Raw genomic sequence first — 230,686 nt, forward strand, 5'->3', positions numbered from 1 at the left:
GGACCCTCGAAGACGACGAGGTCGATAGGCGGGATGTGGACGCGCAGCAATGCGTTGAGCTAACCCGTACTAATGGTCCGTGAGGCTTGACCATATAACACCCAAGGGGCCTTGCCAGGCCCGGGTGGCGGTCGCCACGACACACGGATACGCGAGTCGTATCGCTGTCAGCTTGATCACGTTGTAAAGCGCACCAGGTACTTGGGTGCTGCCCCTGGCAGCACGCCACGGTTACGCCTGACGACCATAGCGAGCGGGTCCCACCTGACCCCATGCCGAACTCAGCAGTGAAACCGCTCAGCGCCGATGGTAGTGTGGGGTCTCCCCATGCGAGAGTAGGTCATCGTCAGGCATCTTTTCGAAAACCCCAGCCAACCGGCTGGGGTTTTTTCGTTTGCGCATCGGGAAAATGGCCGCAGCAAAATCCTGCGATTGACCCACTTTGGTCGCTATCGTTCCCGCCGGGTAGGCGCTTCCGCTAGAATGACGGTTTTTCGACGGGACGGAAGACATGACGATCGGTGAGTTGATCCGTCTGCTTAGCGATGGCGGTTACCATTCTGGGGAACAGTTGGGAGAACGCCTCGGTGTGACCCGGACAGCCGTCTGGAAACAGCTCAAGAAGCTCGAGGCCCTGGATATACCGCTGGAGGCGGTCAAAGGCCGGGGGTACCGGCTGACTTCGCCCATGGAGCTTCTCGACGGACCGGCCATCATCGCTGCCTTGTCGCGGGAGTCGCGTCGTCACCTCGTCAGGTTGTTCGTCGAAGAGTCCCTGCCATCTTCCAATCTATTCCTGCGTGATCGCTTCCTGCACGGAGCGGGGCATGCCGAAGTGTGCCTGGCGGAGAGCCAGACGGCAGGCAGGGGCAGGCGCGGACGCCAGTGGATGAGTCCATGGGGGCGTAGCCTGCTGTTTTCTATCGGCTGGCGGTTCCAGGGTGGGGCGTCGGTACTCGAAGGCCTGAGTCTGGCGGTTGGCGTGGTAATCGCTGAGATCCTGGAGAAGCACGGTCTCGAGGTCGCGCTGAAGTGGCCGAACGATGTCTTGCTAGTAACCGAGCGTGGCCATGGCAAACTGGCCGGAATCCTGCTGGAGCTCAGCGGTGATGCCGAGGGGCCCTGTGAAGTGGTGATCGGCATCGGCCTCAATGTCGTGTTACCCGAGTCGCTACGTACAGGCGTCGATCAACCCATCGCTGCCGTTGCCGATCAGGCCGAAGGGGTGTCTCGCAACGTTTTGGCGGCTGAATTGATTGAGGCGCTGCTCGACTTGCTCTCTGGATTCGAGCAAACCGGCTTCGAGCCGTGGCGGGAAGCCTGGAATCGACGCAATGCCTATGCAGGGCGGGATGTCGACATCATTCAAGGGTCACGGCGCTATGTGGCTATTGCCGATGGGGTCGATGCGGCGGGCAATCTGATCGTCAGGCGCGATGGCGAGGTGCAGCGCCTCGTGGGAGGAGAAATCAGCGTGCGTGGGCGTCCATGATCCTCGATCTCGACATTGGTAATACGCTGTCCAAGTGGCGCCTCAAAGACATTTCCAGCAGCGAAATCCGTTCGCGAGGGGCTGTATGGACACGGGAGGAGTGGCGTCCTGGCGCAGACATTCCCGATCTGGATGTAGTTAGTGCGGTGCGTATCTCCAGCGTAGCGCGGCGTGCTGTGCTGGAGGATACCGTAGCGCTGCTGCAGCGCCGGGTGGGGGCGGTGCATGTCGCCCGCTCAGTGCGCGAAGCCTTGGGCGTAACCAGCGGTTACGAGGAGCCGGGGCGCCTCGGGGTCGACCGCTGGATGGGCGCGCTGGCCGGTTACCAGCTGACAGGTGGATGCTGCAGTGTCGACTGTGGCAGTGCCATCACCATCGACTTTGTATTGCCTGGCGGACGGCATCTGGGAGGCTACATCATCCCCGGGCTGCGCTTGATGAAGGAAAGCCTCAAGCTGGGCACGCGCAATGTGGCGATAGATCCCGACAGTGAGGCCGATGAGCTACTGGCTCCCGGCAGGAACACCGTCGAAGCCGTCAATCATGGCATTTACATGGCAGCGGTGAGCGCAGTCAATCGTATCTATGCGGAAGTCTGTGACCGGGAAGGCGTGGCGTTACCGTTGCTGCTTACAGGAGGCGATGCCCGGGTCGTATCGCGAGGGATACGGGTACCACATGCCATCTGGCCGGATATGGTCTATGCCGGGCTTGAAGCGTGTTACCCGCTGACCGCTGCAGAACGTGCCGGCAGAATGGCGGGAGCGCCGCATGTACCTTTGCCGGCACCTCTGGAAAGAATCCGCGCAGGGCTTGCATTCTCGACGCTGCTTTGACACAATGCGCCGCGTCTTGAGGCCTTGGGCCGGCACTGCAAGTGTTGAAGAAACAAGTACTTGACAGATCGCTTCGAGATGATAAAATTTGCCGCCACGTTGGAGGGGTTCCCGAGTGGCCAAAGGGAGCAGACTGTAAATCTGCCGCGAAAGCTTCGAAGGTTCGAATCCTTCCCCCTCCACCAGTTTCGATGTCGCCGCGCTACGCGTCGATAGCAAGAGTAGGGCAGGCGGGCATAGTTCAATGGTAGAACCTCAGCCTTCCAAGCTGATGATGCGGGTTCGATCCCCGCTGCCCGCTCCAGGTTTCAAGCTCATGTAGCTCAGGGGTAGAGCACACCCTTGGTAAGGGTGAGGTCGACGGTTCAAATCCGTCCATGAGCTCCAGTTTCAAGGCGAGCCGCGGCTCGCCTTTTCTTTCTGTAGTGGTGGGTGAGTGAGGGGTTGTCATGACGGGTATTATCCGTTATCATCTTGCCCGCTGTTGCATGGCCGCCTGCAAGAGGCGGTAGGAAAGTGTTCCAGGCCAGTAGCTCAATTGGCAGAGCAGCGGTCTCCAAAACCGCAGGTTGGGGGTTCGATTCCCTCCTGGCCTGCCAGTCTTCCCCAGGCTGGCTTTTTCTCATACAATTCCGTCTTTTCGATTGCCGCGCCTTGAGGAGTCCCACGTCATGAAACATAACGCCGAGGTGCAGGAGTCGCGCCACGACGGGATCAAGTGGGCGGTCGTCGTCATTCTTGTTGCGTTGGCGGTGATCGGTAATGGCTATTTTGCCGATCAGGCTCTGCTTTATCGCGTTCTGGGCGTGGTGGCCTTGTGTGCCGCCGCTGCGGCGGTAGCGCTCACGACTGCCAAGGGACGTAGCCTCGTCGAGCTGGCCCGTAGTGCACGCAAGGAAATTCAGCGTGTCGTCTGGCCGACCCGTCAGGAGACCATCCAGACGACGGCGATCGTGCTGGTGGCCGTGCTGTTGGTCGGTTTGATGCTGTGGTTGATTGACACCGTTCTTGGCTGGGCGATGTCCGGCATCATAGGTTAGGAGAATCCATGTCCAAGCGTTGGTACGTCGTTCACGCCTATTCCGGCTTCGAGAAGCATGTCATGCGCTCGTTGACCGAGCGCGTGAAGCTATATGGCATGGAGGATCAGTTTGGCGAGATCCTGGTGCCGACCGAAGAAGTCGTCGAGATGCGCGACGGCAAGCGCCGCAAGAGCGAGCGCAAGTTCTATCCTGGCTACGTGTTGGTCGAGATGGAAATGAACGATCAGACTTGGCATTTGGTCAATGAAACGCCGCGCGTAATGGGTTTCATCGGCGGTACGCCGGAAAAGCCGGCGCCGATCACCAAGAAGGAAGCCGATGCCATCCTGCGCCGTGTCGAGTCGGGCGTGGACAAGCCGCGCCCCAAGACATTGTTCGAGCCGGGCGAGGTGGTGCGCGTTACCGATGGGCCGTTTGCCGATTTCAACGGTGTCGTCGAAGAAGTCAATTACGAGAAGAGCCGTCTGCAGGTGAGCGTATTGATTTTCGGTCGCGCTACGCCGGTCGAGCTCGAGTTCGCGCAAGTCGAAAAAGATTGATTGCCAGCCTGATAGCAGGCTGGCGAGCTATTCATCGGGCCCGTAGAGGTCCGTTAACCCGGGGAGCCGAAAGGCGCTATTACCCAACTGGAGTGCATTATGGCTAAGAAAGTCCAGGCCTATATCAAGCTGCAGGTTGCAGCTGGCAAGGCCAACCCTAGCCCCCCCGTGGGCCCGGCGCTGGGTCAGCACGGTGTCAATATCATGGAGTTCTGTAAGGCATTCAATGCCGAGACCCAGGATATCGAGCCGGGTCTGCCGACGCCCGTGGTCATTACCGTCTATTCCGACCGCAGCTTCACCTTCGTCACCAAGACGCCGCCGGCGGCCGTCCTGTTGAAGAAGGCTGCTGGTATCAAGTCCGGTTCTGGCGAACCGAACAAGACCAAGGTCGGGACCGTGACCCGCGAGCAGCTGGAAGAGATCGCCAAGACCAAGGAGCCGGATCTGACGGCTGCCGATCTCGATGCCGCCGTGCGTACCATCGCCGGTAGCGCCCGTAGCATGGGCCTCAACGTGGAGGGTCTCTGATCATGGCTAAACTGTCCAAGCGCGCACAGATGATCCGCGAGAAGGTCGATTCCTCCAAGGTCTATAGCATCGAGGAAGCGGTCTCTCTGCTCGGCGAGCTGTCCAAGGTCAAGTTCAAGGAATCCGTGGACGTTGCCATCAATCTCGGTGTCGATCCGCGTAAATCCGATCAAGTGGTACGTGGCGCAACCGTCATGCCCAACGGTACCGGCAAGGACGTGCGTGTTGCCGTCTTTACCCAGGGTGCCAACGCCGATGCCGCCAAGGAAGCCGGTGCCGATATTATCGGCATGGACGACCTGGCCGAGCAGGTGAAAAAGGGTAACCTGGATTTCGACGTCGTCATCGCTTCTCCGGATGCCATGCGTGTCGTCGGTCAGCTGGGCCAGATTCTCGGCCCGCGCGGCCTGATGCCTAACCCGAAAGTGGGCACCGTGACCCCCGACGTCGCTACCGCGGTCAAGAACGCCAAAGCGGGTCAGGTGCGCTTCCGTACCGACAAGAACGGCATCATTCACACCACGCTGGGTAAGGTCGACTTCTCGTCAGACGCGATTCGCGGCAACCTCGATGCGCTGGTCAACGACCTCAAGCGTCTCAAGCCCAGCACCTCAAAGGGTGTGTATTTCAAGAAAATGACCCTGTCCACTACCATGGGGCCGGGTCTCACCGTCGATCACAGCTCATTCGTGTGATCGACGGGAAACTGGCAGTAACTTTGCGGTCCCCGTGCCAAGCGGGCGGGGCACCGTCAAAGACCGCAGGCGTCGCCTGAGGGCGGCTTAATGGCTCGCACCCTGTGTGCATGAAGAGCCGCCTGCGCAGATGGTGTGCCCCGCCAGTACGCTGGTGAGCACCATCAACCCAAGCCTCCCTTGCCGAACGGCAATGGAGAGATGGTAACCACCGGGACATCCTCGGCTGTCCCGGCACGAAGGAGTGAACACTGTGCCACTAGGTCTCGAAGGCAAGAAAGCGATAGTTGCTGAGGTCAGTGAAGCCGCTCAGGCTGCTCTCTCCGTCGTTGTTGCCGATTCTCGCGGTGTGTCTGTCGGTGCAATGACCGATTTGCGCAAGCAGGCTCGCGAGAATGGCGTCCAGATTCGTGTTGTCCGCAACACGCTGGCACGTCGCGCTCTGTCCGGAACTCCCTGGGAGATTCTGGACGAGACCTTCGCTGGTCCGACCCTGCTGGCTTTTTCCTATGAGCACCCGGGCGCTGCTGCGCGCTTGTTCAAGGAATTCGCCAAGGGACAGAAGGACTTCGAAGTCAAAGCGCTGGCCTACGAAGGTGAGTTGATCCCGGCTTCCGATCTCGATCGTCTGGCGACTCTGCCGACGTACGACGAGGCGATTGCCAAGCTGATGTCCGTCATGAAGGAAGCTTCTGCCGGCAAGCTGGTACGTACCCTCGCCGCTCTGCGCGACCAGAAGCAGGAACAAGCCGCATAAGCGTCTTTTCCGGCTCGTCGCCTGACTCGTCAACCCAGTTATCGAGCGCAAACACTCCAGGGCGCGCTCCGCAAAGTTTAGGAAAGCAAACATGGCACTGACCAAAGAAGACATCATCAACGCCGTCGCCGACATGTCCGTGATGGAAGTCGCTGAGCTGATCGAAGCGATGGAAGAGAAGTTCGGCGTTTCTGCCGCTGCCGCTGTCGTGGCTGGCCCGGGTGCCGGTGGCGATGCCGCTGCTGCTGAAGAGCAGACCGAGTTCGACCTGGTTCTGACCGCCGCTGGCGACAAGAAGGTCAACGTCATCAAGGTCGTCCGCGAGATCACCGGTCTCGGCCTGAAGGAAGCCAAGGGTGCCGTCGACGGCGCACCGGCGACCATCAAGGAAGCGATGTCCAAGGACGACGCCGAAGCAGCCAAGAAGAAACTGGAAGAAGCCGGCGCTTCCGTGGAGCTCAAGTAACCCTTGTGCCCCATGGCTTCGCGCGCTGCGTAAGCTTCCACGGCTGGTGGCGGGATGCCCGCTGCCGGCCTTTTTCTGTTGTCACTAGCGTTCTATCGTGAAAGTCATCGCTTGGATAAGACGCTAGACGAATTCCGACGGCGAGCCTCTACCGGGGCTTGCCGTCAGCGCCTGACGGGGATGCCTCGTCGGGTGGCGCCGACCACGCATCGGTCACCCATGGTGAACAAGCTGGGGAATACAGATGGCTTACTCATACACTGAGAAAAAACGCATCCGCAAGGATTTCGGCAAACTGCCCCAAGTGATGGATGTGCCTTACTTGCTGGCCATCCAGCTTGACTCCTACTACGACTTCCTGCAGCAGGACCGGGCGCCGAACTCGCGCCTGGATATCGGCCTGCACGCCGCCTTCAAGTCCGTATTCCCGATCGAGAGCTTCTCCGGCAACGCTGCGCTCGAGTACGTCAGCTATCGCTTCGGCACTCCGGCGTTCGACGTCAAGGAATGCCAGTTGCGTGGCGTCACCTATTCGGCGCCGTTACGGGTCAAGGTTCGTCTGATCATCTACGACAAGGAATCGTCGAACAAGGCTATCAAGGATATCAAGGAGCAGGAAGTCTACATGGGGGAAATCCCCCTGATGACCGAAAACGGCACCTTCGTCGTCAATGGTACCGAGCGTGTCATCGTTTCCCAGCTGCATCGCTCGCCGGGCGTGTTCTTCGACCATGACAAAGGCAAGAGCCACTCCTCGGGCAAGCTGCTGTATTCCGCTCGGGTCATTCCTTACCGCGGCTCCTGGTTGGACTTCGAATTCGATCCGAAGGACAACGTCTTCGTGCGCATCGACCGCCGCCGCAAACTGCCGGCCACGGTGCTGCTGCGCGCACTGGGCATGAGCGCCGAGGAGGTACTCGATACCTTCTTCGACACCAGCACGTTCCATATCGAGAAGTCCGGCTTCTCCGTGGACCTGGTGCCGTCGCGCCTGCGCGGTGAAACCGCCACCTTCGATATCAAGGATGTCGACGGTAGCGTGATCGTCGAGGAAGGCCGACGCATTACCCAAAAACATATCCGGCAGATGGAAAAGTCGGGCCTCGAGCGCCTCGAAGTGCCGATGGATTATCTGTTCGGCAAGACACTGGCCAAGGATCAGGTCGATCCCAATACCGGCGAGCTGATCTGCGAATGCAATAGCGAGATCACTCCCGACCTGCTCGAGAAGCTGGGCCAGGCAGGCATCAAGACGCTCGAGACGTTGTATACCAACGATCTCGATTGCGGTTCGTTCATCTCCGATACCCTGAGGCTGGATACGACGCGCTCCCAGCTCGAGGCGTTGGTCGAGATCTACCGCATGATGCGTCCCGGCGAGCCGCCCACCAAGGAAGCGGCCGAGACGCTGTTCCACAACCTGTTCTTCACCGAAGACCGCTATGACCTCTCCGGTGTCGGTCGCATGAAGTTCAACCGTCGTCTGCGCCGCGATGCCGATACCGGACCGGGCGTCCTCGACAATGCCGATATCCTTGACGTGCTCAAGGAGCTTATCGCCATTCGTAACGGTTTCGGTGACGTCGACGACATCGATCACCTGGGCAACCGCCGCATTCGCTGTGTCGGCGAGATGGCCGAAAACCAGTTCCGTGTCGGCCTGGTGCGTGTCGAACGTGCGGTCAAGGAGCGTCTGTCCATGGCGGAGAGCGAAGGCTTGATGCCGCAGGACCTGATCAATGCCAAGCCGGTGGCGGCAGCGGTCAAGGAGTTCTTCGGTTCCAGCCAGCTGTCCCAGTTCATGGACCAGAACAACCCGCTCTCCGAGGTGACCCACAAGCGTCGTGTCTCGGCACTCGGCCCGGGTGGCCTGACCCGCGAGCGCGCTGGCTTCGAGGTGCGTGACGTTCACGCCACTCACTATGGCCGTCTGTGTCCGATCGAGACGCCGGAAGGCCCGAACATCGGCTTGATCAACTCGCTGGCGACTTACAGTCACACCAACAGCTACGGTTTCCTCGAAACACCGTACCGCAAGGTCGTGGATCGTCAGGTGACCGACGAGGTGGTGCATCTGTCGGCAATCGAGGAGGGCGATTACATCATTGCCCAGGCCTCGGCGACCGTCGACGAAGGCAACAAGCTGATTGATGACCTGGTACAGGTTCGTCACCGTGGCGAGACCACCTTCATGGCGCCTGACAAGGTGACCCTGATGGATGTGTCGCCGCGTCAGGTGGTGTCCGTGGCGGCAGCCCTGATTCCGTTCCTCGAACACGACGACGCCAACCGCGCTCTGATGGGCTCGAATATGCAGCGTCAGGCCGTGCCGACCCTGCGTGCCGACAAGCCGCTCGTCGGTACCGGCATGGAGCGCTTCGTGGCGCGCGATTCCGGTGTGTGTGCCGTGGCGCGTCGTGGCGGAGTGATCGACTCGGTCGACGCCAAGCGTATCGTGGTGCGTATCAATGAGGATGAGATCATCGGCGGCGAAGCCGGCGTCGATATCTATAACCTGACCAAGTACGTACGTTCCAACCAGAACACGTGCATGAATCAGCGGCCCATCGTGCGTCCGGGCGACGTCGTGGCGCGCGGTGACATCCTGGCCGACGGTCCGTCCGTCGACATGGGCGATCTGGCCCTTGGTCAGAACATGCGCATCGCGTTCATGCCTTGGAACGGTTACAACTTCGAGGACTCGATCCTGGTCTCTGAACGTGTGGTGCAGGAAGATCGCTTCACCACCATTCATATCCAGGAACTGACCTGCGTGTCTCGCGACACCAAGCTGGGTGCCGAGGAAATCACCTCCGACATTCCCAACGTCGGCGAGTCTGCGCTGTCCAAGCTGGACGAGGCCGGGGTGGTCTATATCGGTGCCGAAGTCGGTCCTGGCGATATCCTGGTCGGCAAGGTCACGCCCAAGGGCGAAACCCAGCTGACGCCGGAAGAGAAGCTGTTGCGCGCGATCTTCGGCGAAAAGGCATCCGACGTGAAGGATACCTCGCTGCGTGCGCCGACCGGCATGAAGGGTACCGTGATCGACGTACAGGTATTCACCCGTGACGGCGTCGAAAAGGACTCGCGGGCACTGTCCATCGAGCAGATGCAGCTCGACGAAGTGCGCAAGGACTTGCAGGAGACCTACCGCATCGCCGAGGACGCCACCTTCGAGCGTCTCAAGCGCCAGTTGTCCGGCCAGGTAGTCAACGGTGGACCCAAGCTCAAGAAGGGCGACGAGCTCTCCGATGAGTATCTCGAAGAATTGCCGCGTCAGCAGTGGTTCAAGCTGCGCCTGCAGGACGAGGCGCTCAACGAGCTACTGGCCCAGGCCGACGAGCAGCTCGAGAATCGCCGCAAGGAGATGGACGAGCGTTTCGAGGACAAGAAGCGCAAGCTTACCCAGGGCGACGACCTGGCGCCGGGCGTGCTCAAGATCGTCAAGGTGTATCTGGCGGTCAAGCGTCGTATCCAGCCGGGTGACAAGATGGCCGGGCGCCACGGTAACAAGGGCGTCATCTCGGCGATCATGCCGATCGAGGACATGCCGTTCGACGATCAGGGCGAGCCGGTCGACGTGGTCCTCAACCCGCTGGGCGTACCGTCACGCATGAACGTCGGGCAGATCCTCGAGACCCACCTGGGCATGGCGGCTCGTGGCCTTGGCGTGAAAATCGACGCCATGTTGCGTGACGCCCGCGAACAGCAGGTTGCCGAGATCCGCGAGTTCCTGGGCAAGGTCTACAACACGGCGGGGACTCGCCAGGAGGACATCGCCTCGTTGAGTGACGAGGAAGTGATCGCCCTGGCCAAGAACCTGCGCGGTGGCGTACCCATGGCTTCGCCGGTCTTCGACGGCGCCAAGGAGCAGGAGATCAAGGGCTTGCTGACGTTGGCCGATCTGCCCGAGTCGGGCCAGATGGATCTCTACGATGGCCGTACCGGCGAGAAGTTCGACCGCCCGGTCACTGTAGGTTACATGTACATGCTCAAGCTCAACCACCTGGTGGACGACAAGATGCACGCACGTTCCACCGGCTCCTACTCGCTGGTCACTCAGCAGCCGCTGGGCGGCAAGGCGCAGTTCGGTGGACAGCGCTTCGGTGAGATGGAGGTGTGGGCGCTCGAGGCGTATGGCGCAGCCTACACGCTCCAGGAGATGCTCACCGTCAAGTCCGACGACGTGGAAGGGCGTACCCGCATGTACAAGAACATCGTCGACGGCGATCACTCCATGCAGGCAGGCATGCCGGAGTCCTTCAACGTACTGGTGAAGGAAATCCGCTCGCTGGGCATCGATATCGAGCTGGAAGGCTAAACGCCGGACGCTGAAGAATGATGGTCCGCGGGACCCGGAAACTCGGGTCCCGCTCATGACAACTCCGCAACGGAGCCGACCCCATGAAAGATTTGGTGAAAGTCCTCAAATCGCAGGCACAGTCCGAAGAGTTCGACGCGATCAAGATTACCCTCGCGTCGCCGGACATGATCCGCTCCTGGTCCTATGGTGAGGTCAAGAAGCCGGAAACCATTAACTATCGTACCTTCAAGCCCGAGCGTGACGGCCTGTTCTGCGCCAAGATCTTCGGGCCGGTGAAGGACTACGAGTGCCTGTGCGGCAAGTACAAGCGCATGAAGCACCGCGGCATCATCTGCGAGAAGTGCGGCGTCGAAGTCACCAAAGCGGCGGTTCGTCGCGAGCGCATGGGCCATATCGAACTGGCCTCGCCGGTGGCGCACATCTGGTTCTTGAAATCGCTGCCGTCGCGTATCGGCATGTTCCTGGACATGACCCTGCGCGATATCGAGCGTGTGCTCTATTTCGAAAGCTTCGTGGTCATCGATCCGGGCATGACGACGCTCGAGCGTGGTCAACTGCTCAACGACGAACAGTACTTCGAGGCGCTCGAAGAGTTCGGCGACGATTTCGATGCGCGCATGGGCGCCGAGGCGATCCAGGCGCTGCTCAAGGACATCGAGCTGGGCGAGGAGATCGAGCGTCTGCGCGAGGAAATTCCGCAGACCAACTCCGAGACCAAGATCAAGAAGCTTTCCAAGCGCCTGAAGCTGCTGGAAGCCTTCTACAATTCCGGCAATGCGCCGGCGTGGATGGTCATGGAAGTGCTGCCGGTGCTGCCACCGGATCTGCGTCCTCTGGTCCCGCTCGACGGTGGCCGCTTCGCGACCTCGGATCTCAACGATCTGTATCGCCGCGTCATCAACCGTAACAACCGCCTCAAGCGGTTGCTCGATCTCAATGCGCCCGACATCATCGTGCGCAACGAGAAGCGGATGCTGCAGGAATCGGTCGATGCGCTGCTCGACAACGGCCGTCGCGGCCGGGCCATTACTGGTTCGAACAAGCGTCCGCTGAAGTCGCTGGCCGACATGATCAAGGGTAAGCAGGGGCGTTTCCGTCAGAACCTGCTGGGTAAGCGTGTCGACTATTCCGGTCGTTCGGTCATCACCGTGGGCCCGACCCTGCGTCTGCACCAGTGCGGTCTGCCCAAGAAGATGGCGCTCGAGCTGTTCAAGCCGTTCATCTATTCCAAGCTGCAGTCGCAGGGGTACGCCTCGACGATCAAGGCGGCCAAGAAGATGGTCGAGCGCGAACTTCCGGAAGTCTGGGATATCCTCGCCGATGTCATCCGCGAGCACCCGGTATTGCTCAACCGTGCACCGACCCTGCACCGTTTGGGCATCCAGGCCTTCGAGCCGATGCTCATCGAGGGTAAGGCGATCCAGCTGCATCCGCTGGTGTGTGCCGCCTACAATGCCGACTTCGACGGTGACCAGATGGCCGTTCACGTGCCCTTGACGCTGGAAGCCCAGCTCGAGGCGCGTGCGCTGATGATGGCGACCAACAACGTGCTGTCGCCGGCCAATGGCGAGCCGATCATCGTGCCGTCGCAGGACGTCGTCCTGGGACTGTACTACATGACCCGTGAGCGCATCGGTGCCAAGGGTGAAGGGATGGTGTTCGCCAACCTCAATGAGGTCGAGCGTGCCTTCGGTACCCAGAGCGTGTCGCTGCATGCCCGCGTCAAGGTCCGCCTGACCGAGTATCTGGCCGAAGAAGAGGATGGCGAGCTGGTCGAGAAGCGGTCCATCTTCGACACCACGGTCGGTCGTGCCATGCTGTTCCGCATCCTGCCGAAGGGCGTGCCGTTCGAGCTGGTCGACCAGCCGATGAAGAAAAAGGCGATCTCGCGTCTGATCAATGAGGTCTATCGCCGCAGCGGGCTCAAGGATGCGGTGATCTTTGCCGACCAGCTGATGTATACCGGCTTCCGTCTGGCGACCTGGTCCGGCGCTTCCATCGGCGTCAACGACTTCGTCATTCCCGACGAGAAGAAGGCGATCGTCGATGCGGCCGAGGACGAGGTCAAGGAGATCGAGGACCAGTTCTCTTCCGGTCTCGTGACCGCAGGCGAGAAGTACAACAAGGTCATCGACATCTGGTCCAAGGCCAACGACAAGGTGGCCAAGGCGATGATGGCGGGCATCTCCAAGGAGACCGTCGTTAACCGTCAGGGCGAAGAGGTCGAGCAGGACTCGTTCAACAGCGTGTTCATCATGGCCGATTCCGGGGCGCGTGGTAGTGCGGCCCAGATTCGCCAGCTGGCAGGTATGCGTGGCCTGATGGCCAAGCCGGATGGCTCGATCATCGAGACGCCGATCGTGGCCAACTTCCGTGAAGGTCTGAACGTACTCCAGTACTTCATCTCCACACACGGTGCACGTAAGGGCCTGGCGGATACGGCGCTCAAGACCGCCAACTCCGGTTACCTGACACGTCGTCTGGTCGACGTGGCGCAGGATCTGGTCATTACCCAGCCCGACTGTGGTACCGAAGAAGGCCTGACCCTGCATCCGGTCATCGAGGGCGGCGACATCATCGTCTCCCTGGCGCAGCGTGTGCTGGGGCGTGTGGTGGCGCAGGACGTCATCGATCCGGCGAGCGAAGAAGTGCTGATTCCGCGCGGCACGCTGCTCGACGAAGCGTGGTGCGAGCAGCTCGACACCATGGGTGTCGACGAGATCGTGGTACGCAGCACCATCGCCTGCGAAACGCCGCACGGGGTGTGTTCCGCGTGCTACGGGCGCGATCTGGCACGTGGGCATCAGGTCAACACCGGCGAAGCGGTGGGTGTCATCGCCGCTCAGTCGATCGGTGAGCCGGGTACCCAGCTGACCATGCGTACGTTCCACATCGGTGGGGCGGCCTCGCGGGCATCCGCGGTGGATAGCGTACAGGTCAAGCACGGTGGCAGGGTGCGCCTGCACAACATCAAGCACGTCGAGCGTGCCGACGGCAAGCTGGTGGTGGTATCACGCTCCAGTGCCCTGGCAGTCGCCGACGAGCATGGTCGTGAGCGCGAGTACTACAAGCTGCCCTATGGCGCCGAGCTGTCGGTCAAGGACGGCGATCACGTCGATGCCGGCCAGGCCGTGGCCAAGTGGGATCCGCACACTCACCCGGTCGTCGCCGAGGTGCAGGGCAAGGCGCAGTTCATCGACATGGACGAAGGCATCACCATCCACCGCAGCGTGGATGAGATGACCGGCCTGTCGTCCATCGAAGTGATCGAGGCGGCCTCGCGGCCGGCGGCAGGTCGCGACAAGCGTCCGATGATCATGCTCACCGACGAAGCGGGCGAGTACGTCACGCTGCCGGGCTCCAACACGCCGGTGCAGTATCTGTTGCCCGGGCGTGCCATCGTCTCTGCGGAGAACGGCGCCCAGATCGGTGTCGGTGAAGTCATTGCACGTATTCCGGTCGAGGCGTCGAGCAACAAGGACATCACCGGGGGTCTGCCGCGTGTCGCCGATCTGTTCGAGGCGCGCAAACCGAAGGAGCCGGCGATTCTGGCGGAAATCAGCGGTGTGGTCAGCTTCGGCAAGGAGACCAAGGGCAAGCGCCGTCTGACGATTACCCCGGAATCCGGCGATCCGTTCGAGCTGCTGATTCCCAAGTGGCGTCAGATCGCGGTGTTCGAGGGCGAGAGCGTCGAGAAGGGCGAGGTGATCTCCGACGGGCCGAGCAACCCGCACGATATTCTGCGGCTGTTGGGCGTGGCGGAGTTGGCCAAGTACATCACCACCGAGATCCAGGAGGTCTATCGCCTCCAGGGTGTGGGCATCAACGACAAGCACATCGAAGTCATCGTGCGTCAGATGCTGCGTAAGGTGGAGATCACCGACTCCGGCGATTCCAGCTTCATTCCGGGGGATCAGGTCGAGTTGGTGCGCGTGCTCGAGGAAAATTCACGTCTGGCCGAGCAGGACAAGTTCCCGGCCAAGTACGAGCGCGTCCTGTTGGGTATCACCAAGGCGTCGCTGGCGACCGAATCGTTCATCTCTGCGGCCTCCTTCCAGGAGACGACCCGCGTGCTGACCGAAGCGGCGGTCACCGGCAAGCGCGATTACCTGCGCGGCCTGAAGGAAAACGTGGTGGTGGGACGTCTGATCCCGGCCGGTACCGGCCTGACCCACCATGCGGAGCGTCGTCGCAAGCGCGAGGAAGCCGAGCGCACGCTCCATCCGTCGGCATACGATGTCGAGGCGGAACTGGGCGCCCAGCTCACTGCCCTCGATGCGGATGACGACGAATTGTAAGGCGAGCCGTTCGCGTGTCCTGGCCGGTCCTTCCTGGGGGCCGGCCTTGACGTCGCTTGCGACCAGACATTAGAATGCGCAGCCTTTAATAGTGGGGCGGGTGCGCCCCTATGCGTTATATGACGCAGAAGCAAGGCAACCATTGGAGTCAGCTACAGACTATGGCAACGATCAATCAGCTCGTGCGCAAGCCGCGCAAGCGCCCGGTCGCCAAGAGCGATGTGCCGGCGCTGCAGGCCTGTCCGCAGCGTCGCGGGGTTTGTACCCGCGTCTATACCACTACCCCGAAGAAGCCGAACTCCGCACTGCGTAAGGTGTGCCGCGTTCGTCTGACCAACGGGTATGAAGTCACTTCCTACATCGGCGGTGAAGGCCACAACCTGCAGGAACACTCCGTGGTCCTGATTCGTGGCGGCCGTGTCAAGGACTTGCCGGGTGTGCGTTATCACACCGTTCGCGGCGCCCTCGACACCTCCGGTGTACAGAACCGTAAGCAGGGCCGTTCCAAGTACGGTACCAAGCGTCCCAAGGCCTGATGCCGGACGCCGTTTACTCCTACGTCACAATGGTCAGATAAGAGTAAGGTCGAGTGTCGCTCGCATGGCGGGCGGGAATCTCGGGTTTACCTGAAGGACCCTTCAACCGAGGGCTTATCATGCCTAGAAGAAGAGTTGCTGCTAAGCGCGAGATACTTCCGGATCCGAAATTCGGAAGCGAGCGCCTGGCGAAGTTCATGAACCACCTGATGATCAGCGGCAAGAAGTCTGTAGCCGAGCGCATCGTTTACGGCGCGCTCGACCGGGTTGCCGAACGTGGAAAAGACGAGCCGCTGGACATCTTTGACAAGGCGCTGGAAGCCATCCAGCCGATGGTCGAGGTCAAATCCCGCCGTGTCGGTGGTGCGACCTACCAGGTGCCCGTGGAAGTACGTCCGTCGCGTCGCCAGGCGCTGGCCATGCGCTGGCTGGTCGATGCTGCCCGTAACCGTGGTGAGAAAACCATGGTGCAGCGTCTGGCTGGCGAAATGCTGGACGCCTCCGAAGGCAAGGGCGCTGCTGTGAAGAAGCGTGAAGACGTGCATCGCATGGCAGAAGCCAACAAGGCCTTCTCACACTACCGCTTCTAACCAACGGGGAATTCCATCGTGGCACGCAAGACTCCGCTTAAGCGTTACCGCAATATCGGTATCGTTGCTCACGTCGACGCCGGGAAGACCACCACTACCGAGCGTGTCCTGTTCTATACCGGCCTGTCTCACAAGGTTGGCGAGGTTCATGAAGGCGCAGCCACCATGGACTGGATGGAGCAGGAGCAAGAGCGTGGTATCACTATCACCTCGGCGGCGACTACCTGCTTCTGGCAGGGCATGAGCAAGCAGTTCGACGAGCATCGTATCAACATCATCGATACGCCCGGGCACGTCGACTTCACCATTGAGGTCGAGCGTTCGCTGCGTGTCCTCGACGGCGCCGTGGTCGTGCTGTGTGGTTCTTCCGGTGTGCAGCCGCAGACGGAAACCGTCTGGCGCCAGGCCAACAAGTACGAAGTTCCGCGCATGGTGTTCGTCAACAAGATGGACCGCGCCGGTGCCGACTTCTTCATGGTCGTCGATCAGCTCAAGCAGCGCCTGGGCGCCAACGCCGTGCCGATCCAGATCAACTGGGGCGCGGAAGAGGACTTCAAGGGCGTCATCGATCTGATCGAGATGAAGGCCATTCTTTGGGACGAAGATAACTTCGGCATGAACTACGAGCTCGTCGACATTCCGGCCGAGCTGCAGGAAACCGCTGAAAAGTATCGCGAAGAGATGGTCGAGGCGGCAGCCGAGGCGTCCGAAGAGCTCATGGACAAGTACCTCGAAGAGGGTGAGCTCTCCAAGGAAGACATCAAGGCCGGCCTGCGTCGTCGTACCCTAGATAACGAAATCGTTCTGATCACCTGTGGTTCCGCGTTCAAGAACAAGGGCGTGCAGGCAGTGCTGGACGGTGTTATCGAGTACATGCCGTCGCCCACCGAGGTCAAGGCCATCGAGGGTGAGCTGGACGACAAGGATGGCACCATTGCGACGCGTGAGGCCGACGACAGCGCGCCTTTCGCTGCTCTGGCCTTCAAGATCGCCACCGACCCGTTCGTCGGTACCCTGACCTTCATCCGGGTCTATTCCGGGGTGTTGAAGTCCGGCGATAGCGTCTATAACTCTGTCAAGCAGAAGAAAGAGCGCGTCGGCCGTATCGTCCAGATGCATGCCAACTCCCGCGAAGAGATCAAGGAAGTTCTGGCCGGCGACATCGCGGCCTGTATCGGCCTTAAGGATGTCACCACCGGCGATACGCTGTGCGACATCAACGAGAAGATCGTTCTTGAGCGCATGGAGTTCCCGGATCCGGTCATCTCCGTGGCGGTGGAGCCGAAGTCCAAGGCTGACCAGGAGAAGATGGGCGTAGCACTGGGCAAGCTGGCTCAGGAAGATCCGTCTTTCCGCGTCAAGACCGACGAGGAAACCGGACAGACCATCATCTCCGGCATGGGTGAGCTGCACCTCGATATCATCGTCGACCGCATGCGTCGCGAGTTCAAGGTCGAGGCCAATATCGGCAAGCCGCAGGTGGCCTATCGCGAGACCATTCGCCATTCGGTCGAGCAGGAAGGCAAGTTCGTACGTCAGTCGGGCGGTCGCGGTCAGTACGGTCACGTATACCTGCGCATCGAGCCGCTGACGGCCGAAGACAAGGGCGAGGACGAGGAGATGCACTTCAAGTTCGCGTCCGAGATCGTCGGTGGCGTGGTTCCCAAGGAATACGTGCCGGCCGTCGAGAAAGGGGCCTATGAGCAGCTGCAGAACGGTGTCATCGCGGGTTACCCGATGATTGACGTCAAGGTTACGCTGTTCGACGGTTCCTACCACGACGTGGACTCTAACGAGACCGCGTTCAAGATCGCCTCTTCCATGGCGATCAAGGAAGGTGCTCGCAAGGCCAAGGCAGTCCTGCTTGAGCCGGTGATGAAGGTAGAGGTCGTGACCCCCGAAGATTTCATGGGTGATGTCATGGGCGACCTGAATCGTCGTCGTGGCCTTGTGCAGGGTATGGATGACTCTTCTTCCGGCAAGATCATCCGTGCCACGGTTCCGTTGGCTGAGATGTTCGGTTATGCGACCGATCTGCGTTCTCAGACCCAGGGCCGCGCAAGCTACACTATGGAGTTTGCGAATTACGAAGAGGCGCCGTCCAGCGTCGTCGAAGCCGTCATCAACCAGAACGGTTAACCGTTAGCTAACGTAAAGAGGTTATAGCAGTGGCTAAGGAAAAATTTGAGCGTTCCAAACCGCACGTCAACGTCGGTACCATCGGTCACGTCGACCACGGCAAGACCACGCTGACTGCAGCTCTGACCCGTGTCTCCGCCGAGGTATTCGGTGGTGACTGGCGCGCCTTCGATACCATCGACAACGCTCCGGAAGAGCGTGAGCGTGGTATCACCATCGCGACTGCTCACGTCGAGTACCAGTCCGAGACGCGTCACTACGCCCACGTCGACTGCCCGGGGCACGCTGACTACGTCAAGAACATGATCACCGGTGCTGCCCAGATGGACGGCGCTATTCTGGTCTGTTCTGCCGCTGACGGCCCCATGCCGCAGACTCGCGAGCACATCCTGCTGTCTCGCCAGGTTGGCGTTCCATACATCGTCGTGTTCCTGAACAAGGCCGACATGGTCGATGACGAAGAGCTGCTCGAACTGGTCGAGATGGAAGTTCGCGAACTTCTCGGCGAGTACGACTTCCCGGGTGACGACACGCCGATCATCATCGGTTCTGCACTGATGGCTCTCGAAGGCAAGGATGACAACGGCATGGGTACCACTGCCGTTGCCAACCTGATCAAGGCGCTAGACGAGTACATCCCGGAGCCGGAGCGTGCCATCGACCAGCCGTTCCTGATGCCGATCGAAGACGTGTTCTCCATCTCCGGTCGCGGTACCGTCGTGACCGGCCGTGTCGAGCGCGGTATCGTTCGCACCGGTGACGAAGTCGAGATCGTCGGTCTCAAGGACACCACCAAGACTACCGTTACCGGTGTCGAAATGTTCCGCAAGCTGCTCGACGAAGGTCGTGCTGGCGAGAACATCGGTGCTCTGCTGCGTGGTACCAAGCGTGACGACGTCGAGCGTGGTCAGGTCCTGGCCAAGCCGGGTTCCATTACTCCGCACACCGTCTTCGAATCCGAAGTCTACATCCTGTCCAAGGAGGAAGGTGGTCGTCACACGCCGTTCTTCAAGGGCTATCGTCCGCAGTTCTACTTCCGTACCACCGACGTAACCGGTACCTGTGAGCTGCCGGAAGGCGTCGAGATGGTCATGCCTGGCGACAACGTCCAGATGACCGTCACCCTGATTGCACCGATCGCCATGGAAGACGGCCTGCGCTTCGCTATCCGCGAAGGCGGTCGTACCGTTGGCGCCGGTGTCGTCGCCAAGATCATCCAGTAAGTCCTGGACTTCAGATGATCGAAGGGGGCTCCACAAGGAGCCCCCTTTCTGCGCATGTTTGACTCTGCAAGTCTGCATGCCTATAATGCGCATCCTTTAAATGCGTGGGTAGGCGGCGAAGGCCGTCGACATCCATTGGAGTTTAGGGCTAATGCAGAACCAGAAGATTCGCATTCGGTTGAAAGCCTTCGACCACCGCCTGATCGATCAGTCCGCTCAAGAAATCGTGGATACCGCGAAGCGAACTGGGGCTCAGGTGCGTGGACCGATTCCGCTGCCGACCAATCGTGAGCGTTATACCGTACTGATCTCTCCGCACGTCAATAAAGACGCGCGCGACCAGTACGAAATTCGCACACACAAGCGCGTGCTCGATATCGTCGAGCCGACGGAAAAGACCGTCGATGCGCTGATGAAACTCGACCTCGCTGCTGGCGTGGACGTACAGATCAAGCTCGATTAATCCACACTAGACACTTGCGGCAGGCTGCCTAGAGGCAGCATGGTCGCCACGCCGGGATGGCGTCACACAATGTGCTAGTGGAATGCTCTGGAAAGGGCAGCCATAGCGGGTGATAGCCCCGTACACTATAGGAGACTGAACATGACTATCGGTTTAGTCGGTAAGAAGAGCGGTATGACCCGCATCTTCACCGAAGATGGCGCCTCCGTGCCCGTAACCGTTATCGAGGTTGAGCCTAATCGCGTGACTCGCGTCAAGAACGTCGAAACCGACGGCTATAGCGCGATTCAGGTAACGACCGGCTCCCGCAAGTCCAAGCACCTGAGCAAGGCGGCTGCAGGCCAGTACGCCAAGGCAGGTGTCGAGGCTGGCCGTTCACTGATGGAGTTTCGCCTGTCCGAAGGCGAAGACGCTCCGCAAGTGGGTGGCGAACTCACCGTATCCCTCTTTGAAGCTGGTCAGAAGATCGATGTGACCGGCACCTCCAAGGGTAAGGGTTATCAAGGCGCCGTTAAGCGCTGGAATTTCCGTACCCAGGACATGACCCACGGCAACTCTCTGTCCCACCGTGCGCCTGGCTCCATCGGCCAGTGTCAGACCCCGGGTCGCGTATTCAAGGGCAAGAAGATGGCCGGTCAGATGGGCAATGCCCGTACCACCGTCCAGAGCCTGGAAGTCGTACGCGTCGATGCTGAACGTAACCTGCTGCTCGTCAAGGGCGCTGTTCCCGGTGCACCGGGTAGCGACGTGATCGTTCGCAGTGCCGTGAAAGCTCGCTGAGGGGTAATTACCGATGAATCTGAATCTTGCAGGTGCCGGCGGTACCGTCGAAGTCGCCGACGCAACCTTTGGCAAAGAATTCAATGAGGCGCTGGTTCACCAGGTGGTCACTGCCTATCTGGCGGGTGGTCGTCAGGGTACTCGCGCCCAGAAGACCCGTTCTGAAGTCAGCGGCGGTGGCAAGAAGCCGTGGCGTCAGAAGGGTACCGGCCGTGCCCGCGCCGGTACCATCCGTTCGCCGATCTGGCGCAGCGGTGGTGTGACCTTTGCGGCGCGTCCGCAGGATTACACCCAGAAGGTCAACCGCAAGATGTATCGCGCAGCGATGCGTTCGATCCTCTCGGAGCTGGTTCGCCAGGAGCGCCTGGTGGCCGTCGAGGAGTTCGTCGTTGATGCGCCGAAGACCAAGCAGTTGGTTGCCAAGCTCAAGGAGCTGGGTCTGGAGAAGGTGCTTATCGTCACCGAGGAAGTCGACGAGAAGCTTTATCTGGCCGCACGCAACATTCCCAACGTGGATGTCGTGGATGTCGCCGCTGCCGATCCGGTGAGTCTGGTTGCCTTTGACAAGGTGCTGGTCACCGTCTCCGCTCTGCGCAAATTCGAGGAGAAGTTGGCATGAACCAGGAACGCGTATTCAAGGTTCTGCTCGGCCCGCACATGACCGAGAAGGCCGCATTCGCCGCCGAAAACAACCAGTACGTGTTCAAGGTGGCCCAGGACGCAACCAAGCCCGAGATCAAGAAGGCCGTCGAGGCGCTCTTCGGCAAGAAGGTCGATCGGGTTCAGGTCCTGAACATGAAGGGCAAGACCAAGCGTACCGTGCATGGCACTGGTTTGCGCAAGGGCTACCGCAAAGCCTACGTTAAGCTGGCTGCGGGCGAGACCCTCGAAGACTTCTCTGGCGCCGAATAAGGGCAGGAGTACGGATCATGGCAGTAGTTAAGACCAAACCCACATCCGCCGGTCGTCGCCACGTCGTCAAGATCGTTGGCGAGGAACTGTACAAGGGCCGCGCTTACGCGCCGCTGCTCGAAAAACAGTCCAAGTCTGGTGGCCGTAACAACCACGGTCGCATCACCACCCGCCACGTGGGCGGTGGGCACCGTCAGCACTATCGTCTGGTCGACTTCAAGCGCACCAAGGATGGCGTTCCGGCCATCGTCGAGCGCCTGGAACACGACCCGAACCGCAGTGCACACATTGCCCTGCTGAAGTACATGGACGGCGAGCGCCGCTACATCATCGCGCCCAAGGGCGTGAGCGCTGGCGACAAGCTCGAGTCCGGTGTCAATGCAGCGATCAAGAAGGGCAATTGCCTGCCGCTGCGCAATATCCCGGTGGGCTCCACCGTACACTGCATCGAGCTCAAGCCCGGCAAGGGTGCGCAGATCGCTCGCAGTGCCGGTGCCAGCGCCCAGCTGGTCGCTCGCGAAGGCAACTACGCCACCCTGCGTCTGCGCTCCGGCGAGATGCGCAAGGTACTGGCCGAGTGCCGTGCCACCCTCGGCGAAGTGAGCAACTCAGAGCACAGCCTCCGTCAATTGGGCAAGGCCGGTGCCAAACGCTGGCGCGGTGTGCGTCCGACTGTTCGCGGTGTCGCGATGAACCCGGTGGATCACCCGCACGGTGGCGGTGAAGGCCGTACCAGTGGCGGTCGTCATCCGGTCTCGCCGTGGGGTGTCCCGACCAAGGGCCACAAGACCCGCAAGAACAAGCGCACCGATAAGCTGATCGTTCGTCGCCGCAAGGCCAAGTAACAGACTTTAAGAGGTAACGGCTGTGCCACGTTCACTGAAGAAAGGTCCTTTTATTGACCTTCATCTGCTGAGGAAGGTTGAGACTGCAGTGGAGAAGAACGACCGCAAACCGATCAAGACCTGGTCGCGTCGTTCCATGATCCTGCCCAACATGGTCGGGCTCACCATTGCCGTCCATAACGGTCGCCAACATGTCCCGGTGCATGTCTCCGAGGAAATGGTTGGCCACAAGCTGGGCGAATTCGCTGCTACCCGCACCTACCGCGGCCATGCGGCGGACAAGAAAGCCAAACGGTAAGCCAGAGAGGATTGAGAGATGGAAGTCACAGCTAAGCTGCGTGGCGCTCGTTTATCCGCCCAGAAGGCCCGTTTGGTGGCTGACCAGGTGCGCGGTAAACCGGTCGCCGAGGCGCTCGACCTGCTGGCCTTCTCACCGAAGAAGGCTGCCAAGCTGGTCAAGAAGGTGCTTCAGTCCGCCATTGCTAACGCGGAAGAAAATAACGGCATGGACATTGACGAGCTGCGTGTCTCGACCATCTGCGTCGATGAGGGCATGACGCTCAAGCGCATCCAGCCGCGCGCCAAGGGCCGTGCGGATCGCATTTTGAAGCGCACTTGCCACATCACCGTCAAGGTAGCCGAGAAGTAGGAGTCGACCAGATGGGTCAGAAAGTAAATCCGACAGGCATTCGTCTCGGTATCGTCAAGGACCATACATCGGTCTGGTATGCCGAGCGCGGTGCTTATGCCGACAAGCTGAATAACGATCTCGAAGTGCGTCGCTTCCTGGAGCAGCGTCTCAAAAACGCCTCCGTGAGCCGCATCACTATCGAGCGCCCCGCTAATAATGCGCGTATCACTATCCACACGGCACGTCCGGGGATCGTGATCGGCAAGAAGGGTGAGGACGTCGATCGTCTGCGTCGCGAAGTCACCGAGATGATGGGCGTGCCCGTTCACGTCAACATCGAGGAAGTTCGCAAGCCCGAACTCGACGCAGCGCTCGTCGCTCAGAATATCGCCGGCCAGCTGGAGCGCCGCGTGATGTTCCGCCGCGCCATGAAGCGTGCCGTCCAGAACGCCATGCGTCTGGGTGCCGGCGGCATCAAGGTGCAGCTGTCCGGCCGCCTCGGTGGTGCAGAAATCGCACGTACCGAGTGGTATCGCGAAGGTCGTGTGCCGCTGCACACCCTGCGCGCGGACATCGACTACGCGACCTACGAAGCGCACACCACCTATGGCGTTATCGGCGTCAAAGTGTGGGTCTTCAAGGGTGAAATCCTCGGGGGCATCGAAGAGGTGCGTGCCAAGCAGAAGCAGCCGCAAGGCCAGCCCGCGCCCAAGAAGAAAGGTTCCAAGTAAGGGGAGATGTAGTCGATGTTGCAACCCAAGCGTACTAAATTCCGCAAGATGCAGAAGGGCCGCAACCGTGGCCTGGCGCATCGCGGAAGCAAGGTGAGCTTCGGCGAGTACGGTCTCAAGGCCACGGGTCGCGGTCGTATCACCGCCCGTCAGATCGAAGCCGGCCGTCGTGCCATTACCCGTCACGTCAAGCGTGGCGGCAAGATCTGGATTCGCGTCTTCCCGGACAAGCCGATTACCAACAAGCCGTTGGAAGTCCGTATGGGTAAGGGTAAGGGCTCCGTCGAGTACTGGGTCGCCCAGATTCAGCCGGGCAAGGTGCTCTACGAAATCGAAGGCGTTTCCGAGGAGTTGGCGCGTGAAGCGTTCTCCCTGGCGGCGCAGAAGATGCCCGTATCCACCACCTTTGTGAAACGGACGGTGATGTGATGAAAGCCCAGGAAATTCGTGAAAAGTCAGTCGAAGCGCTGCAGGAGCAGCTTTTCGAGCTCCTCCGCGAGCAGTTCAACCTGCGCATGCAGAAGGCCACCGGCCAACTGAGCCAGACTCATCTGCTCAAGCAGGTACGCCGGGATATCGCCCGCGTGAAGACTGTGCTCAACGAGAAGGCAGGTGACTGAGATGGCCGAAGAGAAGAAAGCCCGTACGCTCACCGGCAAGGTGGTGAGCGACAAGATGGACAAGTCCATCGTCGTAATGATCGAACGCCGCGAGCGTCATCCGATCTATGGCAAGTACGTTAAGCGCTCCACCAAGCTGCACGCCCACGACGAGGCGAACCAGGCGAAGCAGGGCGATACGGTGTCCATCGCGGAATGCCGCCCGCTGTCGAAGAAAAAGGCCTGGACGCTGGTCGAGGTGGTCGAACAGTCCAAGGGCTGAGTTCGAGACACGCCTCAAGAGCCAGTGCAGCCAGATTAGGTTTGGAGAAAACCGATGATTCAGACACAGACAATGCTGGATGTCGCCGACAACAGCGGCGCGCGCCGGGTGCAATGCATCAAGGTGCTGGGCGGTTCTCACCGCCGTTACGCCCGCGTGGGTGACATCATCAAGGTAACGGTGAAGGAAGCCATTCCGCGTGGCAAGGTCAAGAAAGGCCAGGTCATGAAAGCGGTCGTGGTGCGTACGCGCAGCGGTATCCGTCGTCCCGACGGTTCGCTGATTCGCTTCGATGGAAATGCGGCGGTTTTGTTGAACAACACCAACGAACAGCCGATCGGTACCCGTATCTTCGGGCCGGTAACTCGTGAGCTTCGTACCGAGAAGTTCATGAAGATCATTTCCTTGGCGCCTGAAGTGCTGTAAGGAGCGAGGCGGATATGCAAAAGATCAAACGTGACGATGAAGTGATCGTCATTGCCGGCAAGGACAAGGGTAAGCGTGGCACGATCAAGCGCGTCCTCAAGGACGGTCGCTATGTCGTGTCGGGTGTGAACATGATCAAGCGTCACACCAAGCCCAACCCCATGCTGGGCAACCAGGGGGGTATCGTCGAGCGCGAGGCTCCGATTCACGCGTCCAACGTGGCCATCTTCAATGCGGAGACCGGCAAAGCGGATCGCGTCGGCTTCCAGATGTCGGAAGACGGTACCAAGGTACGTATCTACAAGTCGACGCAGAAGCAGATCGACGCCTAACGCGAGTCGGATAGCAAAATGGCGAACTTGAAAGAACGTTATCAGAACGAGGTGGTGGCTCAACTCCAAGAGCAGTTCAGCTACGCCAACGTGATGCAGGTGCCCCGGATCACCAAGGTGACCCTGAACATGGGTATCGGCGACGCGACCAGCGACAAAAAGCTGATCGACAATGCCATCGGTGACCTGGAGAAGCTTTCCGGTCAGAAGCCGTTGGTGACCAAGGCGCGCAAGTCCATCGCTGGCTTCAAGGTCCGCGAAGGATGGCCGATCGGGATCAAGGTGACCCTGCGCAGCGAGCGCATGTGGGACTTCCTGGATCGCCTGGTCAACATCGCGATTCCCCGTGTTCGCGACTTCCGCGGTTTGAACCCGAAGTCGTTCGACGGGCGTGGCAACTATTCAATGGGTGTGCGTGAGCAGATCATCTTCCCCGAGCTCGAGTATGATAAGATCGATCGAATTCGTGGGCTGGATGTCACTATCACCACCACTGCCAACAGCGATGAAGAAGGCCGTGCGCTGCTGAGCGCGCTGAACTTCCCGTTCAAGAAATAAGGGTGGGATCATGGCAAAGAAAAGCATGATAGAGCGTGAGCTCAAGCGCGCGAAGCTGGTCGACAAATATGCCGCCAAGCGTGCCGAGCTCAAGGCAATTATCAACAGTGTTGACACTTCTGACGAAGAGCGCTTCGACGCCCAGCTCAAGCTGCAGTCGTTGCCGCGCGACTCCAGCCCGGTTCGTCGGCGTAACCGCTGCCGCATGACCGGTCGTCCGCACGGCTACTACAACAAGTTCGGGCTGGCCCGTAACAAGCTGCGTGAAGCCGCCATGCGTGGCGACGTTCCCGGACTCAAGAAGTCCAGCTGGTAACGCCACGTCGAGAATCAGGAGCGCAACGTAATGAGCATGCAAGATACTCTGGCGGATATGTTCACTCGTATCCGCAATGCGCAGATGGCCACCAAGGAGGCGGTTACCATGCCGTCTTCCAAGCTCAAGGTAGAAGTGGCCCGCGTACTCAAAGAAGAGGGCTACATTGGCGACTATACCGTCGCTGAAGGTGCCAAGCCCGAACTGTCCGTCACTCTCAAGTACTTTGAGGGCAAGCCGGTCATCGAACACATTCAGCGTGTGTCCAAGCCTTCCCTGCGTCAGTACAAGGGCAAGGATGCATTGCCGAAAGTCGCCGATGGCCTGGGTGTCGCGATCGTTTCCACCTCCAAGGGCGTGATGACCGATCGTGCGGCACGTCATGCTGGTGTCGGTGGTGAAGTCCTCTGCACCGTATTCTAGGAGTTTGGAATGTCCCGCGTAGCCAAATATCCGGTTAAATTGCCGAACGGCGTCGAGGTCAAATTCGACGGCGATCAGCTCACCGTCAAGGGTGGCCAGGGCTCACTGAGCATGACCGTTCACCCTGACGTGGTGATCGGTCAGGAGGAAGGCCAACTGACCTTCACTCCGAGCGAGACCGCCAAGAGCTGGGCAATGGTCGGTACCTCACGTGCACTGGTCCAGAATATGGTCACCGGTGTCTCCGAGGGCTTCACCAAGTCCCTCGAGATCAATGGCGTCGGCTATCGTGCCCAGGCAAGTGGCAAGACGCTCAACCTGACACTCGGCTTCTCGCACCCGGTCGAATACACGCTGCCTGAAGGTGTCACGGCGGAAACGCCCAAGAACACCACCATCGTGCTCAAGAGCGCGAACAAGCAGCAGCTCGGCCAGGTCGCGGCGGAAATCCGCGCCTTCCGTCCGCCCGAACCCTACAAGGGCAAGGGTATCCGGTACGGCGACGAGCAGGTCCGCCGCAAAGAAGCCAAGAAGAAGTAAGGCAGGGTTATGAACGCGAAGAAAGAATCTCGTCTCCGTCGTGCCCGCCGTGCTCGCGCCAAGATTCGCGAGCTGGGCGTGTATCGCCTGTGCGTCAACCGTACCCCGCGTCACATCTACGCGCAGATCATCTCGCCGGATGGTGGCAAGGTGCTCGCCAGTGCTTCCACGCTGGACAAGAGCCTGCGTGAAGGTGGTACCGGTAACGCCGACGCCGCCGCCAAGGTGGGTGCGCTGATTGCTGAGCGCGCCAAGGAAGCAGGCATCACTCAGGTAGCCTTCGATCGTGCCGGGTTCAAATACCACGGCCGCGTCAAGGCCCTGGCCGACGCCGCTCGTGAAGGCGGCCTGGAATTCTAAAGGGTTTTACGATGGCGAAGAACGAACAGAACGGCGGAGATCTGCAAGAGAAGCTGGTGCAGGTCAACCGTGTCGCCAAGGTGGTCAAGGGTGGCCGTATCTTCGGCTTTACCGCTCTGACCGTCGTTGGCGACGGTAATGGTCGTGTTGGCTTCGGTCGTGGCAAGGCGCGCGAAGTGCCGGTTGCGATCCAGAAGGCCATGGACCAGGCGCGTCGCAACATGATCAAGGTCAGCCTCAAAGGCAGCACGCTGCAGTATCCGGTCAAGGCCCGTCACGGTGCCTCCAAGGTTTACATGCAGCCGGCTTCCGAAGGTACCGGGATCATTGCTGGCGGTGCCATGCGCTCCGTACTCGAACTGGCCGGCGTCCATGACGTCCTGGCCAAGTGCTACGGTTCTACCAACCCGGTGAACGTGGTGCGTGCGACCATCAATGGTCTCTCCTCCATGCAGTCTCCGGATGACATCGCCGCCAAGCGCGGCCTGTCCGTCGAAGAGATCGCGGGGTAAGGCACCATGGCAGCAAAGATCAAGGTCACTCAGACCCGTAGCACCATCGGCGTGCTGGAAAAGCACAAGGCCACCATGAAAGGTCTTGGCCTGCGCCGCATCGGTCATACGGTCGAACTGGAAGACACCCCTGCCGTACGCGGTATGGTGAACAAGGTCAACTACCTTGTGCGTGTTGAGGGAGAGTAATCCATGAAACTCAATAGCCTGAGCCCGGCACCGGGTTCCAAGCACGCCGAGAAGCGTGTCGGTCGCGGCATTGGTTCTGGCCTGGGCAAGACCGGCGGGCGTGGCCATAAGGGCCAGACGTCACGCTCCGGTGGCAGCATCAAGCCAGGTTTCGAAGGCGGTCAGATGCCGCTGCAGCGCCGTCTGCCGAAGTTTGGCTTCACTTCCATGAAGTCGCTGGTGTCCGAGGAAGTCCGCCTGGCCGAGCTGGCCAAGGTCGAAGGTGATGTCGCCGACCTGGACACGCTCAAGCAGGCCAACGTGCTCAAGGACGCCACGCAGTATGCGAAGGTGATCCTCTCCGGCGAACTGAACAAGGCGGTTACCGTTCGTGGTCTCAAGGTCACCAAGGGTGCCCGCGCCGCGATCGAAGCTGCTGGCGGCAAGGTAGAGGAATAAATGGCTAAGTCAGGAAACATGCCGGCCATGGGAAGCGGGTTGAGTGAACTCTGGGCGCGCTTGCGCTTCGTGTTCCTTGCCATCGTCGTGTACCGTATTGGCGCACATATTCCCGTGCCTGGCATCAATCCTGACCAGCTTGCTGCCTTATTCAGGGAAAATCAGGGCACCATCCTGAGCCTGTTCAACATGTTCTCGGGTGGTGCGCTGGAGCGCATGAGTATCCTCGCGCTGGGCATCATGCCTTACATCTCCGCGTCGATCATCATGCAGCTCCTGACTGCGACCTCGCCTCAGCTCGAGCAGCTGAAGAAGGAAGGTGAGGCCGGCCGTCGCAAGATCAGCCAGTACACACGCTATGGTACGGTGTTGCTGGCGCTGATCCAGGCGACAGGCATGGCAGTTGGTCTGGTCGGGCAAGGCGTGACCTATACCAGCGATTTCAGCTTCTACTTCACGGCGATCGTGTCTTTCGTCGCCGGTGCGGTGTTCCTGATGTGGCTGGGTGAACAGATCACCGAGAAAGGGATCGGCAACGGCATTTCCCTGATCATTTTTGCGGGTATCGTTGCAGGATTGCCCAGTGCGATCGGTCAGTCCTTCGAGCTGGCCCGTAATGATGGTGCATGGAATATATTGCCGCTGCTGGCACTGACGGTGCTGGCGATCGCCACCGTGGCGTTCGTGGTGTTCATCGAGCGCGGCCAACGCCGCATCACGGTGAACTATCCGCGTCGTCAGGTGGGTAACAAGATGTATGCCGGGCAAAGCAGCTATCTGCCGCTCAAGGTCAACATGGCCGGTGTCATACCGGCGATCTTCGCTTCGAGCATCTTGCTGTTTCCGGCGTCGATCGGCCAGTGGGTCGGGTCGGCGGATGGCTTCCAATGGTTGCAGGCGGCCTCGCAGTCGCTGGCCCCGGGGCAGCCGTTGTACATCTTGCTTTTCGCTGCGGCAGTGGTATTCTTCTGCTTCTTTTACACAGCGCTGGTCTTCAACCCCAAGGATGTCGCCGACAATCTCAAGAAGTCGGGCGCCTTCCTCCCGGGTATCCGTCCTGGTGAGCAGACCGCTCGCTATGTCGATAAAGTCATGACCCGTCTGACACTGTTCGGTGCCCTCTACATCACCGCGGTTTCCTTGATGCCCCAGTTCCTCGTTGTGGCTTGGCAGGTACCCTTCTACTTCGGCGGTACTTCCCTGCTTATCGTGGTCGTGGTCATCATGGATTTCATGGCTCAGGTGCAGTCGCACCTCATGTCGCACCAGTACGAGTCAGTGATGAAGAAGTCCAACCTGAAAGGCTACGGTAGCGGCGGCATCATGCGCTAAGGCGCAGCCGGCCGCGTAATGGAGAGAACGATGAAAGTTCGAGCTTCCGTCAAGAAAATGTGCCGTAACTGCAAGATCATTCGACGCAATGGCGCTGTGCGCGTCATCTGCATCGAACCGCGGCACAAGCAGCGCCAGGGCTAATAAGCCCTGGCCTGAAGCGGGCGCCGGCATACCCCTTGTCCTCATCGGGACAAAGGGGTATGCTATTGCGCCTTTTACAGATGACCAATCGAGCAAGCCGCTCAAATTTCGGAGTAAGCTGATGGCCCGTATTGCAGGCGTCAATATCCCGGACAACAAGCATGCGGCGATCTCGCTGACCTATATCTTCGGGATTGGCCGTACTCGCGCACAAGAAGTCTGTGCTGCAGCCGGCATTGCGCCGACCACCAAGATTCAGGACCTGTCCAGCGATGAGCTGGATACGCTGCGTACTGAAGTCGGCAAATATACCGTTGAAGGCGACCTTCGTCGTGATGTGACCTTGAACATCAAGCGTCTCATGGACTTGGGTTGCTACCGTGGTCTGCGCCATCGTCGTGGTCTTCCGCTGCGTGGTCAGCGTACCAAGACCAACGCGCGCACCCGTAAGGGACCGCGTAAGCCAATTCGTAAATAATACGCACGTACTGGCGTTTAGACAGGAAGAAACATCAACATGGCTAACCCGCGTAGTAACCGTAAAAAGGTGAAAAAGCAGGTAGTGGATGCGGTTGCCCACATCCATGCCTCTTTTAACAACACGATCGTGACGATCACAGACCGCCAGGGCAACGCTCTCTCTTGGGCGACTGCCGGTGGTTCGGGTTTTCGTGGTTCTCGTAAGAGCACCCCGTTCGCTGCCCAAGTGGCAAGCGAGCGTGCAGCGACTGCTGCAGCCGAGTATGGTGTGAAAAACGTAGACGTGCTGGTCAAGGGCCCCGGTCCTGGCCGTGAGTCCGCCGTGCGTGCCTTGAATGCCGCCGGCTTCCGCGTGCAAAGCATCACCGACGCGACGCCCGTTCCCCACAACGGCTGCCGTCCGCCGAAGAAACGCCGCGTTTAAGGAGACAGACTCATGGCTCGTTATATTGGACCGAAGTGCAAACTGTCTCGTCGCGAGGGTACCGACCTCTTTCTGAAGAGCGGTGTCACTCCCTTCGAGAAGAAGTGCAAATCCGAACAGATTCCGGGTGTGCACGGCCAGCGCCGTCAGCGTCTTTCCGACTACGGCTTGCAGCTTCGCGAGAAGCAGAAAGTGCGTCGCATCTACGGCGTACTCGAGAAGCAGTTCCGCAACTATTACCAGGAAGCGGCCCGCATGAAGGGCGCGACCGGTGAACTGTTGCTGCAGCTTCTCGAATCCCGACTGGACAATGTCGTCTATCGTATGGGCTTTGGCTCCACGCGTGCGGAAGCACGTCAGCTGGTCAGCCATAAGGCGATTACCGTCAACGGCCGCACCGTCAACGTAGCGTCGTACCAGGTCAAACCCGGTGACGTGGTTGCCGTGCGCGAAAAGGCCAAGAACCAGGCGCGTATCCAGCACGCCCTGCAACTGGCTGGCCAGCGTGGCGATGTCGCCTGGATCGATGTCGATTCCAAGAAGATGGAAGGCACTTTCAAGGCTGTCCCGGAACGCGGCGATTTGTCTGCCGACATCAACGAAAACCTGATTGTCGAGCTGTACTCGAAGTAATCGCGCCGCCGCGTGATGCCGGGTCTGTGGATGGGCCCGGCCAAGAGTACCAAGTATCCGTTTGGCAGCCTGAAAGGTGTACATATGCAGCGTTCAGTGACAGAGTTTCTCCGTCCTCGCGACATCAAGGTCGAAGAGATCAACGCGCACCACGCGAAGATCGTGCTCGAGCCGTTCGAGCGCGGTTTCGGCCACACCCTGGGGAATGCTCTGCGTCGCATCCTGCTGTCTTCCATGCCCGGCTGTGCGGTTGTGGAAGCTGAGATCGCCGGTGTCGATCATGAGTACAGCGCGATCGAGGGCGTGCAGGAAGACGTTATCGAGATCCTCCTGAATCTCAAGGACGTGGCTATCAAGATGCATAGCCGCGACGAGGCCGTGCTGACGCTGAACAAGCAGGGCCCCAGTGTCGTGACCGCTGGCGATATCGCTACCGACCACGACGTGGAAATCGTCAATCCCGAGCACGTGATTGCCCACGTCAACGAAGGCGCCGAGCTGAAAATGCAGCTCAAGGTGGCTCGTGGTCGCGGCTACGAGCCTGCGGATACCCGTGCCGACGCGGAAGACGAAACCCGGGCCATCGGCCGCCTGCAGCTTGATGCGACCTTCAGCCCCGTGCGTCGCGTTTCCTATGCCGTCGAAGCGGCGCGTGTCGAACAGCGCACCGACCTCGACAAGCTGGTCATCGACCTGGAAACCGACGGTACCCTGGATCCCGAAGAGGCTATCCGTCGTAGCGCCACCATTCTGCAGGAGCAGTTGGGTGCGTTCGTCGATCTGGAAGCCGACAAGGAACAGGAAATCGTGGAGGAAGAGGATCACATCGATCCCATCCTGCTGCGCCCCGTAGACGATCTCGAGTTGACCGTCCGCAGCGCCAACTGCCTCAAGGCCGAGAATATCTATTACATCGGCGATCTGATTCAGCGTACCGAAGTCGAGCTGTTGAAGACCCCGAACCTCGGCAAGAAGTCCCTGAACGAGATCAAGGACGTATTGGCAGCACGTGGTCTGTCCCTGGGCATGCGGCTTGAAAACTGGCCGCCCTCAAGCCTGAAGGACGACAAGGCCTCTGCGTGAGCGTCGACTCGAGTCCCAGTTTGGTAAGGAACTACAACCATGCGTCATCGTAAGAGTGGTCGTCATCTGAATCGTACCAGCTCGCACCGCCAAGCCATGTTCAAGAACATGTGCGTGTCGCTGGTCGAGCATGAAGTCATCAAGACTACCCTGCCCAAGGCCAAGGAACTGCGTCGTCATATCGAGCCGTTGATTACCTTGTCCAAGCAGGACAGCGTCGCCAACCGTCGTCTGGCCTTCAGCCGCACCCGCTCGAAGGAAGCGGTCGGCAAGCTCTTCAACGAGCTGGGTCCGCGCTATGCCAACCGTCCCGGTGGCTATGTGCGTGTCCTGAAGTGCGGCTACCGTACTGGCGATAACGCTCCCATGGCTTATGTCGAGCTGGTCGACCGTCCGGTCGCCGACGAGGCAGCCGGCGAGGAGTGATCCTCGTTCTGCCTGGGTGTTGTTGCCCAGTGCAGCACCAAAAGCCGACCTGAAGGTCGGCTTTTTTTGTGCTTGTGCATGGGAATAGGGAACGCATCGAGCCCTATCCCGTTGGGGCTTGGGTGGATTACTTAACGTTTCATTAAGTTACCTCAGGGCGAAATTTTTCTCGTGTGCCGTCAAGTCTCGTAGTGCCAACGTTTGATAAGCTATTGACTGCTTTACAGGACACGAGCGCTTAGCCGCTAGTACGGAGATCGGGGAATCATGACGGAGCTCGAGCAGGAAGAGGCGCGGTTGGCCGGTACCGATGCCGAAGCGTATCTACGGTTAGCCAATGCGATGAGCGATGCCGGCATCGCCTCGGTGACACCGGCTTATCTGCGTAAGCTGGCCGAGAAGCTGCGTCGCGAAAGCGAGCAGCAGGCAGACTGAACGGCGTTCGGCGAGGGCTTGTTGATGAGTCCTCGACACCGTTATCATCCCTTTCGCGCCGGCGTAGCTCAGTTGGCAGAGCAACGCATTCGTAATGCGTAGGTCGGTGGTTCGAATCCACTCGCCGGCACCAGGTATCTCAAAACCGCTGGGAAGATCGAGCGATCTGTACAGCGGTTTTTTTGCGTCACTGGCGCCTGAATCTACCCGCATCAAGCGAGTCGCTGCAGCCACGACGACAAGTTGATTGGCTGGAATGAATTCTTTTGGAGCTGCACGTCCGATGCCTACGCCCCTGATCTATCTTGCCGCAGCTCTTGCCGAGATTGCAGGTTGCTTCGCCTTCTGGGGCTGGTGGCGCTTGGGGAAGTCCATGGGCTGGCTACTGCCGGGAATGGCAAGCCTGGCGCTGTTTGCGTGGTTGTTGAGCCTGGCGGATGCGGATACGGACTATGCAGGTCGTGCCTATGCCGCCTATGGCGGAGTCTATATCGTCACTTCAGTGTTATGGCTATGGTTGATCGAACATCGTCAGCCCGACCGCTGGGACCTGATAGGGGCCGGTGTGTGCCTGGTCGGTGCCGGAGTCATTCTCCTTGGCCCGAGAAGCGGCTAGCCAAAGCGCTATGCCATGCCGAGCTCAGTAAGGGCCAGGCCAGCCAGCGGTGCGATGATTACCACGCCCCATAACGGCAGTCGTGCCAGACGCAACAGAGCCCAGAGGAATACGACGATGGCCATGGCGGCAGGGCCGGTCACGGCAGAGACGAATACCGGCGTATAGAGCGCGGCCAGGAGTAAACCTACGGTGGCAGCGACGACCCACGCCAACGCACCCGCCAATCGTGGGTTTTGCCGAAGGCGTGCCCAGATCGGCAAGATGGCCATGAGCAATAGCCAGCCGGGCAGAAAGATGGCGACCAGCGCTACCAGGCCCGACAGCAGCGAGCCGTCGAGTGCACTGCCGAGATATGCGGCGAAAGAGAACATCGGCCCCGGTACGGCTTGCGCCAGGCTGTAACCGGCCAGAAAAGTATCTTCGCTCATGCCGTCGCGAATGAGTGGCTGGGCATCCAGAAGCGGCAATACGACATGGCCGCCACCGAATACCAGGGCGCCGGCACGGTAGAAAGCATCGAAGACCGCCAACTTTCCTTCGGCATCCAGCCAGGGGAGAAGCAGCAGCAAGCTGACGAATACGGCCAGGAAGAGGAAACCCAGACGGGACAGGGTCTGTGAAGAGCCCCGCTGAGGTGACGCCTCGATAGGCCGCAACGCGCCGATCATGGCGGCCAAGGCAATGGCGGCCAGTTGCGCCGCCATGCCTGGCCACAGCCAGACCGCAGCTGCCGTGAGCAGGGCAATGCCCTGACGCGGTCGGTCGGGGCAGGCGGTGGCATACAGTTTGACGACGGCATCGGCGACGACCGCCACGGCGAGTAACTTGAGGCCATGTAGCGCCGCATTGGTGATCTCGTTCATCTCCGCCTGGGCCAGCCACAGGCCGGCGACCAGCATCAGTAGCGCGGATGGTAGAGTGAAGCCGAAGAACGCCGCAAGGCTTCCGGACACCCCGGCCCGACGATAGCCGATTGCCATGCCCATCTGGCTACTGGCCGGACCGGGGAGAAACTGACAGAGCGCCATCAGCTCCGCATAGTCCCGGGCCTCGACCCAGCGAATCTCGTCGACGAAGCGGCGATGGAAGTAGCTCATGTGGGCCGCCGGACCGCCGAAGCTCATGCAGCCAAGCTTGAAGAATTCCGTGAAGATGGAGGCGATGGGCATAAGGCTCGCTTGGTTGGCCTGGGGTTGAAAATACCCTATCAGGATCGCATAAGAATATTGCAATCAGATGCACTACCTCTGGTTGCAAATTACCATTCGTCATTTAGGATAAATGACGCCCAAGCAACAGGATCCTCTATAGAAGCAAGACACGGCAGTTCATGGCACCCTATGGACACTGCTGGTAACGCATGATTCGCCAGCGCGCTTCTTCTGGCGTGCCGAATGCCGGACTGGACCTGAACCTGATCACAAACTTTTGGAGGTGATTGGATGTCAGTACAGACCGCATCCCCATCCCGGGTCGCTACAGCTCCCGACCGACGTGACAACTATCCCACCCGACTCGCGCGCCCCATGGATTTGCCATGGATTCACCGCCAGGAAGCGGTGGTCAAGGGCAAGGCCGAGGACGGCCCGCTCAGCCAGGAGAAACTCGACGACTTCGCGCGCAACGGTTTCCTGTTCGAGCCGAATTTCCTGTCTGGCGACGAGGTCGCCGCGCTACGCGACGAACTCAAGGTCCTGCTCGATAACGATGCCTATCGCGGCAAGGACTTCAGCATCACCGAGCCCGACAGTCAGGAGATTCGTTCGCTGTTTGCCGTGCACTTCCTATCGCAGCGGTTTGCCCGCCTGGCCAATGACCAGCGCCTGACCGGTCGTGTCCGGCAGATTCTCGGTGGCGAGGCGTACGTTCACCAGTCGCGCATCAACTACAAGCCGGGCTTCCAGGGCAAGGGCTTCAACTGGCACTCGGACTTCGAAACCTGGCACGCCGAGGATGGCATGCCGGCCATGCACGCCGTGAGCGCATCCATCGTGCTGACCGACAACCATCACTACAACGGTCCGCTGATGCTGGTTCCCGGATCGCACAAGGTCTTCGTGCCCTGCCTGGGCGAAACGCCGGACGATCACCACAAGCAGTCACTGAAGACCCAGGAATTCGGTGTTCCCAGCCCCGAGGCGCTGGAGCGCCTGATCGAAGCCAACGGCATCGAGGCGCCGACCGGCGCTGCCGGCGGTCTGCTGTTGTTCGACTGCAACACGCTGCATGGTTCCAATGCCAACATGTCGCCCGATCCGCGCAGCAACGTGTTCTTCGTCTACAACCGCGTCGACAATGCATGCCGCGAGCCTTTCGGGGCGCGTCGGCGCCGGCCTTCCTTCCTGGCTCATGCCCCGGGCGAGGAGTGGAAGCCCGAGTAACGATAAAGACATGTTTGGAGCATGTGTCACTGCGGCCCTGACGGGGCCGCAATCGTTTATAGGCCACGTCACTCTGCATGGCAGGCCAGGCATGCGGTAGACTCTTCAGACACGACTACCCGTGTCGTCAAAGGAGACCCGAATGCCGTTCGTTCCGCGCTTTACCGATGGCCAATTGATGGGCCAGCCACTGGGCAAGATCGTCTGTGTCGGCCGCAACTATGCCGAGCATGCCAGGGAGCTCAACAACCCGGTCCCCAGTGCACCGATTCTCTTCATCAAGCCGGCAACCAGCGCCACGGCACTCGAGGAGACCGTCGAGGCCCCCTTTGCACGCGGTGAGGTACATTTCGAAGCCGAGCTGGCATTGCTGATTGGTGAGACGCTCAAGGACACCACGCCGGAAGCCGCCGAGCGGGCCGTCGTCGGGCTTGGGCTGGCACTGGACCTAACCTTGCGCGACGTCCAGTCACGTCTCAAGGAAAAAGGGCATCCATGGGAGATCGCCAAGGGCTTCGATGGTGCATGCCCGCTGTCGTCGTTCGCCGTGCTGCGCGACGTACCCAACTGGCGCGATCTGCAGTTCAGTCTGGACATCGACGGTGAGCGCCGCCAGACCGGCAACAGTGGCGACATGCTGTTCACCGTGCCTGAATTGCTCGCCGAGATGAGCCGGCATTTTACACTGGCACCGGGCGATGTCGTCCTGACCGGCACGCCGGCAGGCGTCGGCCCGCTGCCGCGCAATGTCGAGCTGCACTTCCAACTGCAGGCCGGCGCCAGTCACGCTGGGCTGGACTTCGTGACCCGCACCGGTGAATGACGAGACCGTCTTTGTCAGGCTCTCAAACGCAAGCGCCGCCCTCTCGGGCGGCGCTTGACCTGCCGGGCAGGGGCCCCATCATTCCAGATAGGTGTAACCTTCAAGGCCGGCAGCCAAATCGTCGAGAAATTCGGCATGCTCGTCGCGACTCAGGCCGCTGCCGTCGAGCTGGGCCTTGAGGCGTTCACGTAGTACGCCGGCATCGAAGTTCACATAGCGCAGTACGTCGCCGACACTGTCGCCATGCTGAAGGTTGCTCAGACGCCATTGACCGTCGCCATCGAGTGCGGCATCTACCGAGTCGGTGTCACCGAACAGATTGTGCAGGTCGCCGAGAATCTCCTGATACGCACCGACCAGGAACATGCCCAGCAGCTTGTCGTCGTTGTCGTCCCACTCCGGCAGCGGCAGGGTGGTCTCGAGCCCCTGACCGTCGACATAGTTATCGATGCGGCCGTCCGAGTCGCAGGTGATGTCCTGAATCACGCCACGCCGGGTCGGGTCGCGGTCCAGCCCGGTCAATGGCAACACGGGGAAGACCTGCTTGATGCCCCATACGTCAGGCACCGACTGGAAGAGCGAAAAGTTGACGAACAGCTTGTCGGCCAGCTTCTCGGCCAGTTCATCGGCAATATCGCGGTGGGCTCGGTTGCGACTGTCCAGGCGTGAGCGCAGACGCTGGCAGGCGGCAAAATAGACCGACTCACCCTCGGCACGGGCATCCAGGTCGGCCAGGCCCATCACGAAGCGCTCCTGCAGTTCGCCGATCGCCTGCACCAGGTCATGATAGGCCTCGACCTGGCCACGCGGCTCGCGCATGGTCTCGAGGCGGTCGTAGACGCGCCACAGCTCGTCGACCTGCGGGTCGTCCTCGGCACGCCGACGCGTGGGTGCGGTCTCGCCGACATGCTCCTCGTCGATGACGTTGGTGATCAGTACCGCATGGTGCGCCGTCAGCGCCCGTCCCGACTCGGAAATCAGGTGCGGATGCGGAAGGCCCTCGGCCTCGCAAGCCTGGCTGAATGCCCACACCACGTTGCTGGCATATTCGCGCATCGAATAGTTGATCGAACAGAAGCTGCGCGAGCGTGTGCCTTCATAGTCCACGCCCAGGCCGCCACCGACATCGACGGTGTCGATCGGCGCACCCATTTCGCGCAGCCCCTGGTAGAAGCGCGCACATTCACGCAGGCCGCGCTGGATGTCGCGGATATTGGCAATCTGCGAGCCGAGATGGAAGTGCACCAACTGCAGGCTGTCGAGCGCGTTTGCGCTGCGTAGCCGCTCGACCACATCGATGACCTGCGTTGCGGTCAGGCCGAACTTGGACTTTTCGCCACCCGAGTCCTGCCACTTGCCCTTGCCCACCGAGGCCAGGCGAGCACGCAGGCCGATGCGCGGCGTGACGCCGAGACGCTGGGCTTCCTCGAGGATCAGGTTGAGTTCCGAGAACTTCTCCACCACCAGATAGACGCGATGGCCGAGTTTTTCGCCCATCAGTGCCAGGCGAACGTATTCGCGGTCCTTGTAACCGTTGCAGACGATCAGTGACGAGCCATCGGCGGAAAGGGCGAGCACGGCCAGCAATTCGGGCTTGCTGCCGGCCTCCAGGCCGACGCGGCCATGGCCGCGCTCCTGAGTGGCGAGGATTTCCTCGACCACGCGGCGCTGCTGGTTGACCTTGATCGGATACACCGCGGTATATCCGCCCTGGTAGGCCTCTTCCTGCATCGCGGCATCGAAGGCGGCACACAGCTGTTCGACGCGGTCATGCAGGATGTCGGTGAAGCGTACCAGCACTGGCAGGCGTAGGCCGGCTTCGCGAATCTGGTCGACCAGGGCGTCGAGAGGAAGCGCCGGGCCCTCGACCTCGCTGCCCAGGGGACGAACCACGGTGTGTCCCTGGTCGTCGACGTCGAAGTAACCACTGCCCCACTGGTCGATATTGTACGTGCGACGTGCCTTGGCGGCGGGTGAACTCATGGCACTCTTCTCCTGCGCAGTCTTCCGGGTCGAAAACGGGGCCGCATTATGCGGCCCGTGTCATTCCATGACTAGAGGAATAACGGTCGTAGAGCCTAATGCATCGGGCGCCAGGGGGAAAATTTCCTAGCCTGGCAATGGCAGGGCACCATCCGTGATGCGCCGGTTGAGAATGGTGCGAAATTGCTCGGGATCGTGTGGCGTCAGCTCATGGGCCGGTGGATCGACGTAGACCACCAGCAGCCGCGATAGCCAGTAGCGCAGCGCGGTCATGCGCAGCATCAGCGGCCAACACTGCCGCTCGGTCTCGGTCAGCGGACGCCGTGACAGGTAGGCGCGCAGCAGCGCGTCGTGGCGCTCACGGTTGAGACTGCCATCGGCATCGCTGGCCCAGTCGTTGATGACGATCGCCAGATCGAACAGCAAATCTCCGGTACAGCCGTTATAGAAGTCGATGATGCCACCCAGGCGGTCACCATCGAATAGCGTATTGTCGCGAAACAGGTCGCCATGAATCGCTCCCTGGGGCAATGCATCTGCGCCTTCGAACGCCCCCTGGTAGGTGTCTATCTCGTCGCTCATCAGCGCCTGGTCGCTGGGCGAGAGATAACTCAGCACCTGGTGATGGGTCGAGAGCAGCCAATGCAGATCGCGCGGGTTGGGGCGATGCCCCTCGAAGCGCTGCGATACGAAGTGCAGACGACCCAGAGCGTCGCCCAGCGCTTCGCACTGGGCCAGATTGGGATGCTTGGGGTACTTGCCGGGCAGCCGCGGGAACAGCAACGCCGGTTTGCCGGCCAGGCTCTGCAATGCGATGCCCTGGCGGTCGTGGACCGGCCCCGGGACCGGCAAGCGGTGCTCGGCAAGGTAGTCGAGCAGATCGACGAAGAACGGCAGCTCGTCGTGCTCGCCCTGTTCGAACAGCGTCAGTACCAGCGATTCCCGATCGCTGGTAACGAAATAGGTAGTGTTCTCGGTGCCGCTGGCAACCCCTTCGAAAGTGACCAGACTGCCCACGTCGAAGCGTCCGAGGAAGCCGGACACCTGAGCGTCGTTCAGCGGAGTGAATACGGCCATGTTGTTCTCGCCCTGAGGTTCAAGCGCGCTATTGTAGCGGCTTGCCGCCCGGCCTTGCAGGGGCGTCGTCGATGCCGGCCCGGAAAAAGCCGGCACGATGGCCTACCAGGAGATCAGCACCCAACTGGGAATGGCGATACGTTCGTTGTCGCTGCGTCGGAAATCGCCGTCACCGTCGTCATCGACCAGAAAATAGGACGGACCGACCCTGGGCTGGATCTCGATGGCGTAGAGCTGGCCGTTGACGCGATACTCGCGAACGGTGCGATCCTCTTCCTGACGGACGGTGATGTCCGGCTCGACGGTATTGTCCTGCTGCGCCAGGGTCAGCAGCGGGGTACCCAGCAGGATGAGGCCGAAAAGCATGGCCTGGGCGGGGCGGGACACGTTCATGATTGCCTCCGAGCGTCTGCAGTCGACGAGATAGTTGCAGTGTATGCGCAAATTCGGTGGGCTTGCACTCACTGCGACAATTGCGACGCGGCGATGGGACGTTGTGCCAGCAACCACCCGAAGATAATGAAGGCCAGCATGCCGACGAGGATGACGCGGAAATCGAATCCGGCATCGATCAGCAGGCCGAGCACCGCCGGGGCGATACCGGTGGAGAAGACGATGTTGGCGCAGCAGTGCAAGATAGCTCATGGATATTCCTAGCCAGGCGGTACATGGAGTACTGCACAGTTCATGACGGGCCTGTCATGACGGACGCAGCCATTCCCGGGGCGTGGGACGACGCGCAATCTCGCTCAGGGTCCCCTGGGCGAGTAGCCAGCTCACCACCAGCAGGACCAGCATGCCGCCGAGCAGTGTCGCGAAACCCGTGTCCAGGTCGAGCAGGATACCGAACGCGGCAGGTGACAGTCCGGTGGCGAACACGATGCTGGCGCTCAGGGCGGCCCGGGCCCGCCCCAAGTGTTCGCTGCCCCATAGGCTGACCATCAGGCTGTTGGCCACGGGCTCTTGCATGCCGACCACCAGACCGCCGCCCAGCATCAGCGCCCAGATGGCGATGTCGCCACCCACGGTCAGCGCAATGACCAAGGCCAGGGCAAATGGCAGCTGGTACCACCGCCCCAGGCGCTGCTCGCCGAGTTGATCGACCCAACGACCACCCATCAGTGCACCGGGTATGCGCGCCAATCCTTTGCCGGCCAGAGCCAAGGCGTACGTCGCCGCCGCGGCGCCCAGGTCGTCGGTCATCTGGGCCTGATAGAGAAAGATACCGGTCATGGTGACAGGCAATATCATCAGCAGCGGCAATAATCGCCAGAAGCGCGCATCGCGTAATGGACGAACCGTCGGAGTTCGGGCCTCGGCCGCTGTCACCTGGGGTGCCGGTGGCCAGTTCGCGCCGAGCGTCAGGAGCAGCCAGGCGACGATCAGGACCAGAGCAAACAGCCACCAAGCCTCCCGCCAGCCCAGCCACACCAGTAACAGGGCCACTGTCGGCGTCAGCACGATTTCACCCAGCGGCATGCCCAGGCTAGCCACGCCAACCGCCTGACCGCGCTGGTCGCCGAACTCGCGGCCGGCCAGCGTAAAGCCCAGATGCACCAGCAATCCCTGACCGCACAGCCTGACCAGTCCCAGGCCCAGTACGGCGGCAATGAGCCATGGCGACAACGTCATCAGCAGTACGCCGGCGAACAGGCCGGTCAACACCGCCAGCGCAAAGCGGCGGGGCGACACCCAGTCGAGGCTGGGGCCCAGGCGCAGGACAATGAACCCGGCGATTAGTGAGACTATCGAATACAGCGTACCGAACGTGCCGGCACCGATTTCCAAATGGTGGGTAAGCGGGCGCTGGAACAGACCGATAAAGAAACTCTGGCCCATGTTGCCCGAGAACACGGCGAGAAAGGCAATGCCCAGCAAGCCGCAACGATCCTTCAACAGGCGGCGATAACTCATCCGTTCCTCCCTGACGGCATGACTACAGTCTAGCGGCTTGTCCGGCGACGACTGACGACCACCGCCGGCTTGCGTATCATGGGGGTATTGTCTGTCTTTCGTTTCCCAGGGATGCCTTATCCATGGCCGCTACCCCCATCGTTCTCGTCGACGGTTCATCCTACCTCTATCGGGCCTTTCACGCCCTGCCACCGCTAACCACTTCCAAGGGCAAACCCACCGGGGCGGTGAAGGGCGTGATCAACATGCTCAAGAGCCTGATCAAGCAGTACCCCAACAGCCCCATGGCGGTGGTCTTCGACGCCAAGGGCAAGACGTTCCGTGACGAGCTCTTCGAGCAGTACAAGGCGCACCGCCCGCCGATGCCCGACGATCTGCGCGAGCAGGTCGAGCCGTTGCATGCCTGCGTGCGCGCCCTGGGCCTGCCGCTGCTATGCGTCGAAGGGGTCGAGGCCGACGACGTCATCGGCACGCTGGCGCGCCATGCCACGGAGGCAGGCCGCGATGCGGTGATCTCCACCGGTGACAAGGATATGGCGCAACTGGTCAATGGCCACATAACCCTGGTCAACACCATGAAGAACGAGACGCTCGATACCGAGGGCGTCACCGCCAAGTTCGGCCTGCCGCCGGAACTGATCATCGATTTCCTGGCGCTGATGGGCGACAAGGTGGATAACATTCCCGGCGTGCCCGGGGTGGGCGAGAAGACCGCGCTCGGTCTGTTGCAGGGCATCGGCGGACTCGATGCGATCTACGCCGACCTCGACAGAGTCGCCACGCTGAGCATTCGTGGCGCCAAGTCGTTGCCCAAGAAACTCGAGGAGAATCGCGAGCAGGCCTACCTGTCGTATCGGCTGGCGACCATCAAGACCGACTGCGATTTGCCGGTGGGGCTCGACGATCTGGACATCGCCCATCCCGATCGCGAGGCGCTGCTCGAGCTTTACCGCGATCTCGAATTCAAGGCCTGGCTGTCCGAATTGCTGGCCGGCAAGGATAAAGGCGTCGATGACGTCGCGGGCGGAGCGTCGGCCGGTGCGTCGACGCGCGATACGCCCGCGGCAGGCGAAAACGCCGTGGACGAGCCGGTCACGCTGGCCAAGCCGGATCGCAACGATCATACCCTGCTGACCCAGGACGACTTCGATGCCTGGCTGGCGCGGCTGAAGGACGCCGAGACGTTCTGCTTCGATCTCGAGACCAACAGCCTCAACTACATGGAAGCCGAGATCGTCGGCATCGGCCTGGCTCTGGAGCCCGGCGAGGCGGCCTACATCCCGCTGGCCCACGACTACCTGGACGCGCCTGCACAGCTCGCGCGCGATGCCGTGCTCGCTGCGCTCAAGCCGCTGCTCGAAGACCCTGCCAAGGGCAAGATCGGCCAGAACCTCAAGTACGACATTTCGGTGCTGGCGCGTTACGACATCCGGGTCGTGGGGGCGCTGACCGATACCATGCTCGAGTCCTACGTGCTCAACTCCACGGCCACACGCCACGACATGGATTCGCTGGCGCTCAAGTATCTCGGCGAGAAGACCATCACCTTCGAGGAGATCGCCGGCAAGGGCGCCAAGCAGCTCACCTTCAATCAGATCGCGCTCGAGCAGGCCGTGCCGTATGCCTGCGAGGACGTCGACGTCACCCTGCGTCTGCACCGCGAGTTGCGCCCACGCATCGAGGCGGAGGGACGCCTGAGCGAAGTGCTGGACAGCATCGAGCGTCCCATGATCCCGGTGCTCTCGCGCATGGAGCGTATCGGCGTGGCGCTCGATGCCGAGCGTCTGCACCGCCAGAGCCAGGAGCTCGAGGCGCGCATCCGCGAGCTGGAAAAGGAAGCCTTCGACATTGCCGGGCGCGAGTTCAACCTGGGCTCGCCCAAGCAGCTCTGCGACATCCTCTTCGAGGAGCAGAAGATTCCGGTGATCAAGAAGACGCCCAAGGGCGCGCCGTCCACCGCCGAGGCGGTGCTCGAGGAACTGGCGCTGGATTACCCGCTGCCCAAGGTGATCATGGCCCACCGCGGGCTGACCAAGCTCAAGTCGACCTACACCGACAAGCTGCCGCTTCTGGTCAACAAGACGACCGGGCGCATCCACACCAGCTACCACCAGGCGGTGACCGCGACCGGCCGGCTGTCATCCAGCGACCCCAACCTGCAGAACATTCCGATCCGCACCGACGAAGGGCGCAAGATCCGTCAGGCCTTCGTCGCCCGGCCGGGTTATCGCATCGTCGCCGCCGATTACTCGCAGATCGAGCTGCGCATCATGGCGCACCTGTCCGAGGACAAGGGGCTGCTTGATGCCTTTGCCGAGGAGCGCGACATTCACACTGCCACGGCTGCCGAAGTGTTCGGCGTAGCGCTGGAGAACGTGTTGCCCGACCAGCGGCGTAGCGCCAAGGCCATCAACTTCGGGTTGATCTATGGCATGAGCGCCTGGGGATTGAGCAAGCAACTCAGGGTCGAGCGCAACCAGGCGCAGACTTACATCGATCGCTATTTCGACCGCTACCCCGGTGTGGCGCGCTTCATGAACGACACCCGGTCGCAGGCCGCCGAGGATGGCTTCGTCGAAACCGTGTTCGGACGCCGGCTGTACCTTCCCGAGATCAACTCCCGCCAGCATGCCCGCCGTCAGGCCGCCGAGCGCACCGCGATCAACGCGCCGATGCAGGGCACCGCCGCCGATATCATCAAGCGCGCAATGATCGACGTCGACACTTGGCTGAACCCGCGCGAGGGCGCCGCCGAATTCGATGCCTGGATGGTCATGCAGGTGCACGACGAGTTGGTCTTCGAGGTGCGGGAAACTCAGGTCGAGGATTTCATCGGTGCGGTCAAGCAGCGCATGCAGGACGCCGCCGAGCTGCGCGTGCCACTGATCGTCGAAGCCGAGGCAGGGGGGAATTGGGACGAAGCGCACTAGGCTGCGCATGACACCGGCGCCCGGCCACCCGGCGTTCACTCGACAGTGAACGCCATGGTCGCCTGCACGGCCTGACGCCAGCCGTTGTAGAGCCGCTCGCGTACGTCTTCCGGCATCGCCGGTTCGAAGCGCCGGTCGGTGGCCCACTGGCGCGCGATGTCCTCGCAGCTTGCCCAGAAGCCGGTAGCCAGGCCGGCCAGGTAGGCCGCGCCGAGCGCGGTGGTTTCCGTCTCGCGCGGTCGGCACACCGGCACACCGAGAATGTCACTCTGGAACTGCATCACGAAGTCGTTGGCCACGGCACCGCCATCGGCACGCAGTTCCTTCAGTTGCAGGCCGGCATCGGCTTCCATCGCGGCGAGCACGTCACGGGTCTGGTAGGCCATCGACTCCAGTGCCGCGCGGATGAACTGCTCCTTGGACGTGCCTCGCGACAGCCCGAACACGGCACCGCGTACGTCGCTGCGCCAGTAGGGGGCGCCCAGCCCGACGAAGGCCGGCACCATGTAGACTTCCTCGTTATGACCGGCGCGTTCGGCGTAGGCCTGCGAGTCGCTGGCCTTGCCGAGCATGCGCAACCCATCACGCAGCCATTGCACCACCGAGCCTGACACGAAGATGCTGCCCTCCAGGGCGTACTCCACCTTGCCGTTGCGGCTGCAGGCTATGGTGGTGATCAAACCGTTCTGCGATTGAACGGCCTTGTCACCGGTATTCATCAGCATGAAGCACCCGGTGCCGTAGGTGTTCTTGACCATGCCCGGCTCGAAGCAGGCCTGGCCGAACAGGGCCGCCTGCTGATCGCCTGCCACCCCGGCAATGGGTACCTCGCTGCCGAAGAAATGCTGGGGTAACGTGTAGCCATAGACCTCGCTGGACGAGCGCACCTCGGGCAGCATGGCGTGCGGCACGTCGAGCATGGCCAGCAATTCGTCGTCCCACTGCAGCGTGTGGATGTCGTACAGCATGGTGCGAGAAGCATTGGTGTAATCGGTGACATGGGCCTTGCCACCGGTCAGGTTCCAGATCAGCCAGGTATCGATGGTGCCGAACAGCAGCTCGCCACGCTGGGCACGTTCGCGGGCACCCTCGACGTGATCGAGTATCCACTTCACCTTGGTGCCGGCGAAGTAAGGGTCGATCAGCAGACCGGTCTTCTCGCGAACCAGCGACTCGAAGCCATCGCTGCTGAGCTGGTCGCAAATGTCCTTGGTCTGGCGCGATTGCCAGACGATGGCATTATGGATCGGCTGGCCGGTGTGGCGATCCCAGACCACGGCCGTTTCGCGCTGGTTGGTGATGCCGATGGCGGCGATCTCGGCCACGTCGACCTGGGAATTCTTGATCACCTCGGTAGCGGTCACCAGCACACTGGTCAGAATGGCGCGCGGATTGTGCTCGACCCAGCCTGGCTGGGGAAAGATCTGCTCGAATTCGCGCTGGGCCGAGTCTACGGTGTGGCCTTCCCGGTCGAACAGGATGGCGCGTGAGCTGGTCGTGCCCTGATCGATGGCCAGGATGTATTTCTTGTTCATGAGGCTCCTCGGTCTTCGTCGGTCACGATCGGCATGGGCCGGAATGTCCTGACCTGCCAACGAAAGGTAGAATGCCATGACCGCTACCCGGACGTAGCGTAGCGCGACATGGAACGACTTTTTCGTTATCGAACATTTGCAAGGTATTCGTCTCACTCGACTATTACAATCGAATTGGGAATCGTTGGCCTTAGACCATGGTCCAACGCTTGGGGCCTGTCGCGAGCCGAGGCCTGTTTTCCATCCGGATCGATCGCCAGGACACGACCATGCCCCAGCATCATCGCCACAGTGCCATTCTCGAACTGATCAAGCGGCAGGGATACGCTTCCATCGAACAACTGACGAAGCATTTCGATGTGACGCCGCAGACCATCCGTCGCGATCTCAACCAGCTCGCCGACGACAATCTGATCCGCCGGGTTCATGGCGGGGCGGGGCTGGTCGACTCGAGCACCGTCAATGCCTCCTACAGTACGCGCAAGACGCTCAACCTCGAAGCCAAGCAGCGTATTGCCCGCTGTGTGGCCGAACATATCCCCGACCACAGTTCCCTGTTCATCAATATCGGCACGACAACCGAGCTGGCCGCGGAGGCGTTGCTCGAGCATCGCGGGCTGGAAGTGATCACCAACAACCTCAACGTGGCCGCCATCCTCCAGCGCAAGGAGGATTTCAACATCATCGTCGCCGGCGGTGTGGTGCGTTCCCGGGACGGCGGCATCATCGGCGAGGCCACCATCGACTTCATTCGTCAGTTCAAGGTCGATTTCGGCATCATCGGCATCAGCGGCATCGACGAGGATGGCTCTTTGCTCGAATTCGATTACCAGGAGGTGCGTGTCGCCCAGGCGATCATCGAGAATTCGCGCCAGGTCCTGCTCGCTGCCGATCACTCCAAGTTCTCGCGCAATGCCGTGGTGCGCCAGGGCAACCTCAGTCAGGTCAATGCGCTATTCACCGACCATCAGCCGCCGCAGCCGATCCGCGAACTGATGCGCGCCCACGGTGTGGAGCTGCATGTCGTCGACGAATGAGTCGGGCCGCCTATGCCCGGGCAAATTTTCGCTTGATGTTCGTTTGCGCGTTGTTTATGTTCGATACAGAACATTTATGACGCATCAGTGCGTAATGCAGCGGTAAGCGAAAGGCCTGTCTGTGTGCCGCTACATTCCCTGACTCGCGACTTCAGCGGAGCGGCTCATGCATTCCCAGCGTCCAGACATCCTTGACCTTTTCGTGATTGGCGGCGGCATCAATGGTACCGGCATCGTCAACGACGCGGCGGGGCGCGGCCTGCACGCGGGGCTTTGCGAACAGGGGGATCTCGCCGGCGCCACCTCATCGGCTTCCAGCAAGTTGATCCATGGCGGTTTGCGCTATCTCGAGTATTACGAGTTTCGCCTGGTGCGCGAGGCGTTGCACGAGCGCGAGGTGCTGATGAAGAAAGCGCCGCATATCGTCTGGCCACTGCGCTTTATCCTGCCGCATCGGCCTCATCTGCGTCCGGCCTGGATGCTGCGCGCCGGACTGTTCCTTTACGATCATTTGAGCCGACGCAACGACCTGCCCGGGGCAGCGTCGCTGCGTTTCGGTGCCGACAGTCCGCTGAAGCCGGACATACGCAAGGGATTCGAGTATTCCGACTGCTGGGTCGACGATGCGCGTCTGGTGGTACTCAATGCGATCCAGGCTCGCGACGCGGGGGCGGAAATCCTGGTGCGCACACGCTGTGTCGGTGCCGTGGAGGAAAACGGCATCTGGACGATCACCCTCGAGGACCACCGCGACAAATCGACGTTTACCCGTCAGGCGCGAACGCTGGTCAACGCGGCAGGCCCTTGGGTCGAGTCGTTCATTCGTGGACAAACGCGGCGCTCGTCGCGCTACGCCATCAACATGATCAAAGGCAGCCACATCGTCACCCGGCGCATCAATACTGATGAGCGGGCCTATATCCTGCAGAATCGCGACAATCGCATCGTCTTCGTGTTGCCCTATCAACAGGATTACAGCCTGATCGGCACCACGGACATCGGTTATCAGGGCGATCCGGCCGACATCGCCATCAGCGATGCGGAGATCGACTATCTGCTCGAGGTGATCAACGACCACTTCCGCGATCCCCTGACCCGTGACGATATCGTGGCGAGCTATGCCGGGGTGCGTCCGTTATGCGACGACGAGGCCGACAACCCCTCCGCCATGACCCGCGACTACACGCTGAGCCTTGACCGGGGCCAGGACGACCGCAGTGCCCCGATGCTGTCGGTGTTCGGTGGCAAGATCACCACTTACCGTAAGCTCGCCGAAACGGCGCTGGCGCAACTGAAGCCCTATTTGCCCACCATGGGGCGTTCCTGGACCAGCGAGGTGGGCCTGCCGGGTGGCGACATCCCGGGCCGGCTGGCGTATGCCGACGAACTGGAGCGACACTATCCCTTTCTCGGTCGGCCGCGTGCCGAACGCTTCGCGTCCAGCTACGGTCGCCTGTGCGAGCGTTTCCTGACGGGCAAGCAATCTGCCAGTGAGTTGGGCGAGGACTTCGGCGCCGGACTTACCCGCGCCGAAGTCGATTACCTGATCGACCACGAGTGGGCCCGCGAGACGCGGGATATCCTATGGCGTCGAACCAAGCTGGACCTGCAGCTAACCGAGGCTCAGAAGCGGCGACTGGACGATTACCTGCACTATCGCCAGCAGCCTTCAGCGGTGCTGGCCGCCGAGCCGGCCGTGGTGCGCAAGTAACCTGCCTACGGACCGAGTCATGCGGTCAGCTACATGGTATTGGCCAATGGCGCCGATAGTTTGCTTGGCGCTGCGGATGGCCGCCAAGGTCACTATGATGGGTTGAATAATACCGCCTATCATAGTGACTGCACGGAGAACACCATGTCGCAAGCTCCCCAGGACGCCAAGCCGATGCCGGATGAAGAGACCATCGAACTGGCCACCAAGCTATTCAACTGTGCGCGAATCGGCGATACAGAGACCTTCCGCGAGTGGCTACCCCAGGGGCTCCCGCCCAATCTCTGCAACCAGAAAGGCGACAGTCTGGTCATGCTGGCCAGCTACCATGGTCATATGGAAACCACACGTGTACTGCTCGAGCATGGCGCCGACCCCGAAATGCGCAACGATCACGGTCAGAATCCCCTGGCAGGCGCCGCTTACAAAGGCAACCTGCCGATGGTCAAGCTGCTGTTGGAGCATGGCGCCGACGTCGATGGCTGCTCGCCGGACGGCAAGACGGCGCTGATGTTCGCCGCCATGTTCAACCACGTCGAGATCGTCGATTTTCTGCTTGCCAGCGGGGCCAATCCGCAGGCCACCGAAAGCCGTGGCATGACCGCCCGCGACCTGGCCCAGGCCATGGGCGCCGAGGATACCGCGGCTCGTCTGGCAGAATGAGCTGGCCTCCGTAAGTCGCTATACGGTGGACGACTGACGAGGGGCCTCGCTCGGTAGCGACAGGCCACCGTCCAGGTATTTGCCGTCGAATTCCGCGACGCAGGCAAGGGCATGGACATCGGGGATCTCGACCCACTGACGTTTACGAAATACCAGGCCCTGCTCGCGAAACACGGCGAAGGTCCGTGAGATATGCACGGTGGAAATGCCCAGCAAGTCCGCGATGAGCTGTTGGGAAAGCGGTAGCTCAATGCGGTTGGCATTGCAGGCGCCGATACGCTGCATGCGTTGCAGGGTTTCGTAGAGGAAGTGCGCCAGCTTCTGCTGGGCGTTGCGGCGGGCCATGTTGATCAGCCGCTCGGTCAGCAGCGCCTGGTGGTGGCCGGCGATGGTGAAGAACAGCGAGGTCAGCGTCGATGACTCGTCGAAGACTTCCTGCAGGTGCTTGTGCGGGAAATAACATATCTCGCTCTTGGTGAGCGTAACCACGGTGTTCAGACGATGGTGGAAGGCGTACTCCCCGAGTCCGATCACGTCACCCGGGATGTGAATATCGAGAATCTGCCGCGTGCCGTCTTCCATGTAGCGGCAGGAAAACGCCCAGCCCTGCGATAACACGCCGAAGCGGCCGGCGGGGTCGCCGGTTTCCCACAGCGTAGTCCCGGCGTTCACACTGACCGGGTTGACCTCGAGTTTCTTCAGAAGGTGCTTGTCCCTGTCGGACAAAGGGGCGAAGTGACTGAAATGACGTATGAAACAGCTATCCGAGGGGCTCACATCCTGGCTCCTGTGTCGATTGACGGGCTAGCAAGCCGCACTGCATCACTGAGTTATTCAGTAGAATTATCGTGACATATCCTGCAGCGAATTGCCTCATCATGCCATCGGGTTTGCGTTAGCGCTTCGCCCAAGGTCGCCTTGTCGTGTCTGCTGCGCCCGGCAATGCTGGAGCGACACGCATCATGCAGGGGACGCTCCATGGGGAATGCGCTGTTTTCAGTGCCGGCGGAGACATCGATCTCCCCGCTGCTATTGCATGGCCTCGATGCCATGAGCGAATGGCTGGTGGTGGTCGACGGCGAGGCGCGTATCACCTACCTCAATGCGCCCTATGCCGATTTTCTCGAGGTGGACCCGCTGGCCGTCGTGGGGAGGCCGGTGGCCGAGATCATCGAGAATACACGTATGCCCGAAGTGCTGGCGTCGGGCAAGGCCGAGCTGGCGCAACTGCAAAAGGTCCGCGGCCACCATATGATCGCTCACCGTTACCCGATCCGTGTGGATGGCAAGGTGGTGGGGGCCATCGGCACGGTGATTTACCACGACACCTGGGAATGGCGGCAGATGAACGTCCAGGTCAAGGCGCTCGAAGCCGAGGTGGACTACTACCGGCAGGCATTGGACGCTCGCGCCGGCACCCGTTGGCAACTGGCCGACGTGATCGGCGAGAGCGAGGCGATCCTCACGCTCAACGACAAGGTGCGCAAGGTCGCGCCGGGCGATGCCTCGGTGTTGATCCGTGGCGAGTCGGGCACCGGCAAGGAACTCTACGCGCATGCCCTGCACCGGCTATCGGAGCGCGCCAAGGAGCCGTTCATCAAGCTCAACTGCGCGGCGATTCCCGAACACCTGCTCGAGGCCGAACTGTTCGGCTACGAGGAAGGCGCCTTCACAGGGGCGCGCAAGGGCGGCAAGCCGGGCAAGTTTCAGCTCGCCCATGGCGGCACGCTGTTTCTCGACGAGATCGGCGACATGCCGTTGGCGATGCAGGTCAAGCTGTTGCGCGTACTGCAGGACCGTGAGGTCGAGGCGGTCGGCGCCACGCGGCTGGTGTCGGTCGATGTGCGGGTCATTGCCGCAACCCACCGCCCGCTGGAAAGTCTGGTCGAGCGCGGCGAGTTCCGTGAAGATCTGTTCTACCGCATCAATGTCGTACCCCTGACCATTCCCCCTCTGCGCGAACGCCGCGAGGATATTCCCGGCCTGGCCCGTCACCTGCTGGCGCGCCTGGCCGAGAAGCGTGGCCGACGCTGTCCGGGGCTCAGCGAGGCGGCACTGGCCTGCCTGTGCCGCTACCACTGGCCGGGCAACGTGCGCGAACTCGAGAACGTGCTCGAGGCGGCATTCTACCTGGGTGGCACCCGGCTCGATGTCGACGACCTGCCGGAAGCGCTGCGCTGCGAGCCGGCAGTCACTCCGACGCTGGGCGTGTCGCTCAAGGCGACCCTGGCGCGAGCCGAACGCGATGCCCTCGAGCATGCCCTGGCGGAGAGCGGCGGCAACCGTACCCGGGCCGCCCGGCGCCTGGGCATTGCCAAATCCTCTTTCTACGAAAAGCTGGCACGCCACGGCCTCGCCGATTCCCTATCGCTAAATACATCCGGTTAACCGGACGGTGACCGGTTAACCGGACGCTTCGACAAGAGATGGTCAGGGCGCTTCGCTCGCTGGCGTCCGAATTCTCGGACGCTTTTTGCGCCAGCTGCTCGATTCACGCCTTCGGAGAGCCGTCCGTCCACCGGCATCATGCGTTAAGCGACTATCACTCATGATTTTTATTGGGTTTGGCAGCGCCTTTGCCAGTGCTATGTCAGCCCCTTTGGGCCGGACAACAACAACAGCAAGGAGTCAGCCATGCCAAGCAACCCAAGCACGCCATTCGCTCGCACCCTCATCGCCGCCGGTATCGGCGCGGCCGTGGCTGCATCGCTGAGCGCCCCGGCGATGGCCGAAGGGCCCAAGCGTCTCGATGTGGCGAGCACCTTCTCGACCCAGAACTTTCTGGGCGAGGGCGCCGTGCATCTGTCCGAGGAACTCGAGAAGGCCACCGGCGGTGAAGTCACGCTGCGCGTCCATGAACCCGGCGACCTGGTCCCCGCCTTCGAGGTCTTCAACTCGGTGTCGTCGGGCGCCGTCCAGGCCGGCTGGGACTGGATCGGTTACTGGGCAGGCACGGTGCCCATCACCAACCTCTACGGCGCGTTGCCGTTCGGCCCCACGCCCGAGGCGTTCATGTCGTGGATGTGGGCCGGCGAGGGCACCGAGCTGCTGCAGAAGGCCTACGACCCGTACGGCGTAAAGGTGCTGCCGTGCTTCATCTCGCCGCAGGAAACCGGTGGCTGGTACAACAAGGAGATCAACACGCCCGAGGATTTCGAGGGCCTGTCGATGCGCATTTCCGGTCTCGGCGCCAAGGTGCTCAACAAGCTGGGAGCCTCCACGCAACTGGTGCCGGGCAGCGAGATCTACCTGGCCCTGGAGCGCGGGCGTGTCGACGCCACCGAGTTCTCGGTGCCGCAGGTCGATGCCGCCATGGGCTTCGACGAGGTGGCCGAGTACTACTACTTCCCCGGCTGGCACCAGAGCGCGAGCTGGTTCTCGCTGCTGATCAACCAGCAGGTCTGGGACGAATACAGCGACGAGCGCAAGGCGCAGTTCGAGACCGCCTGCCGTGCCACCCTGCAGTGGGCCATGGCCGAGGCGCCGCCGGAGCAGGTGCGTACCATTCATCAGCTCGAGGAGAAGGGCGTCAAGGTGCGCCGCTTCCCCGACGAGGTCATCAATGCACTGCAGGATGCCTGGGTCGAGGTGCGTCAGGAAGAGATGCAGAGCAACCCCGACTTCAAGGAAGCCTACGAGTCGCTGATGCAGCACGTGCAACTGATCGATGAGTGGTACGAACTGCAAGCGTTGCCGGCACCCAAGCCGATCCAGGGCGAGAACCAGCCCACGCCGGTCCAGGCTGAAGGAGACGCGTGATGGCCGACGCCCGCCTTGCGCCCTGGCGTGAGCGCGGTGCGGCGGTGTGTGCCGCCCTGGCCAGGCCCCTGGTCTGGCTGGGGCTGTTCGTGGGTCGTGTCACCAGCTGGCTGGTCCTGCTGGTGATGCTGGCCGTACTCACCACCGTCACGCTCAACGCCCTGGGCATCAACGAAATCGCTCGCTGGCAGGAGGACGTGCTGCTTTTCGGCAATGCGCTGACCATCAACAGCGTGACCGAGCTGCAGTGGCATCTGTTCGGCGTTCTCACTCTGCTCGGCGGCACCTATGCCCTGCATCACGACACCCATGTGCGCGTCGACCTGGTCTACCAGAAGCTCTCGCCGCGTGGCCGGGCCATCGTCGACATCCTGGGTCATCTACTGATGCTGATCCCGTTCTGCCTGCTGATCGCCTGGCTGTCGCAGCACTTCGTGGCGATGTCCTACGTGTCCGGCGAGCGCTCCAACTACGGCGGCCTGACCGATCGCTATCTGATCAAGGCGATGCTGCCGATCGGGCTGGTCTTCCTGGCCATCGGAGCGCTGGGCCAGGTGCTCAATAATCTGGCCGGCCTGTTCGATCCGTCCCGTCTGGCCGCGCCCACTCACGACAAGGAGCCGATCCATGGCTGAGTTTCTGGCCGAGTACGCCCTGGCCATCGCCATGGTCGTGGCCCTGTTGGCGGGGATCTTCACCGGCTACCCGGTAGCGTTCCTGCTTGGCGGGCTGGGCATCGCCTTTGCCTTCATCGGCGGCATTCCAATCCCGTTTTTGGGGACGGTAGGATCGCGTATCTTCGGTGGGGTGATCGAGAACTGGCTGATGATCGCCATTCCGCTGTTCGTGTTCATGGGCCTGATGCTGGAGCGCTCGGGCGTCGCCAAGCGGCTGCTGTTGACCCTGCAGCGCCTGTTCGGGCGCACGCCCGGCGGTCTGGCCATTTCGGTGGCGATTCTCGGTGTGGTGATGGCGGCGAGTACCGGCATCATCGGCGCCTCGGTGGTCATGCTGGGTCTGCTGGCATTGCCGGTGATGATGAAGCAGGGCTACCGCGCCGAGATGGCCTGCGGCGTGATCGCCGCCTCCGGCACGCTGGGCATCCTGATCCCCCCCTCGATCATGCTGGTGCTGATGGGCTCGATCCTGCAGGTGTCGGTGGGTGCGCTATTCAAGGCGGCGATGATTCCCGGGCTGCTGCTCGGCGTGCTGTACATCGTCTATCTGCTGGTCACCGCCTGGCTCAAGCCCGACTGGGCGCCCCTGGCCGACCCCGATGCGGTGGACGCCGACACCACGCCGCTGCCGCTGGCACTGCTGCGCGACCTGCTCGGGCCGGTGGTGTTGATCGTCGCCGTGCTCGGTTCGATCATGGCCGGCATCGCCACCCCCACCGAGGCGGCGGCCATCGGCGCTGCCGGCAGCCTGCTGCTGGCGTTGGTGATGCGCAGCCTGGACTGGGCGACCCTGCGCGAGGCGGTACGCGAGACGTCGCGCACCTCGGCGATGATCCTGTTCGTGGTGATCGGTGCGACCTGCTTCTCGGTGGTCTTCAAGCGCCTGGGTGGCGACTACATGATCGAGGAGATGATCACCGGTACCGGCCTGGGGCCCTACGGGCTGCTGCTGTTGCTGATGGCGTTGATCTTCGTGCTGGGCTTTTTTCTCGAGTGGATCGAAATCAGCTTCGTGGTGCTGCCGCTGGTGGCGCCGGTAGTCGAACTGCTCGATTTCGGCCTTGGCCTGTCGGGTCAGGCGCTGCTGATCTGGTTCGCCATTCTCGTGGCGATCAACTTGCAGACCAGTTTCCTGACGCCGCCATTCGGTTATGCGCTGTTCTACCTCAAGGGCATCACCGAAGGGCAGATCGGCATCGGTACCATCTATCGCTCGATCATTCCCTTCGTGCTGCTGCAGCTCACCGGGCTGGCATTGTGCATTGCCTTCCCGTCGCTGGTGCTGTGGTTACCGGGGCTGCTGTGAGGAGCGCACATGGCCAAGCGTGTACTGATCGCCGGCGGCGACGAGCTGCTCGAAGCGCTGGCGCGAGCCTTCCTGGAAGAGGGCGCCACGGTGGCCCTGCTGACCCCCGAAGCCACCAGCCTGGAGCGGGTGCTCGACGGCTTGGGCGGCGAACGTGACGACCGCTTCGGCCTGGTGGCGGGCGACGGAGCGCTGGATACTCTGCTGGGCCGTCTGGGCCGCCTTGACGTGCTGGTCTGCGCGCCCCAGGCGTTGGCCCGCAGTGTGCCGCTGGAGCGTCGTCTGGTGGAGCAGGTGGCAGGCCCGTCGAGCCTGTTGCAGGTCGCGCGAGCCTGGATGCACGGCCGCGGCGGCGGGCGCCTGGTAGCCGTCGCGCCGGATGGCGATACCCAGGCAGCCAGCATGGTACGCGACGCCCTGGCGGCATTGGTGCGCAAGCTTGCCGATGCCAGTGGGCCGGGGGTGCGGGTCAACCTGCTGTGTCCGCAAGGCGCGTCGAGCGCTGCGGTCGCCGATTGCGCGCGTTTCCTGGCCGGCGGAGCGGGCCGGGCGCTGAACGGACAGGTGCTGACGCTGACCTGATTCGGCGCTAGTCGATTCGGGACGCCACGGCGCCACGCAGGAACAATGTCACGCAGCGCTGCGCACGCGCATCGCACTGGGCATCGCTCGGTGAGATATCTCGACCCAGCAGGGCATCGACGTGCCACTCGCCGAGCAGCATGCCGATGAACATGCCGGCGGCCTCGCGGGGGTCGTCCAGGGCCAAGCCGCCCTGATGCACCTGCTCCTGCAGATAGTCGGCGAGCTGGCTGCGCGTGCGGTCGGGGCCGTGGCGCAGAAACAGCTCGCCGAGGTTGGGTGCACGCTCCGCCTCGAAGGCCAGGCCGCGAAACAGGCGAATCACCGGCGGATCGAAGACCAGCGCCAGCATGCGCCGGCCCAGCTCACGCAGCACATCCTCGACGCGCTGATCGCTGCGCCTGCCTTCCTCGATGGCCGCCCAGGCAGTCGCCACATGACGCTCCATGGCTGCCATGAACAGCCCTTCCTTGTTGCCGAACAGCTTGTAGAGCGTGGCCAGCGACCCCCCGGCGCGAGTCACTATCTCGTTGACGCTGGCGCTGGCATAGCCCTGTTCGAGAAACACGTCTCGAGCAGCGTCGAGCAGGCGCTCGCGGCGGGCCTGGCCGCGCAAGGTGAGGGGAGTGGGGCAAGTCGAAGGGGGGCGTTGCGAAGATGGCATAGGCGCAGGATCGAAAATCATGGAAAGTGTAGTGTAGCATTCATTACACTATTGCCCAGTAGGTGCGATGCCTGGTCCGTCGTACCGATCATCGACATGAGGCAGCAGCATGAAGCAGGGCGGCAAGATAGTCGTGGCGCTGGTCGCCGTGGTGGCGCTCGGCGCCCTGGCCTGGTGGGGCGTGACCTGGTGGAAGACCGGGCGCTTCATCGAGGAGACCGACAACGCCTACGTGCATACCGACAGTGTGGCGGTACGCTCCGAGCTGTCGGCGCGCATCGTCGACGTCGCCGTGACCGACAACCAGGCGGTGCGGCAGGGCGATCTGCTGGTGCGCCTGGACGCTAGCGACTATCGCACCCAGGTGGCCCAGGCCGAAGCCCAGCAGGCCGTGGCGGCGGCGGACATCACCCAGGCCAAGCGCCAGGTCGCCCTGCAGGAAGCGGCCATCGACGAGGCGAGGGCGCAGATCGATGCCGCCGAGGCCGACGTGCGCCAGGCGCGCCAGCACCTGCAACGCTCGCAATCGCTGGAATCGCGCCAGTATGCCTCGCAACAACAGCGCGAGGATGACGAGGCGACCTTGCGCGTCGCTGAGTCGACGCTGGCCGCGCGGCGTGCCGCGCTGGTCTCCGCCCAGCGTCAGTTGGATGTGGCCCAGGCCAGTATCGAGAGTGCCCAGGCCGGCTTCGAGGCCGCGCGTGCCGATCTCGACTACGCCCGCAACCAGCTTGGCAAGACCCGCCTGACCGCCCCGCGTGCCGGCGTGATCGGCAACCTCTCTGCCGAGGTCGGCGATCTGGCCCAGCCGTCGCTGACCCTGATGCAACTGGTGCCGGTGGAGTCGGCCTACGTGATTGCCAACTTCAAGGAGACCCAGACCGCCCGCATGCGCGTCGGCCAGTCGGTCGAACTGCATATCGACGCCTACCCCGACACGACGTTCGAAGGCGTGGTGGATAGCCTGGCGCCGGCCACCGGCACCGAGTTCAGCCTGCTGCCCAACGACAACGCCACCGGCAATTTCAACAAGATCGTTCAGCGCGTACCGGTGAAGATTCGCGTCACTTCGCCCGAGGGGGCACTGGGCCGGTTGCGTGCCGGACTCTCGGTGGTACCCGAGGTCGATACCCGCGAGCTGAACACCGAAACCTTCTATCACCGGGTCGCCACCGGCCCGGCGGTCGAGCCCTCCGCTTCGTGAGCGACGCGACCGCGACCGGTAACGGCCATGTCGCCAGCGATATGCCGTCCTGGCGCCAGCGCATCGGCTTCATTGCCGCGGTGTTCGGCATGTTCATGGCGATCCTGGACATCCAGATCGTCGCCAGCTCGCTCAATGAGATCCAGGCCGGCGTCTCGGCCAGCAGCGACGAGATCTCCTGGGTCCAGACCGCCTACCTGATCGCCGAGATCGTGATGATCCCGTTGTCGGGAATGCTCAGCCGCATTCTCTCGACGCGTATCGCCTTCGCGATCTCGAGCGCCGGCTTCACCCTGGCCAGCCTGGGCTGCGCGCTGGCCGGTTCCATCGAGCAGTTGATCGTGCTGCGTGCCATCCAGGGATTCATGGGCGGGGCGATGATTCCCATCACCCACGCGGTGAGCTTCTCGATCTTCCCGCGACGGGTGATGGGCAGCGTGCAGGCGGTGATCGGCATGGTGGTGACCATGGCGCCGTCGGTTGGCCCCACCATCGGTGGCTACATTACCGAGTTTGCCAGCTGGCACTGGCTGTTCCTGGCCAACGTGATCCCGGGCATTCTGGTGACCTGGGCGGCCTGGTCGTTTCTCGATATCGACAAGGGCGATCGCACAGCGGCGCGCCGCCTGGACGTGGTCAGCCTGGCGCTGATGGCGGTGTTTCTGGGTACCCTGGAGTTCACCCTCGAGGAGGGGCCGGGCGAAGACTGGTTCGCCAGCGAACTGATCGTGACGACGTCGCTGATCTGCCTGATCGCGGCGCTGGGCTTCTTCCGGCGAACCCTGACCAGTCGATATCCCATCGTCGACCTGCACGCCTTCACCAACCGCAACTTCGCGCTGGGTGCCGGGCTGGGTTTCGTGATCGGCATTGCGCTTTACGGGCTGGTCTATCTGATGCCGCTGTTCTTCGGCTACGTACGCGGCTATTCCAGCCTGCAGATCGGCGAGGTGATGTTCGTCACCGGCGTGGCGATGTTCTTCTCCGCGCCGCTGGTCGGCAAGCTGACCAATCACCTCGACCTGCGCGTGCTGCTGTTCTTCGGCCTGCTGCTGGTCGGCATCGGCACGCTGATCAATGCCAATCTCACCGTGGAGTCGGGATTCTGGCAGTTCTTCTGGCCGCAGGTGATCCGCGGACTGGGACTGATCATGTGCTTGATTCCCGCCTCGCGCATCGCACTCGGTACGCTGCCTGCCCATGAGGTGGGTAACGCCAGCGGCCTGTACAACGTCATGCGCAACCTGGGTGGGGCGTTGGGCCTGGCGCTGCTGGATACGGTGCACGACTGGCGCGTCGACTATCACTGGAACCAGTTGATTCCCGCCATCGGCAGCGGGCGGGATATCGTGGTGAGCGAACTCGCCAGCTATCAGGCGCTGTTCGAAGGGCATGTCGCCGACCCGTACCGCAGCGGCGTCGCCATGCTCGCTCAACGCGTGACCCAGCAGGCCGAGGTGCTGGCCTATAACGACATTTTCCTGTGGCTGGGGTCGATCTATGTGGTGTGTGTGCCGCTGGTGCTGTTTCTCAAACGTATCGAGGCCTGAAGAACCGCAGCGCTAAGCGACCACTATGCGAACACGACGCCGGGACAGGGCGGAGTGAAGGTCATTCGTCATGGATGATGAATGTGGCGCCCAAGGAAGGGGTATCACGCCTTCACGAAGACCTGCCCCGGGGCACCGAGCCAGGCCTCCGCCACGCCGAGTGCAGTAGCTCCGCAAGTCGTTACATGGCTTCCTTGATGCCCTTCTTGATCAACCACCAATTGATCGGGTAGGACGTCATGAAACCGAAGAGCATGGCGATCTGCATCATGAACCAGAACTCGACCGAGTTGACGTGCAATGTGTGGTTGAACACCACGGCGAACAGGTAGAAATGCGCGAAGGCCATGAAGCCGTACATGCCGATCTGCCAGGCGGTCAGCGACAGGAAGTCGGCCTTGGTGGCCTGGACCAGGCCCTGGCCGGGCGACAGGCCGCGCATCGGCTTGATGGTGAAATACTGGAAGGCGATGCCGAACAGGAAGGCCAGAGTGTAATCGAAGACCCACACAGCGTAGATTTTCTCGCCGAAGATCGCCTGCCAGCCGAACCAGATGGCAATTGCCGGGATCAGGAAGGCCAGCGTCTCGGCAATGATATCGCCCAGCGTACAGCCGCTACCGCAGTGCAGAGCGCCCTTGGCGACCTTGAGCGGGAAGGGGGTCTTGGCCATGTGCGGCGGCGTCTCGTCGTTCTGCATCGCCGGGTGGGCGATTTCGTGGGCGGCCAGGCGGCCATACTTCAGATAGAACGGTACAATGACGACGTGGCCGAACAAGGCGCATAACGGCCAGACATAATTCATGATCTTCATGTGCTGGGGGTGTTTCCTGACGTCCAGCGCAATATAGGCGGCACAGGCGAAGCCCAGCAGCACGGATATCCAGGCAAGGACATGCAACCAGGTGGGTATCATGGCAAGAACTCCTTTTCTTGGCGCGATAAAACCAGAGCGTCTTTAACGTAGGTGAAACTTCATCGTTATCGCAAACCATGGAGGCAATAGAAAATGGCCATGGTTCGAATACGTTAGCTACTCATTAGTGAGTGATTGGCGGTGCGCGTCGGTTTGTCGTTCCGGTCATCCTCTCCTAGGGTTGTACTAACCCTGCCCGACGGCCCCGAAGCCGTCGACGGTATCTCGTGAGGTACCGCTTACAAGGATGATGAGGAGTCGGCATGATGGAACCTTCCGAAACGGCGGCGCAGTCCGCCGAGACGGTCACCGTGAACCTGATCGTCAATGGCGAGCCGCGCCAGCTGCAGGTCACGCCCAATGTGGTCCTGCTCGATGCCCTGCGTGACGAGTTGCGACTGACCGGAACCAAGAAAGGCTGCGACCACGGCCAGTGTGGCGCCTGCACCGTGCACGTCGACGGCATGGCGATCAATTCCTGCCTGCGCCTGGCCGTGATGTGCGAAGGACAGCACATCACCACGGTCGAAGGCCTGGCGCGGGACGGCCAGTTGCACCCCGTGCAGCGCGCCTTTCTCGAACACGACGCCTACCAGTGTGGCTACTGCACCCCCGGCCAGATGATGTCCGCCGCCGCCCTGCTCGAGGATGAACGCATCGCCGCCGATGACGCCTCGGTGCGCGAGGCGATGAGTGGCAACCTGTGCCGCTGCGGCGCTTACAAGAACATTCTCGAGGCGGTCCAGGACGCACGCCGGGAAGTCGCGGCAGGCACGGAGGAGCGCTCATGAGATCCTTCGCATACTGCACGGCCGACGATGTCTCCCAGGCCGTGACCAAACACGGCGCCGACGATCGGGTCGCCTACGTGGCGGGCGGCACAACGCTGCTCGATCTGGTCAAGCTCGACGTCATGCGTCCGGCGCAACTCGTCGACATCAACCGCCTGCCGCTGGACGAAGTGGAGACGCTCGACGATGGCCGGTTGCGTATTGGCGCCACCGTGACCAATACCGATCTGGCGCACCATCCCGAGGTCAAGGCGCATTACCCCCTGCTCTCTCAGGCCTTGCTTGCTGGGGCCTCGACGCAGTTGCGCAACATGGCAACCACCGCCGGCAATGTCATGCAGCGCACGCGCTGCCCCTACTATCGAGACGCCTCGGCGGCCTGCAACCGCCGCGAGCCGGGCAGTGGCTGCGACGCCATGCATGGCATCAACCGCATGCACGCGGTGCTGGGTGTGAGCGATCAGTGCATTGCTACCCATCCTTCAGACATGTGCATCGCCATGGCGGCCATCGGCGCGACTCTGACCCTGGAGGGGCCCGACGGTAAACGCGAGATAGCCTTCAACGACTTCCATCGCCTGCCCGGCGACCAGCCCGAGAAGGAGCATGAACTGCGTCCCGGCGAGCTGATCACCCACATTACCCTGGATACACCGATCGAAGGGGCGGGGGCGTATTATCTCAAGCTTCGTGACCGGGCTTCCTACGAGTTTGCACTGGCGTCGGCCGGCGCGATAGTCGCCGTCGAGGATGGCGTGATCCGCGAGGCGCGCCTGGCGCTCGGCGGGGTGGCCACCAAGCCGTGGCGCTCCCACGAGGCCGAGCTGGCCCTGCACGACCAGCCGGCTGCAGTCTCGACATTCGAGATGGCAGCCGAGGCGGCGATGCAGGACGCCGTGCCCCACGAGTACAACGCCTTCAAGATCCCGCTGGCGCGTCAGGCGATCGTGCGCGCGCTGCGCGAGGCCTGCAGGGATGCCGAAAACGCCAACCAGCAACGCTGAGGATCACCACGGATGGATACCCAAGTCATCGGTCATCGCACCCCCCGGGTGGATGGCGAACACAAGTTGACCGGCCGCGCGGACTACACTACCGACTGGTACGTCGACGACATGCTGCACGGTTATCCGGTGCCGGCGAGCATCGCTCATGGCACGCTGGAAGCGCTGGATATTGAGCCGGTGCTGGCCATGCCCGGCGTGGTGGCGGTCTATCACCACGGCAACTTTCCCAAGCTCTATCGCTCGCCGAGCAGCCAGGCCCACCAGGACCAGGTCAGCGAGGTGCGCCTGCCTTTCGAGGATGAACGCATCCATTACGACGGCCAGTACGTGGCCATGGTAGTGGCGGAGCGCTACGAGCAGGCGCGTGCAGCGGCGCACGCTCTGCAGGCCCGCTACCGCCAGGACGACGGCGCGCGGCCAGGCCTTTTGCTGACTCGCGAGGATGGTCGGCCGATGGAGTCCGAAGGCGGCTCGCGCGGCGATCCCGACGACGCTTATGAACGCGCGCCGGTGAAGATCGATTGTATCTACGGCATCGCACCCGAAAGCCACATGCAGATGGAGATGCATGCCACCCTGGCGCAGTGGCGCGACGGTCGGCTCATCGTCCACGAATCGACTCAGGGTGTGGTCTACCAGCACAAGGCCATGGCACGCATCTTCGACATGCCCGAGGAGCAGGTCGAGGTCATCTCCCACTATATCGGCTCGGGATTCGGCAACAAGCTGTTCATGTGGCCGCATGCAGTGGCCGCGGCGGCGGCGGCCCGTGAGCTGGGACGGCCGGTGAAGACCGTGCTGTCGCGCCAGCAGGACATGGCCAGCGGCGGCAACCGGCCCGCCTCGCGTCAACGCCTGCGCCTGGCCGCCGATGCACAGGGTCGGTTGCAGGCGATGCGCCACGACAGCACCACCGAGACGTCCTTCGTGCATCCCTATGTCGACTCGGTGGGCTCGCCGACGCTGAGCCTGTATGCCTGCGACAATGCCGCGATCAGCCATCACCTGCTCGAGGTCAATCACGGCACGCCATGTCCGATGCGCGCGCCAGGCGAAGTGTCGGGCATCTATGCCCTGGAGTGCGCCATGGACGAGCTGGCCGTGGCGCTCGATATGGACCCGCTGGAACTGCGCCGGCGCAACTATAACCATGAGGACCCTGCCAAGGGGCTGCCGTGGTCGAGCAAGCATCTTGACACCTGCTACGACAGTGCGGCCAAGCGCTTCGGCTGGGAGCGCCGCGACCCCCGGGTCGGCTCGATGACGGAGGGTGACGAAATCATTGGCTGGGGGATGGCGACCAGTTCGTGGACTGCCGGTCGTCAGCCATGCATGGCACGCGTCGAGCTGCGCGCCGACGGCACGGTGATGGCTGCTTGCGGTACCCAGGACATCGGTACCGGCACCTATACGGTGGTGGCCCAGACCGTCGCCGAACTCACCGGGGTACCGCTGGATCGCATCGAGGTGCGCCTGGGCGAGTCCAGCCTGCCGGCCGGGCCGCTGTCCGGCGGGTCGATGGCCACCGCGACCACGCTGCCTGCCGTGGCGGCGGCGGTGCGCGCCGCCATCGACGAGCTCAAGGAGGTTGCCACCGACGAGGATGCGCCCTTCACCGGTGCCGACCCGGAGGGCCTGACCTTGCGTGACGGCGCGCTGGTCGACGAGCAGGGCAAGCGGGTCGCCTTCGCCGAACTGCTGGCCGGGCAGAAGCTGGGCAGTGTCAGCGGCGATGGCCAGGCGGCCCCCGGCGACGAGCAGAACCAGTACAGCTTCCGCTCGTTCGGCGCGCACTTCGTCGAGGTGCGCTGGGACCCGGCCATCACCCGGCTGCACGTGTCCCGGGTGGTCAGCAGCATTGACATCGGCCGGGCGGTGAATCCCGCCACGGCGCGCAACCAGGTCGAAGGCGCCATCGTCATGGGCATCGGCATGGGCCTGTTCGAGAAGCTCGACTACGATCCGCGCGATGCCCGGCTGATCAACAACAACTACTCGGACTACATCGTCGCCAGTCACGCCGACATGCCCGACATCGATGTCGAGCTGCTCGACAATCCCGATTACGCCTTCAACGAGTTCGGCGCGCGCGGTGTCGGCGAGATCGGCCTGACCGGCGTCGCCCCGGCCATTGCCAATGCCATCCACCACGCCACCGGCAAGCGCATCCGCGACCTGCCGATCACCATCGACAAGCTGCTGGTGGGCTGACTGCCGGGTTGCGCCGGCCAAGGCTGGCGCAACCGGCTTGCGTGGCGCATGCTAGGCGCCATGGTTTTTCTCGATACTCTCCATGCACTCTGCGACCGCTTGAGCGAGCGTCGTCAGCGTGCCCTGCTGTGGGTTGCTGCGCCAGCGTCCGAGGCGATCTCGCGTGCCCATGCCCTATGGCGGGGACGGGGCTGGCGGGCGCCGCTGTGGCTGGGGCCTGATCCCGGCCTTGACGGGATCGCCGCCCTGCCGGCCGCCAAGGCCCGCATCCGGCTGGGCGGCGAGCACGACCTGGTGATCGTCGACGCGGTCTCTCCGTCGGCCGGGTTCGACCCGGATGCCTTCGGCGCCATCTCGGGCACGTTGCGCGGCGGTGGCTTGCTGGTCCTGCTGACGCCCGAGACCTGGCGCAGCGGCGTGCCGACACCGGACAGCGACTATGCACGTCTGGCGGCCTGGCCGCACACGGCGGAGTCGCTGAGCGCACGCTTTCTGGCGCGCCTCGCACGGCGACTGACCGAATCGCCACAGGTGCTGCGCTGGTCGTCCGATACGGCACCGCTCGCGTCTGGCCTGCCCGACGCGGACATCTCGACGGCATCGGCCCCGCCGGACGATCCGGCCTGCTTGACGCTAGATCAGGCCCAGGCCGTCAGAGGTTTGACCCGACTGCGCCGGCGCCGGCCGCTGGTGCTCACCGCCGACCGCGGACGCGGCAAGAGCGCAGCGCTGGGCATTGCCGCCGCTCGACGCCTGCAGGCCGGCGAGCGGCGCCTGTGGGTCACCGCGCCGCGTCCGGCCTCGGTCGCGCCGTTGTTCGAGCGTCTCTCGACGTTGCTGCCCGAGGGGAGAAGCGAAGGAAATACATATCACGCTCGCATCGGCGACGCTGAGGCCGAGGTGCGCTTCCTGGCCCCGGATGCACTGCTCGAGGCGTTGCACGAAACTGACGTCGACCCCAAGTCGCCACCGACACTGTTCGTCGACGAGGCGGCGGCGATCCCCACCCCGCTGCTGGGTCGCTGGCTGGCAGCCTTTCCGCGCATCGCCTTTGCCACCACCGTGCATGGCTACGAGGGCACGGGGCGCGGTTTCGCCCTGCGCTTTCGCGAGCGTCTCGAACGGGAGAGCCCCGACTGGCGGGAGCTGCACCTCGTTCAGCCAGTACGCTGGGCCGAGGGCGACCCCCTCGAGGCGGTGACCCGCGAGATCTTGCTGCTCGATGCCGAGCCCGCCGACGAGGCGCGGGCTGCCGAGGCGCTGGCCGCGCACCCTCTGCGGATCGTGCCGCTCGACCGGGATGCACTGGCCAGCGACGACGACCGCCTGGGCGAGCTGTTCGGTCTCCTGGTGCAGGCCCATTACCGCACCACCCCGGCCGACCTGCGCCAATTGCTCGACGGCCCCGATACCCATCTGCTGGCGGCCTATGTGGGCGAGGTCTGCATCGGCGTCTGCCAGGCGAGCGAGGAGGGTGGTTTTCCTGCGCATCTGGCCCAGGCCATCGCCTGGGGTGAGCGACGTCCGCGTGGGCATTTGCTGGCGCAGTCGTTGGCGGCGCATGCCGGTCAAGTCACGGCAGCCGAGGCGCGCTGGTGTCGGGTCACACGCATTGCGGTGCATCCGGCGGCGCGACGCCGGGGAGTGGGCCGCGCGTTGATCGATGCATTGGCGCAAGGCATGGCGGGCCGAGGCATCGGCCGCCTGGGCGTGAGCTTCGGGGCCGAAATCTCCCTATTGGCATTCTGGCGTACGCTGGGTTTCGTCTCCTTGCGCATCGGGCTGTCCCGCGAGGCAGCGAGCGGCGAGCACGCCGTGATGATGGGCCGTGCACTCGACACGCGTGCCGCCGCCGAGCTGGCGCAGTTCGGGCGCGATTACCGCAGGCTTCTGCCCAGCCTGCTGGCCTTCGAGTTGGGCCGGCTCGAGCCCGAGCTCGCAGCAGCGTTGCTGCGGGAGGGCGAGCCGCCTGTCATCGATGAAACGACGCGAGCACGCGTGGCGTGGTTTGCCCAGGGCGGTGGTGAACTGGCCGCGGTCAGGCCCTGGCTGGCGATGGCCTGGCTGGCCTGGTGGCGTGATCCGGGACGCATGCAGGGCGATGCCGAGCTGGTTGCCTTCGCCGGGCCGGTATTTCAGGGCGGCGATGGCTCACCGTCCGCTGGGCGCAAGGCCCGGCTGGCGCATTGGCGGGACCTGGCCGGGCGGCTGCTGGCATGGCTGGAAACTCGACGGCGCGAGAATCCGCCGCTACAGCCCGGGATTGCCGATGGGGCCGGGCATATCGGGGATCGGTGAACAGCCGCTGAGCCACGGCAGCAGACCCAGGCCGAGCGTTGACGCTTTCGGGATGGGACGGAACATGACACCTCCCGTGGCGGTGAGTGGTTCGCCATCCTAGACGGGTGACGTCGCTATCGAAAGCTTGCGTCTCACGATACGCGGCGTAAGGTATCGGAGTCTCAAGCAGGGGTGCTGTCATGAACGAACATCTGGATACGCTATCGCCGGCCATCGTCTGGCGACACTTCCGCACGCTGTGCAATACGCCGCGTCCCTCCGGCCAGGAGGAGCGTCTGGCATCGATCATCGAGCGCTGGGCGGATGAGCGCGGTCTGGCACACGACCGTGACGCTGCCGGCAACCTGCGGGTCTGCAAGCCGGCGTCGCCCGGCTGCGAGTCGGCACCCGGCGTGATTCTCCAGGGCCATCTGGACATGGTCGCCCAGGCCAACGCCGATCATCCCCACGACTTCGCCACGGATCCCATCGACACCTATATCGCCGATGGCTGGCTGCATGCCCGCGACACCACGCTGGGCGCCGACAACGGTCTGGGCGTGGCCGCCGCGCTGGCCGTGCTCGAGGACGATACGCTGCGCCATGGACCGCTTGAAGCGCTGTTCACCGTCGAGGAGGAGTCGTCGATGGGCGGCGCGCTCCAACTGGCCGAGAACTGGCTACAGGGCAGTTTGCTGCTCAATCTCGACTCAGAAGATCGGGGGCAGGTCTATATCGGCTGTGCCGGCGGTGCCGACGTGGTGGTCTCGGCCAATCTGCCGACCAGTGCCCTGCGCGACGACGAACAGGCCTGGCGGCTGTCGTTGACCGGCCTGGTCGGCGGGCATTCGGGCATCGATATCCACAAGGGACGCGGCAACGCCAATCGCTTGCTGGTGCGCGTGCTGCGTGCCCTGGAACCCTACGGGGCGCGGCTGATCGACTATCAGGGCGGGACCCTGCGCAACGCACTACCGCGCGAGGCCTTCGCCACCCTGGCGTTGGATGCCGACGAGGGCGAGGCGGCTCAGGTGCGAGTCGCCGAGCTGCAGGACGAACTGGTCGCCGAGTTGGCCGGGGTCGATGAGGGGCTGACGCTGGAGCTGGAAGCCCTGCCTGCTGCGCCGGGCGAGGCGCTGACCCGCACCGCCAGTCACATGCTGGTCGCCGCGCTGCATGTCGCCCCCTGCGGGGTCGAGCGGATGAGCGTCGAGGTGCCGGGGGTGGTCGAGACATCCAACAACCTCGGCGTGGTAACGCTCGGGCATGGCCGCTTCCGCCTCTGCGCACTGGTGCGCTCGCTGCGCGATAGCGCCACGGCTGACATTGCCGACCGTTTCCGGGCCCTGTTCGGCCTGATCGGCGCCGAGACGCGGGTCGAGAACGTCTACCCTGGGTGGACGCCGAACCCCGAAAGTCCGTTGTTGGCTCGCTTTCGCCGTTTGCATCAGCGCCTGCTGGGCAGCGATCCGGACGTCAGGGTCATCCATGCCGGGCTGGAGTGCGGCATTCTCGGCGGCAAGTATCCGGCGTTGGAAATGATCTCGTTCGGGCCGCAGATTCGCGGCGCACACTCGCCCGACGAGCGGGTCGAGCTCGACTCGGTCGAGGAGTTCTGGGCGCTGCTGCGTACTCTGATCGAGGACCTGGCGGAGCGCCAGGCGGCTTGACCCCGCGCCCCCCTCAGGGGGGCAACTGGTTTTCCCGGTGAGTCTCCTGTTTGACCGCCTCCAGCCCGGCCGCGGAAATCAGGCCTTGGCTACGGGCGTGCTCGGCCATATGCACACTATCGGAGGCCAGCACCAGATCGCAGCCGGTTTCGGCGACCTCCTTGGCGAGGCGAACGATGGCATCGTCGCGAGAGGCGTCATGGTTGACGTTGCGGATGTAGATCGCGCGGATACGGCCGGGATACGCATGCACGATACGCGCATAGGTTTCCGGGTCGTGTTGACCGCTGTCGCCGATCAGCACGAAGGGCAGGTCGCTATACAGCCCCAGCATCTGCTCGATCAGACGCGCCTTGTGCTCCGTGGCGCGGCGGGGCAGCGGCCGCTGTAGGGTCAGACCCCATTCGCGCAGGAACAGGATGGGCCCCACGGGGATGCCGTTGCGCTGGAAGAACTCCTCGAGCACTTCGTAGATGCTCCATGGCCCGCGCGACACGTAGAGCATCGGCCGCCGGCGCTGGCCATCGGGACCGGCGAACAAGGCCTGGTAGAACGCGGCGACGCCCGGAAACGCCGTGCGCTGATGAGCTTTCTTGAAGAATAGCCGGTACATCATCTTCAGCTTGTTGGCGACGCCGGTATACATCACCGTGTCATCGATATCGCTGATCACGGCCAGATCGACGGCGGCGGGCGGTACATAAATTTCCGCGGCGCTGTTGACGGTGCGCTGACTGGGCATGGTCACGCTGAGCTCGCCGCGATGCCAGCTGCGATCGGCCGGTAGCATCGGCTGGGTGATCAGATGAACGTCGAAATAGCCGTCGCGATCGGTGGTGACCGTCTTCTGCCGACCATTCAGGTAGAGCGTCACCTCGACATGCTTGACGCCCCAGCGAAACAGCCGGCGCACGACGTCGACCACATCACGCAGCAGGGTGCCTTCCCGGAGCGGCAGGCCCAGGCTGGGCTGGCGGAAGACCCGGCCCATGACGAACACTTCCTTGGTCGAACCATAGCCGCGATAGGCGTGAACCACGACACCGCCGCGTCCGCGATCCGACTTCATCGGCCGGGCGAGCAGATGCAGTAGCCGGCGAGCGGTCTTGCGTAGCGGCGAAGGAACGTGTCGTGGCATGGCGGCCCTCCGATGGCCGGTAGGATGAGTCTCTTTCAGTGTACACGCACACAAAATACCCGCCTCACGAAGAGGCGGGCATTCAGTACGCTCATGCCGTAGTCTCAAGCATGCTGATTGGTGTGCTTGCCTTCGCAGATCTCTTCCACCAGCTTGCTGCAGAAGGCGTCGAGATCCTTGGGGGTACGGCTGGTGACTAGCCCGCTGTCGACCACCACTTCCTTGTCGACCCATTCGGCGCCGGCATTCTTCAGATCCTGAGATAACGAGGGGAACGAGGTCATGGTGCGCCCCTGGACGACCCCGGCGTTGATCAGGACCCATGGGCCGTGACAGATGGCGCCGACCGGCTTGTGCGCCTCGAAGAAATGCCGGGTGAAGGTCAACGCCTTCTCGTCCTGGCGCAGATTGTCCGGGTTGAACAGACCGCCCGGCAACACCAGGGCGTGATAGTCGGTCGGGTTGGCCTCATCGAGGCTCTTGTCGACATCGTAGGTTTCGCCCCAATCGGTCTTGGCCCAGGCGCGGATGCCTTCCTTGCTGGGCGCGACGATATGCACGGTCGCCCCGGCGTTTTCCATGGCTTTCCTGGGCTCCGTGAGTTCGGATTCCTCGAAACCGTTGGTGGCGAGAATGGCGACCTGCTTGCCGTTCAGTTGCTGACTCATAGCTACCTCCTTGCTCCTTGCAGCCACGAAAGCGGCACTGAATCGACTCCGGTAGACTGGAGCCGGGGTGACCGGATACCTTCGCGGCGATCCATGAAACCTGTCAATCGCTACTATCCCTGTCCTTGGGGTTGCCGATGACGATAACAAGGGACAGGGTGTTACAGAACGTACAGCGAGTCGCGCTCGTCGGGCACGACTCTGAAAGGATAGAAGATGATTAGCGTCCTACAACTGTTGGGGAGCCTCCGTGCATGGCAGCAGTGAGCGAATTGCTGTCTTCGTCGGCCTGGCAGGCCGTCATGGCGGCGGGACTGGCCGTCGTGATCGGTCTGTGGCTGGCGACGTGGCGGCGGGCGAAACAGCGCCAGCAGGCGTTGATGCAGCGTCTCGACGAGAGCGAAGCGCTGCGCCAGCGCCTGGAACAGGAACTGGCCCATAGCGATGCCCAGCTCGACGGCGTGCGCGAACAGTTGACCGAACGCGACCAGCGTCTCGACGCGCTCAACGAGCGTCTGGCGGGGTTGCGCGAGCGCCAGGCGCGTCTCGAGGCCGAACGCGACCAGCAGCGTACGCACCATGCCGAGAAGCTGGCCTTGCTCGAGGAGGCGCGCGAGCGTCTCAAGCAGGATTTCGAGGTGCTGGCCGGGCGCATCTTCGACGAGCGTCAGCGTACCTTCGCCAGCCACAGCCGGGAGAGCCTGGAGGCGCTGCTCAAGCCATTCCGCGAGCAGGTGGGCACCTTCCAGCGTCGCGTCGAGGAACTGCACGGCCAGGACAGCCGCGAGCGCACTACGCTGCGTGCCCAGATCGAACAGCTCGCCGGGCTCAACCGTCAGATGAGTGAGGAAGCCGCCAATCTGGCCAAGGCCCTCAAGGGCGACAAGAAGATGCAGGGCAACTGGGGCGAGATGGTGCTGGAGACGGTGCTGGAGCGTTCCGGCCTGCGCCGCGACATCGAGTACCGTCGTGAGGTGTCCATCGACGGCGATAATGGCCGTCAGCGTCCCGACGCAGTGATCTACCTGCCCGACGACAAGCACCTGATCATCGATGCCAAGGTCTCGCTGAACGCCTACGTCAGCTACGTCAACGCCGAGGACGACACGGCGCGTGCCGCGGCGCTCAAGGCGCACGTCCAGTCGGTGCGCAGCCATGTCGAGGCCTTGGTACAGCGCGACTACGCGCGCCTGCCGGGGCTGACCTCGCCCGATTTCGTGTTCATGTTCATGCCGGTGGAGCCGGCCTTCGCGGTGGCCTTCGAGAACGATGATCTGCTGTTCCAGGATGCCTTTGCCCGCCACGTGGTGGTGGTGACGCCGACCACGTTATTGGCGAGCCTGCGTACCGTGGCCAGCCTGTGGAGCCTGGAGCGTCAGAACGAGAATGCCCGCCTGATCGCCGAACGTGCCGGACGACTGCTCGACAAGTTCAGTGGCTTTGCCGAAAGTCTCGAGGAGGTGGGAAGGCATCTGGAGCGAGCCCAAAGCAGTTACGGACAGGCCATGAACCGGCTCAAGACCGGGCAGGGCAATCTGGTCAGCCAGGCCGTGGAACTCGAACGCCTCGGCGTACGCATGAAGAAATCCCTACCCGAGCAACTGCGACGCGAGGCCGAGCTCGACGAGGTGGAGCGACCGAAAATCAGTTGGGACGAGCAGGAGGGGACGCAGTGAGCGACCCAAGACAACGCCGCCCGAAAAGGGCGGCGTGATGTGCAAGCGATGACCTGCGGATCATTCAGCCCAGGTAGGCGTTGAGCATCCAAACGGCTTTTTCCTGCTCGCCGATGTAGTCGCTGATCTGTGAGGCAGTACCTTCGTCGTCGGCCTCGGAGGCGACGACGAGCACTTCGCGCTGGAGCCCGATCAGGGTCTGATACCCCTTGACGATACCGCGTACGCAATCCGAACCGTCCAGAACGTTCTTGTCTTCGGCGATACGCGTCAGCTCCATGTAATCGCTGTAGGCATGGATCGGCCGATAGCCCAAAGTCAGGATACGTTCGGCGACCTCGTCGATCTTGGCCAGCAGGTCGGTGTAGTGTTCCTCGAACTTGTCATGCAGCTCGAAGAACTGCTTGCCGCGCACGTTCCAGTGATAGCCGCGCACGTTCATGTAGAAAACCTGATAGTTGGCCAGCAGCGCATTGAGCTTGTCGGCCAGCTGGCTGGCCTTCTCGGCATTCAGGCCAATGGCATTGGTGTCGGTCATGAACTTTCCTCCATGAGTGATGAAACCTGCCTCAAGGCTAGCGTATTGGCCAGGGAAGAGACAGGCAACGACGTGCATAGCCTATATAGGATTGAGCAATCGATTCATTCATGGTGATTGGCAGGCACGCTTTCAAGTGCATCGGGATTGCCTGGCGCTGCGTCAAACAGCCGCGCAATGCCCTCGGCGCGGTCGGCGAGCAGCTCGGCGCAGCGCGGCAGGGCCTCGTCCAATGTCATCAGCCGGTCGGCGAGAGCGAAGGCGGCGGTGACGCCCTCGTCGTAGGCTGCCTGCCAGCCGCTGCCCAGCCGTCCGGCAAGCACTACCACCGGCACGCCATGCCGCCGGGCGGCGCGTGCGATGCCGATGGGCGTCTTGCCGGAAAGGCTCTGGCCGTCGAGCTGCCCTTCGCCGGTGATCACCAGGGCTGCGTCGTGCAGGTGACGATCGAAACCGGCCTGGTCCATGACCAGCTCGATTCCCGGACGCAGCTCGGCGTTGAGGAACGCGCGCGCTGCAAAGCCCATGCCCCCGGCGGCACCGGCACCCGGCAGATCGCGATGATCTTCGCCCAACGCGTCGGCGACCCGGTCTGCGAAATGCGCCAGTGCGGCGTCGAGGCGTTCGACATCCGCTTCGCTGGCCCCTTTCTGGGGCCCGAACACCGCACTGGCGCCACGTGGCCCGAGCAGTGGGTTGTCGACATCGACGGCGGCATCTACCCGTAGCCGTGCCAGGCGCGGATCGAGCTTCGACAGGTCGAGCCGGTGCAGATCGGCCAGGGCCGCCCCGCCTGGCGGTAACGGACGGCCCTCGGTGTCGAGCAGGCACGCCCCCAGCGCCTCGAGCATACCGGCACCGCCATCGTTGGTGGCGCTGCCGCCGAGGGTCAGCAACAGGCGCTCGGCGCCGGCATCCAGCGCGGCGAGGATCAGTTCGCCGACACCGCGGGTGGTGCTGTGCAACGCGGTGCGCTGCTGCTGGGTCAGCGCCTGGAGGCCGCTGGCCTCGGCGAGCTCCACGTAAGCTGTGCGAGTGTCGGCATGCCAGCCCCAGCTGGCTGTGGCCAGGCGACCCAGGGCATCATGCACATCGGCCGTGCGTCGTTCGGCGCCGGTAGCGGCCAGCAGGGCGTCGAGCGTACCTTCGCCGCCATCGCCCATGGGGCATTCGATGAGCTCCGCCTCAGGCAGGGCGCGGCGCAGCCCGGCGGCAATGGCCGTCGCGGCAGCCCGGGCCGGCAGGGCATCCTTGTAGCTGTCGGGAGCGATCAGGATCCTCATGCGTTCCTCGCTGGGTTATGGTTATCGTCATGACTATCGCGCACTCCGTGGACGACGACAACGCGCGTGCCGGTGCATGAGCGACATAGACTATTGCTTCCCGGCATTCGCTCGGTCGTGACTACGCTCAATTCAGGCCGGGCGCTAACTGCCAGGCAACAACCCTGCGTGAGGTGAACCATGCTCAGCTTGCGAAGCAGTTTGATCGTGATGGGCGCCGTAGTGCTTGGCGGCTGCCAGTCCCTGTCTTCCCAGGATCCCTTGACGACAGCGGAGGCCGACGTGCCGGCGCAGTGCCAATGGGCGCGCAGCGGCGAGGTTACCCGCGAGCGCTGGATGCGCGCAGCGGTAGCCGAGCTCGAAGCGCGTAATTACATGATTACCAATACCGAGGCCGAACTCGGCGTGATCAGCGCCGAACAGCACACGCGCCGCCCGGGACTGGGCGCGGCGGGTGGCCCCTGGTTCGGGTTCGGTTCGATGTGGGGAGGCTTTGGACGTCGCTCCGGCGTGTCGATAGGCTATGGGGTGCATTTCGATGACGACCCGCTGGAAGTCGAGCGTCTCTCGGTCGTCATCGACGAGGACAGAGTGACCGTGACCCGGGATGCCAGCGTCATCGATGATGGCTACCTGGTCGATGCACGTCCGATCAACCGGCCCGATTTCTGCCGCGATTTCAGTGCGGCCATCGAGTCCCGCCTGCTCGTGGAGGGCCCCTTGCAATGAAACGCTTGTCGATAGTGCTGCTGTCGTTGGCGCTGACGGCATGCGCTGCAACGCCGACACCCTTGCCCGATCGTCAGCTCCGTGTCGAGGCATCGCCCGAGCGGGCGCTGGAGGTGGGGCTGGATGCGCTGGTCGAGCGCGGCTTCGTGATTCGCCTGGCCGATGTCGAGCTGGGACGTATCGATGCCGTGCGTGCGGCGCGGCCGGGCTATGTGGTCCATTACAAGGTGCGGGAGGAAGCGACCGGCACCTGGATCGTCCTGTCGGGACGTCGTGGCACGGGGGCCATCGAGCCCTCTCGCTTCGATCCGTTGCTGGATGACATCGCCGCGCGTTTGGAGGCGGCGCAGTGAGGGAGAGGCGCCGACAAGGTTTGCAGCGAGGATTGATAGGGGGCCTGAGTGTCCTGGTCGTGGTATCTCTGTGGTGGGTGTGGCACTGGCAGCTTACCGGCGAAACCCGCGAGGCCATCCGGCATGCCGAAAGCCGTCTGGCGCTCTACTCGAGCAGTCTCGAGGGCGCCCTGCAGCGCTTTACCTATTTGCCCGGCCTGCTGGCCCGACAGCCCCTGATTCGCAGCGCCTTGACGGAAGAAGCGGCGACGGGGAGCGAGCGCATCAATGAGCATCTGGCGCGTGTCGCCGAACGTTCGGGGGCCGAGGCGATCTATCTGATGGATACGCAGGGCGATACGCTGGCGGCCAGCAACTACGCGTCTGCGCAGAGCTTCATCGGTCATCGTTATCATTACCGCCCCTATTTCATCGAAGCCATGCGCGGCAATCAGGGCGAATTCTTTGCGGTGGGCAGCACCACCGGACGCCCCGGCTATTTCGTGTCGGCTCCCGTATATGCGGGTGGCGATGCCCGGCGGATCATTGGTGTACTGACGGTCAAGGTGTCGCTGGAATCGCTGCAGGCGGATTGGCGTCAGGCCGACGAGAAAGTGCTGTTGACCGATGCCAATGGCGTGGTGATCCTGTCCAGCCGTCCGGCCTGGCGATTTCACCGCCTTGGATCGCTCGACGACGACGCCTTGGCAACCATCCGCAGCCAGCGCCAGTTCATCGGCAATCCATTGGCCCCGCTGGGCTATCGGCTGGCCGATGGCTCCCTGCTGATCGGCTCGGCCGGGGTCGGCGAACGCTTCTTTACCCAGGCCAGCCCACAAGGCACGCTGGGCTGGACGATGCACTATCTGGTCCCGGTCCGCCCACTATATGCCGGTGCACGCAATGCGGTACTCGCCGGTATCGCCGTGTGGCTGGCGCTGGTACTGCTCGGGTTGTGGCTGCGCGAACGTCAACAGCGCCTGCGCCTGCGGTTGCGCGAGGCCAGCATCATGCGCGACGCTAACGAGCGTCTGGAAACCCGGGTGGCCGAACGCACCCGCGAGCTCGAATCGGCCCAGGCCGAACTGGTCCAGGCCGGCAAACTGGCGGCGTTGGGCACCATGGCGGCGGGCATCGCTCATGAGCTCAACCAGCCGCTGGCGGGCATTCGCACCTATGCCGCCAGCGGTGCCCGGCTGCTCGAACGTGGCCGCCAGGAGGCGGCCGCGGACAACTTCCAGCGCATCCAGGCCCTCTCCGATCGCTTGGCCACCCTGATCCGCCAACTCAAGCTGTTCGCCCGCAAGGGCGGCGCCCGAGAACCGGTCGATCTGCTGGCACGTCTCGATTTCGTACTCGAATTGCTCGGTGAACGACTCTCCCGCCAAAACGTCGCGTTGCATCTCGACCTGCCCGACGAGCCGTTGCGGCCGGTCTGGGTGGCAGGTGACGATATCCGTCTGGAACAGTTGCTGACCAACCTGCTGCGCAATGCCTTGGACGCCCTGCGCGAGATCACGTCCCCCAGCCTGGAAATCCGTGTCGCAATGCATGACGAGACGGTCGTGCTGACCGTTACTGATAACGGACCGGGTATCGATGCGCAGGCGCTCAAGCACCTTTTCGACCCGTTCTTCACCACCAAGCGCGTCGGTGATGGGCTGGGCTTGGGCCTGTTCATTTCCTACGGCATCGTGCAGGATCTCGGCGGTCGCATCCATGCCGACAACCGTCCGGCATCGCAGGGCAGCGGTGCCCGTTTCCGCGTCGAGCTGCCTGGGCTGCAGGGCAAGCGGCAGACCCGGCCAACCCGCGAGGAGACCCTGACATGAGCGAGCTGCCTGTATGGCTGGTCGATGATGACCCAGGCGTGCGCGAATCGCTGACCCAATGGTTGGAACTGTCCGACCTGCCGGTGCGGGCCTTCGACTCTGCCGAGACGGCGCTCGCCGAGCTCTTGAATGGCGCCGATTGCGGCGTGCTGATTTCGGACGTGAAGATGCCCGGTCTCGATGGCCTGGAACTGCTGCGCCAGGTGCAGGCGTGCGATGCCGGTCTGCCGGTCATGCTGATTACCGGCCACGGTGACGTGCCCATGGCGGTCGAGGCCATGCGCGAGGGGGCCTGGGATTTCATCGAGAAGCCCTTCGAGCCCGAGCGGCTGGAGGAGCGGGTGCGACGTGCTCTGGAGCGGCGCCTGTTGCACCACGAGAACGACCGTCTGCGCCAGGCGTTGCGCCAGGGCGATCTGGCGGCGCGCCTGCTCGGCGAGTCGCCCGGCATCCGGCGCCTGCGCGATCAGATCGGCAACCTGGCCTCGACACGGGCCAACGTGGTGATCCGCGGCGAGACCGGCAGCGGCAAGGAAGTCGTTGCACGCTGCCTGCACGATTTCGGCATGGCCCGGCAGGCACCGTTCGTGGCACTCAATTGCGGCGCCATCGCTCCCGATCTGATCGAGTCCGAGCTGTTCGGCCACGAGAAGGGCGCGTTCACCGGCGCGCTGGAAAGCCGCATCGGCAAGCTGGAGCATGCCAGCGGCGGCACCCTGTTTCTCGATGAGGTCGAGTCGATGCCGCTGTCGGCCCAGGTCAAGCTGCTGCGTGCCCTGCAGGAAGGCGAAATCTCGCGGCTGGGCAGCAATGACGTGATCCGCCTCGATCTGCGCGTAGTGGCTGCCACCAAGCTCGATTTGCTGGACCTGGCGGCGCAGGGCGAGTTCCGCGAGGACCTCTACTACCGGCTGGCCATCGCCGAGCTGGTCATTCCGCCGCTGCGCGAGCGCCACGAGGATATCGGCATGCTGTTCATGCATTTCTGCCGGCAGGCGGCCGAGGTTCACCAGCGTCCGCCGCGCGATCCCGACGGCGAGCTGCTTGCCGCACTCGGCCAGCATGCCTGGCCCGGCAATCTGCGCGAACTGCGCAACGTCGCCACGCGCTTCACGCTGGGGCTCGACGTGCCCCAACTGGCCGAGCCGGCCAGCGACAGCGAAGGCTCGCTCAGCGAGCAGGTCGCCGCCTTCGAGTCCGCCTTGCTGCGCGCCGCCCTGGTTCGTCATCGCGGCAATATCCAGGCGGTGCTGGATGAGCTGGAGCTGCCGAGGCGGACATTGAATCAGAAGATGCAGAAGTATGGACTACGTCGCGAGGCCTTCCTCTAGCTCATATCTGAAAAGTGCCTGTGCGCGGCCATACGGCGTTAAAAATCGGTTCGGAGTGCTCATTTACACTTAGTAAACTCCGCTTCCTCACCGCTTTTGCCTGGTCTGGCCATTGCTCGGCAACTTTTCAGATACGACCAGAGGGCTTGGTTAGAGCCTGTGCTCGTGACGGATGCCGGTGGCTTTTACGCTTCAGTGCGCTGCCAATTTCCACCGTCTTGCCGATTTATCCAAGAATTCCATCTCTGTTGGCTTGCCAGCGAGAACCTCACTTGGGCCCGTCGGGCAGGGTGTTGACGAGCATCAACAGCTGATCGCGTATCTCGGCGAGGGCATGGGTGTCGTAGGGCTGACGCTCGCCGACGCCCCACACCGGAGCCGGCCAGGCGGCGTCGTCCTGGCGGCGCAGGATGACGTGGACGTGGAGCTGCGGGACCTGATTGCCGAGGGTGGCAATATTCAGCTTGTCGCCGTCCAGGACGGTCTTCATGCCATGCGCGAGCGAGGTGGCTTCGCGCCATAGCTGGGTCTGGTCCTCCGCCGACAGTTCATGGACCTCACTGATGTCGGCGCGCCGAGGCACGAGAATCAGCCACGGGAACCGCGCGTCGTCCATCAGGCAGACCCGGCACAGCGGCAAGTCGGAAAGGTGGTGCGTGTCCGCGTCCAGACGCGGATGGAGCTGGAAGTCGTTCATTGCCGCTCTCCTCGGACATCCTTCGTCGACCTATCGGCAATTTTTTGCCGATGCGTCTCGGCGCTATCGGCGGAAACTTGCCAATGGCGTCGATGCTCGCCTGCCATGCTATCTGTAACGTTATGATTAATCGGTGATTTCGAAATTTGGCAAGGCCCTTGCAATATGACTGATGCAGACAATAAACGCCAGTTTCTCCAGGAGAACAATATGCACAAGCGTCAGTTCCTCAAGACCACGCTGGGTCTCGCCACGGCCGCTGCCCTTGGTCTGTCCGCTTCCGCCGCCATGGCCCAGGAGCAGGGCGCCCAGTACATCATGGGCACTGCGACGACCGGCGGAACCTACTATCCGGTCGGCGTTGCGCTCTCCACGCTGGTCAAGGTCAAGCTGGAGCCGAGCACCGGCATCTCGCTGTCGGCGATCAGCTCCGCCGGGTCCGGTGAGAACCTCAAGCTGATGGACGAGGACCAGGCCCAGTTCGGCATCCTGCAGGGGCTTTACGGCGCCTATGCCTGGAACGGCACCGGCCCGGTTCCCAAGGCGTACAAGAACCTGCGCAGCGTGTCGATGCTGTGGCAGAACGTCGAACACTTCGTGGTCGACAACGAGATGGTCGACTCGGGCACCATCGAAGACATGACCAACCTCTACGGTGAGCCGTTCTCGATCGGCGCGCGCAACTCGGGTACCGAGGGGTCAGGTCGCTACATCCTCAACCAGCTGGGTATCGATCCGGAGCAGATGGACCTGGCCTACCTCGGTTATGGCCCGAGCGCCGATGCGCTGCAGAACGGCACCATCGAGGGCATGAACATTCCTGCCGGTGCACCGGCTTCGGCAGTGACCCGTGCCTACGCCAACATGGGTGGCGACATCACCACGCTGGACTTCACCGAAGAACAGCTGAAGAAGGTCAACAGCGAGTTCGACCTGTGGTCGGCCTACGAAATCCCGGCCGAGACCTACCCCAACCAGACCGAAGTCATCAACACCATTGCCCAGCCCAACATCCTGGCGGTGCGTGCCGACGTGCCTGCGGATCACGTCTATGCGCTGACCAAGGCGATGTACGAGAACCTGCCGTTCCTCAACAACATCCACCCGGCCACCAAGGCCATGGCGCTGGAGAAGGCCATTGCCGGCCTGCCGATGCCGCTGCATGAAGGCGCGGCCCGCTACTTCGAGGAGCAGGGCCTGGAAATCCCCGAGCGCCTGCAGCCGGTGCCTGCCGAGTAAACCGTCCCGACCTACCCAGCCCGTCGAGGGCTGGGACAAGCGAGCCGTCCGGCGATCATGTCCGGTCGGCTCGTTACCGATCCTGAGGAGTGATCCGTGAGCGACCCGAACATCGAAAAGGTCCGCGACGAGAGCGCCAGCGAGGCCGAGGAACGTCTTCAGCATCCCTGGCTGGGGCGTTTCCTGTTTGGCTTCGCCATCGTCGTGTCCCTTGTCCATCTCTATTTCAATACGTTCTCGACGCTTTCCACGCTGTGGACGAGCGCGATGCACTTCGGCTTCTTCGGTGTGCTATGTGCCCTGTCGGTGCCAATGGCGAAAGTGCAGGGCGCTGGCGCCAAGCGCCTGGTGCTGGGTGTGGACATACTCCTGGCCCTGGCGACGGCAGGCTGCGTCATCTATCTGATGACGTTCGAAGACGCCCTCTACGCGCGTGGCGTGACCTTCGTGACCTCGGACTGGATCGTGTCGAGCGCTGCCGTCGCTCTGATCCTCGAATTCGCCCGTCGCACCACCGGCTGGTTCATCCCCGTGCTGTGTATCGTCGCACTGACCTATGTGGCCTGGTGGGGCCAGTACGTCGATGGCGTGTTCAACTTTCCCGGGCTGAGCTGGGAAACCGTACTGTTCCGTAGCTACATCGGCGGCGAGGGCATGCTGGGCTCGATCGCGCGGATCTCCTGGACGTACGTGTTCATGTTCATTCTCTTCGGCGCCTTTCTGGTCAAGTCCGGCGCCGGGGATTTCATCATCGAGCTGGCGCGCTGCGCCGCCGGGCGTTTCGTCGGCGGCCCGGGCTTCGTGGCGGTGTTTTCCTCCGGCCTGATGGGCTCGGTGTCCGGCTCGAGCGTGGCCAATACGGTGTCCACCGGGGTCATCACCATTCCATTGATGCGCAAGGCCGGCTTTCCGGCACGCTTCGCCGCCGGCGTCGAGGCGGCGGCCTCCACCGGCGGGCAACTGATGCCGCCGGTGATGGGGGCGGGGGCGTTCATCATGGCTTCCTACACCCAGGTCTCCTACCTGACGATCATCGGTGTGGCAGCCTTGCCGGCGCTGCTGTACTTCCTGTCGGTGGCGATGTTCGTACGCATCGAGGCCAAGCGCAGCAATGCGCAACATCTTGCCGATCCCAATGCGCCGAAGATCGGCGAGGTACTCAAGGGTGGCTGGCACTTTCTGTTGCCGCTGGTGGTGCTGGTCGCTGCGCTGATCTACGGCTTCACACCGACCTATGCCGCTGCCATTGCCATCGTTTCGGTGATCGTGGCGTCATGGCTGTCAAAGAAACCGATGATGCCGCGTGACATCATCGACGCGTTGGTGCTGGGCAGTCGCAACATGATCACCACCGCCATCCTGTTGATCACGGTGGGCCTGATCGTCAACGTGGTCTCGACCACCGGTATCGGCAATACCTTCTCGCTGATGATCACCGACTGGGCCGGTGGCAGCCTGCTGGTCACCATCTTCCTGATCGCCGTCGCCTCACTGATCCTGGGCATGGGCCTGCCGGTCACCGCGTCCTATATCGTGCTGGCCACGCTGTCGGCACCGGCGCTCTACAACCTGATGGCGCATGCCCAACTGCTCGACCTGATCGTCGCCGGCAACCTGCCCGAGCAGGCCCAGGCGATCTTCATGATCGCCGCACCCGATCAGATGCAGGCGCTGTCGGGTCCGATGAGCATGAGCGAGGCCAAGGCGCTGCTCGACAAGGTGCCGGATACGTTCTCGAGCCAGCTCTACGAGCAGGCGCTGTCGCCGGTTTTCCTGACCATGTCGCTGGTCGCCGCGCATATGGTGATCTTCTGGCTGTCGCAGGACTCCAACGTCACGCCGCCGGTGTGCCTGACCGCCTTCGCCGCGGCGGCCATCGCCGGTACGCCGCAGATGCGCACCGGCTTCACGGCCTGGAAGCTGGCCAAGGGCCTGTATATCGTGCCGCTACTGTTCGTGTGGTCGCCGCTGATCACCGGGACGCCAGTGGAAATGTTCACCGTGTTCGTGTTTGCGCTATTCGGCGTCTACGCGATCATCGCCGGCCTGGAAGGCTATCTGGAGCATGAGCTGCCGTGGTGGCTGCGTCTGCTGATGTTCCCCATCGGCGCCCTGATGCTATGGCCGCATGGTATGCTGAGCGTCGATCTGGCCGGCGTGGCGATTTTCCTCGTCGTCCTGGTGTGGAGCGGCCGACAGGGGCGTTCTACCCCCCGCCTGGCATGAGCGTTCTTGTGTGACGTGACGACGCCCGCTCGTGTATCGAACACCGGCGGGCGACAGGGTGTTGACGTCGTTAAGGAGAGGCAATGAGCCTGCTGGAAGTCCTGGCTCTGGTGGCGATCGGTGGCGTGGCCGGCTTCATCAATGTGTTGTCGGCGGGTGGTTCGATGCTGACGCTGCCTTTGCTGATGTTTCTGGGGCTGCCGCCTCAGGCCGCCAACGGCACCAACCGGGTCAGCATCGTGCTGCAGAGCGTGGCGGCGGTCAGCGGCTTCTTCCGCGCCGGGGCGCGTGAGATCGGCATTAGCCTGAGGCTCTCGGTACCTGCCGTGCTCGGCTCGCTGCTCGGCGCCTGGCTGGCCCTGCAGGTATCGGATGCCGTGTTCGAGGCGGTGTTGATCGCTGCCATGATCGCGGCCTCGGTCATGATGCTGTTGCCGCAGCCCCGCCTGGATACCCGCACGCTGACCCCCGAGCGTCTGACCCCGGTCGTCTATCTGGCGATGTTCGTGATCGGTCTTTACGGCGGCTTCATCCAGGTCGGTGTCGGTGTGCTGTTCATCGCCGTGCTCTATCGCCTGCTGCGCATCGATCTGGCCCAGGTCAATGTGTTCAAGGTCTTCATCATCCTGCTCTACACCCTGCCGGCGTTGGCGATGTTCGTGCTCGACGATCAGGTGCGCTGGGGCTACGGCTTGTTGCTGGCCGTGGGCAGCATGGCGGGCGCCTGGCTGGCGGTCAGGGTCAATCTGGGCCCGCGCGGCGCAGTCTGGGTAAAGTGGCTGACCCTGGCGGTGATCATGGCGATCGTGGTGCGGCTGGTATTGTTCTGAGCGTCGGGCCGTCAGTTTGGCTACCCCTTGCCGAGAGGCCTCGCATGGGGGATAACAATGCTTTGAGTGGTCGAGCAAGGGAAACGTCATGAACAGAGTCGTGTGGATATCCGTGGTGCTGATGCTGGTGGCGCTGACAGGTTGCAATACCATGCAGGGCTTCGGCCGGGATGTCGAAAAGGTCGGCGCCGAGATCGAGGAGGCGGCCAACCGGTAACCGGTGGGCAGAGGGTGCGTAACGCTCGGTTAACTGTTACGCTGCAGACAGGTGGTCTTGCCGCCTGCTTTTCCGAATCCCAAGGAAATCACGTTAAGGAGGACATGATGAAAAAGATTTGGACGCTGACTTTCGCCCTGCTGATGGCCGCGACGGTACTGACCGGTTGCAACACCCTGGAAGGTGCCGGTGAAGACATCGAGCAAGGTGGCGAGGAAATTCAGGACGCTGCCTGATCGACTATGCATTCCAATCCCTGGTGGGTGTCTACCCGCCAGGGATTTTTCATTTCCAGGGCTCATTCCCCGAAGGTGAAGCGCCGCTCCAGGCGTTCGAACAGCAAGTCGCTGACGATTGCCAGCAATCCCACCAGTACCGCTCCCTGAATCACGTAAGCGATGTTGTTGCCGACCAGGCCGGCAATGATCGGTGTGCCTAGGCTCTGGGCGCCCACCGTCGCGCCGATGGTCGCCGTGCCGATATTGATGATCACCGACACGCGAACCCCGGCAATGATCACGCGCATGGCCATGGGCAACTCCACGCGGCGCAGGATCTGGCTCTGGGTCATGCCGATGCCGCGTGCCGCCTCGAGTGTCGTCGGCGGCACGGTGCCCAGTCCGGCGATAGTGTTCTGCACCACGGGCAACAGGCCATAGAGTGTCAGGGCGACGATGGTCGGCACGAAACCGAAGCCGGCCAACGGCACCACGATGGCGAGCACGGCCGCCGGTGGAAAGGTCTGGCCGATGGCGGCCAGTGCCGACACCATGGGCTCGAACTCGCGCCCGCTGCGTCGCGTCACGAACAACCCGGCGCCCACACCCACGCTGACCGAGATCAACGACGACACCAGCACCAGCAGCAGATGATCCAGCGTCAACTGCAGAAAGCTCTCGCGCCGATAGACAGGATTGTTGAGCTCGGGGAAGAGCGTCCGGAACACTGGCGCCAGATGCTCCATGAACAGGACCAGCAACACCAGTAGCACGCTCAAGGCCACCAGCAACCGGTCCCGGGATGCCGCAGGGCGTTTCAGGCTGGCTACGCGCATGGTTGCTGACCCATCACGCCGTGCATGGTGACCTCGCCGATCAGCCGTCCCTGGTCATCGAGTACCGGCAATACCATGACTCGGAACCACACCATGCGTGAGAGGGCCTCCTTCATGGTCATACCGGGCGTTGCACTCCACTCTTGGTTCACCTCGGTGCGCTGTTCCCTGTCCTCGGCATTCAGCCGACCGCCATGCAGGCAGATGGGGCGTCCCTCGGCATCGGTTTCCCAGGTGTAACCGGTCTGGGCTAGCGAAGCATCCTGCACTGTGGCGTGCTGCTGGTACTGATGAACCCAGCGCCGCGAGAGCAGCTTGAGGCCCAGGTCGGCCTTGCCGATGAAGCTGCGCACGAAATCGTCGGCGGGACGGGTCAACAACTCGATGGGACGGTCGTACTGCACCAGCCGTCCGGCGTTGAGCAGGGCGATGCGTGAGGCCAGCTTGAGCGCCTCGTCCATGTCGTGCGTGACGAAGACGATGGTCTTGCGCGTGTGCTGGTGTACGCGTAGCAGCTCGTCCTGCAGCACCTCGCGAGTCAGCGGATCGACGGCGCCGAACGGCTCGTCCATCAACAGCACTTCGGGGTCTGCCGCCAGGGCGCGGGCCACGCCGACGCGCTGGGCCTGACCGCCGGAGAGCTGGTGCGGATACTTGTCGCGCAACTCTCCTGCATCCAGATGAAACAGCGCCATCAGTTCGTCGACACGCTCGGCGATACGCGATTTCGGCCATTTGAGCAGGCCGGGCACCACGGCGATGTTCTCGGCCACGCTCCAGTGCGGGAACAGCCCAATGGATTGGATGGCGTAACCGATGCGTCGTCGCAGTTGTTCGGCGGGCAGACGTGTCACATCGTCGTCACCCAGCAGGATTCGCCCGCGCGAGGCTGGGATCAAGCGATTGATCATGCGCAGGGTAGTCGACTTGCCGCAGCCCGATGGGCCGATCAGCACGCCGAATTCGCCGCTGTCGATGCGTAGCGAAACATCGTCGACTGCCGCCTTGTCGCCGTAGATCTTGGTCAAGCCCTGGAGTTCGATCATGGGCTCCGCCTTGGGTTGAAAAGGAAAGACGTCATCGCGTGCCTGCCGGTTTGCTCAGCACGACCAGAATCTGCAAGAGGAAATCGGCGACCACGGCCAGGGCGATGGTCGGCACGGCGCCGAGCAGCACCAGGTCGATGGCGTACTGGCCCAGACCCTGGAAAATGAAGGCGCCCAGGCCACCGGCCCCGATCAATGCCGCAACGACGGTCAGGCCGATGGCCTGCACGGTCACGATACGCAATCCCGAAAGGATCACTGGCAACGCCAGCGGCACTTCGACCCGCCACAGGATCTGGCGTGAAGTCATGCCCATGCCGCGTGCCGCCTCGATGGTCGTGGCCGGCACGCCGGCGAAACCGGCATAGGTGTTGCGCACCACGGGCAGCAGGGAATACATGATCAGCGCGATGATCGCCGGCGCTGCGCCGATCCCACCGACACCCAGCGCCTTCAGCCAGGGCAGGGCCTCGCCGAGGGCCGACAGTGGCGCTACCAGCAACGCGAAGAGGGCTATCGAGGGAATGGTCTGGAAGAAGTTGAGCACCCCGAACAACGGGCCGCGTGCCGTCGGGCGGCGGCGCGCCAGCAGGCCCAACGGCAACCCCACCAGCAGCGCCGGTCCCAGCGCCAACCCGACCAGGCGCAGGTGAGTCAGGAATTCCGCGGTGAATGTGTCCCGGTTGTTGGCATATTCGCGCATGATCGACAGCGCATCGAAGATGCCGCTGGCAAACAGCGCACCGATCACGACACCCAGGCCGACCGTATACAGGCCGCGCAGGGCGAGACCGATGTTCAGACGCTGGAAGGCGTCGACGATCATCAGTACCGGGCAGAACACCAGAATCCAGAAGGCGGCCCCCTGCGAGACGCGAGCGGCCGACGAGGCATCCTGCAGGGCGCGGGTAGCGTAATCGCCGAGACCGTAGAGCACCAGGAGCAGCCACAGGGGGGCGGCGCCCAGCGTCACCCAGCGCGCTGCCCGGGCGGGAAAGGGACGTGGCAGGGCGCAGAGCGCCAGCACTCCAGCCAGTGCCGCCAGGGACAGCCACTGCCAGGGCAGCAAGGCTGTCGTCACCCCGACCGACTGGCCGGACATCAGCCGGTTGGGTGCCATCGCCGCGAACGGCAACAGCGCGGCACCCAGCAATGCGGCCACCAACAAGGTCAACAGCACCCGGTTGGCTATGACAGGACTGATGCGACGCTCCTCTGGGGCTCGCCCATCAGTCATGGCATGCCGGCCCTGTCACGGATAAGCGGTATATCGGCGGCATCAGTCCAGAAAGCCCTGGTTCTGCAGGTAGTCGCGCGCGACCTGGTTGGCGGGCTGCCCTTCCACCTGGATGCGGCTGTTGAGTTCCTGCAGCGTCTCGCGATCCAACGACTCGAACACCGGCGCAAACAAGCCTTCGATCTCGGGGTTGGCCTCGAGCGTCTCCTGACGGATCACCGGCGCCGGTGCATAGACCATCTGCACGCCTTGGGTATCGTCCATGACCTTGAGGCCGGCCGGCTTGATGGCGCCGTCGGTGCCGTAGACCATCGCTGCGTTGGTGCCGCTGGTGCCCTCGGCTGCAGCGCGGATCGTGGCGGCCGTGTTGCCCCCGGAGAGCACAAGCAGCTGGTCCTGGTCGAGCTGGAAGTCATAGGCCTGTTGAAAGCTGGGCAGGGCGGCCTCGCTCTCGACGAACTCCGCCGAGCCGGCGAGCTTGACGTCGCCGCCCTGGCTGACCCACTGACCGAAGTCTTCCATGCTCTGCAGGTCGTTCTTTTCGGCCACGTCGTTGCGCACGGCGATGGCCCAGGTGTTGTTGGCCGGCGCCGGCGTCAGCCAGACCACATCGTTGTTCTCTCGATCCCACTGGCGGATCTTCTCGTAGCCGGCCTGGGCATCTTTCCAGGCGGAGTCGTCCGTGGTGTCGGTGAAGAAGGCGCCGTTGCCGGTGTACTCGGGATACAGGTCGATCTGATCCTCGAGCAGCGCGGTACGCACGATGTTGGTCGGGCCGAGCTGGAGCTTGTCCTCGACCTCGTAGCCGGCATCCCGCAGCAATTCGATCAGCATATTGCCGAGTAGTGCGCCTTCGGTGTCGATCTTGGATGCCACGCGAATCGGGTCGGCAGCCATGGCCTGGCTCACGGTCAGAGCCGTGCCGAGCGCGATGCCGAATACGTTGCCAAACCTGCTCATTAGCTTTCATCCTCTGGTTGCAATGCGACGGTTCCTTTCGCGTGGCGTAGCGGTCCTGACCGGGCCCTGACACGCGGTGACAACCAGAGCCTAGCGTATTCTGCATGTGAGGCTCTACTTTCAGTAAGTTACCCAGGTGCACGAGGCGCCGCCAACCAGTAAGGAGAAACGACATGAAACGAATCGCGCTGTCAGGTGCCTGCGCCATGCTATTGGCAGGTTGCGCCCCGTCACCCTCCCCCGACCCGGCCCCACCGCCACCGCCCATGCAGGAAAGTGGCGGGGAGTGCGATGCCACGGCGATCCAGGACTACCGCGGTGAAGAATACCGCGCCGCCCTGGAACAGATACTCGCCAACCAGAGCGGGGCGCAGCGGGTACGGGTCATCCGGCCCGGCGAAAGCTATACCATGGACTATCGCCCCGAACGCCTGAACATCCACCTCGATGAGCAGGGCACGATCAGTGAGCTGAGCTGCGGCTGAACCAGTCAGCCCAGGATGAAGATCACGCAGGCGGCGGTCATGGCTCCCATGGTGACGTTGAAGACACGCCAGCTACGTGGCGTATGAAGCAAGCGCCCGATGGCGATGCCGAAGCCGGCCCATAGCGAGATGCAGGGTAGAGCGATGAGTTCCGCAAAGCCGGCCAGCAGTAGGGCGTTGAGCCACGTGCTGCCGTCTGCCGGCAGAAACCCGGCCATCAATGCCAGGCCCATGACCCAGGCCTTGGGATTGGCGAACTGGAAGGCGGCCGCCTGCCACAAGGTCAGTGGGCGGCCCGTACCGCGTAGGGCCAGATCGGGAGGCGGTGCCGAGGCGATCTTCCAGGCCAGATAGAGCAGATAAGCGCTACCGAGAATCTTCAGCAGCGTCTGGAACAGCGGATAGCGTTCGAACAGCAGCCCCAGACCCAGGGCGATTGCCGTGAACAGCACGAAGCAGCCGGCCATGATGCCTAGAATGTGCGGGAGTGTGCGCCAGTAGCCGTAGTTGGCGCCGGAGGCCGTCAGCATGAGGTTGTTGGGGCCGGGAGTGATGGTCATCGAGATCATGTATAGAGCGGCGGGCCCAAGGAATGCCAATCCTTCCATTTTGTATCCATACAATTTTGATTTTTAGTTCAACACTTTCGCTATATCGGAGCATAATGGGTACAAATGCTGCGTCAACGGAATTATTGTCACCATGACAATCTGGGTTCCTCAATTACCGGCCACGGGCGTGCGTTATCGGGCGCTGGCCGATGCCATTGGCGATGCGATCGCCAGCGGTGAGCTGGACGAGGGTATGCGGCTGCCGCCCCAGCGGCGCCTGGCCGATACACTGAGCGTTACCGTGGGTACCGTGACGCGCGCCTATGCCGAGGCCGAGCGGCGGGGACTGGTCGAAGCCAGGGTGGGTAGCGGTACCTACGTGCGGGGCCGTCAGACCACTGCAGCGTTTCGGCAGGTCGCTGCTCAGGCCGACGAAAGCTGCATCGATCTCAGTCTTAGCCTGCCGCCACCGCATCCCGACCGGCCGCGAGGGCTCGGCGACATCCTCGAGGCCATTGGCCATGACCCGCAGGCACTGATGCAGGCGGTGGATTATCAGCCGGAGCAGGGCGTGTTCCGCCATCGCGCCACGCTGGCGCACTGGATGACCCGGCTCGGCCTCCCCGTCGATGCCGATGAGCTCATGATCACGCTTGGCGGCCAGCATGGCATCAGCCTGGCCCTGCAGGCCCTGGCTCAGCCCGGCGAGCGCGTTGCGGCCAGTGCATTGACCTATCCAGGACTGATCGCGGCGGCCCAGCAGCTGTACCTGAAGCCGCTGCGTGTACCGTTGGACGATGAGGGCATGGATATCGATGCCCTGGCCCGCTTGTGTGCCCAGCAGGCGCCACGCCTGGTGTATATCACGCCGGACATCAACAACCCCACCGGCGCCTGCCTGTCCGAGGCACGCCGGCACGCCTTGGTTGCGCTGGCGCGACAGCACGATTTCTGGATCGTCGAGGATGGCGTGCAGTACCTGCCCGCCGAGGAGCGAGGAACGCCACTGTATCGGCTGGCACCGGAGCGCACTCTCTATCTGTTCAGTACCTCCAAGGTCATCGCCGGCGGGCTGCGTATCGGCACGCTACGGGCGCCGCCTACCTTGACCGAGAGACTGGGGGCCCTGCAGAGAGCCCAGAGCTGGATGGTGCCTCCGCTGATGGCCGACATCGTCTGTCGCTGGATCGACAGCGGTGCCGCCGAACGCCTGCTCGACTGGCAATTGGGAGAAATCGCTGTGCGCCAGGCGCTGGCTCAACGTTATCTGGCCGGCTACGGGGCACGTGGACGACCGCATGGCTTCCATCTCTGGCTACCGTTGCCGTCCGGACTTCGCGCGGCAGCCTTGATTCAGCAGCTCGAGCGGCGCCAGGTGCGTGTCACCAGTGCCGAGCCGTTCTGCGTCGGCAGCGAGCCGGCCCCGCAGGCGGTCAGGCTTTGCGTCAGTGCTGCAGCGAACCGTGACGCGCTGAGCCGCGCGCTCGAATTGCTGGTATCGCTGCTCCAGGCGCCGCCGGCCAGCCCATGGCGCACGCTGTGACTTGCATTTTTCGTCGCTGCAGAGCAGCGTCGTAGTACATCGAACGATCAGGAGACGACATGATTCGAGCCAAGGTACTGTCTCACGGCACCGTACACTGCTTCCCCGCCGGCTTGCGCGACGAGCGCGAGAGACTGGTCAACGCCGAAGTGTCGGCCGTGGTCTACGACGGCAGCCGGCTGATCCTGGCCAGCGACAAGCCGGTACCCGGTCATGGTCGTTCGCCGGTGTTCGCCGTGGACATCGATGAGCGGGGCATTCCGGACGACTCGACCCTCTGCTACTTCACGGCGGACGCCATCGTTCGCGCCACCAAGTACGAAGACTTCGCGCTGACCGTCGAGGGCAAGCACATTCTGGCCACCACCGGCTTCGATCGCATCGACGACGTCAGTCACGACCTCAACGCCTATAACCATCTGCTGATCTGGCCTCTCGGTGAGCCGGAGCGAGTCCAGGTCGTCGATCCCGACCCACGCGATGGTGTCGAGGGATCGCTGGAACTGCGCGCCAAACTCGATGCAGCCATCGGCACTCCCTATTACAAGATCGAGGGGCTGGCGGCGATACCCGGCGAGCAGGGCGACGGTCTGCTGATGTTCGGGGTCCGCGAACAGGGCAATGCGCATGACGACTTCGATTACGTCTGTCGTACGGTCGGCGCGCACTATCGGATCACGTCTGCGGGGAACCTGGAATTCATCGACGAGCTACGTAGCCTGTATGCCTTCGATCCGGGAATGCATGCCGGCGTGAACCACACCTGCGGCCTGTCGAGCCTGGAGTACGATCCTTACAACGCGCGTCTCTACCTGCTCACCAGTTTCGAAACCGAGGCGGAGGGCGTGGCCCAGATCGGAGGTTACCTGTGGGTGATTTCCCTGGAGGATTTGGCTGCCGGACGCGAGCCTCAGTTGGTCTGCGACGAGCAAGGCGAGGTGCTGGTGTTCGAACACAAGGCCGAGGGGCTCGCCGTGCTCGACGAGACGCGCCTGTTCGTCGCCTACGACAACGACCGTCATCTGGGGCTCGGCTCGATCGACGAGCGGGACGAGCGCCACGCCTGCGAGGCGCCGTTCACCGTGCTCGCCATGAACGAGTGAGCGGACCGCATGCCTCATTGGGGCGGGGCCATGTCGTGCTCGGCGTATTTATCGCGCCATTGCTTCACGGCCACCTGCTCCTTGAGCAGTTCCAGCACATCGATCAAGACGCGCTCGGTGATGCGATCGGTACGCCGGTCGGTGATCAATAGCGCGTCGAAACCGCTGTCGGCCATCTGGCGTATCAGTTGGGTGAACTCGGGAGAGTTCAGACCGACAATCGCCTCGCGCACCAGCCGGTTGGCGATATCGCTGATGGTCTGGTCCATGGCGGTGGCGAGCTGATCGCCGAACGGCAGGCGGCGCAGGCGCTGTATCTCGGGACTGTCCTGCATGGTGCGGCCGACCAGCGCGCTGACATAACGGGCGATCAGCGGCTGGTTGCGACGGCAGGTGTCGCCGAGTGTCGCCTCCAGTCGCTGGGTGATCTCGTCGACCAGCTGTTGCTTGCGTGGTGCGATGATCTCCTCGGCGATACGCCGCGAGAAGGCGTCGCTGTTGCGGATCTCTTCCTGGACGCTGCCGATCAGCCGGATCGCTACACGATCAGAGACCTCCTCGAGAAGAATGTCGTAGTACTTGGCGATGCCTTCGGCTAACGGCCAGGTGCGGACGTCGATCAATCGCAGGCGCTGCAGGCGATAGAGCAGCGAAAAGACACGCAGGGCGCGCAGCCAGCGCAGCCCGGCCAGTGGAATGCAGCCGAGCACGTCGTACCAGTGAACGAAAGGATAGTAGAACCAGCGTGGATAGCGCCGTTCGGCGATGGCCACCGCCCAGCCGAGCAGGACATCGAGCAGGAAGATACTTACGAATACCAGGTCGATGGTGAAGAAGTTCTCATGAATCGTCTCGTCGTAGAAGCGATACCCCTGCGGGGCGACGGTCTCGAACGCGGTATTCAGCGCCGGAATCAGGAACAGGCTGTCGATGATCAGCAGCGCCAGGTTGATGATGACCAGCGCCAGGATTGTCAGGTCCCAGATCAGGTGCACGCGCTCATTGCCCCGATGCAGGCCACGGTGGGGTGTCTGCGTCGTCATTCGACCTCCTTGTCGCTATTCACGGTGGTTGTCGGATCAGCCGATCCGCTGGCCGCCCGGCTGTTCGGCGTAGTGGTTCTCATGGGTTCGTCGCGCTTCCTCCTCGGCTTCCTTGCGTAGCTTCTTGCGCAGTGCCGCCTTTTCGAAGCGCAGTTTCTGCAGGGGCGTTTTCAGTGCCAGGGGTGGCACCTTGGCGGGACGTCCGTTTTCGTCAACGGCCACCATGGTGAGGTAACAGCTATTGGTGTGTCGAATCACCTTCTCGCGTATGGATTCGGCCACCACCTTGATGCCGATTTCCATGGAAGAGCTGCCGACATGGTTGACACAGGCCAGGAACGTCACCAGTTCTCCAACATGGATCGGTTGCTTGAACAGCACCTGGTCCACCGACAGGGTCACCACATAACTGCCGGCGTAGCGACTGGCGCAAGCGTAGGCGACCTCGTCGAGTTTCTTGAGGATCGCCCCGCCATGCACTTTGCCGCTGAAGTTGGCCATGTCGGGAGTCATCAGCACGGTCATGGATAGCTCGTGCTGGCGGGGAAGGTCGTCGGGCGTCATGGTCGATTTCCGTCAGGTTGATTATTTCGACTAGGGTTATCCTGTTCGCAGGGGATTGTCCTAGCCTGCGAATTCCTCGGGCGGCTTGGTATGCTGGCCGGGAAATGTGCTGTACTGCAAGATAAATGGATCGTTTCGAGTGAGGAGGAGGAACCGCATGGAAACAGCATATCGCGTAGGTGCCGAGGTATGGACCTCCGGCAACGAGAAAGTTGGTACGGTGGATGTGCTTGGTGACAACTACGTTCGCATCGTCGCGGCGGATGGCAACGGCTCGTTCCGCTGGATCGCTTATGATCTGCTGGAAGCCAGCGGCAGCGATCACCTGATTCTGCAGGGAGACGTCAGTCGGATCCTGACCTCGCCGCCGGTGGGCGAAAGCGATGCCATCGCCGACGAGGCCAGTGCCGACTCGTTTCCCGCCAGCGATCCGCCGGGCTATACCCCGGACAAGACCTGATTCGTACACCAGGACTGTCCTATAGGAAAGTCAGGCCCAAGGCGATGATCGCGCCGGTGATGACCAACTGGATCAGGCAGAATCCCATGATGTCCTTGGCTTTGAGCCCGGCAATGGCCAGTACCGGCAGGGCCCAGAACGGTTGCAGCAGGTTGGTCCAGGCGTCCCCCCAGGCCACGGCCATGGCGATCTTGGGGACGCTGGCGCCAAGCGCCTCTGCAGCCGGCAGCATCACCGGTGCCTGCACTGCCCACTGGCCCCCGCCCGAAGGCACGAACAGATTGAGAATGCCGGCGCTGATGAACGACCAGAATGGCAGGCTGTCGGCGTCGGCAATCGACACGAAACCCTCCGACAGCGTTTCCGCCAGTCCCGACTCCACCATGATCGCCATGATGCCGGCATAGAAGGGGAACTGGATGACGATGCCCGCACCGCCCTTGATGGCTTCGTGCAGGCTGTTCAGCAGCGCACGGGGCGTGCGATGCAGCACCAGGGCCAAGAACAGGAACAGGAAATTGACGATGTTCAGGTTGAGCCCGCCGCCACGCAACACGAAGTGATCGAGCAGAAACAGCAGACCGGGGATGCCCACCAGCCAGGACAGCGCCACACTGTTTTCGAGATGTTCGGCCGGGCGCGCCGGCAGATAGCGGTGCGGTGGTGCATCCTCCAGCCTGTCGCGCTCGACGAATACGCTCTCTTCCTCGTCGGGTAGCATCCAGCGGTTCACTAGCGGCACCACGACGAACAGCACGGCCACGATGGCCAGGTTGTACAGCGCAAAGATCGTCTCGCTGGTGGGGATCACACCGATGCGATCCGCCGCGAAATGGCCTTCGGTGGCAATGACCAGCGGGATCGAACCGGCCAAACCGCCATGCCAGACGACGAAGCCCGAATAGGCGCTGGCGACCAGCAGCCGATAATCGACGCGTACCTGGCGGGCGAGTTCCTTGGCGAACAGGGCGCCGACCACCAGCCCGAATCCCCAGTTGATCCAACTGGCGGCCAGCGACACCACACTGACCAGGACGATGGCCTTTGCCGCGTTGTCGGCCTGTGAGGCGAGCCTGGCGAGCAGGCGCCTGACCGGCGGTGAACTGGCCAGCATGAAGCCGGTGACCAGCACCAGCAGCATCTGCATCGAGAATGTCAGTAGATTCCAGAAGCCGTCGCCCCAGTAACGCAGCACGGCAAGAGGCGTCTGCCGTTCCACGCCGATGGCCGCAGCGGCGGCCACCAGCGTCAGCAACAGAACGAAGACATAAGGGTCGGGCAGGTAGCGCTCGACCAGCTTGACGGCTGGCCGAGAAAGGAACTTGAGCATGAGGGTTCTCGACAGAGCGGATCCTTGAGTAACGTAGCGTAAGTTGGCGGCTTTGCCTGTACCTCTCTGGTCGCACGCCGCTGCGATCAGGTTGCTGTGGCTGCATTCCAGTATTTGTGCCGGTAATGACGGTAGTAAGCGCCGAGCGTGGCCGAGCGCACCAGGGTGAACAGAGTGAAGGACAGCCACAGGCCATGATTGCCGAGCCCCGCTCCGATGTGCTGCGTCAGCCACCAGGCCGGTAGATAGACGGCCAGGCCGGCAAAGATGCTGTTACGCATCTCGCGGGTGGCGGTGGCGCCGATGAACACGCCATCGAGTAGATAGCTCCACACCGCCAGGGCCGGCATCAGCACCATCCACGGCAGAAATTCCGCTGCGGCGGCACGCACCGTGTCGAGATCGGTCAGCAAGGAGATCAGCCACTCGCCAGCAAGCGCGAAAACCAGCATGGCGGCACCGGCCGTCACTAGCGAGAAGCGGGTGGCGGCACGCACGAAGGCCGTGAATGCCGGCCAGTCGCGGCTACCGATGGCGCGTCCGCTCAGCGCCTCGACGGCGTGGGCGAAGCCATCGAGACCATAGGACGTCAGCATCACGAACTGCAGCAGCACGGCGTTGGCGGCCAGTATGACGTCGCCCTGGCTCGCTCCCTGCGAGGTGAAGAACGCCATGGCGAACAGCAGGCCCAGCGTGCGCACGAACAGATGGCCGTTGACCTGGAGCAGCTCGCGATAGGCCAGCAGCTTCAATAGGCGATCGCGCAGAAAGCGCCCCTGTAGCGAGACGAGCTGACGCTTGACCAACCACAGGCCGAGCGCCAGGGCGGTATAGTCGGCAATCGCCGTGGCCCAGGACACCCCATCGCTGGTCATGCCCAGACCGACCACGAACCACAGGTCCAGCGCGATATTGACGCTATTGGTGGTGATCATGAGGATCAGCGTCACGCGGCTGTTCTGCTGGCCGAGGAACCAGCCGAGGATGGCGTAGTTGGCCAGCACGGCCGGCGCCGAAAGGATGCGGATGTGCGCATATTCTTCGGCCAGGCGCGTGGCCTCGGCGCTGCCGTCGAGCAGCCACAACCCCAAGGCGATCAGCGGCTGCGAAAAGACGATCAGCAGCATGCCGATGACGCCGGCCATGAAAAGCGCTTGGCCGAGCAGGTTGCGGACTGTCGTATCGTCCTCGCGGCCGGCGGCCTGGGAGGTCAAGCCGGTGGTGCCCATGCGCAGAAACCCGAAGCCCCAGTACAGGAAACTGAACAGCGTGGCCCCCAGCGTCACCCCCGCCAAGTATCGCGACTCGGGCAGGTGGCCGACCACGGCGGTATCCACCAGGCCCAGCAGTGGCACGGTGATGTTGGACAGAATAATGGGCCAGGCCAGCATCCATACGCGCCGGCCTGCCGAGGTGGACATGTTCACTCCGCTTCCTTGGGCTGCTCATCGGTGACGCGCGCAGCATACCATCGCAAGGCGCAATCGCGGGCAGGACGCCATTGGCTTGATCCGCCCTGCGTCTTCTAAGGTAAAGGGAATCGTTGCGTCCGGTTCGGCTTTCGGCGTGCCAGGGCGCAATCTGCCCGGCGATCCCAAGGAGACACCGCCATGATTCGCCCCGTGTCGAGTTCCCAGCTCCGCTTGCTCCGGCTGTTGCCTGGCCTGGGGGGCGCGGTTTTGCTGCCGATGACGTCGTTCGCGGCCGTGACCGACCTCGATTACGTCGAGGCCGGCATCAAGCCACCCTCGGCCCCGCATACGTTGTACGAAAGCGTCGATGGACGTCGTTACGTCAACGCTGGGCTGATGCTCTACGGATTCGGTGCAGTGACCGACGACGTCAACTTCGGCTCGGCGTACAGCATCGACGGGGCAGCCCCGACCCAGGAGGATCCCGCCTGGTGGGAGGCCGTGATCCAGCCTGCCCTGACGGCCGGCTGGAATACCCGGGCAGGCACGTTCTTCGCCGGCCTGCAGGGCAGCTATGCGCTGACCCGGGGCAGCCGTTACGGTGACGCCGCCGGTGCGACGCCGGGCCACCCCGAGCATGCCCGCCTCGATCGTGCCTACGTAGGATGGCGGAGCGCAGGCCTGTGGGCGGATTCGTTGGGCGAAGATGCGCTGACCCTGTCTTTCGGCGATCAGAAATTCATCTTTGGCGACGGTTTCCTGGTCGGCGATGGTTATACCGACATGGGCCGCTATGCCGCGTATTACATCGGTCCTAGTGAGAGCTTCGAGAATTCCGCGATTCTATCGCTGGATAGCCACAGCTGGCACGGCGACCTGTTCCATCTCGAGCAGGAACAGGACATCGGCAGCGGCGACGAGGAAAGCACGCACGCCAATGGCGTCAACGTGGATTATACCTGGGGCGACCGGGCCAAGATCGGTGCCGCCTATGTGCATACCTACGCCAGCGATATCGCCACCCGCGAGGGCATGGATGTGTACAACCTGCGTGCCAAGGGCAAGCCGCTGGCCAGTGTGCCCGGGCTGGCGCTAGGCGGCCAGTGGGTTCACGAGACCAACGACGAGCAGAACATCGACGAGACCGGCTGGTACCTGCAGGCTACCTACACCTTCCATGACAGGCCCTGGCGGCCCCAGGTGCTTTATCGCCGCGCGGAATTCAGCGAGCGCTACGACACGCTGTTCTACGATTTTGCGGGCGGCTGGGGCAACTGGTTCATGGGCGAGATCGTCGGTGAGTACATGTTGTTCAACAGCAATCTCGACATCGACATGATCAAGGCGTCAGTCAAGCCACGCGACGACCTGGAAACCGGCCTGATCGGCTACCGTTTTCGCTATCACGACAGTGCCGCGGCAGGGGCCGACGACAAGGATTTCGCACGGGAGCTGAACCTGTATGCCGACTGGACGGTGACCGAGCGGTTCTTCCTATCGGCAATCTATGCCGTGGCCTTTCCCGGAGAGGGCGCTGACGAGCGCTTCATGGGCAACGATGAAACGGCACAGCTCTTCGAAGTGTTTGCCTCATACCGCTTCTGAGGGCTCGAGCCTCGAGGGGCCATCCTTGGCCGTGCTGCGTTGCATCCTGCTTGGGTAAGCTAATGTTAATTTGCATTAAGTAAAAGATGGATTCCATCATCGCTGAGCATGAAAATGCCTCATTGATGGTGGGGCGTTACGAAAAAGCGCGGCGTCATGACATGACTGCCTCGCGATGCAGGGCGTCGCGAGGCAGCGAATCGGATAACGGAAAGCGACGGTCGGCAACGAAATCAGGCAGCAACGATGATGTGATACTTTTCCATCAGTTGCTCATGGGTTTCCTTGCGCTCCGGGTCGAGCGGTATGCAGTCGACCGGGCACACCTGCTGGCATTGCGGTTCGTCGTAATGGCCTACGCATTCCGTGCACCGATTGGGATCGATGACGTAGATCTCTTCGCCGGGGGAAATGGCGTCGTTGGGGCATTCGGGCTCACAAACGTCGCAGTTGATGCATTCGTCGGTGATCATCAGGGCCATGCTTCAATCCTCGCTGCGTGGTGAGCGACCATCACTGGCCAGGACGCTGAACGGAATCATAGTGCGCGCGCAGCGCGTCAGCGACCCTGGGATGGACCAGCCGACTGACGTCGCCGCCCAGGCGCGCAATCTCACGCACGATGGTGGCGGAAATATAGGAGTTCTCGACCGCTGGCGTCAGGAACAGACTTTCGACATGCGGTGCCTGGGCGCGGTTCATGTTGGCCAGCTGCAATTCATATTCGAAGTCGGACACCGCACGCAGGCCGCGCAGGATGATGCGCGCCCCCTGCCGATCGAGCAGTTCGGTGAGCAGCGAGGCGAAGCCGACGACCTCGACGTTGCCGAGCCCCTCGGTCACGTCACGTGCCAGATTCACGCGCGTGTCCAGGTCCAGCGTCGGTTTCTTGCCGGGGCTGGCTGCCACGGCAACCACCACCCTGTCGAAGATGCGTGCGGCACGCTCGATCAGGTCGAAATGGCCGTTGGTGATGGGGTCGAAGGTGCCGGGATAGACCACGATATTCATGGGTGCATCCTGTGCCGGGGCGGAACGTCCCGGCACAGGAAGTGCCGGGGCAATAGGGTACCCGAAGCGTCTGTCAACGACAATTGGCGTCGCTGGTCTATGCCTCGTTACATGACTCGTCGTCGAGACGACCGTAAGGGTTGTCCACGGCCAGTGAAACCGGCTTGGCGTACCCTGGAATATGGATGGTCTGGGCATCGATCGCCAGCTCGGGTCCTTCCAGTACGCCTTCGCCGAAACGATAGATGACGCTGAAGTTCGCGGCATCGGCGCGCTGTAGATAGGCGTCGCTGGCGGCCTGGGTCACTTCGCAGCGCCGTTGCCAGCGCGTCACGGCCTCCTGGCCATGGCGCTGGACCAGCAGTCGCTCGGTCACCTCGGGTGACAGCACCACCCCGGTGGCGTTGTTGCCGCCGAAGCCCTTGGCATTGATGAAGGCGACATCGGCCGTGAAAGGCAACGGATCGAGGAACAGGGCCAGGCGCTCGGCGTAGACGTCGTCGGCCACGGCGTCCAGGTGCGGCAGGCCCGGGATCAGGCCATGCGCGAAGGAGCCCAGTGCGCTGGCCAGCTGATCGCCGGCGGCGCTGCCCTGGGAATGGCCGACGAAGGTCTTGATGCCGGCCACCGGCCACGAGTGGATCTGGTTGGCACGTGCGATCTCATCGAGCACATGCGACTCGGTAACCCGGTTCTTGGGCGTGCTGGTGGCATGCGCATGCACGAAGCTGCGCTCGCGCACGGCGCGCTCGCCGAGCATCTCCGTGGCCAGCCGTACCGCCTTGCCGAGGGTGATGTAGTTGCCGATCCCGGGCGCCGAGATCGAACGCTTCCAGCCGTCGGCATTGACGAACACGCCGGGCACCGACCCGAGGATACGCGCCCCGGTTTCCAGGGCGAGGGTGTCGTCCATCAGCAGCAGGAACTGGCTGGCCTCGGCAATGGTGAATCCACAGTTGCGGGCGAAAGGGCGGCAGGCGCGCTGATAGTCGGCGTCGGTCAGCAGGGTCAGTGCATCCAGTGCCTTGAGGCTGTCGTCATCGGCCAGCGCGCCCATGGCGCGAAACCCCTCGATGACCTCGGGAGTGATCGGCGCATCGCTGGTACCGACCATGACGATGCGACGGCGGCCACTGCGAATGTCCTCGACGCCCAGGCGCAGGTTATAGAGGAAGCTGGCACAGGCACCCTGAACGGCGCCGGTAGCTCCCACGCTGCCCAATACGTAGGCATTGAGAAAGTCGGCGGGCATCTGGCCGTACCCTAGCGGCATCTGCTTGGAGGTGGTGCGGTTGCCCGATACGAAACTCTTGAGCAGGCCGCCCCAGCCTGGGTCGTCCAGCTGGCCGATGGAGTTGCCGGCATACACGGCGATCTGGTCGGGATCCAGGGAGTCGCGCAGACGTTCCCAGTCCAGTCCGCTCTGACCCAGACAGTCGCTGGCGCCGAACACCGCCATCGACAGGCCGCGGGGATGGTGTACGCTGCGATACAGCTCGCTGGGCTGGAATCCGCTGGGCAACTGGCCGGCGGTGCGCACCTGGGCCGAGCGACGCTCGGGCATGAGAACGTCGAGCGTGCCGGGCGGGATGCTGACCTCGACTTCCCGGTTGTCCAGTTCGCGCACGTCCCAGTCTAACGGCAGCGGCTCCGGAAGCTGGCGGCGGCGTACGCGAAAGACCAATGGTGTGTCATGGCGGAGCTGAGCCTGACGATTGGCGGGGATGCCATCGACGTCGAAATGCGTCGGCTCGATGCGGCGGATCAGCGTCTTCTCGAGGATTCGCTGACGATAGCGCGCCACTACCTCATCGCCCTCGAGACGCTCGCCCTCAGTATCCAGCCAACGACCGTCCGGCTGGCGTTCGACGAGATGCATCATCGCCGCCAGGGCAAGTAGGGTGTGGGTCTGTTCCTGGGCAGGCAAGGCATCGAGTACGGTACGCCGAAACGCCTGATGGCCTGATGTCCTACCTGCGGCATTGACACCGCCCATGCCGACGATCACCGGTAACTGTGACAAGCCGCATCCCTCGTATGCTGTGAGTCTCTACGCGTATGCATATCCTGCGTGGCACGAGTCAGTGCCGATCGATTCTGGGGCGCGATGATAGCACTTGGGCCGTAGTCCCGTCATGACGTCAAGCATGAGTCCTGTCGCTCCGACATTCCAGGCGCTTTGCTGGTAGACTGACTGCCGCTTCCCGATCATTGCCTCGTTTGAGTATGCAAGCCAATTCGCGTTCCATCACGACCAATCAGCACGGGCCGCATGACGAGCTATCGCGGCGGGTCGAACGCGGCCTTACGCACGCGTTGCGCAAGCCCGTAGCAGAGCACACGCAGCAAGCCTTCGCCCATGCCGATGCCTGGCTGAAGGCGCAGCGCGCACCGTTGATTTTCGATGCCGGCTGCGGCGTGGGATTGTCGACTCGGCGCCTGGCGCTCATGTATCCCGACCACGCCGTGATCGGGATCGACCGCAGCGCGGATCGTCTGTCCCGCGAGCATGGCGAGCCGCCATCCAATGCGCTGCTGGTCCGAGCCGACCTGGTCGATTTCTGGCGACTGGCGCTGGCCTCGGGCTGGCAGCCTAGCAGGCATTATCTGCTCTATCCCAACCCCTATCCCAAGGCGGCCCATCTCAAGATGCGCTGGCACGGCCATCCGGTCTTTCCCGCCATCGTGGCGTTGGGCGGGTGGCTCGAGGTGCGTTCCAACTGGCGTCTCTATCTCGAAGAATTCGCCTTGGCCGTCGAGCAAGCGGCAGGCCAGCGGCCCAAGGTCGTCGAGCATTATCCGGCAGGGGAGGGCCTGACTCCCTTCGAGGCCAAGTATCAGGCCAGTGGCCAGGCGCTATGGACGCTGGTGATGGAATTGCCTTATCGGCCCGAGCTGCTGCCGGGGTTAAGCGATATCCGCTAGTGCGCAGCAGCGTCCTGGTTTTCCCGAATGTGCGCGGGGGCTAGACTGTCGTTCCCGTTGCGGTGGTCGATCGTTGAGGAGCGTCTCCATGGGCTATGTGTATCTTTTCGTGGCCATAGTGGCCGAAGTGGTGGGCACCAGTGCCTTGAAAGCGTCCCAGGAGTTCACGCGTTTCTGGCCGAGTGTCGTGGTGGTGGTGGGCTATGGGATTGCCTTCTACATGCTGACCCTAGTGCTGCGCACCGTCCCGGTCGGTATCGCCTATGCATTGTGGGCCGGGCTGGGTATCGTGCTGGTCACGCTAATCGGCGTGCTGGCATTCGGCGAGAAGCTCGATGTGCCCGCCGTGCTCGGCCTGGCCCTGATCATCGCCGGCGTCGTGGTCATCCAGGCGTTTTCACAAGTGTCGGCCCATTAAGCTGCCAGCATGCCCTTTCGCTCTCTTCCGCTATCAGTAAGGTCCTTTTTCATGCCACGCCCGCTCGCCATCTTGCTCAGTCTCCTCGTGCTGAGCGCTGCTCCGCTGCCTGCCGCCATGGCGGCAAGTTTCGAAAACATTGCCCGTCTGGCAAACGAAGGTTATGCGGTGGGTGCCAAGGCTCAACTGCTGGACAGCGGCGACGTGTTGGGTGAAATCGCTGCCGAGCGGCAGCTGTCGCCGGCCTCGGTCACCAAATTGTACGCCTCGGCGGCGGCGCTGGAGCGCTGGGGGCCCCAGCATCGCTTCACGACGCGCCTGGTCACGACGGGGAACGTGGATGCACAGGGAATCCTGCGCGGCGATCTGGTGCTGGAGGGCGGGGGCGACCCGGCGCTGGCTACCGAGGATCTGTGGCATCTGGTACAGGGACTGCGCCAGCAGGGCGTGACAGCGGTGGACGGCACGCTGGTCATCAGCCAATGGCGTTATGGTCCGGTCGAATGCATCACCACCGACCGTTGCGAGTCGCAGGTGCGCTCGGCTCATGCCTACGATGCCCGGCTGTCATCGGCGGCCGTCAATTACGGGAGCTGGTGCGTAAGCGTCAAGCCGGCAGTCCAGGCGGGACTTCCGGCACGCATAGTGAGCTGCGATACCCTCGAGCCGGCCACGGTGGTGGATAACCAGACCACCACCGTGGCCGCCGGGGAGAAAGTCCGCCTGAATGCCGAGCGTGTGACCCAGGAGGGGGTCGACACGCTGCGCATCAAGGGACAGGTGCCGCTGGGCAGTGTGCCTTATCCGGTCTATCGCTCCAGTTCCGATCCCGCACGTCAGACCGGACGTACGTTGCTGGCGTTGCTTGAGCAGAGCGGCGTAGCGGTGAGCGGTGGGTTCGCGACCGGCGACACGCCGCCGCCATCCACGGCCAGACCGCTGGCCGCGGTAGAAGGCAAACCCCTACAGGAGTTGTTGTTGCGAACGCTGAATTATTCCAACAACTTCATGGCGGATGTGCTCAGTCTCAACCTGGTTGACGAGCCGCGCGCCTCGTTGGCTCAAGCCGGCCAGACACTCGAGGCGTTTGCCGAAAGCCTGCCGGGACATGGGCCAGTGACGCTGCTCAGCGGCAGTGGGCTGACCACAGAGAATCGTACCTCGGCGCAGGGCGTGAATGCCTTGCTCGAGGCCATGTATCGGCGTCCTGCCTTGTTCCCGACCTTCGTGGCCGGCCTGCAGTTGCCGGCCAATGGGCCGATGCGCTTCATCCGGCGGGGAAGCGAGACTTTCCGGAGTCACGTCATGCTCAAGACCGGAACGCTCAACGAGCCATTCGCGGTTCGCGCCGTCGGGGGCTACTTCCGAACCCAGAACGGTCGCTGGGGCAGCTTCAGTGTGCTGGTCAACGGCAATGGCGAGACGCCCTACCTGTCCTGGTCCGAGGTGCTGGATCCCCTGGCCGAGGATCTGACGGCAATGATCGAGGCCTATTGACGGTAGCGGCGGGCATTACCAGCTATAGAGCAGCGAGGCGGCGGTGGTGCGGTCGGTGTGCTCGTCGCCGGCCTCGGGCGGGTCGGAGTTGTTCTTGAGCTCATAGGAAATGCGTAGCGCCAGGCTGGCGTTGAGCTGAGTGGTCAAGGCGGAAAAGGCGCGTGTCGTGACGTTCTCGTGAGTGCCCTCGACGGAAAACTCCTGCTGGAAATCCGAGCTGTCGGAAAATTCCCAGAGATAGTCCAGGGCGCCATAGCCGACCGCCAGGTCCTTGTTTTCGCCTTCCTCCAAAGCATCGCGCCGATAGCCTGGTCCGGCTTCGACCGACAGCGTGTGGGTCGGGCCATCAAGCACCTGCCGGCCGTAACCGGCAATCGTCGTGAGCTGATAGTCGTAACCGCTGAAGCGGTCCTTTTCCCAGCGGGCGAAACCGAACAGGTAGTGCGGCCCATCGAGCTCGTAGCGCTCACGCCCCGCGATCAGATATTGCTCTGCGCTGGTGTCTTCATTCTCCTCCACCTTGCGTGTCTCGCCACGTAGGCTGTGTATCCAGCGATCCTTTAGCCAGGTGAAGCGACCCTTGGCAATCAACGTCTCGTTGTTGGTGTTGCCGGAGAGGTGGGTGTAGCCCAGTTCGGCCTGACCGGTGAACTTGGGGGCATCTTCACTGGGTGCCGGTGGCGCATAGAACGCGGCGGCCAGCGACGGCACGAGACATGCCGCTGCGCTGGTAGCGATGAGGGCCGCAAGCCATGGACGAGGCATGTCGAAAACTCCCGGTTCTCTTCGTCATGCAGACAGGTGTCAATACGATCGGTGAAACGTCGCCGCCCGCCGGGACATGCCAGGCGGGCGGCCGTTTTCAGAAGATCGCTTCGTAGGTGCCGGTACCCTGCGAGCCGCTGCTGGTTTCCAATTCTCGCTGGATGCGGCGCGGTGCATAGTCTGGCAGGTTGTCTTCGCGGAACAGCTCCTCGACACCGCCCGGCTGATCGTCATGCAAGCGGCGACCCGTATCGGGATCGATGCGCGCCGTGACGATGCCCTCGGGGCGTTCGGGAACGCTTTCGGGGGTGCCTTCCAGTGCCTGACGCATGAATGCCTTCCAAATCGGCAGGGCGGCCTGGGCGCCATACTCGCCCGTGCTTTCGTTGCTGTCCTTGCCGACCCAGACCGTGGTCACCAGCTCATTGTTGAAACCGGAAAACCAGGCATCGCGCTGCTCATTGGTCGTGCCGGTCTTGCCGACGATATCGCCACGATTGAGTTCGAGCGCTGCGCGTCCCGTACCGTGTTCGATGACGTCGCGCATCATGTCGCGCAGAATGTAGAGCGCCTGCGGGTCGACGACACGTTCAGCGATCGGATAGGTCTTGCCGTCGATCAGCGTCTGGGTGGCGCCCTCGGCACAGTCGGGACAGGCGACCTTGGGGGTTGCCTCGGCTAGCGGCTCTTCCTGGCCGGCCTGCATGACGCGCTGGATATACCACGGCGACACCTTGAACCCGCCGTTGGCGAGGACGGCATAGGCATTGGCCATTTCCAGCGGCGTCAGCGAGGCGCTACCCAAGGCCAGCGACAGACCGTGCGGCAGGCGGCCCTCGGCGAAACCGAAGCGTTCGAGGAACTCCAGGGCGTTGTCCAGGCCCAGCGATTGGAGCACCCGAATGGTGACCAAATTGCGCGACTGATAGAGGCCCACACGCAGACGAGTCGGCCCGCGGAACTCGCCTTCGGAGTTGCCGGGGCGCCAGTCGCCACCGACGTCGCTCATGACTACCGGTGCATCGTTGACCACGGTGGCGGCCGTCATGTCGCCTTGTTGTAGCGCGGCGAGATAGATGAACGGCTTGAAGATCGAGCCGGCCTGGCGGTTGGCCTGGATGGCCCGGTTGAACTTGCTGTGCTCGAAATTGAAGCCGCCCTGCAGCGCCCGGATGGCGCCGGTCTTGGGATCGAGCACCACAATAGAGCCTTCGATACCCGGAGGCTGCGACAGGCGCCAGTTGTCGTCGCCGTCGCGCAGAATGCGCACCAAGGCACCACGCTCGGCGATCTGAGCGGCACTCGTCGGCGCCTCGCCGCGCCATTTCGGGCTACGGTAAGGGCGCGCCCAGCTCATCGCCTCCCAGTCCAGTGTAATCAGCTCGGCATCCCGGGTCAGGACCCGCATCTGCTGACCGTCGGTGGACACCACGATAGCCGGCTGCAACGGTCCGAGTACCGGCGTGCGGTCGAGTACCTTGAGCCAGTTGCTGACATCGCCTTCGATGCCGCTGACCTGAGCCTTGCTGCTCTGTGCCGCCTGGCGCGCAGTCTCCATGACTTCCGGCGATTCGGAAAGCTCTTCTTCCAGGCCTTCGCGCTGAGTGCGGTCCTGCGCCTCGACCAGGCTCGGCGGGATACCGGTTTCCTCGGGGCCGCGCCAGCCATGGCGGCGATCGTACTCGATCAGTCCCTCGACCAGGGCCTGGCGTGCCAAGGGCTGCAGTTCGCTGTCGAGGGTGGTGTAGATACTGTAGCCGCCGGTGTATGCCGCGTCGCCGTACTGCTCGACGGCGTATTGGCGCGCCATCTCGGCGATATAGTCCGCTTCGACCTCGACCTGGACCGTGTGGCGGTGGGCGGTCAGCGGGGATTGCACGGCCTGCTCGTAGGCGGCTTCGTCGATGTAGCCCAGATCGCGCATGCGATAGAGGATCCAGTTGCGCCGGATCAGCGAACGTTCCGGGTTGGCCAGCGGGTTGAAAGCCGACGGCGCCTTGGGCAGGCCGGCGATCATGGCCTTCTCGGCCAGGGTCAGCTCGGCCAAAGGTCTGTCGTAGTAGGTCTCGGCTGCCGCAGCGATCCCGTAGGCCCGGTTGCCCAGGAAGATCTTGTTCACATAGAGCTCGAAGATCTCCTCCTTGCTGAGGATCTGCTCCATCTGCAGGGACAGCAGAATCTCGCGAATCTTGCGGGTGAAGGTGCGATCCAGGGTCAGAAGATAGTTGCGCGCCACCTGCATGGTGATGGTGCTGCCTCCCGACTGGATGTCGCCGCCGCTGGCGATCAGCTCGAAGGCGGCACGCGCGAGGCCCTTGGGGTCGACACCGGGATGGTCGAAGAAGCTGGCATCCTCGGCGGCCAGAAAGGCCTGCACCATGTCCTCGGGAATGGTGTCGTAGGTCACGGGCATGCGCCGTTCCTCACCGAATTCTCCGATCAGCTTCTCGTCACGGGTAAAGATGCGCAGCGGAGTCTGCAGTTCGTAGTTCTGCAGTTGGCGCACGTCGGGCAGGCCGGGCGCGAAATACAGGGCGGCACCGATGACGGCCAGGATGGCGGCAGCGCTCAGCGAGACGATGAGCCACAAGGCCGAAGACAGCAGGCGTCTGAAAAGCTTCATTGAAGGCGGTATCCGTGGTGTTCGGGGGGTGGTCCGGCCGCGAGGAGCAGGTCAATCCATGAAACTAGGCATTATAAGAACCTGGCGAGGCAGCGACCAGCGTTGATGGCCAGCTTCGCTCGTATGGGTGTAAACGATGGAAACATTAGGGGAACTCGTGATTTAGTGGCGCTCAAGAATGAAGGATGTCAGCCGATACTACCAAGGCGGCATGCCGCGCATGGAACCGGGAGTGCACTAATTGTTTGGGCTCAGTAAGTCTACCAACGGGCTGATCGGCGTGGATATCACTTCCGCCACGGTCAAGCTGATCGAGCTCAGACGCAGCGGGCAGCAATTTCGCGTCGAAAGCTACGCCGTCGGACCGTTGCGCGAAGGCGCGGTGGTCGAGCGGCGCATTCGCAACATGAGCGAGGTCGTCGACGTGTTGCGTCGCGTCGTCGACCGGGCGCGACCGCTCAGTCGGCGTGCCGCGGTCGCCGTGCCTGCCAGTGCCGCCATCACCAAGACCCTGACCTTGCCCGCCTCGTTGAGTGACGAGGAGATCGAGGCGCGTATCCAACTCGAGTCAGACAAACATATTCCTTTTCCGTTCAACGAGGTGGCCTTCGACTTCCAGCGTCTGGGTCTGAACGCGCGTTTCGGCGATCAGCAGGACGTGTTGCTGGTGGCTTGCCGCCAGCAGGATGTGGGTCAGCTCACCGATGCCATCGCTCAGGCGGGACTGGAACCCGAAGCGGTGGACGTCGAGACCTTCGCCCTGGAGCGAGTATACGGCGAACTGCGCCAGGCGGCTCGCAACCAGAGCGGCGCGGACGAATGTGTCGCCGTGGTGGATATCGGCGCGACCATGAACTCGTTTCATGTCCTGCGCGGGGGGCGCATCATTTACAGCCGTGACACGGTGTTCGGTGGCCGTCAGCTGACCGAGGAGATCCGCACCCGCTACGGCTTGAGCCTGGACGAGGCGGGTCTGGCCAAGAAGCGCGGCGGACTGCCTGACGACTACCGTCCCAATGTGCTGACACCCTTCCTCGACACGTTGATCCAGCAGGTCGGGCGTTCCCTGCAACTCTACTACACGGCTGGGCGCAACCCCGAAGTCAAGAAAGTCATCCTTGCCGGTGGTTCCAGCGTGATCCCCGGTCTCAGCGAACGGCTGGCCACCGATAGCGGCATGCCGGTGGAAGTCGCCAATCCGTTCCTGCGCATGAAGGTCAGCCCGCGCATCGATATCCACACCTTGGCCGGCGATGCACCCGCCATGCTTACCGCCTGCGGACTGGCGATGAGGACCCGGGCATGACCATCGATATCAACCTGCTGCCCTGGCGTGAAGCGCAGCGCGAGCGTCACAGTCGGCGCTTCCTGATCATCCTGTCGCTGGCCGCCCTGCTCGGCGCCGCAGGTGCCTGGGGATTGTCATTGTGGTACGAGCAGGCCCTCGACGTACAACGTCAGCGCAATGATCATGTCGTGGCGCGGATGCAGCAATTGAACAAGGACCTCGAGGCTATCGAGGATTATCAGGTATTGCGCGAGCGCATGCTGGCCCAGATCGAGCTGATCAGCGAGTTGCAGGCCAGCCGACCACAGACCGTGCGCGTCTTCAATCAACTGGTCACCAGTCTCGAGGAAGGCGTTTACTACACGCACCTTGCCCGCAAGGGCCACCAATTGGCCATCACAGGACTGGCGCAAACCAACCGGCAGGTTTCCGACCAGATGCGGGCCCTGGCGGCTACCGAGGTGTTCGCTACGCCGACGCTGTCCGAGGTGCAGGCAGAGGAAAGCAGTGGGCGGCGGCGTTTCGACATGAGCGTCGAGGAGGCGATGTCGGCGGTGAATGCGAGTGAAGGGGAGGCGACGCCATGAGTCTGAGCGCCGAACTGCGCCGCCTGCGCGATCTCGACTGGCGTGAGCTCAACCTGCGCGAGGCAGGAGGCTGGCCGGTATCGCTGCAGGTGATCAGTTGTCTGCTAGTGCTGGCAGCGGTGTTCTGGCTGGTGCAGTGGTTCGTGGTGGCGCCGCAGGCCGACTCTCTCGAGCGAGCGCAGGCCCAGGAGAGCGAACTGCTGGATCAGTACGAGGCCAAGGCTTACCAGGCTGCCAATCTACCGACGATGCGCGAACAAATGGGCGAGCTCGAAGCGCGCATGGCCGAGTTGCTGCAGATGCTGCCGACCGGGGCCGAAGTGCCCACACTGATCGACAATATCAGCGACACCGCGCTGGAAAACCAACTCATCATCGACTTCATTCGGCTGCGTACACCGGTACCGCAGGCGTTCTATACCGAGCAGCCATTCGATATCCAGGTGCGGGGTGACTATCACCGCATCGCGGCCTTCCTGTCCGGCGTTGCCGGGCTGCCGCGTATCGTCACGCTCCACGACTTTACGCTGACCCCGCTGGACGAGGCCGGCACTTTGCAGTTGTCGATGCTGGCCAGAACCTACAGTCATCGCGAGGAGGCGGCGCCATGAGTCGCTTTGCCGGCGTCCTGGCGTTGAGCGCCGTCGCGGCGTTGACGGCTTGTAGCGATGCCGAACTGGCATCTCTCGATCAGCGCCTGAGCGCACTGCGCGACAGCCCGACCGGAACGGTTGAGCCGTTGCCTGCCGTTTCCGACTATCGCGCCGTGACCTACGACCAGGCCGGGCAGCGCAGTCCGTTCCTTCCCGAGCGCCCCGAGCAGCAGGACGCCACGCAAGGTGACGATCTGGCACCGGACCTCACCCGCCCGCGCGATCCGCTGGAAGCCTATCCGCTCGACGACTTGACGATGGTCGGTACGCTGCTGATCGACGGTGGACGCTCGGCATTGATTCGGGATCCGCAGGGGAAGGTCCATCGTGTTTATCTCGGCGATCATCTGGGGACCGATTTCGGTCGCATCGTGGCGATTACCGAGGGCTCGCTGCAACTGGTGGAAATCGTCACCAACGGTCAGCGGGGCTGGATCGAGCGCAGCCGGACGCTCTCTCTCAATAACGACGACACCGGCCGGCGCCAAGGGTAGCTGGGCAGTTGCGCAGGGGAAGGATGTTTTGATGATTAGATACGTTCGCAGGCTGCTGGTGGCATTGCTGGGGGTGGCCGCTTGCAGCTCGGCCTGGGCGCAGTCTGCCTTGAACGGCCTGGACTTCGGCCAGCGTGCCGACGGCCAGCTCGAAGTGACGCTGCATTTTTCCGGCGAGGTGCCTGAAGTGCGCGGCTATCGCATCGATTCGCCGCCACGCTTGGCCATCGATCTGATGAATACCGCGAGCCGGCTGGAGCGCCGGCGCTATGAACTGGGGCTGGTCGGGGTCAACGATGTCGTGGCGCTGGAGGCCGGTGGCCGGACCCGTCTGGTATTCAACCTCGACGCGGCGATTCCTTATGCGATCCGTGAACGGGGCGATGCTCTGGTGCTCAGCCTGGGCGAGAGCGCGGCCGACGTGCAGGCCTCCGTGCCGGACGCGACCGGGGCGGTACCCAATGCGTCGCTGGATAGGATGCCCAGCATCGAGAATATCGATTTCCGTCGCGGCGACGACGGGGCCAGCCGTCTGATCGTCACCTTCGACCGCGATGGCGTGGATGCGCGGGTCAGCGAGCAGGGCAGCGACCGCATCGTCGCCGACCTGGACAATGTCGAACTGCCGGCGGCGTTGGCCCAGACGCTCGACGTCAGCGACTTCGGTACGCCGATACAGCGCATCACGCCCGTCGAAGACGTCGACGGTACCAGGTTGTCGATCCAGGCCAGTGGCGACTACGCCATGCTGTCGACCCAGAGCGGCCGACAGTTGATCATCGAGGTGCGTCCCGTCTCCCGTGCCGAGCGCGAGATACGCCAGCGCGAAATGTTTCCCTACACCGGCAAGCGAATCTCGCTCAACTTCCAGGATATCGAAGTACGCGAGGTGCTGGCGATCATTGCCGAGTTCACCGGTCTCAATCTGGTGGCCAGCGACAGCGTGCAGGGCAGCGTGACGCTCAACCTGGAGGACGTGCCGTGGGATCAGGCGCTCGATCTGGTACTGCGTAGCCACGGATTGGCCAGTCGCAAAAACGGCAACGTGCTGGTGGTGGCGCCGGCCAGCGAACTGGCTTCCATGGAGCGCCAGGAACTCGAGACCCGGGCGCAGATGCAGGAACTGGCGCCGCTGGCCACCGAGTACCTGCAGGTGCGCTACGCCAAGGCGGCGAGCCTTGCCGCCATGCTGCGCGGCGCCGAAGGCCTGGGTCTGCTCTCGGAGCGTGGCCGGGTGAGTATCGACGAGCGTACCAACACGCTGATCATCCAGGACACCCGCGAGCGAATCGAGGAAATCATTGCAGTCGTCGATCAGCTCGACGTTCCGGTGCGCCAGGTGCAGATCGAGGCGCGCATCGTCATTGCCCGTGACAGCGTGGCTCGCGAGCTTGGCGTGAACTGGGGGCTTTCCTCGAATGGAAACGGCAAGCTGAATCTCGGCGGTGCATCCTCTGGGCAGCCGTTGAGCAGCGATGGTCAGCGCTTTTCTCAAGGCACTTATGCCGGGCAGTGGCAGGAGCCTGATGCGACCCTCTTCCAGCGGGGAGGGTTGGCGGTGGATCTGGGCGACAGTGCCAACCCCTCATCGGCCTTCAGTTTCGGTTACATCTCCGGCGATATTCTGCTCGACATGGAGTTGCGCGCACTGGAGAGCGAGGGCAAGAGCCAGACCATCTCCCAGCCCAAGGTGATCACCGCCAACCAACAGCCGGCGGTGATCAAGCAGGGCCAGGAAATTCCCTACCAGGAGGCGACATCGAGCGGGGCGACCAACGTCGAGTTCAAGGAAGCCGTGCTGTCCCTGCAGGTCGTACCGCAGATCACCCCCGACAACCGCATCATCATGGAGCTCAACATCAATAACGACGATGTATCGAGCACCGAATACGACGGCGCGCCGGCGATCGACACCAACGAAATTCAGACCCAGGTGCTGGTCAACGACGGTGAAACCGTGGTTCTGGGCGGTATCCTGCGCACCGAACAACTGCGCCAATTGTTCAAGACCCCATTGCTCGGCGACCTACCACTATTGGGTCATCTGTTTCGCTATACCGAGGAGAGCAATGAGAAGGTAGAATTGCTAGTCTTCATTACCCCGAAAATCATCGAGGATGGGCTGGCGATTCGCTGATGCAGGATTTTCCCAATCTTTTCCTGGTCGGCCCCATGGGGGCGGGCAAAAGCACGATCGGCCGCCTGTTGGCGGCCGAGTTGCTGCGCGATTTCGTCGATAGCGATCACGAAATCCAGGCGCGCTGCGGTGCCGACATACCCTGGATCTTCGATGTCGAGGGAGAAGCCGGCTTTCGCGAGCGCGAGGTGCAAATGGTCGACGAACTGACGCGGCGCACCGATATCGTGCTGGCGACCGGTGGCGGTGTGGTCATGAACGAAGCCAATCGTCGGGCGTTACGCGAACGCGGGACCGTGGTCTATCTCTACACGACGGTCGAGCAACAATTGCGTCGCACCGCCAAGGACCGCAACCGGCCGCTGTTGCGTAGCAAGGACCCCGAAGCCGTGCTACGCAACCTGTTCGAGTTGCGCGATCCGCTCTACCGGGCGACGGCCGACCTGGTGGTGCGTACCGATCGGCGCGGCCCCCGCTCGGTGGTCAACGATATCCTGCGGCGAGTGGCACGGCTCGTCGATCCTTTGCAAACCAAGGCTTAACCATGACCGCGATCTCGTCCTCGCCACGCTCTCTCAACGTCGACCTCGGCGAACGCAGCTACCCCATCCATGTCGCTCCGGGGGTGTTGGACGACCCGCAGGCGATACGCCCTTACCTGGCCGGTCGCCAGGTCATGATCGTTACCAACGAGACGGTGGCGCCGCTGTATCTCGAGCGGCTCAAGGATGGTCTGGGCGAGGGGCTCGAGGTACGCGAAGTGGTTCTGCCCGACGGCGAGCACACCAAGACGCTGGCCTCGGTGGAGCGCATCTGGGATGCCCTGCTGGCGGCGGGGTTCAATCGCCGCTGTACGCTGGTGGCGCTGGGCGGTGGTGTGATCGGAGACATGGTCGGCTATGCCGCAGCCTGCTATCAACGCGGCGTGGCCTTCATTCAGGTGCCGACGACACTCTTGTCGCAGGTCGATTCCTCGGTTGGCGGCAAGACCGGCGTCAACCACCCGCGCGGCAAGAACATGATCGGGGCGTTCTGGCAGCCCCGGGCCGTACTCATCGATACCGGCACGCTGAACACCCTGCCCGATCGTGAACTGAGCGCCGGTCTGGCCGAGGTGATCAAGTACGGCCTGATCCGGGATGTCGCTTTCCTCGACAGGTTGGAAGCGAACATGGACGGGCTGCGTGCCCGAGATGCCGATCTGCTCAGCGAAGCGATCCTGCAGAGCTGTGCAATCAAGGCCGACGTGGTCGCTGCCGACGAAACCGAGCAGGGCGTGCGTGCCACCCTCAATCTGGGACACACCTTCGGCCATGCCATCGAGGCGCACCAGGGCTATGGACAGTGGTTGCATGGCGAGGCCGTCGGCGCCGGGATGCTTATGGCCGCGACGCTTTCGCAGCAGTTGGGCTGGCTGAATGGAGCCGATGTGGCGCGGGTCGCTCGGATCATCGAGGCGGCCGGTCTGCCTCTGGCCGCGCCGGCGGCCATGGATGCCGATGCTTTCCTCGAGCGTATGCGTCTCGACAAGAAGAACCTCGACGACCGGATCCGCTTGGTGCTGCTGCGTGACCTGGGAGAAGCCTGCATCCACGACGAGACGCCGGCAGACCACTTATATGCCTTCCTGAGCGAGTATCCGCGCGCCTGACGGCTTGCGATGTTCGTTCCCTAGAGCCTGCGTCTTGGATGCAGGCTTTTTTTATGTGCGATAGCCAGCGCCAAAAGGTGGCGTGAAGCTGCACGATTCGCATGTCTTATGCACGATCGGCATGACTTGGTGTCGTTGAACTCAACTAAAGTTGTAGACAATGCCGCTTTTAGCCACGTTGGGCTAACTCTTTGAACGGGCTATGGTTTTGGCTGGATCGAGAAGCTAACGGCGCGATTTTGCAACGATTTCTTGGGTGAAAGATGGGGCGGGGAATTGCTTTGGGCGACCGGCGTGGCTATGCTGGTCGGCCTTTTGACATCAGAAAGACGGCTGTTAAACGCCGCAATAAAATAAAGCTAACCGACTAGTGTACCCCGCCTTCTTTCTGGACACAAGTTTCTGCATTCTGTGAGGCACGCCCAATGATGAGAGGTCTCCACCAGCCTGGTGAGTTTCGCGACAACTGTGGCTTTGGCCTGATAGCCCATATGGAAGGGCAGGCCAGTCATGACCTGCTGAAGACCGCCATCGAGTCGCTGACCTGCATGACTCACCGTGGCGGCATCAACTCGGATGGCAAGACCGGTGACGGCTGTGGCCTGCTGCTTTCCATGCCCGATGCCTTCATGCGCGCGGTAGCCCGCGATGAACTGGGCTTCGAACTGGGCGAACAATATGCCGTGGGCAGTGTATTCCTGCCCGATGAAGATACTCGCGAAGCCCATGCGCGCGATGTGCTGGAAAGCACACTGTCAGAGCGTGGCCTCAAGGTGCGCGGCTGGCGTGCCGTGCCCCACGATTCCAGTGTCTGCGGGTCCATCGCCCTGGCCTGCCAGCCGCGCATTCGTCAGATTTTCGTCGAGCCGGGCGACGCCCAGCGCAGCGAAAGTCACCTGTTCAACGTCGATCTGTTCATGGCGCGCCGTATCGCCGAACAGCGTCTCAAGCACGAAGAAGATTTTTATGTAAGCTCGCTGTCCACCAAGGTCATCTCCTACAAGGGACTGATGATGCCCGAGGACCTGCCGACGTTCTATCTGGACTTCGGCGACGAGCGCATGGAAATCTCCATCGCCGTTTACCACCAGCGCTTCTCGACCAACACCGCGCCGCGCTGGCCGCTGGCTCAGCCGTTTCGTTATCTCGCCCACAACGGCGAAATCAACACCATCGAAGCCAACCGCAATTGGGCCAATGCGCGCAAGGAGAACTTCGTCTCCGAGCTGCTGCCCGACATCGGTGAGCTCGACGAAGTGGTCAACACTGACGGGTCCGACTCATCGAGCATGGACAACATGCTCGAGATCCTGCTGACCGGCGGCATGGAGCTCTACCGTGCCGTGCGCCTGATGGTGCCGCCGGCCTGGCAGAACGTCGAGACCATGGATGCCGACCTGCGGGCCTTCTACGAATACAACTCCATGCACATGGAGGCTTGGGATGGCCCGGCCGGCATCGTGGTGACCGACGGTCGCCATGCCGTGTGTATGCTCGATCGCAACGGTCTGCGTCCGGCGCGCTGGGTGATTACCGATAACGGCTATATCACGGTCGCGTCCGAGATCGGTGTGTGGGGCTACTCCCCCGAAAGCGTAGTGGCCAAGGGGCGTATCGGGCCGGGACAGATTCTGTCCGTCGACACTCACACCGGTGAAGTGCTGCACACCAGCGATATCGATGAGCGTCTCCGGTCAGCCTATCCCTACAAGCGCTGGCTCAACGAGAACGCCAACTATCTCGAGTCGTCGCTGACCGAGCTGGCGCGTTTCCAGCCGATGGAGCCCGACGAACTCGCGGTCTATCAGAAGATGTTCCTGGTTTCCAACGAGGAACGGGACCAGATCCTGCACGTGTTGGCCGAGACCGGTCAGGAGGCCGTAGGCTCGATGGGCGACGACACGCCCATGGCCGTGCTGTCGCGTCAGCCGCGTATGCTGACCGACTACTTCCGCCAGAAATTCGCCCAGGTCACCAACCCGCCGATCGATCCGCTGCGCGAAGCGATCGTAATGTCGCTGGAAACCTGTTTGGGCGCCGAGCGTAACGTTTTCAATGCCACGCCCGAGCATGCGCACCGCCTGATCCTGACTACGCCGGTGCTCTCGCCGCGCAAGTTCACGGCGCTGACCACGCATGACGATCCGGCGTTCGCCAGCGAAACGCTGACCCTGGCCTACGATCCCGAGACGACCGGCCTCAAGCAGGCCATCGTGGCGCTTTGCCAGCAGGCCGAACAGGCCGCCCGCAACGGCAAGGTCGTGCTGGTGCTGTCCGATTGCGGCCTGGCCAAGGGACAATTGTCCATCCATCCCGCGCTGGCCGTGGGTGCCGTGCACCACTACCTCGGTCGCAAGGGGTTGCGCACCCACGTCAACCTGATCGTGGAAACCGGCTATGCCCGCGACTCGCACCAGATGGCCGTGCTGTTCGGTGTCGGTGCGACGGCTATCTACCCGTACCTTGCCTACCAGGTCATGGCCGACATGCACCGCACCGGCGACCTGCTCGGCGATCCGGCGGACTCCCGCGAGAACTACCGCAAGGGCATGCAGAAGGGGCTCTACAAGATTCTCTCCAAGATGGGAATCTCGCATATCGCCTCCTACCGCGGCGCCCAGTTGTTCGAGGCGGTGGGTCTGTCGTCCGAAGTGATGGAGCTGTGCTTCCCGGGAATGGCTTCGCGCATCGAGGGGACCGGCTTTGCCGAACTGCAGTTGCAGCAGGAGCTGCTGGCCCGCGACGCTTGGATTCCGCGCAAGGGCCTGCGCCAGGGCGGCCTCTACAAGTACGTGTACGGCTATGAGTACCACGCCTTCAACCCGGACGTCGTGCGCGCCTTGCAGGCGGCGGTGCAGCAGGGCGACTACGGCAAGTGGAAGGAATTCGCCCGCCTGGTCAATGAACGTCCGGTAGCGACCATTCGCGACCTGCTCAAGCTCAAGCCGGCCGTGGAGCCACTGCCGCTGGACGAGATCGAGGCGGTCGAGGACCTGATTCCGCGCTTCGACAGTGCCGGCATGTCGCTGGGCGCCCTGTCGCCCGAGGCTCACGAGGCGCTGGCTCAGGCCATGAACGAGACCGGCGGGCGCTCCAACTCCGGTGAGGGCGGCGAGGATCCGGCACGCTACGGCACCATTCGTAGCTCCAAGATCAAGCAGATCGCCTCCGGGCGTTTCGGTGTGACGCCTGCCTATCTGGCCAATGCCGAGGTGTTGCAGATCAAGGTCGCCCAGGGTGCCAAGCCCGGCGAAGGCGGCCAGTTACCCGGCAGCAAGGTCAATGGCCTGATCGCGCGATTGCGCTATGCGGTCCCCGGCGTGACACTGATCTCGCCGCCGCCGCATCACGACATCTATTCCATCGAGGACCTGGCGCAGCTGATCTTCGACCTCAAGCAGGTCAACCAGGACGCGCTGGTGTCGGTGAAGCTGGTCTCCGAGCCCGGCATCGGCACCATTGCCACCGGTGTGGCAAAGGCCTATGCCGACCTGATCACCGTTGCCGGTTACGACGGCGGCACCGCAGCCAGCCCGCTGACCTCGATCAAGCATGCCGGCAGTCCGTGGGAGCTGGGTCTGCCCGAAGTGCACCAGGCGCTGCGCATCAATGGCCTGCGCGACAAGATTCGCCTGCAGACCGACGGTGGTTTGAAAACCGGCCTCGATGTGGTCAAGGCGGCGATTCTCGGCGCCGAGAGCTTCGGCTTCGGTACCGCGCCGATGGTCTCGCTGGGCTGTATCTACCTGCGCATCTGCCACCTCAACAACTGTGCCACCGGTGTCGCGACGCAGAACGATTATCTGCGCGACGAGCATTTCCGCGGCACGGTCGACATGGTCAAGAACTACTTCCGCTTCGTCGCCGAGGAAGTCCGCGAACTCATGGCGCTGCTCGGCGTACGCAAGCTCACCGATCTCATCGGGCGCACCGATCTGCTCGAGAAGATCGAGGGCGAAACCAGTTCGCAGCAGAAGCTCGTGCTCGACTCGCTGCTCGACAACGACTGGGTGCCGGCGGATGCGCCGCGCTTCTGTGAGGTCAAGCGCAACATGCCGCACGACCTGGCGACCAAGAACGAGGAAATCCTCGATGTGCTGCGCGAGGCCATCGAGAACAAGCGCGGCGGTGAGTTCACGTTCCGCATCAGCAACTGTGACCGCTCGGTACCGGCACGCGTCTCCGGTGAGGTTGCCAAGCGCTATGGCGAGCCCGGCCTGGAAGATGCCCCGGTAACGCTGCGCCTGACCGGCGTGGCGGGGCAGAGCTTTGGTGTTTGGAATGCACGCGGTATCAACCTTTACCTTGAGGGCGACGCCAACGATTACGTCGGCAAGGGCATGAATGGCGGCAAAATCGTCATCACGCCGCCTCAGGGCAGCCGTTTCGAAAGCCATAAGACGGCGATCATCGGCAACACCTGCCTGTACGGGGCGACCGGCGGCAAGTTGTTTGCCGCAGGAACGGCCGGTGAACGTTTTGCGGTACGCAACTCAGGTGCGCATGCGGTCATCGAGGGTGCCGGCGATCACTGCTGCGAGTACATGACTGGTGGCCTGGTCTGCGTGCTTGGCGATACCGGACTCAACTTCGGTGCGGGCATGACCGGCGGTTTCGCCTATGTGCTCGATCAGGATCGCACCTTCGTCGACCGCTATAACCACGAGCTGGTCGAGATCCACCGCGTCAACACCGAGGCCATGGAAGCGTATCGGCGCCACCTGCGTGAAGTGATCCAGGAATATGTCGCCGAGACCCAGTCGGCACGGGGCCAGGAGATTCTGAGCAATTTCTCCGACTACATCCGCCATTTCTGGCTGGTAAAGCCCAAGGCAGCGAGCCTCAACAGTCTGCTCGCCGAGTCCCGTCGTCGGCCCGAGTAAGAGGAGTCACCGAACATGGCTAACCGTCTCAATAACGATTTTCAGTTCATCGATGTTGCGCGCAAGGACCGTACCAAGAAGGACGCTCGCTTGCGCGCCAAGGAATTTACCGAGATCTACGAGCCCTTCCGCCCGCAGGAAGCGGCCAGTCAGGCGCACCGCTGCCTGGATTGCGGCAATCCCTATTGTGAGTGGAAATGCCCGGTACATAACTACATCCCCAACTGGATGAAGCTGGTCAGCCAGGGCAACATCCTTGCCGCGGCGGAGATGTCGCACCGTACCAACACGCTGCCCGAGGTGTGTGGCCGCGTGTGCCCGCAGGAGCGCCTGTGCGAAGGCGCCTGTACCCTCAACGAGGGTTTCGGCGCGGTGACCATCGGCTCGATCGAGAAATACATCTCCGAGACTGCTTTCGCCATGGGCTGGCGGCCGGACATGTCCAAGGTCGCCTGGACCGACAAGCGCGTAGCGGTAATTGGCGCCGGCCCGGCCGGGCTTGGCTGCGCCGACATCCTGGTGCGCAACGGCGTCAAGCCGGTGGTCTTCGATCGCTATCCCGAGATCGGCGGTCTGATCACCTTCGGCATTCCCGAGTTCAAGCTCGAGAAGCACGTCATGCAGCGTCGTCGGGCCATTTTCGAGGAGATGGGCATCGAGTTCCGTCTCAATGTCGAGATCGGTCGCGACATTCAGTTCCAGGAGTTGCTCGACGAGTACGACGCCGTATTCATGGGCATGGGGACCTACAAGTACATGGAAGGCGGCTTCCCGGGCGAGAACCTGCCCCAGGTACACAAGGCGCTCGACTTCCTGATCGACAACATCAACCACAACCTCGGCTTCAACGTGGCGACCGATGAGCACGTGTCGATGAAGGGGCGGCGCGTGGTGGTGCTGGGCGGCGGCGATACCGCCATGGACTGCAACCGCACCTCGATTCGTCAGGGCGCGACCAGCGTGACCTGCGCCTATCGTCGCGACGAGACCAACATGCCCGGCTCCAAGCGCGAAGTGGCCAGTGCCCGCGAGGAAGGCGTCGAGTTCCTGTTCAATCGTCAGCCGGTGGCCATCGTCGGCGAAGGCAAGGTGGAAGGCGTCAAGCTGGTACGTACCCGCATGGGCGAGCCCGACGAGAAGGGACGTCAGCGTGCCGAGGTGGTGCCGGGCTCCGAAGAGATCGTACCGGCCGACGAGGTGATCATCGCCTTCGGCTTCCAGCCCAGCGAGATCGCCTGGTTCGATACCCATGAAATCCAGGTCGACGAGCGTGGCCGCGTGATCGCCAAGGAGCAGGGCAAGCTCGACAAGGGCAAGTTCGCCTTCCAGACCTCCAACGAAAAGGTCTTCGCCGGCGGCGACATGGTGCGTGGCTCCGATCTGGTGGTCACGGCCGTGTTCGAAGGTCGTCAGGCTGCCGAAGGCATTCTCGATTATCTGGAAGTCTGACACGCCCGACCAGCCTATTGCGCCCCGGCCCTGCCGGGGCGTTTTCGTTATGGCCCGGCCCTCGTCTAGACTGATGGCAGGCATTCGGAGCCAAGGAGGCGACAATGAACGACCGATTGACAGCACTGGGCCTGCAAGGTGGGACCAACGGCTCGGTAACCCCTGAGCGCCTGACTTTCGATGACGACGGTCGCATTCCCAACACGCGCTTGGCGACCCTGCTGTTCCGTTCGCAGGGGCTGGATGAGTCGCTCGATCGCGAGGCCATAGCCGAGCGCTTCTCGGCGATATTCACTGCCAACGGCTGGACACCGAGCTGGCGAGGCGGTGTCTACGATTACCACCACTACCATTCGATCGCCCACGAAGCGTTCGGTGCGCTCTCCGGTTGGGGACGGCTGCGCCTGGGCGGGGAATCCGGTCAGGATGTGGAAATTCGTGCCGGCGATTCGCTGGTGCTACCGGCGGGGACGGGCCACTGTTCGCTGGAGGCGAGCGACGATTTCCTGCTGCTGGCGGCTTATCCCGCCGACCAGACCGAACTCGACCTGCTGCGTGCCGACCCGGCCGAGCACGATGCCGCCGTGGCGCGCATTCGTCAGGTTTCCCGTCCCGAACGCGACCCGCTGGGCAATTCCATCGATCAGTGGTGGTAGGCGGCCGACGTAGCGTATTGCGTAGGGCACTGAAGTCGGGCGTAAAATTGAGCGCCCCGGTCGAATCTGCTATCCTGGCGTCCCATCCAGGCCCGGTTCCCTCCAGGGCCTTCCGTTCAGATTCGACAGGTTTTCCATGACACGATATATCTTCGTGACCGGCGGCGTTGTGTCCTCTCTCGGCAAGGGCATTGCGTCGGCCTCGCTGGCGGCGATTCTCGAGGCGCGCGGCCTCAAGGTCACCATTCTCAAGCTGGATCCGTACATCAACGTCGATCCGGGCACCATGAGCCCGTTCCAGCACGGCGAGGTCTTCGTCACCGAAGATGGCGCGGAAACCGACCTCGATCTGGGGCATTACGAGCGTTTCATTCGCACCAAGATGACCCAGGGCAACAACTTCACCACCGGGCGCGTCTATGAGCACGTGCTGCGCAAGGAGCGCCGCGGCGACTACCTGGGCGGTACGGTGCAGGTGATCCCGCATATCACCGACGAGATCAAGCGCCGGGTGATCGAGGGTGGTGAGGGTTGCGACGTGGCGCTGGTGGAAATCGGCGGCACCGTGGGTGACATCGAGTCGCTGCCGTTCCTCGAGTCGATCCGTCAATTGCGCAGCGAGGTGGGGGCCAACCGGGCGATCTTCATGCATCTGACACTGGTGCCTTACATCAAGACGGCCGGCGAGACCAAGACCAAGCCGACCCAGCACAGCGTCAAGGAATTGCGCTCGATCGGCATCCAGCCCGACATCCTGATCTGCCGCAGCGAGGTGGAGCTCGAGGAGAGCGAGCGGCGCAAGATCGCCCTGTTCACCAACGTCGAGGAGCGTGCCGTCGTGCCGCTGCAGGATGCCGACACCATCTACCGCATCCCGCTGATGCTGCATGAGTTCGGCCTCGACGAGATCGTCTGCGACAAGCTGCGCATCGATGCGCCGCCGGCCGATCTTTCCGAGTGGATCCGCGTCCTCGACGCCAAGCTCAATCCGCTCAAGTCGATCAATATCGCCATGGTCGGTAAGTACATGGACCTGCTGGATGCCTACAAGTCGCTCAACGAGGCGCTGATTCACGCCGGCATTCAGTCGCGGGTCAAGATCAACATCGATTACATCGACGCCGAGATCATCGAGCGTCACGGCACCGAGCGCCTGGCCGGCAAGGACGCGATCCTGGTGCCCGGCGGCTTCGGTGAGCGCGGCGTGGAAGGCAAGATCATGACGGCCCGTTATGCGCGTGAACAGGGCGTGCCCTACCTGGGCATCTGCCTGGGCATGCAGGTGGCGGTGATTGAATACGCACGCCACGTGGTCGGCTGGGAGGACGCCAATTCCACCGAGTTCACCCACGACACTCGCCACCCGGTAGTGGGGCTGATCACCGAGTGGGTCAATGCCGAGGGCAAGATCGAGCTGCGCGACGCGGCGACCGACCTGGGCGGCACCATGCGCCTGGGCGGCCAGGTCTGCCACCTCAAGTCGGGCTCCAGAGCGCACCAGGCCTATGGCTTGGAAGACATTACCGAGCGCCATCGGCATCGCTTCGAGGTCAACAACCAGTTCGTCGACGATCTCGAGAAGGCCGGCCTGGTGATCTCGGGCAAGAGCGTCGACAATTCCCTGGTGGAGATGATCGAGCTGCCCGACCATCCATGGTTCGTGGCCTGTCAGTTCCACCCCGAATTCACCTCCACGCCGCGTGACGGCCACCCGCTGTTCTCGGGATTCGTCAATGCGGCACTGGAGCACAAGGCGGCCCGGTCGCGCACCCAGGGCTAGGTCGAGTTGCCACGCAGGAGCGACGCCATGGCAGACACCCAACGCAACATCGAATTCGCCGGCCTCAGGGCCGGCAATTCATTGCCGCTGATGCTGTTTGGCGGCATGAACGTGCTGGAATCCCGCGAAATGGCGCTCGAGGTCGCCGAGACCTACGTCGACGTCTGTTCGAGGCTTGGGATTCCCTACGTCTTCAAGGCCAGCTTCGACAAGGCCAACCGCAGCTCCATCCATTCCTATCGCGGTCCGGGCCTGGACAAGGGCCTGGCGATTCTCGACGAGGTCAAGTCGCGTTTCGGCGTGCCGGTGATCACCGATGTTCACGAGCCCTGGCAGGCCGCGCCTGCGGCCGAGGTCGCCGACGTCATCCAACTGCCCGCCTTTCTTGCCCGTCAGACCGACCTGGTCGTCGCCATGGCCGCCACCGGCGCGGTGATCAACGTCAAGAAGCCACAGTTCGTTGCCCCCCATGAAATGCACCATATCGTTGCCAAGTGCCGCGAGGCCGGCAACGATCGGATCATTCTCTGCGAACGTGGCTCGAGCTTCGGCTACAACAACCTCGTCGTCGACATGCTCGGTTTCGGTGAGATGAAGCAGACCGGATATCCGGTAATCTTCGACGTCACTCATTCGCTGCAACGCCCCGGCGGACGCGCCGACAGTGCCGATGGCCGTCGCGCCCAGGTCTTCGAACTGGCCCGCGCCGGTGTCGCGGTCGGGCTGGCCGGGCTGTTTCTGGAAGCGCATCCCGATCCGGACAAGGCATTGTGCGATGGGCCCTGTGCCTTGCCGCTGGACAAGCTCGAGCCGTTTCTGAGTCAGTTGAAACAGCTCGACGCCCTGGTCAAGGATTTCCCGGAAGTTGAAGTTCAATAACGCGACTTTGCCCAACCACAACCGATTAAGGAAGATACGACATGGCAGAAATCGTCGACATCCGCGCTCTTGAAGTCCTCGACTCGCGTGGCAACCCCACCGTGCAGGCCGATGTGATTCTGGCCAGCGGCGCGCATGGCAGCGCCTGCGCCCCGTCCGGGGCATCCACCGGTTCCCGCGAGGCGCTGGAACTGCGTGACGGCGACAAGTCGCGCTATCTGGGCAAGGGTGTGCTCAAGGCGGTCGAGGCCGTCAACGGCAAGATTCGCGATCGTCTGAAAGGCATGGACGCCAACGATCAGCGGGCACTGGACCAGGCCATGCTCGATCTCGATGGCACCGACAACAAGGCGAATCTCGGCGCCAACGCCATCCTCGCCGTGTCGCTGGCCGCCGCCAAGGCCGCCGCTGCCGAGAAGGGCGTGCCGCTCTATGCGCATATCGCCGAACTCTACGGTCAGCCGGGCAAGTACACCATGCCGGTGCCGATGATGAACATCATCAACGGCGGCGAGCATGCCGACAACAACGTCGACATGCAGGAGTTCATGATCCAGCCGGTGGGCGCGCCGACCTTCCGCGAGGCGCTGCGCATGGGCGCCGAGGTGTTCCACGCCCTGAAGAAGGTGCTGGCATCGCGCGGCCTGGCCACCTCGGTGGGCGACGAGGGCGGCTTCGCGCCGAACCTGGACTCCAATGCCGAGGCGCTGGCGGTCATCAAGCAGGCGATCGCCGATGCCGGCTATACGCTGGGCAAGGACATCACCCTGGCGCTCGACTGCGCCTCCTCCGAGTTTTTCGAGAACGGCGAGTACAATCTGGCCGGTGAAGGCAAGCGCTATGACGCGGCCGGTTTTGTCGATTACCTGGCCGAGCTGGTCTCGCAGTATCCGATCGTGTCCATCGAGGATGGCATGGACGAGTCCGACTGGGACGGCTGGAAGCTGCTGACCGAGAAGCTCGGCGACCGCGTGCAGCTGGTCGGCGACGACCTGTTCGTGACCAACACGCGCATTCTCAAGCGTGGCATCGACGAGTCCATCGGCAACTCTATCCTGATCAAGTTCAACCAGATCGGCTCGCTGTCCGAGACCCTGGATGCCATCAGAATGGCCCAGGACGCCGGTTTCACTGCAGTGATCTCGCATCGCAGCGGCGAGACCGAGGACACCACCATTGCCGACCTGGCCGTGGCGACGTCAGCCGGGCAGATCAAGACCGGCTCGTTGAGCCGCTCGGATCGCATCGCCAAGTACAACCGCCTGCTGGTCATCGAGCAGGAACTCGGCGACAAGGCCGTCTACCCCGGCCTCAAGGCCATCAAGGGCCAGGGCTGAGTTCGTCTGAGCCCAGACCGTCTGCGGCGCCGGTGTGTCCGGCGTCGCGGCGCTCTTCCTCTACCTACCCCTTTCCCCGCTACTCGCCTGTTTACCCGCCATATACTCCCCTTGGCGATAATGTCTTCAAGTTTTGTAAGAAATTACCTACGACATGCGGTCGCTTTTGTAGACGAAAAATGCCAGTGCGCTGCGAATTGGCGACTGGTTTTTCATTAACCTGCTGTTTTATAAGTCATAAAATAAGCAGCTAAAATCGATGAGCCTACGTGGCGGATAAGGGGACCCCTTTGCGGAAACGCAGGAGGTTGAGACAATGCTCCCGGGATTTGGAGAGTGGGCTCGCCCACGACCGGCAGGATGCTACGGGATACAGCATAAGGCTCGTTCGGTGCCTCGGGGAGGCGGCTTCCGGACAGGGAATAGAGCCACAGGATTTCGGACAAAAGGAAGTGTCCAAGGACAAGAGGGAAGCAGGCGGCCTACGGGCCGCCTTTTTTATGCTGACGCTTTATGCGGTACTCGCGGAGCGCTCGCTGAGTGGCGCTCCGGGAAGTGGCTATCGGTGTCCCCGATTAGCGCTCGAGATACTTTAGCTTGTCCGTCTTGCCGTCCCACTCCTCGGCTTCCGGCAGCGGATCCTTCTTCTCGGTGATATTGGGCCAGACCTCGGAAAGCTCGGCGTTGATCTCGATGAACTCTTTCTGGCCGTCCGGTAGTTCGTCTTCCGAGAAAATGGCCTCGGCGGGACACTCAGGCTCGCACAGGGCACAATCGATGCATTCGTCGGGATGGATGACCAGGAAGTTCGGCCCTTCGTAAAAACAGTCGACCGGACAGACCTCGACGCAATCGGTGTACTTGCAGCGAATGCAGTTTTCGGTGACGACGAACGTCATGGGGTGTCTCCCTCAATCTTGGTGCTCCGGTGCAGCGGGCGCCGGGACCTCATCAGCTAGGTTATAAGTCGTCAAGCCTATATAAGGCTTAATTCTAAAATGGAAGCCATTCTAGAGGCCCCGCCTATCCATCGGCAAGCCAGCGCTATGAACGTTTGGGCATGAGGAAATAGCCTACCCCCTACACGCCTAGACGTTCTCGCGCCAACGGTAAAGCAGTTCCAGCGCCTGGCGTGGAGTCAGTTCGTCGAGTGCAAGCCCCGTCAGTTCCTCGATGACCGGATGGGGAGCAGTGGCGAACAGGTCGGGCTGCTGGGGGGCCGGGCCGGTCGATGGCTCGCGAAGGTCCGACTTGCGTTGGCCCTGGTCGACCTCCTGCTGCTCGAGGCCCGCCAGTTTCTCTCGGGCTCGGGCGATCACCGGCTGCGGTACGCCGGCCAACTGCGCTACCTGCAGGCCGTAGCTCTGGCTGGCCGGCCCGTCCTCGACCCGGTGCATGAAGACGATGCCGTCGCGATGCTCGGCCGCCGTCAGGTGAACATTGACCACGCCGTCCATCTGTTCGGCCAGGGCAGTCATCTCGAAGTAGTGCGTGGCGAATAGCGTAAAGGCCTTCACGCGGGCCAGGTGCTCGGCACTGGCCCAGGCCAGCGACAGGCCGTCGAAGGTGCTGGTGCCGCGGCCGATTTCGTCCATCAGCACCAGGCTTTGCTGGGTGGCGTTGTGCAGGATGCTGGCCGTCTCGGTCATTTCGACCATGAAGGTCGAGCGGCCCCCGGCCAGGTCGTCGCTGGAACCGATGCGCGTGAAAATGCGATCCAGCGGGCCGATCTCGGCGCGGTCGGCGGGCACGAAGCTGCCGCAATGGGCGAGCAGCGCAATCAGCGCGGCCTGGCGCATGTAGGTGGATTTGCCGCCCATGTTGGGGCCGGTGATCACCAGCATGTGGCGGCTCGGGTCGAGCTTAAGGTCGTTGGGCACGAACGGCCGGTCGCTGACGTGTTCGACGACCGGGTGGCGCCCGCCCTCGATGCAAAGTCCCGGCGTGTCGAGCAGTTGCGGGCGTACGAAGTCCAGCGCCTGGGCGCGCTCGGCGAAGGCCGCCAGCACGTCGAGGGCGGCCAGCGAACGTCCGGTGGCCTGCAGGGCACCGAGTTCGGCGTTGAGTGTGTCGATCAGGCTCTCGTAGAGCAGCTTTTCCCGGGCCAGGGCACGCGACTTGGCCGACAGCGCCTTGTCCTCGAACTCCTTGAGCTCGGGGATGATGAAACGCTCGGCATTCTTCAGCGTCTGACGACGGATATAGTCGGCCGGCACCTCGCGGGCCTGGGCACGAGGAATCTCGATGTAGTAACCGTGCACCCGGTTGTAGCCGACCTTGAGCCCGGACAGCCCGGTACGCTCGCGCTCGCGGGTCTCCAGCTTGACCAGATAATCGCCGGCGTGCTCGGCCAGGCCGCGGTATTCGTCGAGCTCGTCGTCGAAGCCCTCGGCGATCACGCCGCCGTCGCGGATCACCACGGGGGGGTTGTCGACCAGTGCACGGGTCAGCGTCTCGGCCAGCTCGGGGTAGGGGCGTACATGGCGACGCAACTCGTCCAGGGCGGTGCCTTCGTCGAGTTCATCCAGTTCGCGTTGCAGCTCCGGCAGCGCGTTGAGGGCATCGCGCAGGCGTGCCAGATCGCGCGGCCGTGCACTGCGCAGGGCGACCCGCGCCAGGATGCGCTCCACGTCGCCGATCTGCTTGAGCATGTCACGCAGCGCAATGAAACCTTCCTGAGCCAGCAATAGCTGCACGGCGGCCTGGCGGGCGGCGACCTGCTCGCGGTTGCGCAGCGGCCGGTTGAGCCAGCGCTTGAGCAGGCGCGAGCCCATCGCCGTGGCTGTCGTGTCGAGCACGCTGGCCAGGGTGTTGTCGCCGCTACCGCCGAGGTTGGTGTCGATTTCCAGATTGCGGCGGCTGGCGGCATCGATGACCACCGCGTCGTCGCGACTTTCCACTCCCAGGGCGGTGACATGCGGCAGACGCGAGCGCTGGGTGTCGCGGGCGTAGTCGATCAGTACGCCCGCCGCAGTGATCGCGCATGCCAGATGGGCACAGCCAAAGCCGCGCAGATCGGCGACGCCGAACTGGTCGCAGAGCAGGCGATTCGAGGTCTCCAGATCGAACAGCCATTCGCTCTGACGCTTGAGTCCGGCACGGTCGGACAGCGCCGGTGCCAGCTCAAGCCCTTCGGCGATCAGCAGCTCCGCCGGCGCCAGGCGGTGGACCTCGGCGAGCATGTCCGCCTCGCCGTCGACCTCCAGCACACTGAAGCGGCCACTGGACAGTTCCAGCCAGGCCAGGCCCCAGCGCTCGCCCTGGCAGTGCAGGGCGAGCAACAGATTGTCGCGCTTCGCATCGAGCAGTGCCTCGTCATGCAGCGTGCCGGGCGTGACGATGCGCACCACCTTGCGCTCCACCGGTCCCTTGCTGGTTGCCGGGTCGCCGATCTGCTCGCAGATCGCCACCGATTCGCCGGCACGCACCAGTCGCGCCAGGTAACCCTCGGCACTGTGATAGGGCACGCCGGCCATGGGGATCGGCTTGCCGCCCGACTGGCCGCGCTGGGTCAGGGTGATGTCGAGCAACTGTGCGGCACGACGGGCGTCGTCGTAGAACAGCTCGTAGAAGTCGCCCATGCGGTAGAAGAGCAGCACCTCGGGATGCTCGCGCTTGATCTTCAGATACTGCGCCATCATCGGCGTGTGCTGGGGGCTTTTCGTCTCGACCGCGTCTTGCATGAGATTTCGCATTTCCCGTATGACAGTGGGCTGGGTCGCCCTGGGGCGTTGCTGGCTGGACATTCTATCGCAGTCCGGTCAGGGGCCGACAGGCCGACATGCACCTGTCCGTCATGGTTATGTCGTCTACGCTCGTAGGGACGCCCTCCGTGATCAGGACGACAGAGGGAGCGACTGACTCGCAGGTAACCGACCCAGGGAGTGGACGTGGCTAAGGCAGCTCGACGTATTCTCGTGACGCTGGCCTGCATCGTGGTGTTGTTGGTGGCCGGCATGTTTCTGCTCGAATCGCAGTGGGCCCGCGCATGGCTGGAAGATCAAGTCAGCCAGCGTTTGAATGGGCGCAACGTCGAGATCGGCAGCCTGAATATCGACTGGGGCTGGCCGCTGACGGCGCATCTCGAGGAGATTACCATTGCCAACCCCGATTGGGCACCGCACGACCGGATGGTGGATATCGAGGCGCTGGAGGTTGCGGTGAATCCCGGGGCGTTACTGACGGGGCAGATCGAGCTGCAACGGCTCGGACTGAGCCAGCCGGTGATTCATCTGGCCAGGCGCGAGGATGGCACCTCGAACTGGGGGGCGTTGACCGACAATCAGGATCAGCAAAGCGGTGGCGGGCTGGGTATCAGTCCCGACATCGTCAGGGTTGACGATGGGCACCTGACCTACCGGGATCCCAACCTGGAGGCGGATCTGAGCGTGGATTTCCATACCCGTAGCGGCGATGGCGGTTCACGCGAGCTGATGATCGAGGCGCAGGGGCGCTTTCAGGGGCTGCCGCTCGAACTCAGTGGCCATGGCGGTTCGCCGTCCGAGGCCTTGGCTGGCAGCGGTGACAACGCTTACCCGGTCACGTTGCAGGGGCATCTCGGCCAGTTGCAGGCGAGCTTCGACGGCCGTCTTCGCGATGTTTCCCAGCCGGCCAGTCTGGAGGGGCAGCTGGCTATGTCCGCCCCTCAGACGGCAAACCTGGCCGCCATGCTCGGTCGCCCCCAACTGGAACTACCCTCGCTCGACGTGCAGGGCCGGATCAGTCATCAGGATCGGCAGTGGTCGTTCAAGGACGCCACGGCCCGCCTGGGCGAGACTCAAGTGCAAGGCTCGGTCAGCGTCTCCCTGGCGGGAGAACGGCCCGAGATCGACGCCCAGCTTCAAGCCGACCGGCTCGATCTGTCTCACTGGGGCTTGCTCGGTGCCGATGGGCAAGCACCGGCGGACCAGGAAAGTACCTCATCCGATCGATCGGTCCCATGGGACCAGCAACTGGCGCAAAAACTCGCCCCGTTGCAGAACTACGATGCGCAGTTCGATCTGGCGGTCGGCCGCCTCGCCTACGCCGACACCGCACTGCACGACGTGACGCTGAAGGGCTCTCTGGAGCAGGGAACGCTGACCGTTCAGCGACTGCATGCCGCACAGGATCAAGCCCAGGACCAGGGGCAGTTCACGGCCCAGGGCCAGGTCGACATTCGCGACGACACGTTGAGCGCCGATCTCGAGGCGCAGCTTTCACAGCTCGACATGGACGCAGCCCTGGCTCCGCTGGGCTATGACGGACTGGGCACTTGGGATGGGCAGCTCGACCTGCAGTTGCCGGCCAATGCCGCAGAGCCGGGCAATCGGCCTCAGATCAGCGCGCAGCTCGATATCGGCCATCTCAACCTGACGCAACTGGGCGTCCTGCCGCAGGACGACCAGTCGGCGGCGTCAGGCGATTCGCAGGAAGAGATGGCCTGGGACCGCCAGTTGGCAGAGCAGCTTGCTCCGCTGCGGCGTGTCGATGCGCAGGTCGATCTCACGGTCGACCGGCTGAGTTATGGCGACTCCCAACTCAATGATATCGCGCTGCAGGGTAGCCTCGATGCAGGCACGGTAGACATAGAACGCCTGCATGCGACCCAGGATCAGGGCGAGCTGACGGCACAGGGCCAGGTCGATATTCGCGAAAAGACACTGACCGCCGACCTCGAGGCTCAGCTGTCCCAGGTCGACATGGACCAGGCGCTGGCCCCGCTGGGCTACGGCGGTCTGGGAACGTGGAATGGGAAACTTGGCCTGCAGTTGCCACCCAACGCCGCAGAGCGGGGCAATCGCCCGACGATCGATGCGCAGCTCGACATCGATCATCTGGACCTGGCGCAGCTGGGCGTGACGCAGGGGGCCGATGAAGAAACAGCCGAGGATGGTGAGACGCCGGGAGACAGTGCCGCCTGGGACCGCGATCTGGCGGAAGGGCTCGAGCCGCTGCGGCGTTTCAATGCACAGGCCGACTTATCGATAGGTCGGTTGAGCTATGGCAATACCCAGCTGCGCAACGTGGCGTTGCAGGGCAGTCTCGAGGCGGGCCGGCTGGATGTACAGAACCTGCATCTGGACCAGGACCGGGGGGCGCTGACGGCCCAGGGCGTACTGAATATCCAGGCGCAGACGCTGAGCGGCGACATCGATGCGCAGCTGTCCCGGTTCGACCTGGGCGAGGCGCTGGCGCCGTTGGGCAGCGGCGACCTGGGCATGTTGGACGGTCGCCTGCATGTGCGACTCGAGGACGGCGAATTGGTGGCGGACGATACCACGCTCGACTATCGCCTGCCCTCGCAGGACCTGTTTCTGCACATCAACGCCGATACCATCGAGCTGGCGGGGGCTTCGGTGCCTGGGGTACGTCTGCAGGGCTACGGACGGCACAACGGCGAATCCTTCGAATACGACCTGCAGGTCGGGCCCTTGCTCAACCTGCGCGACCCCGACAAGCCCTATCCCGTCCAGGGACAAATTACCTCCGATCGATCCAGGTTGATCGTGGACGGCACGATCGAGAAACCGCTGGAACTTGGCCGCATCCAGACCGCGTTCGAACTGTCGGGGCCCAACCCGGCCCGTCTGAACGCACTGACCGAGCTGAACCTGCCCGCCTTGCCGCCCTATGAACTGCAAGGCGAACTGAGAGTCAGGGACGATCTGGTTCGCATGCTGAACCTCGACGGTACGTTCGGCGACAGTGATGTCAGTGGTGACGTTCGCCTGCGCCTGGGTGAACGCAACATGCTGTGGGCGACGCTTCACTCACAGCAGCTGGACCTCGACGATCTGGCGCCGCTCACCGGCAGTCCGCCTGAAACGGGCAGCGGAGAAGCGGCGTCACCCGCCCAGCAGGCACGGGCCCTCCAGGAAGAAGAGCGTCAAGGGCTGTTCCCCGATCGCGAATGGAATCTTCAGGGGCTGCGCAATATGGACGCCGAGGTGCGTTACAGTGCGGACAATGTCGATTCCGAATACGTCCCGCTGTCGAACGTGTCGCTGGACCTGAGCCTGGAAAATGGCGTGCTGACACTCGAGCCGCTGCGCATGGGGCTTGGGGGCGGCACCGTCCTCGCCCAGCTACGGCTGGATGCCCATGGTCAAGTGCTGGATGGCAGTCTCGACCTGTCGGCCCGTCAGGTCAATCTCAAGCCCATCTTGCGCCGTGCCGGCGCGCCGGAAATCGCCGAAGACTCCGCAGGCACGCTGGGAGGCCAGGGGCAGGTGCGTTTTGCCGGTGACTCAATGGACGAGCTCATGGCGAGCCTCGATGGCCGGCTGGAAATGGCGATGTCCGGAGGACGCCTGGACATGCTGCTGATGGAAGGTGTGGGGCTCGATGTGGGCGAAGGGTTGATCGCTGCCTTGGCCGATGCCGACAAGGTGCCCATGCAGTGTGCCTATACTCGGCTGGCTGCCGACAGCGGCATTGCCGCGGTCGAGCAGTTCTTCATCAGTACCGTCGATTCGAACATCACCGGCGGGGGGGAAATCGATCTGGATCGTGAACGCCTGGAGCTGGTCTTCGAGGCGCATCCCAAGGATCCCAGCCTGCTGGCCTCCGACTCACCGATCAGGGTCCAGGGGCCCATCACTTCGCCGCAGATCGGCGTGGTGTCCCGTGAGCTGATCGCACGAGGCGTACTCTCAGTGCTGGGTGCCGTGGTAGCGCCGCCGCTGGCGGTTCTGCCCTGGGTGGAGCCGGGGCTGGGCGAAGGTGTTGGTCCTGGCTGCCGGCAGGTGCTCGACGAATCGCGGGCGCAGGCTGCATCGGAGAACTGAAGGCGCGGGGGTTTCTTCCAAGGGCCATGGCTTCTGTTAAGCTGCGGGGATAGATGTTTCTGGTGAGGAGCCTACGTGACCCCAAACGACGCTTCCCCTGACGCCGAACTGCAAGTCCTTAGCGAGCGTCTGCAGCACGCCTGCCTGGCGCGGCGTCGGTCGGTGACCACCGCCGAATCGTGTACCGGCGGGGGGGTCGCCTGCGCGATCACCGACATCGCGGGCAGCTCCGAGTACTTCGAGACCGGCTACGTAACCTACTCCAATGCCGCCAAGATCCGGCTGCTGAACGTGCCGCAGGCGACCCTTGATGCCTACGGCGCCGTTAGCCGCGAGACGGTGATGGCGATGGTTGCCGGGGCCTGTCGCGAGAGCGGCGCCGATGTCGGCGTGGCGATCAGCGGTGTGGCCGGGCCCGGTGGTGGCAGTGCGCAAAAGCCGGTGGGAACGGTGTGGTTTGCCTGGGGAAACGTGCAGACGCAGCAGGCCGAATGCCAGCGTTTCGATGGCGATCGCCGGGCTGTTCGCGAACAGGCGGTACGCGTTGCCCTCCAAGGATTGATCCGCTGGCTGGAGGAGGCGTGAGCGGTTCGGAATGGGGCATATTTATCCTTGCCGAGGAGTAGGCGAATGGCGAATTTTTCGTCATAATACTGTCTAGCCATACAGTGATTGGCAATGCCAGTCGACGCTGGCGATGCGAGCCCAGAACCGGGTATCGCGCCAACCTACACGTGCTATCAGGAGACATTCATGGCACAGGACGATAACCGTTCCAAAGCGCTCAACGCGGCGCTCTCGCAGATCGAGCGTCAGTTTGGCAAGGGTACCGTGATGCGCCTGGGCGACACGCCTCGTGTGACGATGCCGTCGATTTCCACCGGCTCTCTGGGTCTGGATATCGCTCTGGGCATCGGCGGTCTACCGCTGGGTCGTGTCGTCGAGATCTTCGGGCCGGAGTCCTCGGGCAAGACCACGCTGACCCTGTCGGTCATCGCCCAGGCCCAGAAGCAGGGCAAGACCTGCGCCTTCATCGATGCCGAGCATGCGCTCGATCCGAGCTACGCCGAGAAGCTGGGCGTCAACCTCGACGACCTGTTGGTCTCGCAGCCGGACACCGGCGAACAGGCGCTGGAAATCTGCGACATGCTGGTGCGCTCCGGCGGGGTCGACGTGATCATCATCGACTCGGTGGCCGCCCTGACGCCGCGTGCCGAGATCGAAGGCGAAATGGGCGACTCTCACGTCGGCCTGCAGGCCCGCCTGATGTCCCAGGCCTTGCGCAAGATCACCGGTAATATCAAGAACGCCAACTGCATGGTGGTGTTCATCAACCAGATCCGCATGAAGATCGGTGTGATGTTCGGTAGTCCCGAAACCACCACCGGCGGTAACGCACTCAAGTTCTACTCCAGTGTGCGCCTCGATATCCGCCGTACCGGTTCGGTCAAGCAGGGCGACGAGGTGACCGGCAACGAGACCCGCGTCAAGGTCGTCAAGAACAAGGTGTCGCCGCCGTTTCGCCAGGCCGAGTTCCAGATCCTCTACGGCAAGGGCATCTACCATGCCGGCGAGGTGGTCGACCTGGGCGTACAGTGCAAGCTGGTCGATAAGGCGGGCGCCTGGTACAGCTATCAGGGCAACAAGATCGGTCAGGGCAAGGCCAACGCGGCCCAGTTCCTCGAGGACAATCCGGCGATCATGGAAGAGATCGAGAGCCAGATCCGCGCCCAGTTGCTGACCACGGTCGAGCCCAAGGCCAAGGATGCCCAGCCGGAACAGGAAGCGGCGGCCATCGACGACGATAACGACGATACGCTGCTGTAACCTCCGTCATGTCCGGCCGCGTTTCGCCCCAGGAAAGCTCGCCACGCGACGATGCCATTCGCCTGCTGGCTCGGCGCGAGTACGCTCGCGCCGAGCTGGAGCGCCGCCTGGGCGCCAAGGGTCATGCGCTCGATGATATCGAGCGGGCCCTCGATGCGCTGGCCGCCGAAGGGCTGCAATCCGACGAACGCTTCGCCGAGATATTCGTGCGTTCACGCATCGCTCGCGGGCAGGGCCCGATCAAGATTCGTGCCGAACTCGGTGAGCGCGGCATTGCCGCCGAACAGGCCCGACAGGCATTCGACGAGGCCCAGGCCCGCGAGGCGGTGGACTGGTGCGCGCTGGCCTGTGAAACTTTGGCCAAACGCTTTACCGGCCCCGGCGAGGGGCCGCGGGAACGCGCCCGGCGGGAACGCTTCCTGGCCGGGCGCGGCTTCGACTTCGACCAGGTGCGTCATGCATTGGCGCATGCCTGGGACCACGCTTAGTTTCCCTCCTTTCCCTTTTGCCCCTTTAGTCGCTTGACAAGTGCGTTATACTAGTGCGCCTTGCTTACGGCCCCGGGTGGCGCCTTTTCGTTCACGCCAAGCCATCGGCTACCCAAGTTTTGGGTGGTGACCGCTCGCCCGCAGCGCCAAACGCTCATTTCCACGGGTTTTCTATGAAAAGCGCAGACATCAGACAGGCCTTTTTGACCTTCTTCGAAGAGCAGGGGCACACCATCGTACCGTCGAGCTCGCTGGTGCCGGACAACGATCCGACCCTGCTGTTCACCAATGCCGGCATGGTGCCGTTCAAGGACGTCTTCCTGGGCCGCGATCCGCGCCCCTACGTGCGCGCGACATCGGCGCAGCGCTGCGTGCGCGCGGGCGGCAAGCACAACGATCTCGATAACGTCGGCTACACCGCACGTCACCACACCTTCTTCGAAATGCTGGGCAATTTCAGCTTCGGCGACTATTTCAAGCGCGATGCCATTCGCTTCGCCTGGACGTTCCTCACCGAGCGCCTGGGGCTACCCGCCGAGAAGTTGTGGGTCACGGTGCACGTCAGCGACGACGAGGCCGAGAAGATCTGGAAGGAAGAGATCGGTATCGACCCCGAGCGCTTCTCGCGACTCGACGAGGACAACTTCTGGCAGATGGGCGATACAGGCCCCTGCGGCCCGTCGTCGGAGATCTTCTTCGATCACGGCCCCGACGTCTTCGGTGGCCCTCCCGGCAGCCCGGACGAGGATGGCGATCGCTACATCGAGATCTGGAACCTGGTCTTCATGCAGTTCGATCGCGATGCCGCCGGCAACCTGAACCCGTTGCCCAAGCCGTCGATCGACACCGGCATGGGGCTGGAGCGTGTCGCCGCGGTGCTGCAGGGCGTGCATTCCAACTACGAGATCGACCTGTTCCAGAACCTGCTCGAGGCCGCCGCCGAGATCATCGGGCACGGCGATACCACGACGCCGTCACTGCGTGTCATTGCCGACCATATCCGTTCCTGTGCGTTCCTGATCACCGATGGCGTGCTGCCCTCCAATGAAGGACGCGGCTACGTGCTGCGCCGGATCATTCGTCGCGCCATCCGTCACGGTCACAAGCTCGGTGCCCGCGAGGCGTTCTTCCACAAGCTGGTCGCCGCACTGGATGCCGAGATGGGCGATGCCTATCCGGAGCTGCGCAAGGCGCGCGCGCAGATCGAGAAGGTCCTGCTCAAGGAAGAAGAGCAGTTCGCGCGTACGCTCGATCACGGCATGGGCCTGCTCGAGGCGGCACTCGGCGAGCTGTCCGGCGATACGCTGCCCGGCGAAACCGTCTTCAAGCTCTACGACACTTACGGCTTCCCCTACGACCTGACCGCCGACATCTGCCGCGAACGCGGCGTGACCCTGGACGAGGTGGGCTTCCAGCGCGAACTCGAGGCGCAGCGCGAGCGGGCGCGTGCCGCCAGTCAGTTCGGTGCCGATTACTCGGCCAGCGTCGAGGTCGAAGGCAAGACCGAATTCACCGGCTATGACCAGTTGGAGGGCGAGGCCCGTATCACCGCCCTGGTCGACGAGAGCGGCAATGCTCTCGCTGAACTCGACGAGGGCGCCAAGGGCGTGGTCGTTCTCGACCGCACCCCGTTCTACGGCGAGTCGGGCGGCCAGGTCGGCGATACCGGTTATCTCGAAGCCGACGGCGTGCGCTTTCAGGTCACCGACACCCAGAAGCAGGCCGGGCATCACTTGCATCATGGGGTAGTCGTCGCTGGCCGCCTGAGTGTGGGCGGCACGGTACGCCCACGCGTCGATGCCAGTCTGCGTGCCGCGACCATGCGCAATCACTCGGCGACCCACCTGCTCCACGAGGCGCTCAAGCGGGTGCTCGGCGATCACGTCCAGCAGAAGGGCTCGTTGGTTAGCGCCGAGCGGCTGCGTTTCGACTTCAGTCATTTCGAGGCCATGACCCGCGAACAGCTCGCCGAGGTGGAAGCCATCGTCAACCAGCAGGTCCTGGCCAACGCCGCTACATGTATCGAGCACATGACGCTCGACGAGGCCAAGGCCAAGGGAGCGGCTGCGTTGTTCGAAGCCAAGTACGGCGACGACGTGCGCGTGCTGACCATCGGTGCCGACGATTTCTCCATCGAACTATGCGGCGGCACCCATGTGGCGCGCAGCGGCGATATCGGTGCCTTCCACATTCTCGCCGAGACCGGCATTGCTGCCGGCGTGCGGCGCATCGAGGCGGTGACCGGGGAGGGGGCACTCGACTACTTCCGCGATCAGGAAGCCAGCCTCGTGCGCCTTGGCGAACGCCTCAAGGCCAAGCCCGAGCAGGTCGAGGAGCGTGTCGAGTCGTTGATCGAACGCAACCGGACCTTGGAGAAGGAACTGGAGCGGCTCAAGGCCAAGCTGGCCAGTGCAGCGAGCAGCGACATGCTGGCCGAGGCCAGTGACGTTGCCGGCGTCAAGGTGCTGGCCAAGCAGGTCGAGGGCGTGTCCGGCAAGGAGCTGCGTGGCCTCATGGATCAGCTCAAGAACAAGCTGGGCTCCGGCATTTTGGTGCTGGGCGCGGCGGAAGGTGGCAAGGTCAGCCTGATCGCCGGCGTGACCGACGACCTGACCTCGCGCATCAGGGCCGGTGAGCTGGTCAATCATGTGGCGGCTCAGGTCGGCGGCAAGGGGGGCGGCCGGGCCGACATGGCCCAGGCGGGGGGCAGCGATGGGGCTGCGCTGCCCGGCGCGCTGGCCAGTGTGCCGGAGTGGGTCTCGTCGCAACTGAGCTAGAATCGAGTCAAGGGCCGGGTGGCGGATTGCCTCGGCCCTTTCTTGTATGTGACGTTCGAGCTTTATAGTTGACGTTCGGGTTTCGACGTTTTCATTCACGAACACCACGGATAGGCATGTTATGGCGCTATACGTACAGAAATTCGGCGGCACCTCGGTGGGCTCGGTAGAGCGCATCAAGGCCGTGGCCGACAAGGTCAAGCGGTTTCGTGACGATGGCCACCAGGTCGTCGTCGTCGTCTCGGCAATGAGTGGCGAGACCAATCGCCTCATCGAGCTTGCCGGGCAGATCAACGACGAGCCGACGCCGCGCGAGATGGACATGCTGGTGTCCACCGGCGAGCAGGTGACGATCTCGTTGCTGGCCATGGCCCTGCAGAAACTGGGGGTGCCGGCGACGTCCTACACCGGCGCGCAAGTCGGCATCCAGACCGACAGTGCGCACACCAAGGCGCGTATCCAGCGCATCGAGACCGACGATGTGCGTGCAGATCTTGCCGAGGGCAAGGTCATCGTTGTCGCCGGCTTCCAGGGGGTCGATGAGGAAGGCAACATCACCACGCTAGGGCGCGGCGGTTCCGATACCACTGGTGTGGCGTTGGCTGCAGCGCTCAAGGCCGACGAGTGCCAGATCTATACCGACGTCGATGGCGTCTACACCACCGACCCGCGTGTCTGCGCCAAGGCGCAGCGTCTCGAGACCGTTACCGTCGAAGAGATGCTCGAGCTGGCGAGTCTGGGCTCCAAGGTCTTGCAGATCCGTGCCGTCGAGTTCGCCGGCAAGTACAACGTGCCCCTGCGCGTGCTGTCCAGCTTCGAGGATGGCCCGGGGACCCTGATCGTCGCAGAATCAGATGAAGAAGAGGATTCCATGGAAGAGCCGCTCATTTCCGGCATCGCCTTTACCGCTAACGAAGCCAAGCTGACCCTGCTCAACACGCCGGACGTGCCGGGCGTGGCCTCGCGCATCCTGGGCCCGATCGCCGATGCCAACATCGAAGTCGACATGATCGTCCAGAACGTGGCGCCGGCAGGAGATTACACCGACTTCACCTTCACCGTCGCCAAGGGTGACTACAAGCAGACCATGAAGATCCTCAAGGATCAGGTCATTCCCGACCTCGGGGGCGGTGAACTGCGTGGCGACGACAATATCGCCAAGGTGTCTCTCGTCGGTGTCGGCATGCGCTCCCACGCCGGGGTGGCGTCCAAGATGTTCCGCACGCTGGCCGAGGAAAACATTAACATCCGCATGGTCTCGACTTCAGAAATCAAGATTTCAGTCGTTATAGATGAAAAGCAGATGGAATTGGCCGTGCGTTCCCTGCACAAAGCCTTCGGTCTGGACAAAGACAGCGTGGAAAGCGAGTAACGGAGTGCAGAGTTGTACATGCGTTCTACGCTGGGGGTGTAGGGATACCGAAAGGCCGTGGTCGGCCTTTCATTCAACGAAACTATCAGGTGTCATTACGCCCCAATTGGTCATGGAGTCGTGTATGTCGCATAATCGTGCCGGCCCAGGTTCCAAATAGGCGCAGTGCACCCCGTTGGAAGAAGTCTGAAAGGAGATCAGCATGCTCATCCTGACTCGCCGTGTTGGCGAAACGTTGATGATAGGTGACGAGATTACCGTCACCGTGCTAGGTGTGAAAGGTAACCAGGTTCGCATTGGTGTCAATGCACCGAAGGACGTTGCAGTACATCGTGAAGAGATTTATCAACGCATTCAGCGCGAACGATCCGATGACGATGACAATAGCGGCAATCGCTGAAGTGTAGCGGGGTGTTGTGACAGCAATAAAACAATAAGATGCCAGGGCCCCGTAGACGTTCGTCCAGCGACGGGAGTTCGGTCATTCCGGTGGGCTCCAGTGCCACTTGTAGAAAAATCCCGCTTGAGGGTGGACAAGGACCAGCAGAATCGGTAACCTACGCGCCGTGTTGATGAGGGAGAGATGGCCGAGTGGCTGAAGGCGCTCCCCTGCTAAGGGAGTATAGGGTTTATAGCCCTATCGAGGGTTCGAATCCCTCTCTCTCCGCCATTCAAAGCTGTGGAATGGCATCGGCACAGCAACGATGTCCATGGTTCGCCATGAGATCAAGCGCCCGTAGCTCAGCTGGATAGAGTACCTGACTACGAATCAGGTGGTCGGAGGTTCGAATCCTCCCGGGCGCGCCATCTTGCTTATGACAGAGTCGCTTGTAGCTGAAGTAATGAAACGCTCTGTCATGTTCCGGATTGCGGAACGCGCCACAGATATGTTCGATTAGCGCCCGTAGCTCAGCTGGATAGAGTACCTGACTACGAATCAGGTGGTCGGAGGTTCGAATCCTCCCGGGCGCGCCAGATTCCTTACACGCCCTCCTTTTGGAGGGCGTGTTCTGTTTTATACGACAGATTTTTCCATGACTGCATAGAAGGCTTTGCCATCCGGTGAAGCGTTCGTCGATCGCTTCAGGCGTGCCCTTTGTGGCACGCCTTTTTTTCGTTCACGGCGGCGTCGACGTGGGTCTTGGCTCCTAGGCCCGGTTACCGTGTTGGGGCGAGCAGGGTTCGGGAGACGTCAGGCCTGCCAGGAACGCTGCCAGGCGGGTCTCCCGGCGCAGGATGGCAAAGCGCGCAGCAGCTTCCGCGTCCCTGGCGCGCATCTGGTTCAACCACTGCTTGAGCAGCGAGACGACGACCTTGTCGGGCAGGTTGGCCTGCTGACGGCGAGCATAGGCTTCCAGGATGGCGGCGCGTCGTATCCAGGGGGTGTCGGGTAGGCGCTCTCCGCTGCGCTGCCAATGCCGGATGCGTTGAGCCAGGTCGGGGTCGGCGAGCATGCCGCGCCCCAGCATCACATCCTCGCAGCCGGATAGGCTGCGTGCCTTCCAGTAATCATCGAGTGTCCAGATATCGCCGTTGGCAATGACCGGTATCGACAACTGATGACGGATACGCGCGATCCACTCCCAGTGGGCCGGCGGTCGGTAGCCTTCGTTACGCGTGCGTGCGTGCACGACCAGATGACGGGCACCACCGGCCTCGGCGGCCTCGGCACAGGCCAGCGCCAGTCGCCGGTCGGCAAAGCCCAAGCGGACCTTGGCAGTGACCGGCACGGCACCGTCTGCCGCATTGGCGACCGCCTCCACGACGCGAAAGACACGCTCGGGATCGCGCAGCAACGAGGCGCCGCCGTCGTGGCGATTGACCGTCTTGGCAGGGCACCCGAAGTTGAGGTCGAGCCCCGTGGCGCCGAGGCGAATGGCCTGGTGGGCATTGGCTGCAAGCGCCTGCGGGTCGGAGCCTAGCAACTGTAGGTGCACCGGAATGCCGCTGGGGGTCGCAACGCACGGCTCGCGCAGTTCGGGACAATGCTTATAGAACACGCGCGGCGGCAGACGGGCATCGACCACGCGTACGAACTCGGTCACGGTCCAGTCGAGACCTTCCTGCATGGTCAGCAGGTCGCGGGTGATCGCGTCGATGGTGCCTTCCATGGGCGCTAGGCCGATTCGGCCACGATGTAGTAAATTAACCACGAGACAACCCAACCATGGTGTGATTGCAAACGCCGTGAATTCAGGCAGGTTATTGTACCAAGTGCAATGCCGCTGCCGAGGTGCAGCGACAGGATACAGGCTGCTGCAGTGATAGGAGACCGCGATGAGTGACTCGCAGCTGATACAGGAAGGGTTGAGCCTGATGGCCTTCGGCATGGGGTTCGTGTTCGTCTTCCTGACGTTGCTGGTGTTCGCCACGACCGGAATGTCTCGCCTGGTGATGCGTTTCGTGCCGGCGCCCGTGAAGGAGGAAGCGTCTCGTCAGGCGCCGCCTCCTGCACGGACGGACGACGACGTGATGGCAGCGATCAGTGTGGCGGTGCACCGTTACCGCCAGCGGCACCGGCGCTGAGGCAGACAAGGAAATCAGGCCGGGCGGGAGCTGCGTTGCGCCTCGTCCAGCATCGTTCAAGGGATACAAAGGGCCATAATCCATGACCGAGAATCGACGTCCACTGGGCATCACCGATGTGGTGCTGCGCGATGCCCACCAATCGCTATTCGCCACACGCCTGCGCCTGGACGACATGCTGCCGATCGCCGAGAAGCTCGACCGGGTCGGTTTCTGGTCGGTGGAGTCGTGGGGCGGGGCGACCTTCGACGCCTGCATCCGTTACCTGGGCGAGGATCCCTGGGCGCGGATTCGCGCACTCAAGGAGGCGATGCCCAACACGCGTCAGCAGATGCTGCTGCGTGGTCAGAATCTGCTCGGTTACCGGCATTACGCCGATGATGTGGTGGACCGATTCGTCGAGCGTGCGCGCACCAACGGCGTCGACGTGTTCCGCGTATTCGATGCCATGAACGACCCGCGCAACCTGGAACGCGCACTGCAGGCAGTGATCGAGCAGGACGGTCACGCCCAGGGCACCATTTCCTATACCGTCAGCCCGGTGCACACGCTCGAAGGTTGGGTCGATCTGGCCCGGCGCATCGAGGGCATGGGCGCCCACTCCATCGCCATCAAGGACATGGCCGGTCTGCTCACGCCATACACCGCCTATGAACTGGTGTCGCGCCTCAAGCAGCATCTGTCGATTCCGATCCAGTTGCATTGTCATGCCACTACCGGCCTGTCGACGGCGACCATCGTCAAGGCGGTCGAGGCGGGCATCGACACTGTCGATACCGCGATCTCCTCGATGTCGATGACCTACGGCCACAGTCCCACCGAATCGGTGGTGGCGATCATGCAGGAGACCGAGCGCGACACCGGGCTCGATCTGGCGCTGCTCGAGGACATCGCCGCCTACTTCCGCGAGGTGCGCAAGAAGTACGCGGCCTTCGAGGGCGCACTCAAGGGCATCGATTCACGCATCCTGCTGGCCCAGGTGCCGGGCGGCATGCTCACCAACATGGAAGGTCAGCTCAAGGAGCAGGGTGCCGGCGACAAGCTCGACGACGTGCTCAGCGAGATCCCCAGGGTGCGTGAAGACCTGGGCTTCATCCCGCTGGTCACCCCGACGTCGCAGATCGTCGGTACCCAGGCGGTGATGAACGTGATGATGGGCGAGCGCTACAAGTCCATCTCCAAGGAGGTCCAGGCCCTGCTCAAGGGCGAATACGGTGCCGCGCCAGCTGAGTTCAACAAGGAACTGCAGAGCCGCGTACTCGAGGGTGGCGAGCCGATCACCGTGCGCCCGGCGGACAACCTCGCCCCCGAAATGGATCGCCTGCAGGAAGAGCTGCGCAGCAAGGCGCGCGATGAGGGTATCCGCCTGGAGGAGGGCGAGCGCGAGATCGACGACGTGCTCACCTATGCGCTGTTCCCGCAGATCGGCCTCAAGTTCCTCAAGAACCGCGACAACCCCGATGCCTTCGAGCCGGTGCCGCAGGCGCCTGCCAAGGACGCGCCGACAACGCCGGCGGCGAGTGCCCAGGCAGAGGCGAGCGGGCCGGAGACCTACACGGTCACGGTCAATGGCAAGCAGTACGTGGTCGAGGTGGCCGAGGGCGGCGACATCAGCCAGGTCCAGGCCGGTGGCGGACAAGGCGCCGCTAGCGGTACCGCCGTCTCCCGCGACGAGGCCTCGGCGCCGTCGTCCGGCGAGACGGTGACGGCACCGCTGGCCGGCAACATCTTCAAGGTCAACGTCAAGCCGGGCGACAGCGTCGCCGAAGGCGACGTGGTGATCATTCTCGAGGCCATGAAGATGGAAACCGAAGTGCGTGCCGCCAATGCCGGCACGGTATCCGAGATCAAGGTCAAGGAAGGCGACAGCGTATCGGTCGGCGATACCCTGATCGTGCTTTAAGGATACCGCGCCATGGAAAAACTGCTGACACTCTGGTACGGCTCGGGGCTCTACAACCTGGGCCTCGGCCAGGCGGTGATGATCGTCGTCGGGCTGTTGCTGCTCTATCTGGCCATCGCCAAGAAATTCGAACCGCTGCTGCTGGTGCCGATCGGCTTCGGCGGCATTCTCGCCAACATTCCCGAGGCCGGGCTGGCACTGTCGGCCGCCGAACAGGCTGCACACCTGGCCCGGCCTGCGGTGCTCGAGCAGGTCGCCGCTGCGCTCAACCTGGGCCTGGACGCCACGGCTGGGCTCGACGCCTGGCGTCACCAGATCGGAGAGGTGCTGCATGGCGACGTTTCACCGGCGCTGATCCGGGCCGCCAATGATGTCGCCATGGATGCCGGTTTCACCCACGGCATGCTCTACAACTTCTACAGCGTGGCCATCGCCTCGGGCATCGCGCCGCTGGTGATCTTCATGGGCGTCGGCGCGATGACCGATTTCGGCCCGCTGCTGGCTAATCCGCGCACCCTGTTCCTGGGCGCCGCGGCGCAGTTCGGCATCTTCGCCACGCTGCTCGGTGCGGTGGGCTTCACGGCACTGGGCTGGATGGACTTCTCGCTTCAGCAGGCCGCTGCCATCGGCATCATCGGCGGCGCCGACGGGCCGACCTCGATCTATGTCGCCAGCCTGCTGGCGCCGGAGTTGCTGGGGGCGATTGCCGTGGCCTCCTACTCCTACATGGCCCTGGTCCCGCTGATCCAGCCGCCGATCATGCGCGCGCTGACCACCGAGGACGAGCGCCGCATCGTCATGAAGCAGCTGCGCCCGGTCTCCAAGGTCGAGAAGATCTGCTTCCCGCTGGTGCTGCTGATCCTGGTGGTATTGTTCCTGCCCGATGCCGCACCGCTGCTGGGCATGTTCTGCTTCGGCAACCTGATGCGCGAATGCGGCGTGGTCGAGCGACTCTCGGACACCGCGCAGAACGCCCTGATCAACATCGTCACCATCTTTCTCGGCCTGTCGGTGGGCTCCAAGCTGATCGCCGACCGTTTCCTGGCCGTGGAAACGCTCGGCATCCTCGGCCTGGGGATCGTCGCCTTCGGCATCGGTACGGCCTGTGGCGTGCTGATGGCCAAGTTGATGAACCGCGTGAGCAAGATGCCGATCAATCCGCTGATCGGCTCGGCCGGGGTCTCCGCGGTGCCCATGGCGGCGCGCGTCTCCAACAAGATCGGCCTGGAATACAACCCCCACAACTTTCTGCTGATGCATGCCATGGGACCGAACGTGGCGGGGGTCATCGGGTCGGCCGTGGCGGCCGGCGTAATGATCAAGTACCTGGGGTGACGACTTACGATCGTGACAGAGCGAGCCTTGTCCGGATGTCAGTCGAGGCGGGCGATATTGCCTTTGAGGCGGGCTTCGAGCGGGGTGAGGTCGACCGGTTCGTCGCTCGGCCAGCCGACGGTGAGCATGACGCCGCTGCCGTCGTAGTCGGCGGCAGCGATGGGAATGGCCTGGCCGGCGAGCCAATGGCGGGCTTCCGCCTCGCCGGCGAAATCGAGGTGTAGCCTGACGTGACGGCGTTCGGTGAATTCGGCCAGTGGCAGGGTCTCGAGCGCCTTCTGCACGGCCTGGGAGTAGGCGCGTACCAACCCGCCGGTGCCCAGCTTGGTGCCGCCGAAGTAGCGCGTCACTACGCAGCCGATCTGGCCGATGGCGGCACCCTCGAGTACCTGGAACATCGGGCGGCCGGCGGTGCCGCCGGGCTCGCCGTCGTCGGAGAAGCCGATGGCGGTCTGTTCGCCGGGCGGGCCGGCGACGAAGGCGCTGCAATGATGACTGGCGCCCGGATAGGTCGTGCGGGCCCGGGCGAGCAGAGCCTCGAAGTGCGCCGTATCGGGGGCATGGCATACCCAGGCGATGAAGCGGCTGCGCTCGATCTCGATTTCGGCGACGTGGAACGCCCCTTCATCGAGGCGGGGGATGGCGTAGGGCATCAGGCCGCCACACTGGGTTGCCGCATCACGCCCATCACCAGCCCAAGCACCTGCACGTCGTCGTTCTTCAGGTAGATCGGTTCCATGGTGTCGTTGGCCGGCTGCAGGCGGACGCCGGACTTGTCGATATAGAGCTTCTTCAGCGTGACTTCCTGATTGTTGATCATCACCACGGCGGTTTCACCGTTCTCGGCGGATTCGTAGCGCTCGATGATGATCACGTCGCCATCATGAATGTTGCAGTCGATCATCGAGTTGCCGCGTACGCGCAGGGCATAGGTGTTGCGACGCACCATGCGCGAGGGAATCCTGACGCTGCTTGCATCCGGACAGGCCTCTATCGGCAGGCCGGCTGTGACCAGGCCAAGCAGGGGGATCTCGACGAGATCGGTCGCGTCAATTTCTTCCCACGCGCCATCGATCAGTGGCAGGTTGGGTAGACGGTGCAGGTAGTGCGGAGTCGTTTGCTGCATGACCTTCTCCCTTGGGAATCGCGCTGGGTGGTGAAGAAGTGCCGGCGTCCGCGCCTGTCGCCACCTCGAGCATCGATCCATGTAGCGATTCCTGACGATGAAGCCAGCATCATAGCAAGCGTGGCGGGGCGGGCAAATGCGGCACGTACCGCAGGTGCGCCATGCATTCAACGGCTGCGACGGGCTGACGCAGCAGCGCGGCTGGTCGCTCATTGGCTTTGCGTGTAAAGTGCCGAGCGAACCATGAATGGTGGGAGAAAGGGGTGACGTTCCGCCTTGAAGGGCGCAGCCTGGGCTGCGAGCGCGACGATCGCTGGCTGTTCGCGAATCTCGATCTGAGCGTAGAGCCAGGTGAGATGCTGCGGGTCGAAGGGCCCAACGGCAGTGGCAAGACCACACTGCTCAAGATCCTGTCGGGGCAGCTCGCCGAACATGACGGAGAACTGCTCTGGAACGGGCTCCCAATGCGGCGCAACCGCACCGCCTTTCTCGCCAATCTGCTTTACCTGGGCCATGCGCCCGGCGTCAAGTCGGCCTTGAGCCCGCTGGAAAACCTCGCCTGGTACCAGGCGTTGAATGGCGAACGGGGTAGCGAGGCGGATCGGATGGCGGCCCTCGACGAGATCGGTCTGTGCGGCTTCGAGGACGTACCCGTCGCTCAGCTGTCCGCCGGCCAGCAACGCCGGGCGGCGCTGGCCCGTATGCTGCTTTCGCCGCGCCCGTTGTGGGTCCTCGACGAACCCTTTACCGCTATCGACCGGCAGGGCGTCGCTGCGCTCGAGGCTCGCCTGCAGGCGCATGTCGCCCGAGGCGGCAGCGTGATATTGACGACGCATCACGAACTGGCGCCCATGGCGGCATTGCGTCGTGTGTCGCTGGGCGTATCCTGAATGACCGAGTCGTTGGAAGAGAGCATGCAAGTCGTTGAACCCAGCACCGGTTTGGCAGTCGCCGTAAGAGCGATGATAAAGCGCGACCTGACGCTGATGCTGCGTCGGCGGGGCGAGGTGATCAACCCGCTGGTGTTCTTTGCCCTGGTGATTATGCTGTTCCCGCTGGGCATCTCTCCCGATACCGACCTGTTGGCCGAGATCGCCCCGGGGTTGCTGTGGGTCGCTGCGCTGCTGGCCACGCAGCTTTCGCTGGACGTGTTGTTTCGAAGCGACTTCGACGACGGCAGTCTGGAGCAGTTGTTGCTTGCACCCCAGCCGCTACCGGTGATGGTGTTGCCCAAGGTATTGGTGCACTGGCTGCTCACCGGGCTGCCTCTCGCCGTGATGGCGCCGCTACTCGGCGTGATGCTGGCGCTACCGCCCGGGAGTTATGTCGTACTGGCGCTGTCGCTGGCGTTGGGTAGTGCGTCGCTGAGCCTGATCGGTGCCATCGGTGCCGCCTTGACGGTAGGGCTGGCAAGGGGCGGTGTCTTGCTGTCGTTGCTGGTTTTGCCCCTGTACATCCCGATTCTCATCTTCGGGGCCGGTGCAGTACAGGTTGCGGTATTGGGGGGAAGCGCCGCGCCACATCTGGCGCTGCTCGGGGCCCTGCTGGCACTGGCCCTGATGCTGGCCCCCTGGGCCATTGCCGCCGCACTTCGGATCAGTATCAACGGTTGAGGTAGCCGCATGTGGGCCTTCATACATAAGCTGGGTTCGCCCAAGTGGTTCTATGCCATCAGTGCGCGGCTGCTGCCTTGGTTCTGGGCGGCGGCAGCGACGTTGCTGGTGGTGGGAACGGTCTGGGGGCTGGCGTTCGCCCCGGCCGATTACCAGCAAGGCCACAGTTTCCGGATCATTTATGTTCACGTGCCGGCAGCGATTCTCGCCCAGTCGTGCTTCGTCGCCCTGGCGGTCGCCGGCGGTATCTTTCTGGTCTGGAGGATCAAGCTCGCCGATATGGCGGCGGCCGTCATCGCTCCGTTCGGTGCCGGGATGACCTTCGTGGCGTTGTTTTCCGGCGCCGTGTGGGGCGTGCCGACCTGGGGAACCTGGTGGGTGTGGGATGCCCGGCTGACATCGATGCTGATCCAACTGTTTCTGTACCTGGGGGTCATTGCCCTGCGTGGCGCCTTCGCCAGTCGCGATAGCGGCGCGAAGGCGGCCTCGGTACTGGCCCTGGTCGGGGTCGTCAATATTCCGATCATCAAGTATTCGGTGGAATGGTGGAACACCCTGCATCAGCCCGCGACCTTCTCGCTCACCGAGCGACCGGCCATGCCGACGGAAATGTGGCTGCCCCTGCTGGTGATGGTGCTGGGCTTCTATTGTTTCTTCATCGCCCTGATCCTGATGCGTACGCGTAGCGAGATACTGCGCCGGGAGTCGGCCAAGCGCTGGGTACGTGAGCTGGTCGAAGAGCGGACCGGGGGACGACACTGATGGCCTTCGATTCGTTGCATGCCTTGATCGTCATGGGCGGACATGCGCCCTATGTGTGGTCCGCCTGGGGGGTGACCGCGGCGTTGTTGGTAGCCAGCGTGCTCCATGCCCGCGCTGAGCGTCGCCAGCTGATCCGTGAACTTCAGCGGCGCAATCGCAGGGAGCGTAACCTGAGCGAAAGAGAGCCCCATGAACCCTAAACGCAAGCAGCGACTCTATCTGATCCTCGGTCTGGTGACCCTGGCCGCCATCGCCGTGGGACTGATCTTGTATTCGCTGAGCAGCAACATCAATCTGTTCTTCAGTCCGGCGCAGATTGCCAGCGGCGAGGCTCCCCTGGAGCGCCAGATTCGCGCCGGTGGCATGGTCAAGGCCGGTAGCGTGCAGCGTGACAGTGAAAGTCTCGATGTCTCTTTTCTGGTGACCGATTACGAGAGCGACCTGGAAGTGCGCTATAGCGGCATCCTGCCCGACCTGTTCCGCGAAGGGCAGGGGGTGGTGGTGGTCGGTGAGTTGGTTGGCGATGGGCTGTTGCGGGCCGACCAAGTGCTTGCCAAGCACGACGAGAACTATATGCCGCCCGAGGTGGCCGAGGCCCTGAAGGGCAAGATGCCCACCGAGACCATCGCCAAGTAGGCAGAGGCAAGCCCATGCTGGACAAGATCATTCCCGAAATCGGCCACTTTGCGCTAATCCTGGCCCTGCTCATGGCCGTACTACAGGCGACGGTGCCGATGGCCGGTGCGGCGACGCGGCGTCCACTGTGGATGGCCTTCGCCCGACCCATGGCCAACGGGCAGTTCCTGTTCCTGCTGCTGGCCTATTTCTGCCTGACCGCCAGTTTCCTGATCGACGATTTCAGCGTGGCCTACGTCGCCAACAACTCCAACTCGATGCTGCCCTGGTACTACAAGTTCAGTGCCGTGTGGGGCAGCCACGAAGGGTCGGTGCTGCTGTGGAGTCTGTTGATGGGCGGCTGGGGTTTCGCCGTCAGCCGTTTCTCGTCACAACTGCCCCACGACATGCTGGCCCGGGTGCTGGGCGTGATGGGCTGGGTCAGCGTCGGCTTCATTCTGTTCATCCTGATCACTTCCAATCCCTTCGAGCGTTTGCTGCCCGACGTGCCGCAGGACGGCGCCGACCTCAACCCGCTGCTGCAGGATTTCGGCCTGATCATTCACCCGCCAATGCTCTACATGGGGTATGTGGGCTTCTCGGTGGTGTTTGCCTTTGCCATTGCCGCCCTGATCGGTGGCCGCCTGGATGCCGCCTGGACGCGCTGGGCGCGGCCCTGGACGAATATCGCCTGGGCGTTTCTGACCGTGGGTATCGCACTGGGCAGCTGGTGGGCCTACTACGAGTTGGGCTGGGGCGGCTGGTGGTTCTGGGACCCGGTCGAGAACGCCTCGCTGTTGCCTTGGCTGGCCGGCACGGCGCTAATGCATTCGCTGGCGGTGACCGAGAAGCGCGGCAGCTTCAAGAGCTGGACGGTGCTGCTGGCGATCATTACCTTCTCGCTGTCTCTGCTGGGCACCTTCTTGGTCCGCTCCGGGGTGCTGACCTCGGTGCACGCCTTCGCCAACGATCCGGCGCGCGGTACCTTCATCCTGGTGCTGCTGGGACTGACCGTGGGCGTGTCGCTGCTGATCTTCGCCCTGCGCGCGCCACGCGTCAGTCACCTGGTGGGGTTCAGCTGGCTGTCGCGCGATGCGCTGCTCTTGGCCAACAACATTGTGCTGGTCATCATGACCGTGACCGTACTGCTGGGTACCATCTATCCGCTGCTGCTCGATGCCCTGGGCCTGGGCAAGATCAGTGTCGGCCCGCCGTACTTCAACGCCTTGTTCGTGCCGCTCACCGTGCTGCTGTGCATCGTCATGGGACTCGGGCCGGTGGCGCGCTGGAAGCGCATGCCCGGGCGTGAATTGTTTCGGCGTCTGGCCTGGGCCGGCCTAGCGGCGCTGCTGCTGGCCGCCGTAATGCCGCTGCTCTACGACGGCGAATGGAACCTGTGGGTGTCGTTGGGCCTGGCCACGGCGCTTTGGCTGGCGTTGTCGCTGGCCTGCGATCTGTTCGACAAGCTGCGCAATGCCGCGTCCCTCAATGTCGGGCTGCGGCGCCTGACGCCGGCCTACTGGGGCATGTTCCTGGGCCATCTGGGGTTGGCGGTGACGATCGTCGGGGTCACCGTCGTGTCTCACTACAATATCGAGCGTAACGTGCGCCTGGCCCCGGGCGACAGCGCCGAGGTCGCCGGCTATGTCTTTACCATGCAGGATTTGCGTGAGCGGCGCGGCCCCAACTTTATCGCCGATACCGCCACCATTGCCGTCAGTCACGATGGCGAACATGCTTTCAACATGTATCCGGAAAAGCGCGTTTATCTCGCCCGGGGCATGCCGATGACCGACGTCGCGCTGCGCCCCGGTCTGCTGCGCGACCTGTACGTGGCATTGGGCGAGGATCTCGGCGATGGCGCTTGGGCGCTACGCATTCAGTACAAACCGTTCGTGCGCTGGTTGTGGCTTGGCGGTCTGCTGATGGCGCTGGGTGGAGTGTTGGCCGTTGTCGATCGTCGCTATCGGCGGGTACGCCGTACCGCTTCGCAGCCACATGAGGAGTACGAGGAGGCCCGGGCATGAAGCGTCGTCTGTTGCTATTGATTCCCCTGGCGCTCTTTGCCGTCCTCGCCGTGTTCCTCTATCAGGGGCTATCGATGAACCCCAGCGACCGCGACTCGGCGCTACTGGCCCGCGAGTTTCCCGCCTTCGAACTGGCCACGCTGGAGGATCCCCAGGCCACGGTCGACGAATCGTTGTTGCAGGGGCAGGTCACGCTGGTCAACGTGTGGGGCGAGTGGTGCCCGACCTGCAAGCAGGAGATGCCTCAGTTGCTGGAACTGGCCGAGCGCGGCGTACGCCTGGTGGGTGTCGACTACAAGGATACCCGGGCCAAGGGGCAGGCGTTCCTCGATGAGTTCGGCAACCCTTTCGAGGTCAACGTCTTCGATCCCGAGGGCAGCCTAGGCTTCGATCTCGGCGTTTACGGCGCACCGGAAACCTTCCTGGTCGATGCCGACGGCATCATCCGCTATCACCATACCGGGTACATCACGCCCGAAGACGTCGAACGGACGATATGGCCAGAGGTGCAGAAATGGCGAAGCGAATGACAAGTCGCAAGTTGCTGTCTGCCGCCCTGATAGCCTTGGCGATGATCGTCGCCGGTGTGGCGACGGCAGCCATCGAGGTACGCCAGTTCGACGATCCTGTCCTGCAGCAGCGCTACGAGTCCCTGGTCGACTCGCTGCGCTGTCCCAAGTGCGCCAACCAGGCCATCGGCGACTCCAACTCGCCGATTGCCGAAGACATGCGCGAGCGCGTCGCGCAACTGCTCGAAGACGGTCGCTCCGACCGCGAGATTCAGGATTTCATGATCGATCGCTTCGGCGATTACGTACTCTACAATCCGCGCCTGAACGATCGCACCTGGCTGCTGTGGGGGCTGCCGGCTGCCCTGGTGCTGCTGGGGGCCGTCGTCATCGCCCTGATCGTCCGGGCGCGGCGCAATGCCTCGAACCGCGCCTTGAGCGATGAGGAGCGTCAGCGGCTGGATGCACTGATCAACCGGGAGAGGACACGATGAACCTGCTGTGGATAGCGCTGGGGCTGCTGTTGCTGCCGGCCCTGTGGCTAGTCGTGTTGCCGCTGCGGCGAGCCGCCGAGGTGCATGCCGCCCAGCAGGCCTACGAGACCGAGCAGCGCGACGAAGCGCAGAACGTGGCTGCCTACCGGCGTCGCCTGGCATCGCTGGAAGCGGCACGCGAGCGTGGCGAGATCGATGCGGCGCGTTTCGAAGAGAGCCGCCTGGAGCTCGATCGCAGCCTGCTCGAGGATACCCAGGCCCGCCGTCATGCGCCGCTCAAGTCGCCGCGGGCGGGCCGGGCCCTGGTGCCGGTGCTGATGGTAGCCCTCGCAGTGGCCAGTCTCGTCTGGTATCAGCGCGAAGGAGCCGAAGGCGACCTGGCGCTGTTCGCCGCGCGCCAGGCGGTGGTCGACTCCCCCGATGCCTCGTTGACGATGCTGATCGAACGCTTCGAGGAGCAGGCCGAACGCCAGCCCGACAACCCCAAGGTCTGGCTGGCGCTGTTTCCTCTCTACCGCGACAGTGGCCAGTTCGACAAGGCCATCGTCGCCCTCGAACGGTTGATCGCCCTGGAAGGCCGGCAAGTCAACCTTTTGGCCCAGTTGGCGCAGATGGAATTCTTCGTCGCCAATCGCACCCTGACCGATGACGTCCAGGCGCTGGCCGACGAGGTGCTGGCCCGTGACCCGCGTCAGCCTACGGTACTCAGCATGTTGGGGCTCGAGGCCTTCGATCATGGCCGCTATGAGGATGCCATCGATTACTGGCGGCGAGCCATTGCCGGCATGAGCAATCCCGACGCCGCCGAGGCCCTGCGCAGTGGTATCGCCACCGCCCGGCAGCGCCTGGGTGTGGCACCCGAATCATCGGAGACACCGAGCGATGGCCCGTCGCTGACCGTCAATGTCAGCCTCGCCGAGCACCTGCGTTCGCAGGTAAGCGAGAGCGACACGGTATTCGTGGTGGTCCGCGACGTCGAAGGCAAGCTGCCGCCGCTGGCCGTCGAACGCGCCACGGTGGCCGATCTACCGTTCGAGGTGACGCTTGACGATAGCGATGCCATGGCGCCCATGGCGCGAATCTCGCAGGTCGATGAGGTCAGCCTGACGGTGCGCGTCTCGGCCTCCGGAGAAGCCATGCCCCAGCCCGGCGATCTGGTTGGCCAGGCCGGGCCGGTGACGTTGGCCGACGCCAAAGATCCGGTGGCCGTCACCATCGACGGCATCGTGGACTGAACATGCGCCTCAAGTCGATCCGTTTAGCCGGTTTCAAGTCCTTCGTCGATCCCGTGACGGTGCCGTTCGACGGCAACATGACGGCGATCGTCGGTCCCAATGGTTGCGGCAAGTCCAACGTCATCGATGCGGTGCGCTGGGTGATGGGCGAGTCGTCCGCCAAGACCCTGCGCGGCGAGTCGATGACCGATGTCATCTTCAATGGCTCCACCGGACGCAAGCCGGTGGGGCAGGCCAGCATCGAGCTGCTGTTCGACAATCGCGACGGCAGCATGGGCGGCCCGTATGCCCAGTACGCCGAGATCGCCGTCAAGCGCACCGTGACCCGTGACGCCCAGTCGAGCTACTTCTTCAACGGCCAAAAGTGCCGCCGCCGCGATATCGCCGACCTGTTCATGGGTACCGGCCTGGGGCCACGTTCCTACGCCATCATCGGCCAGGGCATGATCTCGCGCCTGATCGAGGCGCGCCCCGAGGAGCTGCGCTCGACGCTCGAGGAGGCCGCCGGCATCTCCAAGTACAAGGAGCGCCGCCGCGAGACGGAGAATCGCATGCGGCGCACCCAGGAGAATCTCGAACGCCTCGACGATATTCGCGAAGAGCTGGACAAGCAGCTCGAGCGTCTCAAGCGCCAGGCCGAGGCTGCGCGCCGCTACCAGACCCTCAAGCAGGAAGAGCATCGTCTCAAGGGTGAGCTGGCACTGCTGCGCGGACGTGCCCTGCGCGCCCAGCAGACCGAACAGGAATCGCGGGTACGCGAGCTCGAGACCCAGGTGGAGCGCGAGATTCTCGGCAGCCGCCAGTGCGAAAGCCGCCTCGAGGAGGCGCGCCTGGAGCATGACCGCCTCGCCGAACAGCTCGAAGGCCATCAGGCCCGCTTCTACGAAACCGGGGCTGCCATCGCCCGCCTGGAACAGCGTCTCGAGCACGCCCGCAGCCAGGAACAGCAGTTGGCGCGCGACTTGGAATCGACCCGGCGTGAGCTGACCGAGCTCGACCGTCTCGGCGAGACGGACGATCAGCGCCTGGCCGATCTCGACGAGCGCCTGGAGACGCTGGGGCCCGAACAGGAGGAAATCGCCGAGTCGCTGGCCGAACTCGAGGCCGCCCTGGAAGAAGCCGAGCAGGCGTATCAGGACGCCCAGCAGCGCTGGGAACAGTTCAGCGAAGCGGACCGGCAGGCCGGTCATGAAGCCGAGCGCAGCCAGGACCGGGTGCGTCACCTTGAGCGCAGCCTGGAATCGCTGGCCGCGGATATCCAGCGCCGTCGTCAGCAACTCGGTGAATTGCCCGATCAGCAGGAACTGCGCGAACGCCGCGAGGAACTCGGTGAGCAACTGGCCGAGATCGACCTGCAGCTTGAGTCGCTGGAGGCGCGCCGGGAAACCTTGCAATCCGGCCGCGAGCAGGCTCGCGAGACGATCCGCCGGCTCGAGGCCGCCCGCGAGCAGGAGCGCCAGCGCCGCAGCCGGCTACAGGGTGAACTGGCCTCGCTGGAGGCGCTCGTCCGGGCCAGTCTCAGCGACAGTGACAGCGATATCGAAGCACTACTCGAGCGGCATGGCCTGGCGTCGGCACCGCGGCTGGCCGAACGTATCCGCGTGGCCCAAGGTTGGGAGGACGCCACATCCTGGGTGTTGGCTCCGTGGCTCAATGCCCGTTTGTTGGCCGATTCAGCGCGTGAAGCGTTGGCCGAGCGCCTTGAAAGCGGCGAACTGGCGTTTCTCGGGCTGGAGAGCGAGGGGGAGGCGCCGGTACATAGCCTGGCCGCCAACGTCAGTGGGGCCGGGGCAGCCTCGACGCTACTCGCCGCCATCCACTGTGCCGATAGCCATGAAGCGGCCTGGCAACTGCGTGAGCGACTCGGTCCCGGTGAGAGCGTGCTGACTGCAGACGGTCTGTGGCTGGGGCGGGACTGGGCGCGTCGTCGCGGGCAGGGCGACAGTGCCGACAGCGTGCTGACGCAACAGCGTCGTCGTGACGAGGTCGCCGCCGAACTGGAGAGCGTGGATCGGCAGCTGGTGCAACAGGAAGAACGGCTGACCGAGGCTCAGGCGCAGGACGCCGATAGCGAGCGGACGCTCGAACAGTGCCGGGTCGAGGAGCGTGAGCTGTCCCAGCGACGTCAGCAGGTCGCGTTGCAGGAAGCCAATCTCGTTTCGCGTCTGGAGCACGCCGATTCCCGCGCGCGCGATCTCGATGAGGAAATTGCCGGCCTTGATGAAAGCCGCGAAGAGCGGGCGCTGGAACTCGAAGAGGCGCGCGAGCGCTGGCAGGCGGCCATGGCGGCCCTCGAACATAGCAGCCGGCAGCGCGACGTTATCGCCCAAGACCGTCGCGAGACCCAGGAAACGCTATCGGGGCAGCGTGCCCGTCAGCGCCCCTTGCAGGAGCGCGCCCAGCAGCTCGCCCTCGAATCTCAGCGTTTGACCACCGAGCGGGCCGGCCTGGTACAGCAGCGCGAGCGCAGCGGAGAAACACGCACCCGCCTCGAGGAAAAGTGTGCCGAACTCGAGCAACAGCGCGAGGAGCTGCGCGAGCCAGGCGAGGAGAGTCGCGAACAGCTCGACGAACTGCTCGACCGACGAGGCCGTGAGGAAACGGCGCTCAATGCCTGTCGCGGCGAGGCTCAGCAATTGGCGGAGGTGTTGCGCGAAACCGAGATCGCCCGTCAGCAGCATGAGCGCAATCTGGAAGGTATCCGCAGCCGGCTCGAAGAAGGACGCATGCAGGTCCAGGCGCTCAAGCTCAAGGCCGATGCTCAGGACGAGGCACTGACCGAACTCGGCTTGGCTGCAGCGGAACTGGAAGCGTCGCTCGATGCCCATGCCACCGAGTCGGCCTGGCAGGCGCGGCTGGAGGAAATCGGCGAAAAGATTCGCCGACTCGGAGCCATCAATCTGGCAGCGATCGAAGAATATGACCAGCAGGCGGAACGTCGGGACTACCTTGAAGGTCAACATGCAGAATTGACCGAGGCGCTCGAGACCCTGGAACGGGCCATTCGCAAGATCGACCAGGAAACGCGGACCCGCTTCAAGCAGACTTTCGATCAGGTCAACGAAGGCTTTTCGCAGCTTTTTCCCAAGGTCTTCGGTGGCGGCGCAGCCTGGTTGACCCTGACCGGTGACGACCTGCTGGAAACCGGGGTGGCGATCATGGCGCGACCGCCAGGCAAGAAGAACAGCACGATTCATCTGTTGTCGGGGGGAGAAAAGGCGCTGACGGCACTGTCTCTGGTATTTGCGATTTTCCAGCTCAACCCGGCGCCGTTCTGTATGCTGGACGAAGTCGATGCGCCGTTGGACGATGCCAATGTCGGACGCTACGCAAAGCTGGTCAAGGACATGTCGGAGTCGGTACAGTTCATCTATATCACGCACAACAAGATCGCCATGGAAGCAGCGGGCCGTCTGATGGGCGTGACCATGCAGGAACCTGGGGTGTCTCGTCTGGTTGCGGTGGGTGTCGAAGAAGCGGCGGAACTCGCCGAAGCATGAGCGACAGTTGTCTTGTATAGAAAAAGTTAGCGATAGTGTTTTACTGAAAAAGAATCAGGGAAAGAAGGGTGATTGCGCTGGGGCTGAGGTAAAAACTTGACATTCAAAAAAAGTAGCCCTTTTTTTGATAATCGCGCTATGCTAGTCATGAATAAATATGGCATGGCGCCTTAGCAAACAGGCAAGACGACCCATGGAACTACGTGAATGGTTGATAATTCTGGGGCTGGTTCTGGTGACGATCATCGTCGTTGACGGTGTGCGTCGCCTCCAGCGTCAGCGCAAGGTACCCCGTCTGGATCAGGTCGATCGTGGCGTGGGTGATGACGAGGGCGCGATGGCCGATCCTGAAGAGGCGGCTCGTCAGGAAGAGATCAACTGGGAATTGCCCAATGGAGGGGCGAGGGTCGTCAGGTCGGCAACGCAGCCAACCGTCGTGCCGAAGCCCAAGCTTCAGCGCCAGGATCATCCGGGGCCATCCAAGGTCTTTTCGCGCATGGCCAAGGAGCAGGAGGATCGCACGACGGCAGCCAGGGCGAGTGCCGGGTCAGCGAAGCCGACGGCCAGCGCGTCGCGTGATGCTTACCACGGCAGGGACGAGGCGACGACCGCCTCCCCTGACGCGCCGGCCCATGCCCGGCATGCGGCGCCGAGCGAATCGCGAAAGACACAGCCACGAGAGACGTCGCGAGACACAAGACACGCCACACCGGCTGATGAGCCGACCGAAGCGCCGACAGGGCGCTTCAATCGCGCCGGCATGGCGGCCGCCCTGCGTTCCAGCAGCCAGCGGGCCATGAGCAAGATGTCTTCCGCATTTCATCGCCACGATGACGAGGAGCATCCGCCGCATCGCGAGCCCTCGCTGGGTGAGTCCACGCAAGATTCACAAGGTAAGCCGGGCGAGATGGAGCCGGCCATCACGGCGCGGGACGCGGCCGACGAGCCGAGCGTCCGCCATGACCGGCCAGAGGCACCGGCCTTCGAGCCGCCCTTCGAGCCTGTAGGGTATCGCGATCACGCTGCGGCCTATGCAGATGACGTGGTTGACGAAAGCGCTTATGGGGAAGACGAGGCCGTGTCGGAGACACCGCCCAACGATGTCGTGACGCCGCATCCGGTGGTCGAGAAGGCGCGCCGTCATAACGTCAGTGCCCAGCGTGCCCGGGAGACCTTGGCCGGCGCCGATGAAGTCATCGTGATCAGTGTGCTGGCGCGTAACGAAGAGGGCTTCTCGGGGACTGCACTGCTCAATCTGATGCTGGCCTGCGGCCTGCGCTACAGTGAAATGGGTATCTTCCTGCGCTATGAAACGGAAGACGCCGAGAGCGAGTTGCAGTTCGCCATGGTCGATGTCGTCAAGCCGGGCACCTTCGATCTGGAAGCGATGGACGACTTCTCTACGCCTGGCGTGACCTTCCTGATGCCGCTGCCTGGCGCCCAGGACTCTGCCGCCGCCTTCGAGGCGATGGTCGAGACCGCCATGGTGTTGGTGCGCAATCTGGGCGGCGAGCTCAAGGACGAAAACCGCAGCGTGATGACGGCGCAGACCGTCGAGTTTGCCCGTCAGCGTGTCCAGGAGTTCGAACGTCGCAATCGCCTGCATCGTTACCAGGCCAACTGAATTTTTTGCAGTCCAAGCGGTACCATAGAAGACAACCCTGTGACGCTCTCACAGGGTTGTCTTGTTTACGCTCCATGATTCGACCGAGACTCACAACGGCATGAGCCAGATCGATCCCACTGTTCTTGAAGATGTCGAGCGCCTGCGCAGGGAGCTCGACGACGCCAACTACCGTTACTACATCCTCGACGACCCGCTGCTCACCGATAGCGATTATGACCGGCGCCTGCGTCGCCTGCAGGAACTGGAAGCCGCCCATCCCGAGCTGATCACGTCGGATTCGCCCACTCAGCGTGTCGGCGCCTCGCCCGCCGAGGGCTTTCCCGAAGTGCGCCATGCCGTGCCCATGCTCTCGCTGGACAACGCCTTCGGCGAGGATGAGATCGCCGCCTTCGTCAAGCGTCTCAACGAGCGACTCGAACGTAGCGTCGACGATCTGGCATTCTGCTGCGAGCCCAAGCTCGACGGGTTGGCGGTGTCGCTGGTCTACGAACAGGGGCGGCTGGTGAGCGGAGCGACGCGTGGCGATGGACGCACCGGTGAAGGCATCACCGCCAACCTGAAGACGTTGAACACCATTCCGCTCAGGTTGCGTGGCGACTCGGTGCCCGAGCTGATCGAAGTGCGCGGCGAGGTCTACATGAGCCATTTGGGATTCGAGGCGCTCAACGAGGCGGCCCGCGAAGAGGGGCGCAAGATCTTTGCCAATCCGCGCAACGCCGCCGCCGGCAGCCTGCGTCAGCTCGATCCGCGTATCACCGCCCGGCGTCCACTGGAGTTCTGCGCCTATCAAGTGGCGCGTATCGACGAGGCCCTGGTGGCCGACAGCCACTCGGCGCAGATGGCCGGGTTACGTGAGCTGGGCTTTCGCACCAATCCCGAACTGGCCGTCGTGCGGGGCACTGCGGCACTGCTCGACTACTGCCGGCATCTCGGCGAGAAACGCGAACGTCTCGATTACGACATCGACGGCGCCGTGATCAAGGTCGACGACCTGCGCCTGCAGCGCGAGCTTGGCTTCGTGGCGCGGGCGCCGCGTTGGGCCGTGGCTTTCAAGTTCCCCGCCCAGGAGCAGACCACGCGGCTCAACGACGTCGAGTTCCAGGTCGGGCGTACCGGGGCGATCACGCCGGTGGCGCGTCTCGACCCGGTCAACGTGGCCGGCGCCATGGTTTCCAACGCCACGCTGCATAACCAGGACGAGATTGCCCGCCTCGGCGTGATGATCGGCGATTGCGTAGTGATACGCCGCGCCGGCGACGTCATTCCACAAGTGGTCCGGGTGCTCGAAGAGCAGCGCCCGGCGGATGCCCGGCCCATTGCGTTTCCCACGCATTGTCCGGTGTGCGGCTCCGAGGTCGAGCGCACCGCGGGCGAAGCCGTGGTGCGCTGCCCGGCGGGACTGTTCTGCGCCGCCCAGCGCAAGGAAGCGATCAAGCATTTCGCCAGCCGCCGCGCGCTGGATATCGACGGTCTTGGCGTCAAGCTGATCGACCAACTGGTCGATCGCGAATGGGTCAAGACACCGGCCGATCTGTTCCACCTCAAGGCCGAGTCACTCATCGAACTGCCGCGCTTCGGCAAGAAGTCGGCGGACAACCTCATCGCCGCCTTGGACAAGGCCAGGCATACGACGCTGCCGCGCTTCATCTATGCCTTGGGCATTCGTGAGGTCGGCGAGGCGACTGCCGCCAACCTGGCGCGCCACTTCGGTACGCTCCAGGCGCTGATGGACGCCGACCTGGCGGCGCTCGAGGCGGTCGAAGACGTTGGCCCGATCGTCGCGGCACATATCCATGCGTTCTTCGAAGAGGGCCATAATCGCGATACCGTCGCCCAATTGATCGAGGCCGGCGTCGTCTGGGACGAGGCGGAAGTGACCGCTCGCCCCCAGCCGCTGGTCGGACAGACCTGGGTGCTCACCGGCACGCTGGAGAACATGACCCGCGACGAGGGCAAGGCGCGCCTGCAGGCGTTGGGTGCCAAGGTGTCGGGCAGCGTGTCGAAGAAGACGGCGGCGGTAGTGGCCGGGCCGGGAGCCGGCAGCAAGCTGAACAAGGCCCAGGAGCTGGGTGTCGAGGTGCTCGATGAGGACGCCTTCCTGGCCCGTCTGCGCGAATGGGAAAGCGAGTGATCGATCACGAACGATCGGCCAAGAGGACAATGCGATGAGTGGACGCTTCGTCGAAGTTCCCTACAGGATGCTGCCCGGCGAGACGCTGGATGCGCTGCTGGAAACCTTCGTCACCCGTCAGGGCTATGACACCACCGATACCGGCGAAGGCATGCGCGGTTGGGTGGCAGGGCTCAAGCGCCAACTGGAGCGGGGCGAGCTGATCATCGCCCACGACCTGCAGACCGAGACGACCGAGGTCATGACTCTGGCGCAGTGGCGGGCATTCGGACGCCAAGTCGCGGATGACGAGGAAGGTTGAGACTTGCCGGCAACGACAACGGCGCCCTCAGGGGCGCCGTTGTCTTGGCTTCGGCTATCCAGCGGTCAGGCGAAGAACAGCGGCACGACCACGCTCGAGATCAGCAGGATCAATGCGCCCCCCAGCCGCGAGGAAATCTGCGCGAAGGGCATCAGCGACATGCGGCGGGCCGCGGAGAGTACCGCCACGTCCCCGGTGCCGCCCATGTTGGCCATGCACAGCCCGGCGGTGATGGCCGACTCGATGGGGTAGAAGCCGACCAGCTTGCCGACCAGCCCGGCGCCGAAGGCTGCCCCGGCGACCACCGCGAACACGATCAACACGTAGGTCACTGAGATGGCGTCGATGACCTGGCCGAGGTCGGTATAGGCGATGCCGATCCCGAACAGCAGGGCGAACGTCCAGTTACGGGCCACGAACTGGAACCACTGCGCCGCGGATTCGTTGATGGATTCCGGTACCACGTTGGCGACCTTGAGTGCCGCGACCAGAATGATCATCAGAGCGTAGGGATGCAGCGGGATGAAGGCGCCGAGTATCTGGCCGGCGGTGAAGAAGGCCAGCGCCGCGACCACACCGACGCCCAGCTTGCCGATGTCGGGGGTGCGTTGCTGCTCTTCGACTTCCACGCCCGGCATCATCTGGCCGTTGCCGGACAGCCCCGGGAAACGCTTGGCCAGGCCATTGAGCAGGCCGGCGATGATGATCGCAAACACGTTGCCCAGCGCCAGGGCCGGCACCAGGATCGAGATGTAGTAACTGGCCGGCTGGCCCAGCAGTTCCTGGTAGATCTGGCTCATGGGCACCGCACCGGCACCCATGCCGCCGCCCAGGATCGGCATGGCAATGACCACCACGGCATCCTGAGCGGAGAAGCCGAGCAAGGTGCCGACGACGACCGCGAACAGGGCGGCGAACAACACGGCGCAGAGCAGCGGCAGGGCATAGCGTGAGCCGACCTTGACCAGCACGCGGGAATCCATGCCCAGGATGCTGCCGGTGATCAGCGCGGCGATATAGAAGTTGAGAAAGCCGCCACCCTTCATGAAATCGGTGACGTTATCCACCACCGGCGCCGGCAGCCACTGCAGGTAGACCATGGCGGCGGCCCCGAAGATGGCCAGAATCGCGCCACCGCCCAGGTAGGTCTTGACGATGGGCAAACGATCGCCGATGAAGCCCAGCAACTCGCCGAGCAGCATCATGACCAGCAGGGCGCCGATCATGCCGGTGGGCAGGGTGTCGGTGGCAATCGCCGCAACCATCACTGCCAGAGCGATGGCGAACAGTGGCAGGCTCATGCCGAAAATGCGTTGCGAGAAAAGCGGGTTGTCGCTAGCGGCCCGCGAATTGGCAGTGTCCGTCATGCTGTGACTCATCGACGGTCTCCCTCGAACGTGTCAACGCCATGCCGCCGGGCATGGAGTGACGGTGATCGAAACTGTCCGGCCTGGCTGATGCAAAGGGCCGAACAGACGTGATGCCGCCGAGGATAAGCGCTACGCAAACGCGGCCAAGGTTGGCAAAGTTATTAAAGCGTTATGTAAATAACGAAAGTCGCGGTGGGCTTGACGGCACAACACCGTGGTGTTGGGAATGCCACCAAGGTCGAATATATGATGTTCACACCGTTGCGTTCCGGGCCGATGTCGAAGTCCGCTGTCGAGGAGAGTGAAACCGTGAAATTCCTTCGGTTGCGTCTGAGTCGCCTGATCTTCCTGCTGGTGGCGGTGATGGTGGTGCTGTCGTTGGGCCTGGCGCTGTGGCTGTTCAATGCCCAGTTGCGCGACACCCTGGAACAGGCCCAGGCGTCGCGGGTCACCAACCTGGCGCAGACGGTGGCCGGCAAGGCCAGCGTGCGCAGTGCCCTGCAGGAGGCGGAGCGGGCAGCGTCGACGCCCCGCGCCGCGACTTCCCTCCAGACCGAGATCGATGCGCTGCGCGAGCGGCTCGGCGTCGATTTCATCGTGGTCATGAACCGTCAGGCGATCCGCCTGACGCATCCGGACCCCGAGCGGGTCGGGCGTCACTTTCGCGGCGGTGACGAGGGGGCGGCCCTGGCCGGGGAGTCGTATGCTTCGCGCTCGGTGGGCACATTGGGAACCAGCATCCGCGGCTTTGCCCCGGTGCGTGGCGATGACGGTGACGTGGTTGGCGCCGTCGCCGTGGGGGTGACTCAGGCGTCGCTGGCCCCCCTGCTCGCCGAGAACCGTCGCGACGTCATGCTTGGCGTGGCCCTGCTGATGATCGTTGGCGCGCTGGGGGCGAGCTGGCTGGCACACTATATCAAGCGCGTGCTGCTGGGGCTGGAGCCCTACCAGATCACGCGGCTGGTCGAAGAGCGTCAGGCAATGCTGTCCTCGATCCATGAAGGTATCCTGGCGGTGGATCGCGAGGCCCGCATCACGCTGGTCAATCCGGCGGCCCAGCGTATGCTGGCCGATGCCGGACTGGGGCCGCCGACGCTGGGAATGCGCGTGACGGACTATCTGCCGGGCAGCGGCCTGCCCGAGGTGCTCGACAGTGGCCGCGAGCGGCTGGATCATGAGCTGAGCTTCAACGGCCGCATCGTGCTTGCCAATCGCCTGCCGATCCGTCACCGGGACGCGGTGATCGGGGCCATCGCCACCTTCCGCGACAAGAGCGAGCTCAACGCGCTGGCCGAACAGCTCACCGGAGTGAGTCGCTATGCCGAGGCGCTGCGTGCGACGACCCACGAGTTCAAGAATAAACTGCACGTCATGCTCGGCCTGGCCCAGATGGGCGACCTGGCGGCATTGCGCAGCTACCTGCGCGACCTGGCCGACCATCATGTGGCGCCGTCCACGGCGCTGGTCAGAGGCATCGACGATCCGGTGTTGGCGGGTTTTCTGCTCGGCAAGCAGAGCGAAGCCCGCGAGCGCAACGTGATCCTGCAGGTCGAGGTCGAGCGTCCGGTTCCCGTGCCCCGCGAGCCGGCATTGGTGCATACCCTGGTCACGGTGCTCGGCAACCTGCTGGAAAACGCCTTCGACGCCGTGGAAAATCGCCACGAGCGCCGCGTTACCCTGACGCTGGAGCACGACGAGGCGCTACTCTCGCTGCACGTGCAGGATACCGGTCCCGGCATCGACGAGGCAGTGCGCGAGCGGCTCTTCGAGCCCGGCGTGTCGACCAAGGGCGAGCGGCGCGGTCTGGGACTGGCGGCGGTCAGGAACCAGGTCGATACTCTGGGCGGCACCCTATCCGTCTATTCCGAGCCAGGGCGCGGTACGCTATTCGAGGTCGAGTTGCCGTATCCGCCGAGCGAGTGAAATCATCGAGCGAGGACTGACATGCGTGTGCTGATCGTCGAGGACGACCCCATGGTCATGCGCCTCAACGTCGATTACCTCAACCGCCTGGACGAAGTGCAGCTGGTCGCCCAATGCGACAGTGTGCCGAGTGCCATCGACGTGCTCGATCAGGAGCGCGTCGATCTGGTGTTGCTCGACGTCTACCTGCGCAATCGCAGCGGCCTGGAAGTGATCCGCCATCTCCAGCGCACCGGCTGCGATACCGATGTGGTGCTGATAACCGCCGCGACGGAAACCGAAACGGTACGCGCCGCGCGGCGTCTCGGTGTCAGCGATTATCTGGTCAAGCCGTTCACCTTCGAGCGCTTTCGCGACGCCGTGCAAGCATGCCGTCAGGCGCGCAAGACGCTGGAAGGACTGTCCGACCGGGTCGCGCAGCAGGACATCGACCGTCTGTTCCAGCCGATGTCGGCACCCGAGCCCCGCCGCCCCGGCGATCTGCCCAAGGGCCTGACCGCGACGTCGTTGTCGCAGGTCGCCCAGGCCATTCTCGCGCTGCCGGACGGCAACTTCACCACCGAGACGCTCATGCCGGCCACCGGCATGTCGCGGGTTTCGGTGCGCAAGTATCTCAAGTATCTGGCGGAAAGCGGTGTGCTGGCCGAATCCTTCCATTACGGCCAGGTGGGCCGCCCCTCGTTTACCTATCGGTGTCAGGATCGTACTGCGCTGGAGCGGTTAATCACCTCTGCGCATTGACGTTCGGCCTAGCCATGCTTGCCGCGAACCAAGTCGGCGATCAGCCGCCGCCCGGGATGGAGATGGTCGACCAGTTCGCGCTCCAGCGGCAGCGGTTCGGCGCAGATCCGCGAGGCGAGCAGTTCGGCACATAGCGGCGCGCTGGCCAGCCCGCGCGAGCCGTGGCCGGCGCTTATCCACAGGCCCGGATGGTGCTGTCCCGGTGTGGCGGGGATGCGGCGGGCGTCCTTGGCAAGGTCGGCATAGTCGCTAAGCCAGCGTTCGGCGTCGGGGACCGGGCCGGCGTAGGGGGTCTTGTCGGGCGTGGCGGCGCGCAGGGCGGCGCGCCCGCTCATGTGCGCCGGATTCCAGTCGACGCCGGCCTTCGCCAGGGCGGCGACATACGTCGGCAGGGTGCGCTGGAGTTCCGCCAGGTTGGCGGCGTGGTCGGCCTCGCGCAGCTCGGTGCCGGTGTGGTTTGGGGCGAAGGTCGCCCCGAAGCACTGTACGCCATCCACGGCCGGCGGAGCGTAGCCGCCGGCACATACCACCCGGGACAGCGTCGGTGCATCCGCCGGCACACGGATTTCACTGACCTGACCGCGAATCGGACGCAACGTCAACCAGCTCAGTTGGGTCAGTTGCGGAGCCTGCCAGGCCGTGGCCACCACGACCTGATCGGCCGCGATGGCTTCGCCGTCGGCCAGCGCCAGTTGCCAGCCCGTATCGGTCGCCGTCAGCGCCATCACCTCGCCGTGGCGGAAGTGAACGCCCGCTGTCGCCGCCAGGCGCTGGCACAGGGCGGCCGGGCGTACCCAGCCAGCGCCGGAGTAATCCAACCCGCCCCGAGCAAGCGGTGTGTCGGCGAGTTCACCGGCCCTGTCCGCATCGACGCTCTCGATCACGTCGGACGGCAGGCGGTGAGCGTCCATGAAAGCGGCCTGACGTAGCGCCTCCTTGTCGGTCTGGGCCAGTTGCAGCACACCGCAGTCCTGCCAGAGTTCACCGTCTGGATCGAGACGTGCCAGCCAGCGTCGGGTATGCAGCAACCCGGCCAGATAGACGCGGCTCTGCAGATTGGTCTCGGCGGCGAGCTTGACATAGAGCGCGCCCTGGCGATTGCCCGAGGCGCCCGTCCCCGGCGCCTGCCTGTCGAGCAGGGTGACCTGCACGCCGCGCCGGGCCAGCGCCTCGGCAACGCTGGCACCGGCCAGCCCGGCGCCGATTACCGCCACATGGCGTGCCGGCAGGGCAGCCGGTGATGTGAACCAGGGGGTAGCCTGGCGCGACGCGTCAGTCAGGGGGGTATCGATACGACCGCGCAGCATCTCGCGCTTGCGCCCGAAACCCGCCACCTTTTCCCAGGCGAAGCCGGCAGCCTTGAGACCGCGCTTGACGAATCCGGCACAAGTGAACGTCGCGAAGGTGGCGCCGGGATGGCTGTGCGCGGCCATGGCCTCGAACAGCGCCGGCTGCCACATGTCGGGATTCCTGGCCGGGGCGAACCCATCCAGGAACCAGGCATCGGCCTTGCCGTCGAGACGCGACAGGCGCTCGGCGCTGTCGCCGAAGTGCAGATCCAGCGTGACTCTGTCGTCCAGGATCAGACGGTGCACGCCACTGACCGGCTCGGGCCACTGCGCGACGAGGGTACGCGCCTTGTGGCTGAAATCCGGCCATGCCGCCAGGGCGCGCTCAAGGTCGTCACGCCGCAGTGGATGCTTCTCCGTGGAGACCAGATGCAGGCGGGCCGAGGCCGGGGCACATCGCTCGAAGCAGGCCCAGGCGCACAGCATGTTGAGTCCCGTGCCGAAGCCGGTCTCGCCGATCGTGAACGGGCGCGATGCCTGCCAGGCGGAGAAGCGTTCGGGCAGGCGGTTGTGCCGGATGAAGACGTGTTCGGTCTCGGCACGGCCATCGTGGCGCGAGAAATACACGTCCTCGTAGCGGGTAGAGTGCGGCGCCTCGCCGGTGGCATCCTCGCGCCAGTCCAGCGTTGCGCACTCCAGCGCAGTCAGTGGCGGCAGGGGGTAGGGCGGTACGTAGCCGGGCGGGGATGGCGGGCTCGACAAGGATGACTCCGAATTGTCACAGGCTGGTCATTTTTTGACCGATTCTGACGAGGCGGCTAGCCTTGCCGCTTTGAGCAGGGCATCCGCCGCCTCTTCACAGGGTTTTCCACAGGAGGTGTGAGCAAAACCGCTTGTGCATAACTTGCTGTGAATAAGCGCCGCTCACGCCGGCGCCGTCAGGGCAGCACCTTCTTGAAGGGCTTGACGCTCACCTTGGCATAGACGCCGGCGATCATGTACGGATCGGCATCGGCCCAGGCGCGGGCGGCATCGAGATCCGCAAACTCGGCGACCACCAGGCTGCCGATGAAACCGGCGTCGCCGGGGTTGTCGGCATCGATGGCCGGGTGCGGGCCGGCCAGCACCAGGCGACCTTCGTCGCGCAGTTTTTCCAGGCGCGCCAGGTGATCGGGACGGGCCGCCATGCGCTTTTCCAGGCTGTCCTTGACGTCCTCGCTGATGATCGCGTAAAGCATCGTCGTTTCCTCGGTTATGGGGTCTTGTCGACAGGGTCGGGCGTCGTCGCGGCGCTCATGTGGCGGCTCATGTAGACGCCCTGGGCCAGCACGAAGGCCAGGGTCAGGCCAAGCATGCCGAACAGCTTGAAGTTGACCCAGGTGGCTTCGTCGAACGTCTTGAACACGTAAACGTTGAGTGCCGCCATGGCCAGGAAGAACACTACCCAGGCGGTATTCAGCCGCTGCCAGATGGCGGGCGGTAACGTGACGGCACGCTCCATCATGCGCTGGATCAGGGTCTTGCCGCCAAACAGCGGCGAGACCAGGAAGGCCACGGCGAACAGGACGTTGACCACGGTGGGCTTCCACTGGATGAACGTGGCGTCATGGAAAAGCACCGTGGCGCCGCCCATGACGACCAGTAGCGCCAGGGTGATCAGGTGCATCTTTTCCACACGCCGATAGCGCCACCACAGAAAGCCGACCTGAGCCAGCGTGGCGGGGATCAGTACCAGGGTGGCAAGCACGATGTCACCGCTCAGGTGATAGACGGCGAAGAAGATCGCGATGGGCAGAAAATCGAGCAACAGCTTCATGGAAGAACCTCATGCAAAGGCGCATTGACCCCGAAGGGCGGGGCGCGCACCATGTTGCGCCTATTCTGACAAAGACGCCCGACGGCGTCATGCGATGATGCCACTTCCCGATACGTTCGACGATACTGCCCGCCTCGACCTGCACATGCATTCCACCGCCTCGGACGGCGCCCTGTCGCCGACCGAGCTGATGCAGCTTTGCCATGCCCGTGGCCTGAGCCATGTGGCGCTGACCGATCACGACACCGTGGCGGGGGTCGCCGAAGCCGCGACCGAAGCCGAGCGCCTGGGATTGCGCCTGATCTGCGCCAGCGAGCTGTCGGCACAGTGGCGCGGGGTGACGATCCATGTGGTGGCGTTACTGCCCGATGGCCCCCAGGGGGCACTGATCGACGGCTTCGAATCCCAGGCCCGGGCGCGCGATGCACGTGGTGAGGAGATCGCCCGGCGTCTCGAGGCCGTCGGGCTCGACGACGCACTGGCCCGGGCGCGCGAGCAGGCGGGCAGCGACCGGCCGCTGGGGCGGCCCGATTTCGCCCGGGCGCTGGTCGCCGCCGGGGTGGTGCCGGACATGGCCAGCGCCTTCAAGAAGCACCTGGGCGCCGGCAAGCGTGGCGACGTCAAGGCGCACTGGCCATGGCTGAGCGAGATCGTCGGTTGGATTCGCGATGCCGGCGGCGTCGCCGTGCTGGCGCATCCGCTACGCTACGGCATGACCCGCCGCAAGCGTGGCCTGCTGCTCGATGATTTTCTAGAAGCGGGGGGCGAGGCCGCCGAACTGGTCAGTGGCTACCAGAATCCCGACACGACCCGCGATCTGTCGCGACAGTTGCAGGAACGCGACATGTTCGGCTCGCTGGGCAGCGATTTCCATGCCCCCGGCGGCCCACTTGCGCCGGGCAGCATGAGCGAGGTGCCGCGCACGGCGTTGCTGCCGGTATGGCGCCATCCACGCCTGGCCGGCTTTGCCCGGTGACGTCGCAGTCGTCGGGAAAAGGGCGGGTCGACTAGGCTATAGATTGTCCGTCCTGGTTCGATGCCGTGCCTTGGCGGAGTGTGACCGATCAGGAACCCAATGCTTAGGAGTAGCGATGACCCAGTTCTTCCAGATTCACCCCGACAATCCCCAGGCGCGCCTGATCGACCAGGCCGTAGGCATCATCCGCAGCGGCGGGGTCATCGCCTATCCCACCGATTCGGGCTATGCCTTGGGCTGCCACCTCGGCGAGAAAAAGGCCATCGAGAAGATCAAATGGCTGCGCTCGCTGGATGACCGCCACAACTTTACCCTGGTGTGTTCCGACCTGTCGGAAATCAGCACGTACGCGAAGTTCGACAACGTCGTCTTCCGCATGCTCAAGAACCATACGCCGGGGCCCTATACCTTCATCCTCAACGCCACCAGCGAAGTACCGCGTCTGTTGCTGCATCCCAAGCGGCGCTCCATCGGTGTGCGCGTGCCGGACCATCGCATCACTCATGCACTACTCAAGGCGCTGGGCAGCCCGTTGATGAGCGTGACGCTGATTCCCGCCGACGAAGAGTTGCCGTTGACCGATCCGGAGGACATTCGCGAGCGCTTCGGCGCGCATCTCGAAGCGATCATCGATGGCGGCGCCTGCTCGCTGGAGCCGACTACCGTAGTCGACCTACGCGAACAGCCACCGACCATCGTGCGCGAAGGGCGCGGCGATCCGACGCCGTTTTTGTCCTGAGCCCCTAGGCTCAGCCTTGTATGGTGCAGCAGGGTCGGGCGCCATCGTCTCTGGCGGCGCCGATGGCTCAGGTGCCAGGGTCGGAGTCGATGACAAGGCGGTAACCGATACCGGGTTCGGTGATGATGAGCGTAGGTTTCTCGGGATCGTCGCTGAGCTTGTTGCGCAGCTTGCTGATGACGATCCGCAGGTAGTGCGTGTCGTGTTTATGGACGGGGCCCCATATGTCATTGAGCAGTTGGGTCTGCGTGATGAGTCGTCCGGGATACGTCGCCAGCATGGACAGGACGGCATATTCCTTGGGCGTCAGCTTGACGGGGGCGCCGGCCAGCGTGATGCGACGGTCGGCAAGATCGATGAGCAACTCCCCCGCTTGAAGCCGCTTGTGCACAGGTGAAGCATGGGTTGGAGTGCGCTGCCTCAGTGTCGCTCTGACGCGTGCGAGCAGTTCCTGAATGCCGAAGGGCTTGGTGATGTAATCGTTGGCGCCGGCATCGAGACAGGCCACTTTTTCGCTTTCCGACGCCCTGACCGAGACGACCATGACAGGGATATCGCTCTGCTCGCGGATGGCCTGGAGCACTTCCTGGCCATCGATGTCGGGCAGCCCCAGGTCGAGCAGCACCAGGTCCGGGCGCTCGCTGATGGCCTTGATCAGTCCTTCGCCCCCGCTCTCCGCCTCGATCACCTCGTAGCCCTGCGATGTCAGGCTGATCCGCAGGAAGCGGCGAATCTGCGTTTCATCATCCACGACCAGGATACGCTGCCGGTCAGTGCTCATTCTGGGACTCTTCCTCCAGGTCGGCATTTGGCGAATCGGTCAGCGGCAGGCAGATGAGGATACTGGTACCTGTCCCATTGGGGTTGCCTTCGGCACTGATCGTACCGCCATGCGCGCCGACCATGCCGCGACAAATGGCCAGCCCCAGGCCGCTGCCATGCCTGCCCCGGTCCCCTTCACCGCCCGTGAAGAACATGTCGAAAACCTGCTCCCGCAGGGGCTCGGGAATGCCGGGCCCTTCATCGCTGATACGAATGAGCAGATCGCTTCCCTGGCGTTCGCCGCGGATGACGATGCGTCCTCCGGGTGGAGAGAAGCGAATGGCATTCTCGATGACATTGACCAGAGCCTGCTCGATCAGCGCCGGATGGACGTACAGGAGTGGCAGGTCGGGCGGCCATTCCCGCTCGATGCCGATATGACCCAGGGCCGTCTCCAGCCGCTTGAGTGCAGCATTGACCAGATCGGCCAGGGTCACCCAGTCCCGCTCTAGCTTCAGCGTGCCATGGCCCAGTCGCGTCATGTCCAGCAAGTTCTGGATGTAGCGGTTCAGGCGCTCGCTTTCGCCCAGCACGCTGTCGAGCAACTCGCGCTTGTCGTCACTGGATAGTTGGACATCCAGGTCGCGTAAGGTGCTGGCGGCCCCGATGATCGAGGCCAGCGGCGTACGCAGATCGTGTGAGACGGAAGATAGCAGCGCCGAACGTAGCCGTTCGTTTTCCTCGGCCAGTCGTGCGGCGCCCAGGTCGTGGACCAGGCGCGTGCGTGCCAGGGCCATGCTCAACTGGTTGAGGAGCGTGTCGACCAGGATTTCCTGATCGTGATCCAGCGAGGCCTCGCGATCGGCCAATGCCAGCCCCACGACACCGAGAATGCTCTCTTTCTCGACCAGGGGAACGAATCGCCAGCGCTGGGTCGCCAGCGTCTGCGAGCCATGGCCGCTGGGACGCCGGTGATGCCAGGACCAGGCGGCCGCCTGCCGGGCAGTGTTGTCCAGGCCGATTTCGCCGGGATGCGATTCGGTAATCTGCAGATCGTCGTCCCCGGGCGTGCATTCCAGAAATACCACCGGGACCTCCAGCCAGTCCGCCAGCGTAGTGACGCCCGTGGCCCGGACGCTGGCATGATCGGCCGACGCCGAGAGGGCCCGGGAAAACTGAAGCAGTCGCTGCGTCTGGTCCCGGCTGGCGCGCAAGGCGATCAGTTGCCGGCGGGCCCGCCCCGCCAGTTGGCCGCCAATCATGGCGACCACGAAGAACAGAAAGACTGTCAGCAACTGGTTGCGGTGCACCATCGCCAGGGTATAGCGGGGTTCGGTAAAGAAAAAGTTGTAGATAAGAAAGCTCAGTACGGCGCTGAGCATGGCGGCACGCGTCCCGCTATACGCCGCCGTGATCAGCACCCCGGTAAGAAAGATCAGCGATAGGTTGGCAAGGTCCATCGCCTGATCGATAAGCAGTGATACGCCCAGCGTCAGAGGGAGCAGGGCCAGGGGAAGCAGCCATTCCCGGCGAGTCATGGCAGACCAGGGCCGGCTCGACAAGGCATGGCGCTTGCTGCGTTCGGTCTCGGCGATGATGACTAGGTCGAATTCCCGCGCTTCCTTGAGCAGTTGCTTGCCCAGCGAGCGATGCCAGAAGCGCCAGAGTGACTTTACGGCCCGGCCAATGACGAGTGTCGTGACGTTGTTGCGGCGTGCGTAGTCGAGCAGTTCCATGAGGCGGCTCTGGCCCGGCAGGACCACCATGTCGCCTCCCAGGCGTTCGACCAGTTGACTGCTCCTCTCGATCTCGAGACGCATCGTCTGGGATGGGTTGCCCGTGTCGACATGCACGGCCCGCCACGAGGCGCTACGTCGCTCGGCCAGTCGATGGGCGGCACGAATCAGGCTGGCATCCTCAGCCCGGCCGCTCAGGGCGACGAGAAGCTTGGGCCGCACCGGCCAGGGGCCTTGCTCGCCGCGCGCGCCCATGGAGTCGCGCACGTCGCTATCCACGCGTTCGGCCATGGTCTGCATGGCCAGTTCACGCAGCGCGGTCAGGTTGGCCACGCTGAAGAACCCGTCCAGCGCTGCCCGGGCCTGCTCCGGCACGTAGACCTTGCCCTGTCGCAGGCGCTGGATGAGTTCGTCGGGGGTCAGGTCGATCAGCGTGATGTCCCGCGCTCGCGCTATCAACGAGTCGGGAACGGTTTCACGCATGCGAATGCCGGTGACTCGGGCAACCGTGTCGTTCAGGCTCTCGATGTGCTGGACATTGAGGGTGGTCCAGACATCGATGCCGGCATCCAGCAATTCCTCGATATCCTGGAAGCGGCGTGGGTGGCGTCCGCCGGGAATGTTGCGGTGGGCCAGTTCATCGACGAGCACGATAGACGGCCTGCGCGCCAGGGTGGCGTCGAGGTCGAATTCCCGAAAGGTCCGCCCGCGATGCTCACGCTCGACAAGCGGGATGCGCTCGATGCCGTCGCATAGGCGCTCGGTTTCCTCGCGGCCGTGGGATTCGATGACACCGATCACGATTTCCTCGCCCTCGGCGATACGGTCCTGGGCGGTGCGCAGCATGGCAAAGGTCTTGCCGACGCCGGGTGCGGCGCCCAGGAAAACACGCAAGCAACCGCGCGCCTCTCGGCGCGCAGTTTTGAGCAGGGCATCCGGATCGGGACGTAAGGCCTCGTGGTTTCCCGCTCCGCTCATGGCATACCGGTCATTCGTCGGTCGGGCTCCGTTCGTTCAGGGCCCTTTCATTCAGGGCCAGGTTGAGGCGCAGGACATTGACGGCAGGTTCGCCCAGCAGCCCGGTGTATTCGGTCGCCGCCTGGATGGCGTTTTCGACCGCTGGCAGGGGCAGACCTCGCGCCTGGCTGACCCGGGGCGCCTGGGCCAGGGCAGCCGCCGGCGTGATATGCGGGTCGATGCCCGAGCCCGAGGCGGCCAGCAGGTCGACGGGAATCTCGCCCGCTGACAAGCCGTCTCTTTCCTGCAGTGTGCGGACCTCGTCCAGGGTACGCTCGCGCAATACGGGATTGCTCGGCGCCAGGTTGGAGCCGGCGGCGGCATCCGGCGCATAGTCCGCTGCCGAGGGCCTGCCATGGAAGTACTGGGCCCCCAGGAAGGGCTGGCCCACCAGCGTGGAGCCCACCACGTTACCCTGGGAATCGTACAGCAAACTGCCGCTCGCCTGATGGGGAAAGAGCAGGCCGCTCAACGTCGTGACAACGAAGGGATACAACAGGCCCAGCAGTACGGCAAGCACGACCATCAGGCGCAGCGAGGCCAGCAGCGAGGTGCGTGTCATCAATGAAGTGTTCATGGCTTGGCTCCTAGAACAGGCCGGCGATCATCACGTCGAGCAATTTGATGGCGGGGAAGGGCAGCAACAGCCCGCCGAGGCCGTAGACCAGCAGATTGCGGCGCAGCAGCCCGGTGGCCGAGGTGGCCTTGAAGCGCACGCCGTGCAGTGCGAACGGAATCAGGGCGGGAATGATCAGCGCATTGAAGATCACCGCCGCCAGCACGGCCGACTCCGGTGAATGCAGGTCGAGAACGTCCAGCACCTCCAGTGCCGGAATGCTGGTTGCAAAGAGCGCCGGCAGGATGACGAAGTACTTCGCCACATCGTTGGCCAGTGAGAAGGTGGTCAGCGCGCCGCGGGTGATGAGCAGTTGCTTGCCGATCTCCACGGCGCGCAGCAGCTTGCCCGGGTCGGAATCGAGGTCGACCATGTTGCCCGCTTCGCGTGCCGCCTGGGTGCCCGAGTTCATGGCCAGCCCCAGGTCGGCCTGGGCCAGCGCCGGGGCATCGTTGGTACCGTCGCCCATCATCGCCACCAGACGTCCGGAGGCCTGCTCCTCGCGGATGATCTCCAGCTTGCGCTCTGGGGTGGCCTCGGCCACGTAGTCGTCGACCCCGGCCTCCGCCGCGATGGCCGCCGCCGTGATCGGGTTGTCGCCGGTGATCATTACCGTCTTGACGCCCATCTCGCGCAGTTGGGCGAAACGCTCGGCGATGCCCGGCTTGATGACATCCGACAGGGCGATGACGCCGAGCAGTCGGCCTCCCTCGGCAACGGCCAGCGGCGTGGCGCCCTCGCGGGAAACGCGCTCGACCAGTCGCTGGTAGGTCGTGGGCACGTTGCCGCCATGGGTCTGGATGAATGTCGCGATGGCGTTCGGGGCGCCCTTGCGCAGTTGCGTGCCGTCGGGCAGGTTGACGCCGGACAGCCGCGTCGACGCCGAGAAAGGGATGAACTCGGCCCGCTTGTCCAGGGTCGATGTCGCGCCCTGATCCCTGGCGAGCGTGACGATGGAACGCCCTTCCGGGGTCGGGTCGTCCAGCGAGCACAGGTAGGCCACGTCGCGCAGCCGGCCGATGGCGACCTTTTCGCAGGGCGCGAATTCGGTGGCGTGGCGGTCACCCAGAGTGATTGTACCGGTCTTGTCGAGCAGCAGGGTGTCGATACTGCCGGCGATCTCGACCGCCTTGCCGGACTTGGCGACCAAGTTGGCGCGCATCGCCCGCTCCATGCCGGCGATGCCGATGGCCGGCAGCAATCCCCCGATCGTGGTGGGGATCAGGCAGACCAGCAGCGCCACCAGCATGATCGTCGATGGCACGATGCCGACGAATGCCGCCATGGGCACCAGCGTCACGACCACGATCAGGAACACCAGCGTCAGGGTGGCAAGCAGCACCGACAACGCCAGCTCGCTGGGCGTCTTCTGGCGACTGGCGCCTTCGACCAGCGCGATCATCCGGTCGAGCAGCGACTCGCCCGGGTCGACGCTGACTTCGATGACCAGTTCATCGGAGAGCAGCTTGGTGCCGGCACTGACGCCGCTGTTGTCGGTGCCCGCCTCGCGCAGGACGGGGGCGGACTCGCCGGTCACGGCGGACTCGTTGATCGAGCCGGCACCCTCGACGATCTCGCCATCGGCGGGGATCAGCTCGCCGGCCACGACCCTGACCCGGTCGCCGCGGCGCAGCGTATCGGCGGCCACCATGGCTTCGCTGCCATCCCTCTGCAGTTTGCGCGCCCTGAGCTGGCCGCGTGTGGCGCGCAGGCTGCCGGCATGGGCCTTGCCGCGGGACTCCGCCAGCGCCTCCGCCCCATTGGCGAACAATACGGTCGCCAGCAGGACCAGGGTCACCGCCAGGGCAAAGGCGATGCTCTCGCCTCTGGCCGCCGCCAGGCCGGTATAAAGGGCACAGACAAACGTGCCGATGCCGACCACGGCCATTACCGGATTGCGGGCCAGGGAGCGTGGTCCCAGGCGCAGGAAGGATTCCCTGATCAATTGGCCCCACTGGAAATGCCCTTCGGCGCGATGCGAAGAGTGATGAGTTTGGGTCGAGGTGGACATGGCGTCTTTTCTCCTCAGAAGCCGAATGTCAGCTGTTCCGCGACCGGGCCGAGCACCAGCACCGGGAGGAAGCCCAACAGGTTGATAATGACGATGACGCTCGCGGTCAGGCCGACGAAGGCGCCACTGTCCATGTCCAGACTGCCGCGCCCGGCGGGAGCCGTGCGCTTGCCGGCCAGCCAGGCGGCAACCGCCAATGGCGCGAGCATGGGCAGGAAGCGCCCGACCAGCAGGGCGATGACGCAGGTCAGGTTCCACCACGGCGTGTCATCGCCCAGCCCCTCGAAGCCGGAGCCGTTGTTGGCGAAGGCCGAGGTGTACTCGTAGAGCACCTGCGACAGGCCGTGAAAGGCCGGGTTGGAATTGCCGGCCAGGCCGGGCAAGGCAACGGCCAGCGCCGTCAGGCCGAGGATGACCAGCGGTTGGGCGAGGATCGCCAGCGAGATCCAGCGTATCTCGCGGGTCTCCAGCGGCTTGCCCAGCAGTTCGGGGGCGCGGCCGATCATTAGCGAACCGACGAAGGCTGCCAGCATGAGGTAGAGCAAATAACCGATCAGGCCAACACCGATACCGCCGAAGGTCACGTTGACGAACATGTCCATCAGCGTCACTGCGCCACCCAGCGGATTGAAGCTGTCGTGCATGGCGTTGACGGAGCCGTTGGAAGTCTGGGTCGTCCAGCTGGCCCACAATGCCGACATCTCCGGGCCGAAGCGCACCTCCTTGCCTTCCATGTTGGGGCTGCCGGCGGCGGCCAGACCCTCGAAAGCGGCATTCGGCATCTTCTCCGAGACGATCATGGCCGCCGTCGAGGCCAGCGAAAACGCCAGCATGACCGCGCCAATGCCCGTCATCAGGCGGCGTCGGCCCGTCATCACGCCAACGGCGACGAGCAGGGCGACGGGGAACAGCAGCAGGGATACGCTCTCGATGACGTTGGACAGCGGCGTGGGATTTTCCAGCGGCACGCTGGAATTGGGTCCGTACCAGCCGCCGCCGTTGGTGCCGAGCTGCTTGATGGCAACCATCGAGGCGACCGGGCCGCGAGGAATGACCTGGCTTTCGGTGACTGCACTGTCCAGCGGCTGTAGTGTCTGTGCACCCTGATAGGTACTCGGCACCCCCTGCCAGGCCAGCAGCAGGGCCACTACGGTGGCCACCGGCAACATGACGCGCAGTAGGGTCCGCACCAGGTCACGGTAGTAATTGCCTACGCCGACGGGCTGTACTGCCGTTTCGGAGAAACGCGCGACGCTCGCCTTGCTGAGCAGCACGCGGGCAATCGCCAGCAGCACCGCCAGGCCCGTGGCCGGCGTGACGAACTGCAGGGTCACGATGGCGAAGGTCTGGCTCAGGTAGGAAAGCTGTGCCTGCCCCGAGTAGTGCTGCTGGTTGGTATTGGTGGCAAACGACACGGCCGTGTGCAGGGCGGTGTCCCACGGCATGCCGGCAACGCCGTCGGGATTGAGCGGCAGCAAACCTTGTGCCATGAACACGCCCCAGGCCAGCAGAACCAGCAACAGGTGCAGCTTGAGGACGGCCCAGGCATAGGCCTGCCAGGTCATCGTGCGCTGCGCATCGATGCCGGCCAGACGATAAAGCATGGACTCGAAGGGGCGAAAGAGCCCATCCAGAGGCGCCTTTCGGTCATCGTTCAGGGAGCGGGCCATGTACAGGCCCAGGGGAAGCGCCAGTCCGATGACCAGCGCATGGCAGAGTATGACCTCGTTCATCGCCGGCCTCCTAGAATCGTTCGGGCCACAGCAGGGCGGTGAACAGATAGGCGCCGACGGCGAAGGAAAGGATCAACAGCAGGATTTGCATAGCCTTGGCTCCAAGGGGGAGAGGTAAGCCAAGGCTAGAGAGAGCGGGCGTAAAAAATCGATGTCGTTATACGGGCACCGCCGTAAAAGTTTCGTAAATCGTGTGGTGGCTAGGTGTCGGTATCGGAGCTGTCCGATGGCGGTTCGCTGAGCGCCCTGTCTACCTTGCGTGGGTCGGGTCGCTCCTCGTCGAGCCAAGTGCCGCAGCGCAGGCAATAGCGGGCCTTATGCTCGTGACGGTCGTAACCGCAACCCGGACAGGCCTCGTTGGAATAACGCTCTTCACGGATTGAGCGAATCACCTCGGCGGAAAACACGCCCGTGGGTACGGCAATGATCGAATAGCCAATGAGCATCAGCATGACCGTGATTCCTTGGCCTAGCGGGGTTACCGGCACAATGTCTCCATACCCTACCGTCGTCAGGCTGACGATAGCCCAGTAAATGGAAATGGGAATGCTGGTAAAGCCAGCCTCGGCTGGCTCGAGCAGATACATCACCGAGGCAAAAATCGTTACCAGCGTGAAAATGCTGAACAAGAATAAAATTATCTGATGGAAGCTGCGTTTCAGTGCATCGATCAGAAGCTGCCCTTCTCCGACGAACTGCATCAATCGCAAAATTCTGAAAATCCTTAGAACCCGCAACAAGCGAACGACGAGAATCGACTGGCCACCAGGGATCACCAATGCGAGCCAAGTGGGCAATATCGAAATCAGGTCTATCAGGCCAAAGAAAGACCCTAAATACCTTAAAGGACGCTCCAGACAGTAGAGGCGTAGGGCTAACTCAAGCGTAAATAATAGAGTGAAGCCCCACTCGGCGAAGTAAAAGATGTCTCCAAACCGGGCGTGATATCTATCGACACTATCAAGTATGACGACTAGGACACTGGCCAGAATCGTTACGATTAGGGCAATGTCGAAGGATTTAGCGGCTCGAGTGTCCGATTCGAAGATGATCTGAAATATTCTCGTTCGAATACCGACACCTGCGGGTCGAAGCTGTGGCAAATCGGACTCCTGTCGTTTTGCGTGGCATTGCAAGATTCAAGCGGGATGCAGCGCTGCCTGCAAGGCCAGGCTGTGCTGACCGAAGGCCAGCGTCAGCCAGCTCTCCCGGCTCAGGGCATCGGCCAGAGCGCGGGCATGCTGTTCCACGTCGTCGGCCTTAGCTGTCTGAATCAGCGTATCCAGCTCGGAGCGCGCCTGATCGAGAAACGCGGGCTGGCCGCTGTCGCGGTAGGCGTCCAGGTACAGGATGGCCCGGTCGAAGCAGCTCGCTGGCGAGTCGTCACCTGCCGGCACATGCCAGCGATTGTCACACAGTGCGCCACCGCGTGCCGCCTTGCTGGCATTGGCCGGGCGCAGGGCGATGTCTTCGGCCAGGCGGCGGGCCAGTCGCCACAACGCGGTAGGCTCGCCCGCTTTGAGCTCGAGTTCCAGTTCGTCGATGGCCACGCGCCGTTCACCGGCACGGATCTCGCCACGGTCGAGTGCCACCTCGATGCGTGCGCCTTCGTAGTCGATCAGCCAGGCCTGGCGCTCGAAATCGGTGGTGAAGCGTGGCTGCAACGCCTGAAGCACATCGCGACCCAGCGTCTGCATGGGCGGCAACGCCGTCAGCCCCTCGAGATCCAGCGCATCGCCGTCGACTTCCCACTCCCATTCGCCCCGCGCGGAAAGACCGCCACTGCCATGCCCCGCGGTCTTCAGTGTCTGCAGGGTGCGCTCGGGGGTGCGGCGCAGACGCAGCGCCACCCTGGCGGCTTCCAGGTCGCCTGCCGGCGTGTCGTAATAGGTGTTGGCCAGTCGCTTAGGTTGTGCAGACGTTTCGCCGAGTGCCGGGTGGCGAGACAGCTTGTCGGCTTCGCCAGGCGCCAGGGCCAGTTTGAGTTCGATTTCTTCAGCCATGCGGCAATATGTCCGTTCGATGACAGGTGAATGATTTTTTCATGACGTCGGCCAGGCCAATCACTATACTGACGCCGCCATTCCTAACATACGAATGACGCTATGGTGACTTCCAATCCGTTTTCCTCGCTGTTCGGCCGTTCGCCGTTTCAGCCGCTCCTGGCACACATCGTCAAGACCAGCGAATGTGCCGACCAGCTGCTTCCCTTCCTCGATGCCGCCATGGCCGGGGACTGGGAGGAAGCCGCCAGGCATCGCGAGGCAGTGACCCACCTCGAGCACGAGGCCGATCAGCTAAAGACCCAGCTGCGTCTCAACCTGCCCAACACCATGTTCCTGCCGGTGTCGCGTTCCGATCTGCTGGACCTGATCAGCGTACAGGACAAGATCGCCAACCGGGCACGCGACATCACCGGCATCATGCTGGGTCGCTGCATGAAGGTGCCGCCGGCACTGGCGCCGCCGATGCGCGACTACCTGACGACCGCCGTGGCCGCCGTCGCCCAGGCGCGCAAGGCGCTGGAGGAGATGGACGATCTGCTCGAGTCCGGCTTCGGACGCAACGTCTCGGATCTGATGCAGAACCTGATTCGTGAACTCCACGATCTGGAGCACCAGGCCGACGAACAGGAAATCGCCATCCGTCGCCAACTGTTCGATCTGGAGTCGCAGTTGCCGCCGGTGGATGTGATGTTCCTCTACAAGATCATCGACTGGATCGGGGATCTGGCGGATCGCGCCGAGCGTGTCGGTAGCCGCCTGCAAATCCTCACCGCTCGCTAAACCCGAAATGCCCTCGGCATTTCGGGTTTTTTAACGTCACTCATAAAGAACCTTGCCTATGTCCATCATTGCGCAATACGGCGACGTATTCATCATTCTCGCCTGTGTTTTCGGTTTCTTCATGGCCTGGGGCGTCGGTGCCAACGACGTGGCCAACGCCATGGGGACTTCCGTCGGCTCCAAGGCGATCACCATCAAGCAAGCCATCATGATCGCCGTCGTCTTCGAGTTTCTCGGCGCCTGGCTTGCCGGGGGGCAGGTCACCGATACCATCCGCAAGGGCATCATCGACCCGACGCTGCTGACCGAAGACCCTCATCTGTTGGTCTACGGCATGCTGGCTTCGCTGCTGGCGGCCGGCCTGTGGCTGCTGATCGCCTCGGCCAAGGGTTGGCCGGTCTCGACCACGCACTCCATCGTCGGCGCCATTGTCGGCTTCGCCATCGCCGGGCTGGGTGTGGACTCCGTGGGCTGGCCCAAGGTAGGACAGATTGCCGCCAGTTGGATCGTTTCGCCGCTGTTGGCCGGGACCATCGGCTATGTCCTGTTCCGCTCGGTACAGGTGTTGATCTTCGAGAGCCGCGATCCGTTCGCGGCCGCCAAGCGCTACGTGCCGGGCTACATCTTCCTGGTCGGCTTCATCATCGCCATGGTGACGCTGGTCAAGGGCCTGTCGCATGTCGGCCTCGATCTCAGCTTTATCCAGAGCTTTTTGATTGCGGTCGTCATCGGCATCGCCATCATGGTGCTGGGCATCCTGCTCGAGAACCGCATCGGGCGTGGCAAGAAAGGCACCGGTGACAGCTTCGACTTTTCCGGTGTCGAGCGGGTGTTCGGCGTGCTGATGATGTTCACCGCCTGTGCCATGGCCTTCGCTCACGGCTCCAACGACGTCGCCAACGCCGTCGGCCCCTTGGCGGCGGTGGTCAGCGTGGTCCAGTCGCACGGCCAAGTGGGTGGCGAAGCGATCCTGCCGTGGTGGATCCTGGTGCTCGGTGGCGGCGGTATCGTGGTCGGCCTGGTCACCTACGGCCACCGCGTCATCGCGACCGTGGGCACCGGCATCACCGAACTGACGCCCAGCCGCGGCTTCGCTGCCACGCTGGCGGCGGCGACCACCGTGGTGTTGGCCTCGGGCACCGGCCTGCCGATCTCGACGACGCATACGCTGGTCGGCGCGGTACTCGGCGTGGGCCTGGCGCGCGGCATGGCGGCACTCAACCTGCGCGTGCTCGGCACCATCGTCATGTCGTGGCTGATCACCTTGCCCGCCGGCGCCGGCCTGTCGATCCTGTTCTTCTTCACTTTCAAGGGCATGTTCGGCAGCTAACGCCTCGAACAGGCGACGCTGATGACAAGGCGGGGCCCTTCGGGTGTCCCGCCTTTTTGCCGGCTCTGCTATAGTCGCCGTTTCACCCCTTCGTTCACCGTACTGCCGGAGTGCAGGCCTTGGATACGCGCTTCCCCTTCGTCGACTGGTTCCGCAACTCCTCGCCGTACATCAACGCCCACCGCGGTCGCACCTTCGTCATCCTGATCGAGGGCGAGGCCATGGCCAATGGACGCGGCGACCAACTGACCCAGGACTTGGCCCTGTTGCAGACCCTGGGCGTGCGCGTCGTGGTGGTCTACGGTATCCGCCCGCAGGTCAATCGCGTGCTGGAAGAGGAAGGTGTCGTGGTGCAGCGCCACGCCGGGCGCTGGGTCGCCGACGCCGCCATCATGCGTTGCGTCGAACGGGTCGCCGCCGAGCAGCGTCTGTGGCTGGAGGCGCGACTGTCGCTGGGCTTGCCCAATACGCCATTGCACGGGGTCGAAGTGACAGTGGTGTCGGGCAACCTGGTCATGGCCAAGCCGTTGGGCGTGCGCGATGGCATCGACTACGACCGCAGCGGTGAAGTGCGGCGGGTCCGCGCGCAGGCCATCGAGTCGCTGCTCGATCGTGGCACGCTGGTGGCCTTGCCGCCGCTGGGGTTTTCCAGCACCGGCGAGGTCTTCGACCTGAACGCTTCCGATGTCGCCCAGCATGCGGCGATCGCGCTCAAGGCCGACAAGCTGATCCTGCTCGGCGAAGCTCAGGGCCTGCACGACGTGAGCGGCCAGCTGCAGCGCCAGTTGACCCCGGCCGAGGCCGAGCCGCTACTGCGCGATGCCGACCCGGGCAGCGAGCTGGCACGTCACCTCAGTGCCGCCTGCGAGGCGGCGCGACATGGCGTGGGGCGCACCCACCTGCTCAGTTGGCACGATCACGATGCATTGCTCGGCGAGCTGTTCACCCGCGACGGGGTGGGCACGATGATCACCCAGCACCGCTACGAACAGCTGCGGCCGGCCGAACTCAGCGACGTGGCAGGCCTGCTGGAGCTGCTGCGCCCCCTCGAAGAGCGCGGCATGCTGATCGAGCGCTCGCGCGAGCGTCTCGAGCACCAGATCGATGACTACATCGTCATCGACCGCGACGGCATGATCGTCGGCTGTGCGGCGTTGCACCCGTTTCCCGAGGCGCAAATGGGCGAGCTGGCCTGTGTGGCGGTGCATGTCGACTACCGGGGCGGTTCGCGCGGTGCGCTGCTGCTCGCCGAGGTCGAGCGTCGCGCACGCCGGCAGGGGCTGACGTCGATGTTTGCGCTGACCACCCACACGGCGCACTGGTTCTTCGAACACGGCTTCGGTCTGTCCACTATCGACGTGCTGCCACCGCTCAAGCGCGACGCTTACAACCACGCCCGCAAGTCGAAGGTCCTGCTCAAGACCCTTGCCTGAGTCGCTCGCCTGTGCGGCATGGCCCACTGTCGCCGCCTTTCTCGGTCATTGACCTCGTTGTCGCTAATCCAGTACACGCTAATTGGCTGATCTGCTTGGCTATTTTAGTTTTTTCTCAATATGTGTCGGTAAGCGGCGACGAAAAAAGCCATATGCATGCCCGTTTTTCGCCTCATGCCCGAGTTGCAGGTAACCTGGCATAAAAGTAGCTTTCGTAAACTACTGTTTTTTAATGGGTATATGGAAGCTTGGCACGCCTATCGCAATAGTTAGGACGTGAGCAAGCGGGAAGCGGTTCAAACGGCTCGAGCCACTTCCCGACTGTGCAGGCAAAGAAGTCCCATACGTTACGTGTGCCGACCTCGATCCTGCCAGTAGCGTCTGCTCCACGCGATGTGTGACTTAGGTTGCGATGAGACAGGTACGGCCTGGCGGCAAGGAGAGTACCTAAGGGCAAGGACGCCCCGGCAAGGATGCCACCACCCCCTTCGGGGGGACCCATTGCGATGCGACGCCAAGGCGGCGCATCCACAGGACGAAGCCGGCGGTGCGACCGCCACAGGTGAAATCGCCAGTCCCTGGAAGATGTCGACGCGATTTCATGGCTTCGGGGCCTTCAGGGCCCGATCTGAGCGCTCATGCCGTCTGTCCAGGCAGACCCCAGCGAGAGCTCACTTGACCCTTCAGTTCCCTGCGTACCTTGGGCCGGCTATGCCGGCCCTCTTTTTTTACTGCAGGTTTTTGTAACGTAGGACGCCATTCATAGGGCTTGGGACGGCGATAACTCTGTTATGCTGTGCGGATAGGACATGACGCTTACCTTCTTCCTGCATAGAACCGTTATCATGACCTCCCAGGTCTCACGCCGCTGGCGCCCAAGATCTCTACTGCAACTGGTCCTGCTGGCCTTTCTCGTGGTGATGTTGCCCATCGCCGTGCTGATGTTCCAGGCGGGGCAGGCCCTATCGGAACTCTCGATCCTGGCGGATATCAGTGCCCGCCAGGCGGTGGAGCAGACCCGCCGTGCGCGGGAGCTTTCCAACCTGGCGCTGGAAATGGAGCGTAGTGCACGGCAGTATGCCGTGGTCGAACAGCCGGGGTTGATGGATATCTTCTCGGCCAAGCTGGGCGAGTTCGCCACGCTGCTCGATGCCCAGCGGCGCCTGCTGCCGGACAACCAGGATATTCGCGCCCTGCAGGGGCAACTGCAGTCGTTCTCCGACCTGCCGACGCTGACGGCCGCAGAGATCGCTGAGCGTCTCGATGAGTTCACCAGCTTCGCCGAGCGGACCAGCGCCGTGCGCGATGCCACCAACCTGTATATCGACAACCGTATCGAGGGCATCAGCGCGCAGGCCAGCGAGGTGCGTCAACGCTTATGGCTGCAGACCGCCGCTCTGGTCTCCGCCAGTCTGGCACTGATGCTGCTGTTTACCTGGCTGATCATCCGCCCGATTCGCCAGATCGAGCGTCGCATTCTCAACCTCGGCACGGGTGTGGAGCCGGCCTCCGCACAGCTCATCCAGGGGCCGGCGGAACTGGTCAATCTCGGTGAGCGCATCGACTGGCTGTCGGCTCGTCTGGCCGAGCTCGAAGCGCAGAAACAGCAATTCCTGCGTCACATGTCGCATGAGCTCAAGACGCCATTGGCCAGTGTGCGTGAAGGCACCTCGCTGCTTTCCGACGGTGTGGCCGGCGAGCTGTCGCCGCGTCAGCTCGAAATCGTCGAGCTGATCGACAACAGCGGGCTGGAACTGCAGCGCCTGATCGAACAGCTGCTCGACTACAACCTGTTGCAGCACAACCAGGTGGTCAATAATGACCTGTTCGACGTGTCGATACTGATTCAGGACGTTCTCAACAAGCACCGCCTGGCGCTGGACAAGAAGGGCATGCAGGTATCGGTGTCCGCGTTGCCCATCGACTGGAGCGCGGATCGCGACCGCACGGCGCGTATCGTCGACAACCTGGTCTCCAACGCCATCGCTTATGGCGAAGACGGGGGGCAGCTCGAGCTGCGTGCCTATCACCGGGGGCCCACGCTGGCGATCGAAGTGGCCAATAGCGGCGAGCCGATCGATGCGGCCGACCAGGAGCGCCTGTTCGAAGCGTTCTATCAGGGACGTGCACGCCGCAAGGGGGCGATCAAAGGCTCGGGCATCGGCCTGTCGGTTGCCGCGGACTGCGCACGGGCCCAGCATGGCCAACTCACGCTGGTCGACGACCCTGCCATGGCAGTGTGTTTCCGCCTGACCTTGCCATGGAGCGGCGACAGTGTCAGCGATAACGATAAATGGCTAGAACATAGCATGCCGACATTAAGTTCGGACCGTACCGACGCAAGGAACTGAACATGAAGACATTGCCTCTACTGGCCAGCCTGCTGGCCATTTCGCTTTTGGCGGGGTGTCAGGCCCTCAACCCGTCGGCTAACGATCCCTTCGACATGGCGTCGTCGGATTGCCTGTCCGACGTTCCCGACTTGCAGGACACTGCGTGTCTGCTCGAGTCCTGGGTCGATTTCGGCCTGGCCGCCCAGCGCGCAGACGACGCTTGGCGCGAGCGGACCCTCGAGCGTGTCGAGGGCGAGCTGGCCAGCGAACGTCTGGCGCGTGCCGTGGTCTACTCGTGGGACGATTCCAGTCATTGGGACGACGCTGCGGAGCTGTTCAAGGCCGACCTGGCATTGGCGCCGAGCCGCCTTCAGCCGCTGCTGCGTCAATGGCTGAATGGCTTGGAGGCCCGCCGCGAGCTGGCCAGCCGGGTCGATCAAAGCGAGGCCGCTCGCCGACAGGTCACGCGCGAGCGTGACGAGCTGGCCCAGAAGCTCGACGCATTGACCGAAATCGAACAAAGCATCAATTTGCGCAACCAATCCCCCTGACGCAGTCCGTGGGGAGTAACGCCAGTGCGCCTAGGAGTCGAAACGTGAAGCAAGCCGCCCATATTCTGCTAGTGGATGACGACGTCAGCCTGCTCAAGTTGCTGGGGATGCGCCTGGAGAGCCGGGGCTATCGCGTGACCACGGCCGAAAGTGGGCGCGAGGCGCTGGACAACCTGGAGCAGACCCGGCCCGACCTGGTGCTTTCCGACCTGCGCATGGACGAGATGGACGGCATGGCGCTGTTCCAGCAGATCCAGAAGCGCATGCCGGGCCTGCCGGTGATCATCCTGACCGCGCATGGCTCGATTCCCGATGCCGTCAGCGCCACGCGCCAAGGGGTGTTCAGCTTCCTGACCAAACCGGTCGACCGCGACGAGCTGTTCGGCGCCATTGCCGATGCGCTTCGCCAGACATCGAATGCCAGCACCGATGGCGACGACGCCTGGCGGGCGGAAATCATTACGCGTAGCCCGCATATGGAGCGTGTTCTCGAACAGGCGCGCATGGTGGCCGGTTCCGACGTCAGCGTGCTTGTCACCGGCCCCAGTGGGTCGGGCAAGGAGCTGCTCGCCAACGCCATTCACCGCGCCAGCCCCAGGGCCAAGAAGCCGTTCGTGGCCATCAACTGCGGGGCCTTGCCGGAGCAGCTGCTGGAAAGCGAGCTGTTCGGCCACGCCAAGGGCGCCTTCACCGGGGCGATCAGCCAGCACGAAGGCCTGTTCCAGTCTGCCGATGGCGGCACGCTGTTCCTCGACGAGATCGGCGACATGCCGCTGACGTTGCAGGTCAAGCTGTTGCGCGCACTGCAGGAACGCCAGATTCGCCCGCTGGGGTCGACCACCTCGATTCCCATCGATGTGCGTATCATCTCGGCCACTCACCGCGATCTCGACAAGGCGATGCAGGAAGGCGATTTTCGCGAGGACCTGTTCTACCGGCTCAACGTCGTCAACCTGCGCCTGCCGCCCCTCAAGGAGCGTGCCGAGGACGTGCCGCTGCTGGCCAAGCATCTGGTCACCCAGGCTGCCGCGCGTCACAAGCCGTTCGTCAAGGGCTTCTCGCCCGAAGCGCTCAACCTGCTCGCGTCAAGCGCCTGGCCGGGCAACGTGCGCCAGCTCGTCAACGTGGTCGAGCAGTGCGTGGCGCTGACCAGTGCGCCGATCATTCCCGAAGCGCTGGTGTCGCAGGCGCTGATGGCCGAAGAGAATGCCTTGCCCTCGTTCAATGAGGCGCGTGCCGGCTTCGAGCGCAGTTACTTGATCAAGGTACTCAAGATCACCGAAGGCAACGTCACCCAGGCGGCACGTATCGCCGGACGCAACCGTACCGATTTCTACAAGCTGCTCGGACGCCACGACCTGGAGCCGAGCACCTTCAAGCCCGGCGCCGAGCAGCCCGGGTGAGACGATACCCTCAGGCCCGGCCCGGACTGGCGGGCTCGAAGTTCCCGGGGAATCTTCTCTATAGTGAATAGGGAGCGCACGACAAGGAGGTAGTATGTCAGCACGTACAGGAATGCGAGGTATCGGTCTGGGAGCGGCACTGCTCATGATGACCACCACGGCATCCGCCGGGACGGCCATGGCCATCGAGAGAACGCCCAGGGACGACCAACCGCTGGTCGAGGAATGCCGCCAGCTCGCCATGGAGCATTCAGGCCATGATCTGGAGCACAAGGAGATCAAGGACAGCAACCTGCCGGAGTATGTGCCTGGAGAGGAGTTCGAGTTGCGAGTCAGCTTCCTCGGCCACGGCAATACCTTTCATAACGTGACCTGCCAGATCGACGAGCAAGGTGAGGTCTCCTACAAGGACGCCACTCAGGAAGGCCTGCCCAGCCTGGGAAGCTGAACACTGGCTGACGCCGCATCCCGCCACACCAACCGGTCCCGTGCCTTGCACGGGGCCGGCCTCAGACGAAAGTGGGCAGCCCTGGCAATGGCCTTGCGCGTTATGATTGCCTATCGGCCATCGCGCTACTTTCTATAGCGACGTTTGACCTCGACCGTCAGGCGACCCTCGCCCAGGCGCGCATTGAGCCTCTCGCCCGGCTGGGTATCCTGGGCGCGCTTGACCACCTTGCCGTCGCCGTCCTCCAGAATCGCATAGCCCCGCCCCAGCACCGCCAGCGGGCTGACCGCGTTGAGCTCGCGGGCCAGGGCGTTGAGCCGGCTGCGCTCGTGCTGCAGGCGTTGGGGCAGGGTGGCGTGCAGGCGCGCACTGGCGCGCTCCAGCCGATTGCGCGCTTCGCTGACCTGCTGCGCAGGCACGAAGCGGTACAAACAGCGCTCCAGGTGCTGGTGATGCTGGCGGGCGCTCGCCAGCCGTTGCTGCATGGCTCGCTTGAGACGCGCCTCGAGCTGATCGAGACGCTGACGCTGCTGGTCCAGGCGCTCGCCGGGGTGACGCAGGCGGGCGCGCAGGTGGTCGAGGCGTTGCGACTCGCTGTCGAGCCGGGCCAGCTCGCAGCGGGCCAGACGCTGCATCGCGTCCTGCAGGCGGCGGGTCAGCTCGCGGCGATCCGGCACCAGCTGTTCGGCAGCGGCGGAAGGGGTGGGGGCGCGCACGTCGGCGGCGAAGTCGGCCAGCGTGACGTCGACCTCGTGTCCTACCGCCGACATCACCGGCAACTGCGAGTGGAAGATCGCCCGCGCCAGATGCTCGTCGTTGAACGCCCACAGGTCTTCCAGGCTGCCGCCGCCGCGTGTGACCAGCAGCGCATCGAAGCGCCCCTGGCTACGGGCCAGATGGTTGGCCAGGCCAATGGCGCGGATGATCGCCGGCACCGCCTCGCGGCCCTGGACCGGTACCGGCAGCACGGTCACGTCGAGCATCGGCCAACGTGCGGCCAGTACCGCCAACACGTCGCGAACCGCCGCCCCGGTCCCTGAGGTAATCACCGCCAGATGGCGCGGCGGGCAGGGCAGTGGCCGGGCATTGGCGAACACCCCCTCGGCGGCGAGCTGATGCTTCAGGCGCTCGAAGGCGGCCAGCAGCGCACCCTGACCGGCGGGCTGTACCGCCTCGACGATCAACTGGTAATCGCCACGCGGCTCGAAAACCGACACCTTGCCGCGCAGGCGGATATGATCGCCATTGTTGAACGGTGCGGCGAAACGCGCCCGGGTGCGAAACAGGGCGCAGCGCACCTGGGCGCGATCGTCCTTGAGCGTGAAGTAGCAATGCCCCGATGCCGGCCGCGCCAGCCCCGACACCTCGCCCTCCACCCAGCAATCGCCGAAGCCGCGCTCCAGCATCAGCCGGGCCTGACGGTTGAGTTCGCTCACGGAAAGGGCGGTAGGGTCGTTGTCCTGCATGGCCGGTCTCGGGTCGCGGAGAAAAGCCCAGCCTACCTTGCAAGACAAGGAATGTCGCTCATGACGACCTTGCAATCTTTTGTCAAACGATAAATATTATCACCATAATTATCATCTGCGTTGGCTCTGTAATATCGCGCTTACAAACTACGCCTTTCGCTCAACGAAAAGGCACAAGGCGGCCTTCGGGGTTGCCGGATCATCGAGGATGTCGCACATGACTGATCGCAGGAGCAAGCCCAACGCGTCATGGCCACGCTGGCAACGTACCACTACCGCCCTTGTATGCTGCACGCCGCTGGTTGCCGTTCCCATGAGCGGGAACGCACAAGACGCAGACGGCGGCAATGAGAGCGAGCAGGGGACGTATCGCCTCGCGCCCATCATCGTCAACGCGCAGGCGGAAGCCGACGATAACGCGAACACGGTGGTGGCCCAGGAACTCTGGGTGGGCGGCAAGGTCGCGACCAGCATCCTCGATACCCCCGCCTCCGTATCGGTCATCACGGAAAAGGAAATCGAACAACGCGACGCCAATACCACCGAGGAAGTCCTGCAATACACGCCCGGGGTCATCACCGAGTACTACGCCACCGACGACCGCAACGATTATTTCAAGGTCCGTGGATTTCAGGCCACGACCTACCGTGATGGGATGACGCTGGGCTCGATGCGCGGTGTTCGCGAGGAACCCTACGCCTACGAGCGTGTCGAGGTGCTGCGTGGGGCCAACTCCACCCTGTTCGGTCCGGCAGACCCGGGCGGTTCGGTCAATTTCGTGAGCAAACGGCCAAGGTTCGAGTCGTTTGGCGAAGGCTACGTGGCGTATGGTTCATTCGACCGTAAAGAAGCCGGACTCGATGTGGGCAACACGCTGAACGCCAGCGAGACCCTGGCCTATCGCGTTACCGGCAAGATCAAGGACAGCGAGCGCGAATACGAGCATTCCCGGGATGACGACGAGTTCATCATGGGCGGCCTGACCTGGGAGCCGACGGATTACACCTCGGCGACGCTGATCTTCGATTACCTGAGCCATGACAACACCCCCAACAGTGGCGGCTATCCGTTCGACCGGGAGTACGACCGCGACGAATTCTTCGGTGAGCCTGACTTCAATTACCAGGATGTCGAGCGTACCAGTGTCACTGGGCTACTCACCCATGACTTCGATAACGGCCTGACCTTGCAGGGTAACCTGCGTTACAGCGACCTGACCGACGACTACGGATACGTTTATATCACTGACTCCGTGGCACGCACCGGCACGGTGGTCGGCCGTAGCTATATCGGCGGGGACAGTGAAGCAAGCGAGCTGATCGGCAACGCCATCCTGCAATACGATGCCAGTTTCGACTACATCGACAGCAGTACACTGGCGGGTGTCGAATATCGCGATGCATCGAGCGAAGGTACATCGGTATACGCGCCGGCAGAGTCGATCGATGTCTCAGATCCCGTTTACAGCGGTCCCCCGAGCAGCCTGGTTGCCTACGACGATACCGAACAGGACTACAAGACCCGGTCGCTCTTCCTGACCCAGAACCTGTCCTTCTACGACCGCTTTATCGTCACGGCGGGTGTACGTCACGACGACTTGGACCTCTCCGAGAAAGACTTCCTCGCCAACACCGATTCTTCCGACGACTTCTCGGAAGTCTCGGTCCGCGGCGCGCTGACCTACAAGGTCACCGACGAGGTGTCTACCTATGTCAGCTATGTGGAATCGATCGCACCGCCATCGATCGGCACCGAGCCCGAGCGCGGCGAGCAGTACGAGATCGGTGTGAAATATGCGCCTTTCGGCATGAATGCGCTGTTCTCGGCGGCGGTCTATGACCTGACCAAGGACAATGTGAGCATCGCGGTCGCGCGGGACGACGGTACGGGTATCGACCGGGAAACCATCGGCGAATCCCGCGTGCGTGGCCTGGACCTGGAAGCCAAGGCCGAGTTGACCGACAACCTGAGCCTGATCGGCGGCTATTCCTACATGGAATCGGAAGTGGAGCGCGGCACACTGCGGGATGGGACATCGATCGAAGGCAATGAATTCACCGAAACACCGACACATACGGCGTCGCTCTGGACTTACTATACCCTGCCAGATAGGGACATGAGCTTCGGTCTTGGCGCCCGCTATACCGGTTCCTACTACTTCGATGCCGAGAACTCGGCCAAGAGCGATGCAACGACGCTTTATGATGCGGCCTTCAGCTACCAGTTCATCCAGAACACCGACCTGACCGTCAACGTCAACAACCTGCTCGACGAGCAGCACGTGGTCGGCTCCGGCACGGCGGATTACTACAACCAGGGCCGCGAAGTCGTGGCCAAGGTGAGCTATCGCTGGTAAGGCGATACTCTGGCTAAAGAATGTCCTCTTCGGGCCGATAATTGAAAGTGTCAGTGGCCAGTTGAGGGAGAAGATCATGAGTGAAGTTCATCGTTATTGGTACGAGGCCGCGACGCACACTGCCGAAGCCCAGGCCGTGGTTCAGGCGTGGCTGGAAAAGAAGTAACCAGCCGCCGTTCTGCGTGAGGGGAGTCGTTACGCCGTTCGTCATGCTCGCCTGTGTTGCACCGTAGGCCCTGCGAAGCTCGCAGGGCCTTTTGCGTGGTGCCTGGCCTGATGCGAAGCGGCAGACAGGCGGTTGGCCGGTTTGCCCAGAACCCAACCTAAGTCGTATAATACTCGATTAACTTCTCCACACCCCTTCTCCCCACAATCTGCTCATTGGGTGTTTCCGACATGCTACGTATGGCGCAAGAAGCTCTTACGTTCGACGACGTATTACTCGTACCCGGCTACTCGGATGTCCTGCCCAAGGACGTCAGCCTCAAGTCCCGCCTGACCCGCAACCTCAACCTCAACATCCCGCTCGTCTCGTCCGCCATGGATACCGTCACCGAAGCGCGCCTGGCCATCGCCATGGCCCAGGAAGGCGGCATCGGCATCATCCACAAGAACATGACCATCGCCGGCCAGGCGGCGGAAGTGCGCAAGGTGAAGAAGCACGAGAGCGTGATCGTCAAGGACCCGGTCACGGTGGGGCCCAAGGCCAAGCTCGAGGATCTGCTGGCGATGGCCGACGAGTACGGCTATTCGGGCTTCCCGGTCGTCGAAGGGGAAACCCTGGTGGGTATCGTCACCGGTCGTGACATGCGCTTCCAGCCCGACCACAGCGACAGCGTCGAGGCGATCATGACGCCGCGCGAGAAGCTGGTCACCGTGCCGGTGGGCACACCGCTGGACGTGATCAAGACCAAGCTGCAGGAAAACCGCATCGAGAAGATCCTGATCGTCGACGATGCCTTCCGCCTGCAGGGGCTGGTCACCGTGCGTGACATCGAGAAGGCGCGCACCTACCCGATGGCCGCCAAGGATGCCGACGGCCGCCTGCTGGTCGGCGCTGCGGTGGGTACCGGTGCCGAGACCCCGGATCGCATCACCGCGCTGGCCGAAGCCGGCGTCGACGTAATCGTGGTCGACACCGCCCATGGCCACTCCAAGGGCGTCATCGACCGCGTGGCATGGGTCAAGGAGCACTTCCCTGACATCCAGGTCATCGGCGGCAACATCGCCACGGCCGAAGCCGCCAAGGCCCTGGCCGAAGCCGGCGCGGACGCCGTCAAGGTGGGTATCGGCCCCGGCTCCATCTGCACCACGCGCATCGTCGCCGGTGTCGGCGTGCCGCAGATCACCGCCGTGTCCAACGTCGCCGAAGCGCTCAAGCCCTACGACATCCCGCTGATCGCCGACGGTGGCGTGCGTTTCTCCGGTGATCTGGCCAAGGCCATCGCGGCCGGCGCTAGCTGCGTGATGATCGGCGGCCTGCTGGCCGGTACCGAGGAAGCCCCGGGCGAAGTCGAGCTCTACCAGGGCCGTACCTACAAGGCCTACCGCGGCATGGGCTCCATGGGTGCCATGTCCCAGAGCCAAGGCTCCGCGGACCGCTACTTCCAGGACAAGACCGAAAACGCCGAGAAGCTGGTCCCGGAAGGCATCGAAGGCCGCGTACCCTACAAGGGCATGATGAGCGCCATCGTCCACCAGCTGATGGGTGGCCTGCGCGCCTCGATGGGCTACACCGGCTGCCGCAGCATCGACGAGATGCGCACCAAGCCGGAGTTCGTCAAGATCACCGGCGCCGGCTTCGCAGAATCGCACGTGCACGACGTACAAATCACCAAAGAGGCACCTAATTATCGGGTCGGTTGATCGCGATAATTGAAAGAACTTCGCGGCGGGGGCAACCCCGCCGCTGGCTTTTGGATCACTGTTGCGACCTCGCCCGTCGCCGCTCAACAGAGAGCCCACGATGCAAGACATTCACGCCCACAAGATCCTGATCCTCGACTTCGGTTCCCAGTACACCCAGCTAATCGCCCGCCGCGTGCGCGAGATCGGCGTCTACTCCGAAGTGCGCGCCTTCGACATCACCGAAGACGAGATCCGCGAGTTCGACCCCAACGGCATCATCCTCTCCGGCGGCCCGGAATCCACCGTCGCCGAAGGCTCGCCGCGCGCCCCGCAGTGCGTGTTCGAGATGAAGCTGCCGGTACTGGGCATCTGCTACGGCATGCAGACCATGGCCGAGCAGCTGGGCGGTCGCGTCGAGGGCTCCAACAAGCACGAGTTCGGCTACGCCCAGGTCAGGATCGAAGGCGACGACGACCTGTTCAAGGGCATCAAGGATCACATCGATGCCGAGGGCAACGCGCTGCTCGACGTGTGGATGAGCCACGGCGACAAGGTCGCCGAGGCGCCGGAAGAGTTCACCGTCACCGCCTCCACGCCGAGCTGCCCGATTGCCGCCATGACCTGGCCGGAAATGCGCTTCTATGGTGTGCAGTTCCACCCCGAAGTGACCCACACCCTGCAGGGCCAGCGCATTCTCGAGCACTTCGTGCTGGATATCTGCGGCGCTGAGCGCCTGTGGACTCCGGCGCGCATCATCGAAGACCTCGCCGCCCGCGTGCGCGACCAGGTCGGCGACCGTCACGTGCTGCTCGGCCTTTCCGGCGGCGTGGACTCCTCCGTGGTCGCGGCACTACTGCACAAGGCCATCGGCGACCAGCTTACCTGCGTGTTCGTCGACAACGGCCTGCTGCGCAAGAACGAAGGCGACCAGGTGATGGAGACCTTCGGCCACCACATGGGCGTGAAGGTCATCCGTGTGGATGCCGAGGATGAGTTCCTCTCCAAGCTCAAGGGCGTCGACGACCCCGAAGCCAAGCGCAAGGCCATCGGCAACACCTTCATCGACGTGTTCGATCGCGAGGCGGCCAAGATCGACGGCGTGGACTTCCTCGCCCAGGGCACCATCTACCCCGACGTGATCGAATCCGCCGCCAGCAAGACCGGCAAGGCCCACGTCATCAAGTCGCACCACAACGTCGGCGGCTTGCCCGAGACCATGAAGCTCAAGCTGGTCGAACCGCTGCGCGAGCTGTTCAAGGACGAGGTACGCAAGCTCGGCCTGGAACTCGGCCTGCCCTACGACATGGTCTACCGCCACCCCTTCCCGGGGCCGGGCCTGGGCGTGCGTATCCTCGGCGAAGTGAAGAAGGAGTACGCCGACATCCTGCGCGAGGCCGACGCCATCTTCATCGAGGAACTGCACAACGCCGACTGGTACCACAAGACCAGCCAGGCCTTCGCCGTGTTCCTGCCGGTCAAGTCCGTCGGTGTGGTCGGCGACGGCCGCCGCTACGAATGGGTCATCGCCCTGCGCGCCGTGGAAACCATCGACTTCATGACCGCAAGATGGGCCCACCTGCCGTACGAGCTGCTGGAGAAAGTCTCCAACCGCATCATCAACGAGATCCGCGGCGTATCGCGCGTAACGTACGACGTGAGCAGCAAGCCGCCCGCGACGATCGAGTGGGAGTGAGCAGTCGCCTGCTTCCCGAGACTCAGAAACCCGCCGCAAGGCGGGTTTTTTTCTGAGTGGTAACAATGACACCTAGCACTCGGCTGAAGTAGCATAATTCAATGATTTAATTCAAATGAGTCTTCAATGCAAAGTACCGAACAGCAATTTTTGAACGCGCTTGAAGACAAGCTCTGGAAAGCTGCGGACAAGCTGCGCAACAACCTGGACGCGGCCAACTACAAGCACGTGGTGCTGGGGCTGATCTTTCTGAAGTACGTCTCCGACGCGTTCGAGGAGCGCCAGCGCGAGCTGCTCGAACTGTTCAAGAACGACGCCGACGACAATATCTACTACCTGCCGCGCGAGGATTACGACAGCGACGCCGAGTACGAGCAGGCGCTCGAAGATGAACTGGAGATCCTCGACTACTACCGCGAGGCCAACGTATTCTGGGTGCCGAAAGAGGCGCGCTGGAGCACGCTGAAAGAGAACGCCGCATTGCCTATCGGCTCGGTGCTCTGGCAGAACAGCAAGGGCGAAGACGTGCGCCTGCGCTCGGTGAGCTGGCTGATCGACAACGCGCTGGAGGCCATCGAAAAGAGCAACGGCAAGCTCAAGGGCGTGCTGGAAGGCATCAGCCGCTTTCAGGTCGATAACGACAAGCTGATCGGGCTGATCAACTCCTTCTCGGATACCTCTTTTACCCAGCCGACCCTTAATGGCGAGCCGCTGAACCTGCGCAGCAAAGACATTCTCGGCCACGTCTACGAGTACTTCCTCGGCCAATTTGCGCTGGCTGAGGGCAAGCAGGGTGGGCAGTACTACACGCCCAAGAGCATCGTCTCGCTGATCGTCGAGATGCTGGAGCCCTACAAGGGCCGGGTGTACGACCCGGCGATGGGTTCCGGGGGGTTCTTTGTCTCATCGGACAAGTTCATCGAAGAGCACGCCCGCGAGCACCATTACGACCCCGCCGAGCAGAAAAAGCATGTGTCCATCTACGGGCAGGAGTCGAATCCTACCACCTGGCGGCTGGCCGCCATGAACATGGCCATTCGCGGCATCGACTTCAACTTCGGCAAGAAAAACGCAGATAGCTTCCTCGATGACCAGCATCCGGACCTGCGCGCCGACTTCGTCATGGCGAACCCGCCTTTCAACGTCAAGGACTGGTGGCACGAGTTACTGGCCGAGGATGTGCGCTGGCAATATGGCACCCCGCCCAAGGGCAACGCCAACTTCGCTTGGCTACAGCACATGCTGCATCACCTTGCTCCTGTGGGCAGCATGGCGCTGCTACTCGCCAACGGCTCGATGAGCTCCAACAGCGGTGGCGAGGGCGAAATCCGCCGCCGCCTAGTCGAAGAGGATCTGGTCGAGTGCATCGTCGCCCTACCGGGTCAGCTCTTTACCAACACGCAGATTCCTGCCTGCATCTGGTTCCTCACCAAGGACAAGACCGGCGGCCTCTCGCCCAACGGCGTTGAAAAACGTCGGCGTAAAGGCGAAGTGCTATTCATAGACGCCCGCCAACAGGGCTATATGCGCGACCGCGTGCTGCGCGACTTCACCCGTGAAGACATCGCCAAGATCACTGACACTTTCCATAGCTGGCAGCGCACCGACACCTTTGAAGACGTCCCCGGCTTCTGTGCCTCAAAAGATCTGGCCGCCATCGAAAAGCACGACTTTGTGCTGACGCCGGGGCGCTATGTGGGCGCTGCAGCACAGAAAGAGGACGACGAACCCTTCGGCGACAAGATGACGCGGCTGACAGCGCAGTTGAAAAACCAGTTCGAGGAAAGCGACCGGCTGGAAAGCGAGATCAAGCGGAATCTTGGGGGGCTGGGTTATGAGCTCTGAATGGACTCCATTGGTATTATCCGAAGTAATTGAGGTAAAGCATGGCTGGGCATTCAAGGGTGATTATATGTCTGAGGATGCCGGTGAGGGGCCAGTCGTTGTTGCGATAGGAAACTTCGATTACAGCGGAGGTTTTAGGTTTTCCAGCACAAAGATTAAACGCTATTCGAGTTCATATCCAAGAGAGTACGAGCTTCAGGGCGGAGATATTTTGCTAGCCATGACTTGTCAAACTCCCGGTGGTGAGATTTTAGGCCTTCCAGGGATGATCCCCAGTGACGGTGAGCTATATTTGCATAATCAGCGGCTGGGTAAACTTATCGTTAAAAATCCTAGTCGTGTGTGTCCTCAATACTTGTACTGGATTTTTCTGTCGTATGATTTTAATCGGTACTTGGCGGGTAGTGCTACTGGCACAAAAATTCTCCATACTTCGCCTAGCAAAATTGTCTCTTATGAAACTAGGATGCCTCCTCTTGAGGTGCAAAAGGACATATCTAGATTTCTATGGGCTATCAGCGACAAAGTCGAACTCAATCAAAAAATCAACCAAACCCTCGAACAAATGGCCCAAGCCCTCTTCAAAAGTTGGTTTGTCGATTTCGAGCCGGTCAAGTCCAAGATCGCCGCGCGCCAGCGCTGGCAGGCGCTCCAGCCAGGCAACGAACCCGCATCCCCCGTCTGCTACGCCACCGAGCTGGACGAGCAGCCCTATTTAGGCGATCTGGAATCCTATATGAACCGCGCCGCGATGCAGGCGATTGCCGGCAAGACAGCGGCGCAGCTCGACACGCTGCGTGCTGAAGACCCTGAACGCTATAGAGAATTATTCGATACCGCCGCTCTGTTTCCCTCGGCGATGCAGGACAGTGAATTGGGGGAGATTCCGGAGGGGTGGGAGATATCAACGGTCGGCAGAGAGTTTGATGTGACTATGGGCCAATCTCCACCCGGAGATACCTATAATGAAACCGGAGAAGGTACACCATTTTTCCAAGGGCGTAGAGATTTCGGAGAGAGATTTCCGAGTAATCGAGTGTACTGTACTCAACCTAAGCGAATGGCAAAGCGGGGCGATACACTTCTGAGTGTGCGCGCCCCAGTAGGTGATACCAACATCGCTTTAACTGACTGCTGTATTGGACGTGGCTTGGCAGCGATTAGACATAAATCCGGCTGCTCATCTTTCACTTACTATTCTATCATTCAGCTTAGCTATGAGCTTTCGTCGTATGATTCTGAAGGAACGGTTTTTGGTTCTATAAATCAAAAAAACCTTAAGGATATTTCGCAGCTTGTGCCACCTCATGAGGTGCTGTCTTCTTTTCAGAAAGCTGCCAAAGCTCTTGACGAGCTAATCAAAGTAAATAGTGAAGAACTGGCTTCGCTTGCTGCGATGCGAGATACCCTTCTCCCCAAACTTCTCTCTGGCGAGATTAGTACAGTTAATAGGGGGGAGGCATGACAGAGAAATGGAACGGACTTGTAAAGACCATTCAAAAATTCAAAAGTTCAGTCAAGGAAGAGCTGGATAAGTCTAATGAAGACTTTCATTTGGAGCTGAATGGTGAAACCCCCCTTTCTATCAAAGGTTTGGGCGTAAGGGAAGATGAAATAAATGAATATTTTGTTGACCCAAGTGATGTTTTGTTTTGGCACGATCCCACCGCATATATTGATGAGCTAGAGCGTTGGGAAAACCAAAAGGTAATAGATACGTATTCCGAAGTTAAGAGGTTTTTAAATAGTAGTGATCAGGTCAGCGTTTTTAAAAGGTTTGTGGAGTCTATAAAAAGGAAAAGGGTGTCCCCTTTTGTTGGCGCCGGTCTGTCAGCTCCGTGTGGCTTTCCATTATGGGGTGAAGCATTAGAAAAAATGGTTAAGAAGCTGGAGAGTGTTTCAATATCAAATCAGCGTGCAGGTCAGCCACCTTTGGAACATATTGAAGAGATTAATGGTTGCATTAAAAGCTGGAGATATCTTGAAGCAGCTCAGTTGCTTTATGAAAATCACAAAATATATTTTGAAAGTTATGTTCGCAACACCTTTGATGGTGCAACACCTGATAATGTTGGAGATGTGGCTTCACTTTTGCCGAAGCTATCGGATGGCTGCGTTATAACAACTAATTTTGATGAGGTTGTCGAGAAAGCATTTATAAAAGAAAAAAAGGTGATAGAAGGCTATATGCATGGAACGCAATCGCAGAATCAGTTTGCTTCCAAGCTAATTCAAGGTGAAAGGTGTATCTTGAAGTTGCATGGGCATTTTAATTCACCAGATACATATATATTTTCAAAAGCTCAATATGAAGAGGCATATGGAGTTGGAGGTATTGATTACACTAAGCCTTTGGCTAAAGTTTTGCGACAAGTTTTTATCAGTCACTCTCTTGTGTTTATAGGATGCAGTCTTGCTCAAGATAAAACGCTCGAACTGTTTTCCGATGTAGCAAGCTCAAATGAGTTTGATATCCCTTCACATTTTGCTTTTTTGCCAGACAATCAGAATGATAACATCAAATTTGCAACTGAAGACTATTTAGGGCAGGCGAAGATAGACCCAATATGGTATTCCGTTACCTCGGACGACAATGGCCTACAAGACCACTCTCAGCTCCATGAGCTTTTAAGTTTTGCTGTCGACTGTGCGCACGGGAAGGCTTCCTTTTGAGGAGAATCAAATGAATGAAGAACAACTGGAAGCCTTGTGTCTTGAGTGGTTTGTCGAAACCGGCTGGGAAATCGCCCACGGGCCGGACATTGCCCACGATGGCACCTCACCGGAGCGCGACGATTATAAGCAAGTGCTGCTGCGTGGTGATCTCGAAAAGGCCATCATAAAGCTCAACCCGCAGTTGCCCGATGACGCCATTCAGCAGGCCGTGGCACAGGTCAGCAAACCGCAAAGCCCTGACCTCGTGCTCAGTAACCGCGCCTTCCACCAGTGGCTGCTCGATGGCGTGCCGGTGCAGTACAAGCACGATGACGACGTCGTGTATGACCACGCCTTTCTGATCGATTTCGAGCGCGTCGAGGCCAACCGTTTCCGCGCCATCAATCAGTTTACCCTTCAGGGCAGCAAACAGCCCCGCCGCCCGGATATCGTTTGCTTCGTCAATGGCCTGCCGCTGGCGGTAATCGAGCTGAAAAGCCCGAGCAGCGAAACTGCTGATATCACCGGCGCCTTCAATCAGCTGCAAACCTACAAAACTGAAATTCCTGATCTATTCGTCACCAACGAAGCGCTGGTGATCAGCGATGGCTACACCGCGCGGGTTGGCTCGCTGACGGCGGATCAGGAGCGCTTCATGCCGTGGCGCACCATCAAGGATGAACACGACAAGCCGCTGCTGGAATGGCAGTTGGAAACCCTAGTGCGGGGCTTTTTCGACCGGGCGCTGTTGCTCGATTACCTGCGCTACTTCGTGTTATTCGAGACCGACGCCGAGCGGGTGATCAAGAAAATCGCCGGGTATCACCAGTTTCACGCCGTGCGTGAAGCGGTGAAGGCGACCGTGATCGCCGCCGAGGCGCCTGCGGCAGGCGTGGGCGAGAAACGCGCCACCTACGGCGATGAGGTCAAACCCGGCAGTAAGAAAGCTGGGGTGATATGGCATACCCAGGGCTCGGGCAAGAGCATTTCAATGGTCTGCTACGCGGGCAAGCTGTTGCAGCAACCGGCGATGCATAATCCAACACTGGTCGTGGTGACCGACCGTATTGATCTCGATGGTCAACTATTCGGCACCTTCAGCAGCGCACGCGACTTGCTCAAGCAGGACCCGGTACAGGCCGAGGGCCGCGAGAGCCTGCGCCAAAAGCTCGCCGAGCGGGAGTCAGGTGGGATCATCTTCACCACTGTTCAGAGATTTGCTTTGCTGGACGGCGAGAGCGGCCACCCAGTTCTTAATGACCGCCATAACATCGTAGTGATTTCGGACGAAGCGCACCGTAGCCAGTACGGTCTGAAAGCCGACCTCAAGCAGGACGGTCAATATAAATTTGGCTTTGCCAAGCACATGCGGGATGCGCTGCCCAACGCTTCCTTCATCGGCTTTACCGGCACGCCCATTGCCAATGAAGACAAGGATACCCGTGCCGTCTTTGGTGATTACGTCTCGATCTACGATATTCAGGATGCTGTCGACGACGGCGCCACCGTGCCGATCTTCTACGAATCGCGCCTGGCGCGCCTCGACATCAACCGTGAGGAAATCAACCAGCTCTCCGAGCAGGTCGATGAGCTTATCGAGGATGATGAAGATACCGGCGCGCGGGAGCGCACCAAGGGCGAGTGGAGCCGCCTCGAAAAGCTGATGGGTGCCGAGCCGCGGCTAAAGCGTATCGCCTCGGACCTCGTCGAGCACTTCGAGACGCGCAACAAGACCATCGAAGGCAAGGCAATGATCGTCGCCATGAGCCGCACCATCTGTGCGCAGCTCTACAACGAGATCGTTGCGCTGCGCCCGGACTGGCACGACGACGACCCGGAAAAGGGCGCGATCAAGGTCATCATGACCGGCTCGGCCGCCGACAGCCCGCTGCTGACGCCCCACATCTACAACAAGACAACCAAGAAACGGCTGGAGAAGCGGTTCAAGAACCCGGCGGACCCGCTCAAGCTGGTGATCGTGCGCGATATGTGGCTGACCGGCTTCGACGCGCCGTGCTGCCATACCATGTACGTCGACAAGCCCATGAAAGGGCACAACCTGATGCAGGCCATCGCTCGGGTGAATCGGGTGTTCAAGGACAAGCCCGGCGGGCTGGTGGTCGACTACATTGGCATCGCCAACGAGCTGAAAAATGCCCTCAAGATATATACCGACTCGCGCGGCAAGGGGCAGCCCACCTACAGCGCCGAGGAAGCCTTCGCGGTGCTGGAAGAGAAGCTCGATATCATCCACGGCATGTTTGCCAAGGGCGCCAACCGTGAAGGCTTCGACTACAGCGGCTTCGAAGAGGCGCCGCATAAACTGCTACCGCCGGCGGCCAACTACATCCTGAGTCTGGAAAAGGGTAAGCAGCGCTTTCTCGATACGGTATTGAAAATCAATAAGGCGTATTCGCTGTGCAGCACGCTGGATGAGGCCAAGGCGTTGCACAAGGAAATCGCGTTTCTCTCGGCCATCAAGGCGGCACTGGTCAAACATACCAGCGTGAATCGCTCGCGCAGTGAAGAGCAGAAAAATTCCGCGCTCAAGCAGATCCTCGATAACGCCGTAGTGGCCGAGGACGTGACGGACGTGTTCGCGCTCTGCGGGCTCGACAAGCCCAATATCGGGCTGCTCTCCGATGAGTTTCTTGAAGACGTACGCCAGATGCCGTATCGCAATCTGGCCGTTGAGCTGTTGGAGAAACTGCTCAAGGACGACATCAAGGCAAAAACGCGCACTAACGCCGTGCAGGAGAAAAAGTACTCGGATCGCTTGCAGGAGACGCTGCGCAAGTACAACAACCGCGGCATCGAAACGGCGCAGGTGATCGAAGAGCTGATCGCCATGGCCAAGCAGTTCAAGGCCGATATGGAACGCGACGAGGCGCTGGGCCTGAACCCCGACGAGATCGCTTTTTACGACGCCTTGATCACCAACGAAAGCGCGGTACGAGAGCTGGGTGATGATAAGTTGCGGGCACTGGCGGTCGAGGTCACCAACAAGCTGCGTGGCTCGACCACCGTCGACTGGCAGGTGCGGGAAAGCGTGCGCGCTAAACTGCGCATTCTGGTGCGCCGAACGCTGCAGCGCTACAAATACCCGCCGGACAAGTCGCCGGAAGTCATCGAGCTGATTCTCAAGCAGGCCGAGCTGCTTTCCAATCAGTGGACATCCTGATTTCATCGCTTTGGAGCCCGTATGACTCGCAGTCAAGCCGGCTCCACTTCTAGGCGCTTACCCCTATAGCTTGATACATGTCCGATAAGCCCCACATTTCAATCAACGTTCTGGACGAAGTTTTGGCCGGTGGGCTGTACTTGTCCGGCTATTGACTGTAGCCCGTTATCGATGGCACTGCCTGCCACCAGGGCTCGGCCATGCGGAGTGAGATGGGTATTCCGTCACGACAGTCGCCCCGCGATCCGTAGTCACCACCGTATGCTCATACTGCATCACAGGTGCACGGGGTTTGTTGTAGGGCGCCAGCCGTCATCGCCTTCGGCGGAGTATCCCTGCGCCGAGTCAAATTGCACCAAGCGGGCGCCCGCTTTCGTACTGACTTCACCTTCAGAAGCGATCAACGCGGAACGGGGCCATATCCACTGCGGGTTCTTCGCCATCCATTATCTGGGCGAGCCATAGCCCTGCCTTGTCGGGGGCCGGGCCGATCACCGGTTTCATGTCGGGCAGGCAGGGGCGGGCGCCTTTCCAGGGCTGGCTGTCGCGACGCTTGCCCAGCGGGAACAGCTGGCACGCTACCTTCTCGGTGGCCAGCTGCTGTACTGGAGCGGCGATTCTGGGGAGGCGAACTCGGCCACCCTACGACATGGTCTACCGCCACCCCTTCCCGGGGCCGGGCCTGGGCGTGCGCATCCTCGGCGAAGTGAAGAAGGAGTATGCCGATATCCTGCGCGAAGCCGACGCCATCTTCATCGAGGAGCTGCACAACGCCGACTGGTACCACAAGACCAGCCAGGCCTTCGCCGTGTTCCTGCCGGTGAAATCCGTCGGGGTGGTCGGCGACGGCCGCCGCTACGAATGGTTCATCGCCCTGCGCGCCGTGGAAACCATCGACTTCATGACCGCCCGCTGGGCCCACCTGCCGTACGAGCTGCTGGAGAAGGTCTCCAACCGCATCATCAACGAGATCCGCGGCGTATCGCGCGTGACCTACGACGTGAGCAGCAAGCCGCCCGCGACGATCGAGTGGGAGTGATCAGCCTGGTAGGGCAGGCGAGAGCCGCCTAAACCTACTGCATCACCCGTCTCATACGAAAGCCTGCCTTTACTGGCAGGCTTTTTTGTTGCAAAACGTTACTATGCTAAGGCTAACTATGGTTAAGGCTCCGAGGAAGCGGCCGATAGAAGATGGAAAGAAATGATGCGTAGGAGGTCGCAGGGAAAGGATGTCATCACCGGGCGATGGGGTGGCTGGATCAATTTTTTATTAAACACTGATCGATTTTAAGGATGTGATTTTTTAATTTTAGAGACGGACTTATGAAAAAAAGTAGTTTGACAGGATTTAGATTCAGGAAGCATATGTCGATTGGTAGGTTGGGAGCAGAAGAAGATCATGCTTTCTTACAGAGTTGCTTTATAGATACCGGGGACTACGAAGTTGCGATTGATGTAACATCGTCGCACAGTATTTTGTTGGGGAGGACAGGTTCAGGAAAAAGTGCCCTATTAGAAAAAATAAAAAATGATTGCGAGCATACTGTTGAGATACACCCTGAAGAGCTTTCTTTAAGCTATATATCTAATTCAAATATTTTGAGTTTTGTTAGTCAGCTTGGTGTTAGTCTCGATTTGTTTTTTCAGCTATTATGGAGGCATATTTTTGCTGTTGAGTTGATAAAGTCAAAATATAAAATAACTAATGAGGATCAAGTTAGAGGTTTCTTTGATAGATTTTCTTTTAGCTTTAGTAGAGACAGAAAGCGTGAGCGGGCTATAGAGTATCTTAAGCAATGGGGTGATAAGTTCTGGTTGGAGACAGATGTAAGGATACAAGAGCTGACAAAAAGAATAGAAGATCAGCTTTCGGCAGGTATAAATGCTTCAGATTACGGAGTGCCTGTTACTGCTGAAGGAGCTAGAAAGTTAACGGAAGAGCAAAAGATAGAAGTATCCGAGAGAGCTACTAAAATAGTTAACAGTGTACAAATACAAAAGCTGAACGAACTCATTAGGTTTATGGGGGAGGAGGTTTTTACAGACCCCCAGAATAAATACTATTTAGTCATAGATAAGCTGGATGAGAATTGGGTTGATGACAGCTTGCGTTATCAGCTCATTAGGTCTTTAATAGATACCATTAAAACATTTAGGAATATTGAGCCTGTAAAAATACTGATTGCTCTTAGGAAAGATCTTCTAGATAGGGTTATTGAAAAAACAAACTACCAAGGGTTTCAGCCGGAAAAATATAGAGATCTTTATTTGCCTATAAAATGGAGTAGAGAAGATCTGTATGATTTAGTTTTAAAGAGGATAGGACAGCTTCTTAAAGAGCAATATACATCTAAGTCTGCAAGGTTCGAAGATGTTTTTCCTAGTCATGTGGGCAACCAAACTTGCATGGATTTCATTATGGATAGAACCTTGATGAGGCCGAGAGATATAATTGTTTATATTAACCAATGCATAGAGCTTGCTCAGAATCGTTCTCAGATTACTGCAAGTTTAGTGAGAGAAGCCGAAATTGCATATTCCAAAGAGAGGATATCTAGCCTTGGTTACGAGTGGGGAGCAGACTATCCTCTTTTCTATCGCTATGTAAACCTGTTAAGAAGGAAAAGGTCAACTTTCACACATTCGGATGTTTCTAAAGATGAAATTGATGAGTTTGCGTATGACATGATTGTTGAAGAGCAGGCTGGCAATGACCCTGTTAGGAAATTGGCAGTATCATATTATGAAAACAGTGAGATAAGCAGGTCTTCTTTTCTCAATAAGTTTATTACGATACTTTACCGAATTGGCGTGATAGGCGTGAAGCAAGATGCATACTCAAGTGTGGTTTGGTATCAAGATAATGATTTAATGTTATCAGAGAGTGAGGCAAAAAGATCTTCCTTCTTTCATATACATCCTATGGTTTGGCGGGAGCTGGGAGTTGTGCCAGTTGGAAGCGCTAAGAAAAGATAGTGGTATTGAGGTTTCCTTTTGAAATTCAGAAATTATCGTTGCGACGTTAGTTTGACAAGAATAGTTCGATCAACAATCTATAACATTCTGTTATTGAGCGCTTTTTGACTAGGTCGACATGAACGAACAGCGTCAGATACTAATCTACGAAGATGCCTACAAGGCCGTCGAAGTTCGCCTGGACGAAGGTCGCGAGACAGTATGGCTGACACAGCGGCAGATGACCGAGATGTACGACACTTCGACAGGCAATATTAGTCTTCACCTCAAAAATATCTACGCTAACGAAGAACTTGGAGAAAGCGCAACTACCAAGGAATCCTTGGTAGCTCGCTAAGAGGGCTAGCGTCAGGTACGGAGGCGAGTCCGGCTCTCATTTCCATGGGCTACCGCGTCAACTCCCGGCATGCGGTTCGTTTTCGCCAGTGGACACGCGTGTCCTGTGCAATCACCTGATCCATGGCTGGACACTGCACCGCAACGCTTCGAAGCCAACGCGTGGGAAGCGGCGATGGCACTGGTGCGCAAGGCACGAATGGATGGTTGCCAAGGGACAGAGGAGTCGCAAGTAGATAGCATAAAGCGGGCGCCTCAAGGGCGCCCGCTTCCGTATTAACCTCACATTCAAAAGCGATCGACGCGGAACGGGGTCATATCCACCGCGGGCGCTTCGCCTTCCATCATCTGGGTGAGCAGTTCGCCGGTGGCCGGGCCCAGGGTAAAGCCCTGATGGCCGTGGCCGAAGGCGAGCCATAGCCCTGCCTTGTCGGGGGCCGGGCCGATCACTGGCTTCATGTCGGGCAGGCAGGGGCGGGCGCCTTTCCAGGGCTGGCTGTCGCGACGCTTGCCCAGCGGGAACAGCTTGCGTGCCACTTTCTCGGCGGCGGCCAACTGCTTGTACTGGGGCGGCGAGTTCAGGTCGGCCAGCTCGGCGCCGGTGGTCAGCCGAATCCCGGCGCGCATGGGTTCGAGCAGGAATCCCTTCTCGGCATCCATCACCCAGTGGTTGAGCTTGGCCTCCTTTTCGGCGGAGTAGTGCATGTGGTAGCCGCGTTTCACGAACAGCGGAACCTTCATGCCCAGCCTAGCCAGCAGTTCACCGGTCCAGGGGCCCATGGCCACCACCACCTGCTCGGCTTCCAGATCCCCCTCGCTGGTCTTGACCTGCCAGCCACCCTCCACCTGGTGCACGTCTTCGACGCTGGCCTGCTTCACCTGGCCGCCCTGTTCGGCAAAGCTGCGGGCATAGGCCTGCACTAGGCCGCCGGGGTCCGAGACCATCCAAGGCTGCGTCCAGTGGATCGCCCCGATCAGCCCCTTGCCCAAGTGCGGCTCCTTGGCGTAGAGCGCCTCGGCACCCAGCACCTCGTACTCGACTCCGAAGCGCTCGTGATTCTCCTGGGCCACTTGCTGGCGTTCCTCGAACTCCTTGCAGGTGCGGTAAAGCTCCAGCCAACCGCCCTTGCGCACCAGCGCCTCGGCACCGGCGGCTTCGATCATCGGCGCGTGGGCCTCCTGGCAGCGCATGATCAGCGATGCCCACTCGCGCACAATGCGTGCGTAGCGCTCGCCGCTCGAGTTCAGCCAGTAATCCAATAGCGGGCCCGCCGCACTCATCATGCCGGTGGGGCGGTAGCGGATATCCACCTCGCGGTTGGGCAGCACCCGCAGCAGGGTGCCGATATCCCGGGGGAAGGCGTAGGGGCGCACTGCCTCGCGCTGGATGATGCCGGCATTGCCGAAGGAGGTCTCGAGCCCCGGCTCGCGGCGGTCCACCAGCGTGACGTCATGGCCGCGACGCACCAGGTGCCAGGCCACGGATACGCCGACCACGCCGGCACCCAGAACGATGATATTGCGGGCCATGAAGGTCTCCTTGCCAGTGGATACGAGATGCTCCGCTGGTAGCAGAGCCGTTATGTAAAGGAGTCTATCAGCCCTTCCCATAAAATCGGCTACGTGCTGGTAATTAAGGTTATGGTCCTGTATTTAGGGAAGAAGGCCGAGTATTTATCCAGAAGTATGGTGTTAAAAAGCATTTTTTCCGTAGCTGGTTCCTGGGCCTGCACGGGCTATTATCGAAGCGTCGAGGCGCTGTACAGCTGAGTGCCATAGCCTGCGTTGCGGCGGGTACGTGGATTAACGCGTTTCAGGCCTGACGCAGGTCGGCCAGGACGCGACGCCCGCGCAGGCAGTCCTGTTCGTGCGCGTCATCGCGCCAGGTTTCCTGTATGCCTTGTTCCACCCATGCGCTAACTGCCGGATGGGCGAGCAAGCGCTCCGCATAGGCCTCGGCCTGTGCCGATAGGGTCAGCCCATAGGTGCGGTAGCGAACCGCCACGGGTGCGTAGAACGCATCGACCGCGCCAAATGTCTCGCCTGCCAGCCAGGGTCCACCGAAGCGCTTAAGGCCATCCGCCCACAGTGCCATCAATCGAGTCAGGTCTTTCTCCAACGCCGGGCTTGTTGTCCCGAGTTCGATCCGCAGGGCACAGTTCATCGAGCATTCATCGCGTAGGGCCATGAACCCCGAATGCATTTCCGCACACGCCGAGCGTGCCCAGGCGCGGGCCGTTCTATCCGCTGGCCACACGTCCGGGTGGGCTTCTGCCAGGTACTCGACGATGGCCAGGGAATCCCAGACCAGTAAATCCTCATCCTTTAGGCAGGGCACCTTGCCGGTGGGCGAGAACGCCTTGAAGGCATATCTGACCGGAGTGCCGAAACAGGAGAAAATCCCATTCTATATCAATTGGATACGCATAATTTACAGTTGGGAAGTTGAATAAGTTTGATGGCTATTGTTCTGTATGCTATACGATAAGTACAGCATACCGAACAATATCCGTTCCATGTGCCCGGTAAGCTGGCGTTGAGAATCGTATGGCGAACAAAGGAGGGAGCGATGGTTACCCCCTGTGTCGGAATAGGCAGAGATTCTGAAATTAATGGAGATTCTGATCTCAACATAGAGTCCGCCTTAATTGCGAAGTTTGAAACTAATGCTGTTTTTTACGCTAATGAGATAGCGGTTAGCGATCAGGAAAAAACATTGACCTATGAACAACTAAATGTTCGGTCTAATAAGAGGCGGGACCAGCTAGCTGCACGTGGAATAAAAAAAGGAGATGGAGTTGCAATATCACTATCTCACACATGCGAACTTGTTGTAAGTATGCTCGCTGTGCTGAAATTGGGAGCTTATTATATCCCGATAGACTTGAGGAATCCTCCGGAGAGAACGGATTATATAATTAATGATTCTGAGCCCAAAGCAAAGATATATGAGTCATCTGGGAGAATTGAACTATCGAAGCTGAATAGGAGTAAAGAGGAAAGACAGCCTTTTAATGAACGACGCGATCCTTTGGCTTATGTTATTTATACGTCTGGCACTACCGGAAGCCCTAAAGGCGTAGGCGTTACCCATAACAATATTGCACAATTGCTAACGAATACAGAAAGCCTCTTCGCTTTTGACCACAGTGATGTCTGGATGCTCTGTCATTCGTTTGCCTTCGACTTCTCAGTGTGGGAAATTTGGGGAGCACTATGGCATGGAGCAAAATTATTAGTACCCAATGAAATAACGGTTCTCGAAAGCAGCGCCCTGGCAGAATATATTATTAGTAACGGGGTTACTATTTTAAATCAAACTCCAACAGCTTTTAAAAAGCTTCAGGAGGGCTTGGTTGTAGAGAGCTCTTGTAAACTACGTTACATTATATTTGGAGGAGAGAGGCTCAATGCTAAAGTATATGGCGATGCATTTGAATTTCTCAAAAGTTCAAAGGTAAAAATTGTAAATATGTATGGAATAACTGAGGTTACAGTCCATGCTACCTACCACGAATTAAATGAGCAAGATCTTATAGGAGAAGGGTCGAATATAGGTAAGGTCCTGCCGGGATTTGATTATGAAATACTTGATAGTGACGGAAACCAAGCTGAAGTAGGTGAGCTATACCTGTCCGGATTGCAAGTTTCAAAAGGATATGTGTTTGATAGTGCGAAGACGAAGAGTCGCTTCGTTAGGTTAGGTTGGAAAAGAGGTGTCTTTTACAAAAGTGGCGACGTGGTAAGAAGGTTGTCTAATGGTGATCTTGAGTATTTGGGTCGCAATGATAATCAGGTAAAGATTAGAGGACATAGAGTAGAGCTTGCTGAAGTTGAAGCTAGGCTTTCTTCAATTTCTGCATTGTCACTTACTGCAGTAGCTCGTGTTGATAATGAGGTCAGTGGCGGTGATTTAGCATGCTTCTACATTTTGCAGCCGGGGCAGGAAATTACAAGGAGAGAGCTAAAGGTTATGGCTAGGAGATTGTTACCGCATTATATGGTCCCAACCTACTTTATTGCTGTAAAGGAAATTCCTCATACGGTAAATGGAAAGGTTGACAGAGATTTTCTTGTGGAAAAATGGAGTTGCAAATGAAAAATATGAATAAACAAGAATATGAAGCTATTTTCCTGAGCTGGGTTAGAGAAGCGTTGGATGACGGGGATATTAGTGGTGATGATAACTTCCTTGATGTAGGAGGAAACTCCCTCCTAGCGGTTGAGCTACTTGATAGATATGAAAAGAAATATGGAAAGAAAATTTCTATGCTCAGCTTGTTACAGCAAAGTATTAATAACGCGGTAGCAAACTCGAATTAATAGGAGTGATATGATATGACTAACCAAACGCAAGTGTATAGTCTTACAGCTAATGAGCTAGTCCAATTCGAGAAGAATGGCTTTATTGGCCCTTTCACAATCTATACGCCAGATGAAATGGATGCCTTATGGGATAAGATCAGAAGGCAGCTCCCAGATAGAAGCCATGCAGCATATCCGGTAGATGCGCATGGCGGAGTTACCAATATTTCAAATTATGATCGCCATTTGGATATTGATGAGCTTGCTTGCCATATCTGCAACAAGAAAATAGTTGACCGTGTGACATCTATTTTAGGAGAAAATGTTCTTTGCTGGAGGACCGAGTTCTTCCCCAAATATCCAGGTGATGAAGGGACAGACTGGCATCAAGCTGATACATTTGCTAATGCCAGCGGTAAACCACAAATATTATGGCCGGGCGAGAACGAAGATAACTTCAATGGAGGAACTATAACAGTCTGGACAGCTTTTACAGACTCTACGAAGGAAAATGGGTGCTTGCAACTTATTCCTGGAACGCATAAGAAAATGAATTATGATGAGCGGAAGACCATGGTGTTCAATCCTGAACGAATAAATGCAGTTGATAAAGAAGGTTTAAGTCAACATTAATGCATGCATCACTTCCTAACATACACACTGATCGAAAACAATATAGAATGGGGTTTGCAACTCGCTACGTTCCCTCTAATGTCATCGTTTATCCCAACACTGATGTGGTTCAGGAATACGGTGGAATAATTCCTCTTGACAATTTTGGCAATGTGCTTGTTAGCGGCAAGGACATGACTGGTGGTGTCAATAAATATCGCGATACTACTCTCAAAGGCACTCCTTACATTGTTAAGTGTTAATGTGTTCTTGAGGCGAGATAAGGCCTGGGGGAGTTTAATGTAATCCCGGGCCTTGTTCCAAGGGGGCAGCATGCAAGAGCAAGTATACTTAAAAAATACATATAAGTTTACCCAAAAAAGCACATACACAAAAGTTAGCTGCATAAATGAAGCTAACTGGATAGCGCTTGAAAATAACATTTTTCACCCTAAAGGTGGCGGTCAGCCGAGTGATACAGGCACCGTAGAAAATGTTGAAGTTATAGAAGTGAAAAAACTTGAGAGTGGCCTAGTGTGCCTCCGTTTGGCTAGCCATTGTGAATTTCCTCGTTTAGTAACAGCGGAGTTAGATGCTGGCAAACGTAAGAATCTGGCAGCTCTTCACACAGCAGGGCATATACTTAATGCTGTGATGGCTGCCAAGGGATTTACCTACCATAGTTGTAATCACGAGCCAGGAAAATCCCGGGTGGTGTTCAGTCTTGAAGAAAAAATGGATAGTTTAGATTTAAAGGAATCAATTGAATATGAGGTTAGTAATTTAATCCGGGGAGACATTAACGTATCGGACTCTTATCTGTGCAACGGACTAAGGGAGGTCCGTATCGGGAATATTAGAGATCGCTGCGCTGGCACGCATGTCAAAAGCACAGGGATGATAACGGACTTCAATGTTCGATCTATTAAGAGCAAAAAAGGACAACTGTTAATAGGTTATGATTGCAGCCATATATAATAGCATAAGGAAATAACATGCCACACGTCAAAGTCGCTAAGGTACAAGCTAGTAAGCGAGCTATTGTTACGGATGTTAGCGTTCTAGGTGTTGCCATTGTCTGGGGGTCTAGCTATGTAGCTATGCAGGAAGTAGGAAAGTATCTAGATGTGCAAACATTTTTGGCCGCAAGGTTTTTGTTCTCGCTTCCGATCTTACTTTATTTGTTTAGTGGGAATCTTATAAAAATAAGCAAGTTGGAAATTGGTATTGGATTTTTTCTTGGCCTTTTTTTGTTTGCTATTCTTTCGCTCGAGACGACTGGGGTTAAATATACATCTGCCGCTAATGCTGGCTTTCTTATAGCTGTTTCCGTTGTACTTGTCCCCTTGTTTGAAAGAATAATTGGGGGGGTTGAAAAAAGAGCTGCAGTTTATCTGCTGGCTATTCTCGCTTTGGTTGGATGCTATTTGTTAAGCAAGCCAACTTATTCTGGAGTAAACTTTGTTTTTGGAGATTATATAATATTATTTGCTGCAGTAGTAAGGGGGCTGCAGATTTTTCTATTCGGACACTTGACAAAGGGCGTGAATGTGTCAACTACCAATATTACCCTTGTAGAGTTATCGCTTGTGGCTGTGCTTGCTAGCTTTAGTACTTTTTTTATTGGCCATGTTGAGGATGTGGATTTTACAGTAATTCCAAACTACGTATGGTTGGTAGTTATTTACTTGGGGGTTGTTGGAACATCATTTGCTTTCTTGGCCCAACTTAACGCAGCACAAAAAACTAGTTCTACCAGGGTGGCGTTGATTTTGTCAACTGAGCCGGTGTTCGCGGCTTTCTTTGCATGGATGATCGCGGGGGAAACAATCTCATCCATACAGCTTTTAGGTGGTGTTTTAATTTTTATCTCGGCTTTTCTTGGAAGATTGATTGAGGCCTAATATGGCTGCTGAAACGCAAGATCCTTACATATATTTGCTCCCATTTGCTGGTGGTGGCGCTGCAGACATGAAAAAGCTACGCATAGAACTAGAAAAAAAGTATAAGACAATTTGCTTAGAGCTCCCCGGCCGAGGGAGGCGCTGGAGGGAGCCTTTTTTAATTAATTCAGATGATGCTGTTAAAGATTTATGCTCCCAAGTTGAGCCTCATGCTAAAGATATGGTTATTGTTGGGCATAGCCTTGGGGCATATTTGGGTTACAAGGTCGCCTGCTATTTTTCAAAATATTTTTCAATCAATTTCGTGGCGTTATCCAATGTTGCGCCTTCCGCAAATAATAAGATTGTGGGGAATGTTTCTTTAAAAAGTAGTTGTGATCAAATTAGAGAGCTTGCTGGATATTACGAGCCTCTTGAGAAGCTTAGGAATTATGATGAGAAAGTTTACTCGCTAGCCATGACGGTATTAAAATATGATTTGTTATTGTCCGAGCATTTTTTGAAATATTCTGATAAGCTAATGTTGCCTTGTAACATACACCTGGTTTATGGTCTCGATGAGGGCTACTCTAAAGATGAAATCAATGAGTGGGAGTTGTTAACAGATAGAAGTTTGTACACTTATTCTATTGAGGGTGATCATTTCTTTCCACAGCGATATCCTGAGTGTACGGCGTCAATCATATGTTCCATCTTGGGAAAAGCTGAGGTATATTGTAGTCATTTATAGAGCATCGCTGGGTAAAGAAATGACTCATATAAAAACTCAAGCTTCATCTTCTGCAGAAATAGGCGCAAAAATTAAGAATCTACGCTTGCAGCGTGGGATTGGTTTAGGTGAATTGGCTAGACTGGCTGGAATAGGCAAGGCAACGTTATCTTCTTTAGAGTCTGGTAACGGAAATCCTAGGCTGGAGACTCTGGATGCAATATCGGTAGCGTTGCGGCTTCCGCTTGGCGATTTGATTACTCCAGATATCTCTGAACAAGAAGTAATTGTACGGGCTACCCCTGATCCCGAGGTGTTCAGTCAAGAACTTCTTTTTCGTCTTCCTAGAGGGCTATCAACTGAGATCTGGCATTTAAGAATGCGTCATAATGAAGTGATTAAGAGTCCGGCACATGCGGCCGGCACGACTGAGCATATATTTGTTTTTTCGGGGGCATTGGAAATCAATTACAATAACAAGGAAATAGTTATGGGCCCAGGTGATTTCGTAAGAATAGTCACTGATGTACAGCATTCTTATACAGCGATCGGTGATGTTGATGGTTTGGTGCTTATGGCTTATTCCTTGTAAAATATATACCAAGATATAATTGGTTTTTCTTTTTAAGAGTGCAATTAGATTTTGAGTATGTGTGGTGCGCGCTTTAATTATTGGTATGTGTAGTATCGTTTAAGCTCAATGATTGAGTCGCTATAGCGAGGATGCCATTTATAGTCATTATTGAGTATGTCGCGGAATTGTTTCAATGTTGTTTTATAAGAACGGTAGCGTGGTTATCGCTGACAGTTGCCGTTAGATTTGAATTACGATGGGCCGAAAATGAAGAATGGGGGAGAGTCGATTTTACAAAGGCGGTAGGGGATTGACCGAGCACCTTGCGAAACATGCTGGAGAAGGCGCCCGGATTGTCGTAGCCGAGTTCCAGAGCGGTTCGGGTAACGGAGCTACCGGAGAGTAGTCTGGGGAGGGCGGCCATCAGGCAGGCCTGCTGGCGCCATACCGCGAACGACATGCCGGTCTGCTGACGGAACAGGCGATTGAAGGTGCGTTGGCTGCGATGCAGTTGCCGCGCCCAGTCCTCGGGCAGGCTACGGATATGCGGCTGGGCGAGAAAATCCTTACACAGGCTGGCAAGCTGAAAATCTTGGGGCATAGGAGCGAACAGTGGCAGTGACGGCGCCAGTTGCAGCTCGTACAGCAATAGCTGAGCGAGGGCGCCATCGCGACCGCTCTCGTCATAGCGCGCGGGCATGTTTGCGGAGGCCAGCAACAGGTGATGCAGAAGCGGCGTCACGACCAGCACTTCGCAGCTGCGGGAGGGGCGCGGAGCCGCGAGAGGCTCGATATACAGGCTACGGGTACTGACGCCGTTCATCCGCACCCGGTGGCGCTTGCCCGCCGGCAGCCAGACACCGCTATAGGGCGGTACCATCCAGGTGCCGTCATCGGTATCCACTTCCATCAAGCCCGTCATGCCGTAGAGAAACTGGGCACGGCGATGGGTATGAAAATCAAGCACGATGCCGGGGCTGTAGTCGGTGCCGATGGCCACGATGGGCCGGGCCACATGTTCCACGTCCGCCAGAGGAATATTGAGCATTTGTTGTCAGCGTGGCCGAAATACAATGATTATTGGCCAACCGACGAAAGTCGGCCACTCCTTACCGGAATATCGTTCCTGTCGTTGAGTTCCATCAGGAGAGTTCCGGTGTATGGCGTATTGCTTCTCTGCGGCGGGTTGGCTGGGGTTACCACCGTGTTGTTCGGTTTCGGTGGCGGCTTCGTCGTCGTTCCCTTGATGTACACCTTACTGGTTGCCGTCCATGGGCCGGATAGCGCAGCTGGCCTGGCGGCCATGCATATCGCGGTGGCCACCTCGACCGCGCTGATGATCTTCGCGGCTTCCCTGGCGACATGGCGTCACCACCGGCGACGGACAGTGCAATGGCATCTGGTGCGTCCGCTGGTCGGCTATATCGCTATCGGTGCCGTGCTCGGCGCGGCGGCGGCAGTGTCGTTGAGCGGTGACTGGGTGCGCTGGGTGTTCATCGGCTATCTGGCGATCACGATTGCGGATGCCATCCTGCGGCCTGGCTTCCTGCATCAGGTGAGTGGCGATGTACGTCCCATGGGCCGCCGGGTGACAGCGATGACAGGCACGTTCATCGGCACTGTCGCCGCCTTTCTGGGTGTTGGCGGGAGCGTGATGACCGTGCCATTCATGCGCCGCAGAGGGGCCAGCATGACGGCGGCCACGGCGATGGCCAATCCGTTGTCGTTGCCGATGGCGGTGAGTGGCACCGCGACTTATATACTGCTGTCGGCCAGCGATACCGCTCTGGGCCCCTGGTATGCGGGATATGTGGATCTGCGCGCGTTGCTGGCGCTGGCGGTGGGGTCATGGCTCGGCATCCGCCTGGCGTCGCGATGGATCGGGCGCATTCCCGATCGCATCCATGCCGGGGTGTACCTGTTGTTGCTGACGGTGGTACTGGTGGTGATGGTCGTCATGCACTGAATCGAGTCGGGGCTTCCCTGATGGTGGTGAATTCCACCATGTTCTCGGTAAACAGCGCTGATGGCCTGATGGTATTCATGACTGGCACTTCGATGTCATAACCGATCCTGCCGGATTCGTCGGAGAGGGCGTGCCATGGTCGGTTGACAGTGAACTCACTCGAACAAGGCCGGTATGAGCGAACAACCTCCAATCCTTATCTATCAAGGTGCCCTAGACAGGGCTCGACCCGAAGGGCCGAACCCTGTATGCCAGATATTTGCCTGTTGGGAATAGCTCTGCATCGAGTTGGCGTAACCATCTACATTTGAGATAAAAAAGCCGATAAACGTTAAAATATGACGTCTGGCCTGGAACTGGTCCAGGACCAGTTGCCCCAATGAGTACGGGCAGCCGGTGGGGAAAAACGAAGGCAAGGCCGTCGGAGGAGTCGGTAGGAGAAGGCGGGGCCACTGTTGGCGATGAGTTCGAGGACTTTTGATGGCGAACAAGAAAGCACAACGCCAGGATCTCGACATCCATCTCGGTACGGATGGGGAGTTCTCGATGAAAGCACTATGCGTCGGCTTGCCCGGCTGACCACCCAGCTAGGCTATTCTTCGATCTGCTTGGCAAATAAACTCTTATTCACCAAGGATCGTTACTGTATTGGTCACAGGTAAATCCTTGACCGACTGAGCCTGTGCCAGGAGTTGGGAAACGATCGTGTTGAGAGGGCAATCCTTGGGCGCAAGCATACAACCTATAACAACATTTTAATCAGTGAGGTATGAAAATCTTAGCGATTTTAGTAAAAGCTCTTGTGTTAGCTGGCGCTTTGAAGCAGCTAGATGCCCTGCAACGCCTTGGTTGGCATACTGCCCCGGGTGATGACGTTGGACGTGGCGGCGGTCACAGCGTGCATTGGAGGGCTGAGGCATGGCTCCCGATGTTAGCTGCAATGATGAAAGCGGCCGACAACGTCGATGCGACCTTGGATCGCTGTTTTCTGCCGTCAGCGCCGTGCCGTGGGGCGTTCTTCGCAACAGCTTGACCTCCAGGCGCTGCTCCAACTGGCGGAGGTAATATAACCTATTTACTGCACAAGCGCGTTGAGAAGGACAGATGATAAACGTTCGTCCTTTTGGCTCTGACAATGCGGAGCAAGACTCCGCATTGTCATCTGTAATCGAGAGCACCCTGAGGCCGAGATGTACGCTGATCAGGCGGGATCCGAGATATGCAGGCTGCCACCGCGCTTGATCAGAAAGGCCAGGTAGAGCAGGCCGATACCGATCCAGGCCACTCCCAGCAGTTGTGCGAAGTGGCTCATGCTGAGCAGTACATAGCCGATGATCGCCAGGCCGACGGCCGGGAAGGCCAGGTGGGCCAGCCAGCGCTGCGACCCTTGGCGGAATACGTAGTGATTGATCACCGACAGGTGCAACAGGCAGAAGCCGGTCAGGGCGCCGAAGTTGACCAGCGTGGCCAGCACGTCCGGTGCGTCGAGGAAGACGATGCCGATCCCCAGCGAGAGCACGGCCACCAGATACAGGCTGATATGCGGGGTCCGGTAGCGGGTATGAACCCGGGCCAGCGCGCCGGGTAGCTTGCCGTCGCGGGCCATGGAAAACAGCAAGCGTGACACGGCGGCCTGCGAGACGATGGAGACCGCTACGCCCCAGGCCAGTGCGGTGGCAATCGCGGTGAGCGTGCCCAGCCAGCTCCCGCCGGCGGCTGAGGCGATCTCGTAGAAGGCGGTGTCCGCGGTCTCGAAGGTCATGCCTACGGCCAGGTCGGTGGCCAGCCAGGTCTGCAGGATGAAGATGCCCCCCATCAGGAACAGGGCGATCAAGGCCGCGCGGCCGATCTGGCGGCGCGGGTCGCCCTTGACCTCTTCCGAGAGTGTCGAGATGGCGTCGAAGCCGAGGAAGGACAGCACCGCCACCGAGACGGCCGTCATCACCAGGTTGAGATCGAAGTTGGCCGGGTCATAGAACGGCACGATAGTGAGCTCGCCACTGCCCATGCCGCCATAGAGAGCCTTGAAACCGAACGTCAGGAACAGGGCGAGGACGATCAGTTCCCCGATGAGGAACAGTTTGTTGGCCCGGGCGGTAAACGTGACGCCCCTCAGGTTGACGAGGGTGGCGCCCATCAGGAACAGCAGCATCCAGCCCAGCTTGGGGATCATCGGGAAGAAATGGTGCAGCGCCAGGGCACTGAAGATGTAGAGCAGGGGCGGAATCAGCAAGTAGTCGAGCAGCAATACCCACCCGGCGATGAAGCCCAGGTGCTCGTGAATGCCTCGCTGCGCGTAGGAGTAGACCGAACCGGCGATGGGAAACGCCTTGGCCATCTGCCCGTAGCTCAATGCGGTGAACAGCATCGCCACCATGCCGATGAAATAGGCCAGTGGCACCATCCCCTCGGCGTCGGCGTATACCCAGCCGTACACGCCGAAAGGGGCGATGGGAATCATAAAGATCATGCCGTAGATGACCAGGTCGGTCAGGCTAAGGCCCCGTTGCAGTTGTTGTTTGTAGCCGAAGTCTTCGATGGACATGGGGGGATCCTCGGGTTGTTGTTCTCGATGAGGCAGGGGTCAAAGCAACGGAGACAGTCGCCTGGTCCAGACGTCGATCGACCGCTCGTCGCCTAGCAGATCGTTGCGAAGCTCGAGCAGGACACAGGGCAGGCCGCGGGCATCGCCGTGGACCGGTACGGCCACGTCCTCGTTGGGGTGAATCTGGTAGGGCTGGTTGTCACCGACGTGGATGCCTTGCCGGGCGAGTGGCAGCAACAGGCGCTGGGCATAGTCGTGGGCATCCTGGTACAGCACCCCCAACTCCCAGGGGCGCTCGACACCATTCAGGGTGGGGTTGAACGAATGTACCGCGACCACCCGCGTGGGGAGTCCAAATCGTTGGCGCCTTTCGAGCAGCCTGGCGACAGCGCCATGGAAATCGCTGAACAGCCGTTGCCGCGCATGGCGCTCGGGCTCGTCGATGTCCCGGTTGCCGGGAATCGACCAGGTGTCGCTCCGGGATGGGATGCTGTCCGGCGCATGCAGGGGGCGGTTGAGGTCGATCAATAGCCGCGAGTAATTGGCGGCGATCAACGGCGCATCCAGCTCCTCGCTGAGTCGCTGGGCCAGGGCCAGGGCGCCGATGTCCCAGCCGATGTGATTGAGCTCCGCGCCCTCGGGAATCCCGAGGTTGGCGTAGGCCGGCGGGATATAGGGACTGGCGTGCTCGCAGAGCAGCACCACGGGGTGCGTGCCCTGTTCACGATGAACCGTGTAGGCCGGTCGGTCGAAAGGAAGGGCGGCGGTAGTGTTTGGGCTGGGCATGGCGCGTCTCAATAGATCCGGGCGTAGTGATCGCACAGGGCGTCGTTCCCGAGCCCGTCGACATTCGAGAGTTCCTGGCGCTTGACCGCCCGGTAAGTGGCAAGCAACGCCTCGGGTATTTGCGCGATTAAGGCTTCGGCCTGGTTCAGTTCGCTCAAGGCCTCGTTCAGGGAGCGCGGCAAGGCACGGATACCCAGTGCCTGACGTTTGGCGGCGTCCAGCGAGTCGGGGTCCTGATCGGCGCGGGCGGATAGAGGCAGGCGTTGCTCGATGCCCAGGCGACCGGCGATGAGGATGGCCGCGAGCGCCAGGTGCGGGTTGGCCGTTGCATCGAGTGCGCGGTACTCCAGGTTGAACTGCCGTGCCTGCGGCGTGGCGCTGAGGGTCGTGGTCGGGCAGATGCGCAATGCCGCTTCGCGATTGCGGACCCCGAGGCAGGTATAGGCGGAACTCCACTGGTGGGGCTGCAGGCGCAGGTAAGACACCGGCGATGGTGCGGTGAGCGCGCACAGCGCGGGCATGTAGTGCAGCACCCCGGCTGCCCAGTGGCGCCCGAGGGGCGAGAGCCCGTCGGCGTCTTCGCTGCCGGGGAGGGCGGGCCTTCCCTGGTCATCGGTAAAGCTCAGATGAAGATGCACGCCGTTGCTCACGCTGCCGACACGGGGTTGCGGCGTGAAACTGGCGTGAAGGCCGCACTGCCTGGCCACGTCGCGCACGATCTCGCGCAGGTTGACGGCCCGGTCGGCGCTGGCCAGGCCCAGGGCCGGCCGGCAGGTCACTTCGTATTGATGCCGCCCGTATTCCGGCAGCAGGGTTTCCGGCTCGTTGCCGCTCGCCGCCAGGGCGTCGGCCAGGCGAGAGAGGAAAGACCCCGCCGCACGCTGGGCTTGTAGCGAAAACGCGGGCGCGTCACCGTCGAGCCCCGAGAGAGTGAATTCATGTTCGAAGGCGGAACACACCTGCCACCCCAGCGTATCGGCATAGCGCGTCAGCTCACTGGCCAGCATAGTCCGTGGGCAGGCGGACCAGGGTTCGCCATCCAGGGTGCGCAAGTCGCCATGTACGAAATGCAGGTCCGGCTCCGACTCGTTGGGGCGGGGCACGTGCATGCGGCTTTGGGGATCGGGTACCAGGCGGAGATCGCCGTGCGACCCCCAGGGGTTGGGATCGGCGATGATGTCCTGCGGTGTCAGCGCGCTGTTGGCGGGCACCCAGCCACAGCCACTTGCCGCATGGTTATCCAGGGCTTCCAGCGGCACGGCGCGGCCTCGGGTGATGGCCGTCAAGTCGGTAGTGACGATATTGATCAGGTCCATGAGGGGCTCGTCTTGTCATTGTTGGGGCATCGAATCAGCGCGCCGGCATCGCTGCCAGGCGCTCGAGTACGCCGTCGGTGTCGGTGATATGGCAGTAGCCGGCGATGGCATCGAGACAGGCTCGGTGGCGGGTATCGTCGTGGGTCGCGCAGGCGTCGTCGACCAGCGTGACGAGGTAGCCGCGATCGGCGGCGTCGCGCACCGCCATGTCCACGCACTGATCGGTAACCACGCCGCAGACGATCAGCCGCTCGACACCCAGGTTGCGCAGCACGTAGTCGATGGCGGTGGAGTTGAAGACCCCCGAGGAGGTCTTGGGCAACACGATCTCGTTGGGCGTGGGGGCCAACTCGTCGATCACCCGGGCGTGAGGGTGGCCCTTGGGCAGATGTATGCCCGACAGCTTGTGATCCAGGGAGCGGTCTCTGCCATCTTCGGTCAGGCTTTCGATGATGGTATGGAGCACGTTCTCGCCGTTGGCGCGAAAGGCATTGAGCAAGCGAACCTGGTTGGGAATCACGGTTCCGTTCAACCGGGCATAGTAGTAATCGCCAGCCACTCCCTGGGTGTGTGGATCGAGCCCCGGACGCGCCCAGATCTCCTGCATGTCGACGAACAGTAGCGCGGTGGCATGCCGCAGGTAGGGGAGGTCGCGGGGCGAGTCGGCCGGTGCGGTCATCTTCATTCGTCCTCGATCAGGTGGACATGGAACTGGGCGCGGATTTCGTCGATACGGGCCAGGCGTTCGTTCAATCCGGACTCGGCGGTCAGGGTGAGGCAACGCACCAGGGCCTCGACCTGGGCCATCGCAGGCAGTAGCGAATCGAAAGGGGATGGCGACTCGACGGGGGCGCTGATGATCAGGTCCGCCAGGGTCCGCAAAGGTGAGTCGTAGACATCGGTAAACAGGACGAGGCGTGCCCCCTGGCGCTTGGCGATATGCACCAGGGTTGCTGCCTGAGCCTGATAGCGGCGGTAGTCGAACACGATGAGGACATCGCGTTGGCCCAGGTCGATCAGACTGTCTATAGCGCTGGCATCGGCCAGCAGGTGGCAATCGCCACGCAGTAGCTTGAGATGCGCATGGAGATAACCCGCCAGGAAATGACTGTAGCGGCCGCCATGCAACCAGATGCGTTGCCCGGGCGAGGTGAGCATTTCACTCAGGGCTAGGATATCCGGCGCCGACAGCAGATGACGGGTCTCGTCGATGAGCTTGCCGGCCCCCACCAGGTAGTCGTCCCAGGCTTCCGGCACCGGATGGTCATAACGCTGTTTGTCGAGTTGGAGGCGTGGCGAGCGTAGACGCTCGTCGACTTCCTGTACCAGCGACTGCTGGAAGCTGGCATAGCCGCTGTAGCCGAGCTTTTTCACCAGCCGCATGACGCTGGGCTCGCTGACACCGGCCGTGGTTGCGAGGCGCGCCATGCTGCTCAGACCGGCGCGCGGAAAGTCATCGAGCAGCGCGCGTGCCACCTTGCGCTCGGCCGAGGTCAGCCGCGTGGGAGGGTCGTTCAAGAGATATTTGAGATCGGGCATGATGAGCACTTATTTTGTAGTGCATCCGTCTATCGATGCATGATTATTATATTTTCGTAGTAAATGCTACATTTTTGCCGGTGTCAACGCCATGATGGGTCCGCTTCGCCGGCGAACGCCAGGGCGTCCATACCGCCCGCTTCGGCGAGATCGAGCAGCGTGGGATGGCGCTGATTAACGACGAGCATCAGCGTGTCCTGGCCGAGGTATTCACCGAGTTCTCGATACGGAAGCGGAGCTGCGCCGTGAGAAGTTGGCCTTCTTCGAGTATCGGCTGACCGAGGCCGGTCGCCAGTCGGGCAAGGCGGAGGCTAGCGATATAGCGCGCTGATTGAGCTGGGGTTGTTGAAGTACGGCCATTTATTTTCGCGATGTAAATTATGCGAATGAATAAATGGGGCGTGTTGACAGTCGTGAAACGACGCGCTCATATTGATTTGACGAAATAACAATACTCATCAATAAGCGAGACGATCATGAATGGAATAAAAGCATCGCTTCTGCCTGCCGCTCTTATGGGGACAATGGCTATTGGCAGCGGGCTAGCTACGACCGCTTTCGCACAAGATCCATATACAGTCGGTGTAGAGGCGTCCTTCCCTCCTTGGGCTTATGTGGAGGCGGGGGAATTCAAGGGAATCGCAATCGATGCTATGGAGGCGATAGCCGAGGAAACCGGCATCGAGATCGAGTTCCAAGACATGCCATTCCCATCGCTGATCCCGGCACTCGCAGCGGAGAAAATCGACATTCTCGCTACCGGCCTTACGGTTACCGAGGAACGTAGTGAGAACATCGATTTCACTATTCCGTGGTGGGAAACCAACGATGTAGTGCTGGTGCCCGAGAATTCCGACCTGAACGTCTTCACCGCCGTGTGTTGTGGGGCTCGCGTAGGCGTTCAGGGCGGCTCTTCCCAGCAAGCCTGGATGGAAGAAAACGTTGTTAATTCCAGCGATATCGATGTCGAGCTGGCCAAGTACGACAATTACGTCACTGCAGTCAATGACATGGCAATCGGGCGCATCTCCTCGGTCATTGTCGACGATACCTCTGCTCAGGAGTACATCAACGCGGGCAAGCCAGTGAAAATGGCGGGCAAGATCTTTATTCGTGCCCCCTTGGCACTCGCGGTATCTAAAGGCGACCCTCAAGAGATCCTAGGTGATCTGAACCAGGGTATCCTCGCCATTTACGAATCCGGTGAGTGGAGCAAGATCGTTGAGAAGTACATCCCTGGAGTCACCGTACCTGCGATTCCAGGCCACATGCCCGATTATGTCGATACTTATCAGAAACCGGTGGCCGGTCTTCCTGAGCTCGGTAACGACTAAGTCGCTATGACAGCGGGCGCTTTCACGGTAGAGAAAGCGCCCGTTGCGTTAGGAAAGCCGGTATGGATATATACGATGTATTGCTTCGCGATTTTCCCTTCCTACTGAAGGGACTTGGGGTGGCCATCGTGCTGTTGGCCGCTTTGTTGATGATCGGTTTCGTGCTGGGCTTGGGCATCTGCCTTGTCCAGCTCTATGGTCCTAGGTCTCGGCTGGTGCAGTGGCCGTTGGTACTCTACGAGCGCGTCTTCCGGGGCGTGCCGATTATTATCATGCTGTTTATCTTCTTTTATGGCATCTCAGGAGTTTGGGACATCTCGGCCTTCGGTGCTGCGGTGTTGGCCATGGGGCTGCGCTCGGCGGCCTACCAGTCGCAGATTTTCCGTAGCGCCTTCCAGTCGGTGCCTGCCGGGCAGATGATGGCTGCCCGGGCGATGGGTATGTCTAAGATAAAGGCGATCCGCCACATCGTTTTCCCTCAGGCGGGGCGGCACGCCATCGGCCCCTGGACGAACGAATTCTCCTCGCAGATCAAGGAAACCTCCCTGGCCTACGTCATCGGTGTGGTCGAGCTGACTCGCCAGGCGCATTACATCATCACCAGCACTCAGGGCAATGTGCTGACCGTATTTGCCGTGGTGGCGTTGCTGTATTTTATCCTCAATCGGGCGGGCAATAGCCTGCTGTACGCCTTCGAACGCAAGCTGGCCGTGCCTGGTTTCGAAAAATAACGCGAGAGGAACGCCAATAATGGCCGACGATCTGATTCTGGACGTGCAGGACATAAAGAAGGCCTACGACGGCTTGGAGGTACTCAAGGGGATCGGCTTTGGGCTGCGCAAGGGGGAAACCAAGGTGCTGATCGGCCCCTCTGGCTCGGGCAAGAGCACCCTGTTGCGCTGTATCAATTACCTCACGGTGCCGGATGCCGGACGCATTTATCTCAATGGCGATGAAGTGTTGGACAGCAATATCGACGCCATGCGAGCGCGAATGGGTTTTGTTTTCCAGGACTTCAACCTCTTTTCACACCTGACGGTGCTCGACAATGTGCGCATTTGCCAGGTCAAGGTCAAAGGCACGGACAAGGCGGCAGCTACCCAGCGTGCGCATCGCGAGTTGGAGCGGGTTGGTCTGAGTGACAAGGCTGACGCCTACCCGGCTGAGCTATCCGGCGGCCAACAGCAACGTGTTTCCATCGCACGGGCTCTTGCCATGGACCCCGATGTACTGTTGTTCGACGAGCCCACCTCGGCGCTGGACCCGGAATTGACCGGCGAGGTGGTGAGAGTGATGCAGCAGTTGGCCGTTGAAGGGATGACCATGGTAGTGGTAACCCACGAAATGAGCTTCGCTCGCCAGGCCGCCGACGAGATCATTTTCATGGAGAAAGGTCACATCATCGAGCAGGGTTCACCGGAAACCATGTTCACCGAGTCCACGCACGAGCGGACCCGAGCCTTCCTCAACGTTATAGCGGAGCACGGGTGAGCCATGCAGGAATTCATTGAGTTCGGCATCGAGTGGCTACCCGAGTTGCTCATGGGCGTGCCGGTCACGTTATCGCTGTGGGTGATTGCCATCACCCTGGGCTTCTTCCTTGGGCTGATGCTTTGCTGGGCCAGGGTCTACGGGAACCGGCTCTTCTACTGGATCAGCACCGCCTACGTTGAACTATTCCGCGGTACGCCAATGCTGGTTCAGATGTTCTTCATTTATTTGGGGCTGCCCCACCTAGGCATCGTCTTTGATGCCTTTACGGCAGCAGTAATCGCCATCACTCTCAACAGTGCCGCCTATCAGGCAGAGTACTTTCGGGGTTCGGTGCTGTCGGTGCCTAAGGGGCAACTAGTGGCGGCTCGATCCTGTGGCATGACTCAGTGGCAAGCGATCCGCCACATTCTGTTACCCCAAGCGCTTCGCCGGGTGATTCCTCAATGGTCCAATGAGGCGATCATCGAGCTCAAGTTTACCTCTATCGCCTACACCATCGGCGTAGTGGAGATTACGGCCATCGCCTCGGATATCGGTTCGCGTACCTTGGACTTCTTTATGGTCTTCCTCTGGGCTGGGGTCATTTATCTGGTGCTCACCTCCACGGTGGCGAGTCTACTGGGGCTCATTGAGCGGCGAATCTATGTGCCCGGAGTGACGAATGTATGAAGCTTAAATGCCATTACATGGCAATGCTGGCCCCAGGCGGCTGCCAGTTCCCGCACCCACACTGCCGACTGGAGCGGTGTGCAGTGCTGTCGAGGGGTTAATAGCGGAGTTTTTTCCCAGGATTATCTACCTCGATGCGGATTATCGCGCCAGTGGCCGATTCCGTCATGTAAAGCATCCGCCGATCAGGCCCGCCAAAGGCGAGATTGGTCAGGGTTCGGCCCTTGGTCGGCGAGCGCAGTCGCCAAAGCGGTTCGCCGTGGGGATCGAAAACCCACACACACCCGTTGCCGGCATCGCAGACGAAAAGATTTCCCGCCTCATCGAGCGCCAAACCATCCGCGCCGGAAACACCGCCCGCCAACTGCACGAACATGCCAACCTTTCCGGCCGGTCCTTGGTCTTTCAAGGGAATGCGCCAGACCCCGTTGCCCCGTGTCATCGCAACGAACAACGCCTTCTCCGCTAAGTCGCACACTAGCCCATTGGGGCTGATGCCATTGTTGATCAGGCAATCGAGTCGACGCGTATCGAGATCGTAGCGATAGGCCCGGCCAGTGGGATCCTGAAGCCCGGTTTGGCCCTGGTCTGTAAAGTAGAGGCGGCCTCGCTGATCGAAGAAGAGATCGTTGACGCCTTTGAACCGTTCACTGCCCACATGCGTCAGGATAGGCTCTGGCTGGCCGCCCTGGGGTGAGAGGGCGAGAATGCCGTGACGATAATCGGCGATCCATAAGCGACCGTCGGGGCCAAAACGCATACCGTTTGGCCAGCCGTCGTAATGCGCGATGCATGACCATTGGCCTTCGGGCGTCACGCGCAGGATACGTCCATGGGGAATATCCGTGACGAAGAGATTGCCTTCAGCATCGAAAACCGGCCCTTCCAGAAAGCTGGGGACTGACTGGCCGGGCTTATTGGCATCGATCCATTCGGAAGGTGCATCGTACAGCTTGAGACTCTCGGGAATTTCGCTGAAGACTTCACACCAGCGTGTTTCAGGGGGCGCATAAAGGCTCATGGCGATACCTCCCGGTGTGTCGAGGATGGTCCGTGGCTGCGGTAGGCATGCCACATCAGGGCCGCGGTTACTACTGAAGCGATGACCGAAAGCAACAGTCCTTGAGTCAAAGCGATGATGCCGGCCAACACCATTGCCAGGCGTTCGACGGGGTTGAGCTTGCGGCGGAAGAAGCCAACATTCGCGGCGCTGATCCCGATCGTGGCCAGGATCATCATGGCGATGGTCGCTATCAACGAAGGCAGATTTTCAAGGTATTGCGGTTCCAGGTTGATCTCGGGATGATAGACCCAGGCAAAGGGGAGCAGGAAGGCCACCAGGGACAGCCGCAGTGCACTGAAGGCAATGCTGAGCGTACGTTCCCCTGTGATGGCGGCAGCGGCGAAAACAGCCAGGGCGACCGGTGGCGTAATGGCCGACAGGACAGCGTAGTAAAAAACGAAGAGGTGGGTTTGCAGCTTATCGACACCCAGATCCAGGATGGCCGGGCCGGCGACAAAGATGACCATCAGATAGGACGCGGCGGTCGGCAAGCCCATGCCCAGTAGAATCGAGCAGAGTGCGGCAAGAACAAGGGCCAACAGCAAGTGGCCTTCACCCAAGCCCACAATGGCTTGGTTGAGCGTAACGCCAAGGCCGGTGACATTGACGGCACCGATCACGATGCCGATTGCGGCACAGGAGATCAGCACAGCCAGGCCATCTCTCCCGCCGTCGACGATGACATCCTTGAGCCCGTTAAGTGACAGGCGGGTATCGGGTAGTAGCATGGCGATCGCGAGTACGACTGTCGCGGCGGACATGCCGCACCAGGTGGGCGAGTAGCCCATCATCAGCAGGGTGATCAGCGTAGCGAATCCTCCCAGCAACACGATGCCCTGGGACTTGCGTCGATGGTCAAACGGGTCGTTTCCGGTCTCTTCGGGCTTGAGCTGTAGGCGGCCCGCTTCGAAGGCGACTGCCGCAGACAAGGCAAGCAGATATAGGAAGGCCGGAACGATGGCGGCCAGCGCGATCATGGGATAAGCAATGCCCGAGATTTCGGCCATGATGAATGCGCCCACCCCCATGATCGGTGGCATCAACTGACCCGAGCAAGAGGCCACGGCTTCCACCGCACCGGCGAAGCGGCCTTGGTAGCCAGCGCGCTTCATCATGGGAATGGTCAACACGCCTGTCGACATCACATTGGCAGGGGCTGAGCCGTTGACGGAGCCAAACATGGCCGAACCAATGATCGCGGCTTGCGCTGCCCCCGAACGGCGCCCGTTGGCTAGCCGCAGCGCCAGGAAGTTGAAGAAATCCCCGGCACCGGTATGGCGTAACGCGGCACCGAGAATCACGAACATCAACACGACATCGACGACAGCGCCCAGAGCGATCCCGTAGATTCCCTGATAGCTGTAACTGACTTCAAGCACTTGATCGAACCACAGCTTGCGATGGCCTAGCTCTCCCGGGAGATAGTGGCCAAAGAAGAGATACAGCAGGGCACCGCCGGCAATTGCGACAAGCGTCCACCCCTCGACTCGCCGTGCGGCCTCCAAGACCAACAGCGTCCCGGTGGCATAGCAGAGGATATCCCAAGTGTTGGGAAGCCCCTCGCGGAAGGCAGCAATATTGTCATATTCGATCAGGTAGTAGCCGCTGCTGGCGAGACTGAGCAGAATCAGCAAAACGCTCAGCCCCTGATCCAGCTTGGGAAAGCGAGGGGCGAGCAGGCCAGGTTTCAAGGAGAACGTGGCAATAAGCCCAAGCAGTAACGCAATGCCATACATGATCTGGGCCGGATAACGCACACCCAGCGTGGTCCAGACGATGAACAGGGTCAGTGCGGCGCAGGCAGCCAGGCCCAGACCCCGCAAAGCGGGGTCGGGTAGCGCGGTGGGTTGCGGTGACATGGCCATCTCTCGAAGCGCGTTATTCGATCAAGCCGATTTCGCGGAAGTAACGTTCGGCGCCGGGGTGCAGTTCGGCCGTCAGTCCCGTTGTCGCTTCGTCACGGCGCAGCAGGTTGAGCGCGGCGCTGGTCTGCTTGATGGAATCCAGGTTGTTCCACAACGACTTGGTGAGTTCATAGGCGGTCTCTTCATCCATGGCCTTGTTGACGACGAACATGTAAGGGAACGTCCAGAAGTTGACGTCGCCATCGGCCTCGACACGCCCTTGGTAGGCGTTTTCGATCTCCTCGCTGGAAATGGATTTCAGGCGGTAATGCTCTCCGGCCGTGATGTTTTCCCTGAAGGCATCCATCCTGTCTTCGCTGGGGGAAATGAAGCGCAGGTCCATGGTGCGTGAGGCATTGTCGATTGCTGCCTGAGGCAGGCCGCCCCAGACGAACGTGCCATCGAGCCGCCCGTTGGACATCTGGTTGAAGGCATCGCTGTAATCGATGTATTGAGTATCGACGTCTTCGCCAGGTTCGAAGCCGTAAGCTTCCAGAAAAGCGCTGCTGACTCTGCCGGCATTACCGCCCGGGCGACCAATGGCAATGCTGTGCCCATCCAGGTCAGCGAAGCTTTCAATGCCCGCATCTTCGCGCACGACATATTGGCCGGCGCTGGTACTGATGGCGAAAAGGCTGCGAAGGTCCTGGTAGGCCTCGGACAGACGGTCCGGATCCTGGCTGAAATTACCACGCTTGTTGACGGCGTCGAGATAGTGCGGAGCGCCAATCACCGCGATATCCAGGCGCTTGGAAGCCAGTTGCCGAAGACCGTTGACGCTGCCGTTGTCGACGACGGTGAGTCGGTTATCCCCGTCGCTCCTGGCCAGTTGATTCGACCATGCCACGGCCAGCGCATAATCATCAGAAGTTTGTGAGGTCGCGCTGACGACCAGGTCATCGGCATGCGCGGTACTCAGACCAATCGTCGTTGCTGCGAGCAGAGCGAGCAGGGTGCGAGGCGTGCTGTTCACTTTCATTGTTAGTTCTCCAGGATTGCCGGTGATACCTTCGGTGCGTATTGAAATTGTTTTATCGTGCGTCGCGCTCGGGAACCGCGCGTTGTTCCGGACCGCCATAGGGCCATAGCCAGCCCTTGGGAATCGGTCCTTTGTTGCGGCCGCCCTGGCATTTCTGTTCCCAGGCGTGGGCGAGTATGCCGACCGAGCGGGACAGGCAGAACAGGCCGCGAGCCAGCGGTGCCGGGAAGCCCAGCTCGGCGTAAATCACCGCAGTCGCTCCGTCGATATTCAACGGAATTGGTTTGTTTTTCCTGGCGATCAGCTGGCGTTCGATTTCACGCGCGATCGCCACGAAGCTGCCTGCCACTTCGTGACGAGCGGCAGCTTCTTCCACCAGGCTCAGCAGCTTCGGGCCACGCGGGTCGATGGGGTGAAAGCGGTGGCCGAAGCCGGGAATGATCTTGGTGCGTGTCTGCTGCCATT

206 protein-coding genes, 8 tRNA genes, 2 rRNA genes and 3 pseudogenes (1 of these 219 cut by a window edge) are annotated in these 230,686 nt (G+C 61.8%); 160 read left to right on the plus strand and 59 right to left on the minus strand.

The genetic code is table 11. From position 1 onward, the window contains the following. From MHM84_RS16195 to MHM84_RS16445, 51 genes are all read left to right on the plus strand, one after another. Nucleotides 1–94, plus strand: a 23S ribosomal RNA gene (locus MHM84_RS16195); the annotation flags it as partial. Nucleotides 95–236: 142 nt separating this feature from the next. After that, nucleotides 237–352: ribosomal RNA gene (gene rrf / locus MHM84_RS16200) — 5S ribosomal RNA — on the plus strand. Between the two features lie 159 nt (nt 353–511). Beyond that, nucleotides 512–1,492: a biotin--[acetyl-CoA-carboxylase] ligase gene (locus MHM84_RS16205; protein WP_239267397.1), complete on the plus strand. Its 981-nt coding sequence runs from the start codon at nt 512–514 to the stop codon at nt 1,490–1,492. Next, nucleotides 1,489–2,328, plus strand: a complete 840-nt coding sequence (locus tag MHM84_RS16210) for a type III pantothenate kinase (RefSeq protein WP_239267398.1) — start codon at nt 1,489–1,491, stop codon at nt 2,326–2,328. The genes MHM84_RS16205 and MHM84_RS16210 overlap by 4 nt, the downstream gene beginning before the upstream one ends. Nucleotides 2,329–2,429: 101 nt before the next feature. Further along, nucleotides 2,430–2,513 (plus strand) — tRNA-Tyr (locus tag MHM84_RS16215). Nucleotides 2,514–2,558: 45 nt separating this feature from the next. After that, nucleotides 2,559–2,632: transfer RNA gene (locus tag MHM84_RS16220), tRNA-Gly, on the plus strand. An 8-nt stretch (nt 2,633–2,640) separates the two neighbouring features. Then, nucleotides 2,641–2,715: transfer RNA gene (locus MHM84_RS16225), tRNA-Thr, on the plus strand. A gap of 136 nt (nt 2,716–2,851) precedes the next feature. Then, nucleotides 2,852–2,927: transfer RNA gene (locus MHM84_RS16230), tRNA-Trp, on the plus strand. 72 nt (nt 2,928–2,999) lie between these two features. Then, on the plus strand, nt 3,000–3,368 hold the full coding sequence (secE, locus tag MHM84_RS16235; RefSeq protein WP_239267399.1) for a preprotein translocase subunit SecE: 369 nt from the start codon (nt 3,000–3,002) through the stop codon (nt 3,366–3,368). An 8-nt stretch (nt 3,369–3,376) separates the two neighbouring features. Continuing rightward, the gene (nusG, locus tag MHM84_RS16240) at nt 3,377–3,910 is read left to right on the plus strand and encodes a transcription termination/antitermination protein NusG (protein WP_239267400.1); all 534 of its coding nucleotides are present in this window, start codon (nt 3,377–3,379) and stop codon (nt 3,908–3,910) included. A gap of 99 nt (nt 3,911–4,009) precedes the next feature. Further along, nucleotides 4,010–4,441, plus strand: a complete 432-nt coding sequence (gene rplK / locus MHM84_RS16245) for a 50S ribosomal protein L11 (protein ID WP_126485264.1) — start codon at nt 4,010–4,012, stop codon at nt 4,439–4,441. 2 nt (nt 4,442–4,443) lie between these two features. Further along, nucleotides 4,444–5,136 carry a 50S ribosomal protein L1 gene (gene rplA / locus MHM84_RS16250; protein WP_239267401.1) on the plus strand — a complete coding sequence of 231 codons (693 nt, stop codon included), beginning with the start codon at nt 4,444–4,446 and terminating at the stop codon, nt 5,134–5,136. Nucleotides 5,137–5,389: 253 nt separating this feature from the next. Next, the gene (gene rplJ, locus MHM84_RS16255; protein WP_239267402.1) at nt 5,390–5,893 is read left to right on the plus strand and encodes a 50S ribosomal protein L10; all 504 of its coding nucleotides are present in this window, start codon (nt 5,390–5,392) and stop codon (nt 5,891–5,893) included. 91 nt (nt 5,894–5,984) lie between these two features. Next, on the plus strand, nt 5,985–6,359 hold the full coding sequence (gene rplL, locus MHM84_RS16260; protein WP_239267403.1) for a 50S ribosomal protein L7/L12: 375 nt from the start codon (nt 5,985–5,987) through the stop codon (nt 6,357–6,359). Nucleotides 6,360–6,603: 244 nt separating this feature from the next. Beyond that, entirely contained in the window at nt 6,604–10,680 is a 4,077-nt protein-coding gene (rpoB, locus tag MHM84_RS16265; RefSeq protein ID WP_239267404.1) for a DNA-directed RNA polymerase subunit beta, read from the plus strand. A gap of 83 nt (nt 10,681–10,763) precedes the next feature. After that, on the plus strand, nt 10,764–14,981 hold the full coding sequence (gene rpoC, locus MHM84_RS16270; RefSeq protein WP_239267405.1) for a DNA-directed RNA polymerase subunit beta': 4,218 nt from the start codon (nt 10,764–10,766) through the stop codon (nt 14,979–14,981). A 161-nt stretch (nt 14,982–15,142) separates the two neighbouring features. After that, a complete protein-coding gene (gene rpsL / locus MHM84_RS16275) occupies nt 15,143–15,517 on the plus strand; it encodes a 30S ribosomal protein S12 (protein ID WP_026300677.1) in 375 nt (124 codons plus the stop codon). Between the two features lie 119 nt (nt 15,518–15,636). Next, entirely contained in the window at nt 15,637–16,107 is a 471-nt protein-coding gene (gene rpsG, locus MHM84_RS16280; RefSeq protein WP_019020546.1) for a 30S ribosomal protein S7, read from the plus strand. An 18-nt stretch (nt 16,108–16,125) separates the two neighbouring features. Further along, nucleotides 16,126–18,246 carry an elongation factor G gene (gene fusA / locus MHM84_RS16285; protein WP_239267406.1) on the plus strand — a complete coding sequence of 707 codons (2,121 nt, stop codon included), beginning with the start codon at nt 16,126–16,128 and terminating at the stop codon, nt 18,244–18,246. A gap of 29 nt (nt 18,247–18,275) precedes the next feature. Beyond that, nucleotides 18,276–19,469, plus strand: a complete 1,194-nt coding sequence (tuf, locus tag MHM84_RS16290) for an elongation factor Tu (protein WP_239267407.1) — start codon at nt 18,276–18,278, stop codon at nt 19,467–19,469. 151 nt (nt 19,470–19,620) lie between these two features. After that, a complete protein-coding gene (rpsJ, locus tag MHM84_RS16295) occupies nt 19,621–19,932 on the plus strand; it encodes a 30S ribosomal protein S10 (protein ID WP_011505728.1) in 312 nt (103 codons plus the stop codon). A gap of 141 nt (nt 19,933–20,073) precedes the next feature. Further along, a complete protein-coding gene (gene rplC / locus MHM84_RS16300; RefSeq protein ID WP_239267408.1) occupies nt 20,074–20,712 on the plus strand; it encodes a 50S ribosomal protein L3 in 639 nt (212 codons plus the stop codon). A gap of 13 nt (nt 20,713–20,725) precedes the next feature. Further along, nucleotides 20,726–21,331 carry a 50S ribosomal protein L4 gene (gene rplD / locus MHM84_RS16305; RefSeq protein WP_239267409.1) on the plus strand — a complete coding sequence of 202 codons (606 nt, stop codon included), beginning with the start codon at nt 20,726–20,728 and terminating at the stop codon, nt 21,329–21,331. Beyond that, the gene (gene rplW, locus MHM84_RS16310) at nt 21,328–21,624 is read left to right on the plus strand and encodes a 50S ribosomal protein L23 (protein ID WP_239267410.1); all 297 of its coding nucleotides are present in this window, start codon (nt 21,328–21,330) and stop codon (nt 21,622–21,624) included. The genes rplD and rplW overlap by 4 nt, the downstream gene beginning before the upstream one ends. Before the next feature lie 17 nt (nt 21,625–21,641). Then, on the plus strand, nt 21,642–22,469 hold the full coding sequence (rplB, locus tag MHM84_RS16315; protein WP_239267411.1) for a 50S ribosomal protein L2: 828 nt from the start codon (nt 21,642–21,644) through the stop codon (nt 22,467–22,469). 22 nt (nt 22,470–22,491) lie between these two features. Then, the gene (gene rpsS, locus MHM84_RS16320) at nt 22,492–22,767 is read left to right on the plus strand and encodes a 30S ribosomal protein S19 (protein WP_019020539.1); all 276 of its coding nucleotides are present in this window, start codon (nt 22,492–22,494) and stop codon (nt 22,765–22,767) included. Between the two features lie 18 nt (nt 22,768–22,785). After that, nucleotides 22,786–23,118: a 50S ribosomal protein L22 gene (rplV, locus tag MHM84_RS16325; protein ID WP_019020538.1), complete on the plus strand. Its 333-nt coding sequence runs from the start codon at nt 22,786–22,788 to the stop codon at nt 23,116–23,118. Nucleotides 23,119–23,129: 11 nt separating this feature from the next. Further along, nucleotides 23,130–23,831 (plus strand): 30S ribosomal protein S3, encoded by a 702-nt coding sequence (gene rpsC / locus MHM84_RS16330; protein WP_019020537.1) that lies wholly within the window; start codon nt 23,130–23,132, stop codon nt 23,829–23,831. 15 nt (nt 23,832–23,846) lie between these two features. Continuing rightward, nucleotides 23,847–24,260 (plus strand): 50S ribosomal protein L16, encoded by a 414-nt coding sequence (gene rplP / locus MHM84_RS16335; protein ID WP_019020536.1) that lies wholly within the window; start codon nt 23,847–23,849, stop codon nt 24,258–24,260. Beyond that, entirely contained in the window at nt 24,260–24,451 is a 192-nt protein-coding gene (gene rpmC, locus MHM84_RS16340) for a 50S ribosomal protein L29 (protein WP_019020535.1), read from the plus strand. The genes rplP and rpmC overlap by 1 nt, the downstream gene beginning before the upstream one ends. Nucleotide 24,452: 1 nt before the next feature. Next, the gene (rpsQ, locus tag MHM84_RS16345) at nt 24,453–24,713 is read left to right on the plus strand and encodes a 30S ribosomal protein S17 (RefSeq protein WP_026300676.1); all 261 of its coding nucleotides are present in this window, start codon (nt 24,453–24,455) and stop codon (nt 24,711–24,713) included. Between the two features lie 54 nt (nt 24,714–24,767). Then, on the plus strand, nt 24,768–25,139 hold the full coding sequence (gene rplN / locus MHM84_RS16350) for a 50S ribosomal protein L14 (protein WP_239267412.1): 372 nt from the start codon (nt 24,768–24,770) through the stop codon (nt 25,137–25,139). A 14-nt stretch (nt 25,140–25,153) separates the two neighbouring features. Then, nucleotides 25,154–25,471 carry a 50S ribosomal protein L24 gene (gene rplX, locus MHM84_RS16355; protein ID WP_134017581.1) on the plus strand — a complete coding sequence of 106 codons (318 nt, stop codon included), beginning with the start codon at nt 25,154–25,156 and terminating at the stop codon, nt 25,469–25,471. Nucleotides 25,472–25,489: 18 nt separating this feature from the next. Next, on the plus strand, nt 25,490–26,029 hold the full coding sequence (gene rplE / locus MHM84_RS16360) for a 50S ribosomal protein L5 (protein ID WP_239267413.1): 540 nt from the start codon (nt 25,490–25,492) through the stop codon (nt 26,027–26,029). A 10-nt stretch (nt 26,030–26,039) separates the two neighbouring features. Next, complete coding sequence (gene rpsN / locus MHM84_RS16365) at nt 26,040–26,345, plus strand: 30S ribosomal protein S14 (protein WP_239267414.1); 306 nt, start codon at nt 26,040–26,042, stop codon at nt 26,343–26,345. 30 nt (nt 26,346–26,375) lie between these two features. Further along, on the plus strand, nt 26,376–26,768 hold the full coding sequence (rpsH, locus tag MHM84_RS16370) for a 30S ribosomal protein S8 (RefSeq protein ID WP_239267415.1): 393 nt from the start codon (nt 26,376–26,378) through the stop codon (nt 26,766–26,768). A gap of 9 nt (nt 26,769–26,777) precedes the next feature. Next, the gene (gene rplF / locus MHM84_RS16375) at nt 26,778–27,308 is read left to right on the plus strand and encodes a 50S ribosomal protein L6 (RefSeq protein ID WP_239267416.1); all 531 of its coding nucleotides are present in this window, start codon (nt 26,778–26,780) and stop codon (nt 27,306–27,308) included. A gap of 9 nt (nt 27,309–27,317) precedes the next feature. After that, a complete protein-coding gene (gene rplR / locus MHM84_RS16380) occupies nt 27,318–27,668 on the plus strand; it encodes a 50S ribosomal protein L18 (protein ID WP_019020527.1) in 351 nt (116 codons plus the stop codon). An 11-nt stretch (nt 27,669–27,679) separates the two neighbouring features. Further along, nucleotides 27,680–28,180, plus strand: coding sequence for a 30S ribosomal protein S5 (gene rpsE / locus MHM84_RS16385; protein WP_092845389.1), 501 nt, complete (start codon nt 27,680–27,682; stop codon nt 28,178–28,180). Nucleotides 28,181–28,186: 6 nt separating this feature from the next. Beyond that, entirely contained in the window at nt 28,187–28,369 is a 183-nt protein-coding gene (rpmD, locus tag MHM84_RS16390) for a 50S ribosomal protein L30 (RefSeq protein WP_019020525.1), read from the plus strand. Nucleotides 28,370–28,372: 3 nt separating this feature from the next. Beyond that, complete coding sequence (rplO, locus tag MHM84_RS16395; protein WP_239267417.1) at nt 28,373–28,807, plus strand: 50S ribosomal protein L15; 435 nt, start codon at nt 28,373–28,375, stop codon at nt 28,805–28,807. Continuing rightward, the gene (gene secY / locus MHM84_RS16400; protein ID WP_239267418.1) at nt 28,808–30,139 is read left to right on the plus strand and encodes a preprotein translocase subunit SecY; all 1,332 of its coding nucleotides are present in this window, start codon (nt 28,808–28,810) and stop codon (nt 30,137–30,139) included. Between the two features lie 30 nt (nt 30,140–30,169). Beyond that, a complete protein-coding gene (rpmJ, locus tag MHM84_RS16405; RefSeq protein ID WP_009099023.1) occupies nt 30,170–30,283 on the plus strand; it encodes a 50S ribosomal protein L36 in 114 nt (37 codons plus the stop codon). Between the two features lie 121 nt (nt 30,284–30,404). After that, the gene (gene rpsM, locus MHM84_RS16410; protein ID WP_019020522.1) at nt 30,405–30,761 is read left to right on the plus strand and encodes a 30S ribosomal protein S13; all 357 of its coding nucleotides are present in this window, start codon (nt 30,405–30,407) and stop codon (nt 30,759–30,761) included. Between the two features lie 39 nt (nt 30,762–30,800). Continuing rightward, nucleotides 30,801–31,187, plus strand: a complete 387-nt coding sequence (gene rpsK, locus MHM84_RS16415) for a 30S ribosomal protein S11 (RefSeq protein ID WP_011505752.1) — start codon at nt 30,801–30,803, stop codon at nt 31,185–31,187. 12 nt (nt 31,188–31,199) lie between these two features. Further along, nucleotides 31,200–31,820, plus strand: a complete 621-nt coding sequence (gene rpsD, locus MHM84_RS16420) for a 30S ribosomal protein S4 (RefSeq protein WP_239267419.1) — start codon at nt 31,200–31,202, stop codon at nt 31,818–31,820. 84 nt (nt 31,821–31,904) lie between these two features. Next, nucleotides 31,905–32,903 carry a DNA-directed RNA polymerase subunit alpha gene (gene rpoA / locus MHM84_RS16425; protein WP_239267420.1) on the plus strand — a complete coding sequence of 333 codons (999 nt, stop codon included), beginning with the start codon at nt 31,905–31,907 and terminating at the stop codon, nt 32,901–32,903. Between the two features lie 39 nt (nt 32,904–32,942). Next, a complete protein-coding gene (rplQ, locus tag MHM84_RS16430; RefSeq protein WP_239267421.1) occupies nt 32,943–33,329 on the plus strand; it encodes a 50S ribosomal protein L17 in 387 nt (128 codons plus the stop codon). A 267-nt stretch (nt 33,330–33,596) separates the two neighbouring features. Next, entirely contained in the window at nt 33,597–33,764 is a 168-nt protein-coding gene (locus MHM84_RS16435) for a hypothetical protein (RefSeq protein ID WP_239267422.1), read from the plus strand. A 57-nt stretch (nt 33,765–33,821) separates the two neighbouring features. Beyond that, nucleotides 33,822–33,897 (plus strand) — tRNA-Thr (locus tag MHM84_RS16440). Nucleotides 33,898–34,047: 150 nt separating this feature from the next. Beyond that, entirely contained in the window at nt 34,048–34,380 is a 333-nt protein-coding gene (locus MHM84_RS16445; protein WP_239267423.1) for a YnfA family protein, read from the plus strand. Between the two features lie 8 nt (nt 34,381–34,388). Here MHM84_RS16445 and chrA read toward each other — a convergent pair whose 3' ends face one another. After that, a complete protein-coding gene (gene chrA / locus MHM84_RS16450) occupies nt 34,389–35,552 on the minus strand; it encodes a chromate efflux transporter (RefSeq protein ID WP_239267424.1) in 1,164 nt (387 codons plus the stop codon). 273 nt (nt 35,553–35,825) lie between these two features. Between chrA and thpD the strand changes: the two genes are divergently transcribed. Both thpD and MHM84_RS16460 read left to right on the plus strand, forming a co-directional pair. Beyond that, complete coding sequence (gene thpD / locus MHM84_RS16455; protein WP_239267425.1) at nt 35,826–36,764, plus strand: ectoine hydroxylase; 939 nt, start codon at nt 35,826–35,828, stop codon at nt 36,762–36,764. A gap of 142 nt (nt 36,765–36,906) precedes the next feature. Beyond that, a complete protein-coding gene (locus MHM84_RS16460) occupies nt 36,907–37,587 on the plus strand; it encodes a fumarylacetoacetate hydrolase family protein (protein ID WP_239267426.1) in 681 nt (226 codons plus the stop codon). 78 nt (nt 37,588–37,665) lie between these two features. Here the strand turns inward: MHM84_RS16460 and speA are convergent, their stop codons facing one another. The 5 genes from speA to MHM84_RS16485 all read right to left on the minus strand — a co-directional run bounded on the left by speA (nt 37,666) and on the right by MHM84_RS16485 (nt 42,561). After that, nucleotides 37,666–39,570 carry a biosynthetic arginine decarboxylase gene (gene speA, locus MHM84_RS16465; RefSeq protein WP_239267427.1) on the minus strand — a complete coding sequence of 635 codons (1,905 nt, stop codon included), beginning with the start codon at nt 39,568–39,570 and terminating at the stop codon, nt 37,666–37,668. A 126-nt stretch (nt 39,571–39,696) separates the two neighbouring features. Continuing rightward, nucleotides 39,697–40,647 (minus strand): homoserine kinase, encoded by a 951-nt coding sequence (locus tag MHM84_RS16470; protein WP_239267428.1) that lies wholly within the window; start codon nt 40,645–40,647, stop codon nt 39,697–39,699. 102 nt (nt 40,648–40,749) lie between these two features. Continuing rightward, on the minus strand, nt 40,750–41,040 hold the full coding sequence (locus MHM84_RS16475; RefSeq protein WP_239267429.1) for a DUF2782 domain-containing protein: 291 nt from the start codon (nt 41,038–41,040) through the stop codon (nt 40,750–40,752). A gap of 68 nt (nt 41,041–41,108) precedes the next feature. After that, on the minus strand, nt 41,109–41,282 hold the full coding sequence (locus MHM84_RS16480) for a hypothetical protein (protein ID WP_239267430.1): 174 nt from the start codon (nt 41,280–41,282) through the stop codon (nt 41,109–41,111). A 64-nt stretch (nt 41,283–41,346) separates the two neighbouring features. Next, entirely contained in the window at nt 41,347–42,561 is a 1,215-nt protein-coding gene (locus MHM84_RS16485) for an MFS transporter (protein ID WP_239267431.1), read from the minus strand. Between the two features lie 122 nt (nt 42,562–42,683). Here MHM84_RS16485 and polA point away from each other — a divergent pair, with 122 nt between their 5' ends. Beyond that, entirely contained in the window at nt 42,684–45,491 is a 2,808-nt protein-coding gene (gene polA, locus MHM84_RS16490; RefSeq protein ID WP_239267432.1) for a DNA polymerase I, read from the plus strand. A gap of 35 nt (nt 45,492–45,526) precedes the next feature. Here the strand turns inward: polA and glpK are convergent, their stop codons facing one another. After that, nucleotides 45,527–47,026 carry a glycerol kinase GlpK gene (glpK, locus tag MHM84_RS16495; RefSeq protein WP_239267433.1) on the minus strand — a complete coding sequence of 500 codons (1,500 nt, stop codon included), beginning with the start codon at nt 47,024–47,026 and terminating at the stop codon, nt 45,527–45,529. Between the two features lie 269 nt (nt 47,027–47,295). On the opposite strand from glpK, the gene MHM84_RS16500 reads away from it, so the two are divergent. The 3 genes from MHM84_RS16500 to MHM84_RS16510 all read left to right on the plus strand — a co-directional run bounded on the left by MHM84_RS16500 (nt 47,296) and on the right by MHM84_RS16510 (nt 50,437). After that, the gene (locus MHM84_RS16500; protein WP_239267434.1) at nt 47,296–48,063 is read left to right on the plus strand and encodes a DeoR/GlpR family transcriptional regulator; all 768 of its coding nucleotides are present in this window, start codon (nt 47,296–47,298) and stop codon (nt 48,061–48,063) included. Between the two features lie 166 nt (nt 48,064–48,229). Continuing rightward, nucleotides 48,230–49,774: a glycerol-3-phosphate dehydrogenase gene (glpD, locus tag MHM84_RS16505; RefSeq protein WP_239267435.1), complete on the plus strand. Its 1,545-nt coding sequence runs from the start codon at nt 48,230–48,232 to the stop codon at nt 49,772–49,774. A gap of 144 nt (nt 49,775–49,918) precedes the next feature. Then, nucleotides 49,919–50,437 carry an ankyrin repeat domain-containing protein gene (locus MHM84_RS16510; protein WP_239267436.1) on the plus strand — a complete coding sequence of 173 codons (519 nt, stop codon included), beginning with the start codon at nt 49,919–49,921 and terminating at the stop codon, nt 50,435–50,437. 18 nt (nt 50,438–50,455) lie between these two features. Here the strand turns inward: MHM84_RS16510 and MHM84_RS16515 are convergent, their stop codons facing one another. Beyond that, complete coding sequence (locus MHM84_RS16515) at nt 50,456–51,214, minus strand: Crp/Fnr family transcriptional regulator (protein ID WP_239267437.1); 759 nt, start codon at nt 51,212–51,214, stop codon at nt 50,456–50,458. Between the two features lie 201 nt (nt 51,215–51,415). Between MHM84_RS16515 and MHM84_RS16520 the strand changes: the two genes are divergently transcribed. The 5 genes from MHM84_RS16520 to MHM84_RS16540 all read left to right on the plus strand — a co-directional run bounded on the left by MHM84_RS16520 (nt 51,416) and on the right by MHM84_RS16540 (nt 56,761). Continuing rightward, complete coding sequence (locus MHM84_RS16520) at nt 51,416–52,825, plus strand: sigma 54-interacting transcriptional regulator (RefSeq protein ID WP_239267438.1); 1,410 nt, start codon at nt 51,416–51,418, stop codon at nt 52,823–52,825. 246 nt (nt 52,826–53,071) lie between these two features. Beyond that, nucleotides 53,072–54,196, plus strand: coding sequence for a TRAP transporter substrate-binding protein (locus MHM84_RS16525; protein ID WP_239267439.1), 1,125 nt, complete (start codon nt 53,072–53,074; stop codon nt 54,194–54,196). Continuing rightward, on the plus strand, nt 54,196–54,831 hold the full coding sequence (locus tag MHM84_RS16530; protein WP_239267440.1) for a TRAP transporter small permease subunit: 636 nt from the start codon (nt 54,196–54,198) through the stop codon (nt 54,829–54,831). Before MHM84_RS16525 ends, MHM84_RS16530 begins: the two co-directional genes overlap by 1 nt. Further along, nucleotides 54,824–56,179 (plus strand): TRAP transporter large permease subunit, encoded by a 1,356-nt coding sequence (locus MHM84_RS16535; RefSeq protein ID WP_239267441.1) that lies wholly within the window; start codon nt 54,824–54,826, stop codon nt 56,177–56,179. Before MHM84_RS16530 ends, MHM84_RS16535 begins: the two co-directional genes overlap by 8 nt. Before the next feature lie 9 nt (nt 56,180–56,188). Beyond that, nucleotides 56,189–56,761, plus strand: coding sequence for a hypothetical protein (locus MHM84_RS16540; protein ID WP_239267442.1), 573 nt, complete (start codon nt 56,189–56,191; stop codon nt 56,759–56,761). 7 nt (nt 56,762–56,768) lie between these two features. Here MHM84_RS16540 and MHM84_RS16545 read toward each other — a convergent pair whose 3' ends face one another. Further along, nucleotides 56,769–57,425, minus strand: a complete 657-nt coding sequence (locus MHM84_RS16545; RefSeq protein ID WP_239267443.1) for a TetR/AcrR family transcriptional regulator — start codon at nt 57,423–57,425, stop codon at nt 56,769–56,771. Nucleotides 57,426–57,534: 109 nt separating this feature from the next. On the opposite strand from MHM84_RS16545, the gene MHM84_RS16550 reads away from it, so the two are divergent. Both MHM84_RS16550 and MHM84_RS16555 read left to right on the plus strand, forming a co-directional pair. Continuing rightward, the gene (locus MHM84_RS16550; protein WP_239267444.1) at nt 57,535–58,629 is read left to right on the plus strand and encodes an HlyD family secretion protein; all 1,095 of its coding nucleotides are present in this window, start codon (nt 57,535–57,537) and stop codon (nt 58,627–58,629) included. Then, nucleotides 58,626–60,179, plus strand: a complete 1,554-nt coding sequence (locus tag MHM84_RS16555; protein WP_239267445.1) for a DHA2 family efflux MFS transporter permease subunit — start codon at nt 58,626–58,628, stop codon at nt 60,177–60,179. The genes MHM84_RS16550 and MHM84_RS16555 overlap by 4 nt, the downstream gene beginning before the upstream one ends. Nucleotides 60,180–60,360: 181 nt before the next feature. Here MHM84_RS16555 and MHM84_RS16560 read toward each other — a convergent pair whose 3' ends face one another. After that, a complete protein-coding gene (locus tag MHM84_RS16560; RefSeq protein ID WP_239267446.1) occupies nt 60,361–61,095 on the minus strand; it encodes a DUF4396 domain-containing protein in 735 nt (244 codons plus the stop codon). 263 nt (nt 61,096–61,358) lie between these two features. On the opposite strand from MHM84_RS16560, the gene MHM84_RS16565 reads away from it, so the two are divergent. The 5 genes from MHM84_RS16565 (at nt 61,359) to MHM84_RS16585 (ending at nt 69,054) form a co-directional block, all read left to right on the plus strand. Next, on the plus strand, nt 61,359–61,886 hold the full coding sequence (locus MHM84_RS16565) for a (2Fe-2S)-binding protein (RefSeq protein ID WP_239267447.1): 528 nt from the start codon (nt 61,359–61,361) through the stop codon (nt 61,884–61,886). Beyond that, on the plus strand, nt 61,883–62,890 hold the full coding sequence (locus MHM84_RS16570) for a xanthine dehydrogenase family protein subunit M (RefSeq protein ID WP_239267448.1): 1,008 nt from the start codon (nt 61,883–61,885) through the stop codon (nt 62,888–62,890). Before MHM84_RS16565 ends, MHM84_RS16570 begins: the two co-directional genes overlap by 4 nt. Nucleotides 62,891–62,902: 12 nt before the next feature. Further along, the gene (locus tag MHM84_RS16575) at nt 62,903–65,104 is read left to right on the plus strand and encodes a xanthine dehydrogenase family protein molybdopterin-binding subunit (protein ID WP_239267449.1); all 2,202 of its coding nucleotides are present in this window, start codon (nt 62,903–62,905) and stop codon (nt 65,102–65,104) included. Nucleotides 65,105–65,164: 60 nt separating this feature from the next. Further along, nucleotides 65,165–67,402 (plus strand): GNAT family N-acetyltransferase, encoded by a 2,238-nt coding sequence (locus MHM84_RS16580; RefSeq protein WP_239267450.1) that lies wholly within the window; start codon nt 65,165–65,167, stop codon nt 67,400–67,402. Nucleotides 67,403–67,584: 182 nt separating this feature from the next. Next, nucleotides 67,585–69,054 (plus strand): aminoacyl-histidine dipeptidase, encoded by a 1,470-nt coding sequence (locus MHM84_RS16585; protein ID WP_239267451.1) that lies wholly within the window; start codon nt 67,585–67,587, stop codon nt 69,052–69,054. Nucleotides 69,055–69,067: 13 nt separating this feature from the next. Here MHM84_RS16585 and MHM84_RS16590 read toward each other — a convergent pair whose 3' ends face one another. Both MHM84_RS16590 and MHM84_RS16595 read right to left on the minus strand, forming a co-directional pair. Continuing rightward, the gene (locus tag MHM84_RS16590; protein ID WP_239267452.1) at nt 69,068–70,192 is read right to left on the minus strand and encodes a phosphatase domain-containing protein; all 1,125 of its coding nucleotides are present in this window, start codon (nt 70,190–70,192) and stop codon (nt 69,068–69,070) included. Between the two features lie 104 nt (nt 70,193–70,296). Continuing rightward, nucleotides 70,297–70,860 carry a type 1 glutamine amidotransferase domain-containing protein gene (locus MHM84_RS16595; protein WP_239267453.1) on the minus strand — a complete coding sequence of 188 codons (564 nt, stop codon included), beginning with the start codon at nt 70,858–70,860 and terminating at the stop codon, nt 70,297–70,299. 254 nt (nt 70,861–71,114) lie between these two features. On the opposite strand from MHM84_RS16595, the gene rmuC reads away from it, so the two are divergent. Then, nucleotides 71,115–72,536 carry a DNA recombination protein RmuC gene (gene rmuC, locus MHM84_RS16600; protein WP_239267454.1) on the plus strand — a complete coding sequence of 474 codons (1,422 nt, stop codon included), beginning with the start codon at nt 71,115–71,117 and terminating at the stop codon, nt 72,534–72,536. 64 nt (nt 72,537–72,600) lie between these two features. On the opposite strand, the gene MHM84_RS16605 is transcribed toward rmuC, so the two are convergent. Together MHM84_RS16605 and MHM84_RS16610 are read right to left on the minus strand one after the other, a co-directional pair. Then, nucleotides 72,601–73,074 carry a Dps family protein gene (locus tag MHM84_RS16605; RefSeq protein WP_239267455.1) on the minus strand — a complete coding sequence of 158 codons (474 nt, stop codon included), beginning with the start codon at nt 73,072–73,074 and terminating at the stop codon, nt 72,601–72,603. A gap of 104 nt (nt 73,075–73,178) precedes the next feature. Further along, nucleotides 73,179–74,357 (minus strand): glycerate kinase, encoded by a 1,179-nt coding sequence (locus tag MHM84_RS16610; protein ID WP_239267456.1) that lies wholly within the window; start codon nt 74,355–74,357, stop codon nt 73,179–73,181. A 180-nt stretch (nt 74,358–74,537) separates the two neighbouring features. On the opposite strand from MHM84_RS16610, the gene MHM84_RS16615 reads away from it, so the two are divergent. Genes MHM84_RS16615 through MHM84_RS16630 form a run of 4 tightly spaced genes read left to right on the plus strand, consistent with a single transcriptional unit; the run spans nt 74,538 to nt 78,581 of the window. Beyond that, nucleotides 74,538–75,086: a hypothetical protein gene (locus tag MHM84_RS16615; RefSeq protein WP_239267457.1), complete on the plus strand. Its 549-nt coding sequence runs from the start codon at nt 74,538–74,540 to the stop codon at nt 75,084–75,086. Beyond that, nucleotides 75,083–75,439 (plus strand): hypothetical protein, encoded by a 357-nt coding sequence (locus MHM84_RS16620; RefSeq protein ID WP_239267458.1) that lies wholly within the window; start codon nt 75,083–75,085, stop codon nt 75,437–75,439. Before MHM84_RS16615 ends, MHM84_RS16620 begins: the two co-directional genes overlap by 4 nt. Next, complete coding sequence (locus MHM84_RS16625; protein ID WP_239267459.1) at nt 75,436–77,250, plus strand: ATP-binding protein; 1,815 nt, start codon at nt 75,436–75,438, stop codon at nt 77,248–77,250. The genes MHM84_RS16620 and MHM84_RS16625 overlap by 4 nt, the downstream gene beginning before the upstream one ends. After that, nucleotides 77,247–78,581: a sigma-54 dependent transcriptional regulator gene (locus tag MHM84_RS16630; RefSeq protein WP_239267460.1), complete on the plus strand. Its 1,335-nt coding sequence runs from the start codon at nt 77,247–77,249 to the stop codon at nt 78,579–78,581. Before MHM84_RS16625 ends, MHM84_RS16630 begins: the two co-directional genes overlap by 4 nt. 268 nt (nt 78,582–78,849) lie before the next feature. Here MHM84_RS16630 and MHM84_RS16635 read toward each other — a convergent pair whose 3' ends face one another. Further along, nucleotides 78,850–79,278: an HIT domain-containing protein gene (locus tag MHM84_RS16635; RefSeq protein WP_239267461.1), complete on the minus strand. Its 429-nt coding sequence runs from the start codon at nt 79,276–79,278 to the stop codon at nt 78,850–78,852. Between the two features lie 210 nt (nt 79,279–79,488). On the opposite strand from MHM84_RS16635, the gene MHM84_RS16640 reads away from it, so the two are divergent. From MHM84_RS16640 to MHM84_RS16660, 5 genes are all read left to right on the plus strand, one after another. Next, the gene (locus tag MHM84_RS16640; RefSeq protein WP_239267462.1) at nt 79,489–80,517 is read left to right on the plus strand and encodes a TAXI family TRAP transporter solute-binding subunit; all 1,029 of its coding nucleotides are present in this window, start codon (nt 79,489–79,491) and stop codon (nt 80,515–80,517) included. A gap of 96 nt (nt 80,518–80,613) precedes the next feature. After that, nucleotides 80,614–82,743 carry a TRAP transporter permease gene (locus MHM84_RS16645; RefSeq protein WP_239267463.1) on the plus strand — a complete coding sequence of 710 codons (2,130 nt, stop codon included), beginning with the start codon at nt 80,614–80,616 and terminating at the stop codon, nt 82,741–82,743. An 83-nt stretch (nt 82,744–82,826) separates the two neighbouring features. Further along, complete coding sequence (locus tag MHM84_RS16650; RefSeq protein WP_239267464.1) at nt 82,827–83,573, plus strand: sulfite exporter TauE/SafE family protein; 747 nt, start codon at nt 82,827–82,829, stop codon at nt 83,571–83,573. A gap of 88 nt (nt 83,574–83,661) precedes the next feature. After that, complete coding sequence (locus MHM84_RS16655; RefSeq protein WP_239267465.1) at nt 83,662–83,790, plus strand: entericidin A/B family lipoprotein; 129 nt, start codon at nt 83,662–83,664, stop codon at nt 83,788–83,790. 107 nt (nt 83,791–83,897) lie between these two features. Continuing rightward, nucleotides 83,898–84,026, plus strand: coding sequence for an entericidin A/B family lipoprotein (locus tag MHM84_RS16660; protein WP_239267466.1), 129 nt, complete (start codon nt 83,898–83,900; stop codon nt 84,024–84,026). A 62-nt stretch (nt 84,027–84,088) separates the two neighbouring features. On the opposite strand, the gene MHM84_RS16665 is transcribed toward MHM84_RS16660, so the two are convergent. The 4 genes from MHM84_RS16665 to MHM84_RS16680 are packed head-to-tail and all read right to left on the minus strand — an operon-like array spanning nt 84,089 to nt 88,087. Next, nucleotides 84,089–84,844 (minus strand): ABC transporter permease, encoded by a 756-nt coding sequence (locus MHM84_RS16665; RefSeq protein WP_239267467.1) that lies wholly within the window; start codon nt 84,842–84,844, stop codon nt 84,089–84,091. After that, entirely contained in the window at nt 84,835–85,890 is a 1,056-nt protein-coding gene (locus MHM84_RS16670; RefSeq protein WP_239267468.1) for an ABC transporter ATP-binding protein, read from the minus strand. The genes MHM84_RS16665 and MHM84_RS16670 overlap by 10 nt, the downstream gene beginning before the upstream one ends. 31 nt (nt 85,891–85,921) lie before the next feature. Continuing rightward, nucleotides 85,922–87,127, minus strand: a complete 1,206-nt coding sequence (locus tag MHM84_RS16675) for an ABC transporter permease (protein ID WP_239267469.1) — start codon at nt 87,125–87,127, stop codon at nt 85,922–85,924. Nucleotides 87,128–87,169: 42 nt separating this feature from the next. Beyond that, nucleotides 87,170–88,087 carry an ABC transporter substrate-binding protein gene (locus MHM84_RS16680; RefSeq protein WP_239267470.1) on the minus strand — a complete coding sequence of 306 codons (918 nt, stop codon included), beginning with the start codon at nt 88,085–88,087 and terminating at the stop codon, nt 87,170–87,172. Between the two features lie 173 nt (nt 88,088–88,260). Between MHM84_RS16680 and MHM84_RS16685 the strand changes: the two genes are divergently transcribed. After that, a complete protein-coding gene (locus MHM84_RS16685; protein WP_239267471.1) occupies nt 88,261–88,572 on the plus strand; it encodes an I78 family peptidase inhibitor in 312 nt (103 codons plus the stop codon). Nucleotides 88,573–88,577: 5 nt separating this feature from the next. Here the strand turns inward: MHM84_RS16685 and MHM84_RS16690 are convergent, their stop codons facing one another. Beyond that, nucleotides 88,578–89,180 (minus strand): LysE family translocator, encoded by a 603-nt coding sequence (locus MHM84_RS16690; protein ID WP_239267472.1) that lies wholly within the window; start codon nt 89,178–89,180, stop codon nt 88,578–88,580. 94 nt (nt 89,181–89,274) lie between these two features. On the opposite strand from MHM84_RS16690, the gene MHM84_RS16695 reads away from it, so the two are divergent. Together MHM84_RS16695 and MHM84_RS16700 are read left to right on the plus strand one after the other, a co-directional pair. After that, a complete protein-coding gene (locus MHM84_RS16695; protein WP_239267473.1) occupies nt 89,275–90,666 on the plus strand; it encodes a PLP-dependent aminotransferase family protein in 1,392 nt (463 codons plus the stop codon). 59 nt (nt 90,667–90,725) lie between these two features. Next, nucleotides 90,726–91,769, plus strand: coding sequence for a hypothetical protein (locus tag MHM84_RS16700; protein ID WP_239267474.1), 1,044 nt, complete (start codon nt 90,726–90,728; stop codon nt 91,767–91,769). Between the two features lie 14 nt (nt 91,770–91,783). Here the strand turns inward: MHM84_RS16700 and MHM84_RS16705 are convergent, their stop codons facing one another. Together MHM84_RS16705 and MHM84_RS16710 are read right to left on the minus strand one after the other, a co-directional pair. Next, complete coding sequence (locus MHM84_RS16705) at nt 91,784–92,812, minus strand: ion transporter (RefSeq protein WP_239267475.1); 1,029 nt, start codon at nt 92,810–92,812, stop codon at nt 91,784–91,786. Nucleotides 92,813–92,848: 36 nt separating this feature from the next. After that, nucleotides 92,849–93,376 carry an acyl-CoA thioesterase gene (locus MHM84_RS16710; protein WP_239267476.1) on the minus strand — a complete coding sequence of 176 codons (528 nt, stop codon included), beginning with the start codon at nt 93,374–93,376 and terminating at the stop codon, nt 92,849–92,851. A 157-nt stretch (nt 93,377–93,533) separates the two neighbouring features. Between MHM84_RS16710 and MHM84_RS16715 the strand changes: the two genes are divergently transcribed. Then, on the plus strand, nt 93,534–93,836 hold the full coding sequence (locus tag MHM84_RS16715) for a hypothetical protein (protein ID WP_239267477.1): 303 nt from the start codon (nt 93,534–93,536) through the stop codon (nt 93,834–93,836). A gap of 19 nt (nt 93,837–93,855) precedes the next feature. Here the strand turns inward: MHM84_RS16715 and MHM84_RS16720 are convergent, their stop codons facing one another. Further along, the gene (locus MHM84_RS16720) at nt 93,856–95,166 is read right to left on the minus strand and encodes a TIGR00366 family protein (protein ID WP_239267478.1); all 1,311 of its coding nucleotides are present in this window, start codon (nt 95,164–95,166) and stop codon (nt 93,856–93,858) included. Between the two features lie 86 nt (nt 95,167–95,252). Then, nucleotides 95,253–96,587 (minus strand): MATE family efflux transporter, encoded by a 1,335-nt coding sequence (locus tag MHM84_RS16725; protein ID WP_239267479.1) that lies wholly within the window; start codon nt 96,585–96,587, stop codon nt 95,253–95,255. Nucleotides 96,588–96,776: 189 nt separating this feature from the next. On the opposite strand from MHM84_RS16725, the gene MHM84_RS16730 reads away from it, so the two are divergent. Beyond that, on the plus strand, nt 96,777–98,183 hold the full coding sequence (locus tag MHM84_RS16730) for an alginate export family protein (RefSeq protein WP_239267480.1): 1,407 nt from the start codon (nt 96,777–96,779) through the stop codon (nt 98,181–98,183). A gap of 233 nt (nt 98,184–98,416) precedes the next feature. Here the strand turns inward: MHM84_RS16730 and MHM84_RS16735 are convergent, their stop codons facing one another. From MHM84_RS16735 to MHM84_RS16745, 3 genes are all read right to left on the minus strand, one after another. Next, nucleotides 98,417–98,665, minus strand: coding sequence for a YfhL family 4Fe-4S dicluster ferredoxin (locus MHM84_RS16735; protein ID WP_239267481.1), 249 nt, complete (start codon nt 98,663–98,665; stop codon nt 98,417–98,419). Nucleotides 98,666–98,696: 31 nt separating this feature from the next. Beyond that, nucleotides 98,697–99,194 carry a pantetheine-phosphate adenylyltransferase gene (gene coaD, locus MHM84_RS16740; RefSeq protein ID WP_239267482.1) on the minus strand — a complete coding sequence of 166 codons (498 nt, stop codon included), beginning with the start codon at nt 99,192–99,194 and terminating at the stop codon, nt 98,697–98,699. A 97-nt stretch (nt 99,195–99,291) separates the two neighbouring features. Beyond that, a complete protein-coding gene (locus MHM84_RS16745) occupies nt 99,292–101,190 on the minus strand; it encodes a beta-ketoacyl synthase N-terminal-like domain-containing protein (RefSeq protein WP_239267586.1) in 1,899 nt (632 codons plus the stop codon). Nucleotides 101,191–101,420: 230 nt separating this feature from the next. On the opposite strand from MHM84_RS16745, the gene MHM84_RS16750 reads away from it, so the two are divergent. The 3 genes from MHM84_RS16750 (at nt 101,421) to dacB (ending at nt 104,034) form a co-directional block, all read left to right on the plus strand. After that, the gene (locus tag MHM84_RS16750; protein ID WP_239267483.1) at nt 101,421–102,119 is read left to right on the plus strand and encodes an SAM-dependent methyltransferase; all 699 of its coding nucleotides are present in this window, start codon (nt 101,421–101,423) and stop codon (nt 102,117–102,119) included. A gap of 88 nt (nt 102,120–102,207) precedes the next feature. Next, nucleotides 102,208–102,537: an SMR family transporter gene (locus MHM84_RS16755; RefSeq protein ID WP_239267484.1), complete on the plus strand. Its 330-nt coding sequence runs from the start codon at nt 102,208–102,210 to the stop codon at nt 102,535–102,537. Between the two features lie 51 nt (nt 102,538–102,588). Beyond that, nucleotides 102,589–104,034: a D-alanyl-D-alanine carboxypeptidase/D-alanyl-D-alanine-endopeptidase gene (dacB, locus tag MHM84_RS16760; protein WP_239267485.1), complete on the plus strand. Its 1,446-nt coding sequence runs from the start codon at nt 102,589–102,591 to the stop codon at nt 104,032–104,034. A gap of 15 nt (nt 104,035–104,049) precedes the next feature. On the opposite strand, the gene MHM84_RS16765 is transcribed toward dacB, so the two are convergent. Both MHM84_RS16765 and MHM84_RS16770 read right to left on the minus strand, forming a co-directional pair. Beyond that, nucleotides 104,050–104,799: a DUF481 domain-containing protein gene (locus tag MHM84_RS16765; protein WP_239267486.1), complete on the minus strand. Its 750-nt coding sequence runs from the start codon at nt 104,797–104,799 to the stop codon at nt 104,050–104,052. Between the two features lie 97 nt (nt 104,800–104,896). Then, nucleotides 104,897–107,422 carry a penicillin-binding protein 1A gene (locus tag MHM84_RS16770; protein WP_239267487.1) on the minus strand — a complete coding sequence of 842 codons (2,526 nt, stop codon included), beginning with the start codon at nt 107,420–107,422 and terminating at the stop codon, nt 104,897–104,899. Between the two features lie 241 nt (nt 107,423–107,663). Between MHM84_RS16770 and pilM the strand changes: the two genes are divergently transcribed. From pilM to eno, 13 genes are all read left to right on the plus strand, one after another. Then, nucleotides 107,664–108,728, plus strand: a complete 1,065-nt coding sequence (pilM, locus tag MHM84_RS16775; protein ID WP_239267488.1) for a type IV pilus assembly protein PilM — start codon at nt 107,664–107,666, stop codon at nt 108,726–108,728. Beyond that, complete coding sequence (locus MHM84_RS16780) at nt 108,725–109,297, plus strand: PilN domain-containing protein (RefSeq protein ID WP_239267489.1); 573 nt, start codon at nt 108,725–108,727, stop codon at nt 109,295–109,297. The genes pilM and MHM84_RS16780 overlap by 4 nt, the downstream gene beginning before the upstream one ends. Next, entirely contained in the window at nt 109,294–109,908 is a 615-nt protein-coding gene (locus MHM84_RS16785) for a type 4a pilus biogenesis protein PilO (RefSeq protein WP_239267490.1), read from the plus strand. The genes MHM84_RS16780 and MHM84_RS16785 overlap by 4 nt, the downstream gene beginning before the upstream one ends. Next, nucleotides 109,905–110,444, plus strand: coding sequence for a pilus assembly protein PilP (locus MHM84_RS16790; RefSeq protein WP_239267491.1), 540 nt, complete (start codon nt 109,905–109,907; stop codon nt 110,442–110,444). Before MHM84_RS16785 ends, MHM84_RS16790 begins: the two co-directional genes overlap by 4 nt. A gap of 31 nt (nt 110,445–110,475) precedes the next feature. Further along, nucleotides 110,476–112,581: a type IV pilus secretin PilQ gene (gene pilQ / locus MHM84_RS16795; RefSeq protein ID WP_239267492.1), complete on the plus strand. Its 2,106-nt coding sequence runs from the start codon at nt 110,476–110,478 to the stop codon at nt 112,579–112,581. Further along, complete coding sequence (gene aroK, locus MHM84_RS16800) at nt 112,581–113,123, plus strand: shikimate kinase AroK (RefSeq protein WP_239267493.1); 543 nt, start codon at nt 112,581–112,583, stop codon at nt 113,121–113,123. Before pilQ ends, aroK begins: the two co-directional genes overlap by 1 nt. 2 nt (nt 113,124–113,125) lie before the next feature. After that, entirely contained in the window at nt 113,126–114,232 is a 1,107-nt protein-coding gene (gene aroB, locus MHM84_RS16805; protein ID WP_239267494.1) for a 3-dehydroquinate synthase, read from the plus strand. A 425-nt stretch (nt 114,233–114,657) separates the two neighbouring features. Continuing rightward, nucleotides 114,658–119,115 (plus strand): glutamate synthase large subunit, encoded by a 4,458-nt coding sequence (gltB, locus tag MHM84_RS16810; protein WP_239267495.1) that lies wholly within the window; start codon nt 114,658–114,660, stop codon nt 119,113–119,115. 15 nt (nt 119,116–119,130) lie between these two features. Then, complete coding sequence (locus MHM84_RS16815) at nt 119,131–120,564, plus strand: FAD-dependent oxidoreductase (RefSeq protein ID WP_239267496.1); 1,434 nt, start codon at nt 119,131–119,133, stop codon at nt 120,562–120,564. 104 nt (nt 120,565–120,668) lie between these two features. Further along, on the plus strand, nt 120,669–121,220 hold the full coding sequence (locus MHM84_RS16820) for a cupin domain-containing protein (protein ID WP_239267497.1): 552 nt from the start codon (nt 120,669–120,671) through the stop codon (nt 121,218–121,220). Nucleotides 121,221–121,356: 136 nt separating this feature from the next. Further along, nucleotides 121,357–123,000, plus strand: a complete 1,644-nt coding sequence (locus MHM84_RS16825; protein ID WP_239267498.1) for a CTP synthase — start codon at nt 121,357–121,359, stop codon at nt 122,998–123,000. 27 nt (nt 123,001–123,027) lie between these two features. Continuing rightward, nucleotides 123,028–123,879: a 3-deoxy-8-phosphooctulonate synthase gene (gene kdsA / locus MHM84_RS16830; protein WP_239267499.1), complete on the plus strand. Its 852-nt coding sequence runs from the start codon at nt 123,028–123,030 to the stop codon at nt 123,877–123,879. Nucleotides 123,880–123,920: 41 nt separating this feature from the next. Next, nucleotides 123,921–125,216 (plus strand): phosphopyruvate hydratase, encoded by a 1,296-nt coding sequence (gene eno / locus MHM84_RS16835; RefSeq protein WP_239267500.1) that lies wholly within the window; start codon nt 123,921–123,923, stop codon nt 125,214–125,216. Between the two features lie 575 nt (nt 125,217–125,791). Here the strand turns inward: eno and fdxA are convergent. Beyond that, nucleotides 125,792–126,115, minus strand: a complete 324-nt coding sequence (gene fdxA / locus MHM84_RS16840) for a ferredoxin FdxA (RefSeq protein ID WP_239267501.1) — start codon at nt 126,113–126,115, stop codon at nt 125,792–125,794. A gap of 189 nt (nt 126,116–126,304) precedes the next feature. Next, the gene (gene mutS, locus MHM84_RS16845; RefSeq protein WP_239267502.1) at nt 126,305–128,899 is read right to left on the minus strand and encodes a DNA mismatch repair protein MutS; all 2,595 of its coding nucleotides are present in this window, start codon (nt 128,897–128,899) and stop codon (nt 126,305–126,307) included. A gap of 207 nt (nt 128,900–129,106) precedes the next feature. Between mutS and MHM84_RS21595 the strand changes: the two genes are divergently transcribed. The 10 genes from MHM84_RS21595 (at nt 129,107) to MHM84_RS16895 (ending at nt 140,424) form a co-directional block, all read left to right on the plus strand. Beyond that, nucleotides 129,107–132,985 carry an AsmA family protein gene (locus tag MHM84_RS21595; RefSeq protein WP_239267503.1) on the plus strand — a complete coding sequence of 1,293 codons (3,879 nt, stop codon included), beginning with the start codon at nt 129,107–129,109 and terminating at the stop codon, nt 132,983–132,985. Between the two features lie 75 nt (nt 132,986–133,060). After that, nucleotides 133,061–133,570 (plus strand): CinA family protein, encoded by a 510-nt coding sequence (locus tag MHM84_RS16855; protein ID WP_239267504.1) that lies wholly within the window; start codon nt 133,061–133,063, stop codon nt 133,568–133,570. Nucleotides 133,571–133,738: 168 nt separating this feature from the next. Then, nucleotides 133,739–134,812 (plus strand): recombinase RecA, encoded by a 1,074-nt coding sequence (gene recA, locus MHM84_RS16860; RefSeq protein WP_239267505.1) that lies wholly within the window; start codon nt 133,739–133,741, stop codon nt 134,810–134,812. An 8-nt stretch (nt 134,813–134,820) separates the two neighbouring features. Then, complete coding sequence (locus MHM84_RS16865) at nt 134,821–135,300, plus strand: regulatory protein RecX (RefSeq protein ID WP_239267506.1); 480 nt, start codon at nt 134,821–134,823, stop codon at nt 135,298–135,300. A 173-nt stretch (nt 135,301–135,473) separates the two neighbouring features. Then, a complete protein-coding gene (alaS, locus tag MHM84_RS16870) occupies nt 135,474–138,077 on the plus strand; it encodes an alanine--tRNA ligase (RefSeq protein ID WP_239267507.1) in 2,604 nt (867 codons plus the stop codon). A gap of 121 nt (nt 138,078–138,198) precedes the next feature. Next, the gene (locus MHM84_RS16875; RefSeq protein ID WP_239267508.1) at nt 138,199–139,449 is read left to right on the plus strand and encodes an aspartate kinase; all 1,251 of its coding nucleotides are present in this window, start codon (nt 138,199–138,201) and stop codon (nt 139,447–139,449) included. Nucleotides 139,450–139,651: 202 nt separating this feature from the next. Beyond that, the gene (gene csrA, locus MHM84_RS16880; protein ID WP_239267509.1) at nt 139,652–139,849 is read left to right on the plus strand and encodes a carbon storage regulator CsrA; all 198 of its coding nucleotides are present in this window, start codon (nt 139,652–139,654) and stop codon (nt 139,847–139,849) included. 177 nt (nt 139,850–140,026) lie between these two features. Beyond that, a tRNA-Ser gene (locus MHM84_RS16885) sits at nt 140,027–140,119 on the plus strand. A 60-nt stretch (nt 140,120–140,179) separates the two neighbouring features. Beyond that, a tRNA-Arg gene (locus MHM84_RS16890) sits at nt 140,180–140,256 on the plus strand. A gap of 91 nt (nt 140,257–140,347) precedes the next feature. After that, a tRNA-Arg gene (locus MHM84_RS16895) sits at nt 140,348–140,424 on the plus strand. Nucleotides 140,425–140,597: 173 nt separating this feature from the next. On the opposite strand, the gene MHM84_RS16900 is transcribed toward MHM84_RS16895, so the two are convergent. Beyond that, nucleotides 140,598–141,560 (minus strand): tRNA-dihydrouridine synthase family protein, encoded by a 963-nt coding sequence (locus MHM84_RS16900; RefSeq protein ID WP_239267510.1) that lies wholly within the window; start codon nt 141,558–141,560, stop codon nt 140,598–140,600. A 166-nt stretch (nt 141,561–141,726) separates the two neighbouring features. Between MHM84_RS16900 and MHM84_RS16905 the strand changes: the two genes are divergently transcribed. From MHM84_RS16905 to MHM84_RS16915, 3 genes are all read left to right on the plus strand, one after another. After that, entirely contained in the window at nt 141,727–141,975 is a 249-nt protein-coding gene (locus MHM84_RS16905; RefSeq protein WP_239267511.1) for an OadG family transporter subunit, read from the plus strand. A gap of 82 nt (nt 141,976–142,057) precedes the next feature. Further along, nucleotides 142,058–143,878 carry a sodium-extruding oxaloacetate decarboxylase subunit alpha gene (oadA, locus tag MHM84_RS16910; protein ID WP_239267512.1) on the plus strand — a complete coding sequence of 607 codons (1,821 nt, stop codon included), beginning with the start codon at nt 142,058–142,060 and terminating at the stop codon, nt 143,876–143,878. Between the two features lie 12 nt (nt 143,879–143,890). Further along, nucleotides 143,891–145,213 (plus strand): sodium ion-translocating decarboxylase subunit beta, encoded by a 1,323-nt coding sequence (locus tag MHM84_RS16915; RefSeq protein WP_239267513.1) that lies wholly within the window; start codon nt 143,891–143,893, stop codon nt 145,211–145,213. Nucleotides 145,214–145,251: 38 nt separating this feature from the next. Here MHM84_RS16915 and MHM84_RS16920 read toward each other — a convergent pair whose 3' ends face one another. After that, on the minus strand, nt 145,252–145,866 hold the full coding sequence (locus MHM84_RS16920; protein WP_239267514.1) for a YigZ family protein: 615 nt from the start codon (nt 145,864–145,866) through the stop codon (nt 145,252–145,254). Then, complete coding sequence (locus tag MHM84_RS16925) at nt 145,866–146,339, minus strand: LexA family transcriptional regulator (RefSeq protein WP_239267515.1); 474 nt, start codon at nt 146,337–146,339, stop codon at nt 145,866–145,868. The genes MHM84_RS16920 and MHM84_RS16925 overlap by 1 nt, the downstream gene beginning before the upstream one ends. A 263-nt stretch (nt 146,340–146,602) precedes the next feature. Between MHM84_RS16925 and ccmA the strand changes: the two genes are divergently transcribed. The 13 genes from ccmA to MHM84_RS16990 all read left to right on the plus strand — a co-directional run bounded on the left by ccmA (nt 146,603) and on the right by MHM84_RS16990 (nt 161,153). After that, a complete protein-coding gene (gene ccmA / locus MHM84_RS16930) occupies nt 146,603–147,229 on the plus strand; it encodes a cytochrome c biogenesis heme-transporting ATPase CcmA (RefSeq protein WP_239267516.1) in 627 nt (208 codons plus the stop codon). A 24-nt stretch (nt 147,230–147,253) separates the two neighbouring features. Then, on the plus strand, nt 147,254–147,952 hold the full coding sequence (gene ccmB, locus MHM84_RS16935) for a heme exporter protein CcmB (protein WP_343218296.1): 699 nt from the start codon (nt 147,254–147,256) through the stop codon (nt 147,950–147,952). 9 nt (nt 147,953–147,961) lie between these two features. Next, nucleotides 147,962–148,714, plus strand: a complete 753-nt coding sequence (locus MHM84_RS16940; RefSeq protein WP_239267518.1) for a heme ABC transporter permease — start codon at nt 147,962–147,964, stop codon at nt 148,712–148,714. Further along, nucleotides 148,714–148,914 carry a heme exporter protein CcmD gene (ccmD, locus tag MHM84_RS16945; protein ID WP_239267519.1) on the plus strand — a complete coding sequence of 67 codons (201 nt, stop codon included), beginning with the start codon at nt 148,714–148,716 and terminating at the stop codon, nt 148,912–148,914. Before MHM84_RS16940 ends, ccmD begins: the two co-directional genes overlap by 1 nt. Further along, entirely contained in the window at nt 148,904–149,350 is a 447-nt protein-coding gene (gene ccmE / locus MHM84_RS16950; RefSeq protein ID WP_239267520.1) for a cytochrome c maturation protein CcmE, read from the plus strand. The genes ccmD and ccmE overlap by 11 nt, the downstream gene beginning before the upstream one ends. Before the next feature lie 14 nt (nt 149,351–149,364). Further along, nucleotides 149,365–151,356: a heme lyase CcmF/NrfE family subunit gene (locus MHM84_RS16955; RefSeq protein ID WP_239267521.1), complete on the plus strand. Its 1,992-nt coding sequence runs from the start codon at nt 149,365–149,367 to the stop codon at nt 151,354–151,356. Then, the gene (locus MHM84_RS16960; RefSeq protein ID WP_239267522.1) at nt 151,353–151,886 is read left to right on the plus strand and encodes a DsbE family thiol:disulfide interchange protein; all 534 of its coding nucleotides are present in this window, start codon (nt 151,353–151,355) and stop codon (nt 151,884–151,886) included. Before MHM84_RS16955 ends, MHM84_RS16960 begins: the two co-directional genes overlap by 4 nt. Next, on the plus strand, nt 151,883–152,359 hold the full coding sequence (locus tag MHM84_RS16965) for a cytochrome c-type biogenesis protein (protein WP_239267523.1): 477 nt from the start codon (nt 151,883–151,885) through the stop codon (nt 152,357–152,359). Before MHM84_RS16960 ends, MHM84_RS16965 begins: the two co-directional genes overlap by 4 nt. Then, complete coding sequence (ccmI, locus tag MHM84_RS16970; protein ID WP_239267524.1) at nt 152,356–153,594, plus strand: c-type cytochrome biogenesis protein CcmI; 1,239 nt, start codon at nt 152,356–152,358, stop codon at nt 153,592–153,594. The genes MHM84_RS16965 and ccmI overlap by 4 nt, the downstream gene beginning before the upstream one ends. A 2-nt stretch (nt 153,595–153,596) precedes the next feature. Continuing rightward, nucleotides 153,597–157,094 (plus strand): chromosome segregation protein SMC, encoded by a 3,498-nt coding sequence (gene smc, locus MHM84_RS16975; RefSeq protein ID WP_239267525.1) that lies wholly within the window; start codon nt 153,597–153,599, stop codon nt 157,092–157,094. A gap of 193 nt (nt 157,095–157,287) precedes the next feature. Beyond that, complete coding sequence (zipA, locus tag MHM84_RS16980) at nt 157,288–158,718, plus strand: cell division protein ZipA (RefSeq protein WP_239267526.1); 1,431 nt, start codon at nt 157,288–157,290, stop codon at nt 158,716–158,718. A gap of 100 nt (nt 158,719–158,818) precedes the next feature. After that, nucleotides 158,819–160,852 carry an NAD-dependent DNA ligase LigA gene (ligA, locus tag MHM84_RS16985; RefSeq protein WP_239267527.1) on the plus strand — a complete coding sequence of 678 codons (2,034 nt, stop codon included), beginning with the start codon at nt 158,819–158,821 and terminating at the stop codon, nt 160,850–160,852. Nucleotides 160,853–160,886: 34 nt separating this feature from the next. Further along, entirely contained in the window at nt 160,887–161,153 is a 267-nt protein-coding gene (locus MHM84_RS16990; protein ID WP_239267528.1) for a YheU family protein, read from the plus strand. 65 nt (nt 161,154–161,218) lie between these two features. Here MHM84_RS16990 and MHM84_RS16995 read toward each other — a convergent pair whose 3' ends face one another. Next, entirely contained in the window at nt 161,219–162,532 is a 1,314-nt protein-coding gene (locus MHM84_RS16995; protein WP_239267529.1) for a 2-hydroxycarboxylate transporter family protein, read from the minus strand. 300 nt (nt 162,533–162,832) lie between these two features. On the opposite strand from MHM84_RS16995, the gene dcuS reads away from it, so the two are divergent. Both dcuS and MHM84_RS17005 read left to right on the plus strand, forming a co-directional pair. Beyond that, nucleotides 162,833–164,446 carry a DcuS/MalK family sensor histidine kinase gene (dcuS, locus tag MHM84_RS17000; RefSeq protein ID WP_239267530.1) on the plus strand — a complete coding sequence of 538 codons (1,614 nt, stop codon included), beginning with the start codon at nt 162,833–162,835 and terminating at the stop codon, nt 164,444–164,446. A gap of 21 nt (nt 164,447–164,467) precedes the next feature. Further along, nucleotides 164,468–165,187, plus strand: coding sequence for a response regulator (locus MHM84_RS17005; protein WP_239267531.1), 720 nt, complete (start codon nt 164,468–164,470; stop codon nt 165,185–165,187). Nucleotides 165,188–165,195: 8 nt separating this feature from the next. Here the strand turns inward: MHM84_RS17005 and mnmC are convergent, their stop codons facing one another. From mnmC to MHM84_RS17020, 3 genes are all read right to left on the minus strand, one after another. Next, nucleotides 165,196–167,238, minus strand: a complete 2,043-nt coding sequence (mnmC, locus tag MHM84_RS17010) for a bifunctional tRNA (5-methylaminomethyl-2-thiouridine)(34)-methyltransferase MnmD/FAD-dependent 5-carboxymethylaminomethyl-2-thiouridine(34) oxidoreductase MnmC (protein ID WP_239267532.1) — start codon at nt 167,236–167,238, stop codon at nt 165,196–165,198. 176 nt (nt 167,239–167,414) lie between these two features. Then, entirely contained in the window at nt 167,415–167,714 is a 300-nt protein-coding gene (locus tag MHM84_RS17015) for a YciI family protein (protein WP_239267533.1), read from the minus strand. Nucleotides 167,715–167,728: 14 nt separating this feature from the next. Continuing rightward, nucleotides 167,729–168,292, minus strand: coding sequence for a septation protein A (locus MHM84_RS17020; protein ID WP_239267534.1), 564 nt, complete (start codon nt 168,290–168,292; stop codon nt 167,729–167,731). 94 nt (nt 168,293–168,386) lie between these two features. On the opposite strand from MHM84_RS17020, the gene MHM84_RS17025 reads away from it, so the two are divergent. Together MHM84_RS17025 and MHM84_RS17030 are read left to right on the plus strand one after the other, a co-directional pair. Continuing rightward, nucleotides 168,387–169,268, plus strand: coding sequence for a PHP domain-containing protein (locus MHM84_RS17025; protein WP_239267535.1), 882 nt, complete (start codon nt 168,387–168,389; stop codon nt 169,266–169,268). 115 nt (nt 169,269–169,383) lie between these two features. Next, the gene (locus MHM84_RS17030; RefSeq protein ID WP_239267536.1) at nt 169,384–170,007 is read left to right on the plus strand and encodes an L-threonylcarbamoyladenylate synthase; all 624 of its coding nucleotides are present in this window, start codon (nt 169,384–169,386) and stop codon (nt 170,005–170,007) included. A 67-nt stretch (nt 170,008–170,074) separates the two neighbouring features. On the opposite strand, the gene MHM84_RS17035 is transcribed toward MHM84_RS17030, so the two are convergent. From MHM84_RS17035 to MHM84_RS17065, 7 genes are all read right to left on the minus strand, one after another. Further along, nucleotides 170,075–170,788: a response regulator transcription factor gene (locus tag MHM84_RS17035; RefSeq protein ID WP_239267537.1), complete on the minus strand. Its 714-nt coding sequence runs from the start codon at nt 170,786–170,788 to the stop codon at nt 170,075–170,077. Next, nucleotides 170,778–173,483: a sensor histidine kinase KdpD gene (locus MHM84_RS17040; RefSeq protein ID WP_239267538.1), complete on the minus strand. Its 2,706-nt coding sequence runs from the start codon at nt 173,481–173,483 to the stop codon at nt 170,778–170,780. Before MHM84_RS17040 ends, MHM84_RS17035 begins: the two co-directional genes overlap by 11 nt. Nucleotides 173,484–173,493: 10 nt before the next feature. Further along, nucleotides 173,494–174,099: a potassium-transporting ATPase subunit KdpC gene (kdpC, locus tag MHM84_RS17045; RefSeq protein WP_239267539.1), complete on the minus strand. Its 606-nt coding sequence runs from the start codon at nt 174,097–174,099 to the stop codon at nt 173,494–173,496. A gap of 10 nt (nt 174,100–174,109) precedes the next feature. Beyond that, nucleotides 174,110–176,149: a potassium-transporting ATPase subunit KdpB gene (gene kdpB, locus MHM84_RS17050; RefSeq protein ID WP_239267540.1), complete on the minus strand. Its 2,040-nt coding sequence runs from the start codon at nt 176,147–176,149 to the stop codon at nt 174,110–174,112. A gap of 14 nt (nt 176,150–176,163) precedes the next feature. Continuing rightward, the gene (gene kdpA / locus MHM84_RS17055; protein WP_239267541.1) at nt 176,164–177,882 is read right to left on the minus strand and encodes a potassium-transporting ATPase subunit KdpA; all 1,719 of its coding nucleotides are present in this window, start codon (nt 177,880–177,882) and stop codon (nt 176,164–176,166) included. Between the two features lie 200 nt (nt 177,883–178,082). Then, nucleotides 178,083–178,985: an ion transporter gene (locus tag MHM84_RS17060; protein ID WP_239267542.1), complete on the minus strand. Its 903-nt coding sequence runs from the start codon at nt 178,983–178,985 to the stop codon at nt 178,083–178,085. 36 nt (nt 178,986–179,021) lie between these two features. Next, nucleotides 179,022–179,885 (minus strand): CYTH domain-containing protein, encoded by an 864-nt coding sequence (locus MHM84_RS17065; RefSeq protein ID WP_239267543.1) that lies wholly within the window; start codon nt 179,883–179,885, stop codon nt 179,022–179,024. Nucleotides 179,886–179,987: 102 nt separating this feature from the next. Here MHM84_RS17065 and MHM84_RS17070 point away from each other — a divergent pair, with 102 nt between their 5' ends. From MHM84_RS17070 to MHM84_RS17100, 7 genes are all read left to right on the plus strand, one after another. Continuing rightward, entirely contained in the window at nt 179,988–180,668 is a 681-nt protein-coding gene (locus MHM84_RS17070) for a TIGR00153 family protein (protein ID WP_239267544.1), read from the plus strand. 58 nt (nt 180,669–180,726) lie between these two features. Then, a complete protein-coding gene (locus MHM84_RS17075) occupies nt 180,727–181,998 on the plus strand; it encodes an inorganic phosphate transporter (RefSeq protein WP_239267545.1) in 1,272 nt (423 codons plus the stop codon). Between the two features lie 119 nt (nt 181,999–182,117). After that, nucleotides 182,118–183,431 carry an amino-acid N-acetyltransferase gene (gene argA, locus MHM84_RS17080; RefSeq protein ID WP_239267546.1) on the plus strand — a complete coding sequence of 438 codons (1,314 nt, stop codon included), beginning with the start codon at nt 182,118–182,120 and terminating at the stop codon, nt 183,429–183,431. Between the two features lie 845 nt (nt 183,432–184,276). Continuing rightward, entirely contained in the window at nt 184,277–185,782 is a 1,506-nt protein-coding gene (locus tag MHM84_RS17085) for a HAMP domain-containing sensor histidine kinase (RefSeq protein ID WP_239267547.1), read from the plus strand. A 2-nt stretch (nt 185,783–185,784) separates the two neighbouring features. Beyond that, nucleotides 185,785–186,315 (plus strand): hypothetical protein, encoded by a 531-nt coding sequence (locus tag MHM84_RS17090; RefSeq protein WP_239267548.1) that lies wholly within the window; start codon nt 185,785–185,787, stop codon nt 186,313–186,315. Nucleotides 186,316–186,359: 44 nt separating this feature from the next. Continuing rightward, entirely contained in the window at nt 186,360–187,718 is a 1,359-nt protein-coding gene (gene glrR, locus MHM84_RS17095) for a two-component system response regulator GlrR (protein ID WP_343218297.1), read from the plus strand. Between the two features lie 94 nt (nt 187,719–187,812). Further along, nucleotides 187,813–188,166 carry a hypothetical protein gene (locus MHM84_RS17100; RefSeq protein WP_239267549.1) on the plus strand — a complete coding sequence of 118 codons (354 nt, stop codon included), beginning with the start codon at nt 187,813–187,815 and terminating at the stop codon, nt 188,164–188,166. A 125-nt stretch (nt 188,167–188,291) separates the two neighbouring features. Here MHM84_RS17100 and xseA read toward each other — a convergent pair whose 3' ends face one another. Further along, on the minus strand, nt 188,292–189,632 hold the full coding sequence (gene xseA, locus MHM84_RS17105) for an exodeoxyribonuclease VII large subunit (RefSeq protein ID WP_239267550.1): 1,341 nt from the start codon (nt 189,630–189,632) through the stop codon (nt 188,292–188,294). A gap of 217 nt (nt 189,633–189,849) precedes the next feature. On the opposite strand from xseA, the gene MHM84_RS17110 reads away from it, so the two are divergent. From MHM84_RS17110 to MHM84_RS17140, 7 genes are all read left to right on the plus strand, one after another. After that, nucleotides 189,850–191,988: a TonB-dependent siderophore receptor gene (locus MHM84_RS17110; protein WP_239267551.1), complete on the plus strand. Its 2,139-nt coding sequence runs from the start codon at nt 189,850–189,852 to the stop codon at nt 191,986–191,988. A 396-nt stretch (nt 191,989–192,384) separates the two neighbouring features. Continuing rightward, entirely contained in the window at nt 192,385–193,854 is a 1,470-nt protein-coding gene (gene guaB / locus MHM84_RS17115) for an IMP dehydrogenase (RefSeq protein ID WP_239267552.1), read from the plus strand. A gap of 100 nt (nt 193,855–193,954) precedes the next feature. Continuing rightward, a complete protein-coding gene (guaA, locus tag MHM84_RS17120) occupies nt 193,955–195,529 on the plus strand; it encodes a glutamine-hydrolyzing GMP synthase (protein WP_239267553.1) in 1,575 nt (524 codons plus the stop codon). 126 nt (nt 195,530–195,655) lie between these two features. Beyond that, complete coding sequence (locus MHM84_RS17125; RefSeq protein ID WP_239267554.1) at nt 195,656–197,374, plus strand: class I SAM-dependent DNA methyltransferase; 1,719 nt, start codon at nt 195,656–195,658, stop codon at nt 197,372–197,374. Then, the gene (locus MHM84_RS17130; RefSeq protein WP_239267555.1) at nt 197,364–198,839 is read left to right on the plus strand and encodes a restriction endonuclease subunit S; all 1,476 of its coding nucleotides are present in this window, start codon (nt 197,364–197,366) and stop codon (nt 198,837–198,839) included. Before MHM84_RS17125 ends, MHM84_RS17130 begins: the two co-directional genes overlap by 11 nt. Continuing rightward, nucleotides 198,836–200,047, plus strand: a complete 1,212-nt coding sequence (locus MHM84_RS17135) for an SIR2 family protein (RefSeq protein ID WP_239267556.1) — start codon at nt 198,836–198,838, stop codon at nt 200,045–200,047. The genes MHM84_RS17130 and MHM84_RS17135 overlap by 4 nt, the downstream gene beginning before the upstream one ends. Before the next feature lie 10 nt (nt 200,048–200,057). Further along, the gene (locus MHM84_RS17140; RefSeq protein WP_239267557.1) at nt 200,058–203,210 is read left to right on the plus strand and encodes a type I restriction endonuclease subunit R; all 3,153 of its coding nucleotides are present in this window, start codon (nt 200,058–200,060) and stop codon (nt 203,208–203,210) included. Nucleotides 203,211–203,600: 390 nt separating this feature from the next. Here the strand turns inward: MHM84_RS17140 and MHM84_RS17145 are convergent. Continuing rightward, a pseudogene (locus MHM84_RS17145) lies at nt 203,601–203,837 on the minus strand (amino acid dehydrogenase); the annotation flags it as partial. A gap of 13 nt (nt 203,838–203,850) precedes the next feature. Between MHM84_RS17145 and MHM84_RS17150 the strand changes: the two are divergent. From MHM84_RS17150 to MHM84_RS17160, 3 genes and pseudogenes are all read left to right on the plus strand, one after another. Then, nucleotides 203,851–204,249, plus strand: a pseudogene (locus MHM84_RS17150) (GMP synthase (glutamine-hydrolyzing)); the annotation flags it as partial. A gap of 284 nt (nt 204,250–204,533) precedes the next feature. Continuing rightward, nucleotides 204,534–206,186, plus strand: a complete 1,653-nt coding sequence (locus tag MHM84_RS17155) for a DNA repair ATPase (RefSeq protein WP_239267558.1) — start codon at nt 204,534–204,536, stop codon at nt 206,184–206,186. A gap of 118 nt (nt 206,187–206,304) precedes the next feature. Next, a complete protein-coding gene (locus MHM84_RS17160) occupies nt 206,305–206,523 on the plus strand; it encodes a hypothetical protein (RefSeq protein ID WP_239267559.1) in 219 nt (72 codons plus the stop codon). A gap of 287 nt (nt 206,524–206,810) precedes the next feature. Here MHM84_RS17160 and MHM84_RS17165 read toward each other — a convergent pair whose 3' ends face one another. Further along, nucleotides 206,811–208,052 carry an FAD-dependent oxidoreductase gene (locus tag MHM84_RS17165; protein ID WP_239267560.1) on the minus strand — a complete coding sequence of 414 codons (1,242 nt, stop codon included), beginning with the start codon at nt 208,050–208,052 and terminating at the stop codon, nt 206,811–206,813. A 283-nt stretch (nt 208,053–208,335) separates the two neighbouring features. Next, nucleotides 208,336–208,923: a glutathione S-transferase gene (locus MHM84_RS17170; protein WP_343218298.1), complete on the minus strand. Its 588-nt coding sequence runs from the start codon at nt 208,921–208,923 to the stop codon at nt 208,336–208,338. 168 nt (nt 208,924–209,091) lie between these two features. Between MHM84_RS17170 and MHM84_RS17175 the strand changes: the two genes are divergently transcribed. The 7 genes from MHM84_RS17175 (at nt 209,092) to MHM84_RS17205 (ending at nt 214,644) form a co-directional block, all read left to right on the plus strand. Further along, nucleotides 209,092–210,621: an amino acid adenylation domain-containing protein gene (locus MHM84_RS17175; RefSeq protein ID WP_239267561.1), complete on the plus strand. Its 1,530-nt coding sequence runs from the start codon at nt 209,092–209,094 to the stop codon at nt 210,619–210,621. Then, nucleotides 210,618–210,845, plus strand: coding sequence for an acyl carrier protein (locus tag MHM84_RS17180; RefSeq protein WP_239267562.1), 228 nt, complete (start codon nt 210,618–210,620; stop codon nt 210,843–210,845). Before MHM84_RS17175 ends, MHM84_RS17180 begins: the two co-directional genes overlap by 4 nt. Before the next feature lie 15 nt (nt 210,846–210,860). After that, nucleotides 210,861–211,460 (plus strand): chlorinating enzyme, encoded by a 600-nt coding sequence (locus tag MHM84_RS17185; protein ID WP_239267563.1) that lies wholly within the window; start codon nt 210,861–210,863, stop codon nt 211,458–211,460. A 312-nt stretch (nt 211,461–211,772) separates the two neighbouring features. Further along, nucleotides 211,773–212,417 (plus strand): hypothetical protein, encoded by a 645-nt coding sequence (locus MHM84_RS17190; protein WP_239267564.1) that lies wholly within the window; start codon nt 211,773–211,775, stop codon nt 212,415–212,417. Nucleotides 212,418–212,434: 17 nt separating this feature from the next. Further along, complete coding sequence (locus MHM84_RS17195) at nt 212,435–213,343, plus strand: DMT family transporter (protein WP_239267565.1); 909 nt, start codon at nt 212,435–212,437, stop codon at nt 213,341–213,343. Nucleotide 213,344: 1 nt separating this feature from the next. Then, complete coding sequence (locus tag MHM84_RS17200) at nt 213,345–214,073, plus strand: alpha/beta fold hydrolase (RefSeq protein ID WP_239267566.1); 729 nt, start codon at nt 213,345–213,347, stop codon at nt 214,071–214,073. Nucleotides 214,074–214,092: 19 nt separating this feature from the next. Further along, nucleotides 214,093–214,644: an XRE family transcriptional regulator gene (locus MHM84_RS17205; protein WP_239267567.1), complete on the plus strand. Its 552-nt coding sequence runs from the start codon at nt 214,093–214,095 to the stop codon at nt 214,642–214,644. 172 nt (nt 214,645–214,816) lie between these two features. Here MHM84_RS17205 and MHM84_RS17210 read toward each other — a convergent pair whose 3' ends face one another. Next, nucleotides 214,817–215,674 carry a helix-turn-helix transcriptional regulator gene (locus tag MHM84_RS17210; protein ID WP_239267568.1) on the minus strand — a complete coding sequence of 286 codons (858 nt, stop codon included), beginning with the start codon at nt 215,672–215,674 and terminating at the stop codon, nt 214,817–214,819. Between the two features lie 108 nt (nt 215,675–215,782). Between MHM84_RS17210 and MHM84_RS17215 the strand changes: the two genes are divergently transcribed. Then, the gene (locus MHM84_RS17215; protein ID WP_239267569.1) at nt 215,783–216,592 is read left to right on the plus strand and encodes a sulfite exporter TauE/SafE family protein; all 810 of its coding nucleotides are present in this window, start codon (nt 215,783–215,785) and stop codon (nt 216,590–216,592) included. Between the two features lie 1,201 nt (nt 216,593–217,793). Here MHM84_RS17215 and MHM84_RS17220 read toward each other — a convergent pair. Genes MHM84_RS17220 through MHM84_RS17240 form a run of 5 tightly spaced genes read right to left on the minus strand, consistent with a single transcriptional unit; the run spans nt 217,794 to nt 222,778 of the window. Beyond that, on the minus strand, nt 217,794–219,137 hold the full coding sequence (locus MHM84_RS17220) for an APC family permease (RefSeq protein WP_239267570.1): 1,344 nt from the start codon (nt 219,135–219,137) through the stop codon (nt 217,794–217,796). A gap of 39 nt (nt 219,138–219,176) precedes the next feature. Beyond that, nucleotides 219,177–219,923 (minus strand): N-formylglutamate amidohydrolase, encoded by a 747-nt coding sequence (locus MHM84_RS17225; protein WP_239267571.1) that lies wholly within the window; start codon nt 219,921–219,923, stop codon nt 219,177–219,179. Nucleotides 219,924–219,931: 8 nt separating this feature from the next. Next, nucleotides 219,932–221,239, minus strand: coding sequence for a glutamine synthetase family protein (locus tag MHM84_RS17230; RefSeq protein ID WP_239267572.1), 1,308 nt, complete (start codon nt 221,237–221,239; stop codon nt 219,932–219,934). Nucleotides 221,240–221,273: 34 nt separating this feature from the next. Next, entirely contained in the window at nt 221,274–221,924 is a 651-nt protein-coding gene (locus tag MHM84_RS17235; RefSeq protein ID WP_239267573.1) for an isochorismatase family cysteine hydrolase, read from the minus strand. After that, a complete protein-coding gene (locus MHM84_RS17240) occupies nt 221,921–222,778 on the minus strand; it encodes a MurR/RpiR family transcriptional regulator (protein WP_239267574.1) in 858 nt (285 codons plus the stop codon). The genes MHM84_RS17235 and MHM84_RS17240 overlap by 4 nt, the downstream gene beginning before the upstream one ends. A gap of 98 nt (nt 222,779–222,876) precedes the next feature. Here MHM84_RS17240 and MHM84_RS17245 point away from each other — a divergent pair. The 5 genes and pseudogenes from MHM84_RS17245 to MHM84_RS17265 all read left to right on the plus strand — a co-directional run. Continuing rightward, nucleotides 222,877–223,079 (plus strand): annotated as a pseudogene (locus tag MHM84_RS17245) (DUF1338 family protein); the annotation flags it as partial. 175 nt (nt 223,080–223,254) lie between these two features. After that, nucleotides 223,255–224,112: an ABC transporter substrate-binding protein gene (locus MHM84_RS17250; protein ID WP_239267575.1), complete on the plus strand. Its 858-nt coding sequence runs from the start codon at nt 223,255–223,257 to the stop codon at nt 224,110–224,112. 62 nt (nt 224,113–224,174) lie between these two features. Next, a complete protein-coding gene (locus MHM84_RS17255) occupies nt 224,175–224,843 on the plus strand; it encodes an amino acid ABC transporter permease (protein ID WP_275445820.1) in 669 nt (222 codons plus the stop codon). A gap of 19 nt (nt 224,844–224,862) precedes the next feature. Continuing rightward, entirely contained in the window at nt 224,863–225,603 is a 741-nt protein-coding gene (locus MHM84_RS17260) for an amino acid ABC transporter ATP-binding protein (RefSeq protein ID WP_239267577.1), read from the plus strand. A gap of 3 nt (nt 225,604–225,606) precedes the next feature. Then, a complete protein-coding gene (locus MHM84_RS17265) occupies nt 225,607–226,275 on the plus strand; it encodes an amino acid ABC transporter permease (protein WP_239267578.1) in 669 nt (222 codons plus the stop codon). Between the two features lie 97 nt (nt 226,276–226,372). Here MHM84_RS17265 and MHM84_RS17270 read toward each other — a convergent pair whose 3' ends face one another. The 4 genes in view from MHM84_RS17270 to MHM84_RS17285 are tightly spaced (at most 52 nt apart) and all read right to left on the minus strand, a layout consistent with a single transcriptional unit that may run on beyond the window. Further along, the gene (locus tag MHM84_RS17270; protein WP_239267579.1) at nt 226,373–227,296 is read right to left on the minus strand and encodes an SMP-30/gluconolactonase/LRE family protein; all 924 of its coding nucleotides are present in this window, start codon (nt 227,294–227,296) and stop codon (nt 226,373–226,375) included. After that, nucleotides 227,293–229,197, minus strand: a complete 1,905-nt coding sequence (locus MHM84_RS17275; RefSeq protein ID WP_239267580.1) for a TRAP transporter fused permease subunit — start codon at nt 229,195–229,197, stop codon at nt 227,293–227,295. Before MHM84_RS17275 ends, MHM84_RS17270 begins: the two co-directional genes overlap by 4 nt. Before the next feature lie 19 nt (nt 229,198–229,216). Beyond that, nucleotides 229,217–230,221, minus strand: coding sequence for a TAXI family TRAP transporter solute-binding subunit (locus MHM84_RS17280; RefSeq protein ID WP_239267581.1), 1,005 nt, complete (start codon nt 230,219–230,221; stop codon nt 229,217–229,219). A 52-nt stretch (nt 230,222–230,273) separates the two neighbouring features. Beyond that, nucleotides 230,274–230,686 carry the final stretch of a citryl-CoA lyase gene (locus tag MHM84_RS17285; protein ID WP_239267582.1) on the minus strand. Its footprint extends 442 nt past the window's final position, so only the last 413 of its 855 coding nucleotides appear in the window; its start codon lies off the right edge, out of view; the stop codon is at nt 230,274–230,276.

This window comes from Halomonas sp. McH1-25 (assembly GCF_022348165.1).
GTDB lineage: Bacteria > Pseudomonadota > Gammaproteobacteria > Pseudomonadales > Halomonadaceae > Modicisalibacter.

Coding starts and splice junctions, on each gene's coding strand:
- eno (WP_239267500.1), top strand. CDS start 123,921: ATGGCAGAAATCGTCGACATCCGCGCTCTTGAAGTCCTCGACTCGCGT.
- MHM84_RS17230 (WP_239267572.1), bottom strand. CDS start 221,239: ATGGACCTGATCAATATCGTCACTACCGACTTGACGGCCATCACCCGA.
- MHM84_RS16815 (WP_239267496.1), top strand. CDS start 119,131: ATGGCTAACCGTCTCAATAACGATTTTCAGTTCATCGATGTTGCGCGC.
- MHM84_RS16730 (WP_239267480.1), top strand. CDS start 96,777: ATGATTCGCCCCGTGTCGAGTTCCCAGCTCCGCTTGCTCCGGCTGTTG.
- MHM84_RS16925 (WP_239267515.1), bottom strand. CDS start 146,339: ATGCAGCAAACGACTCCGCACTACCTGCACCGTCTACCCAACCTGCCA.
- MHM84_RS17160 (WP_239267559.1), top strand. CDS start 206,305: ATGAACGAACAGCGTCAGATACTAATCTACGAAGATGCCTACAAGGCC.
- rplQ (WP_239267421.1), top strand. CDS start 32,943: ATGCGTCATCGTAAGAGTGGTCGTCATCTGAATCGTACCAGCTCGCAC.
- MHM84_RS17250 (WP_239267575.1), top strand. CDS start 223,255: ATGAATGGAATAAAAGCATCGCTTCTGCCTGCCGCTCTTATGGGGACA.
- mutS (WP_239267502.1), bottom strand. CDS start 128,899: ATGCAAGACGCGGTCGAGACGAAAAGCCCCCAGCACACGCCGATGATG.
- MHM84_RS16485 (WP_239267431.1), bottom strand. CDS start 42,561: ATGAGTTATCGCCGCCTGTTGAAGGATCGTTGCGGCTTGCTGGGCATT.
- aroB (WP_239267494.1), top strand. CDS start 113,126: ATGACCGCGATCTCGTCCTCGCCACGCTCTCTCAACGTCGACCTCGGC.
- MHM84_RS16655 (WP_239267465.1), top strand. CDS start 83,662: ATGAACAGAGTCGTGTGGATATCCGTGGTGCTGATGCTGGTGGCGCTG.
- MHM84_RS16765 (WP_239267486.1), bottom strand. CDS start 104,799: ATGCCTCGTCCATGGCTTGCGGCCCTCATCGCTACCAGCGCAGCGGCA.
- ccmE (WP_239267520.1), top strand. CDS start 148,904: ATGAACCCTAAACGCAAGCAGCGACTCTATCTGATCCTCGGTCTGGTG.
- MHM84_RS16745 (WP_239267586.1), bottom strand. CDS start 101,190: ATGGGCGGTGTCAATGCCGCAGGTAGGACATCAGGCCATCAGGCGTTT.
- MHM84_RS17110 (WP_239267551.1), top strand. CDS start 189,850: ATGACTGATCGCAGGAGCAAGCCCAACGCGTCATGGCCACGCTGGCAA.
- MHM84_RS17195 (WP_239267565.1), top strand. CDS start 212,435: ATGCCACACGTCAAAGTCGCTAAGGTACAAGCTAGTAAGCGAGCTATT.
- MHM84_RS16470 (WP_239267428.1), bottom strand. CDS start 40,647: ATGGCCGTATTCACTCCGCTGAACGACGCTCAGGTGTCCGGCTTCCTC.
- rplV (WP_019020538.1), top strand. CDS start 22,786: ATGGAAGTCACAGCTAAGCTGCGTGGCGCTCGTTTATCCGCCCAGAAG.
- rplE (WP_239267413.1), top strand. CDS start 25,490: ATGGCGAACTTGAAAGAACGTTATCAGAACGAGGTGGTGGCTCAACTC.
- rpoB (WP_239267404.1), top strand. CDS start 6,604: ATGGCTTACTCATACACTGAGAAAAAACGCATCCGCAAGGATTTCGGC.
- glpD (WP_239267435.1), top strand. CDS start 48,230: ATGCATTCCCAGCGTCCAGACATCCTTGACCTTTTCGTGATTGGCGGC.
- guaA (WP_239267553.1), top strand. CDS start 193,955: ATGCAAGACATTCACGCCCACAAGATCCTGATCCTCGACTTCGGTTCC.
- rpsK (WP_011505752.1), top strand. CDS start 30,801: ATGGCTAACCCGCGTAGTAACCGTAAAAAGGTGAAAAAGCAGGTAGTG.
- rplA (WP_239267401.1), top strand. CDS start 4,444: ATGGCTAAACTGTCCAAGCGCGCACAGATGATCCGCGAGAAGGTCGAT.
- MHM84_RS17265 (WP_239267578.1), top strand. CDS start 225,607: ATGCAGGAATTCATTGAGTTCGGCATCGAGTGGCTACCCGAGTTGCTC.
- rplF (WP_239267416.1), top strand. CDS start 26,778: ATGTCCCGCGTAGCCAAATATCCGGTTAAATTGCCGAACGGCGTCGAG.
- xseA (WP_239267550.1), bottom strand. CDS start 189,632: ATGCAGGACAACGACCCTACCGCCCTTTCCGTGAGCGAACTCAACCGT.
- MHM84_RS16560 (WP_239267446.1), bottom strand. CDS start 61,095: ATGATACCCACCTGGTTGCATGTCCTTGCCTGGATATCCGTGCTGCTG.
- MHM84_RS16675 (WP_239267469.1), bottom strand. CDS start 87,127: ATGACTGATGGGCGAGCCCCAGAGGAGCGTCGCATCAGTCCTGTCATA.
- rplN (WP_239267412.1), top strand. CDS start 24,768: ATGATTCAGACACAGACAATGCTGGATGTCGCCGACAACAGCGGCGCG.
- rplX (WP_134017581.1), top strand. CDS start 25,154: ATGCAAAAGATCAAACGTGACGATGAAGTGATCGTCATTGCCGGCAAG.
- MHM84_RS16770 (WP_239267487.1), bottom strand. CDS start 107,422: ATGAAGCTTTTCAGACGCCTGCTGTCTTCGGCCTTGTGGCTCATCGTC.
- MHM84_RS16695 (WP_239267473.1), top strand. CDS start 89,275: ATGACAATCTGGGTTCCTCAATTACCGGCCACGGGCGTGCGTTATCGG.
- MHM84_RS16680 (WP_239267470.1), bottom strand. CDS start 88,087: ATGAGCAGGTTTGGCAACGTATTCGGCATCGCGCTCGGCACGGCTCTG.
- zipA (WP_239267526.1), top strand. CDS start 157,288: ATGGAACTACGTGAATGGTTGATAATTCTGGGGCTGGTTCTGGTGACG.
- MHM84_RS16575 (WP_239267449.1), top strand. CDS start 62,903: ATGGATACCCAAGTCATCGGTCATCGCACCCCCCGGGTGGATGGCGAA.
- MHM84_RS16585 (WP_239267451.1), top strand. CDS start 67,585: ATGAACGAACATCTGGATACGCTATCGCCGGCCATCGTCTGGCGACAC.
- gltB (WP_239267495.1), top strand. CDS start 114,658: ATGATGAGAGGTCTCCACCAGCCTGGTGAGTTTCGCGACAACTGTGGC.
- MHM84_RS16510 (WP_239267436.1), top strand. CDS start 49,919: ATGTCGCAAGCTCCCCAGGACGCCAAGCCGATGCCGGATGAAGAGACC.
- MHM84_RS16615 (WP_239267457.1), top strand. CDS start 74,538: ATGCTCAGCTTGCGAAGCAGTTTGATCGTGATGGGCGCCGTAGTGCTT.
- MHM84_RS16900 (WP_239267510.1), bottom strand. CDS start 141,560: ATGGAAGGCACCATCGACGCGATCACCCGCGACCTGCTGACCATGCAG.
- MHM84_RS16205 (WP_239267397.1), top strand. CDS start 512: ATGACGATCGGTGAGTTGATCCGTCTGCTTAGCGATGGCGGTTACCAT.
- MHM84_RS16435 (WP_239267422.1), top strand. CDS start 33,597: ATGACGGAGCTCGAGCAGGAAGAGGCGCGGTTGGCCGGTACCGATGCC.
- thpD (WP_239267425.1), top strand. CDS start 35,826: ATGTCAGTACAGACCGCATCCCCATCCCGGGTCGCTACAGCTCCCGAC.
- recA (WP_239267505.1), top strand. CDS start 133,739: ATGGCACAGGACGATAACCGTTCCAAAGCGCTCAACGCGGCGCTCTCG.
- MHM84_RS16565 (WP_239267447.1), top strand. CDS start 61,359: ATGATGGAACCTTCCGAAACGGCGGCGCAGTCCGCCGAGACGGTCACC.
- MHM84_RS16460 (WP_239267426.1), top strand. CDS start 36,907: ATGCCGTTCGTTCCGCGCTTTACCGATGGCCAATTGATGGGCCAGCCA.
- MHM84_RS17125 (WP_239267554.1), top strand. CDS start 195,656: ATGCAAAGTACCGAACAGCAATTTTTGAACGCGCTTGAAGACAAGCTC.
- MHM84_RS16630 (WP_239267460.1), top strand. CDS start 77,247: ATGAGCGAGCTGCCTGTATGGCTGGTCGATGATGACCCAGGCGTGCGC.
- MHM84_RS17255 (WP_275445820.1), top strand. CDS start 224,175: ATGGATATATACGATGTATTGCTTCGCGATTTTCCCTTCCTACTGAAG.
- MHM84_RS16905 (WP_239267511.1), top strand. CDS start 141,727: ATGAGTGACTCGCAGCTGATACAGGAAGGGTTGAGCCTGATGGCCTTC.
- nusG (WP_239267400.1), top strand. CDS start 3,377: ATGTCCAAGCGTTGGTACGTCGTTCACGCCTATTCCGGCTTCGAGAAG.
- kdpC (WP_239267539.1), bottom strand. CDS start 174,099: ATGAACACTTCATTGATGACACGCACCTCGCTGCTGGCCTCGCTGCGC.
- rplD (WP_239267409.1), top strand. CDS start 20,726: ATGAATCTGAATCTTGCAGGTGCCGGCGGTACCGTCGAAGTCGCCGAC.
- MHM84_RS17175 (WP_239267561.1), top strand. CDS start 209,092: ATGGTTACCCCCTGTGTCGGAATAGGCAGAGATTCTGAAATTAATGGA.
- guaB (WP_239267552.1), top strand. CDS start 192,385: ATGCTACGTATGGCGCAAGAAGCTCTTACGTTCGACGACGTATTACTC.
- rmuC (WP_239267454.1), top strand. CDS start 71,115: ATGGCAGCAGTGAGCGAATTGCTGTCTTCGTCGGCCTGGCAGGCCGTC.
- MHM84_RS16965 (WP_239267523.1), top strand. CDS start 151,883: ATGACAAGTCGCAAGTTGCTGTCTGCCGCCCTGATAGCCTTGGCGATG.
- MHM84_RS16610 (WP_239267456.1), bottom strand. CDS start 74,357: ATGAGGATCCTGATCGCTCCCGACAGCTACAAGGATGCCCTGCCGGCC.
- rpoC (WP_239267405.1), top strand. CDS start 10,764: ATGAAAGATTTGGTGAAAGTCCTCAAATCGCAGGCACAGTCCGAAGAG.
- rplC (WP_239267408.1), top strand. CDS start 20,074: ATGACTATCGGTTTAGTCGGTAAGAAGAGCGGTATGACCCGCATCTTC.
- MHM84_RS16670 (WP_239267468.1), bottom strand. CDS start 85,890: ATGATCGAACTCCAGGGCTTGACCAAGATCTACGGCGACAAGGCGGCA.
- MHM84_RS16720 (WP_239267478.1), bottom strand. CDS start 95,166: ATGCTCAAGTTCCTTTCTCGGCCAGCCGTCAAGCTGGTCGAGCGCTAC.
- MHM84_RS16570 (WP_239267448.1), top strand. CDS start 61,883: ATGAGATCCTTCGCATACTGCACGGCCGACGATGTCTCCCAGGCCGTG.
- MHM84_RS16650 (WP_239267464.1), top strand. CDS start 82,827: ATGAGCCTGCTGGAAGTCCTGGCTCTGGTGGCGATCGGTGGCGTGGCC.
- rplO (WP_239267417.1), top strand. CDS start 28,373: ATGAAACTCAATAGCCTGAGCCCGGCACCGGGTTCCAAGCACGCCGAG.
- rpmC (WP_019020535.1), top strand. CDS start 24,260: ATGAAAGCCCAGGAAATTCGTGAAAAGTCAGTCGAAGCGCTGCAGGAG.
- speA (WP_239267427.1), bottom strand. CDS start 39,570: ATGAGTTCACCCGCCGCCAAGGCACGTCGCACGTACAATATCGACCAG.
- MHM84_RS17020 (WP_239267534.1), bottom strand. CDS start 168,292: ATGAAGCTGTTGCTCGATTTTCTGCCCATCGCGATCTTCTTCGCCGTC.
- MHM84_RS16665 (WP_239267467.1), bottom strand. CDS start 84,844: ATGCGCGTAGCCAGCCTGAAACGCCCTGCGGCATCCCGGGACCGGTTG.
- MHM84_RS16920 (WP_239267514.1), bottom strand. CDS start 145,866: ATGCCCTACGCCATCCCCCGCCTCGATGAAGGGGCGTTCCACGTCGCC.
- MHM84_RS17260 (WP_239267577.1), top strand. CDS start 224,863: ATGGCCGACGATCTGATTCTGGACGTGCAGGACATAAAGAAGGCCTAC.
- MHM84_RS17065 (WP_239267543.1), bottom strand. CDS start 179,885: ATGGCTGAAGAAATCGAACTCAAACTGGCCCTGGCGCCTGGCGAAGCC.
- MHM84_RS16875 (WP_239267508.1), top strand. CDS start 138,199: ATGGCGCTATACGTACAGAAATTCGGCGGCACCTCGGTGGGCTCGGTA.
- rpoA (WP_239267420.1), top strand. CDS start 31,905: ATGCAGCGTTCAGTGACAGAGTTTCTCCGTCCTCGCGACATCAAGGTC.
- polA (WP_239267432.1), top strand. CDS start 42,684: ATGGCCGCTACCCCCATCGTTCTCGTCGACGGTTCATCCTACCTCTAT.
- MHM84_RS16545 (WP_239267443.1), bottom strand. CDS start 57,425: ATGCCATCTTCGCAACGCCCCCCTTCGACTTGCCCCACTCCCCTCACC.
- MHM84_RS16710 (WP_239267476.1), bottom strand. CDS start 93,376: ATGACGCCCGACGACCTTCCCCGCCAGCACGAGCTATCCATGACCGTG.
- MHM84_RS16780 (WP_239267489.1), top strand. CDS start 108,725: ATGACCATCGATATCAACCTGCTGCCCTGGCGTGAAGCGCAGCGCGAG.
- chrA (WP_239267424.1), bottom strand. CDS start 35,552: ATGCCCATCGCCTCCATCTTCACGGAATTCTTCAAGCTTGGCTGCATG.
- kdsA (WP_239267499.1), top strand. CDS start 123,028: ATGGCAGACACCCAACGCAACATCGAATTCGCCGGCCTCAGGGCCGGC.
- MHM84_RS16210 (WP_239267398.1), top strand. CDS start 1,489: ATGATCCTCGATCTCGACATTGGTAATACGCTGTCCAAGTGGCGCCTC.
- rpsN (WP_239267414.1), top strand. CDS start 26,040: ATGGCAAAGAAAAGCATGATAGAGCGTGAGCTCAAGCGCGCGAAGCTG.
- MHM84_RS16990 (WP_239267528.1), top strand. CDS start 160,887: ATGAGTGGACGCTTCGTCGAAGTTCCCTACAGGATGCTGCCCGGCGAG.
- MHM84_RS16820 (WP_239267497.1), top strand. CDS start 120,669: ATGAACGACCGATTGACAGCACTGGGCCTGCAAGGTGGGACCAACGGC.
- rplK (WP_126485264.1), top strand. CDS start 4,010: ATGGCTAAGAAAGTCCAGGCCTATATCAAGCTGCAGGTTGCAGCTGGC.
- kdpB (WP_239267540.1), bottom strand. CDS start 176,149: ATGTCCACCTCGACCCAAACTCATCACTCTTCGCATCGCGCCGAAGGG.
- MHM84_RS16825 (WP_239267498.1), top strand. CDS start 121,357: ATGACACGATATATCTTCGTGACCGGCGGCGTTGTGTCCTCTCTCGGC.
- rpsD (WP_239267419.1), top strand. CDS start 31,200: ATGGCTCGTTATATTGGACCGAAGTGCAAACTGTCTCGTCGCGAGGGT.
- csrA (WP_239267509.1), top strand. CDS start 139,652: ATGCTCATCCTGACTCGCCGTGTTGGCGAAACGTTGATGATAGGTGAC.
- MHM84_RS17270 (WP_239267579.1), bottom strand. CDS start 227,296: ATGAGCCTTTATGCGCCCCCTGAAACACGCTGGTGTGAAGTCTTCAGC.
- MHM84_RS17275 (WP_239267580.1), bottom strand. CDS start 229,197: ATGTCACCGCAACCCACCGCGCTACCCGACCCCGCTTTGCGGGGTCTG.
- ccmB (WP_343218296.1), top strand. CDS start 147,254: ATGCAAGTCGTTGAACCCAGCACCGGTTTGGCAGTCGCCGTAAGAGCG.
- MHM84_RS17070 (WP_239267544.1), top strand. CDS start 179,988: ATGGTGACTTCCAATCCGTTTTCCTCGCTGTTCGGCCGTTCGCCGTTT.
- MHM84_RS16995 (WP_239267529.1), bottom strand. CDS start 162,532: ATGAGTCACAGCATGACGGACACTGCCAATTCGCGGGCCGCTAGCGAC.
- ccmI (WP_239267524.1), top strand. CDS start 152,356: ATGAACCTGCTGTGGATAGCGCTGGGGCTGCTGTTGCTGCCGGCCCTG.
- MHM84_RS16690 (WP_239267472.1), bottom strand. CDS start 89,180: ATGGAAGGATTGGCATTCCTTGGGCCCGCCGCTCTATACATGATCTCG.
- MHM84_RS16700 (WP_239267474.1), top strand. CDS start 90,726: ATGATTCGAGCCAAGGTACTGTCTCACGGCACCGTACACTGCTTCCCC.
- rpmD (WP_019020525.1), top strand. CDS start 28,187: ATGGCAGCAAAGATCAAGGTCACTCAGACCCGTAGCACCATCGGCGTG.
- MHM84_RS17005 (WP_239267531.1), top strand. CDS start 164,468: ATGCGTGTGCTGATCGTCGAGGACGACCCCATGGTCATGCGCCTCAAC.
- MHM84_RS17190 (WP_239267564.1), top strand. CDS start 211,773: ATGCAAGAGCAAGTATACTTAAAAAATACATATAAGTTTACCCAAAAA.
- rpsM (WP_019020522.1), top strand. CDS start 30,405: ATGGCCCGTATTGCAGGCGTCAATATCCCGGACAACAAGCATGCGGCG.
- MHM84_RS16705 (WP_239267475.1), bottom strand. CDS start 92,812: ATGACGACGCAGACACCCCACCGTGGCCTGCATCGGGGCAATGAGCGC.
- MHM84_RS17210 (WP_239267568.1), bottom strand. CDS start 215,674: ATGCTCAATATTCCTCTGGCGGACGTGGAACATGTGGCCCGGCCCATC.
- MHM84_RS17235 (WP_239267573.1), bottom strand. CDS start 221,924: ATGAAGATGACCGCACCGGCCGACTCGCCCCGCGACCTCCCCTACCTG.
- rpsG (WP_019020546.1), top strand. CDS start 15,637: ATGCCTAGAAGAAGAGTTGCTGCTAAGCGCGAGATACTTCCGGATCCG.
- MHM84_RS16530 (WP_239267440.1), top strand. CDS start 54,196: ATGGCCGACGCCCGCCTTGCGCCCTGGCGTGAGCGCGGTGCGGCGGTG.
- rplB (WP_239267411.1), top strand. CDS start 21,642: ATGGCAGTAGTTAAGACCAAACCCACATCCGCCGGTCGTCGCCACGTC.
- MHM84_RS17015 (WP_239267533.1), bottom strand. CDS start 167,714: ATGCTTTACGCGATCATCAGCGAGGACGTCAAGGACAGCCTGGAAAAG.
- MHM84_RS16590 (WP_239267452.1), bottom strand. CDS start 70,192: ATGCCACGACACGTTCCTTCGCCGCTACGCAAGACCGCTCGCCGGCTA.
- MHM84_RS16660 (WP_239267466.1), top strand. CDS start 83,898: ATGAAAAAGATTTGGACGCTGACTTTCGCCCTGCTGATGGCCGCGACG.
- rplR (WP_019020527.1), top strand. CDS start 27,318: ATGAACGCGAAGAAAGAATCTCGTCTCCGTCGTGCCCGCCGTGCTCGC.
- MHM84_RS16540 (WP_239267442.1), top strand. CDS start 56,189: ATGGCCAAGCGTGTACTGATCGCCGGCGGCGACGAGCTGCTCGAAGCG.
- secY (WP_239267418.1), top strand. CDS start 28,808: ATGGCTAAGTCAGGAAACATGCCGGCCATGGGAAGCGGGTTGAGTGAA.
- MHM84_RS16475 (WP_239267429.1), bottom strand. CDS start 41,040: ATGAACGTGTCCCGCCCCGCCCAGGCCATGCTTTTCGGCCTCATCCTG.
- MHM84_RS17205 (WP_239267567.1), top strand. CDS start 214,093: ATGACTCATATAAAAACTCAAGCTTCATCTTCTGCAGAAATAGGCGCA.
- MHM84_RS17185 (WP_239267563.1), top strand. CDS start 210,861: ATGACTAACCAAACGCAAGTGTATAGTCTTACAGCTAATGAGCTAGTC.
- MHM84_RS17135 (WP_239267556.1), top strand. CDS start 198,836: ATGACAGAGAAATGGAACGGACTTGTAAAGACCATTCAAAAATTCAAA.
- rpsE (WP_092845389.1), top strand. CDS start 27,680: ATGGCGAAGAACGAACAGAACGGCGGAGATCTGCAAGAGAAGCTGGTG.
- rpsC (WP_019020537.1), top strand. CDS start 23,130: ATGGGTCAGAAAGTAAATCCGACAGGCATTCGTCTCGGTATCGTCAAG.
- kdpA (WP_239267541.1), bottom strand. CDS start 177,882: ATGAACGAGGTCATACTCTGCCATGCGCTGGTCATCGGACTGGCGCTT.
- MHM84_RS17155 (WP_239267558.1), top strand. CDS start 204,534: ATGAAAAAAAGTAGTTTGACAGGATTTAGATTCAGGAAGCATATGTCG.
- MHM84_RS16535 (WP_239267441.1), top strand. CDS start 54,824: ATGGCTGAGTTTCTGGCCGAGTACGCCCTGGCCATCGCCATGGTCGTG.
- MHM84_RS16580 (WP_239267450.1), top strand. CDS start 65,165: ATGGTTTTTCTCGATACTCTCCATGCACTCTGCGACCGCTTGAGCGAG.
- MHM84_RS16500 (WP_239267434.1), top strand. CDS start 47,296: ATGCCCCAGCATCATCGCCACAGTGCCATTCTCGAACTGATCAAGCGG.
- MHM84_RS16790 (WP_239267491.1), top strand. CDS start 109,905: ATGAGTCGCTTTGCCGGCGTCCTGGCGTTGAGCGCCGTCGCGGCGTTG.
- MHM84_RS17025 (WP_239267535.1), top strand. CDS start 168,387: ATGATGCCACTTCCCGATACGTTCGACGATACTGCCCGCCTCGACCTG.
- MHM84_RS17030 (WP_239267536.1), top strand. CDS start 169,384: ATGACCCAGTTCTTCCAGATTCACCCCGACAATCCCCAGGCGCGCCTG.
- alaS (WP_239267507.1), top strand. CDS start 135,474: ATGAAAAGCGCAGACATCAGACAGGCCTTTTTGACCTTCTTCGAAGAG.
- MHM84_RS16640 (WP_239267462.1), top strand. CDS start 79,489: ATGCACAAGCGTCAGTTCCTCAAGACCACGCTGGGTCTCGCCACGGCC.
- coaD (WP_239267482.1), bottom strand. CDS start 99,194: ATGAATATCGTGGTCTATCCCGGCACCTTCGACCCCATCACCAACGGC.
- MHM84_RS16940 (WP_239267518.1), top strand. CDS start 147,962: ATGTGGGCCTTCATACATAAGCTGGGTTCGCCCAAGTGGTTCTATGCC.
- MHM84_RS17180 (WP_239267562.1), top strand. CDS start 210,618: ATGAAAAATATGAATAAACAAGAATATGAAGCTATTTTCCTGAGCTGG.
- MHM84_RS17085 (WP_239267547.1), top strand. CDS start 184,277: ATGACCTCCCAGGTCTCACGCCGCTGGCGCCCAAGATCTCTACTGCAA.
- MHM84_RS16595 (WP_239267453.1), bottom strand. CDS start 70,860: ATGAGTCAGCAACTGAACGGCAAGCAGGTCGCCATTCTCGCCACCAAC.
- glpK (WP_239267433.1), bottom strand. CDS start 47,026: ATGAACAAGAAATACATCCTGGCCATCGATCAGGGCACGACCAGCTCA.
- MHM84_RS16915 (WP_239267513.1), top strand. CDS start 143,891: ATGGAAAAACTGCTGACACTCTGGTACGGCTCGGGGCTCTACAACCTG.
- MHM84_RS17100 (WP_239267549.1), top strand. CDS start 187,813: ATGTCAGCACGTACAGGAATGCGAGGTATCGGTCTGGGAGCGGCACTG.
- MHM84_RS16605 (WP_239267455.1), bottom strand. CDS start 73,074: ATGACCGACACCAATGCCATTGGCCTGAATGCCGAGAAGGCCAGCCAG.
- MHM84_RS16685 (WP_239267471.1), top strand. CDS start 88,261: ATGAAACGAATCGCGCTGTCAGGTGCCTGCGCCATGCTATTGGCAGGT.
- ligA (WP_239267527.1), top strand. CDS start 158,819: ATGAGCCAGATCGATCCCACTGTTCTTGAAGATGTCGAGCGCCTGCGC.
- pilQ (WP_239267492.1), top strand. CDS start 110,476: ATGATTAGATACGTTCGCAGGCTGCTGGTGGCATTGCTGGGGGTGGCC.
- MHM84_RS16525 (WP_239267439.1), top strand. CDS start 53,072: ATGCCAAGCAACCCAAGCACGCCATTCGCTCGCACCCTCATCGCCGCC.
- MHM84_RS17225 (WP_239267571.1), bottom strand. CDS start 219,923: ATGCCCAGCCCAAACACTACCGCCGCCCTTCCTTTCGACCGACCGGCC.
- rpsH (WP_239267415.1), top strand. CDS start 26,376: ATGAGCATGCAAGATACTCTGGCGGATATGTTCACTCGTATCCGCAAT.
- MHM84_RS17035 (WP_239267537.1), bottom strand. CDS start 170,788: ATGAGCACTGACCGGCAGCGTATCCTGGTCGTGGATGATGAAACGCAG.
- MHM84_RS17140 (WP_239267557.1), top strand. CDS start 200,058: ATGAATGAAGAACAACTGGAAGCCTTGTGTCTTGAGTGGTTTGTCGAA.
- MHM84_RS16755 (WP_239267484.1), top strand. CDS start 102,208: ATGGGCTATGTGTATCTTTTCGTGGCCATAGTGGCCGAAGTGGTGGGC.
- oadA (WP_239267512.1), top strand. CDS start 142,058: ATGACCGAGAATCGACGTCCACTGGGCATCACCGATGTGGTGCTGCGC.
- MHM84_RS16955 (WP_239267521.1), top strand. CDS start 149,365: ATGCTGGACAAGATCATTCCCGAAATCGGCCACTTTGCGCTAATCCTG.
- MHM84_RS17220 (WP_239267570.1), bottom strand. CDS start 219,137: ATGTCCATCGAAGACTTCGGCTACAAACAACAACTGCAACGGGGCCTT.
- MHM84_RS16960 (WP_239267522.1), top strand. CDS start 151,353: ATGAAGCGTCGTCTGTTGCTATTGATTCCCCTGGCGCTCTTTGCCGTC.
- MHM84_RS16735 (WP_239267481.1), bottom strand. CDS start 98,665: ATGGCCCTGATGATCACCGACGAATGCATCAACTGCGACGTTTGTGAG.
- MHM84_RS16715 (WP_239267477.1), top strand. CDS start 93,534: ATGGAAACAGCATATCGCGTAGGTGCCGAGGTATGGACCTCCGGCAAC.
- rpsQ (WP_026300676.1), top strand. CDS start 24,453: ATGGCCGAAGAGAAGAAAGCCCGTACGCTCACCGGCAAGGTGGTGAGC.
- MHM84_RS17165 (WP_239267560.1), bottom strand. CDS start 208,052: ATGGCCCGCAATATCATCGTTCTGGGTGCCGGCGTGGTCGGCGTATCC.
- MHM84_RS16520 (WP_239267438.1), top strand. CDS start 51,416: ATGGGGAATGCGCTGTTTTCAGTGCCGGCGGAGACATCGATCTCCCCG.
- MHM84_RS16725 (WP_239267479.1), bottom strand. CDS start 96,587: ATGTCCACCTCGGCAGGCCGGCGCGTATGGATGCTGGCCTGGCCCATT.
- MHM84_RS17040 (WP_239267538.1), bottom strand. CDS start 173,483: ATGAGCGGAGCGGGAAACCACGAGGCCTTACGTCCCGATCCGGATGCC.
- MHM84_RS16635 (WP_239267461.1), bottom strand. CDS start 79,278: ATGAACGACTTCCAGCTCCATCCGCGTCTGGACGCGGACACGCACCAC.
- rpmJ (WP_009099023.1), top strand. CDS start 30,170: ATGAAAGTTCGAGCTTCCGTCAAGAAAATGTGCCGTAACTGCAAGATC.
- MHM84_RS16750 (WP_239267483.1), top strand. CDS start 101,421: ATGCAAGCCAATTCGCGTTCCATCACGACCAATCAGCACGGGCCGCAT.
- MHM84_RS17130 (WP_239267555.1), top strand. CDS start 197,364: ATGAGCTCTGAATGGACTCCATTGGTATTATCCGAAGTAATTGAGGTA.
- MHM84_RS16445 (WP_239267423.1), top strand. CDS start 34,048: ATGCCTACGCCCCTGATCTATCTTGCCGCAGCTCTTGCCGAGATTGCA.
- fdxA (WP_239267501.1), bottom strand. CDS start 126,115: ATGACGTTCGTCGTCACCGAAAACTGCATTCGCTGCAAGTACACCGAT.
- rplL (WP_239267403.1), top strand. CDS start 5,985: ATGGCACTGACCAAAGAAGACATCATCAACGCCGTCGCCGACATGTCC.
- ccmD (WP_239267519.1), top strand. CDS start 148,714: ATGGCCTTCGATTCGTTGCATGCCTTGATCGTCATGGGCGGACATGCG.
- MHM84_RS16620 (WP_239267458.1), top strand. CDS start 75,083: ATGAAACGCTTGTCGATAGTGCTGCTGTCGTTGGCGCTGACGGCATGC.
- MHM84_RS17240 (WP_239267574.1), bottom strand. CDS start 222,778: ATGCCCGATCTCAAATATCTCTTGAACGACCCTCCCACGCGGCTGACC.
- MHM84_RS17075 (WP_239267545.1), top strand. CDS start 180,727: ATGTCCATCATTGCGCAATACGGCGACGTATTCATCATTCTCGCCTGT.
- rpsJ (WP_011505728.1), top strand. CDS start 19,621: ATGCAGAACCAGAAGATTCGCATTCGGTTGAAAGCCTTCGACCACCGC.
- smc (WP_239267525.1), top strand. CDS start 153,597: ATGCGCCTCAAGTCGATCCGTTTAGCCGGTTTCAAGTCCTTCGTCGAT.
- rplP (WP_019020536.1), top strand. CDS start 23,847: ATGTTGCAACCCAAGCGTACTAAATTCCGCAAGATGCAGAAGGGCCGC.
- MHM84_RS17280 (WP_239267581.1), bottom strand. CDS start 230,221: ATGAAAGTGAACAGCACGCCTCGCACCCTGCTCGCTCTGCTCGCAGCA.
- aroK (WP_239267493.1), top strand. CDS start 112,581: ATGCAGGATTTTCCCAATCTTTTCCTGGTCGGCCCCATGGGGGCGGGC.
- rpsL (WP_026300677.1), top strand. CDS start 15,143: ATGGCAACGATCAATCAGCTCGTGCGCAAGCCGCGCAAGCGCCCGGTC.
- secE (WP_239267399.1), top strand. CDS start 3,000: ATGAAACATAACGCCGAGGTGCAGGAGTCGCGCCACGACGGGATCAAG.
- rplW (WP_239267410.1), top strand. CDS start 21,328: ATGAACCAGGAACGCGTATTCAAGGTTCTGCTCGGCCCGCACATGACC.
- MHM84_RS16865 (WP_239267506.1), top strand. CDS start 134,821: ATGTCCGGCCGCGTTTCGCCCCAGGAAAGCTCGCCACGCGACGATGCC.
- MHM84_RS17090 (WP_239267548.1), top strand. CDS start 185,785: ATGAAGACATTGCCTCTACTGGCCAGCCTGCTGGCCATTTCGCTTTTG.
- MHM84_RS17200 (WP_239267566.1), top strand. CDS start 213,345: ATGGCTGCTGAAACGCAAGATCCTTACATATATTTGCTCCCATTTGCT.
- MHM84_RS16785 (WP_239267490.1), top strand. CDS start 109,294: ATGAGTCTGAGCGCCGAACTGCGCCGCCTGCGCGATCTCGACTGGCGT.
- MHM84_RS16550 (WP_239267444.1), top strand. CDS start 57,535: ATGAAGCAGGGCGGCAAGATAGTCGTGGCGCTGGTCGCCGTGGTGGCG.
- dacB (WP_239267485.1), top strand. CDS start 102,589: ATGCCACGCCCGCTCGCCATCTTGCTCAGTCTCCTCGTGCTGAGCGCT.